The sequence below is a fragment of the Agromyces neolithicus genome (assembly GCF_039529735.1).
Classification (GTDB): domain Bacteria; phylum Actinomycetota; class Actinomycetes; order Actinomycetales; family Microbacteriaceae; genus Agromyces; species Agromyces neolithicus.
Window position 1 is genome coordinate 56,894 of record NZ_BAAANJ010000005.1, and the last position, 218,029, is coordinate 274,922.

General features: G+C 69.1%; 192 protein-coding genes, 6 tRNA genes and 2 pseudogenes (1 of these 200 only partly in view). 125 read left to right on the top strand and 75 right to left on the bottom strand.

The features are described from left to right. The 5 genes from ABD164_RS07825 to ABD164_RS07845 all read right to left on the bottom strand — a co-directional run. Nucleotides 1-273, bottom strand: the start of a protein-coding gene (locus ABD164_RS07825) for an alpha-hydroxy acid oxidase (RefSeq protein ID WP_344295182.1). It extends 1,104 nt beyond the left edge of the window; only the first 273 of its 1,377 coding nucleotides appear in the window; its start codon is at nucleotides 271-273; its stop codon lies off the left edge, out of view. Nucleotides 274-289: 16 nt separating this feature from the next. After that, a complete protein-coding gene (locus tag ABD164_RS07830) occupies nucleotides 290-1,021 on the bottom strand; it encodes a FadR/GntR family transcriptional regulator (protein ID WP_344295183.1) in 732 nt (243 codons plus the stop codon). A 193-nt stretch (nucleotides 1,022-1,214) separates the two neighbouring features. Beyond that, nucleotides 1,215-2,255, bottom strand: coding sequence for an NYN domain-containing protein (locus tag ABD164_RS07835; protein ID WP_344295185.1), 1,041 nt, complete (start codon nucleotides 2,253-2,255; stop codon nucleotides 1,215-1,217). Between the two features lie 189 nt (nucleotides 2,256-2,444). Further along, entirely contained in the window at nucleotides 2,445-3,428 is a 984-nt protein-coding gene (locus ABD164_RS07840) for a serine hydrolase domain-containing protein (RefSeq protein ID WP_344295187.1), read from the bottom strand. A 54-nt stretch (nucleotides 3,429-3,482) separates the two neighbouring features. After that, nucleotides 3,483-4,424, bottom strand: a complete 942-nt coding sequence (locus ABD164_RS07845) for a 2-hydroxyacid dehydrogenase (protein ID WP_344295189.1) — start codon at nucleotides 4,422-4,424, stop codon at nucleotides 3,483-3,485. A gap of 208 nt (nucleotides 4,425-4,632) precedes the next feature. Between ABD164_RS07845 and ABD164_RS07850 the strand changes: the two genes are divergently transcribed. Both ABD164_RS07850 and ABD164_RS07855 read left to right on the top strand, forming a co-directional pair. Continuing rightward, nucleotides 4,633-5,868: a glycoside hydrolase family 6 protein gene (locus ABD164_RS07850; RefSeq protein ID WP_344295191.1), complete on the top strand. Its 1,236-nt coding sequence runs from the start codon at nucleotides 4,633-4,635 to the stop codon at nucleotides 5,866-5,868. 187 nt (nucleotides 5,869-6,055) lie between these two features. Next, nucleotides 6,056-6,631: a hypothetical protein gene (locus ABD164_RS07855; protein ID WP_344295192.1), complete on the top strand. Its 576-nt coding sequence runs from the start codon at nucleotides 6,056-6,058 to the stop codon at nucleotides 6,629-6,631. Nucleotides 6,632-6,644: 13 nt separating this feature from the next. On the opposite strand, the pseudogene ABD164_RS07860 reads toward ABD164_RS07855, so the two are convergent. After that, nucleotides 6,645-6,833 (bottom strand): annotated as a pseudogene (locus tag ABD164_RS07860) (rhamnulokinase); the annotation flags it as partial. 205 nt (nucleotides 6,834-7,038) lie between these two features. Between ABD164_RS07860 and ABD164_RS07865 the strand changes: the two are divergent. From ABD164_RS07865 to ABD164_RS07880, 4 genes are all read left to right on the top strand, one after another. Continuing rightward, the gene (locus ABD164_RS07865) at nucleotides 7,039-8,139 is read left to right on the top strand and encodes a glycerate kinase (RefSeq protein ID WP_344295479.1); all 1,101 of its coding nucleotides are present in this window, start codon (nucleotides 7,039-7,041) and stop codon (nucleotides 8,137-8,139) included. Between the two features lie 104 nt (nucleotides 8,140-8,243). Beyond that, complete coding sequence (gene gdhA / locus ABD164_RS07870) at nucleotides 8,244-9,605, top strand: NADP-specific glutamate dehydrogenase (protein ID WP_344295194.1); 1,362 nt, start codon at nucleotides 8,244-8,246, stop codon at nucleotides 9,603-9,605. Nucleotides 9,606-9,641: 36 nt separating this feature from the next. Continuing rightward, complete coding sequence (locus ABD164_RS07875; protein WP_344295196.1) at nucleotides 9,642-10,112, top strand: helix-turn-helix domain-containing protein; 471 nt, start codon at nucleotides 9,642-9,644, stop codon at nucleotides 10,110-10,112. Between the two features lie 56 nt (nucleotides 10,113-10,168). After that, a complete protein-coding gene (locus ABD164_RS07880; RefSeq protein WP_344295198.1) occupies nucleotides 10,169-10,501 on the top strand; it encodes a HepT-like ribonuclease domain-containing protein in 333 nt (110 codons plus the stop codon). 163 nt (nucleotides 10,502-10,664) lie between these two features. On the opposite strand, the gene ABD164_RS07885 is transcribed toward ABD164_RS07880, so the two are convergent. After that, nucleotides 10,665-11,432, bottom strand: a complete 768-nt coding sequence (locus tag ABD164_RS07885; RefSeq protein ID WP_344295480.1) for a FadR/GntR family transcriptional regulator — start codon at nucleotides 11,430-11,432, stop codon at nucleotides 10,665-10,667. 224 nt (nucleotides 11,433-11,656) lie between these two features. Between ABD164_RS07885 and ABD164_RS07890 the strand changes: the two genes are divergently transcribed. From ABD164_RS07890 to ABD164_RS07925, 8 genes are read left to right on the top strand one after another with little or no spacing between them, the layout of a single operon-like run. Next, nucleotides 11,657-12,982: an MFS transporter gene (locus ABD164_RS07890; protein ID WP_344295481.1), complete on the top strand. Its 1,326-nt coding sequence runs from the start codon at nucleotides 11,657-11,659 to the stop codon at nucleotides 12,980-12,982. After that, the gene (locus ABD164_RS07895; RefSeq protein WP_344295200.1) at nucleotides 12,979-14,733 is read left to right on the top strand and encodes a dihydroxyacetone kinase family protein; all 1,755 of its coding nucleotides are present in this window, start codon (nucleotides 12,979-12,981) and stop codon (nucleotides 14,731-14,733) included. The genes ABD164_RS07890 and ABD164_RS07895 overlap by 4 nt, the downstream gene beginning before the upstream one ends. Beyond that, on the top strand, nucleotides 14,730-15,200 hold the full coding sequence (locus ABD164_RS07900) for a ribose-5-phosphate isomerase (RefSeq protein ID WP_344295202.1): 471 nt from the start codon (nucleotides 14,730-14,732) through the stop codon (nucleotides 15,198-15,200). The genes ABD164_RS07895 and ABD164_RS07900 overlap by 4 nt, the downstream gene beginning before the upstream one ends. Further along, nucleotides 15,200-16,000 carry a triose-phosphate isomerase family protein gene (locus ABD164_RS07905; RefSeq protein WP_344295204.1) on the top strand — a complete coding sequence of 267 codons (801 nt, stop codon included), beginning with the start codon at nucleotides 15,200-15,202 and terminating at the stop codon, nucleotides 15,998-16,000. The genes ABD164_RS07900 and ABD164_RS07905 overlap by 1 nt, the downstream gene beginning before the upstream one ends. Then, a complete protein-coding gene (locus ABD164_RS07910) occupies nucleotides 15,997-16,791 on the top strand; it encodes a sugar phosphate isomerase/epimerase family protein (protein ID WP_344295205.1) in 795 nt (264 codons plus the stop codon). The genes ABD164_RS07905 and ABD164_RS07910 overlap by 4 nt, the downstream gene beginning before the upstream one ends. Then, nucleotides 16,788-17,669 carry a phosphogluconate dehydrogenase C-terminal domain-containing protein gene (locus tag ABD164_RS07915; protein ID WP_344295207.1) on the top strand — a complete coding sequence of 294 codons (882 nt, stop codon included), beginning with the start codon at nucleotides 16,788-16,790 and terminating at the stop codon, nucleotides 17,667-17,669. Before ABD164_RS07910 ends, ABD164_RS07915 begins: the two co-directional genes overlap by 4 nt. Before the next feature lie 40 nt (nucleotides 17,670-17,709). Continuing rightward, a complete protein-coding gene (locus ABD164_RS07920) occupies nucleotides 17,710-17,943 on the top strand; it encodes a DUF6364 family protein (RefSeq protein ID WP_344295209.1) in 234 nt (77 codons plus the stop codon). Next, a complete protein-coding gene (locus ABD164_RS07925) occupies nucleotides 17,940-18,359 on the top strand; it encodes a PIN domain-containing protein (protein WP_344295211.1) in 420 nt (139 codons plus the stop codon). The genes ABD164_RS07920 and ABD164_RS07925 overlap by 4 nt, the downstream gene beginning before the upstream one ends. Nucleotides 18,360-18,415: 56 nt before the next feature. On the opposite strand, the gene ABD164_RS07930 is transcribed toward ABD164_RS07925, so the two are convergent. Next, nucleotides 18,416-19,129, bottom strand: coding sequence for a GAF and ANTAR domain-containing protein (locus tag ABD164_RS07930; RefSeq protein WP_344295213.1), 714 nt, complete (start codon nucleotides 19,127-19,129; stop codon nucleotides 18,416-18,418). A 180-nt stretch (nucleotides 19,130-19,309) separates the two neighbouring features. Here ABD164_RS07930 and ABD164_RS07935 point away from each other — a divergent pair, with 180 nt between their 5' ends. Beyond that, complete coding sequence (locus tag ABD164_RS07935) at nucleotides 19,310-20,398, top strand: fatty acid desaturase family protein (protein WP_344295215.1); 1,089 nt, start codon at nucleotides 19,310-19,312, stop codon at nucleotides 20,396-20,398. Here ABD164_RS07935 and ABD164_RS07940 read toward each other — a convergent pair. Both ABD164_RS07940 and ABD164_RS07945 read right to left on the bottom strand, forming a co-directional pair. Beyond that, complete coding sequence (locus tag ABD164_RS07940) at nucleotides 20,328-21,761, bottom strand: MFS transporter (protein WP_344295217.1); 1,434 nt, start codon at nucleotides 21,759-21,761, stop codon at nucleotides 20,328-20,330. The two genes, ABD164_RS07935 and ABD164_RS07940, sit on opposite strands and share 71 nt — an antisense overlap. A gap of 5 nt (nucleotides 21,762-21,766) precedes the next feature. After that, nucleotides 21,767-22,189, bottom strand: coding sequence for a MarR family winged helix-turn-helix transcriptional regulator (locus ABD164_RS07945; protein WP_344295218.1), 423 nt, complete (start codon nucleotides 22,187-22,189; stop codon nucleotides 21,767-21,769). A gap of 195 nt (nucleotides 22,190-22,384) precedes the next feature. Here ABD164_RS07945 and ABD164_RS07950 point away from each other — a divergent pair, with 195 nt between their 5' ends. The 7 genes from ABD164_RS07950 to ABD164_RS07980 all read left to right on the top strand — a co-directional run bounded on the left by ABD164_RS07950 (nucleotide 22,385) and on the right by ABD164_RS07980 (nucleotide 32,788). Continuing rightward, nucleotides 22,385-23,560 carry a glycoside hydrolase family 183 protein gene (locus ABD164_RS07950; RefSeq protein ID WP_344295220.1) on the top strand — a complete coding sequence of 392 codons (1,176 nt, stop codon included), beginning with the start codon at nucleotides 22,385-22,387 and terminating at the stop codon, nucleotides 23,558-23,560. A gap of 185 nt (nucleotides 23,561-23,745) precedes the next feature. Next, entirely contained in the window at nucleotides 23,746-25,086 is a 1,341-nt protein-coding gene (locus tag ABD164_RS07955) for an ABC transporter substrate-binding protein (RefSeq protein ID WP_344295222.1), read from the top strand. A 76-nt stretch (nucleotides 25,087-25,162) separates the two neighbouring features. Beyond that, nucleotides 25,163-26,125 (top strand): carbohydrate ABC transporter permease, encoded by a 963-nt coding sequence (locus ABD164_RS07960; RefSeq protein WP_344295224.1) that lies wholly within the window; start codon nucleotides 25,163-25,165, stop codon nucleotides 26,123-26,125. Nucleotide 26,126: 1 nt separating this feature from the next. After that, nucleotides 26,127-26,993 (top strand): carbohydrate ABC transporter permease, encoded by an 867-nt coding sequence (locus ABD164_RS07965; protein WP_344295225.1) that lies wholly within the window; start codon nucleotides 26,127-26,129, stop codon nucleotides 26,991-26,993. Between the two features lie 59 nt (nucleotides 26,994-27,052). Then, nucleotides 27,053-29,089, top strand: a complete 2,037-nt coding sequence (locus tag ABD164_RS07970) for a DUF4185 domain-containing protein (RefSeq protein ID WP_344295227.1) — start codon at nucleotides 27,053-27,055, stop codon at nucleotides 29,087-29,089. 157 nt (nucleotides 29,090-29,246) lie between these two features. Beyond that, nucleotides 29,247-31,031: an ABC transporter transmembrane domain-containing protein gene (locus ABD164_RS07975; protein ID WP_344295229.1), complete on the top strand. Its 1,785-nt coding sequence runs from the start codon at nucleotides 29,247-29,249 to the stop codon at nucleotides 31,029-31,031. Further along, the gene (locus ABD164_RS07980; RefSeq protein ID WP_344295230.1) at nucleotides 31,028-32,788 is read left to right on the top strand and encodes an ABC transporter ATP-binding protein; all 1,761 of its coding nucleotides are present in this window, start codon (nucleotides 31,028-31,030) and stop codon (nucleotides 32,786-32,788) included. Before ABD164_RS07975 ends, ABD164_RS07980 begins: the two co-directional genes overlap by 4 nt. Nucleotides 32,789-32,816: 28 nt before the next feature. Here ABD164_RS07980 and ABD164_RS07985 read toward each other — a convergent pair whose 3' ends face one another. After that, nucleotides 32,817-33,959, bottom strand: a complete 1,143-nt coding sequence (locus ABD164_RS07985) for a glycoside hydrolase family 172 protein (RefSeq protein WP_344295231.1) — start codon at nucleotides 33,957-33,959, stop codon at nucleotides 32,817-32,819. A gap of 115 nt (nucleotides 33,960-34,074) precedes the next feature. Between ABD164_RS07985 and ABD164_RS07990 the strand changes: the two genes are divergently transcribed. From ABD164_RS07990 to ABD164_RS08005, 4 genes are all read left to right on the top strand, one after another. Further along, complete coding sequence (locus ABD164_RS07990; protein WP_344295233.1) at nucleotides 34,075-35,058, top strand: LacI family DNA-binding transcriptional regulator; 984 nt, start codon at nucleotides 34,075-34,077, stop codon at nucleotides 35,056-35,058. A gap of 113 nt (nucleotides 35,059-35,171) precedes the next feature. Further along, nucleotides 35,172-36,674 (top strand): FGGY-family carbohydrate kinase, encoded by a 1,503-nt coding sequence (locus ABD164_RS07995; RefSeq protein ID WP_344295234.1) that lies wholly within the window; start codon nucleotides 35,172-35,174, stop codon nucleotides 36,672-36,674. Then, entirely contained in the window at nucleotides 36,671-39,298 is a 2,628-nt protein-coding gene (locus tag ABD164_RS08000; protein WP_344295236.1) for a GH116 family glycosyl-hydrolase, read from the top strand. The genes ABD164_RS07995 and ABD164_RS08000 overlap by 4 nt, the downstream gene beginning before the upstream one ends. Then, a complete protein-coding gene (locus tag ABD164_RS08005; protein WP_344295238.1) occupies nucleotides 39,295-40,929 on the top strand; it encodes a fucose isomerase in 1,635 nt (544 codons plus the stop codon). The genes ABD164_RS08000 and ABD164_RS08005 overlap by 4 nt, the downstream gene beginning before the upstream one ends. A 58-nt stretch (nucleotides 40,930-40,987) precedes the next feature. On the opposite strand, the gene ABD164_RS08010 is transcribed toward ABD164_RS08005, so the two are convergent. Then, nucleotides 40,988-44,785, bottom strand: coding sequence for an NPCBM/NEW2 domain-containing protein (locus ABD164_RS08010; protein WP_344295239.1), 3,798 nt, complete (start codon nucleotides 44,783-44,785; stop codon nucleotides 40,988-40,990). Between the two features lie 184 nt (nucleotides 44,786-44,969). On the opposite strand from ABD164_RS08010, the gene ABD164_RS08015 reads away from it, so the two are divergent. Continuing rightward, nucleotides 44,970-45,818 (top strand): alpha/beta fold hydrolase, encoded by an 849-nt coding sequence (locus ABD164_RS08015; protein ID WP_344295241.1) that lies wholly within the window; start codon nucleotides 44,970-44,972, stop codon nucleotides 45,816-45,818. A gap of 193 nt (nucleotides 45,819-46,011) precedes the next feature. Here the strand turns inward: ABD164_RS08015 and ABD164_RS08020 are convergent, their stop codons facing one another. After that, a complete protein-coding gene (locus tag ABD164_RS08020; protein WP_344295242.1) occupies nucleotides 46,012-46,656 on the bottom strand; it encodes a histidine phosphatase family protein in 645 nt (214 codons plus the stop codon). Nucleotides 46,657-46,774: 118 nt separating this feature from the next. Between ABD164_RS08020 and ABD164_RS08025 the strand changes: the two genes are divergently transcribed. From ABD164_RS08025 to ABD164_RS08050, 6 genes are all read left to right on the top strand, one after another. Further along, nucleotides 46,775-47,434, top strand: coding sequence for a TetR/AcrR family transcriptional regulator (locus ABD164_RS08025; RefSeq protein ID WP_344295244.1), 660 nt, complete (start codon nucleotides 46,775-46,777; stop codon nucleotides 47,432-47,434). Beyond that, on the top strand, nucleotides 47,431-48,042 hold the full coding sequence (locus ABD164_RS08030) for a hypothetical protein (protein WP_344295246.1): 612 nt from the start codon (nucleotides 47,431-47,433) through the stop codon (nucleotides 48,040-48,042). The genes ABD164_RS08025 and ABD164_RS08030 overlap by 4 nt, the downstream gene beginning before the upstream one ends. 10 nt (nucleotides 48,043-48,052) lie before the next feature. Beyond that, nucleotides 48,053-49,102, top strand: a complete 1,050-nt coding sequence (gene lplAB / locus ABD164_RS08035; RefSeq protein ID WP_344295247.1) for a lipoate-protein ligase LplAB — start codon at nucleotides 48,053-48,055, stop codon at nucleotides 49,100-49,102. A gap of 58 nt (nucleotides 49,103-49,160) precedes the next feature. After that, nucleotides 49,161-49,481: a hypothetical protein gene (locus ABD164_RS08040; protein ID WP_344295249.1), complete on the top strand. Its 321-nt coding sequence runs from the start codon at nucleotides 49,161-49,163 to the stop codon at nucleotides 49,479-49,481. A gap of 116 nt (nucleotides 49,482-49,597) precedes the next feature. Then, complete coding sequence (locus ABD164_RS08045) at nucleotides 49,598-50,488, top strand: DNA-methyltransferase (protein WP_344295250.1); 891 nt, start codon at nucleotides 49,598-49,600, stop codon at nucleotides 50,486-50,488. A gap of 90 nt (nucleotides 50,489-50,578) precedes the next feature. Further along, nucleotides 50,579-51,514: an LLM class F420-dependent oxidoreductase gene (locus ABD164_RS08050; RefSeq protein WP_344295251.1), complete on the top strand. Its 936-nt coding sequence runs from the start codon at nucleotides 50,579-50,581 to the stop codon at nucleotides 51,512-51,514. 215 nt (nucleotides 51,515-51,729) lie between these two features. Here the strand turns inward: ABD164_RS08050 and ABD164_RS08055 are convergent, their stop codons facing one another. The 5 genes from ABD164_RS08055 to ABD164_RS08075 all read right to left on the bottom strand — a co-directional run bounded on the left by ABD164_RS08055 (nucleotide 51,730) and on the right by ABD164_RS08075 (nucleotide 57,694). Continuing rightward, nucleotides 51,730-52,749 carry a LacI family DNA-binding transcriptional regulator gene (locus tag ABD164_RS08055; protein ID WP_344295252.1) on the bottom strand — a complete coding sequence of 340 codons (1,020 nt, stop codon included), beginning with the start codon at nucleotides 52,747-52,749 and terminating at the stop codon, nucleotides 51,730-51,732. 40 nt (nucleotides 52,750-52,789) lie between these two features. Continuing rightward, the gene (locus tag ABD164_RS08060; RefSeq protein WP_344295253.1) at nucleotides 52,790-54,271 is read right to left on the bottom strand and encodes a glycoside hydrolase family 1 protein; all 1,482 of its coding nucleotides are present in this window, start codon (nucleotides 54,269-54,271) and stop codon (nucleotides 52,790-52,792) included. Then, nucleotides 54,268-55,227, bottom strand: coding sequence for a carbohydrate ABC transporter permease (locus tag ABD164_RS08065; protein WP_344295255.1), 960 nt, complete (start codon nucleotides 55,225-55,227; stop codon nucleotides 54,268-54,270). Before ABD164_RS08065 ends, ABD164_RS08060 begins: the two co-directional genes overlap by 4 nt. Next, nucleotides 55,224-56,255 (bottom strand): carbohydrate ABC transporter permease, encoded by a 1,032-nt coding sequence (locus ABD164_RS08070; protein ID WP_344295257.1) that lies wholly within the window; start codon nucleotides 56,253-56,255, stop codon nucleotides 55,224-55,226. The genes ABD164_RS08065 and ABD164_RS08070 overlap by 4 nt, the downstream gene beginning before the upstream one ends. Nucleotides 56,256-56,377: 122 nt before the next feature. Continuing rightward, complete coding sequence (locus ABD164_RS08075; RefSeq protein WP_344295259.1) at nucleotides 56,378-57,694, bottom strand: ABC transporter substrate-binding protein; 1,317 nt, start codon at nucleotides 57,692-57,694, stop codon at nucleotides 56,378-56,380. 218 nt (nucleotides 57,695-57,912) lie between these two features. Between ABD164_RS08075 and ABD164_RS08080 the strand changes: the two genes are divergently transcribed. From ABD164_RS08080 to ABD164_RS08095, 4 genes are all read left to right on the top strand, one after another. Continuing rightward, complete coding sequence (locus ABD164_RS08080) at nucleotides 57,913-58,647, top strand: amidase domain-containing protein (RefSeq protein ID WP_344295261.1); 735 nt, start codon at nucleotides 57,913-57,915, stop codon at nucleotides 58,645-58,647. Further along, entirely contained in the window at nucleotides 58,644-59,435 is a 792-nt protein-coding gene (locus ABD164_RS08085; RefSeq protein WP_344295263.1) for a M15 family metallopeptidase, read from the top strand. The genes ABD164_RS08080 and ABD164_RS08085 overlap by 4 nt, the downstream gene beginning before the upstream one ends. Before the next feature lie 4 nt (nucleotides 59,436-59,439). Then, nucleotides 59,440-60,789 (top strand): MFS transporter, encoded by a 1,350-nt coding sequence (locus tag ABD164_RS08090; protein WP_344295265.1) that lies wholly within the window; start codon nucleotides 59,440-59,442, stop codon nucleotides 60,787-60,789. A gap of 100 nt (nucleotides 60,790-60,889) precedes the next feature. After that, the gene (locus tag ABD164_RS08095; protein ID WP_344295267.1) at nucleotides 60,890-61,285 is read left to right on the top strand and encodes a hypothetical protein; all 396 of its coding nucleotides are present in this window, start codon (nucleotides 60,890-60,892) and stop codon (nucleotides 61,283-61,285) included. 79 nt (nucleotides 61,286-61,364) lie between these two features. Here the strand turns inward: ABD164_RS08095 and ABD164_RS08100 are convergent, their stop codons facing one another. Next, nucleotides 61,365-62,438 carry a DUF1648 domain-containing protein gene (locus ABD164_RS08100; protein WP_344295269.1) on the bottom strand — a complete coding sequence of 358 codons (1,074 nt, stop codon included), beginning with the start codon at nucleotides 62,436-62,438 and terminating at the stop codon, nucleotides 61,365-61,367. After that, nucleotides 62,435-62,785 carry a GntR family transcriptional regulator gene (locus ABD164_RS08105; protein ID WP_344295271.1) on the bottom strand — a complete coding sequence of 117 codons (351 nt, stop codon included), beginning with the start codon at nucleotides 62,783-62,785 and terminating at the stop codon, nucleotides 62,435-62,437. The genes ABD164_RS08100 and ABD164_RS08105 overlap by 4 nt, the downstream gene beginning before the upstream one ends. A 302-nt stretch (nucleotides 62,786-63,087) precedes the next feature. On the opposite strand from ABD164_RS08105, the gene ABD164_RS08110 reads away from it, so the two are divergent. Next, entirely contained in the window at nucleotides 63,088-64,173 is a 1,086-nt protein-coding gene (locus ABD164_RS08110) for an amidase domain-containing protein (RefSeq protein ID WP_344295273.1), read from the top strand. Between the two features lie 97 nt (nucleotides 64,174-64,270). Here ABD164_RS08110 and pgm read toward each other — a convergent pair whose 3' ends face one another. After that, entirely contained in the window at nucleotides 64,271-65,908 is a 1,638-nt protein-coding gene (gene pgm, locus ABD164_RS08115; protein WP_344295275.1) for a phosphoglucomutase (alpha-D-glucose-1,6-bisphosphate-dependent), read from the bottom strand. Nucleotides 65,909-66,102: 194 nt separating this feature from the next. Continuing rightward, on the bottom strand, nucleotides 66,103-67,404 hold the full coding sequence (locus ABD164_RS08120) for a DUF445 domain-containing protein (RefSeq protein ID WP_344295277.1): 1,302 nt from the start codon (nucleotides 67,402-67,404) through the stop codon (nucleotides 66,103-66,105). 50 nt (nucleotides 67,405-67,454) lie between these two features. On the opposite strand from ABD164_RS08120, the gene pheA reads away from it, so the two are divergent. Both pheA and ABD164_RS08130 read left to right on the top strand, forming a co-directional pair. Further along, entirely contained in the window at nucleotides 67,455-68,414 is a 960-nt protein-coding gene (gene pheA / locus ABD164_RS08125; RefSeq protein ID WP_344295278.1) for a prephenate dehydratase, read from the top strand. A 38-nt stretch (nucleotides 68,415-68,452) separates the two neighbouring features. Then, nucleotides 68,453-69,394, top strand: coding sequence for a hypothetical protein (locus ABD164_RS08130; protein WP_344295279.1), 942 nt, complete (start codon nucleotides 68,453-68,455; stop codon nucleotides 69,392-69,394). 152 nt (nucleotides 69,395-69,546) lie between these two features. Here the strand turns inward: ABD164_RS08130 and ABD164_RS08135 are convergent, their stop codons facing one another. Continuing rightward, nucleotides 69,547-70,557: a diacylglycerol/lipid kinase family protein gene (locus ABD164_RS08135; protein ID WP_344295281.1), complete on the bottom strand. Its 1,011-nt coding sequence runs from the start codon at nucleotides 70,555-70,557 to the stop codon at nucleotides 69,547-69,549. Nucleotides 70,558-70,628: 71 nt separating this feature from the next. Here ABD164_RS08135 and serS point away from each other — a divergent pair, with 71 nt between their 5' ends. The 6 genes from serS to ABD164_RS08165 all read left to right on the top strand — a co-directional run bounded on the left by serS (nucleotide 70,629) and on the right by ABD164_RS08165 (nucleotide 75,891). Further along, nucleotides 70,629-71,897 (top strand): serine--tRNA ligase, encoded by a 1,269-nt coding sequence (serS, locus tag ABD164_RS08140; RefSeq protein ID WP_344295282.1) that lies wholly within the window; start codon nucleotides 70,629-70,631, stop codon nucleotides 71,895-71,897. Between the two features lie 53 nt (nucleotides 71,898-71,950). Further along, entirely contained in the window at nucleotides 71,951-72,793 is an 843-nt protein-coding gene (locus ABD164_RS08145; RefSeq protein WP_344295284.1) for an HAD family hydrolase, read from the top strand. Nucleotides 72,794-72,859: 66 nt separating this feature from the next. Next, nucleotides 72,860-74,164, top strand: coding sequence for an LCP family protein (locus ABD164_RS08150; protein ID WP_344295286.1), 1,305 nt, complete (start codon nucleotides 72,860-72,862; stop codon nucleotides 74,162-74,164). Between the two features lie 123 nt (nucleotides 74,165-74,287). Further along, nucleotides 74,288-74,372: transfer RNA gene (locus ABD164_RS08155), tRNA-Ser, on the top strand. 52 nt (nucleotides 74,373-74,424) lie between these two features. Then, nucleotides 74,425-75,696, top strand: coding sequence for an LCP family protein (locus ABD164_RS08160; protein WP_344295288.1), 1,272 nt, complete (start codon nucleotides 74,425-74,427; stop codon nucleotides 75,694-75,696). Between the two features lie 106 nt (nucleotides 75,697-75,802). Next, nucleotides 75,803-75,891 (top strand) — tRNA-Ser (locus ABD164_RS08165). A 25-nt stretch (nucleotides 75,892-75,916) separates the two neighbouring features. Here ABD164_RS08165 and ku read toward each other — a convergent pair. Next, nucleotides 75,917-76,834 (bottom strand): non-homologous end joining protein Ku, encoded by a 918-nt coding sequence (gene ku / locus ABD164_RS08170; protein ID WP_344295290.1) that lies wholly within the window; start codon nucleotides 76,832-76,834, stop codon nucleotides 75,917-75,919. A 157-nt stretch (nucleotides 76,835-76,991) separates the two neighbouring features. Here ku and ABD164_RS08175 point away from each other — a divergent pair, with 157 nt between their 5' ends. From ABD164_RS08175 to ABD164_RS08200, 6 genes are all read left to right on the top strand, one after another. Continuing rightward, a complete protein-coding gene (locus tag ABD164_RS08175) occupies nucleotides 76,992-79,616 on the top strand; it encodes an ATP-dependent DNA ligase (RefSeq protein ID WP_344295292.1) in 2,625 nt (874 codons plus the stop codon). Further along, nucleotides 79,613-79,828: a hypothetical protein gene (locus tag ABD164_RS08180; RefSeq protein ID WP_344295294.1), complete on the top strand. Its 216-nt coding sequence runs from the start codon at nucleotides 79,613-79,615 to the stop codon at nucleotides 79,826-79,828. Before ABD164_RS08175 ends, ABD164_RS08180 begins: the two co-directional genes overlap by 4 nt. Nucleotides 79,829-80,125: 297 nt before the next feature. Then, on the top strand, nucleotides 80,126-80,524 hold the full coding sequence (locus tag ABD164_RS08185) for an MmcQ/YjbR family DNA-binding protein (RefSeq protein WP_344295296.1): 399 nt from the start codon (nucleotides 80,126-80,128) through the stop codon (nucleotides 80,522-80,524). A 110-nt stretch (nucleotides 80,525-80,634) separates the two neighbouring features. Then, nucleotides 80,635-80,707 (top strand) — tRNA-Arg (locus ABD164_RS08190). A gap of 415 nt (nucleotides 80,708-81,122) precedes the next feature. Continuing rightward, a complete protein-coding gene (locus ABD164_RS08195) occupies nucleotides 81,123-82,496 on the top strand; it encodes a hypothetical protein (RefSeq protein ID WP_344295297.1) in 1,374 nt (457 codons plus the stop codon). Further along, nucleotides 82,384-82,629: a GNAT family N-acetyltransferase gene (locus tag ABD164_RS08200; protein WP_344295299.1), complete on the top strand. Its 246-nt coding sequence runs from the start codon at nucleotides 82,384-82,386 to the stop codon at nucleotides 82,627-82,629. Before ABD164_RS08195 ends, ABD164_RS08200 begins: the two co-directional genes overlap by 113 nt. Nucleotides 82,630-83,320: 691 nt before the next feature. Here the strand turns inward: ABD164_RS08200 and ABD164_RS08205 are convergent. Together ABD164_RS08205 and ABD164_RS08210 are read right to left on the bottom strand one after the other, a co-directional pair. Beyond that, a complete protein-coding gene (locus tag ABD164_RS08205) occupies nucleotides 83,321-84,547 on the bottom strand; it encodes a hypothetical protein (RefSeq protein ID WP_344295301.1) in 1,227 nt (408 codons plus the stop codon). A 73-nt stretch (nucleotides 84,548-84,620) separates the two neighbouring features. Next, nucleotides 84,621-85,091: a MarR family winged helix-turn-helix transcriptional regulator gene (locus ABD164_RS08210; protein WP_344295303.1), complete on the bottom strand. Its 471-nt coding sequence runs from the start codon at nucleotides 85,089-85,091 to the stop codon at nucleotides 84,621-84,623. Between the two features lie 375 nt (nucleotides 85,092-85,466). Between ABD164_RS08210 and ABD164_RS08215 the strand changes: the two genes are divergently transcribed. Together ABD164_RS08215 and ABD164_RS08220 are read left to right on the top strand one after the other, a co-directional pair. Further along, a complete protein-coding gene (locus tag ABD164_RS08215; RefSeq protein ID WP_344295305.1) occupies nucleotides 85,467-85,847 on the top strand; it encodes an ArsR/SmtB family transcription factor in 381 nt (126 codons plus the stop codon). 4 nt (nucleotides 85,848-85,851) lie between these two features. Further along, nucleotides 85,852-87,510, top strand: a complete 1,659-nt coding sequence (locus ABD164_RS08220; RefSeq protein WP_344295306.1) for a SulP family inorganic anion transporter — start codon at nucleotides 85,852-85,854, stop codon at nucleotides 87,508-87,510. Here ABD164_RS08220 and ABD164_RS08225 read toward each other — a convergent pair. After that, complete coding sequence (locus tag ABD164_RS08225; RefSeq protein ID WP_344295308.1) at nucleotides 87,504-88,340, bottom strand: winged helix-turn-helix domain-containing protein; 837 nt, start codon at nucleotides 88,338-88,340, stop codon at nucleotides 87,504-87,506. The two genes, ABD164_RS08220 and ABD164_RS08225, sit on opposite strands and share 7 nt — an antisense overlap. A 553-nt stretch (nucleotides 88,341-88,893) precedes the next feature. Then, on the bottom strand, nucleotides 88,894-89,526 hold the full coding sequence (gene upp, locus ABD164_RS08230; protein ID WP_344295310.1) for a uracil phosphoribosyltransferase: 633 nt from the start codon (nucleotides 89,524-89,526) through the stop codon (nucleotides 88,894-88,896). Nucleotides 89,527-89,597: 71 nt separating this feature from the next. Between upp and tadA the strand changes: the two genes are divergently transcribed. Beyond that, nucleotides 89,598-90,044, top strand: a complete 447-nt coding sequence (tadA, locus tag ABD164_RS08235; RefSeq protein ID WP_425545927.1) for a tRNA adenosine(34) deaminase TadA — start codon at nucleotides 89,598-89,600, stop codon at nucleotides 90,042-90,044. Here tadA and ABD164_RS08240 read toward each other — a convergent pair. Next, nucleotides 89,948-91,261 (bottom strand): MFS transporter, encoded by a 1,314-nt coding sequence (locus tag ABD164_RS08240; RefSeq protein ID WP_344295311.1) that lies wholly within the window; start codon nucleotides 91,259-91,261, stop codon nucleotides 89,948-89,950. The genes tadA and ABD164_RS08240 overlap by 97 nt on opposite strands. Before the next feature lie 133 nt (nucleotides 91,262-91,394). Here ABD164_RS08240 and ABD164_RS08245 point away from each other — a divergent pair, with 133 nt between their 5' ends. Next, nucleotides 91,395-92,273, top strand: coding sequence for a winged helix-turn-helix transcriptional regulator (locus ABD164_RS08245; protein ID WP_344295313.1), 879 nt, complete (start codon nucleotides 91,395-91,397; stop codon nucleotides 92,271-92,273). A 54-nt stretch (nucleotides 92,274-92,327) separates the two neighbouring features. Here the strand turns inward: ABD164_RS08245 and ABD164_RS08250 are convergent, their stop codons facing one another. Further along, nucleotides 92,328-93,095 carry a glutamine amidotransferase-related protein gene (locus ABD164_RS08250; RefSeq protein ID WP_344295314.1) on the bottom strand — a complete coding sequence of 256 codons (768 nt, stop codon included), beginning with the start codon at nucleotides 93,093-93,095 and terminating at the stop codon, nucleotides 92,328-92,330. Then, a complete protein-coding gene (locus tag ABD164_RS08255; RefSeq protein ID WP_344295315.1) occupies nucleotides 93,092-94,054 on the bottom strand; it encodes a cation diffusion facilitator family transporter in 963 nt (320 codons plus the stop codon). The genes ABD164_RS08250 and ABD164_RS08255 overlap by 4 nt, the downstream gene beginning before the upstream one ends. Nucleotides 94,055-94,077: 23 nt before the next feature. On the opposite strand from ABD164_RS08255, the gene proC reads away from it, so the two are divergent. From proC to ABD164_RS08270, 3 genes are all read left to right on the top strand, one after another. Further along, on the top strand, nucleotides 94,078-94,929 hold the full coding sequence (gene proC, locus ABD164_RS08260) for a pyrroline-5-carboxylate reductase (RefSeq protein WP_344295317.1): 852 nt from the start codon (nucleotides 94,078-94,080) through the stop codon (nucleotides 94,927-94,929). Between the two features lie 179 nt (nucleotides 94,930-95,108). Beyond that, nucleotides 95,109-95,498 carry a YciI family protein gene (locus ABD164_RS08265; protein WP_344295318.1) on the top strand — a complete coding sequence of 130 codons (390 nt, stop codon included), beginning with the start codon at nucleotides 95,109-95,111 and terminating at the stop codon, nucleotides 95,496-95,498. After that, nucleotides 95,495-96,793, top strand: a complete 1,299-nt coding sequence (locus ABD164_RS08270; RefSeq protein ID WP_344295320.1) for a DUF6596 domain-containing protein — start codon at nucleotides 95,495-95,497, stop codon at nucleotides 96,791-96,793. Before ABD164_RS08265 ends, ABD164_RS08270 begins: the two co-directional genes overlap by 4 nt. A gap of 51 nt (nucleotides 96,794-96,844) precedes the next feature. Here ABD164_RS08270 and ABD164_RS08275 read toward each other — a convergent pair whose 3' ends face one another. Then, complete coding sequence (locus ABD164_RS08275; RefSeq protein ID WP_344295321.1) at nucleotides 96,845-97,090, bottom strand: hypothetical protein; 246 nt, start codon at nucleotides 97,088-97,090, stop codon at nucleotides 96,845-96,847. A 168-nt stretch (nucleotides 97,091-97,258) separates the two neighbouring features. On the opposite strand from ABD164_RS08275, the gene ABD164_RS08280 reads away from it, so the two are divergent. Beyond that, the gene (locus tag ABD164_RS08280) at nucleotides 97,259-97,381 is read left to right on the top strand and encodes a hypothetical protein (protein WP_344295322.1); all 123 of its coding nucleotides are present in this window, start codon (nucleotides 97,259-97,261) and stop codon (nucleotides 97,379-97,381) included. A gap of 69 nt (nucleotides 97,382-97,450) precedes the next feature. Here ABD164_RS08280 and rlmC read toward each other — a convergent pair whose 3' ends face one another. The 7 genes from rlmC to ABD164_RS08315 form a co-directional block, all read right to left on the bottom strand. Continuing rightward, on the bottom strand, nucleotides 97,451-98,590 hold the full coding sequence (gene rlmC, locus ABD164_RS08285) for a 23S rRNA (uracil(747)-C(5))-methyltransferase RlmC (protein ID WP_344295324.1): 1,140 nt from the start codon (nucleotides 98,588-98,590) through the stop codon (nucleotides 97,451-97,453). A 115-nt stretch (nucleotides 98,591-98,705) separates the two neighbouring features. Beyond that, the gene (locus ABD164_RS08290) at nucleotides 98,706-99,392 is read right to left on the bottom strand and encodes a response regulator (protein ID WP_344295325.1); all 687 of its coding nucleotides are present in this window, start codon (nucleotides 99,390-99,392) and stop codon (nucleotides 98,706-98,708) included. Next, entirely contained in the window at nucleotides 99,389-101,926 is a 2,538-nt protein-coding gene (locus ABD164_RS08295; RefSeq protein WP_344295327.1) for a DUF4118 domain-containing protein, read from the bottom strand. The genes ABD164_RS08290 and ABD164_RS08295 overlap by 4 nt, the downstream gene beginning before the upstream one ends. A 10-nt stretch (nucleotides 101,927-101,936) precedes the next feature. Further along, nucleotides 101,937-102,545, bottom strand: a complete 609-nt coding sequence (gene kdpC, locus ABD164_RS08300; RefSeq protein ID WP_344295328.1) for a potassium-transporting ATPase subunit KdpC — start codon at nucleotides 102,543-102,545, stop codon at nucleotides 101,937-101,939. Nucleotides 102,546-102,605: 60 nt separating this feature from the next. Beyond that, nucleotides 102,606-104,921: a potassium-transporting ATPase subunit KdpB gene (gene kdpB, locus ABD164_RS08305; protein WP_344295330.1), complete on the bottom strand. Its 2,316-nt coding sequence runs from the start codon at nucleotides 104,919-104,921 to the stop codon at nucleotides 102,606-102,608. A 2-nt stretch (nucleotides 104,922-104,923) separates the two neighbouring features. Then, the gene (gene kdpA / locus ABD164_RS08310; protein ID WP_425545928.1) at nucleotides 104,924-106,576 is read right to left on the bottom strand and encodes a potassium-transporting ATPase subunit KdpA; all 1,653 of its coding nucleotides are present in this window, start codon (nucleotides 106,574-106,576) and stop codon (nucleotides 104,924-104,926) included. A gap of 26 nt (nucleotides 106,577-106,602) precedes the next feature. Continuing rightward, complete coding sequence (locus ABD164_RS08315; protein WP_344295333.1) at nucleotides 106,603-106,692, bottom strand: potassium-transporting ATPase subunit F; 90 nt, start codon at nucleotides 106,690-106,692, stop codon at nucleotides 106,603-106,605. A 324-nt stretch (nucleotides 106,693-107,016) separates the two neighbouring features. On the opposite strand from ABD164_RS08315, the gene ABD164_RS08320 reads away from it, so the two are divergent. Continuing rightward, nucleotides 107,017-107,412: a hypothetical protein gene (locus ABD164_RS08320; protein WP_344295335.1), complete on the top strand. Its 396-nt coding sequence runs from the start codon at nucleotides 107,017-107,019 to the stop codon at nucleotides 107,410-107,412. 62 nt (nucleotides 107,413-107,474) lie between these two features. Here the strand turns inward: ABD164_RS08320 and ABD164_RS08325 are convergent, their stop codons facing one another. The 4 genes from ABD164_RS08325 to ABD164_RS08340 form a co-directional block, all read right to left on the bottom strand. Further along, entirely contained in the window at nucleotides 107,475-107,942 is a 468-nt protein-coding gene (locus ABD164_RS08325; protein WP_344295336.1) for a GbsR/MarR family transcriptional regulator, read from the bottom strand. A 12-nt stretch (nucleotides 107,943-107,954) separates the two neighbouring features. Next, a complete protein-coding gene (locus tag ABD164_RS08330) occupies nucleotides 107,955-109,580 on the bottom strand; it encodes an ABC transporter permease (protein WP_344295338.1) in 1,626 nt (541 codons plus the stop codon). Then, nucleotides 109,577-110,506 (bottom strand): ABC transporter ATP-binding protein, encoded by a 930-nt coding sequence (locus ABD164_RS08335; RefSeq protein WP_344295339.1) that lies wholly within the window; start codon nucleotides 110,504-110,506, stop codon nucleotides 109,577-109,579. The genes ABD164_RS08330 and ABD164_RS08335 overlap by 4 nt, the downstream gene beginning before the upstream one ends. A 118-nt stretch (nucleotides 110,507-110,624) precedes the next feature. After that, nucleotides 110,625-111,482, bottom strand: coding sequence for an AraC family transcriptional regulator (locus ABD164_RS08340; protein ID WP_344295341.1), 858 nt, complete (start codon nucleotides 111,480-111,482; stop codon nucleotides 110,625-110,627). Between the two features lie 67 nt (nucleotides 111,483-111,549). Here ABD164_RS08340 and ABD164_RS08345 point away from each other — a divergent pair, with 67 nt between their 5' ends. Beyond that, nucleotides 111,550-111,963, top strand: coding sequence for a DUF1761 domain-containing protein (locus ABD164_RS08345; RefSeq protein ID WP_344295342.1), 414 nt, complete (start codon nucleotides 111,550-111,552; stop codon nucleotides 111,961-111,963). Nucleotides 111,964-111,972: 9 nt separating this feature from the next. On the opposite strand, the gene ABD164_RS08350 is transcribed toward ABD164_RS08345, so the two are convergent. Both ABD164_RS08350 and ABD164_RS08355 read right to left on the bottom strand, forming a co-directional pair. Beyond that, on the bottom strand, nucleotides 111,973-112,641 hold the full coding sequence (locus ABD164_RS08350) for a potassium channel family protein (protein ID WP_344295344.1): 669 nt from the start codon (nucleotides 112,639-112,641) through the stop codon (nucleotides 111,973-111,975). Beyond that, nucleotides 112,634-114,079 carry a TrkH family potassium uptake protein gene (locus ABD164_RS08355; protein WP_344295345.1) on the bottom strand — a complete coding sequence of 482 codons (1,446 nt, stop codon included), beginning with the start codon at nucleotides 114,077-114,079 and terminating at the stop codon, nucleotides 112,634-112,636. Before ABD164_RS08355 ends, ABD164_RS08350 begins: the two co-directional genes overlap by 8 nt. A gap of 73 nt (nucleotides 114,080-114,152) precedes the next feature. On the opposite strand from ABD164_RS08355, the gene ABD164_RS08360 reads away from it, so the two are divergent. Next, nucleotides 114,153-114,593, top strand: a complete 441-nt coding sequence (locus ABD164_RS08360; RefSeq protein ID WP_344295347.1) for an ArsR/SmtB family transcription factor — start codon at nucleotides 114,153-114,155, stop codon at nucleotides 114,591-114,593. A gap of 136 nt (nucleotides 114,594-114,729) precedes the next feature. Here the strand turns inward: ABD164_RS08360 and ABD164_RS08365 are convergent, their stop codons facing one another. Both ABD164_RS08365 and ABD164_RS08370 read right to left on the bottom strand, forming a co-directional pair. Then, nucleotides 114,730-115,212 carry an anthrone oxygenase family protein gene (locus ABD164_RS08365; RefSeq protein WP_344295349.1) on the bottom strand — a complete coding sequence of 161 codons (483 nt, stop codon included), beginning with the start codon at nucleotides 115,210-115,212 and terminating at the stop codon, nucleotides 114,730-114,732. Nucleotides 115,213-115,326: 114 nt separating this feature from the next. Then, complete coding sequence (locus ABD164_RS08370; protein ID WP_344295350.1) at nucleotides 115,327-115,836, bottom strand: GNAT family N-acetyltransferase; 510 nt, start codon at nucleotides 115,834-115,836, stop codon at nucleotides 115,327-115,329. A gap of 150 nt (nucleotides 115,837-115,986) precedes the next feature. Here ABD164_RS08370 and ABD164_RS08375 point away from each other — a divergent pair, with 150 nt between their 5' ends. Both ABD164_RS08375 and ABD164_RS08380 read left to right on the top strand, forming a co-directional pair. Further along, complete coding sequence (locus ABD164_RS08375) at nucleotides 115,987-116,085, top strand: 30S ribosomal protein bS22 (protein WP_003792170.1); 99 nt, start codon at nucleotides 115,987-115,989, stop codon at nucleotides 116,083-116,085. Nucleotides 116,086-116,194: 109 nt separating this feature from the next. After that, nucleotides 116,195-116,461 carry a glutaredoxin family protein gene (locus tag ABD164_RS08380; RefSeq protein WP_344295352.1) on the top strand — a complete coding sequence of 89 codons (267 nt, stop codon included), beginning with the start codon at nucleotides 116,195-116,197 and terminating at the stop codon, nucleotides 116,459-116,461. A gap of 16 nt (nucleotides 116,462-116,477) precedes the next feature. Here ABD164_RS08380 and ABD164_RS08385 read toward each other — a convergent pair whose 3' ends face one another. Further along, nucleotides 116,478-117,401, bottom strand: coding sequence for a formylglycine-generating enzyme family protein (locus tag ABD164_RS08385; protein ID WP_344295484.1), 924 nt, complete (start codon nucleotides 117,399-117,401; stop codon nucleotides 116,478-116,480). Between the two features lie 269 nt (nucleotides 117,402-117,670). Here ABD164_RS08385 and ABD164_RS08390 point away from each other — a divergent pair, with 269 nt between their 5' ends. Continuing rightward, nucleotides 117,671-118,591 carry a hypothetical protein gene (locus ABD164_RS08390; RefSeq protein ID WP_344295353.1) on the top strand — a complete coding sequence of 307 codons (921 nt, stop codon included), beginning with the start codon at nucleotides 117,671-117,673 and terminating at the stop codon, nucleotides 118,589-118,591. Between the two features lie 210 nt (nucleotides 118,592-118,801). On the opposite strand, the gene aspS is transcribed toward ABD164_RS08390, so the two are convergent. Then, nucleotides 118,802-120,145, bottom strand: a complete 1,344-nt coding sequence (aspS, locus tag ABD164_RS08395; protein ID WP_344295354.1) for an aspartate--tRNA(Asn) ligase — start codon at nucleotides 120,143-120,145, stop codon at nucleotides 118,802-118,804. 78 nt (nucleotides 120,146-120,223) lie between these two features. Here aspS and ABD164_RS08400 point away from each other — a divergent pair, with 78 nt between their 5' ends. The 11 genes from ABD164_RS08400 (at nucleotide 120,224) to pulA (ending at nucleotide 137,371) form a co-directional block, all read left to right on the top strand. Further along, nucleotides 120,224-120,889 (top strand): histidine phosphatase family protein, encoded by a 666-nt coding sequence (locus ABD164_RS08400; protein ID WP_344295356.1) that lies wholly within the window; start codon nucleotides 120,224-120,226, stop codon nucleotides 120,887-120,889. Then, nucleotides 120,889-121,545 (top strand): TlpA family protein disulfide reductase, encoded by a 657-nt coding sequence (locus ABD164_RS08405; RefSeq protein ID WP_344295357.1) that lies wholly within the window; start codon nucleotides 120,889-120,891, stop codon nucleotides 121,543-121,545. The genes ABD164_RS08400 and ABD164_RS08405 overlap by 1 nt, the downstream gene beginning before the upstream one ends. Before the next feature lie 37 nt (nucleotides 121,546-121,582). After that, nucleotides 121,583-122,335, top strand: coding sequence for a cytochrome c biogenesis CcdA family protein (locus ABD164_RS08410; protein ID WP_344295359.1), 753 nt, complete (start codon nucleotides 121,583-121,585; stop codon nucleotides 122,333-122,335). Further along, complete coding sequence (gene resB, locus ABD164_RS08415; RefSeq protein WP_425545926.1) at nucleotides 122,319-124,157, top strand: cytochrome c biogenesis protein ResB; 1,839 nt, start codon at nucleotides 122,319-122,321, stop codon at nucleotides 124,155-124,157. The genes ABD164_RS08410 and resB overlap by 17 nt, the downstream gene beginning before the upstream one ends. Nucleotides 124,158-124,386: 229 nt before the next feature. After that, a complete protein-coding gene (gene ccsB, locus ABD164_RS08420; protein ID WP_344295360.1) occupies nucleotides 124,387-125,400 on the top strand; it encodes a c-type cytochrome biogenesis protein CcsB in 1,014 nt (337 codons plus the stop codon). Between the two features lie 224 nt (nucleotides 125,401-125,624). Further along, a complete protein-coding gene (locus ABD164_RS08425; protein ID WP_344295362.1) occupies nucleotides 125,625-127,130 on the top strand; it encodes an ATP-binding protein in 1,506 nt (501 codons plus the stop codon). Beyond that, on the top strand, nucleotides 127,112-128,197 hold the full coding sequence (locus ABD164_RS08430; RefSeq protein ID WP_344295363.1) for a helix-turn-helix transcriptional regulator: 1,086 nt from the start codon (nucleotides 127,112-127,114) through the stop codon (nucleotides 128,195-128,197). Before ABD164_RS08425 ends, ABD164_RS08430 begins: the two co-directional genes overlap by 19 nt. 314 nt (nucleotides 128,198-128,511) lie before the next feature. Beyond that, nucleotides 128,512-128,742, top strand: a complete 231-nt coding sequence (locus ABD164_RS08435; protein ID WP_344295365.1) for a hypothetical protein — start codon at nucleotides 128,512-128,514, stop codon at nucleotides 128,740-128,742. Between the two features lie 83 nt (nucleotides 128,743-128,825). Continuing rightward, nucleotides 128,826-129,881: a multicopper oxidase domain-containing protein gene (locus tag ABD164_RS08440; RefSeq protein ID WP_344295366.1), complete on the top strand. Its 1,056-nt coding sequence runs from the start codon at nucleotides 128,826-128,828 to the stop codon at nucleotides 129,879-129,881. Beyond that, nucleotides 129,878-131,098 (top strand): ZIP family metal transporter, encoded by a 1,221-nt coding sequence (locus ABD164_RS08445; RefSeq protein WP_344295367.1) that lies wholly within the window; start codon nucleotides 129,878-129,880, stop codon nucleotides 131,096-131,098. Before ABD164_RS08440 ends, ABD164_RS08445 begins: the two co-directional genes overlap by 4 nt. A gap of 201 nt (nucleotides 131,099-131,299) precedes the next feature. After that, entirely contained in the window at nucleotides 131,300-137,371 is a 6,072-nt protein-coding gene (gene pulA, locus ABD164_RS08450) for a pullulanase-type alpha-1,6-glucosidase (RefSeq protein WP_344295370.1), read from the top strand. Between the two features lie 145 nt (nucleotides 137,372-137,516). Here pulA and ABD164_RS08455 read toward each other — a convergent pair whose 3' ends face one another. The 3 genes from ABD164_RS08455 to ABD164_RS08465 all read right to left on the bottom strand — a co-directional run bounded on the left by ABD164_RS08455 (nucleotide 137,517) and on the right by ABD164_RS08465 (nucleotide 139,756). Continuing rightward, a complete protein-coding gene (locus tag ABD164_RS08455) occupies nucleotides 137,517-137,936 on the bottom strand; it encodes a hypothetical protein (protein WP_344295372.1) in 420 nt (139 codons plus the stop codon). Between the two features lie 148 nt (nucleotides 137,937-138,084). Continuing rightward, nucleotides 138,085-139,119 (bottom strand): o-succinylbenzoate synthase, encoded by a 1,035-nt coding sequence (locus ABD164_RS08460; RefSeq protein ID WP_344295373.1) that lies wholly within the window; start codon nucleotides 139,117-139,119, stop codon nucleotides 138,085-138,087. A 46-nt stretch (nucleotides 139,120-139,165) separates the two neighbouring features. Further along, complete coding sequence (locus ABD164_RS08465) at nucleotides 139,166-139,756, bottom strand: carboxymuconolactone decarboxylase family protein (protein WP_344295375.1); 591 nt, start codon at nucleotides 139,754-139,756, stop codon at nucleotides 139,166-139,168. Between the two features lie 109 nt (nucleotides 139,757-139,865). On the opposite strand from ABD164_RS08465, the gene ABD164_RS08470 reads away from it, so the two are divergent. The 3 genes from ABD164_RS08470 to ABD164_RS08480 all read left to right on the top strand — a co-directional run bounded on the left by ABD164_RS08470 (nucleotide 139,866) and on the right by ABD164_RS08480 (nucleotide 143,427). Continuing rightward, the gene (locus ABD164_RS08470; protein ID WP_344295377.1) at nucleotides 139,866-140,849 is read left to right on the top strand and encodes a 1,4-dihydroxy-2-naphthoyl-CoA synthase; all 984 of its coding nucleotides are present in this window, start codon (nucleotides 139,866-139,868) and stop codon (nucleotides 140,847-140,849) included. A gap of 82 nt (nucleotides 140,850-140,931) precedes the next feature. Further along, the gene (locus ABD164_RS08475) at nucleotides 140,932-142,362 is read left to right on the top strand and encodes an AMP-binding protein (protein ID WP_344295378.1); all 1,431 of its coding nucleotides are present in this window, start codon (nucleotides 140,932-140,934) and stop codon (nucleotides 142,360-142,362) included. A gap of 63 nt (nucleotides 142,363-142,425) precedes the next feature. Continuing rightward, the gene (locus tag ABD164_RS08480; protein ID WP_344295380.1) at nucleotides 142,426-143,427 is read left to right on the top strand and encodes a 1,4-dihydroxy-2-naphthoate polyprenyltransferase; all 1,002 of its coding nucleotides are present in this window, start codon (nucleotides 142,426-142,428) and stop codon (nucleotides 143,425-143,427) included. 28 nt (nucleotides 143,428-143,455) lie between these two features. On the opposite strand, the gene ABD164_RS08485 is transcribed toward ABD164_RS08480, so the two are convergent. Beyond that, entirely contained in the window at nucleotides 143,456-143,740 is a 285-nt protein-coding gene (locus ABD164_RS08485) for a DUF4229 domain-containing protein (protein ID WP_344295382.1), read from the bottom strand. A gap of 72 nt (nucleotides 143,741-143,812) precedes the next feature. On the opposite strand from ABD164_RS08485, the gene ABD164_RS08490 reads away from it, so the two are divergent. The 3 genes from ABD164_RS08490 (at nucleotide 143,813) to ABD164_RS08500 (ending at nucleotide 147,160) form a co-directional block, all read left to right on the top strand. Continuing rightward, on the top strand, nucleotides 143,813-144,250 hold the full coding sequence (locus tag ABD164_RS08490) for a PLDc N-terminal domain-containing protein (protein WP_344295384.1): 438 nt from the start codon (nucleotides 143,813-143,815) through the stop codon (nucleotides 144,248-144,250). Beyond that, nucleotides 144,243-146,207, top strand: a complete 1,965-nt coding sequence (gene menD / locus ABD164_RS08495; RefSeq protein WP_344295386.1) for a 2-succinyl-5-enolpyruvyl-6-hydroxy-3-cyclohexene-1-carboxylic-acid synthase — start codon at nucleotides 144,243-144,245, stop codon at nucleotides 146,205-146,207. Before ABD164_RS08490 ends, menD begins: the two co-directional genes overlap by 8 nt. 95 nt (nucleotides 146,208-146,302) lie before the next feature. Then, nucleotides 146,303-147,160, top strand: a complete 858-nt coding sequence (locus tag ABD164_RS08500) for a polyphosphate kinase 2 family protein (RefSeq protein WP_344295388.1) — start codon at nucleotides 146,303-146,305, stop codon at nucleotides 147,158-147,160. A 258-nt stretch (nucleotides 147,161-147,418) separates the two neighbouring features. Here ABD164_RS08500 and ABD164_RS08505 read toward each other — a convergent pair whose 3' ends face one another. Both ABD164_RS08505 and ABD164_RS08510 read right to left on the bottom strand, forming a co-directional pair. Further along, a complete protein-coding gene (locus ABD164_RS08505) occupies nucleotides 147,419-148,693 on the bottom strand; it encodes an isochorismate synthase (protein WP_344295390.1) in 1,275 nt (424 codons plus the stop codon). A 388-nt stretch (nucleotides 148,694-149,081) separates the two neighbouring features. After that, the gene (locus ABD164_RS08510) at nucleotides 149,082-149,366 is read right to left on the bottom strand and encodes a DUF427 domain-containing protein (protein WP_344295392.1); all 285 of its coding nucleotides are present in this window, start codon (nucleotides 149,364-149,366) and stop codon (nucleotides 149,082-149,084) included. A gap of 99 nt (nucleotides 149,367-149,465) precedes the next feature. Between ABD164_RS08510 and ABD164_RS08515 the strand changes: the two genes are divergently transcribed. The 17 genes and pseudogenes from ABD164_RS08515 (at nucleotide 149,466) to ABD164_RS08595 (ending at nucleotide 166,758) form a co-directional block, all read left to right on the top strand. After that, on the top strand, nucleotides 149,466-150,182 hold the full coding sequence (locus ABD164_RS08515; protein WP_344295393.1) for a class I SAM-dependent methyltransferase: 717 nt from the start codon (nucleotides 149,466-149,468) through the stop codon (nucleotides 150,180-150,182). Nucleotides 150,183-150,915: 733 nt separating this feature from the next. Beyond that, nucleotides 150,916-152,043: a polyprenyl synthetase family protein gene (locus ABD164_RS08520; RefSeq protein ID WP_344295394.1), complete on the top strand. Its 1,128-nt coding sequence runs from the start codon at nucleotides 150,916-150,918 to the stop codon at nucleotides 152,041-152,043. A 40-nt stretch (nucleotides 152,044-152,083) separates the two neighbouring features. After that, the gene (locus ABD164_RS08525; protein ID WP_344295395.1) at nucleotides 152,084-153,472 is read left to right on the top strand and encodes an FAD-dependent oxidoreductase; all 1,389 of its coding nucleotides are present in this window, start codon (nucleotides 152,084-152,086) and stop codon (nucleotides 153,470-153,472) included. 189 nt (nucleotides 153,473-153,661) lie between these two features. Then, nucleotides 153,662-154,474, top strand: coding sequence for a DUF5677 domain-containing protein (locus ABD164_RS08530; protein ID WP_344295397.1), 813 nt, complete (start codon nucleotides 153,662-153,664; stop codon nucleotides 154,472-154,474). A 54-nt stretch (nucleotides 154,475-154,528) separates the two neighbouring features. Beyond that, the gene (locus ABD164_RS08535; protein WP_344295398.1) at nucleotides 154,529-155,179 is read left to right on the top strand and encodes a prepilin peptidase; all 651 of its coding nucleotides are present in this window, start codon (nucleotides 154,529-154,531) and stop codon (nucleotides 155,177-155,179) included. Between the two features lie 322 nt (nucleotides 155,180-155,501). After that, the gene (locus ABD164_RS08540) at nucleotides 155,502-155,699 is read left to right on the top strand and encodes a Flp family type IVb pilin (RefSeq protein WP_344295399.1); all 198 of its coding nucleotides are present in this window, start codon (nucleotides 155,502-155,504) and stop codon (nucleotides 155,697-155,699) included. 84 nt (nucleotides 155,700-155,783) lie between these two features. Next, nucleotides 155,784-156,197, top strand: a complete 414-nt coding sequence (locus tag ABD164_RS08545; RefSeq protein WP_344295400.1) for a TadE/TadG family type IV pilus assembly protein — start codon at nucleotides 155,784-155,786, stop codon at nucleotides 156,195-156,197. Then, nucleotides 156,197-157,189 carry a pilus assembly protein TadG-related protein gene (locus tag ABD164_RS08550; RefSeq protein ID WP_344295401.1) on the top strand — a complete coding sequence of 331 codons (993 nt, stop codon included), beginning with the start codon at nucleotides 156,197-156,199 and terminating at the stop codon, nucleotides 157,187-157,189. Before ABD164_RS08545 ends, ABD164_RS08550 begins: the two co-directional genes overlap by 1 nt. A gap of 39 nt (nucleotides 157,190-157,228) precedes the next feature. Further along, the gene (locus tag ABD164_RS08555; RefSeq protein ID WP_344295402.1) at nucleotides 157,229-158,005 is read left to right on the top strand and encodes a CpaB family protein; all 777 of its coding nucleotides are present in this window, start codon (nucleotides 157,229-157,231) and stop codon (nucleotides 158,003-158,005) included. Next, nucleotides 158,005-159,330 carry a CpaE/TadZ family protein gene (locus ABD164_RS08560; protein WP_344295404.1) on the top strand — a complete coding sequence of 442 codons (1,326 nt, stop codon included), beginning with the start codon at nucleotides 158,005-158,007 and terminating at the stop codon, nucleotides 159,328-159,330. Before ABD164_RS08555 ends, ABD164_RS08560 begins: the two co-directional genes overlap by 1 nt. Continuing rightward, nucleotides 159,327-160,919 (top strand): TadA family conjugal transfer-associated ATPase, encoded by a 1,593-nt coding sequence (locus tag ABD164_RS08565; RefSeq protein WP_344295406.1) that lies wholly within the window; start codon nucleotides 159,327-159,329, stop codon nucleotides 160,917-160,919. The genes ABD164_RS08560 and ABD164_RS08565 overlap by 4 nt, the downstream gene beginning before the upstream one ends. Then, complete coding sequence (locus ABD164_RS08570; protein ID WP_344295407.1) at nucleotides 160,916-161,872, top strand: type II secretion system F family protein; 957 nt, start codon at nucleotides 160,916-160,918, stop codon at nucleotides 161,870-161,872. The genes ABD164_RS08565 and ABD164_RS08570 overlap by 4 nt, the downstream gene beginning before the upstream one ends. Before the next feature lies 1 nt (nucleotide 161,873). Beyond that, nucleotides 161,874-162,746, top strand: coding sequence for a type II secretion system F family protein (locus ABD164_RS08575; protein WP_344295409.1), 873 nt, complete (start codon nucleotides 161,874-161,876; stop codon nucleotides 162,744-162,746). A gap of 229 nt (nucleotides 162,747-162,975) precedes the next feature. Next, nucleotides 162,976-163,332, top strand: a pseudogene (locus tag ABD164_RS08580) (alpha/beta hydrolase); the annotation flags it as partial. 542 nt (nucleotides 163,333-163,874) lie between these two features. Next, entirely contained in the window at nucleotides 163,875-164,120 is a 246-nt protein-coding gene (locus ABD164_RS08585; protein WP_344295410.1) for a hypothetical protein, read from the top strand. A gap of 87 nt (nucleotides 164,121-164,207) precedes the next feature. Next, nucleotides 164,208-165,239 (top strand): alpha/beta hydrolase, encoded by a 1,032-nt coding sequence (locus ABD164_RS08590; protein ID WP_344295412.1) that lies wholly within the window; start codon nucleotides 164,208-164,210, stop codon nucleotides 165,237-165,239. A gap of 295 nt (nucleotides 165,240-165,534) precedes the next feature. Next, nucleotides 165,535-166,758: a hypothetical protein gene (locus ABD164_RS08595; RefSeq protein WP_344295413.1), complete on the top strand. Its 1,224-nt coding sequence runs from the start codon at nucleotides 165,535-165,537 to the stop codon at nucleotides 166,756-166,758. A gap of 99 nt (nucleotides 166,759-166,857) precedes the next feature. Here ABD164_RS08595 and ABD164_RS08600 read toward each other — a convergent pair whose 3' ends face one another. From ABD164_RS08600 to ABD164_RS08635, 8 genes are all read right to left on the bottom strand, one after another. After that, the gene (locus ABD164_RS08600) at nucleotides 166,858-167,271 is read right to left on the bottom strand and encodes a hypothetical protein (protein WP_344295415.1); all 414 of its coding nucleotides are present in this window, start codon (nucleotides 167,269-167,271) and stop codon (nucleotides 166,858-166,860) included. Continuing rightward, nucleotides 167,268-167,819: a nucleotidyltransferase domain-containing protein gene (locus ABD164_RS08605; protein ID WP_344295417.1), complete on the bottom strand. Its 552-nt coding sequence runs from the start codon at nucleotides 167,817-167,819 to the stop codon at nucleotides 167,268-167,270. The genes ABD164_RS08600 and ABD164_RS08605 overlap by 4 nt, the downstream gene beginning before the upstream one ends. A gap of 154 nt (nucleotides 167,820-167,973) precedes the next feature. Continuing rightward, entirely contained in the window at nucleotides 167,974-168,462 is a 489-nt protein-coding gene (locus tag ABD164_RS08610) for a YajQ family cyclic di-GMP-binding protein (RefSeq protein ID WP_232499649.1), read from the bottom strand. Nucleotides 168,463-168,638: 176 nt separating this feature from the next. Next, on the bottom strand, nucleotides 168,639-170,324 hold the full coding sequence (locus ABD164_RS08615) for a glycoside hydrolase family 13 protein (RefSeq protein WP_344295419.1): 1,686 nt from the start codon (nucleotides 170,322-170,324) through the stop codon (nucleotides 168,639-168,641). Nucleotides 170,325-170,369: 45 nt separating this feature from the next. Then, entirely contained in the window at nucleotides 170,370-171,281 is a 912-nt protein-coding gene (locus tag ABD164_RS08620; RefSeq protein ID WP_344295421.1) for a carbohydrate ABC transporter permease, read from the bottom strand. Next, a complete protein-coding gene (locus ABD164_RS08625; protein WP_344295422.1) occupies nucleotides 171,281-172,219 on the bottom strand; it encodes a carbohydrate ABC transporter permease in 939 nt (312 codons plus the stop codon). The genes ABD164_RS08620 and ABD164_RS08625 overlap by 1 nt, the downstream gene beginning before the upstream one ends. 1 nt (nucleotide 172,220) lies before the next feature. Beyond that, entirely contained in the window at nucleotides 172,221-173,540 is a 1,320-nt protein-coding gene (locus tag ABD164_RS08630) for an ABC transporter substrate-binding protein (RefSeq protein ID WP_344295424.1), read from the bottom strand. Nucleotides 173,541-173,578: 38 nt separating this feature from the next. Then, nucleotides 173,579-175,741 (bottom strand): alpha-galactosidase, encoded by a 2,163-nt coding sequence (locus ABD164_RS08635; protein WP_344295425.1) that lies wholly within the window; start codon nucleotides 175,739-175,741, stop codon nucleotides 173,579-173,581. 124 nt (nucleotides 175,742-175,865) lie between these two features. Here ABD164_RS08635 and ABD164_RS08640 point away from each other — a divergent pair, with 124 nt between their 5' ends. Further along, entirely contained in the window at nucleotides 175,866-177,020 is a 1,155-nt protein-coding gene (locus ABD164_RS08640; protein ID WP_344295427.1) for an ROK family protein, read from the top strand. A 119-nt stretch (nucleotides 177,021-177,139) separates the two neighbouring features. On the opposite strand, the gene ABD164_RS08645 is transcribed toward ABD164_RS08640, so the two are convergent. Further along, entirely contained in the window at nucleotides 177,140-178,159 is a 1,020-nt protein-coding gene (locus ABD164_RS08645) for a LacI family DNA-binding transcriptional regulator (protein ID WP_344295429.1), read from the bottom strand. A 219-nt stretch (nucleotides 178,160-178,378) separates the two neighbouring features. On the opposite strand from ABD164_RS08645, the gene ABD164_RS08650 reads away from it, so the two are divergent. The 3 genes from ABD164_RS08650 to ABD164_RS08660 all read left to right on the top strand — a co-directional run bounded on the left by ABD164_RS08650 (nucleotide 178,379) and on the right by ABD164_RS08660 (nucleotide 179,830). After that, nucleotides 178,379-178,543, top strand: coding sequence for a hypothetical protein (locus tag ABD164_RS08650; RefSeq protein ID WP_344295430.1), 165 nt, complete (start codon nucleotides 178,379-178,381; stop codon nucleotides 178,541-178,543). A gap of 22 nt (nucleotides 178,544-178,565) precedes the next feature. Continuing rightward, nucleotides 178,566-179,303, top strand: a complete 738-nt coding sequence (locus tag ABD164_RS08655) for a PH domain-containing protein (protein ID WP_344295432.1) — start codon at nucleotides 178,566-178,568, stop codon at nucleotides 179,301-179,303. A 445-nt stretch (nucleotides 179,304-179,748) separates the two neighbouring features. Further along, nucleotides 179,749-179,830 (top strand) — tRNA-Tyr (locus ABD164_RS08660). A 124-nt stretch (nucleotides 179,831-179,954) separates the two neighbouring features. Here ABD164_RS08660 and ABD164_RS08665 read toward each other — a convergent pair. Beyond that, a complete protein-coding gene (locus ABD164_RS08665) occupies nucleotides 179,955-180,371 on the bottom strand; it encodes a hypothetical protein (protein WP_344295433.1) in 417 nt (138 codons plus the stop codon). Nucleotides 180,372-180,393: 22 nt separating this feature from the next. On the opposite strand from ABD164_RS08665, the gene ABD164_RS08670 reads away from it, so the two are divergent. Together ABD164_RS08670 and ABD164_RS08675 are read left to right on the top strand one after the other, a co-directional pair. Further along, on the top strand, nucleotides 180,394-180,969 hold the full coding sequence (locus ABD164_RS08670; protein ID WP_344295434.1) for a MarR family winged helix-turn-helix transcriptional regulator: 576 nt from the start codon (nucleotides 180,394-180,396) through the stop codon (nucleotides 180,967-180,969). Nucleotides 180,970-181,031: 62 nt separating this feature from the next. Continuing rightward, nucleotides 181,032-181,862, top strand: coding sequence for an inositol monophosphatase family protein (locus tag ABD164_RS08675; RefSeq protein WP_344295435.1), 831 nt, complete (start codon nucleotides 181,032-181,034; stop codon nucleotides 181,860-181,862). Between the two features lie 654 nt (nucleotides 181,863-182,516). On the opposite strand, the gene ABD164_RS08680 is transcribed toward ABD164_RS08675, so the two are convergent. Continuing rightward, nucleotides 182,517-182,750 (bottom strand): hypothetical protein, encoded by a 234-nt coding sequence (locus ABD164_RS08680; RefSeq protein ID WP_344295436.1) that lies wholly within the window; start codon nucleotides 182,748-182,750, stop codon nucleotides 182,517-182,519. A gap of 59 nt (nucleotides 182,751-182,809) precedes the next feature. Between ABD164_RS08680 and ABD164_RS08685 the strand changes: the two genes are divergently transcribed. Then, entirely contained in the window at nucleotides 182,810-184,303 is a 1,494-nt protein-coding gene (locus ABD164_RS08685) for a peptidoglycan DD-metalloendopeptidase family protein (protein ID WP_344295438.1), read from the top strand. A gap of 30 nt (nucleotides 184,304-184,333) precedes the next feature. Here ABD164_RS08685 and ABD164_RS08690 read toward each other — a convergent pair whose 3' ends face one another. After that, nucleotides 184,334-184,753 carry a hypothetical protein gene (locus tag ABD164_RS08690; RefSeq protein WP_344295439.1) on the bottom strand — a complete coding sequence of 140 codons (420 nt, stop codon included), beginning with the start codon at nucleotides 184,751-184,753 and terminating at the stop codon, nucleotides 184,334-184,336. A 526-nt stretch (nucleotides 184,754-185,279) separates the two neighbouring features. Here ABD164_RS08690 and ABD164_RS08695 point away from each other — a divergent pair. Beyond that, a complete protein-coding gene (locus tag ABD164_RS08695; protein WP_344295440.1) occupies nucleotides 185,280-186,293 on the top strand; it encodes an endonuclease domain-containing protein in 1,014 nt (337 codons plus the stop codon). 319 nt (nucleotides 186,294-186,612) lie between these two features. Here ABD164_RS08695 and ABD164_RS08700 read toward each other — a convergent pair whose 3' ends face one another. Next, nucleotides 186,613-188,376, bottom strand: coding sequence for a glycoside hydrolase family 13 protein (locus ABD164_RS08700; protein ID WP_344295441.1), 1,764 nt, complete (start codon nucleotides 188,374-188,376; stop codon nucleotides 186,613-186,615). Between the two features lie 271 nt (nucleotides 188,377-188,647). Between ABD164_RS08700 and ABD164_RS08705 the strand changes: the two genes are divergently transcribed. The 6 genes from ABD164_RS08705 (at nucleotide 188,648) to ABD164_RS08730 (ending at nucleotide 194,898) form a co-directional block, all read left to right on the top strand. Beyond that, nucleotides 188,648-189,877 (top strand): sugar ABC transporter substrate-binding protein, encoded by a 1,230-nt coding sequence (locus ABD164_RS08705; protein WP_344295443.1) that lies wholly within the window; start codon nucleotides 188,648-188,650, stop codon nucleotides 189,875-189,877. 81 nt (nucleotides 189,878-189,958) lie between these two features. Further along, nucleotides 189,959-191,605: an ABC transporter permease subunit gene (locus ABD164_RS08710; RefSeq protein WP_344295444.1), complete on the top strand. Its 1,647-nt coding sequence runs from the start codon at nucleotides 189,959-189,961 to the stop codon at nucleotides 191,603-191,605. Then, nucleotides 191,605-192,654 carry a sugar ABC transporter permease gene (locus tag ABD164_RS08715; RefSeq protein WP_344295445.1) on the top strand — a complete coding sequence of 350 codons (1,050 nt, stop codon included), beginning with the start codon at nucleotides 191,605-191,607 and terminating at the stop codon, nucleotides 192,652-192,654. The genes ABD164_RS08710 and ABD164_RS08715 overlap by 1 nt, the downstream gene beginning before the upstream one ends. Before the next feature lie 99 nt (nucleotides 192,655-192,753). Further along, nucleotides 192,754-194,634, top strand: a complete 1,881-nt coding sequence (locus ABD164_RS08720; protein ID WP_344295446.1) for an alpha-amylase family glycosyl hydrolase — start codon at nucleotides 192,754-192,756, stop codon at nucleotides 194,632-194,634. An 81-nt stretch (nucleotides 194,635-194,715) separates the two neighbouring features. After that, a tRNA-Thr gene (locus tag ABD164_RS08725) sits at nucleotides 194,716-194,787 on the top strand. A 37-nt stretch (nucleotides 194,788-194,824) separates the two neighbouring features. Continuing rightward, nucleotides 194,825-194,898, top strand: a tRNA-Met gene (locus ABD164_RS08730). Between the two features lie 89 nt (nucleotides 194,899-194,987). Here ABD164_RS08730 and ABD164_RS08735 read toward each other — a convergent pair. Beyond that, nucleotides 194,988-196,313 carry an MFS transporter gene (locus ABD164_RS08735; RefSeq protein WP_344295447.1) on the bottom strand — a complete coding sequence of 442 codons (1,326 nt, stop codon included), beginning with the start codon at nucleotides 196,311-196,313 and terminating at the stop codon, nucleotides 194,988-194,990. Beyond that, nucleotides 196,310-199,237 (bottom strand): alpha-mannosidase, encoded by a 2,928-nt coding sequence (locus tag ABD164_RS08740; protein WP_344295448.1) that lies wholly within the window; start codon nucleotides 199,235-199,237, stop codon nucleotides 196,310-196,312. Before ABD164_RS08740 ends, ABD164_RS08735 begins: the two co-directional genes overlap by 4 nt. A 229-nt stretch (nucleotides 199,238-199,466) precedes the next feature. On the opposite strand from ABD164_RS08740, the gene ABD164_RS08745 reads away from it, so the two are divergent. Beyond that, on the top strand, nucleotides 199,467-200,003 hold the full coding sequence (locus tag ABD164_RS08745; RefSeq protein WP_344295450.1) for a COG4315 family predicted lipoprotein: 537 nt from the start codon (nucleotides 199,467-199,469) through the stop codon (nucleotides 200,001-200,003). 41 nt (nucleotides 200,004-200,044) lie between these two features. Beyond that, nucleotides 200,045-201,361, top strand: a complete 1,317-nt coding sequence (locus ABD164_RS08750; RefSeq protein ID WP_344295451.1) for a Dyp-type peroxidase — start codon at nucleotides 200,045-200,047, stop codon at nucleotides 201,359-201,361. Between the two features lie 2 nt (nucleotides 201,362-201,363). Here the strand turns inward: ABD164_RS08750 and ABD164_RS08755 are convergent, their stop codons facing one another. From ABD164_RS08755 to ABD164_RS08765, 3 genes are read right to left on the bottom strand one after another with little or no spacing between them, the layout of a single operon-like run. Then, a complete protein-coding gene (locus ABD164_RS08755) occupies nucleotides 201,364-202,629 on the bottom strand; it encodes a metal-dependent hydrolase family protein (RefSeq protein WP_344295453.1) in 1,266 nt (421 codons plus the stop codon). Continuing rightward, the gene (locus ABD164_RS08760; protein WP_344295454.1) at nucleotides 202,626-204,098 is read right to left on the bottom strand and encodes an aldehyde dehydrogenase family protein; all 1,473 of its coding nucleotides are present in this window, start codon (nucleotides 204,096-204,098) and stop codon (nucleotides 202,626-202,628) included. The genes ABD164_RS08755 and ABD164_RS08760 overlap by 4 nt, the downstream gene beginning before the upstream one ends. Further along, nucleotides 204,095-206,080 carry a S9 family peptidase gene (locus tag ABD164_RS08765; RefSeq protein ID WP_344295456.1) on the bottom strand — a complete coding sequence of 662 codons (1,986 nt, stop codon included), beginning with the start codon at nucleotides 206,078-206,080 and terminating at the stop codon, nucleotides 204,095-204,097. The genes ABD164_RS08760 and ABD164_RS08765 overlap by 4 nt, the downstream gene beginning before the upstream one ends. Before the next feature lie 61 nt (nucleotides 206,081-206,141). Between ABD164_RS08765 and ABD164_RS08770 the strand changes: the two genes are divergently transcribed. The 7 genes from ABD164_RS08770 to ABD164_RS08800 all read left to right on the top strand — a co-directional run bounded on the left by ABD164_RS08770 (nucleotide 206,142) and on the right by ABD164_RS08800 (nucleotide 213,073). After that, nucleotides 206,142-206,936 carry a hypothetical protein gene (locus ABD164_RS08770; protein ID WP_344295457.1) on the top strand — a complete coding sequence of 265 codons (795 nt, stop codon included), beginning with the start codon at nucleotides 206,142-206,144 and terminating at the stop codon, nucleotides 206,934-206,936. Nucleotides 206,937-207,092: 156 nt separating this feature from the next. Next, nucleotides 207,093-208,607: an ABC transporter substrate-binding protein gene (locus tag ABD164_RS08775; RefSeq protein ID WP_344295458.1), complete on the top strand. Its 1,515-nt coding sequence runs from the start codon at nucleotides 207,093-207,095 to the stop codon at nucleotides 208,605-208,607. Nucleotides 208,608-208,643: 36 nt separating this feature from the next. Continuing rightward, nucleotides 208,644-209,582, top strand: coding sequence for an ABC transporter permease (locus tag ABD164_RS08780; protein ID WP_344295460.1), 939 nt, complete (start codon nucleotides 208,644-208,646; stop codon nucleotides 209,580-209,582). Then, on the top strand, nucleotides 209,579-210,481 hold the full coding sequence (locus ABD164_RS08785; RefSeq protein ID WP_344295461.1) for an ABC transporter permease: 903 nt from the start codon (nucleotides 209,579-209,581) through the stop codon (nucleotides 210,479-210,481). The genes ABD164_RS08780 and ABD164_RS08785 overlap by 4 nt, the downstream gene beginning before the upstream one ends. Further along, the gene (locus tag ABD164_RS08790) at nucleotides 210,478-211,455 is read left to right on the top strand and encodes an ABC transporter ATP-binding protein (protein ID WP_344295463.1); all 978 of its coding nucleotides are present in this window, start codon (nucleotides 210,478-210,480) and stop codon (nucleotides 211,453-211,455) included. Before ABD164_RS08785 ends, ABD164_RS08790 begins: the two co-directional genes overlap by 4 nt. Beyond that, entirely contained in the window at nucleotides 211,452-212,312 is an 861-nt protein-coding gene (locus ABD164_RS08795; RefSeq protein WP_344295464.1) for an ATP-binding cassette domain-containing protein, read from the top strand. Before ABD164_RS08790 ends, ABD164_RS08795 begins: the two co-directional genes overlap by 4 nt. Next, on the top strand, nucleotides 212,309-213,073 hold the full coding sequence (locus ABD164_RS08800; protein WP_344295466.1) for an MBL fold metallo-hydrolase: 765 nt from the start codon (nucleotides 212,309-212,311) through the stop codon (nucleotides 213,071-213,073). Before ABD164_RS08795 ends, ABD164_RS08800 begins: the two co-directional genes overlap by 4 nt. On the opposite strand, the gene ABD164_RS08805 is transcribed toward ABD164_RS08800, so the two are convergent. After that, nucleotides 212,969-213,751, bottom strand: coding sequence for a DUF2306 domain-containing protein (locus ABD164_RS08805; RefSeq protein ID WP_344295467.1), 783 nt, complete (start codon nucleotides 213,749-213,751; stop codon nucleotides 212,969-212,971). The genes ABD164_RS08800 and ABD164_RS08805 overlap by 105 nt on opposite strands. A 148-nt stretch (nucleotides 213,752-213,899) precedes the next feature. On the opposite strand from ABD164_RS08805, the gene ABD164_RS08810 reads away from it, so the two are divergent. Further along, nucleotides 213,900-214,565, top strand: coding sequence for a TetR/AcrR family transcriptional regulator (locus ABD164_RS08810; protein WP_344295469.1), 666 nt, complete (start codon nucleotides 213,900-213,902; stop codon nucleotides 214,563-214,565). Nucleotides 214,566-214,717: 152 nt separating this feature from the next. Further along, on the top strand, nucleotides 214,718-216,211 hold the full coding sequence (locus ABD164_RS08815) for a purine-cytosine permease family protein (protein ID WP_344295470.1): 1,494 nt from the start codon (nucleotides 214,718-214,720) through the stop codon (nucleotides 216,209-216,211). 100 nt (nucleotides 216,212-216,311) lie between these two features. Here the strand turns inward: ABD164_RS08815 and ABD164_RS08820 are convergent, their stop codons facing one another. Then, nucleotides 216,312-217,844 carry a GMC family oxidoreductase gene (locus ABD164_RS08820; RefSeq protein ID WP_344295472.1) on the bottom strand — a complete coding sequence of 511 codons (1,533 nt, stop codon included), beginning with the start codon at nucleotides 217,842-217,844 and terminating at the stop codon, nucleotides 216,312-216,314. Nucleotides 217,845-218,029 lie beyond the last annotated feature (185 nt).

Consider the following 218,029-nt stretch of genomic DNA (forward strand, 5'->3'; position numbering starts at 1 on the left):
GGTCGTGTCGACGACGGGCACGTTGCGCAGGATCGACGGGTGGAACTCGATGTCGTGGAACGCCTCACGCGCCCGCGTGAGCGACAGCTCGCCCTCGGCCGCACCGTCGGTGTAGTCGAACGGCGCCTTCGGCGTGCGACGCTTGGCGATGGCCCGCAGATCGGCGATCGTGAGCGCCTTCTCGAGGCGTCGATCGGTCGCGTTGAGGGTTGGCGTCTTGAACCTCATGAGCTGCGCGAGGTCGCGGGGGTTCGGGAACTGGCGCTTCACCATGGTGCGTTGCTCTCTTTCATGCGCGTGTTTGGGCTGGGTCGATGAAGGTCTCGGCGTAATAGCCCGAGATGTGGTCGTGCACGCGGGTTCGCGCGGTTGCGACATCCGCTCGGCGAATCGCGTCGACGATGCCGCGATGCTCGCGACGCAGGCGAGCGGATGTCTCGTGCCAGTCGTCGAGGCGATCGAGGCCCGCACGTGCGTAGCCCTCGATGCCGCTGCGAAGGCCGGCCATCGTCGCGGCGATGACCTGGTTTCCGGATGCCTCGGCGAGGGCCAGGTGGAAGGCGGCGTCGAGGGCGAGGAACTCTGCCGGGGTGAGGTCGGGGGAGTCCATCGCGTCGAGCAGTGCGGTGGCGGGGGTGAGGTCGGGCTGCGGCGTCGCGTCGGCGAGGTCGGCGGCGACTGACGTCTCGAGGATGAGGCGAGTACGCACGATGTCGGCGACAGGGAAGCCGCTCGCCGCGACCTGCAGTCGCATGAGGGCGCTCATGCCGCCGCTGGGAGTCGCGATGATGATCGCACCGGCACTCGGGCCCGACCCGGCTTGCGTGCGGATGAGGCCGAGCACTTCGAGCACTCGCAGCGCCTCGCGCACACTCGAGCGGCCGACGCCGAGTTCGGTTGACAGCGCGCGCTCGCCGGGCAGCCGGTCGCCGGGGTGCAGCGCGCCGGTCAGGAGTTGCGTCTCGACGTGGTCGAGCACGGTTCTCCAGGCGCGCGGGGCGTCGGATGTCTCGGCTGCCATGCCGCTGCCGCCTCTCGCTGCCCATGTGTGGTCTGACCACACTAGCAGATGTGGTCAGACCACATGGCGGCAGGCGCCGCACGCGCACCCGCTTCCGCAACTCAGGAAAAGTGGACGCATGTCGGCTGGCAAAAGGGGATGGCGCCCATTCTCCTGAGCGGCGACCGCCTCGCGGACCGCCTCGCCGTGCGCGTCAGTCCTTGCTCGGGCGGATGCGCATGCGGTTCATGCCCGACTCGTCGAGCTCGACGACGCCGCCACGCGACTTCACGAACTCGGTGAACGAGCCGAACCCCAGACGGCGCTCTTGGAACGACGGGTCCATGCGCTGCATCTGGTTCTTCACCGCTCCGCTCGGTTGCCACTCCTCGTCGTTCTTGGCGCGAAGCAGCTCGAGCGCCTTGAGCAGCAGCCGGCTCGGGTTGCGGGTGCCCGTGGCGGGCGCGACATCCGTGCCGTCCGAGAAGTTCACGAGGGGCGGGGCCGAGCGCTTCGCCGCTTTGCCGGGTTCGGTGTCCGGCTCGGTCGACTCGGCGGTGCTCTCGGCCGCAGCCTCGGCTGCGACATCCGCAGCCTTCGACTTCGCGCCGCGTGCGCCCCGGCGACCCTTCGCCGCCTCGGGTGCCGGTGCCGGGGCGGACTCGCTCGCGGCCTCGTCGTCCTCGACCCTGGCATCGGTCGAGAGCAGTGCGTCGTAGTCGGCGTACTCGTCGCAGGCCGCGGTGAGTGCCCGGCTCGTTCCGCCTGCGACGCCGATGCCGACGACGTAGCGGCCGAGGCGCCGGGCCTTCTGCGCGAGCGCGACGTAGTCGGAGTCGCCGGCCACGATCACGAGGTGCGAGAGGTCGTCGATGCGGAACATGTCTTCGACCGCGTCGACGGACAGTCGGATGTCGGCCCCGTTCTTGGTCGCCGAAAGGGGGAAGAGCTGCACGAGGTCGACGGCGCGGTCGATGAGCTGACCGCGGTAGCTCGCATTGACCGGGGTCGACCAGTCGGCGTAGGCCCGCGCGATCGCGATGGTGCCGAACGTCGCGGCGAAGTCGAGCACTGCGTCGATGTCGACCGTGGCCTCCGCAAGTCGCTCGGCGGTCTTCGTGCCTGCGGCCGGCACCTTGCTGCGCGACAGGTCCTTGCGGTACGAACTGTCGCCGTGCAACTGGTCGTAGCGCGAGATGACGATGTTGTCGAAGTCGAAGTACAGGGCGACGCGGGGTTCTGCCGAACTGGCCATGCCTCGACCCTATGCCCACGCGGGCGGCCGGCCGCCCTGGGCAGTCGTGAGAACAGGAACTTCCGTGCGCCGCGCCGCGCTCGCTTCCTGTTTCGGGGGACGGCACGGCGTGTCTTCCTGTTTTCGGGACGAGGGGACCGCGGGAGACGGCGGGCCGCGGGGGACCGCGGGCTGAAGGTGAGGCGCCGCTCAGGCCGCTGCGGCGACGGCGTTGTGCAACTGGTCGGCGTCCACGCCGAGGCGGCGGAACCCGCCGCCGATATTCGTGAACAGCACGAAGCAGACGCCCAGCGACGGCGTCACCCAGAACTCGGTGCCCGCCCAGCCGCCGTGCCCGAACGTGTCGGTCGCGAGCAGCCCGGGTGCTCGATTGCGCACGTTCCACGTGAAGGCCCAGTCCTGGCCGCGATCGAGCGTGTACGGCTCGAGTCTGGGCAGTCCGGAGGTGAGCGGGCGAAGCATCGCGTCGCGGGTGACGGATGCCACGAGCCGGCCGTCGTTCGCGAGCAGCGCCCTCCCCACAGCGAGCAGGTCTGTCGCCGTCGCGAGCAGGCCGGCGCCCGGGTGCTCGAGTGCGGCGAATCGCGCGTAGTCGACCCCCTGCGCGGCCGCGTCGACCGGCCTGTGCGGGCTCGCGGATGCGTCGAACGTGAAGCCCGGGGCATCCGCTCGCTCGCCCACCTCGGCGACGGCACGCTGCCAACGTGCGCCGCTCGCCTGCTCGATGAGCGCCGCGATGCCCTCGAAGGCGATCGTCGAGTAGCGCGAGACCGTGCCGGCGGCGAAGTCGCGCCCGGGAGCGAGCAACAACTCGCGGAGACCGGCAGCATCCATCGGCGGCTCGACGATGCCCGACGTGTGACTCACGAGGTGGCGCAGCCGCACCACATCGTCGCGGCCGGTGCCGAAGTCGGGTATCGCCGTGTTCAGCGGGGTCTCAGGCGTCAGGCGACCCTGCTCGATGAGGCGCAGTGCTGCGAGCCCGACGATCGGTTTCGTAATCGAGAACAGCGGGTAGTGGTCGTCGACGGTCACGGGCGCGCCGGCAGATCCGCCGAACGCGTCGAGCGCGATGACGCCGTCGGCGTTCGCGATGCCGAGCACGGCGGTGGGCAGGAGTCCGTCGCCGACATTGCGGCGGACCCAGTCGAAGGCGTGGTCGAAGTGCGTCATTGGGCGAGTTCTCGTCTCTGCTGGTTGAGCCTGTCGAAACCTGTCGAGCCCGGGTCAGGTGCGGAGCACCACGTTTCGGGGTTCCTCGCCGCGCGACATCCGCTCGATCTGGTCGCGGAGCAGGCGCGCCATCCGCGGCATCATCGCCGTCGACGCGCCGCCGACGTGCGGTGAGATGAGCACGTTGGGCAGGGCGAAGAGCGGATGCCCCGTGGGCAACGGTTCGGGGTCGGTGACGTCGGTCGCGTACCGGAGCCGGCCGCGCGCCGCATGGTCGAGCACCGCCGTCGTGTCGGCCACCTTGCCGCGCGCGATGTTCACGACGAGCGCGCCGTCGGGCAGCGCCGAGAGGAAGCGGTCGTCGACGAGGCCCGTCGTCGCGGCGGTGAGCGGTACGCCGACGATGACGATCTCGGCGGTGGGCAGCAGGTCGTCGAGCTCGTCGATGCCGTGGATTCGGCCGGTTTCGTCATCGCGCGCTCGCGTGGCGACGCGCACCAGGTCGACCTCGAACGGGGCGAGCCGGGCCTCGATCGCGCGGCCGACGCCGCCGTAGCCGAGCAGCAGCACGCGACGGTCGGCGAGGCTCGCGTGGCGGGCGGGCGCCCAGCGGCCTTCGCCCGCCGCTCGCACGAAGTCGGGGATGCCGCGCTGTGCGGCGAGCAGCAGCGCCAGCGCGAGCTCGGCGGTCGAGGTCTCGTGCACGCTCGCGGCGTTCGCGTAGACGTGCCCGGCCGGCAGTGTGGCGGGCACGTCGTCGTAGCCGATCGACTGCGACTGCACGAGCCGCACCGTCACCCCGGCGAGCACGCCGAGGCGGTCGGTCGCGCCCATGTAGGGCGGAACGACGATGTCGAGGCGCTGCCCGGGCTCGGTCGGGGGCGGGCCGTCGAGCTTCCATTCGACGAGGTCGACGTTGTCGGGCAGCGGCCCGGTCGCGAGCAGCGCATCGCGCAGGGCGGCGCCGGGAAGGGTGACGATGAGCGGGTCGGTCATTCCTCGATCCTCGCAGAGCGGATGCCTCGGGCGACGGCCCAGGCATGCAGTCAGGTGTGTCAGCGGATGACGCGAGGGGGGCGTCAGGCGTATCTCAATGCTTGACACGCTCGCCCGCCGAGGCGCATCCTTGTTGCCGACGGTCCTGTGAGAGCGCTCTCACGCATTCGCAGCTGGACCGGAATCGACGACGATTCAGGAGGAATCGATGCAGCTTCCATCCCTTGCCGGGCGCCTTGCGCTCGGCACCGCCACCGTCGCAGCACTGGTCGGCCTCGTTGCCGCGCCGGCCGCCGCACAGGACTCCGTGCTCCACCCCGACGCCGACCTCTGGGTCAACCCCTCGAGCACGACGCTCGAGGCCGCTGCCGCGCTCGAAGGCGACGCCAGTGCCGACGCCTTGCTGCTCGGCTCGTTCCCGAGTGCCACCTGGATCAACGGCGGCACCCCCGACGAAGCCAAGCGCGACGTGAAGCGCGTCGTCTCGCCGGCGCATGCCACCGACGAGGTGCCGGTGCTCGTCGCGTACAACCTGCCGTTCCGCGACTGCGCCCAGTACTCGGCGGGTGGTGCCACGACTGCCGCCGAGTACACCGCGTGGATCGACGGATTCGCCAAGGGCATCGGCAACAAGGAGGCAGTGGTCATCCTCGAGCCCGACGGTCTCGGCATCATCCCGTGGTACACGACGATCAACGGCCAGCTCGAGTGGTGCCAGCCCGCCGAGGCCGATGCGGCGACCGCGGCATCCGAGCGGTTCGCCATGCTGAACCACGCGGTCGACGCCCTCGCCGCGTTGCCGAACACCGCGGTCTACCTCGACGGCACGCACTCCGCGTGGCTCGGCGTGGGCGACATCACCGATCGCCTCATCAAGGCTGGCGTCGAGCGAGCCGACGGGTTCTTCCTCAACGTCTCGAACTACGAGACGACCGAGCGACAGCAGAAGTTCGGCACCTGGATCTCGGACTGCATCAACCTCAGCCAGAACTCCTGGTGGGAACCCGGCTGGTGCGCGAGCCAGTACTACCCCGCGAGCCCGGGTGACTTCTCGACCTGGACGCTGACGGATGCCGCGTACGACCAGGCCTACGCCGACACAGGTCTCGTGCGCGACGCGTCGACGCAGGCGCACTTCGTGGTCGACACCAGCCGCAACGGCGTCGGCCCGTGGACGCCCACCGAGGTCTACCCCGATCCGCAGGTGTGGTGCAACCCGCTCGATCGGGGGCTCGGCCTGCGTCCCACCACCGACACCGGCGACGAGTTCATCGATGCCTACCTCTGGGTGAAGGTGCCCGGAGAGTCGGATGGCGAGTGCTTCCGCGGAACGGGCGGTCCCGAGGACCCGGCTCGCGACATGGCCGACCCGCCCGCCGGCCAGTGGTTCGTCGAGATGGCCGGCGAACTGATCGACAACGCCGTCCCGGCGGTCGCGCCGTAGCACGAATGGCGAGCGGCCGGGCGGGGATCACCGCCCGGCCGCTGCACGTGCTGGGCGCCGGCGCGCTACGGAAGCTGCTCGACCTGTGCGCGGATGATGCGCTCGGCCACGTCGGGGTGGGCGCCCGTGAACCGATGGCCGCGCCGATACCCGTCTGAGCGGCATCCGCCCTGCTAACTTTGCGCGCATGGCAATCGAAGACGGCGCCGAAGCAGGTGCCGGCGAGCAGCCCGAACCGTCGCGGCGCGGTCGCGAGAGCCGCCGTGAGTGGCGTGCACACCAGACACCGGCCGTGCTGGCGCAGGCGCTCAAGGAGCGCGTCTACGCGACGTTCACCGGACTTGCGATCGTGCTCGTGCTGCGCGCGCACGCTCCGACACCCCAAGACGCGACGTACTCGCTGTTCATCGGCGTGCTCGGCATCACGGTTGCCGGATTCGCGGCCGAGGTCATCGCCCACCTCGCGGCACACGCCTCATTCCCCGACCGGGAGGAGATCGGTCGCATGCTCCGCATCGCGGGCGGAGCACTCGCCTCGGTCGGGGTGCCGGTCGTGCTGCTCCTGTGCTCGTGGCCCGGTTGGATCAGCGTCGAGACCGCGCTCGCCGCGTCGACTTGGGTGTACCTCGCGACACTCGGCCTCATCGCATGGGCGGCGGTGCGTCGCACCGCGCTGAGCTGGGGGCAGCGGTTGCTGGCACTGGCCGCGCTCGTGCTCCTGGGCGGCATCGTGATCGCGCTGCAGCTGCTCGCGCACTCGTGAGCTCGTCAGTTCGTCAGTTCGCGCGTGGTTCGTAGCGAACCGGCATGAACGCGGCGGCGACGAGCGAGCGCAGCGACTCGAGATCGCGGCCCGCGAACCCCTGCGCGCGCGCCTGCACGAGCACGTTGCCGATCGCGGTCGCCTCGACCGGGCCGGCGAGCACCGTCAGCCCGGCGCGGTCGGCGGTGCGCTGGCACAGCAACTCGGGGCATCCGGCCCTCAGGGTGCGCACGAGCGGTGCAGGAGTCGCGCGTTACCTCGGGACGATCCGTGACGAGGCAGGTATGCAGACCGTGGTCGACCACGTGCTGGGCGCGGCAGGCATCTCCCCGGTCATCGCAGGCCTACCCGTGCATGCCGAGGCCGCCTGTCGCGGCGACGTCGTGACCGCGGATACCATGCGGAGCATGCCGCGCATCGTCATCGCACCCGACTCGTTCAAGGGCACGGTGTCGGCCGCCGACGCCGCGGCCGCGATCGCGCGGGGCTGGGCGCGAGTCGCCCCCGACGACGAACTCGTGCTGCGGCCGATGGCCGACGGAGGCGAGGGAACTCTCGACGCATTCGCTGCGGCCGTCGACGGCGCGGCGCGGATCCCCATCACAGTGCTGGGCCCAGACGATAGGCCGGTCGACACTTCGTGGCTCCGGCTTCCCGGCACAGGTGGCGAGGGCGACACCGCGGTCGTCGAGCTCGCGATGACGAGCGGCATCACGCTGCTCGACACGCTGCGCCCGCTCGACGCGCACACCCTCGGGTTCGGTCAGGCGATCGCCGCGGCCCTCGATGCCGGCGTCGAGGGCCTGCTGCTCGCGATCGGCGGCAGCTCGTCGACTGACGGGGGCGTCGGAGCACTCACCGCGCTCGGTGCGCGATTCCTCGATGCGGCATCGCGCCCGATCCCGCTCGGCAATCGAGGCCTCGGCGTACTCTCGCAAGCCGACCTCAGCGGCCTCAGGATGGTGCCCGCCGGCGGCGCGCAGATCCTCTCGGACGTCACCAGTCCGCTGCTCGGCGAGTCGGGTGCGGCTGCGGTGTTCGGCCCGCAGAAGGGCGCATCGCCAGACCTGATCGACGTGCTCGAGTCGAACCTCGCCCGGCTCGCGAGACTGGTCCCCGTGCACGAATCGGTCCCCGGCTCCGGTGCCGCCGGTGGTACGGGATTCGGGCTGCTCGCATGGGGCGCGACGATGACCGGCGGCGCGAGCGCGGTCGCCGACGCCATCGGCCTCGACGACACGCTCGCCGGCGCCGACCTCGTGGTGACGGGCGAGGGCCGGTTCGACGGCCAGTCCGCCGCCGGGAAGGCGCCCACCGAGGTCGCCCGCCGAGCCGCAGCAGCCGGGGCGCCGGTCGCCCTCGTCGCGGGTGCGATCACCGCCGAGACCGACCGCTTCGCGGCATCCGTCTCGCTCACCGACCTCGCCGGCGACGGTGCCGCAGCCATGGCCGAGCCGGTGCGGTGGCTCGAGCGCGCGGGTGCCGAGCTCGCCCGTTCGGCAGGCTGACCGAACGTCACATGAGAGGTCCGCTCGGGAAGGCTGGGTAGGGTGGAAGCGCCGCGCGCGAACATGCACCACGTGGCGAACCCGTTCGACAGAAAGGTCCGCGCGTGAGTTCACATCGCTCTGCCATCGAAGACGTCTATGCCCAGGTGCTGGCGCGCAACCCCGGTGAGGCCGAATTCCACCAGGCCGTGCACGAGGTCTTCGACTCGCTCGACCGCGTGCTCGAGAAGCACCCCGCGTATGTGCAGGCGTCGATCCTCGAGCGCATCTGCGAGCCCGAGCGGCAGATCATCTTCAGGGTGCCGTGGGTCGACGACGCAGGGCGTGTGCAGATCAACCGCGGCTTCAGGGTGCAGTACAACTCGGCGCTCGGCCCGTACAAGGGCGGCCTGCGGTTCCACCCCACCGTCACGCTCGGCACCGTCAAGTTCCTCGGCTTCGAGCAGATCTTCAAGAACGCCCTCACCGGCATGCCCATCGGCGGCGGCAAGGGCGGCAGCGACTTCGACCCGAAGGGCCGGTCCGACGCCGAGGTCATGCGGTTCTGCCAGTCGTTCATGACCGAGCTCTCGCGTCACGTCGGCGAGTACCGCGACGTGCCGGCTGGCGACATCGGGGTCGGCGGCCGCGAGATCGGTTACCTCTTCGGGCAGTACAAGCGCATGACGAACCAGTACGAGTCGGGCGTGCTCACCGGCAAGGGCCTCACGTGGGGCGGGTCGCTCGTGCGCACCGAGGCCACCGGCTACGGCGCCGTGTTCTTCACCGAGCACATGCTCGCGACGAAGGGGCGTTCGTTCGACGGCGCCCGCGTGCTCGTGTCGGGCTCGGGCAACGTCGCGACCTACGCGATCGAGAAGGTGCACGCCCTCGGCGGCCTCGTCGTCGGCGCCTCCGACTCGGCCGGCGCCGTCCACGACCCCGACGGCATCGACCTCGACCTGCTCCGCGACATCAAGGAACGCCGCCGCGAGCGCATCAGTGTATACGCCGACGAGCGCGGTCGACGGGCGAAGTTCCTGCCCGGGGCATCCGTCTGGGACATCGACGGCGACGAGCCGATCCACGTCGCCCTGCCGTGCGCCACGCAGAACGAGATCAGCGAGGCGCACGCCGCCAAGCTCGTCGCCGGCGGGCTCATCGCGCTCGCCGAGGGCGCAAACATGCCCACGACGCCCGGTGCGATCCGCGTGCTGAAGGACGCCGGTGTGCTGTTCGGGCCCGGCAAGGCCGCGAACGCGGGCGGCGTCGCCACGTCGGCGCTCGAGATGCAGCAGAACGCCTCGCGCGACTCGTGGAGCTTCGAGCACACCGAAGAGCGGCTCTCCGAGATCATGGCCGGCATCCACGAGCGCACCGCCACGACCGCCGACGAATACGGCGCCCCCGGCGACTACGTGGTCGGCGCGAACATCGCGGGGTTCATCCGTGTCGCCGACGCGATGCTCGCGCTCGGGGTGATCTAGAGCTCAGCGCCGATAGCACCTCGCTATCATAGTGGTATGGCCCGATTCGATCCCGCGCGCGCGGCTGAACTGATCAAGGCCGCGCGAGCCGACGCCGGCCTGACGCAGCGAGCACTCGCCGAGCGCGTCGGCCTGGCCCAGCCGAGCCTCGCGCAGATGGAGACGGGTCGTCGCACGCCCTCTGCCGAGCTCCTCGAGCGCGTACTGGAGGCGGCCGACTACCGCCCGTCGCTCCCGTTGGCCGCCCACGCGAAGGAGATCGTCGCGTTCGCCGCGAGCCGCCACCTTGCCGATGTGCGCGTGTTCGGATCGACCGTGCGGGGTGAGGACCATTTCGACAGCGATGTCGATCTCCTCGTCCGGGTCGAACCCGGCGGCGACTTCTTCGACATCGCGGCGCTGATCGCTGAAGCCGAGCGGCTGATCGGATTCCCTGTCGACGTCGTTTCGGAGACAACGAGATCGCCGATCGCGGATCGCATCCGGGCCGAGGCGGTCCCGCTGTGACCGACGGAGAACGTGCTGGCTTCACGCCGGCTCCGCGTCGGCCGATGCAGGCACGCATGCAACACGACGACCGCAACGTCCGGGACGAACTCGAGCGGGTGCTGCGCCGGCTCGATGCAGTCGCCGCATCGGCACGGAACGAGTTCGTCGACGGCTCGTCGAGCTACGATGCAGCGAGTATGGCGGTGATTCGCATGGCCGCGCTGCTCGAAGACTCCGCGACGTCCAAGCTGGCCGACCGCCTCACCGAAGACGAGGTGCGCGGCATCCGCACGATGCGGAACATCGCCGCACACGGCGGTTACGTCGGCATGGATGACGACGTGCTCTGGCGGGCGGTGACGGTGCAACTGCCCCAGCTCGTTCGTGGGTTGCTCGCGGACGAGTGACGGGAGCGCTGACGCGCGACGATGCGCACGCGGCATGAGGTATCGACGTCGCCGCGCTCGACTCGCACGACCGCTGACCGATGCATCCGCGTGTCTATGGCGGAAGCCGGGCGTACCGCTCCTCAAGTGCGGAACGCCTGTACGACGCCGAAGCTCGGACGGCTCAGGCCGCTCCCGGAGCCGCGTCCCCGGTGCCGTCCGCGCCTGCCGATGCGAGGCGCGCCGACGCAGTGGTCATGTGCGCCGCCATCGCGGAGGCGGCTGCATCGCCGTCGCGTGCGGCGAGGGCCCGGTACACGGCCTCGTGCTCCTCGAGTGCGGCGCGTGCGTGACCCTCCTCCTCAACGGCACGTTCGACCCAGACACGCAGGAGCGATCGCACCACCTGCAGCAGGTCGAGTAGTAGACGGTTCTCCGCTGCGCTCGCAAGGTCATGGTGGAATGCCAAGTCGGACTTGACGAATGACTTGAGGTCATCGATCGAGACGCGCATGACGTCGAGGTGCCTGCGCAGGTTCGTGAGCTGAGCGTCGGTGAGCCGTTCGGCGGCGAGTCGTGCCACATAGATCTCGAGGCCCGAGCGGAGCTCGAGCAGCTCGGCGGTGTTCCGCTCGCCGAGGAGCACGCCCCAGCTGAGGCTCTGGGGGAGGAGCTCGCTGACGGTGCCGCGCAGGTAGGTGCCCGAGCCCGGGCGCACGTCGACGATGCCCAGGATCTCAAGCGCAGCGAGGGCCTCGCGCACCGCGGATCGGCCGACCTCGAGGCTGGCGGCGAGCTGCCGCTCGGGCGGGAGGCGCGTGCCCGGCGGGATGGACCCGCTCGTGAACAGGTCGAGTAGGCGTGTCGCAACAACCGACACGGCGGACCCCGTCGGGAGCGAGCCGAGTGCGGCGGCGATCTCTGCAGAGCTGTCGTCACGGAACACGGGCATGCCATCAAGATACCAACCGGTTCTGCGGGTCATCTGTCTCGCCGAGCTTGCAATTGGTCAACCGGTTGGGCAATATAGCCTTCGATACAGCTTTCGGGGATCTCTCCCCGCCCTCCGACGAAGGAACAGGAGTCGACGTGGACACCGCCACTCAGCCGAAGAAGACAGTGGAGCAATCCGCGATCCGGAAGGTCGCCGTGCGACTCGTTCCGTTCGTGGCCCTGATGTTCTTCATCAACTACCTCGACCGCACGGCCATCGGCTTCGCGGCGCCGAACGGCATGAACGACGACCTCGCCCTGTCGGCCGCCCAGTTCGGGTTCGCCTCGGGCGTGTTCTTCATCGGCTACATCCTGCTCGAGGTGCCGTCGAACCTCGCGCTGCACAAATTCGGCGCCCGCAAGTGGCTCGCCCGCATCATGGTCAGCTGGGGCATCGTCGCCGCTCTCTTCACCTGGGTGCAGAACTTCGAACAGCTCGCGGTGCTGCGGTTCATCCTCGGCGTCGCCGAGGCCGGCTTCTTCCCCGGCGCGATCCTCTTCCTCAGCCTCTGGGTGCCCGCGGTTCACCGCGGCAAGATCCTCGCCCTGTTCTACCTGGCGCAGCCGCTCACGACGGTCATCGGCGCCCCGCTCGCCGGCCTCCTCATCCAGCAGGACGGCGTCTTCTTCGGCCTCGAGGGCTGGCGGTTCATGTTCCTCGGCGTCGCGATCCCCGCCATCGTCGTCGGCATCATCGCGTGGTTCTACCTGAAGGACCGCCCTGCCGATGCCAAGTGGCTCACGCAGGCCGAGCAGGTCTGGCTCACCGACGCGCTCGACCGCGAGAAGGCGGCGACCGAGAAGAAGCAGCAGCACGTCTCGGTCAAGCACGCGTTCAAGAGCGGTCGGGTCTGGGCGCTGTCGTTCATCTACTTCGGGTTCATCTACGGCCTCTACGCGCTCGCGTTCTTCCTGCCGACGATCATCGAGGGCTTCCAGTCGCAGGCGGGCGTCGAGTTCGACGTCTTCCAGAAGGGCTTGATCACGGCGATCCCCTACATCCCGGCCGCCATCGCGCTCTGGCTGTGGTCGCGCGACGCGGGCCGCCGCGGCCTCCGCACCTGGCACATCGCGGGACCCGCGATCGCGGGCGCCGTGAGCATTCCTCTCGCTCTGTTCGCCGGATCGCCTGTGCTCACCATCGCGGTCATCTCGATCACGGCGATGGCGATCTTCGCCGCGCTGCCGAACTTCTGGACGCTGCCGACCCAGTTCCTCACCGGCGTGGCCGCGGCCGCAGGCGTCGCCCTCATCAACACCATCGGCAATCTCGCCGGGTTCAGCGCTCCCTTCATCACGGGTGCGGTGCACGACTGGACGGGCGGCTACGAGTTGCCGATGGTCATCGTCGGCCTCTTCATGCTGATCTCCGCGGTGCTTATGATCGCCCTCGCCCGCAGCGGCCGCGTGAAGGTGGCGCACGGTCACGAGACCGCCGAGGAGCTCGTCGAGGAGCAGCTCGCTCCAGAGATCGACGCCCCGGCCGACGCCGGGCAGGCCGCACGATGACCAGGCTCTACAACGCGCCCGAGGACTTCGCCGACGAGATGGTGCGCGGGTTCGTGGCCGCCAACGGCCGCTACGTCCGTGCGGTGCCCGGCGGCGTGGCACGCGCGACGGCGTCGCCGGCAGGCGAGGTCGCGGTCGTCATCGGCGGCGGCTCCGGCCACTACCCGGCATTCGGCGGACTGGTCGGCCCCGGCCTCGCGCACGGCGCTGCGATGGGCAACCTCTTCGCCTCGCCCTCCACCCAGCAGGTGCGCTCGGTCGCGACCGCGGCGCAGCAGGGCGGCGGCGTGCTCTTCACGTACGGCAACTATGCCGGCGACGTCCTCAACTTCGACGCCGCGCAGGAGCAGCTCCGGGCGGCCGGCATCCCGTGCGAAACGGTGGCGGTGACCGACGACGTGTCGAGCGCCGCGCTCGCCGAGAAGCACAAGCGCCGCGGCATCGCGGGCGACCTCACGGTCTTCAAGGCCGCAGGTGCTGCCGCCGCCGAAGGCTACGACCTCGAGGAGGTCGTCCGAGTCGCGCGGCTCGCGAACGAGCGCACGCGCTCGTTCGGCGTCGCCTTCACGGGCTGCACGCTTCCGGGCGCCGAGGAGCCCCTGTTCTCGGTCCCCGCGGGCCGTATGGCGGTCGGCCTCGGCATCCACGGCGAGTCGGGAATCGGCGAGACGGATGTCCCGACCGCGGCCGGCCTCGCAGAGCTCATGGTCGGCCGGCTGCTCGAAGACCTGCCCGACGGCGTCGCGACCGTCGCCGGAGCCCGCGTCGTCCCGATCCTCAACGGCCTCGGCGCCGTGAAGTACGAAGAGCTGTTCGTCGTGTTCGGCCGCGTCGCCGAGCTGCTGGCGCAGGTGGGCGTCGAGGTCGTCGACCCGCAGGTGGGCGAGTTCTGCACGAGCTTCGACATGGCGGGCGCCTCGCTCACCCTCTTCTGGCTTGACGAGGAGCTCGAGCGGCTCTGGTCGGCCCCGGCCGACACCCCGGCCTTCCGGCGCGGTTCCGTCGCCCCGGTCGCGTATGCGGACACCGCGGAGGTCCTCGCCGACGAAGTGCAGGTCGTGCCCGCTGCGAGCGACGAGTCACGCGTCGCCGCCGAGCGACTCGGCGAGGTCCTGGCGCTCGTTCGGCAGACGGTCGACGAGCACGTACACGAGCTCGGGGGCCTGGACTCCATCGCCGGCGACGGCGACCACGGCATCGGCATGCAGCGCGGGTCCCATGCCGCTGGTGACGCGGCCTGCGTCGCGATCGCCGCCGGCGCCGGCGCCGGCACCATGCTCGAACGTGCCGGCGACGCGTGGTCAGACCGCGCCGGCGGTACGTCGGGCGCGCTGTGGGGAGTGGCGCTGCGGTCGCTCGGGGCGGCAATCGGCGACGAGCAGGCGCCCCACGCGGCATCCGTCGCCGCCGGCGTCGCAGCCGCCGGCGAGGGCATCCGCGCCTACGGCAAGGCAAAGGTCGGCGACAAGACCATGGTCGACGCGCTCGTGCCGTTCAGCGCGACGCTCACCCGCGAGGTCAACGGCGGGGCATCCCTCGCCGAGGCCTGGGCCGTCGCCGCCGACGCCGCCGTCGCGGCCGCCGCCGCTACCGCCGACCTCCTGCCGCGCATGGGTCGCGCCCGACCGCACGCGGAGAAGAGCCTCGGCACGCCCGACCCGGGGGCGCACTCGTTCGCCCTCATCGTGCGTGCCGTCGCCGACGTGCTCACCGAGCGCGCCGGCCTCGTTACGAAGGGAACCACCGCATGAGCACCGCACTGCGCATCGTTGTCGGAAGCGACGACGCCGGCTTCGGCTACAAAGAGATCCTGAAGCGCGACCTCGAGCAGAACGGCGACGTGGCCTCGGTGGTCGACGTCAGCGTGGACGCCGATGGTCACACCCCGTACCCGAGGGTTGCCATCGCCGCCGCCGAGCTCGTGGCGGCGGGCGAGGCCGACCGCGCCCTGCTCGTCTGCGGCACAGGCCTCGGCGTGGCGATCGCCGCGAACAAGGTGCCCGGCATCCGCGCCGTCACCGCCCACGACAGCTTCTCGGTCGAGCGGGCCGTGCTCTCGAACGACGCCCAGGTGCTGACCATGGGTCAGCGCGTCGTCGGCATCGAGCTCGCCCGCCGCCTCGTGCGCGAGTGGCTCGGCTACCGCTTCGACCCCACCTCGGCATCGGCCGAGAAGGTTGCCATCATCGGCGAATACGAGACGACCGGGTCCTGCTGATGACCGCCCGCGTGTCGATCGGGGTGAGCCTGAAGATGTACTTCGGGCACTCCGACGCGCGCCGGTGGTTCGACCGAGTCGCCGAGCTCGTGGCGGGGCATCCCGCCGTCGCCGACGGCCGCGTCGAGTTCTTCGTGATCCCCACCTACTTGCAGGTGCTGCCGGCCGTCGAGGCGTTCGCGGGCACTCGCACCCTCGTGGGCGCGCAGGATGTCGCAGCCTGGGACCGCGGCGCCTACACCGGCGAGGTCGGCGCGCCCGAGCTCGCCGAGGTCGGCGTGCGCGTCGCCGAGGTCGGCCACGCCGAGCGGCGGCGACTGTTCGGTGAGACCGATACGGATGTCGCGGCGAAGGTCGAGACGTCGCTGCGCAGCGGCATCACCCCCGTCGTGTGCATCGGCGAGGCCGACCGCGTGGATGCGGCCGCGGCCGCCGACGCCACCGCTGTGCAGCTGTGCGCCGCCCTCGTCGGCGCACCCGCGGGACGGGTCATCGTGGCCTACGAGCCGGTGTGGGCGATCGGCGGCCCCGAGCCCGCGCCTGTCGCGCACATCGCGACGGTCGCTGAGCGGCTGCGCGCCGAGCTCGACACGCTCGAGGACCGCGACGGCAGCACCGTCATCTACGGCGGCTCCGCCGGACCCGGCCTGCTCGCACGGCTCGGCCACTCAGTCGACGGGCTCTTCCTCGGCCGCTTCGCGCACGACCCCGACGCCCTCGCCGGGGTGCTCGACGAGGCGTCGGCGCTGGCCGACGCGAGGTCGGATGCGCACTCGGCGAATACGGCGGTGGCCTCATGATCGGCCTTGGCAGCTACGCCTTCTTCTGGCAGCAGTCCGATCGGGTACCTGAGCCGCTCGGCCTCGTCGACGTGTTCGAGCGCACCCGCGCGCTCGGTGTCGGCCTATTCCAGATCTGCGACTACGAGCCGCTGCTCGCGATGTCGCATGCCGAACTCGCCGAAGCCGCGGCCGAGGCGCGCCGCCTCGGCCTGACGATCGAGCTCGGCACGAAGGGCGTGCAACCCGAGCATCTCGCCGCGTTCCTGCGCCTCGCCGAGCTCTTCGACGCGAAGCTGGTGCGCAGCATGGTCTTCGCGCCCGACTTCCGGCCCACGCTCGACGAGGCCGCGGGGTACCTCCGTACCGCCATCGGCGACTACGAGGCCACCGGCGTCACGCTCGCGCTCGAGACGTACGAGCAGCTGCCATCGGCCGATTTGGTCGGGCTCGTCGACCGCATCGGCAGCGAGAGCCTGGGCATCTGCCTCGACCCCGCGAACACTGTCGCCGGCCTCGAGCTGCCGGCCGATGTCATCGAGCGGTGCGCCCCGCTCACCCGAAACATCCATGTCAAGGACTTCGCCTTCGCCCGCCAGCCGGGCTGGGTGGGCTTCACCTACAGCGGAGCGCCGCTGGGGGAGGGCCTGCACGACTACCCGCGCCTGCGCGCGGCGATCGACCCCGATGCCCGCGGCATCAACGAGATCGTTGAGCACTGGCTGCCCTGGCAGGGCGATCCCGACACGACCGTGGCGACCGAGATCGCCTGGACCGACACCGCACTGCAATACCTGAGGAGCAACTCATGACCACCACGACCGACACCATCACGTCGACCGACACCTACCGCATTGCCATCATCGGCGCCGGCGGCAAGATGGGGATGCGCGTCAGCGACAACCTCGTGAAGACCGACCACCTCGTTGCGTACAGCGAGAACTCGCCCGCCGGGCAGGAGCGCGTCGCCGCCGCCGGCCGAGAGCTCACCGACACCCCCGACGCTGTGCGCGACGCCGACATCGTCGTGCTCGCCGTACCCGACCTCGCACTCGCCCCGGTGACCGCCGACATCGTGCCGCAGCTCAAGCCCGGCGCGATCGTCCTCACCCTCGACCCGGCTGCGGCGTACGCGGGACTGCTCACCACGCGCGACGACGTCATCCAGGCCGTCGCCCACCCGTGCCACCCTTCGGTCTTCCTCCAGCGCACCACCCCTGAGGAGTACGCCGACACGTTCGGCGGCATCGCCGCCCCGCAGGACGCGATCGCCGCGATCGAGTCCGACGACCCCGCCAAGGCCGCGATCGTCGAGGCCACGGTCCGCGCGATCTACGCTCCCGTCATCGACGTGCACTGGGTCACCGTCAAACAGCTCGCGCAGCTCGAGCCGACCCTCGTCGAGACCATCGCCTGCATGGTCGGCGCACTCCTCAAGGAGGCCCTCGACGAGGCCGTGAACACCATGGGCGTTCCCGAGGCGGCAGCCCGGTCCATCCTGCTCGGCCACACGCAGGTCGCCCTCGCCAACGGCCTGCGCGGCGACAACCCGTTCAGCGACGCCTGCCTCATCGCGATGGACTACGGCAAGGAGTCGATCATCAAGGACGACTGGAAGAAGGTCTTCCAGGACGACGAGCTCGACAAGAACCTCGCCCGCATGCTGCACCTCGACAAGATCGAGCGCTGAGTCGCAGCATGCCATGTGTACCAGTGTTACACTGGTGCACATGGCGAACCGCAATGTCACCCTTTCGCTGCCCGAAGAGGTATTCCGGCGCGCCAAGGTCTTCGCTGCCGAGCACGACACCTCGGTGTCGGCGCTCGTCGCAGATCTGCTGATGAGCCGCGTCGACGTCGAGTACGACGGCGTATGGGCCGCCGAGGAGCGGCTCATGCGCGAGGGGGTCGGGCTACGTGTCGGTGACGCCGCGCTGACGCGCGACGAGGCGCATGCGCGATGAGGTACGAGTTCGTCGATACGAACGTCCTGCTCTACGCCTACGACGTTTCCGCCGGTGAACGGCACGGCCGTGCGCGCGAGCTCGTCAGTCGGCTCGGTCGTGAGCGCACTGGAGTTCTCAGCGTCCAGGTCCTCCAGGAGTTCACCGTCAACGCCACCCGCAAGATCGCCCAACCGATCTCACCCGAGAGCGCCCGCGACCGCGTGCGCGCACTTTCCATGTGGCACGTCCACGCGCCGACCGCCGCCGACGTCATCGCGGCGAGTGAGATCGCCGAGCAGTCGCAACTCTCGTTCTGGGACGCGATGATCGTGCGCAGCGCGACACAGACGAACTGCTCGGTGCTCTGGACTGAGGATCTCAACCACAGTCAGCGCGTCTCGGGCGTCGAGGTGCGGAACCCCTTCTCAGGCTGAACTCCTCGTCGGCGAAGCGCCGCTGCGCGCTCGGCGTGATCTGACGCGTACCCGGTTCACGGCTCGATGACGCGCTGTGTGATGCCGCGCGCGAGTTCCACGAGCCGGGTGCCGCTGTCGCGCGCTCGTTTGCGGATGAGGCCGAACGCCTCGTCGACGTCGATGCCGCGGGTCTGCGCCACGATCCCCTTCGCCTGCTCGATGAGCACCCGGCTGTCGAGTGCGTGCTGCAATTGCGCGCGCACGACGTCGCCCTCTCGCACGACACGCTCGTGCAGGATGCTGATGGTGGCAACGTCGGCGAGCGCGCGCGCGACGACCGCGTCGTCGTCATTCAGGTGACCACGTGAGGTTCCGAACAGGTTGAGCGAACCGATCGTCGCATCCCGCAGTCGCATGGGGATCGCGTGCACCGATTCGTATCCGGCGTCGGATGTCGCTTCGGCGAGTGTCGGCCACCGGTCGCCGATCTCGGTGCGGTCCGCGGCCGAGACGACCGCACCGAACGTGTAGGCGTCGATGCACGGTCCCGCACCGATCGACAGCTGCACGGCGCTCATGCGCTCGCAGCGCGCACTCGTTGCCGCCGCCACAGCGAGAGCACCGCGCTGATCGGCGAGGATGATGCCGGCATCGGCCGCGTCGAGCAGGTCTCTGCAGCGCTCGACGAGGGTGTGCAGGAGGTCGATCACGTCGTAGCCCTCGACGAGCGTGTCGGCGAGTGTCACGAACGTCTCTACGAGTCGACGCTCCCGGGTCGGGTCGTTCATGCGCTCATTGTAAAAACTGAGTCGCCGATACCACCAGCTTGATGCGCGGTGAACCGCGCGCGAAGTCTTGTCGGGGGCGTTCGAGCGAGCGTACCCTTGACATCAGGTAGCCCTGGACCTCGGTCACCTGAATCTGTTTCCATCGCGTCGTCGCACGCGACTCAGACGAAGGAACCGAGGATGTCCGCCATCGTCCGCACCCACGCCGCCTCAGCGTCATCCGTCGGCGATCGGGGCAACAGCGAGTTCACCGAGCTCGCCCGGCTCATTCAGGCGTCGGGACTCATGCGACGCCGCTACGGGTACTACTGGACCAAGCTCATCGCCGTGCCGGTTGCGTACGCCGCTGCAATCGCGGTCTTCATCTGGATCGGCGACAGCTGGTGGCAGCTGATCGTCGCCGTGGGATTCGCGGTGCTGTTCACGCAGACCGCATTCCTGGGGCATGACGCCGCGCACCGCCAGATCTTCAGGTCGGGCGTCTGGAACGACTGGACCTGCCTCGTCGTGGGCAACCTCTTCGTGGGCATGAGTTACGGGTGGTGGCAGCACAAGCACACGCGCCACCACGCCAATCCCAACAAGATCGGCGCCGATCCCGACATCGAGCTGCCAGTCATCTCGTTCACGCCCGAGCAGGCGTCGCGCCGTCGCAACGCGCTGACCGGGTGGCTCGTCGCCCACCAGGGGGTCTTCTTCTTCCCGGTGCTGTTGCTCGAGGGGCTCTCGCTGCACGCGTCGAGCGTGCACCGGGTCTTCGCCCGGGAGCCTGTGAAGCGGCGGTGGGTCGAGATCGCGTTCCTCATGACCCGGGTGGTCGGATACCTCGCCCTCGTGTTCCTCGTGCTGTCGCCGGGTGTGGCGGCTGCCTTCCTCGGCGTCCAGCTCGGACTCTTCGGGCTCTACATGGGCGCCTCGTTCGCGCCGAACCACAAGGGCATGCCCCTCGTGCCGCCGACGCTGAAGCTCGACTTCTTGAGGCGCCAGGCGATGATGAGCCGCAACATCCGCGGCAACCGCTGGATCGACACCGCCATGGGCGGACTCAACTACCAGGTCGAGCACCACCTCTTCCCGTCGATGCCGCGCCCGCACCTGCGCCGTGCCGCGCCGATCATCTCGGGCTACCTGCGCGAGCACGACGTGCCCTACGTGCAGGCGGGACTGTTCGAGTCGTACGGCATCGTGCTGCGCTACATCAACCGAGTGGGGCTCGGCGAACGTGATCCGTTCGAGTGCCCGCTCGTGGCGGCGCGCCAGACGATCTGATGGGCCGCGCGCCACGTGCGACGTCGGCCTCGTGCGGACTGGCCGACGAAGCGGCCCGCACGACGGGAAGCGACTGCGTCTCGATCGCGGAGAGGGCCGCGGTCGGGGCATCCGTGAATCGAACGACGGGTCGCCAGGCAGATTGCGGATGCCTCGCCACCCGCATTCCCCGTGAGAACACCAGCCAACCCAGGCCGATGAGGGCCGCCACCCCCGCGGCGACCGCCGCGACGCCGAGCGCCCAGCGCGGGCCCAAGCCGTCGGCGACCGCGCCGACGATCGGTGCGCCGATCGGAGTGCCACCGACGAGGATCGCCATGTAGAGCGCCATCACGCGGCCGCGTAGTGCGGGGTCGGTCGTCGTCTGCACGTAGCCGTTCGCGGTCGTCAAGATCGTGACGGCGCCGAGGCCGATGAGGATGGTCGAGGCGGCGAACGTCCAGAAGGTGGGCATGAGTGCCGCGATCAGCGTGGCGAGGCCGAAGAACGCGGTCGCGATGATGATGACGCGGATGCGGGCGCGTTCACGGCGGGCCGCGAGCAGCGCACCCGTGAGCGAGCCGATTGCGAGGATCGATGAGAGCAGGCCGTATTCGCCGGCGCCGCGCCCGAACTCGACCGCCATCGTCGACGAGAAGATCGGAAAGTTCATGCCGAACGCGCCGATGAGGAACACGATGACGAACACGATCATGAGGTCTGGACGCGTCAGCACGTACCTGAAGCCCGCGATGAACTGACCCACTGGCCGCTCTGATCCGGTCGCTCGAGCCACCGGCTTCAGTCGCCCACCGCGCAGCATGGCGAGTGCGCCGAGCACCGCGAGGAACGAGATCGCGTTGATGACGAACACCCAGCCCGAGCCGAACAACACGATGAGCACGCCCGCGACGGCGGGGCCGATGAGGCGGGCGGAGTTGAATGACGCCGAGTTGAGCGCGACGGCGTTCGACATATTCGAGCTCGAGACGAGGTCGGAGACGAAGGTCTGGCGGGCGGGCATGTCGACGGCGTTGACGATGCCGAGCGCGAGGGCGAACGCATAGAGGTGCCAGAGCTCGGCGTGGCCGAGGATGAGCAGCAGGCCGAGGCCGAGGCCGAGCAGCATGAGTGCCGACTGCGTGAAGAACAGGATCTTGCGCCGCTCGAAGCGGTCCGCGAGTAGGCCCGTGATGGGCACGAGCAGCAGCTGCGGGGCGAACTGCAGCGCCATCGTGATGCCGACTGCGAAGGCGTCGTTGTCGGTGAGTTCGGTGAGGACGACCCAGTTCTGGGCCGTGGCCTGCATCCAAGCGCCCACGTTCGAGACGAGGGCGCCGATGAACCAGATGCGGTAGTTGCGGTGGGCGAGGGAGCGGAACATGGCACTCACTGGGTGGCGAGCCCTCCCATCAGTTCTGCGGCGCGCACGAGCACGGCGCGGTCGTCTTTCGAGAGCTCGCGCAGGCGGGTGGTGAGCCACGCGTCTCGCTGCGAGATGGTGGCCTTGACGAGGGCGAGGCCCGCGTCATTCAGGGCGATGTTGGTCTTTCGGCGGTCGACCTCGTCGGCGGTGCGCTCGATGTAGCCGGTCTCTTCGAGGCAGTTGACCGTGCGGTTCATCGACGGCGCCGACACCTTCTCGCGCTCGGCGAGCTGGGTGAGGGTCTGCGTGCCGCCGCGGTAGAGGGCGCCGAGCACGGCGAACTGGGCATCGCTGAGTGCCGTGTCGGCCTTCTGTGCGCGCATGCGGCGGGCCAGTCGGAACGTCGCCAAGCGCAGCTCTGTGCTCTGCTCTGCGATGGTTGCCATAGCTAATTAGCGTAGCTCATTAGCTTTGCTAAGTAAAATGCTGTCGACGCCGCTCCTCGTCCGCGTCGGAAACACTGCGGTGATCGCCGCCTGACCGAGTCGGCTCGGGAGGCGGTCTTTTGTCTGCGAATCTGTGAAATCGATTTCGAAATCGGCCGCTTCAACGTATCGTGACCGGGACGATCGAGGAGGATCATGCGCCATGCCCGAGCCACACCAACTCTGCGAATCGCCGCGGCCGCAGCATCCGCTGCATTCGCGCTCTGCGCCTGTGCGGCGGCCGACGCCGGAGACGACGCGATGAGCCCGGCCGCCGTCGACCCCGACCCCGACGAGCCCTTCGTGCTCGAGGGTGTTCGCGACCTGACCGAGATCGCGAAGCTCACCGGGCCCGACGCGATCAACGACACCGAGGCCGCCGCGGTCGCCGGCACCGACCTCGGATCGATGGTGAACCTGGGCGACAAGACGTTCTTCCTGTTCGGCGACACCTTCGGCCAGCGCGACCCCGACTCGTACGGCGGCCAGGGCGGCAACTGGCGCTCGAACGTGTCGGCCTGGACGACAGACGACGATCCGAGCGACGGCATCACGTTCGACGGCTGGACGTCGTCCGACGACCTCGGCTGGGCCACAGCCCTCGTCGAGGGCGAGCACGACGCGAACGACGGCACCGGCGAGGTGACGAAGATCCCGACGTACGGGTTCGCCGTCGGCGACGCCCTTTACCTCTCGTACATGTCGGTGAGGTATTGGGGCGAACCGGGTGCATGGGACTCGAACTTCGCGGGCCTCGCGAAGTCGACCGACGAGGGACGTGTGTGGACAGCGCTCGACGCGCCCCGCTGGCCGGGCGACTCGAACTTCATCCAGGTCGCGACTGCGCACGTCGTTGATGGCGGCACCGAGCACATCTACTTCTGGTCGATTCCCGCGGGTCGATTCGGCGGCGTGCAGCTGATGCGGGTGCCCGCGACGGTCGAAGCGGTCGAGGATGCCTCGGCGTACGAGTACTTCGCGAGCACGACGGCAGATGGGACGCCGGAGTGGTCTGCCGACATGGCGGCGGCGGTCACCGTCGTCGACGGCACGATCGGCGGACTCTCGGTCATGTGGTCGGACTACCTCGATCGTTGGATCATGACCTACTCCGACGGCGGGAACGCCTACATCCGTGAGGGGATCACCCCGTGGGGGCCGTGGGGCGAGCCGATCGAGATGGTCTCGGCCGACGACTACCCGGGGCTGTATTCGCCGTACCTGAACCCGCGCTACGTCTCCGACGGCGGGCAGCGCATCTACTTCACGTTGTCGCTGTGGGGGCCGTACAACGTGTTCTGGTTCTCGGTGGAACTCGTGCGTGGGCGCTGACGTCCGACTCGAAGGCGCCTGCAATCGATTTCTCTTGCGCATGAAATCGATTTCGCGTACGCTGACGCCGAGGCGAGATCAGCGGCGATCCGCAATGTGCGATGCACCCTGATCGAGCCCGACCGGGCTTCCTGACCGGCCACAGCAACGACTCACCGATGAGTCGAGTTCCTGAGGAGGGACGAATGCAGAAGAGAATCACGAGGCTCGCCAGCGTCGGTATCGCGGCCGTTGCGGTTGGGGCCTTGCTCGCCGCGTGCGCGCCGTCGAGCGGCGACGATGCAAGCGGCACGACCACCATCGAATTCTGGCATCGCACCTTCACGCCGGTCGAGAACGAGTGGTACGCCGATATCGTGAAGCAGTTCAACGCCGCTCAAGACGAGGTGAAGGTGGTCGACACCGAGGTGCCCGCCGACGCGTGGGACCAGAAGATGAAGGCCGCGCAGGCCGCAGGCAAGGCGCCCGACATCTACACCCACCCGGGCAGCATTCAAGACGCCGTGAATGCGGGCCAGCTCTACGAGCTCAACAAGGTGGTCGACGAGGACAAGCTCGGCGAGATCATCGACGCGGCCAAGCCCGTGTCCGAGATCGGCGGCAAGTACTACGCGTACCCGCTGCTGCTCGAGCCCCAGTCGGTGTTGTTCTGGAACACCGACATGCTGACCGCGGCCGGCGTCGACGCCGAGCAGGGTCCGGCGACGTGGGACGACCTGCTCGCCGCGTGCGAGAAGATCCAGCCGACGCTGCAGAGCGGCCAGTACTGCATCTCGCCGGCGCAGGACGCGATCACCTTCGCCTGGTCGTCGGTCGGCCAGCAGTACAACTTCGCCGGTCACACGGCACTCACCGACGACTGGACCGCACCTGACGTCGAGAACGCCGAGTACGAGGCCTTCATCGCGAACTACAAGGAGCTGTGGGACAAGGGGTACATGCCCAAGCAGCCCCTCGCCGCCTACGTCGAAGGCAAGGACTTCGGCGAGCAGAAGGCCGCATTCAAGGTCTCGGGCTCGTGGATGATGTCGGAGATCGGCTCCGACTACCCCGACCTGCTGGCCAAGACCGGCATCGGCGCGTTCCCTTCGGCCTCCGGATCCGATGACCGCACCGCCACGACCCTCGGCAACTTCAAGTGGGTCATCGACGCGAAGACGAAGAACGCCGAAGCGGCGGGCGCGTTCCTCGAGTGGGCCCTCGCCGGCGACCCCGAGAACCTCGTTCCGTTCTTCGTCGACACGCAGTTCACCAAGGTCCCAGTGCGTGACTCGGTCCAGGAGGCCGTGGCTGGAACGCAGGGGGCAGCGGATGCCCCGTGGTCGAGCATCATCGTCGACGACATCGCTCCCACTGCGATCCCCGAGCCGACCTACCCGTGGGACGTCTCGCTCGCGGTCGGCACGGCGGTCGAGGCCGGCATGAAGGGCGCCGCATCGATCGACGACGCGCTGAAGACCGCGTCGGCTGCGATTCAGACGGTGATCGAGAAGAACGATCTGCCGAGCAAGGCGCCGAGCAACTGATCGACACTCGGACGATCGGAGGTCGGGCGACCGACCTCCGATCGGCCGAGTCCGCACCGAACTGACAGGACGGATCATGGTCACCGAACTGGTGCGCGGCGGAGTCGGCGTCGCCGACACCCGGCATGCGAACGACCGACGGGAGCAACGCCGGCGACGCGCTCGCTATAGATACCGAGACGGCAAGCTCGCCTACTGGCTGATCCTGCCGGCGATGGTGCTGCTCGGCATCTTCGTCGTCTGGCCGGCGATCTACGCCTTCTACCTGTCGTTCCAGGACTGGAGCTTCTACAAGGATCCCGTGTTCGTCGGCATGAAGAACTACACGGACGTCCTGCGCGACCCGCTCTTCATCGAGTCCATCGGTCGCGGGTTCATCTTCGTGCTGCTCACGGTGCCGCCGATGCTCGTGCTCGCGTTCATGTTCTCCTCGCTGGTCGTGAGCGTCTCACGGCGCTTCGCGGGGCTGTTGAAGGTCAGCATCTACGTGCCGACCATCATCTCGACCGTGATCACATCGATCATCTTCGTGCTCATCTACGACTACTCGGGCGGCCTGCTCAACTGGTTCCTCGGCCTGTTCGGCATCGACCCCACCGCGTGGATCGGCGACCCCGCCTGGGCGCTCGTCGCGATCGCGGTGCCGGCGATCTGGCTGGGCATGGGGCTCACGTCGCTCATCATGGTCGCGGCCATGGTCGACATCCCGCCCGAATACTACGAGGCGGCTTCGATGGAGGGCGCCAACTGGTGGCAGAAGACGTTCTACATCACGCTGCCGCAGATGAAGAACGTGCTCCTCTACCTCGTGGTGACGGGGTTCGTCGCGGCGATCCAGCAATTCGAGTTGCCGCTCATCATGACCAACGGCGGTCCACTCAATTCGACGACCCTGCCGAACCTGTTCATCTTCATCCACTTCCGCAACGACATCAACGTCGGGTTCTCGATCGCGGCCGCCATGCTCCTCTTCGTGGTGCTGGGCAGCGTGTCGGCGCTCGTGTTCCGGTTCGTCAACTCCGAAAGGCTCGTGGACTGACGTGACTGCAACGCAAGAACTCGCCCCGGCTCGACGACCCGTGCGCGATTCGCGCTGGTGGTTCTTCGCCGTGGGCAAGGGCCTCCTGGGTGCGCTGTACATCGTCCTGGCGCTCTTCCCCCTCGCCTGGATGCTCATCGCGGGCTTCAAGACCAAGACCGAGGTGTTGAAGACACCGTTCCAGTTCTTCCCCGAGGTGTGGAAGTGGGAGAACTACGTCCAGATCCTCGGCGACCCCACATTCGTGTGGACGATGACATGGACCTTCCTCGGCGCCGTGCTGTTCACGGTGCTCAGCCTGACCGTGAACTCGCTCGCGGCATATGCGTTCGCGCGGCTGGACTTCCGGTTCAAGCGCACGCTGTGGGTGATCCTCATCACGACGCTGTTCATCCCGGGCATGACGATCCTGCTCACGAGCTTCATCGTGGTGACGAACCTTCAGATGCTCGACACCCTCTCGGTGCTGGTGATCCCCGGCGCCGCGAGCGCGGCGATGGTCTTCTTCATCAGGCAGTTCTACCTGAGCATCCCGTCGAGTCTCGAAGAGGCCGCGATGCTCGACGGCTGCAACCGGTTCACGATCTTCGTGCGGCTCTTCCTCCCCCTCTCGAAACCGCCGTTCGTCGTGATGGGGATCACCGCGTTCCTGGCGTACTGGAACTCCTACGTCTGGCCGATCATGACCATCACGAGCCCCGAGCAGTTCGTGGTTCAGCAATACCTGGCCACGTTCCGTTCCGAACGATCGACCGAACTCGGCCTGCTGATGGCAGGTTCGGTGCTCGCGGCCGCGCCCGTGATCATCCTGTTCCTGATCTTCCAGCGCCAGATCATCGGCAACATCAAATTGGCCGGAATGAAGTGACATCGCCCCATGGGGCGACCTGACCCGAACCGCGCAATTTCCACCGACAGGGAGAAGCAATGCTGCAGCCCGTAAGAAGGAACACCGCCCTCATCGTCGCGCTCGGCGCGCTCGTCGTCGGCGCCCTCGCGCCCACCGGCGCGGTCGCGGCACCGCTCGTGTCCGCCGCGGGCGCGCCGGCCGAACCCTCGCCCGACCACTCGCCGGGGGTGGTCGTCAGCAAGATGACCGGACCGAAGTCGCTCGCTGCCACCGACACGCGCTGGGCGGTGACGGGCACCGACCTCGGCATCATGTGGGACAACGGCTCGGGCGAGGTGCTCACCGCGTTCGGCGACACCTTCGGTGACTGGAGCGGGCCGGGCGGTGGCGGAGGCGACTGGCGATCGAACGTGCTGCTGCGCAGCAGCGACACCGAGCTCTCCGACGGCATGACGTTCGATTCGGCGGTCGAGGACGCGCCGGGCCACGCGGCCGAGATCATCCCGTCGCTGAAGGTGAACGGCGAGGAGATCACCACGATCCCGACCGCCGGCATCGCCGTCGGCGGGCGGCAGTTCCTCGCCTTCATGTCGGTGCGCCAGTGGGGTGCTCCCGGTGCGTGGGACACCAACTTCAGCCGCATCGCGTACTCCGACGACAACGGCGAGACCTGGAACTCGACCGACGGGCCGCAGTGGACGAACACCGCCGACGGGCAGCACCCGTTCCAGATGGTCGCGTTCGAGCGCCACGACGGCTACGTCTACATGTTCGGCACGCCGAACGGCCGGTTCGGGGCGGCGCACGTCGCACGTGTGCCCGAGGCATCCGTTCTCGACAAGTCGGCGTACTCGTACTGGGACGGCTCGAGCTGGGTGCTCGGTGACGACACCGCCGCCGCACCGATCGTGCCGCCGAACACGGCGGAGCTCTCGGTGCAGTACAGCGAGCACACCGGCGGCTGGCTGATGACCTACCTCAACGAAGACCTCGACCTCGTGCTGCGCACCGCGCCCGCGCCCGAGGGGCCGTGGGCCGAGGCGCAGCGTCTCGCGAGCTTCGCCGACTACCCGGGCCTGTACGGCGGCTACCTGCACCCGTGGTCGGATGGCGGCGAGCTCTACCTCACGCTTTCGCAATGGGAGCCGTACAACGTCTACCTGATGCGCGTCGAGATCGACGAGACCGGCACCGTCGTGAACCCGAACCTCATCGAGAACCCCGGATTTGAGCGCGCCGTCGACGGCACCATGCCGGCGCCGTGGGCGTGCACGGGCAACTGCGGCGTCGACATCAACCACGCCTGGGCGCACGGAGGCACCAAGCAGGGCTGGATGCGGCACAACGCCGGATGGATCGATGTGCACCAGGATGTCGCGGTCGAGCCGAACACCACGTACACCTTCACCGGGTTCGTCGTGACGGGTGGTGCACCCGCTCCCGGTTCGATCGGCGTGCGCGAACTCGGCGCGGGCGGGTCGACGCTCGCCGAGGCGTCCTTCGAATCGGTGGGTGCGTACACGCGGTACTCGGTGACCTTCCACAGCGGCGACCGCACGGCCGTGCAGGCCTTCGTCGGCTCGAACCTGAACGGCGACCGCTGGGTGCAGATCGACGATCTCTCGCTCGTGAAGGCGAAGGAGCAGCTGCCGGCGCTCACGGTCACGGCCTCCTCCGACCCAGTGGCGGGCTCCGAGGTGGTGCGCGACGACGTCGTGACGTTCGAGGTGCAGGCGTCGACCGACAGCGCGAGCCCCGAGGCGGTCACCCTCGCGGTCGATCTCGCCGGCCTCGTCGACGATACCGCACTGGATCCCGCGTCGGTGCGCTCCTCGATCGGCGAGCCCGTGCTCGACGGCTCGACGTTGCGCTGGTCGGGGCAGATCGCCCCCGGCGAGACGCTGACGATCGGCTTCGCCGCCACCGTGCGCCGCGACGCGTACCGCGAAGACTCACAACTCGTCGTCACGACGACCGCCGAAGCCGACCGTGCGATCCTCACCTCGTGCGACGGCTGCGACCTCAGCCTCTTCGCGGTGCACTACGACCCGCGGCCACCACGCCCCGAGTTCCCCGACAAGCCCGGCAAGCCGGATCGCCCCGGCAAGCCCTGAGGGCCCTGACGCCGGGCTGGATCGGCGGCGGAAGCCGCTCGAGATCCGCCCTTGCGAAATCGATATCAGACCCCTAACGTGAAAGGCTCGTCTCGGGTGGACGATGCCGTGCGCGAAGGGTCGAGCACGAGGAGTCCGATCCGAGACGAGGTCAGCGATGCGCGCCATTCCCGAGCCGTTCGTCGCGCCGCCGCGCGGGGTGACGCCGTGGGGGTTCCTGCGGTGGCTGGTCGGCAAGCAGTGGACGACGGTCGTGCAGGGCACCGTCTGCGACATCATCTGGCTGCTGGGTCTCGCGCTGACGCCGTGGGCCATCGGCCGGGCGGTCGATGAGGGGCTGGTCGCCGGCGACTACGCGGCCTTCCTCATGTGGCTTGGCGTCGTGGTGCCGCTGCAACTGCAGCACTCGTTGATCCAGGGCCTGCGGGATCGCGCAGGATCGGTGAACTTCGAGCGATCCTGGTCGCGAGTCGATCAGCTCATCGCACGAGCGTCGTCACGTGTGACCGTCGCCGCCGAGCGCGAGCTGCACCCCGGCGCGGTCGTCACCATGGCCTCCTCGGATGTCTGGGCGTTGAGCTTCGTCGCGATCAATGTCGGCTCGCTGGTGTCGGCGCTCATCTCGTTCGCGACCGTCGCCGTGATCCTCCTGCGTGACTCCCTGCTGCTCGGCGGGCTCGTCATCGTGGGCGTGCCGGCGTTCTCGGCCCTCCTGTTCCTGCTCGTGCGATCGCTGCGTGCCCGCCAGATCGAGGCGCGCGACGCCACGTCGGAGATGAACACCGTCGCCACCGACAGTGCGCGAGGGCTGCGGGTGCTTCGCGGTATCGGCGGCGAGGACTGGTTCCTCGCCCGGTTCCGTGAGCGCTCGGCCGCTGCCCGCGATGCCGGCAAGAGGGTCGCGAGGCCGATGTCGATCGCCGAGGCGCTCAAGGTGCTGATCGCCGGCACGCTCGTCGTCGGGCTTACCTGGATCGGCGCCGTGCTCGTTACGCGGGGCGAACTGAGCGTCGGCGAGCTGGTGTCGTTCTACGGCTATGCCGGCTTCATGGTGCTTCCCGTGACTCTGCTCAACCAGTCCGTCACGGTCGCGGTGCGGGCCCTCATCGCGGCACGGCAGATCGCCGGGTTGCTCGAGGTGGCTCCGCTGTGGCCCCGTGAGGCCGCCGCCGAGGCGGGCCGTGTAGCGGCGGCGGAGGCGGCCGTGCAGACAGCGGCTCAGGACGACGCGGACGAGGATCCGACCCTCCACTGGGACCTGCTCGATGAACGCAGCGGCCTGCGCGTACGCGAGGGCGAGCTGCTCGGCGTCGCCGTGCGCGACGCAGGTCAGGCACGCGCGCTCGTCGACCGGATCGGGCGCATGGCGCCCGACGACCCCGATGCCGTGGTGCGCCTGCACGGGCAGAGCATCGCAGAGCTCCCGATCGGCGAGATCCGCGAGCGGATCGTAGTCTCGGACCCGGTTCCGTTCCTGTTCAGCGGCACCCTGCGGGAGCTGCTCGATCCGCGAGGCCGTCGTGACGACGAGACCATCCTGCGCGCGGTCGCCGCGGTGGACGCGACCGACATCGTCGACGCGGTCGACGGCGGGCTCGACGTGATCGTGGGCGAGCGCGGCGTCGAGTTCTCCGGTGGACAGCGGCAGCGACTGGGTGCCGCGCGGAGCCTGCTCAGCGAGCCGCAGCTGCTCGTGCTGCACGAGCCGACGTCTTCGGTCGACGCGTCGACCGAAGAGCGCATGGCTGCGGGGATGCGGGCCTATCGGCGGGGACGAGCGACGGTGATGGTCAGTACGAGTCCGCTCGTGCTGGGCGTGAGCGACCGGGTGGCGTTGATCGATGACGCCGGCGAGGTGGTCGCCGAGGGAGCCCATGAGGAGCTGCTGCAGCTCGAGGCCGACTACCGGGGCGTCGTACTGCGGGCGGAAGGGGTGTCATGACCGCGATCATCCTTCCCGACGCCGGACGCGAGCGGGTTCGCGCCGAGCTCCGGGGGATCTGGCGCACGCATCGTGCCCGATTCGTCGTCGTCATCGCGCTGTTCGGAGCATCCGCGCTCGCCGGACTCGCTCCGCCGCGCCTGGTCGGCGTGCTCATCGACCGGCTCACGGCGGGGGCCGGGCCCGCCGAGGCATCCCTGTACGGTGCGGCGATGTTGGCGTGCGTGCTGGTGCAGGCCGTGCTCGTGATGTTCGCGATCCGTTCGGCCCTGATGCTCGGCGAAGAGGTCTTCACCCACCTGCGCGATCAGTTCATGTCCGACGTGCTGCGGGTGCCGATGGGGCTCGTCGAGTCGGCGGGCACCGGAGAACTCGTCACCCGCACGACGCAGGACATCAGCTCCGTCTCCGAGACCGTGCGCCGGGCGCTCCCGGAGTCGCTCATCGCGGCGGTCACGGTGATCCTCACGCTCGCCGCGGCTGCGCTGACGTCGCCCCTCATCGCGTCGGCCTACCTGCTGGCCGTGCCGCTGCTCATCGTGGTCATGCGGTGGTACATGGAGCGGGCGGTCGGTGTGTACGAGCGGATGGGTGCCAGCTACGGGCCGCTCTTCGCGTCGCTCACCGAGACTGCGAACGGCGCCCGCACCGTGGAGGCGCTGAGCCTTGCCGACGTTCGCAACCGGTCGATCGACGACGTGCTCGCGCGCCACTGGGTCACCGCCGTCGGGCGCATCCAGCTGCGCATGGTGGTGCTGCCGTGGTCGAACCTCGCCTTCGCGATCCCGGTGTTCGCATCGCTCGCCTGGGGCGGATGGCTGTCGATCCAGGGGCAGGTCTCCATCGGCACGGTGGTCACCGTCACGCTCTACGCCGCGGCACTCGTCGCCCCGCTCGAGGCGCTGATCGAGTGGACCGATGAACTGCAGAAGGGGCTCGTCTCGTTCGCCCGCATCCTCGGAGTCGGCGAGGTGCGAGAGCCGACGGGCGGTGATGCGGTGCCGTCGTCGACCGAGGTCGAACTGCGCGACGTGCGATTCGCCTACCGCACGGGTCACGAGGTGCTGCACGGCGTCTCGCTGCGCATCGTCCCCGGCGAGCGGCTCGCCATCGTCGGGGCATCCGGTGCCGGCAAGTCGACGCTCGCCCGACTGCTCGCCGGAATCGACGATCCCACCGAGGGTCGCGCGATGATCGGCGGTGTCGACGTGCGGGAGGTCCCGCTCGAGCGCCGTCGCCGCGAAGTGCTGCTCGTGACGCAGGAGAGCCACATCTTCGCCGCCAGCGTGCTCGACAACGTGCGCCTCGCCCATACGGACGCGGGCGACGACGAGGTGCTGCGGGCCCTGCAGGCCACCGGGGCGGCGGACTGGGTGGATCGACTGCCCGACGGGCGGGACACGGCGGTCGGCGCGGGCGGGCACCCGTTGACCGGTGCCCAGGAGCAGCAGCTCGCCCTCGCGAGAGTGGTGCTGGCGGACCCGCACACCCTGATCCTCGATGAGGCGACCTCGGCCATCGACCCGACTGCCGCCCGCGATCTCGAGGCCGCGCTCGCCGCGGTGATGGAGGGCCGGACCGTGATCGCCATCGCGCACCGGCTGGCCACGGCATACGACGCGGACCGCATCGCGGTGATCGACGCGGGCGAGCTCGCCGAACTCGGAACGCACGAGGAGCTGCTCGCTCGCGGTGGCAGCTACGCCGATCTCTGGCGGGCGTGGAGCGCCGACGGCGGGAGCCCGCAGGGCGACTGAGGTCGCTGCGAGCTCCCCGCTCCAGTGGTCAGTCTTGCGGCGCGCGCGGCGGCATGGCCCCGATGTCGGGCACCGGAGCCGTGCCCAAGTGCACCTCCATGTCGTCGGCGGTCGGCGACTTGGGGCGGCGCGCAGTGGGCCGATCGAGGTAGAAGAGCGCGGTCGAGGCGATGTCGTCGCGCAGCGGCAGGTAGCGCCATCCGCTTCGCCAACCGAGGGCCTGGATGTCGACCTTCGGAATCCCCGTGGCGAAGAAGATCGGGTCGAGCAGGTGCCATCGGTACATGCCGAAGCGCTGCTGGCTGATGTAGAGGCCGTCGGGGCGGATCACCTGGGGCATGCCGAGGTACGGCGTCGAGAAATCGGTGTAGCCCTGCCCGGGGATGTCGAAGTTCCAGGCGCCGCCGAAGTAGTCCTCCGTGCCGGTGCCGCAGATCGTCGGGTACTCGGTGTCGTCATCGAGGTAGAACTTGATCTCTCCCTCGCCCCACCAGCCGTTCGAGTTCACACCCCACGCGAGGTAGGTGCCGACGTACTGCCCCTGGCCCTCGATTCCCTCGAGGATCGTGTGTGGCACCTGCTCGTCGAGCGGGTTCGACCGGCGCCATTGCGCGTGGAAGTAGCCGTCGTTCGAGTAGTCGCCGCCGATCTCGTACGTCACCTGGTAGTACACCCGCACGTCGACGACCGAGGTGTTCTCGACCGTGAGTCGCGCGCCGGTCTTGAACGGCATCGGCCAGTACGAGTTGAACCCGCCGTGCGGGTTGGCGGCGATCGCCTGCGAGTTCACCTGCGCGAACACGCCCCAGCCGTTGCAGAAGAAGTCGCCGTACGGCACCTCGACGGCCGGCTCCTCGGCGCCGTCCCAGTACGCCCGCAGCACGAGCGTGCGCCAGTTGTCGGTGTGGGTGGTGATCCAGATGTGGGTGATCTTGCCGGCGCCCTCGATGGTCGCGAGGTCGAACGTCTCGCCCGCTTTGATGTCGACGCTTGGCGAGATCTTCCAGCCGGGGCCGAGATCGCGGGCGCAGGATGCCCCGGTGCCCTCGGTCGCCCGGCCGCCGCCGCCCTTCGACCCGTCGAAGTTCTCTGGCGAGATCGACCGGGTCTGCAGCGGCCTCATCGCGGCGATCGATGAGAGGTCGGGACTCGGCGGGTGCAGGGAGTTCACGGTGCCACTTCCTCGTGTTGGCGCGGCGCGTCGATGCGCTCGCTTGGAATCGATTTCAACACTGTAAGGTTGCCTCACCGGCATGTCAACGCGGGCCGGCGCAGGGGCAGGGCGCATGGCGACGATCTACGAGGTGGCGAAGCTCGCCGGCGTCTCGCCGGCGACGGTTTCACGGGTGTTCAACGGAGTGGCAGTCTCCGACGAGAAGGTGCTCGCCGTCCGCGAGGCCGCGCGCCAGCTGAAGTTCACGCCGAACCGTACGGCGCGAACCCTGCGCAAGCAGGAGTCCGAGGTCATCGCCCTCGTGATCCCCGACATCGAGAACCCATACTTCACCGAACTCGCTCGGGGGGTCGAAGACGTCGCGCAGAGCGCCGGCTTCTCCGTCGTGCTCGCCAACACCGACGCCCAGCTCGAGAAAGAGGCCACCTACCTCCAGATCGCGATCTCCGAGCACATGGCCGGCGTGATCCTCGCCGCGGCCTCGGACCACACGAACCTCGACGACATCCAGGCCGCCGGGCGTCCGGTCGTCGCGGTCGACCGCGGCACCGGTTACGACATCGACGGCGTCGTCATGGCGAACCGCACGGCCGGCCAGGCGGCGACCGAGCATCTCGTGCGGGCCGGGTATCGGCGCATCGCGTGCATCACCGGCCCCGAGCGCATCGAGACCGCGTACGAGCGCGCCCAAGGCTGGCGCGCGGTGGTGACACGCGAGTTCCCGGGCGCCGACCCCGACGAACTGCTGCGGTATTCGACCTTCCGGGTCGACGGCGGCCGCGACGTGATGGAGGAGCTGCTCGCCCTGCCCGAACCCCCCGATGCGGTCGTCGCGGGCAACAACCTGCTCGGCGTCGGCGCGATCCAGGTGCTCACCGAGCACGGTCTCACCCCGCCGAAGCTCGGCGTCGCGGTCGTCGGCTCCCTGCCCTTCACCACCCTGTCGCCGAGTGCCGTCACCGTCGTGCGGCTGCCCGCGCGGCACATGGGCGTGACTGCGGCCAAGATGCTGCTCGAGCGCATCGCGGGTGACGACCAGCCGGCCCGCACGGTTGTGCTGCGGGGCGAACTGCAGCCCGCGCGACCCGCCGACTGACCCGCGGCAGGCGGTGCTTCCGAGCGGCCTGTGACGCCCGACGGTTGATCATGAAATCGATTTCGCCTAGAGTGACCGACAGGTTTGAGCGACGGTGATCGAGGAGGAACGCCATGTCGATGCGATGCACCCTCGGGGTCGACATCGGCACATCCAGCAGCAAGGGTGTGCTCGTCGCCGCCGACGGCACGCTGCTCGCTTCCGCGACCCAGCAGCACGACGTCGACCGCCCCCGCACCGGCTGGGTCGAGATGGACGGGCGCATCTGGTGGAGCGAGTTCGTCTCGCTCGCGCGCGAACTGCTCGAGACGGTGCCGCATGCCACGGTCGAGGGTGTCGGCGTGAGCGGCATGGGCCCGTGCGTGCTGCTCTGCGACGGCGATGACGAACCCGTGCGTCCGGCAATCCTCTACGGGGTCGACACCCGTGCGAGTGCGCAGATCGGGCGCATGAACGACGAGCTGGGGCTCGACGAGATCGCCCGCGTCGGCGGATCGCAGCTCACCTCGCAGGCCGGCGGACCCAAGATCGCCTGGGTCGCCGATGAGGAGCCCGAGGCGTGGGCGCGCGCCCGCCGCCTCTACATGCCGGCCTCGTGGCTCGCCCGCAAGCTCACCGGCGCCTATGTGCTCGACCACCAGTCGGCGAGCCAGGTGACGCCCCTCTACGACGTCGAGGGCGAGGCCTGGCACGATCCGTGGTGGGTGCAGTATGCGGCGCCCGTCGAGGCGCCGCCGCTCGCGTGGGCGGGCGACGTCGCCGGGCTCGTGACCGGCGAGGCCGCAGCCCTGACCGGCCTCGCCGCGGGCACCCCGGTCATCGTCGGCACGATCGACGCCTGGACCGAAGCCGTGAGCGTCGGCGCGCACGAGGTGGGCGACCTCATGCTCATGTACGGCACCACGATGTTCCTCGTCGCGACCGGCGACGAGACGCTGCGCACGCCATCGATGTGGACGACGGTCGGCGCGTTCCCCGGCACTCGCAACCTCGCCGGCGGCCTCTCGACATCGGGCGCGCTCACCGCCTGGCTCGCGCAGCTCACCGCGGCCGACTACCCGCAGTTGCTCGCCGAGGCTGCCGAGTCGGGCCCCGGCGCGCGCGGGCTCGTCACCCTGCCGTACTTCGCGGGCGAGCGCACACCGATCCAAGATCCCGATGCCCGCGGCGTCATCGCCGGGCTCACACTCGAGCACGGGCGCGGCGACCTCTATCGCTCGGCGCTCGAGGCCACCGCACTCGGCGTGCGCCACAACGTCGAGACGATGCGCGCCGCCGGCGCCGACCTGCGCCGCATCGTCGCCGTCGGCGGTGGCACCCAGGGCGAACTCTGGATGCAGATCGTGTCGGATGCCACGGGGCTCGTGCAGGAGGTGCCAGAGATCACGATCGGGGCGAGCTTCGGTGCGGCGTTCCTCGCCGCAGGTGCGATCGCCCGCCGCGAGGGCGCCCCTGTGCCCGACATCACCGAGTGGAACCCGGCCGCCCGCACGATCACGCCCGACCCGGCCGTCGTCGGCGTGTACGACACCCTCTTCGAGCGGTACCTGCGCCTGTACGAGGGGAGCAAGGGCGTCGTGCACGAGCTCGCGGCCGAGCAGCGGAGCGGTGCATGACCCCGCCGCGCCCCGGCGCGACGGCACGGCGGGCACGAGGCATCCCGCATACCGCCGAACGCGCCGCCTTCCCGCTCGGCGGCATCGGCACCGGCAACGTGTCGATCGGGGCGCGTGGCGAGCTGCGCGACTGGGAGCTCGAGAACCTGCCCGACAAGGGCCGGCGCAACCCGCACTCCTTCTTCGCGATCCACGCCGCCCCCAAGGGCGGCGAGCAGGTCACGCGCGTGCTCGAGGCCCGGCTCACCGGCAGGCACGACTGGGATGCCGGCTACGCCTTCGACCAGCTCGCCGGGTTGCCGCGCCTCGACGGTGCGACCATGCACGGTGAGTATCCGATCGTCCATGTCGACTTCGACGATGCCGCGCTCCCGGTAGAGGTCTCGCTGCGCGCGTTCACGCCACTGGTGCCGCTCGATGCCGACGCCTCGGGCATCCCTGCCGCCGTGCTGCGCTATCGGGTGCGCAACCCCGGCCCTGTGCCGGTCGCCGTCTCCATCGTCGGCAGTGTGTCCCACACCGCAGGACGCGGCGACGGTCCGTTCGGCATGCGCGCGGCCCAGACCGTGCGATGGCGAGACGAGGGCGGCGTGAGGGGCCTCGATTTCGGCATCGAACTGCCCGATGACGATTTCGGCTACGGAACCCTCAGCCTCACGACGACCGATGCCTCGACCACCGCCAAGCCGCAGTGGGTGACGAGCTACTGGCCCGACGGCGCGCGGCTGTTCTGGAACGACCTCCGCGATGACGGGCTGCTCGCGCCCGAGCCCAGGCTCACCCTCGAGGATCGACCGCGTGGCCTGTTCGCCGAACTCGACGCCGACGGGACGCCGCGCTCGAGTAGTGGTTCCGACGGCATCGACGGTGCACCGATGAGCGAGGCGGCGCTGTTCGAGAAGCTGCCGAGGCTTCGCACCGGGTCGCTCGGCATCGTGCACACGCTCGAGCCCGGCGAAGAGCGCGACTTCGAGTTCGTGCTCGCCTGGAGCTTCCCCAACCGCATGCGCGGCTGGCGGGGACACATCGTCTTCGCCGACCCGAACGCCGAGCAGGTCGTGCGCAACCACTACGCGACGCTCTGGCCCGACGCCTGGGCGGCCGCCACGCACCTGCACACCCACCTGCCCGAACTCGAATCGAGCACGACGGCATTCGTCGACGCGCTCTACGGCGGCACCCTCGACCCGGTCATCGCCGAGGCAGTGGGCGCGAACATCGCCGCGGTGCGGTCGACGACGTGCTTCGTGGTCGAGTCGCCGACGCCCGAGCTCGGCGACGGCTCCGTGTTCGCGGCCTGGGAGGGCTCGTTCGACCACGGCGGTTCGTGCGAGGGCACGTGCACGCACGTGTGGTCGTACGCCCAGACGGCGGCGTGGCTGTTCCCGTCGCTCGAGCGCAGTGCCCGCCGCGTCGAGTACCTGCTCGAGACCGATGCCTCTGGTGCGCAGAAGTTCCGCGGCAACCGCGTGTTCGGTGGGCCGAGCTGGTTCATGGGGCCGGCGGTCGACGGACAGCTCGGCACCCTGCTGCGGCTGCACCGGGAGTGGCGCTTCTCGGGCGACGACGCGTTCCTCTCCGAGCTCTGGCCCGCCGCAGCGCGTGCGCTCGAGTATGCGATCCGCGAGTGGGATCGCGACGGCGACGGCCTGCTCGACGGTGAGCTGCACAACACCTACGACATCGAGTTCCACGGCATCGACCCGCTCGCAAACGGCATGTTCATCGCCGCGCTGCGGGCGGGGGCGCGCATGGCCGGCCACCTCGGCGAGGGTGAGCGCGCCGCCGATTGGGCGGCTCGCGCCGATCGAGCGGCCGAACGCATGGACGCCGTGCTCTGGAACGGCGAATACTACGGCCAGGTCATCGACGACCTCGACGCGCACCGGTACCAGTACGGCGAGGGCGTGCTCTCGGATCAGCTGCTCGGGCAGTTCCACGCCTTCCTCGGTGGGCTCGGGTACGTGTTACCCAAGAAGCATGTCGACTCGGCGCTCGGCGCCGTCTTCGCCCACAATCACCGCACCGACCTCACGACGCACGAGAGCACGCAGCGCGTCTACGCCCTGAACGACGAGGGCGGGCTGCTGCTCGCGTCATGGCCGCGCGGCGGCCGCCCGGCCGTCCCCTTCGTGTACTCCGACGAGGTGTGGACCGGCATCGAGCACCAGGTCGCGACCTCACTCGCGTACGCGGGCCGCATCGACGAGGCGCTGACGATCGAGCGCACATTGCGCGCCCGCTACGACGGCACCCACCGCAACCCGTGGAATGAAATCGAGTGCGGCAACCACTATGCTCGCTCGCTCGCCTCGTGGGGCCTGCTGCTCGCGATGAGCGGGGCGCAATGGGATGCCACGAGTCGTACCCTCTCGTTCGACCCCGCCGTCACCGACAACACCGGCGCGTTCGGTTCGCTCGTCACGACCGGCACCGGCTGGGGGCGGGTCGAGGTCGACAACGACACGCTCACTCTGCGCGCTGACGGCGGCTTCTTTGACCTCGATGAACTCGGACTGTGCGGAGAACCGGTCGCCCGGGGCATCCGTCTCGCACCCGGCGAGTCGATCACCGTCACCCATTCCCAGAACCGACGTGCAACATCCAGCCAGGAGGCATCATGACCCACTACACGCTCCCGAAGCCGGCGGTCCGACCGGCGGCAGAGGCGAACACCGCCTACCTGATCGCGTCGGGCGACCTGCGCGAGTCGGCGAACACGGCCGGCTGGCCGACGCAGGCAGCGATGGAGGCCGACGTCACCGCCGCGCTCGGCGAGCTCGGCTGGAGCGTGGTGCGCGCCAACGGCATCGACCCCGCGACGGGGCACGGCTTCATCTCGAGTCAGCGCATGGGGCTCGAGGTCTTCAAGTCGATCCCGGTCGCCGCGCCGCTTATCGTCGCCGAAGCGGTTTGGCAGTACTCACACCACGTACTCGCGGGGCTGCGCACGCATCGCGGTCCGATCCTCACCGTCGCGAACTTCGCGGGCGATTGGCCGGGTCTCGTCGGGCTCCTCGGGCTCAACGCCGGTCTCACGAAGATGGGCAAGGAGTACTCGACGATCTGGTCGGTCGACTTCACCGACGACTGGTTCAGAAGCGGGCTGCGCGAATGGGTCGAGACCGGCCGCATCGAACACGACGACTCGCACGTGCGCGCGCTGCCCGAGCTGCCCGACACCCCCGAGGTGGAGCTCGGTCGGGCGCTCGCCGACGAACTGCTCGCCGACAAGGCGATCATCGGCGTCTTCGATGAGGGCTGCATGGGCATGTACAACGCGATCTTCGACGACGAACTGCTGAACCGGCTCGGCATCTACAAAGAGCGGCTCTCGCAGTCGGCCCTCTACGCCGAGATGCTGACGGTGGGCGACGACGAGGCCGACGCGGTCGGCGCCTGGCTCGCCGGGCACGGCATGACCTTCAAGCTCGGCACCGACGAGGCGACCGAGCTCACCGAGGCGCAGCTGCGCTGGCAGTACAAGATGTACATCGCGGCCCTGCGCATCTCTGACGACTTCGGCCTCGATGCGGTCGGCATCCAGTACCAGCAGGGGCTGAAGGACCTCGTGCCGGCGTCCGACCTGGCCGAGGGCCTGCTCAACTCGACCGAGCGCCCGCCGGTGACCTCGCGCGACGGCTCGCGCGTGCTGCACGAGGGCCGCGCATTCCCGCACTTCAATGAGGCAGACGAGGGGGTCGCGGTCGACGCGCTCGTCACCGACCGCATCTGGCGGGCGATGGGTCTCATACCCGACAACACCTTGCACGACGTGCGCTGGGGTGAGGAGTTCGGCGGCGAGTTCGTCTGGGTGTACGAGATCTCGGGCTCGGTGCCGGGCTCGCACCTCGGCGGGTGGCAGCACGCCGAGGGCTGGCGGCAGGACCCGGTGTTCTTCCCCGCCGGCGGTTCGACCGTCAATGGCGTCTCGATGCCCGGCGAGGTCGTGCTCTCGCGCGTGTTCATCGCCGACGGCGTTCTGCAGGCCGACCTGCTTCGCGGCACCGTCGTTGAACTGCCCGCCGAGGAGACGCAGCGGCGCAAGGACGCGACGAACCCCGAGTGGCCGATCGCGCACGTCGTGCTGCACGACGTGACTCGCGATCAGTTCATGGCGCGTCACAAGGCGAACCACGCCCAGCTCGTCTACGCGCCTGATGCCGAGACGGCCGACAAGGCGCTCGTCGCCAAGGCCGCGATGCTCGACCGGCTCGGGGTGAAGGTGAACCTGGTGGGCGCTGTCGAGGTCTGACACCGCCGCAGCACGGGCCCGCGCGAAGCGATCGCGCGGGCCCGTGCCGCGGAAGGGCTCAGTCGCAGCTGAACTTCGGGTCGCCCCACACCCCGTGGGCGCCGTTGATGCTGCCGGGCGCCTCGACCACGAGGTCGACGTACTGCACGCCCGTGAGGTCGACATTCACCTGCTCGGGCGCGAACCCGGGCGTGAACGTGCGCGACTGGTAGCGGTTCACGCCGTCGACGTCGACCTTGAAGATCACGTTGCCCGCGAAGCCTGCCTCGAGGCCGACGTCGGCGGTGAACGCCTCGCAGGCCCCGCCCACGTAATAGGTGATCTTCGACAGGGCGTGCACGCCGAGCCCCTTCTCATACGTGGGGTTCTCGCCCGTCGCCGGATCGGTGTAGTTGATCGCGAGGGGCAGGTCGGGCGAGCCCGCGGCGTCCTTGTTCGCGACGTCCTTGCCGATCACTCCCCAGCCGTTCGTGGCGCTCAGCCACGGCAGGTCCGACGCGAACACGGTGCCGGTCGGCGTCGCGGGCAGCGGCTGATCGACGACCTGCCAGTCGAAGATCTTGAGTCGGCTCTCGTTCGGCAGCACGACGTACTCGAGCTCCTTCGCGGGGTTCAGTCGCACGAGGTTCGAATACACCTGGTACCCGTAGGTCGGGTACTCGTACACGGCGGGGTTCGTCGCACTGTTGCGCCCGAGTGACCTGACCGCGACGCTCGCGCCCCCGACGCCCGATGCCTGCGGCAGCCGGTTCGGGAAGAACACGTTCTGCTTCGAGGTGGTGCCGTCGGTGTAGTGCAGTTCGAGCGCGGGGTTCACGCCGCCGCCCGACGCCGCCGAGGCGAGCAGCGCGAGGTGCGTGCCCTGCCCCGAAAGGGCGATGGTCTGCCCTTCGGGCGCGACCGAGTTCGGCGTGCCGACCGGCTCGGGCCAGCGGTACTCGATCGCCCCGTCGCCGGTGCCGACGGCAACCGCCCCACCCGGGGTGACTCCCGCTCGTGCGAGCGCCTCCGCCGAGAAGGTGGCGCCGCCACCATCGAAGTTGCCCGCCGTCGCCGTCGCGAGGTCGGTGATCGAGACGGCGTTGAAGGCGCCGGCGAGCGATCCGTAGGCGACGTAGAGCTGGTTGGCCCCAGACACCGTGTTCGGGTCGCCCTGCGAGGTGTACGCCGCCTCGACACTGACGGTCTGCAGGTCGGCGGCAGCGGCATCCGTCACTTCGAACACGAACTCGGCGCTCGCCGAGCCGCCCGCCTTCACGGTACCCACCTGGTCGCCGTTCGACGAGACGAGCGTCCAGCCCTCGGGCGCGACGGGCGTCAGCACGACGCCGTCCTTCGCCTTCGTGCCCGTGTTGCGGAAGGTCGCCGAGACCGTGGTCTGCGCTCCCTGGAACACCCGGTCACCGAGGTCGACGGCGACGGATGCCGCGGTGGCATCCTGATCGCGGCCGCCCACGCTGCTCGTGCCGGCGAGCACGACCTCGGCGCGCTCGCCCGAGGCGACCGGCTCGACCTTGACGGTGACGACGCCGCCGGCATCGTCGGCGTCATAGAACCAGCCGGATGCCGCAGCCTCGAGTTCGTCGAGCGAGCCGGCCTTCTTCAACCGAACGTCGTCGATGGCGACGTTCGCGGGGGCCGACCCCGTGTGCGCCTCGATGACGTACGGGCGGGCGGCGGCCTTGCCGTCGTAGTCGCCGTCGCGCTCGCCGATCTCGACCGTCACGGTGCCCTTCTTGCCGGCATCGGGGGCGGTGACGGCGAACTGCTGGGTGCTCGACTCGCCGTCGGCGAACGCGCGGGTGACCTTGTCGTCCTCGTAGAGCTCGAACTCGCCCTCGCCCTGCGGATAGAGCGACAGGGTGATGGGGGAGTCCTCGGGAACGAGCGAGGCGTTGCGAGCGACGATGCCCTGCGGCACCACCGCGCCGGCGCGCACGAAGATCGGCAGCCGCTCGAGCGGTGCCGGGTGCCCGTTGATCACCTGGCCGCCGTCGTGCACCGCACCCGTCCAGTAGTCGACCCACTGGTCGCCCTCGGGCAGGTAGATGCCGTTGCGCACGGTCGTCTTCGTGAAGACGGGCGCGACGAGGTAGTCGCTGCCGAGCAGGAACTCGTTGTTCGCCTCGACGCTGTACGCACCCGGGTCATTCGGGTACTCGAGCGCGACCGACCGCATCATGGGCAGGCCGCTGCGGTGCGACTCGGCCGCGAGTGAGTAGATGTACGGCATCAGCTGCTGCCGCAGCTGCAGGTACGACCGGTTGATCGCGGTGGCCTGCTCGCCGTAGAGCCACGGGCGCTTGTCGGTCGACGCCCACCCGCTCATCGAATAGAGCGCGGGTGCGAAGGCCTTCCACTGCAGGTCGCGCACGTAGCTCTCGGCCGAGCCGCCGAAGATGCCGTCGACGTCACCGGTCGTGAACGGCAGACCCGAATTGCCGGCGCCGGTGAGCGCCGAGACCTGCCAGCGCACCGCGTCGAGGTTGCCCGAGTGGTCGCCTGTCCACTGCATGCCGCAGCGTTGCGCACCCGCCCAGCCCTCGACCATGAGCGACGTGCCACGCGCGTCGGAGTACTGCTCGATGCCGTCGTGGGCGGCCTCGCAGCCGGTGAGCGCGAGCCGGTAGCCCGTGCCCACCCACGCGACGTCGAGCTTGCGCAGACGCACGCCGGCTTCGCCGACCTCGTACTCCTGCTCGGTCAGTGAGCGCTGGGTCCAGAGGCCGGTCTTGAGCCCGGTCTCGGCTTCGATCGCCTCGACTGTCTCAGGCAGCTCCTGGTACTCGCAGCCGTAGCCGTCGTTCACGAGCATCCAGCCGCCGGGCATGTCGTGCTCGACGAAGTCCTTCGCGATCTCGAGTGCCTGTGGGGTGCGCAGCTTCGCCGGATCCTTCGAACCCGAGTACGTCGGGCTCGAGCGGTTGTAGCAGTCGGCGTCGCCGTATTCGAGCGCGTACACCGGCGGCATCATCGGCCGGCCGGTCAGCTTCGTGTACGAGTCGAGCGCGTCGGTGTAGTCGCCGACGAAGTAGTAGGCGTCGAATCGCTGCTCGGCATGCGTGGTGGTGTGTGCGGCGAAGTCGTAGCTTCCCGCGGCGAACGTGTTGCGCAGTACGCCGTAGCCGTTCGACGACATGTAGTAGGGCACCGCGTTGGGGTAGCCGTCGTCGTCCCAGTCGAAGTTGCGGGCGATGTTGATGGTCGCGCCCGTGTGGATCGAGCGACCGTTCTGCATGCCGCCGCCGAGGAACTGCTCGCCCTCGACCGCGTCGAGATGCTGCGTCGCCGAGCGGGAACCGAAGCTGAGGGGCTCGGACTCCGACCAGATCACCGAGCCGTCGGCGCGGGTGAGGCTCGTCGCGCCCGTTGCGCGGTCGACCTCGAGCGCGACCTTCGGCGTCGAGATCGTGATGGTGTCGCCTTCGGCGAGATCGATGGATGCCCCGTCGAAGTCCTCGGAGCCGACGACGATGTTCGCCGTGCGGGCGGGATCGCCCTGCGGGGTGTTCGCCGGGTCGGTGAACTCGCCCGTCGGAGTCGCCTCCAGGCGCAGGGTGCGCTCGTCGAGGAACGTGGCGCGGAAGGCGCCGTGCTCGGCGTCGAGGGTGACGGTCGCGCCGTCCTGCGTGACGTCGGTGATGGCGCCGAGCGTGTCGCCGTCTTCGACGGCGACCTCGGGGCTGACCTTCTTCGGGGTGATCGGGGTGGTGGGCGACGGGGTCGCCTCGGCGGCCGCCGCCGGTGCCGCGAGTGCCGGGGCGACACCTGCGCCGACGACCGCCAGCAGGGCGGCGAGGCCGACGGCACCGACTCGCGCGGCACTGCGCGAGCGGTGTGTTCGGTGGTGGATCATCGGGTCTCTCTTTCGGTTTGGAATGATCGAACATGATTGAGACGCTGAAAAACGTTCATATAGAATCACTCTTGCTTCACCACGGTCAAGCGTTTGCGCGGATTTCAGTGACGAATCCACGTGGGCCCGGCGGGTCGTTCGCCGAGTGCCCCCGTGGTCTTCGGCGTGCTGCCAGAATGACCGCATGCCGACCTTCACCGACGACTACGGGGTCCGAATCCACTACCAGTCGTGGAGGGTGCCCGACGCGACCGCCGTGGTGCAGCTCGCCCACGGCATCGGCGAGCACATCGGCCGTTACGGCAGGCTCATCGAGGCCCTGAACGCGGCCGGGTACTCCGTGTGGGCCGACGATCATCGCGGTCACGGGCAGACCGGCTTCGAGCAGCACGGCGGCGACCTCACGCGCATGGGGCGACCGGGTCCGGGCGGCATGCGGGCGGCGATCGCGGCGCTCGGGCGGTTCACCGAGGTCATCCGCGATGGCGAGGGCAGCGGCATCCCGCTCGTGATTCTCGGGCACTCGTGGGGGTCGTTCATGACGCAGCACCTCGTCAACCGGCATCCCGAGAACTACGACGCGATGGTGCTCACGGGCACCGCGTGGCTGCAGCTCGGGCACACGAACATCGGCGACCTCAACAAGCGTTTCGCGAGGCCCGGCGGCACCGCCATGGAGTGGCTCAGTCGCGATCCGGCGGTCGCCGAGGCATTCGAGGCCGACCCCTACACGACCGACCGCAAGCTTCAGCAGCTGTTCGGCTGGCCGCAGTCGTTCTCGCTCATGACGCGACCGTCGAAGCGCATCCCCGACGAGCTGCCGGTGCTCATCATGGTGGGATCAGACGATCCGGTCGCGGGTGAACCCAGTGCGACGCGGCTGCTGCACGACTACGAGCGTCGCAGCGGACTCGTCGACATCGAGCTCATCGTCTACGACGGCGCCCGGCACGAGGTCTTCAACGAGACGAACCAAGACGAGGTGCGCGGCGACCTGATCCGCTGGCTCGACGAACGCTTCGCCGTGGACTGACACGCCACGGCGGGCTGCGCCTCGCCGATCATCGACGCGCTCGAGATCGAGTGGGCAGAGATCGCGCTTCACAGTCGTCTGAGGGGCGATCTCTGCCCACTCGATCTGAAGCGCGATCTCTGCCCACTCGATCTGACGTCGGTGCTGCGACGAAGGAGCCTATCGAGACCCGCTGTCTCGATACGCAGAGAGCTCAGACGGCGGCGCGCGACGCCGGCACGTCGAAGCCCAGCAACCGGATGCGGGGATGGTGCGCGGCACGTGACTCGGTCGCCCACGGGTACACGATCGTGGTCAGGTTGCAGTTGCCGAGCACCGGCAGCAGGTCGCGGTAGCCGTCGGGGTCCATGCCCGCCAGTTCGCAGAACATCAGCCTGATGAGCGTCGCGTGCGCGACGATCAGCACTCGGCCCTCGGGGAACTCGGCGACGAGCTCGTCGAGCACGGGCAGCGCGCGGGCGATGCCGGCTCGGCCCGACTCGCCGCCCGGCAGGGGGTTCGAGGCCGGCGCCTCGCCGAATGCCGCCCATTCGGCGGGCCAGCGCGCGGCGATCTCATCGGGCGTGAGGCCCTCGGCGTCGCCGAAGTCGATCTCGACCAGTCGGTCGTCGATTCTCAGGGCGAGGCCGGTCGTCTCGACCGCGGGTGCCGCCGACCGTCGTGCACGGCTGAGCGGCGATGCGACGATCGCGTCGAGCTCGGCGTCGACCGCCCACGCACCGAGTGCGGCGGCCTGGCCGAGACCGTGGCGCGTGAGCGCGACATCGGAATTGCCCGCGTACCGGTGTTCGGCGTGCCAGATCGTCTCGCCGTGGCGTGCCAGGAAGAACGTCGTCATGCCGCCAGCGTACGCAGGCAGCCGCAGGTTGAGGAGGGAGCGGAGCGACCGTCTCGAAACCTTCGACGGTTCGCGTCGGATGCGCTATGTTTTGAACATGTTCGAAAATGATGAGCGGATGCCTCGCACCAAGGCAGAACGCACTCGCGCGCGCATTCGCGACACGGCGATCGCGTCGTTCCGCGAGCGTGGCTTCGACGACACGACGGTGCGGCTCATCGCTCAGGAGGCGGGCGTCTCGCTGGGCAACGCCTACTACTACTTCCCGACGAAGAACCACCTCGTGCAGGAGCTCTACGTCGAGGTGCAGCGCGACCACCGGGCGGCGGCCGAGCCGCTGCTCGCCGAGCACACCGACCTCGTCGAGCGGCTGGGAGTGGTCTACCGCACCGGGCTCGCCACGCTCGAGCCGTTCCACCGCTTCGCGCCAGGGTTCCTGAGCGCGGCTGTCTCGCCCCGGTCGCCGATCAACCCGCTCGGCGCCGACTCGACCGAGGCGCGCGAGCTCGCCGTCGGCATCTTCGACGAGGCGGTCGCGGGGGCACGGCATTCGCTGCCCGACGACCTCGCCCGTTCGCTGCCCGAGGTGTTCTGGCTCGGCTACCTGTTGCTCGCGATGTTCTGGGTCTACGACTCGTCGCCCGGCCAGGAGCGCACGCTGCGGCTGCTCGACCGCGGGCTCAAGCTGCTCGCGCTCGCGCTGCCGCTCGTGAAGCTGCCACTGCTGCGCAAGCCGCTGCGCGAGCTCGTCGAACTCATCGGGGAGGTGCGCGCGTGACCGTCCCGGCGCCCGGCCTGGCCGGCCGCTACGGCAGGCGCGTGCGCACGCCAGAGCTGCCGATGGCGTTCACGTGGGGCGAGTTCGCGCGAGGGGCGGGGTTCGCGTGGCTGGTGTTCCAACTGGTGTTCCCGCTCAGCTATCCGGTAATGAGTCTCGGGTCGTTCCTCCTGTATCCGCCGAGCAGCGGTTCGACAGATGTTCTGGTTTTCGCGTTGTTGGGTTCGGTGATGATGTTCGTCTTCGCGCTGCCGTGGTCGATCGGCGCGCTCGTCATGGTCGGCGGGCCGACGGCGTGGTTGCTCGGGCTGGCGCTTCGTCGCGTGCGGCCGATCTGGGTTCATCTCATCGCCTTCGCGGTGCTCGGCGCCGTCGTCGGCGGCGCAACCGCCTGGACCGCGGGCGCAGTCATGACCGGGAGTGCGTCGAGCTTCGGGTACACGCTCCCCGGCGCGCTCGTCACCGGGGCGAGCGTCGCCTACGGCTGGCGGCGAACGGCCAGGCGCGCACTCGCAGACGACGCGCTCTTCATCGAGCAGGCGGCGTCGAGTCCTCCGTCCGATGGTCTCGACACACTTCGCTACTCGCCCGACGGCGGCGATCCGTAGGCTGTACCCCATGCACGGTGAGTACAAGGTTCCCGGCGGAAAGCTCGTGATCGTCGACTTCGACGTGGTCGACGGCGTCATCCGCAACCCGCGCGTCGCGGGTGACTTCTTCCTCGAGCCCGACGAGGCGCTGGGCGACATCAACGCCGCGCTCGATGGCCTGGCTGCGGCATCCGATGCGAAGCAGATCGCCGCGGCGATCACGGCGGGCCTTCGCGCCGAAGCGGTGATGCTGGGATTCTCGGCCGAGGCGGTCGCCGTCGCCGTGCGACGGGCGATGACCGATGCCACGAGCTGGGCCGACTACGAATGGGAGATCGTGCACGACTCCGCCGTGCCCCCGCGCCTGCACCTCGCGCTCGACGAAGTGCTCGCCACCCGGGTGGGCGACGGGCGGCGCAAGCCCACACTGCGCTTCTGGGAGTGGAACGAGTCCGCCGTCGTCATCGGCAGCTTCCAGTCGGTGAAGAACGAGGTCGACCCCGAGGGGGCCGAGAAGTACGGCTTCGACGTCGTGCGACGCATCTCGGGCGGCGGCGCGATGATGATGGAGAAGGACAACGTCGTCACCTACTCGCTGTACGTGCCCGCCGAACTCGTGCAGGGCATGAGCTTCGCCGACTCCTACGCCTACCTCGACGACTGGGTGCTGCAGGGCCTTCGCGCCATCGGCATCGAGGCGACCTACCAGCCGCTCAACGACATCGCGAGCCCCGCCGGCAAGATCGGCGGCGCCGCGCAGAAGCGGCTCGGTGCGGGCTCAGTGCTGCACCACGTGACGATGGCATACGACCTCGACAACGAGAAGATGCTCGAGGTGCTGCGCATCGGGCGCGAGAAGATCAGCGACAAGGGCATCGCGAGCGCAGCGAAGCGCGTCGACCCGCTGCGCTCGCAGACCGGCATGGAGCGCGCCGAGATCATCGACGCGCTGAAGCAGACGTTCATGGGGCTCTATGGCGCGACCCCCGGTTCGGTGACGGCCGACGAGATGGCCGAGGCCGAGGCGCTCGCCGAGTCGAAGTTCTCGACGAGCGAGTGGCTCTACCGCGTACCCTGAGCGTCCTTCGACTCGGCGAGCATGTGATACGCCCAGCGATCCTCTGTACAATCGCCGGGTGGACTGGTGGATGTGGCTCCTGATCGCCGCCGCAGTGCTCGCCTTCGGGTGGGTCGCGGTGCGGCGAGGCTGGATCGACCTCTCCGACAAGACCAAGCGCGGTGGCGGCGGTGGCGGCGTCATGATGATCGGCGACGAGGTCTTCGCGCCCCGCAAGCACGAGGCGCAGGTCGAACTCGACCGGCAGAGCCGGCTTCCGACGCCGGCGCCGGTGCCGGGCGACGGTGACAAGGGCATCGCCTTCGCCGATGAAGAAGAGCCGGCGGATGTCCCGGCCCGCGCCGACCGTTTCAAGGGCTCGATCCGGCTCGACGTCTGACCATCCGACGGTCGAGTGACGACGAAGGAGCGTATCGAGACCAGTATCCGTCGAGGGGATCGATACGGCGCTGGCAGCGCGCCTACTCGACCGGCGGCGTGCGGCAGAATGGGGCGATGCCGACCGACGAGCCGAACCGCATCATCCATGCGGACAACCTCGCGGTACTGCCCACCCTGCCCGACGGCCGCTTCACGCTCGTCTACCTCGATCCGCCCTTCAACACGGGCCGGGCGCAGGCCCGGCAGTCGATGAGGCACGTGCGGGTTGACGACGCGGCGTCGGGCGCCGTGCCCGATACGGATGACCCGGGGCCCGGGTCATCCGTGATCACGGGCTTCGCCGGCAAGCGGTACCAACGCATCCGCGGCGACCTGCTGCGCTACGACGACCGCTTCGACGACTACTGGGCGTTCCTCGAACCGCGGCTCGCCGAGGCGTGGCGGCTGCTCGCAGATGACGGCACCCTCTACCTGCACCTCGACTATCGCGAGGCCCACTACGCGAAGGTGCTGCTCGATGCGTTGTTCGGCCGCGAGTGCTTTCTCAACGAGCTCATCTGGGCCTACGACTACGGCGCGAAGACGAAGCGCAAGTGGCCGACGAAGCACGACACGATCCTCGTGTACGTGAAGAACCCGGCGACGTACTGGTTCGACTCGACCACCGTCGACCGCGAGCCGTACATGGCGCCGGGGCTCGTGACGCCCGAGAAGGCCGAGCTCGGCAAGCTGCCCACCGACGTGTGGTGGCACACGATCGTGTCGCCCACCGGGCGCGAGAAGACGGGGTACCCGACGCAGAAGCCCGAGGGCATTCTGCGGCGCATCGTGCAGGCCTCGACGCGCGAGGGCGATTGGGTGCTCGACTTCTTCGCCGGCTCGGGTACAACCGGCGCGGTCGCCGCGACGCTCGGCCGCCGCTTCGTGCTCGTCGATGAGAATCTCGAGGCGATTGCGGTGATGCGGGGAAGGTTCACGGACGTCGCGGGCGTTGTCTTCGAGTGACGTGCGCCGGTCGAGTGACGTGCGCCGGTCGAGTAGCGAGCGCAGCGAGCGTATCGAGACCCCGAAAGCCCCGCCCGAAGGAGCCCCCGCATGAGATTCCGTATCTTCACCGAGCCGCAGCAGGGCGCGAGTTTCGAGCAGCAGCTCGCGATGGCGCAGGCCGCCGAGCGGCTCGGGTTCGACGGCTGGTTCCGCAGCGACCACTTCCTGGCGATGGGCGACATGGGCGGCGACGGTCGGGGGCTTCCCGGCCCGACCGATGCGTGGGTGACGCTCGGCGCGATCGCGCGTGAGACGTCGACCATCCGGCTGGGCACGCTCGTGACGAGCGTCACGTTCCGGCACCCGGGGCTGCTCGCGATCCAGGTCGCGCAGGTCGACGCGATGAGCGGCGGCCGCATCGAGTTCGGACTCGGCACCGGATGGTTCGCCGCCGAGCACGCGGCGTACGGCATCCCCTTCCCCGAGAAGCGGTTCGGCATGCTCGAGGAGCAGTTCGAGATCGTCACCGGGTTGTGGGCGACGCCGGCCGGCGAGCGCTACTCGTTCGCCGGCTCGCACTACACGCTCGTCGATTCGCCGGCGCTGCCCAAGCCCGTGCAGCAGCCGGTACCGGTGATCGTCGGCGGCGCCGGGCCATCGCGCACGCCGCAGCTCGCCGCCCGGTACGCGCACGAGTACAACGTGCCGTTCCGTTCGAACGAGGTGATCGCGGGCGGCTTCGGTCGGGTGCGGGCGGCCGCCGAGTCAGTCGGTCGCGACCCCGACTCGCTCGTCTATTCAGCCGCCCTCACGACGACCGCGGGCGCGACCGAGGCCGAGTACCGGCGACGTGCCGAGCGCATCGGGCGAGACGCCGACGACCTGCGCCGCACCGGCATCGGCGGTACCGCGCAAGAGGTCATCGACCGCATCGCCGGCCTCGCCGCAATCGGCGTCGAGGCGATCTACCTGCAGGTGCTCGACTTCGACGACCCCGATCTGCTCGAGTTCCTCGCGAGCGAGGTCGTGCCGCACGTCGGGTAGGCGGGCATGACGGATGCCGCGACACGAGGTCGCGGCATCCGTCAGCGATGTATCGTCACGAGGCTGTGAAGTCGGCAGCTGAGACCCCATGGGAGCAAGCTTCGGCGCTGGGAGCCACGTTCGTGGGTTGCTCTCAGCGCACAGCTGTGCTCCCACGCGACTGAGGGTGAGACGCGGCGGGCGACGGGGTGGCGCTGCGGTGGCCGCCCGGAGCCCTACGCCGACTCGCGCACCACCAGGCTCGTCGGCAGGATCGTCGACGGCTGCACGGTCTCGCCGTCGATGAGCCGCACGAGCACGCGGGCCATCTCGGCGCCCATCTCGAGCGACGGCTGGTGCACGGTCGTGAGCGGGGGAACCGCCGTCGCGGCGTAGCGGTCGTCGTCGAAGCCGACCACCGCCACATCACCGGGAATGCTGCGGCCCGACTCGGCGATCGCCGAGTACGCGCCCATCGCCATCTGGTCGTTCGCGGCGAACACCGCATCGATGGCCGGATCGCGCTCGAGCAGGCGTCGCATGGCGATCGCGCCCGACGCGGGGCTGAAGTCGCCGTACTCGATCGCGTCGGCCGGCAGCCCCGCGCCGACGAGCGTTTCGACGAAGCCGCGCAGGCGGTCGACGCCTGGAGGCATGTCCTGCGGGCCGGCGATCGTCGCGATGCGGGTGCGCCCCCCGTCGATGAGGTGCTGCGCCGCGAGCGATGCGCCGTGCGCATTGTCGACGTCGACCGTGTGGTTGACGCTCTCGACCGAATCGAGGGGGCGCCCACCGAACACCACGGGCAACGCCCTGCTGACATTGGCGTACGAGTGGTCGCCGGTGTGGTGCGAGACGACGAGCGCGCCGTCGACGTTACCGCCGAGCAGGTAGCGGCGGGTCTTGTCGAACGCCGCCTCGCTCTCGATGAGCATCGACATCGTGTACTCGGTGTCGGCGAGCGCGAGACCCACTCCCTGCACGAGGGTGGCGAAGAACGGGTCGTTGAACACGCGCGCGGTCGACTCGGGCACGACGAGGGCGATCGCCTGCGTGCGCCGGCTCGCGAGCGAGCGCGCGGCGCTGTTCGGCACGTAGTTGAGCGCCTCGATGGCCTCGCGAACGGCGGTCGTGATCTCGGGGCTGACCTTGGGTGATCCGTTGACCACGCGCGACACCGTCGCCCGCGAGACCCCGGCCTTGGCGGCGACCATCTCGAGCGTCGGTGCGGCATCGGAGTGCGTCTTCGCCGTCATCGTGCACCCCCGTTCAGCCGGCGACACGGTCGTCGTCGACTCACCCCACGATAGTCGCCGCGGCGACCCGCGTCTTCGCCTCGGCGACCTGCGTCTTCGCCCGGGCGATCAGTTCTGCGTAGGCGAGCGCACTGTCCTTCGGCGTGCGCACGAGCGTCGCATAGTCGACGTGCACGATGCCGAACCGCTTCTCGTACCCCCACGCCCATTCGAAGTTGTCGAGCAGCGACCAGACGAAGTAGCCGCGCACGTCGGCGCCGTCGTCGATGGCCCGCCCGATCGCGTCGACGTGGTCGACGATGTACTTCGTGCGCTCGGGGTCGTGCACGGCGCCGTCGTCGGTGACCGTGTCGCCGTCGTAGGCGGCGCCGTTCTCGGTCACGTACAGCGGAGGCAGGTTCGGGTACTCGCGGCCGAGGCGCACGAGCAGGGTGCGCAGCCCCTCGGGATGCACCTCCCAGTCCATCGCGGTGCGCGGCAGCCCGCGCGACGGCATCGTGACGTACTCGCTGCCTGCGAACGGCGAGCGGCCGGGCTTCGGCGTCGGCTTCAGGGAAGGACGCGTTCCCGCGGGCAGGGGATGTCCCGACACGTTGTCGTCGTGGTAGTGGTTCACGCCGAGGAAGTCGATGGGCTGCGCGATCTGCTCGAGATCGCCCTCCTGGATGCGCGCGGCGAGCCCGTAGTCGCGAACGTCGTCGAGCAGGTCGGCGGGGTACACGCCGAGCAGCAGCGGTTCGAGGAACATGCGGTTCCACAGCGCGTCGATGCGGCGGGCCGCTTCGAGGTCGGCAGGGTCCGACGGATCGTTCGGCACCGCGTTGGTGAGATTCAGCGTGATTCCGAGCCGGATGTCCCGCCCCGAAGCATCCGCGAGCCCGCGCAATCGCTGCACGGCAAGACCATGTGCGAGGTGCTGGTGGTGCACCGCTGCGAGGCCGGCGTCGGGGTCGGTGAGTCCGGGCGCGTGCTCGCCGCCGATGTAGCCGATGAGGGACGAGCAGAGCGGCTCGTTGAACGTCGTCCAGTGGCTGACCCGGTCGCCGAGCGCGCCGTGGACGGCTTCGGCGTAGTCGGCGAACCGGTACGCGGTGTCGCGGTTGGTCCATCCGCCGCGCTCCTGAAGTGCCTGCGGCAGGTCCCAGTGGTAGAGCGTGAGCCACGGCAGGATGCCGGCTCCGAGCAGTTCGTCGACGAGCCGCGAGTAGAAGTCGAGGCCCTCCTGGTTCACCGAGCGCCCACCGGGCACGACGCGCGCCCAGCTCGTCGAGAAGCGATACGAGTCGAGCCCGAGCCGCTTCATGAGCGCGACGTCATCGGGCATGCGATGGTAGTGGTCGACCGCGCGCTCGGGGGTGTCGCCGCCTGCGACGGCGCCGGGGAGGCGGGCGAACGCGTCCCAGATCGAGTCCTCCTTTCCGCCCTCGTGGGCGGCGCCCTCGATCTGCGCGGCGGCGGTCGCCGACCCCCAGATGAAGCCGGCGGGCCAGTGTCGTTCGGGCGCGGCGTGGTTCGTATTCAACCCTTCACTGCTCCTTGCATGATTCCTGAGATGAGCTGCTTGCCCGCCACCACGAAGAGGATGAGCAGCGGGATGGTCGCCATGACCGCGCCCGTGAGCACGATCGAGTAGTCGATGTAGAAGCCCGACTGCAGCTGGCTGAGGGCCGTCTGCAGCGTCGGGTTCGACGGGCTCAAGACGATCAGCGGCCACAGGTAGTCGGTCCAGGCCGTCATGAACGTGAACAGGCCGAGGATCGCCATCGCGGGGCGCGCGGCCGGCAGACCGACGGTGAGGAAGGTGCGGAACTGGTTCGCACCGTCCACCCGCGCCGCCTCGATCAGCTCGTCGGGAATGACGTCGACCAGGTACTGGCGCATGAAGAACACGCCGAATGCGGTCACGAGCATCGGCACGATCACGGCGCCGATGGTGCCCGTCCAGCCGAGCTCCTTCATCACCATGAAGAGGGGGATGATGCCGAGCTGCGTCGGGATCGCCATCGTCGCGACGACGAAGACCATGAGTCCGTCGCGTCCGCGGAAGCGGAGTTTGGCGAACGCGTACCCCGCGAGTGTCGAGAACGTCACGACCGAGATCGTGATGATCGACGAGATCAGGACGGAATTCCAGAGCGCGAGCCAGAACGGGATCGCGTCGAGCACCTTCTGCGCGTTGGTGAGGAAGTTGCCGCCCGGGATGAGCGGAAGCGTCTCGCCGCGCGTCGCGTTCGTGCCCGAGCCGACGACGAACGACCACCACAGCGGGTACGCGCTGCCGATGAGGAACGCGGTGAGCAGCCCGTAGGTCAGGAACCCGGGGCGGCTGCCGAGGCCGGCGGTGCCGGCCGAGCGCGATCTGCGACGGCGCGGCGCGCTGGGCCGGCCAGTGCCGACGACGTCGGGGTGCGCGGCCGTCTCAGGGCCGACGACATCGACCTCGACCGCCGGAACGGGCTGCGGAATGGCGGTGCTCATCGGTTCTCTCCTCGGGCCAGCGCGCGACGGGTGCGGCGGTTCGGGCGGCCGTCGCCCGTGGCGATGCGCCGCGAGATCAGGAAGTTCACGAGACCGAAGCCCACGATCAGCAGGAACAGCAGCCAAGCGACTGCGGCCGCTTCGCCGAAGTCGCGGCGGAAGAAGGCGAGCTCCCACATGAAGAGCACGGTCGTCTGGAACTGGCGGTCACTGCCACCGATGCCGCCCGCGCTCGACACGTCGAACAGTCGCGGCTCGGCGAAGATCTGCAGGCCACCGATCGTGGCCGTGATGATGACGAAGATGAGGGTCGGCCGGATCGACGGGATCGTGATCGAGAAAAAGCGGCGGATGCTTCCGGCTCCGTCGATCGCGGCGGATTCGTAGAGGTCTCGCGGGACGGCCTGCATGGCCGCGAGCAGGATGAGTACGTTGTAGCCGGTCCAGCGGAAGTTCACCATCGTCGCGATCGCGACGTGGCTGAGGAACGTGTCGTGCTTCCATGCCTGGTCGGGGATGCCGATGAGGTTGAGCAGGTTGTTCGCGAGGCCGTCGGCCTCGTTGAAGATGCTCGAGAAGATGAGCGCCACGGCGACGGGCGTCACCACGAACGGCAGCAGCACGCTCATGCGCCAGAAGGTCTTCGCGCGCAGCCCCTGGTCGAGCAGGTAGGCGATGATGATCGCGACGGTGAGCTGCGGGATCGTCGACAGCAGGAAGATGCTGATCGTGTTGCCGATCGAGTTCCAGAACATGCGGTCGCCGAGGATCGCGGTGAAGTTGTCGAGGCCGACGAACGGCCCCTGGCCCGTGAGCAGGTCCCATTCGTGCACGGAGACGACGAAGGTGTAGCCGAGGGGGAAGAGCCCGACGAGTGCGAACAGCACGAAGAAGGGTGAGATGTAGAGGTAGGGCGAGGCCTTCACATCGAAGCGCGAAAGGCGCTGCCGCATGGTGAGCGGCTCGGAGGTCGTGCGCCGGCCTGGTGCCTCCGTGCCCGCGTCTGGGGCCTGGAGTGTCGTGGTCATGGTGAGTCCTCTCGGAACCGCCGGTCGAGTAGGAGCGGAGCGACGTATCGAGACCCGAGATCGAGTCACCGGGTCTCGATACCCTCGCACGCTCGCTACTCGACCGGCGAAGACAGCTCGGCTCAGCCGACCAGTTCGTTCAGCAGGGCGAGCGCTTCGTCCCACGCCTGCTGGGTGTCGACCTCACCGCGGTCGAGCTTCTGCAGCGGCGGGCCGAACACGTTCTCCTGAATGACCGAGTCGTCGGGACCCTTGAACTGGGCGACGACGCCCTGCGAACGGGCGGCGAGGATCTCGCCGACCGGTGCGCCGTTGAAGAACTCGTTCGGCGTGGGGTTCGCTGCGAGCTCATCCTGGGCTTCGACGGTGCTCGGGAAGGTGCCGGCCGCCTCGAACTGCGCGACCTGCTGCTCGGGCTGGGTCAGCCAGTCGGCGAGAGCCGCGGCGGCCTCCTTGTGCTCGCTCGTCTCGGCGACCGAGAGGAACGCGCCGCCCCAGTTTGCGGCGCCACCCGGGAAGACGTCGGCGAAGTCCCAGCCGGTGGTCGCGTCGCCGCCGCCGGCCTCGGTGTTGCCCTGCACGACGCCGAGCATCCAGCCGGGGCACACGAAGGTCGCGAATGTGCCGTCGACGAACGACTTGCCGCCGTTCCAGTCCCACGCCGCCTGCGCGGCCGACTGGCCGTCGGCGACTGCGGTGCCGAGCAACTCGAAACGCTCCTTGAGGTCGGCGTTGCCCTCGACGTTCAGCTCGCCCTCAGCGGTGTAGTAGCCCTCGGGGAGCTGGTTGACCATCGAGTTCCAGACGAAGCCCGAGTGGTCGTACCACGCCTTGCCCGTGGCGTCGTGGTACTGCTTGCCGACGGTGAAGAAGTCCTCCCACGTCGCGTCGTCGCCGCCGAGGAGTTCGGCAACGCCCTCGCGGTCGCTCGGGAGGCCTGCCGCTGCGAGCGCGGGGCCGTTGAAGCACACGCCCTGCGGGCCGATGTCGGTGCCGTAGCCGATGACCCGACCGTCGGAGTCGGTTGCCTGCTCGTACTTCCAGTCGACCCAGTCGCCTTTTCGGTCCTCGATGCCGTAGTCCTTGAGGTCGACGAACTGGTCGCTGACCTCCATGATGGCGCCGAGCCAGCCCTCTTCGATGGCGACGATGTCGCTGAGGCCCGAGCCTGCGGCGATCTTCGTGAATGCGTCGGTGCGCGCGTTGCCACCGGTGTCGATGTTCGTCGCCTCGATCGTGACGTTCGGGTTCTCGTCCATGTACTGCTCGTACAGGTCGTCGTAGCCGAAGGTGCCGAACGTGGTGATGGTCAGCGTGACGGGTTCGTCGCTGGCCGTGTCGTCTTCGCCGCCGCCTGTCGAGCAGGCGGCGGCGAGGAGGGCGATCGATGCCGCCCCGGCGACGGCCGCGGCGATCCGTGTGTGGCGTGAGAGCTTCACGGTCACTCCTTTGTGTGCGTGGACGGAATGTGTTCACCGCCTGAGAGCGCTCTCTTGCAATCTGTGAGAGCGCTCTCACAGGTGTCGTGGGAGACACTATGCATTGCAACCGCGTTCTGTCAAGAGAGCGCTCTCACGATTTCTCGGAAGGGCGTTCACGACACTGTTCGGATGTCCCTCCCAGCCGGCGCCGAGGCATCCGCTCTACACTGCCGAGCGTGTCAGACGCTCCACCGCACCAGCCCGCTGAGCTGGTGCGCCGACGCCGCATGACGATCGCGCTTTCGATCGGCGTGGCGCTCGTCGTGATCGCGGTGATCGGCGTCGGCGTGGTCACGTCGCTCGGCGGCCGAGGCGCCGGCACGGGCGGCGCCGAACCTGCGACGGCGACTGAGACCGCCGACGTCGTCGAGCGGCCGACACCGACTGCGACGACGCAACCGCCCACACCCGTCGCCGTCGAGCCGGCGCTCGCGCCGCACGTGCAGGCCCAGGTCGACTACGCCCTCGCGTACTGGAAGGACTACAACCCCCAATACGGCGTGCTCGGTATCACCGACTGTGTGAACTTCGCCAGCCAGACCCTCATCGCGCGAGGCTGGGAGCAGGACGACGAGTGGTACAACGACCCCGCCGACGTCTACAAGGCCAGCGCGAGCTGGCGCAGTTCGACGTCGTTCCGTGATTGGCTCGCGACGCGGCCCGACCTCGCCACCCCGCTCGACGACACCCAGCGCGACCAGGTCGAGGTCGGCGACATCGCGCAGTTCGACTGGGACGACTCGGGCGACCGCGATCACACGGGCATCGTGACCAAGGTCGAGCGAACCGCGGCCGGGACTAAGATCTATTTCGCCGGCCATACACTCGACTCCGACTACCGCGACGTCGACACGGCCATCACGGTCGATCACCCGGGCGGCACCGCCTACTACTGGAGCCTCGAGCAGTGAGTCAGCCAAGCCCCGCCGTGCAACGCCGTCGCATGACGGTGGCGGTCGCGCTCATCCTCGTGCTGCTCGCCGTCGCAGTGGTCGTGGTCGGCGCCGTCTCGGCCGGGGCGAACGGGGGAGCGGCCGGAGCATCCGCCTCGCCGACCCCCACCGAGACGCCGCGCCCGGCGCCCGCGGAGGCCGCGCCGCCGGCGACCGTCGACACATTCGACAAGGCCGCGCACTCGCTCGACGATCCGATGAGCATCTGGGTCGTCGTCAACAAGCTGCGCCCCATGAACCCGCTCGACTTCGAGCCCGAAGACCTCGTGTTCGTGCCCGTCGAGTACACCTTCGAGCCGTATATGCGTCAAGAGGCATCCGACGCTGTCGTCGCCATGTTCGACGCCGCCGAGAGTGAGGCCGACCTGTTCCTCGCCTCGAACAGCGCCTTCCGCTCGTTCGGCGCGCAAGAGAACATCTACGACGGCGACGACCTCTCGACCGCGCGCCCCGGCTTCAGCGAGCACCAGACCGGGCTCACGATGGACATTGGAGCGTCGTCGGGCGAGTGCTCGATCGAGCAGTGCTTCGGCGACATGCCCGAAGGCATCTGGCTGCGCGACAACGCCTACCGCTTCGGCTTCATCCTGCGGTATCCCGCCGACAAGACCGCGGTCACCGGCTACGAATGGGAGCCGTGGCACTTCCGCTACGTCGGCATTCCGCTCGCGACCGAGATGCACGACAGGGGCATCACCACCCTCGAAGAGTTCTTCGGGCTCCCGCCGGCGCCGTCGTATGAGTGAGCGGATGCCCCACCGCGGGCTTTCGCTGACGATTCTCATCGTCAATCAGCTGCTGGCCGGCATCGGAGTTGCCTCGGGCATCGCGGTCGCCGCCTTGCTCGTCGACGAGCTGACGGGTGTCGTCGCGCTGGCGGGTCTTGCGCAGTCGGCGAGTGTGCTCGGTGCCGCGCTCGCGGCGATCCCGCTGGCCCGCCTCGCGGTGCGTGCCGGTCGTCACGTCTCACTCGCGACGGGCTACGCGTGCGCGTGCGCAGGTGCCGCGCTCATCATCGCCGCGGCCGCGAGCGGGTGGGTCGTGCTCGTGTTCGTCGGGCTCGCGGCCTTCGGAGCCGGCGCCGCAGCCGGCCTGCAAGCGCGGTTCGCCGCGACCGAGGTGGCGGCGCCCGGGTTCGAAGCCCGGTACATGTCGCTCGTGCTGTGGGCGACGACGCTCGGATCGGTCGCCGGGCCGCTGCTCTCGGAGACCGGCGCCCAGCTCGGTGCGTCGCTCGGCCTGCCGCCGCTCGTCGGCCCGTTCCTACTCTCGGGCACGGTCTTCGCTCTCTCGTCGGTGCTCGTCGCCGCTCTGCTGCGACTGCCGAAGGCGGGGGTGCTCGCGTCCGACGCCGCCCCCGCCGCCGAGGCTGACCCTGCCGACCCGGAACCCGCCGGTCGAGAAGCGCCCGACGACGGCGCTCTTCCCGCCGGTCGAGTAGCGCCCGACGAAGGAGGACGCGTATCGAGACCGGCCCCCGTCGGCGCCTGGTCTGCCCTGCGCATCGCCGTTCGTGAACCCCGCGCCCTGTTCGCGGTGCTCGCCATCGTCTGCTCGCACACGGTCATGATCGGCGTCATGGTGATGACGCCGGTGCACATGACCGCGCACGGGCTCTCGCTGACGCTCGTCGGCGTCGTGCTCAGCGTCCACATCCTCGGCATGTACGGCGCGAGCCCCATCGTCGGCTGGCTCGCCGACCGCATCGGCTCGGCACGGGTGATCTCGCTCGGCATCGGGATTCTGCTCAGCGCGACGCTGATCGGAATCCTCATGCCCGCCGACGATGTGCTGCTGATCCCGCTCGCGCTCGGACTGCTCGGACTCGGCTGGTCGTGCGGCCTGATCGGCGGCTCCACGCTGCTCAACCACTCGGTCGACGCGGACATCCGCGTGCCCCTGCAGGGCGCGACCGACGCGACGATGAATCTCGCGGCTGCGGCATCCGCTGCCCTGTCGGGAGTCGTGCTCGGCATCGGCGGGTTCGCGGGTGTCAACCTCGTGGCGGTGCTCGTGCTCGTGCCCCTCGTGATCGCGGGGCTGCGAGCCCGGCGCGCCGGCCGGGCGGCGCGATCGGCTGCGCTCGCGCCTCACGCATGAGAGCGTTCTCACTTCCTTCCCAGTGAGCGAGAGGCTTCCTCACAAACTGGCATGATGAAGTGGGCGTGTCCCCCTAAATGCCGACACCAGAGAACCGCACGTGCTCAAGCTCATGACCTCCAAGGCGAAGTCGCCGTCGAACGCCGACCTCGCGCCCCTTCCCGAACGCCGTCGATCGACCTTCCGCGAGCCGGACGCCGCAGTCGATCTCGGGCTCTTCGGGCTCGCGGCCGACGATGCGAGGGTCTCCCACGAGCCGGCGCCTGTCGATGTCTCTGAGGCAGCCGAGACTCCTGAGGCGACTGAGACTCCCGAGGCGACTGAGACTCCCGAGGCGACTGAGACTCCCGAGGCGACTGAGACTCCGGCTCCGACCGCACCCGATCTGCCCCGGGCCGCGCCGCCGCATCACCGGGCGCGTCACCGCGCCGACCGCGCCGGCAACCGCCGGGCATCGGGCAGCAGCTCGTTCCGGATGGCGTTGCCCGCACACTGATCTCAGCCGCTGACGCCCGCCAGGGCGTCAGCCCGCAGAGGTGTGCCGTCCAGCCTGCTTCGCAAGTCGCTCCGCCGAGTCACCCCAAGATGCCGTGGTCGCCGCCGCCCGGCGGCACTCTGGGGTGACTCGCGGCGGGATACTCAGCAGGCGTGCGCTCGGCCAACGCCTCGAGCAGGGCGGCCGCGGTCGCGGCATCGTCGACGGTCACGACGAAGACGCGGCCGCTGCGTCGCGCCACCTGCAGTGCTTCACCCGCGTGCAGCACCACTCCGAAGCGCCCGTCGAGCCCGATGCGAATTCCCCAGCCGCCGAACTCTGCCGTCGGCTGCACTGTGGTGACGCCCGCCTGGGCGATCTCGCCGAGCGGAATGCGGAACCGGGGCACCCCGATCGACGACCGCACTGTGAGCCCGGCACGGTCGACCCGCACGCGGAACGCGAAGGTGGCGCACGCGAGCACGAGCACCATGAGCGTGGCGCCGAGCATGATCCACCAGGAATCGGAGCCGGTCGCGCTCAGCACGATCGTGCCGAGCGCAAGTGCGATGATGCCGGCCGTGACGGCGAGCATCGCCACGCCCGACATCGTCGTCGTCCGCGCCCAGACCACACGCTCACCAGGTGCGAGCGAAACGGCGCCGACCGCCTGCGCGGCAGGCCCCGATGCGCCGCTCGTCACGACGTTCGGTTGGGCGAACCAGCCTGCGACGCCGGCGAGCAGCCCGGCGCCGGCGCCCACGGCGAGCGGCACGAGAACGTTCGGGGCGTCGTGTGGGTCGGCCAACCCGCGTTGCATGCCGAACGACCACGTCAGGGTGACGGCGAGTAGCACACTGGTGCCGAGCATCACCGCGCCGAGCAGCCGCGAGGTCGCCCCCCACGCGCCGTCGCGCGATGGCACGAGCACCATCACCGCGAGGAGCGCGGTGAGCCCGGCGCCGAGCGCCGCGGCGATCAGCGGCACTGCCCACGCCGGCGCGAACCCGTCGGGCCCGTCGCCCGACCAGTGGGTCGCGACGGTCGCGGGCACCTCGGGCAGCCACACGAGCATGAGCACGACGGCGATCAGGGTGATCACGATGGGTAGCACGACGCCGACGACGACATAGCGGCGTCGGGCGGTATGCACGTCGGGGGTGGCGGCGGTCATCGGAACGTCTCCTTCACGAGGGCGGCGAGGGTATCGGGTGAGAGGCCGAGCGCGCGGGCGCGCTCGACGAGGGCGACGACGTCATCGTGCAGCTGCGCGAGCGGCGCAACGGCATCGGTGACGACGGCGCCGCGGCCGCGCCGCATGTCGACGAGGCCTTCGTCGCGCAGGTCCTGGTAGGCGCGAAGCACGGTGTGCAGGTTGACCTCGAGCGAGCTCGCGACCTCACGAGCCGACGGCAGTCGGTCGCCGGGCCGGAGTCGACCGCTCGCCGCATCGGCGCGAACCGACGCCGCCACCTGCGCGAAGATCGGCACGTCGCTCGCGGGATCGACTCGGATCAGCATGGCCCCTCTTTCACAACTGTTATAGCAATACTAGAACAGTTGCAGAACGAGGCACAATGTGGTGACGACTCCGCCGAGTCACCCGAAAACGCCGTGGTCACCGCCGCCCTGCGGCATTTCGGGGAGACTCGCAGCAGGAATCCCGCGATCCACCCCCGATGGCCTGGGCGTCGGCATGTGAGAGCGCGTTCACATGTCGCTCCCAGACGTTGGGAGGCTTCCTCACAATCTGGGGTGTTGGGGTGGAAGCTTCCCCGATCTCGACCCGAAACCTCCCTGTGCCACGAAACCACGCTGCCCCCATGCCCGAAACAGGGTCGACACCGGTACGCACCCGTGCCCGTCACCGCGCCGAACGACCTTCCCACGCCATCGGCGCCCGCCGAGTGGTCGCACTGACCTGCTCGACGGCGATCCTCGGGGTCTCCGCGTTCGGTGCGGTCGCCGCTGCGGCCGATGACGCCGGCTCCCCGGTGGCCGCCCGGCCCGGCATCGACCCGGCTGCCGCCGCATACGCCGACGAGATCGTCTCGGTCATCGACGCGGTCGACGACGCACCCATCGTGACGAGCGGACTCTCGACGGCAGCGGTGCCCTTCACCGGCGGCACGCAGGTCACCGTGAACGGCGAAGGGCTCGACGAGGTCGACTCGGTCACCGTCGCCGGGGTGCCGGCCACGATCGTCACCGCCGAGGACGATGCCGTGACCTTCGCCGTTCCGGCGGTCTCAGCGGATTCGATCGGCACCGCCCAGGTGCGGCTCGCCGCCGCAGGCGCCCCGGTCGCCATCGCATCGGCCGACGCGGCCGTCGTGGCCGGGGCATCCGTGCCGCAGACGACGACGACCGACCTGAACGGAATCGTCGAGGCCTCGACCCGCGCGATTCCGCACGCGCTCACCCTGACCTACACGAGCAACCCGGCCATCGACGCACAGGTCGGCTACGTGCTGACCCACTGGAACAGTTACAACTCCAGCGAGTACACCGTCTTGAGCGGTGTCGACTGTGCGAACTTCGCCAGCCAGTCGCTCATCGAACGCGGTTGGAAGATGGACGGCGGCTGGTACTACGACCGCGCCACCGGCGCCATGTCGCCGAGCTGGTCGAGCTCGACCGCCATGCGCGATTGGCTCATGTCGCGCCCCGACCTGGCGACGCCCCTCGACGACTCGCAGCGCGGGCTCGTGAAGGTCGGCGACATCGCACAGTTCGACTGGAACTCGTCGGGCGACCGCGACCATACCGCGATCGTCACGCGCGTCGAGCACACCGACTCGGGCACCCGCGTCTGGGTCGGGAGCCACACCAAGGACGTCGACTACTGGAACGTCGACGAGGCCATCGCCAACGGCGGCGGGTACGTCACGTACTTCTCGCTGCGCTAGGAGTGGCCTCCGTCGGTCGAGTAGCGCGAAGCGCGTAGCGAGACCACGTGAAGGGTCTCGATATGCTCCTTCGTCGCTACTCGACCGGCGTGGGTCGCTACTCGCCCGCCGACGCCAGCGCCGCGTCGACGATCTGCTTCGCCGCCGCTTGCACGGCCTTGAGGTGCTCGGGCCCTTCGAACGACTCCGCATAGATCTTGTACACGTCTTCGGTGCCGCTCGGCCGGGCGGCGAACCACGCGTTCTCGGTCGTCACCTTGACGCCGCCGATCGCCGCGTCGTTGCCCGGCGCGTGCGAGAGCTTCGCGGTGATGGGCTCGCCGGCGAGTTCGGTGGCAGAGATCGCGTCGCCGTCGAGTCGGCCGAGGTCCGCCTTCTGAGCAGCGGATGCCGCGGCATCCGTTCGTTCGTATGCGGGGTCTCCGAACCGCTCGACCAGCGATCCATAGAGTTCGGAGGGCGACTTGCCCGTGACCGCACGGATCTCGGACGCGAGCAGGCAGAGCAGGATGCCGTCTTTGTCGGTCGTCCACACCGAGCCGTCGAACCGCAGGAACGACGCGCCCGCGCTCTCTTCGCCGCCGAACCCGACCGATCCGTCGATGAGTCCGGGCACGAACCACTTGAACCCGACGGGAACCTCCCAGAGCCGCCGGCCGAGCGATGCGGCGACCCGGTCGATCATCGACGACGACACGAGGGTCTTGCCGACGGCGGCGTCGGGCCGCCACTCAGGCCGGTGCGCGAAGAGGTACTCGATCGCCACGGCGAGGTAGTGGTTCGGGTTCATGAGCCCGTCGTCGGGGGTGACGATGCCGTGCCGGTCGGCGTCGGCGTCGTTGCCCGTGAGGATGTCGTAGTCGCCGCGATGCTCGAGCACCGAGGCCATCGCCGACGCGCTCGACGGGTCCATGCGGATCTTGCCGTCCCAGTCGAGCGTCATGAACGACCAGGTCGGGTCGACGCGCGCGTTCACGACGGTGAGGTCGAGGTCGTAGTGGTCGCGGATCGCGGCCCAGTAGTGCACGGATGCCCCGCCGAGGGGGTCGGCGCCGATGCGGATGCCGCTGCGCTTGATGGCGTCGAAGTCGATGATGTTCGCGAGGTCTTCGACGTAGTTGCCGCGGAAGTCGTAGGTCTCGACGCCGCTCGGCTCGGCCTGGTTCACCGCGCCGCCGCCGCCGGCGATGAGCTCGTTGGCTCGGTTCGCGATCCACGTCGTCGCCTCGGAGTCGGCGGGGCCGCCATGCGGCGGGTTGTACTTGAAGCCGCCGTCTTGCGGCGGGTTGTGCGACGGCGTGATGACGATGCCGTCGGCCTCTCCTTCGCCGCGGGTCTCGGGGTCGTTGTTCCACTTCAGGATCGCGTGGCTCAAGGCCGGTGTGGGCACGTAGTCGTCGAACTCGTCGACGAAGACGCGCACCCGGTTGCCGACGAGCACGTCGAGCGCGGTGGTCTGCGCGGGGGCGCTCAGCGCGTGGGTGTCGGCGCCGATGAAGAGCGGCCCGGTGATGCCGCGCGCCGTGCGGTAGTCGACGATCGCCTGGGTCGTCGCGAGGATGTGGTGCTCGTTGAAGCTCGTGTTCAACGACGATCCGCGGTGCCCCGCGGTGCCGAAGACGACGCGCTGCTCGGGTATCGAGGCGTCGGGCTGCTTCTCGTAATAGGCCCGCACGAGCCCTTCGACGTCGACGAGATCGGATTCGGCAGCCGGTCTTCCTGCGCGCTCATGCATGCCCCCAGTCTTGCACTCGCCCCCGCGGGCGTGGAGGCCCAATCCATGTGCGCAATTCAGGTGCGCAGGTGTGTCGACGCGGCGTGTCGACCTCGCGCGAGCGCGACACGCCTGCGCGAACCTGAATTGCGCACGTGGACGTGGACGTGGACGTGGACGTGCACGTGGACGTGGCCCGGCGAGAACCCCGCGGCTCAGACCAGGGCGTGGATCGTCGTCGCGACCGTGTAGATCGCGAGCCCCGCGAGCGCGCCGACGACCGTGCCGTTGATGCGGATGAACTGCAGGTCGCGCCCCACCTGCAACTCGATCTTCTCGGTCGTCTCGCGCGGGTCCCAGCGCTCGACGGTCTCGGTGATGACGCCCGCGATCTCGTGCCGGTAGCTGCGCACGATGTAGGCGGCGGCGTCGATGACCCACGCGTCGACCTTCGCCGCGAGCGCGTCGTCGGCGGTGAGCCGCACGCCGACCTCGATCACGGCCGACCGCAGTCCGGCGCGCAGCTCACTTGCCGGGTCGGCAAGGGCCTCGTCGAGGCTCAGTTTCACGCTCGCCCACGCCTCGGCCGCGAACTCGCGCACCCGCGGGCTGTCGAGCAGTCCGGCCTTCAGCCGTTCGACGCGGGCGATCATGGCAGGGTCGTGCTGCAGGTCGGCGGCGAGCTCTGCGAGGTAACGATCGATGGCGAGGCGAAGCGGATGCCCCGGCTCGGCCCGAACCGCACGCACGAACGCCAGCACCTCGCGGTGCGCCCGGTCGTCGACGAGACGGTCGACGAACCCGGGGACCCACTTGGGCAGCCTGCCCGAGACCATGCTGCCGAACGCCTCGGGATGTGCCGCGAGCCACTGCTCGGCCTTGTCGAGCACGACGTCGATCGCCGCGCGCTGCTGGTCGGCGGCGACCAGGCGGCCGCCGATGCGCCCGATCGCCGGCGCCCACTCGGGTTCGAAGAGGTGCTTGCGTGCGAGCCGCTCGATGACGTCCTCGACGTCGTCGTCACCGAGGAGGGTCAGGATGCCCCGTGCCGCGACCCCGCCCTCGGCCGTCAGGCGCTCGGCGTTGTCGGGCTCCGCGAGCCATCCTCCGAGTCGGCGCGCGATGCCGATCGAGGCCAGCTTGCCGACGACGACCTCTTCGCTCAGGAACTCGTCTTCGACGAAGGCGCCGAGCGTCGCGCCGATCTCGTCCTTGCGGTTCGGGATGATCGCCGTGTGCGGGATCGGGATGCCCAGCGGATGCCGGAACAGCGCCGTCACCGCGAACCAGTCGGCGATCGCCCCGACCATCGCTCCTTCGGCGGCGGCCCGCACGTATCCGAGCCACGCGATGTCGTCCTGCAGCGCGAACGACACCGCGAACACGATGGCCGCGGCGACGAGCAGGCTCGCCGCGACCCGCTTCATGCGCCGCAACGCCGCGCGCCGCTCCTCATCGGTGGGGACTGTGCGCCGCTCGACGCGAGCTTCGGCCCGCCCCTCCTCGGTCGTCGTCATGTGTCGACGCTAGCGGCTGGGGATTCCGGCGGGTCGGTAGGCTGGCGTGCATGACCGAAGCCGCGCCTGCGACGCCCGAGCAGACGTACTCCTACCTGGGACCGGCCGGCACCTTCACCGAGGCGGCGCTCAAGCAGGTGCCCGAAGCCGCGGGCAAGCACTGGCGCTCGGTGAACAACGTCGGCGAGGCCCTGGCCGATGTCACGACCGGGCGTTCGACCGCAGCGATGATCGCCATCGAGAACTCGATCGAGGGCGGCGTGAGCGCCACCCAAGACGCGCTCGCGACCGTGCCGGGCCTGCGCATCGTCGGCGAGTACCTCGTGCCGGTGAACTTCGTGCTCGTCGCCCGTCCGGGCACCACGCTCGCCGAGGTGCGGCTCATCAACGCGCACCCCGTCGCCTACGCCCAATCGCGCGGCTGGCTCGAGCGGCACCTGCCCGACCACGGGTACATCCCCGCCGCGAGCAACGTGCAGGCCGCGGCATCCCTCTTCGACGGCAGCCAGGCCGACGCAGCCGTCGCCCCGCCCGGCATCACCGACCACCTCGACGTCGACGTGCTCGCCCGCGACATCGGCGACAATCCCAACGCGGTCACCCGGTTCGTGCTGGTCAGCCGCTCGCGCGCGCTGCCCGAGCCCACCGGCGCCGACAAGACCAGCCTCATCGTCGAGCTGCCCGACGACGAGCCCGGCTCGCTGCTCGCCATGCTCGAGCAGTTCTCGACCCGGGGCGTCAACCTCTCGTTGCTCGAGTCGCGGCCCATCGGCGACGCGCTCGGACGCTACCGCTTCGTCGTCGACCTCGACGGGCACGTCTCAGACGAGCGGGTCGCAGACGCGCTGCTCGGCCTGCGGCGCACGAGCCCGAAGGTCATCTTCCTCGGCTCGTACCCCCGCGCCGACCAGCGCGAGATCGAGTACCACTCGAAGTTCGATGACGAGATCTTCATCGAGGCGCGCGACTGGCTGCGCGGACTCGTGAGCGGCGAACCCGACGTCGACTGAGGCTGGTCATTCCCGGCGCACGAGTCGAGAATGGGGGAATGACCGACAGCAAGGCCCGCATCGATCCGCGGTACGACCCGCGATTCCAGCGCGGGTACGTCGGCGGTGAAGCGGATGCTCCGCCCCGCGCCGATGCGCCGCCGCCCGCCGATGCGCCGCCGCCCGCGTCGCCCGTGGTCGCGCCGGTGCCGATCACGCGTGCGCCGCGCGAGCAGGCGGGGTCTCGCCCGGCCGAATTCGCGCCCCGTCTGTTGCACGATCGGGAGTCGCGTGACGTGAGCCGGCCCGGCGCGAAGGCTGGGGCGCCCGCCCCGGTCGCCGCCCGCGGGCCGGCCGCTCACGAGCCCGCCGTCGCGTCGACCGCCGTCGCGTCGACCGCCGAGCCCATCACCGCAGCGCTCACCGACGTCGAGCCCGATGACCCCGAGTCCGCCCGGTACGCGCGCGCCTGGCTCATCGCCGGCTGGGTGTTCTCGGGTGCGATCCTCGCGGGCGGGCTCTGGTGGTCGTGGTCCGCGGCCATCGACCCCCGGTACTACAACGGGTTCGGCGGGAGCGCCGACACCGACGTGGTCTTCTTCCTGCAGTGGACCGTCCCGCCGGCCATGGTGATGATCGGCGCGCTCGGTGCGGTGGTGGTGACCACGTTCGCGGGGCTGCACCAGCTCGCGGCATCCGTCGATCGCGACCCGGATCAGGCTGCATCGGCATTCCCGCGGGTCCCGGCCGCGTACGCGCTCGTCGCCATGGCCGTCGCGGGACTCATCGTGGTCGTCTGGCTCGGCGGGCTCGTCGCGGCCGGACAAGAGGTCATGTGGACCGGAACGGGTCCGCCCGCCGATCAGCTGACGACGGTCGCGCTCTCGCGAGTCGGCGAGGTGAGCCTCGGGCCGATCGCCTCGGCGGCGTTCGCGTCGGTCATCGGCCTCATGCTGCTCGGCGTGCAATCGGCCCGCGGTACACGCCACATCTCTGGCTGAGGTCCGCCACGAGACTCGTCGCCCTCATCGAGTGGGCAGAGATCGCTCTCTGCTGGCGCGGGAAGGTTGTTCTCTGCCCACTCGATCGCTGAAGCGGCGCGAGCGGGGCTGAAGAGGCACCGAGCGGCACGCGAGCAGCTCCACCGTCGGCGTCAGCGCGCGACCCGCACGATGAGCGACGCGGGCGACACCGTGAAGGTCGCCGCCGCCACCCGGCCGAACTCGTCGCCGTCGATCTCGAACTCCTCGGGCGCGCCGTCGATGCCGATCTCGACCGAACGGCCGCGCAGGTAGACGATGTGCTGGCGCTTGTTGCCACCGGTGAGGTCGATGAACTGCCGGCCGAGCGCGGACTTGCGCAGCACGCGGTTCTCCCAGGCCACCTTGCGCCAGATCAGCAGCCAGCCGAAGGCATTGCGCGGCTGCAGCACCACGACATCGAGTCTGCCGTCATCGATCTCGGCGTCGGGAATGAGGTCGAGGTTGCCGGGGAGGTACCCGAGGTTCGCGACGAGGATGCTCGAGACCCGCGAGCGGTGGTGGCGGCCGCCGTCGATGCGGTGCACCGCCCGGTAGGGCTTCGAAGCGGGGATGGCGCGGATCCCGGCGTCGACGTACGCGAGCCAGCCGACGCGCTTCTTCAGCTCGGGGTTCGTGTTCGCGATCATCGTCGCGTCGATGCCGATGCCGGCCAGCACGAGCGACACGTGCGACTCGTCGGAGCCGTCGGGCCGCGAGATGTCGGCGACGATCACGTCGACGGCGTGGTCGATACCCGAGAACGCGAGCACGACCGCGTCGTCGAGGTCGTTCACCGGGATGCCGAGATTGCGCGCGAACAGGTTGCCCGTGCCGAGCGGCACGATGCCCATCGGCACGCCGGTGTCGCGCAACCCCGCGGCGACCGCCCGCACGGTGCCGTCGCCGCCGGCGACCAGCACGAAGTCGACGCCGGCCTCGACGGCCTCGCGTGCCATGCCTTTGCCTGGGTCGTCTTCGGTGGTCTCGATCCACATCGTCGGGGCGAACTCCTGCCGCTGCTCGGCGCGGGCGACGGCGTCGCGCAGTGCGTTCACGCCCTGCTTCGAGGGGTTGAACACCACCGCCGCGCGCGGGTGCGACCCCGCGGCATCGGATGTCTGTTTCCCCTGATCAGTCGCCACGAAACCAACGGTATGCCATCGAGGGGTGCAGGGCGACGAGCGGTCGGATGCCCCGGGCTAGACTTGCTCGGGTGATCGACCCCGTGCTGCTCCGCGAGAACCCCGACCTCATCACGCGTTCGCAAGAGCTCCGGGGCGAGTCCGTGGCGTTCGTCGACGAGGCCGTCGCGGCCGACGCCGCACGCCGCACCGCCATCACGGTGTTCGAGGCGCTTCGCGCCGAGCAGAACGCGTTCGGCAAGCAGGTCGCGCAGGCGCCCAAAGAGGCCAAGGCCGCGCTCGTCGCCGAGGCGCAAGACCTCGCCGGCCGGGTGAAGGCGGCCAGCCAGGCGGTGAGCGACGCCGAGGCCGAGTTCACGCTCGCGGTGCAGAAGCTCGGCAACATCGTGCTCGACGGCGTGCCCGCCGGCGGCGAAGACGACTACATCGTGCTGCGCGAGGTGGGCGAGCTGCCCGCGTTCGACTTCGAGCCCCGCGACCACCTCGAGATCGGCGAGCTGCTCGACGCCATCGACATGCAGCGCGGCGCCAAGGTGTCGGGAGCCCGCTTCTCGTACCTCAAGGGCGTCGGCGCCCGGCTCGAGCTCGCCATCATGAACATGGGCCTCGACCGCGCGATCGCCGCCGGCTTCACCCCGCTGATCACGCCCACGCTCGTGCGCCCCGAGATCATGCAGGGCACCGGATTCCTCGGCGCCCACTCCGAAGACATCTACTACCTGCCCGACGACGAGCTCTACCTCACCGGCACGAGCGAGGTCGCGCTCGCCGGCTACCACGCCGACGAGATCCTCGACGTGTCGAGCGGTCCCATCCGCTACGCGGGCTGGTCGACGTGCTACCGCCGCGAGGCGGGCAGCCACGGAAAAGACACGCGCGGCATCATCCGCGTGCACCAGTTCAACAAGCTCGAGATGTTCAGTTACATCGACCCGGCCGACGCCGAGGCCGAGCACGAGCGCCTGCTCGCGTGGCAAGAGGGCATGCTGCGAGACCTCGGCCTCGCCTACCGCGTCATCGACACCGCAGCCGGCGACCTCGGTTCGAGCGCCGCCCGCAAGTACGACGTCGAGGCGTGGGTGCCCACACAGGGCGCCTATCGCGAGCTCACGTCGACCTCGAACTGCACGACGTTCCAGGCGCGCCGGCTCGACATCCGCCACCGCACCGCGAGCGGAAAGACGGCACCGGTCGCGACCCTCAACGGCACCCTCGCGACGACCCGCTGGATCGTCGCGATCCTCGAGACCCACCAGCAGGCCGACGGGTCGGTCGTCGTGCCCGAGGCCCTGCGCGGCTACCTCGGCGGTCTCGAGCGGCTCGAGCCGGTGGCGCGTTGAGCGTCGCCGACCGCCGGTCGAGCAGCGAGCGCCAGCGAGCGTATCGAGACCCGGTGGCAGATCTCGATACGCCTCCTTCGTCGGCTACTCGATCGACGGATGCCCCGTGGCTCGTCGCCCTCGACGTCGACGGCACGATCATGCACGAAGACGAGACCATCGACGAGCAGGTCGCCGTCGCGGTCGCCGCAGCCGTCGCGCGCGGGCACCTCGTCACGCTGGCGACCGGTCGCTCGTGGGCGACGACCGCCCCGGTGCTCGAGCACCTCGGCCTCGAGCCCGAGTACGTCGTCTGCGCGAACGGCGCCATCACGATGCGCCGCGACCCGACGGCGCCCGGCGGGTACGTGCGCGAGCACGTCGAGACGTTCGACCCGACCGCGGTGCTCGAGCGCATCCGCGGGTTCCTGCCCGCGGGAAAGTTCATGGTCGAGTTGCCCGACGGGTTCCGGCTCTACACCCGGGGCATGGTCGAGTGGAACCTCGACAATGCCCGCGAGGTCGAGTTCGCCGAGCTGCTCGACCATCGTGCGACCCGCGTCGTGGTGACGAGCCTCGAGCACGGGCTCGACGAGTTCTTCGGCATCGTCGACCAGATGGGGCTGCACCACGTCAGCTATGCCATCGGCTGGACGGCGTGGCTCGACATCGCCCCCGACGGTGTCAACAAGGCCACCGCGCTCGAGCGCGTGCGCGGCTGGCTCGACCTCCCGGCCGACCGGGTGATCGCCGTCGGCGACGGTCGCAACGACCTCGAGATGTTCTCGTGGGCGGGCGCCGCAGGGCGTTCGGTCGCCATGGGCCAGGCTCCCGACGAGGTGCGCGCGGCCGCCGACGAGGTCACCGGCTCGATCGACGACGCCGGTCTCGCCGCGGTGCTCGACTCGCTGCCCTGATTCCCATTTCGAACCGGATCTCCGGCCCGACACGCCGGTAGAATCAAGGTCGTCGAAGGGGGCGACGTGAAGGGTGACGCGCGCGCCACCGGGGTGGGGGCAGAGGCGGCCGAACCGCCGCGCCATGGTCACCTGCGCCGCCGGTCGGGCGTTGCGACCTACTTCAAGCTCGCGGCATCCGTCATCGCGGTGTTCGCCGTGAGCGCCGCCGCCGTCGTCGCCTACGCGGCCGTCGATCTCGTGCGCACCGTGCAGCAGAAGCCGACCGTGACGCTCGCGAACGAGCAGATCCTCGAGGGCGTGCCCGACATCGGCGCGATCGACGGCGGGCTCAGCTTCCTGCTCGTCGGCAGTGACAAGCGCCCCGCCGACGGTTCGTTCGGCGACCCCGACATCGATTCGGCGGTGCTGAACGACGTCACGATGCTCGTGCACCTCGCGCAAGACCATTCCCACGTCGAGGTCGTCAGCTTTCCCCGCGACATGCTCGTGTCGGTGCCCGAGTGCCCCGACCCGGCCGATTCCGCGAACACCCTGCCGGCGTTGTTCGAGACGCCGCTCAACGGCGTGCTGCAGTGGGGCGGGCTCGCCTGCGTCGCCCTGACGATCGAACAGCTCACGGGCGTGACGATCCCCGTCGGCGGAGTCGTCGAGTTCGAGGGTGTCGCCGCGCTCGCCGAGGCCGTCGGCGGCGTCGAGGTGTGCCTCGCCGACCCCGTCGACGACGACCGATCGGGCCTGCACCTCGCCGCGGGCAGGCACCTCATCACGGGGTACACGGCACTCTCGTTCCTGCGAACCCGGCACGGCGTCGGCGACGGCAGCGACCTCGGGCGCATCGCGAGCCAGCAGACCTTCCTCGCCTCGCTCGCCCGCACGATGCAGTCGAGCGGCACGCTGGGCGATCCGGTGAAGCTGTACTCGATCGCGAAGGTCATCCTCTCGAACATGCAGCTCTCGAACGCCTTGCAGAACCCGGTCACGCTCGTCGCGGTCGCGCGGGCCCTGCAGGCGGTCGACCTCAGCCGCATCACGTTCGTGCAGTACCCGACCGTGTACGACTACGCCCTCAGGTACGTCTCCCCGTCGGAGTCCGCAGAGCTCGTGAACCTCGCGTTGCAGCAGGACCTGCCGCTGGCCGTCAACCCCGATGCGACGACGAACGCCTCATTCGGAACGATTCCCGATCCCACGGCGCCGACGCCTGCCCCGCCGCCGGCCGTGCCGCCCGCGACCGAGCCCGGCCGCGGGGCATCCGTCACCCCGACACCCGCACCGACTCCCTCGGTGCCGCCGGCAACGGTGCTGCCCGACGACGTCACGGGGCTCAGCGCCGACGAGGTGCGCTGCGCCACCGCCAACCCGGGCTGATCCGTGGCCGACCGGCGCTTCAGGGCTCTCTCAGGCGTGGCTGGAAGGCTTGAGCAGATGCGCGTCGGCTAGAATCGGTGCCTGCCTGCACGATGACGCCCTCGGGCGAAGTCGCGCGGGCATGGAGGGCTGTCCGAGCGGCCGATGGAGCTGGTCTTGAAAACCAGTGGGCAGCAATGCCTCGTGGGTTCGAATCCCACGCCCTCCGCGCGAAACGACCACAAGATCAGGCGACACGAAAGGGCAACGTGAGAGAAGCGGTGGCAGCGACCTCGCGTCGCACGGCGAAGTCGCCGTCGATCGCGCGTCACGGACGCCTCGGGCGGCACTCCCTGTGGAAGACCGCGGCGAAGGTCGTCGCTTCTGCAGCCGCCGTGGCGCTCGTCTCGGGTTCGGCCGTCGCCGCCTACGCCGCCTTCGATCTCGCCGCCACCGCGAAGCCGACGGTGTCGCTCGGCAACGAGCACGCGCTCGAGGGTGTGCCCGACGTCGGCGCCTTCCCGGGCGGCGTGAACCTGCTCATCATCGGCTCCGACAGCCGACAGGGCCAGGGCGACGGCTTCGGCGACCCCGACGAAGAGACCGCAGTGCTCAACGACGTCAACCTGCTGCTGCACATCTCAGAAGACCACTCGCACGTCGAGGTCGTGAGCTTCCCGCGGGACATGCTCGTCGACGTGCCCGAAGGCTGCACCGACCCCGACACGGGCGAAGAGCTCTGGGATCAGTACGACGTCAAGATCAACTCGGTGCTCGACTACGGCGGCATGCCGTGCGTCGTCAAGACCGTCGAATCGCTCACCGGCACGACGATCCCGTTCGCGGGCATCGTGCAGTTCATGGGTGCCGCGGCGATCTCCGAGGCCGTCGGCGGCGTCGAGGTGTGCGTCGCCGAACCCATCGAAGACGAGCACACCGACCTCTATCTCGCGGCCGGCACGCACGAGCTCAGGGGGTTGCAGGCGCTCCAGTTCCTGCGCACCCGCTACGGCGTCGGCGACGGCAGCGACCTCGGGCGCATCTCGAACCAGCAGGTGTTCATGTCGGCGCTCGCGCGCGAACTGCAGTCGGCCGGCACCTACACCGACCCGGTGAAGCTGTACTCGATCGCGAAGGCCGCGCTCGAGAACATGCAGTTGTCGTCCACGCTCGGCGACCCGACGACGCTGGTGTCGATCGCGATGGCGGCGAAAGACATCGACATGTCGGCGATCGCCTTCGTGCAGTATCCGACCGCATATGAAGAGGGCTTCGGCGCGGTCGTGCCGACCGAGTCGGCCGAGGCGGTCAACCTCGCCCTGCAGCAAGATCTGCCGATGACGCTCGACCCCACGGCGCTCGACAACACCGACTTCGCCTCGGCCTCCGACCCGAACGCGGTGCCCGCCGAGCCGACCCCCAGCGATGAGCCGGTCGAAGAAGTTCCGACTGATGCCCCCGCCCCGACCGTCGAGGCACTGCCGAGCGACGTCACCGGCCAGACCGCGGCCGAGACGCGATGCTCGGCCGGTCGCACCCTCGAAGACCAGTAGCCGCGACTCCGCCCGAATCTCGGCGAATCATCTCGAATCGTCTCGAATCGTCACTTCGGGTGCCCACGGGTTATGATTGCTCGCGTGTTCGCGCAAGCGTTCACGAGGAGACGTCGCATAGTCCGGCCGAGTGCACCACCCTGCTAAGGTGGAGTCCCCGTAAGGGGACCAGGGGTTCAAATCCCCTCGTCTCCGCTCCGAGATCCGTCGAAGCCGACCGTTACGACGCCGCCTTCTTCTTCGCTGAGGGCTTCTTCGCGGCGGGCTTCTTCTCGCCACTACCGGCGCCCTTCTCGCCCGTGGCTACCGCCTTCGACGAACCCGAACTCGCCCCGGAGCCCTTGCCGCCGCCCTCGCGCTTCGACGCGATCGACTGGCGCAGCGCCTCCATGAGGTCGATGACCTCGCCGCCTTTCGCCTCTTCGGGCTGCTCGCCGAAGGTCGCGGCCGTGTCGATGGCATCGCCCTGCTCGAGCTTGGCCGCGATGAGGGTGCGCAATTCTTGCTGGTACTCGTCGACGTACTGGTCGGGCTCGAAGTCGTTGACGAGGCTGTCGACGAGCTGCTTCGACAGGTCGAGCTCTTTCGGCGAGATCTTCACGGCCTCGTCGAGCGAGGGGAACTCGGCGGCGCGCACCTCGTCACTCCACAGCAGGGTCTGCACCACCAGCACGTCGCCGCGCACCCTCAGCGCCGCGAGCCGGCTCTTCTGCCGCAGTGACATGCGCACGATCGCGGTGCGGTCGGTCGATTCGAGGGTCTCGCGCAGCAGCACGTACGCCTTCGACGACGCCGAATCGGGTTCGAGAAAGTAGCTGCGGTCGAGCATGATGGGGTCGATCTGCGCGCTCGGCACGAACTCGACGACCTCGATCTCGCGGCTGCGCTCGGCGGGCAGCGACTTGAGGTCGGCATCGGTGATGACGACCGTGCGCTCGCCGTCGTCGTAGGCCTTGTCGATGTCTTGGTACGGCACGACCTCGCCGTCGATCTCGCAGACGCGTTGGTACCTGATGCGCCCCCCGTCGGCCGCGTGCACCTGGTGCAGTGACACGTCGTGGTCTTCGGTGGCGCTGTACAACTTGACGGGCACATTGACCAGGCCGAATGTGACCGCCCCTTTCCAGACGGCTCGCATGACTACCAGTAGACACCCCGGGCATATGCCACCGAAAGCCCCGCGCGAACATCGCAGCTCAGGAGAATTGCGCCGAAGCGCCGCCAAAGCGCGTGCCAGCGCAATTCTCCTGAGCTGCGCCCGGTGCGGCATGCACGTTGTGCGACAAGATGGGGGCATGGCCGAGGGCTCGCGTCAGCTCGTCGAGGTCGACGGTCGCAGGCTGCGGCTGACGAACCTCGACAAGGTCATGTATCCCGAGACGGGGACGACCAAGGGCGAGGTGATCTCGTACTACGCCGAGATCGCGCCCGTCATGGTGCCGCTCGTGGCCGGCCGTCCGGTGACCCGCAAGCGCTGGGTGCACGGCGTCGGCACGACGGATGACCCGGCACAGCCGTTCTTCGAGAAGAACCTCGCCGAGCACGCGCCCGAGTGGGTGCGCCGCGGCGTCATCGAGCATTCCGACGGGCCGAAGACGTATCCGATCGCGGGCGACCGGGCGACCCTCGTGTGGCTCGCACAGCAGGCGGCGCTCGAGCTGCACGTGCCGCAGTGGCGGTTCGACGCGCAGGGCGGCGCCGCGAATCCCGACCGCATGGTGTTCGACCTCGACCCGGGTGAGGGCATGGGGCTCGCCGAGTGCGCCGAGGTGGCGCGTCTCGTGCGCGACCTCATCGCCGGCATGGGCCTCGAGGCGATGCCGGTCACGAGCGGCAGCAAGGGCATCCACCTCTATGCGGCCCTCGACGGGTCGCAGACGTCGCAGCAGGTATCGGAGGTCGCGCACGAACTCGCGCGCGCGCTCGAGGCCGACCACCCCGAACTCATCGTGTCGAGCATGCGCAAGAGCCTGCGCACGAGCCGCGTGCTCATCGACTGGAGCCAGAACAACGGCAAGAAGACCACGATCGCGCCCTACTCGCTGCGCGGCCGGGCACGCCCCACCGTGGCGTCCCCGCGCACGTGGCAAGAGCTCGACGATCCGGGATTGCGCCACCTCGAGGCATCCGAAGTGCTCACGCGGGTCGCCGAAGGAGGCGACCCGATGGTTGCGATGGCGGATGCCTCGGGCCCGGGCCCGCTCGCGACCTACCTGTCGATGCGGCGGCCGGGGCGGACGCCAGAGCCGATGCCCGACCCCGGCGGTCGAGTAGCGACGAAGGAGCGTATCGAGACCACGGCACCGGGTCTCGATACGCGTGCTCCTTCGTCGCTCGCCACTCGACCGACGGAGCCGCGGTTCGTCATCCAGGAGCACCACGCCCGGCGCCTCCACTTCGACCTTCGGCTCGAACGTGACGGGGTGCTCAAGAGCTGGGCGGTGCCCAAGGGCGTGCCCGAGACCTCGGGCGTCAACCACCTGGCGGTGCAGACCGAAGACCACCCGATGGAGTATGCGACCTTCGAGGGAACCATCCCGGCAGGGGAATACGGCGCCGGCTCGATGACGATCTGGGACACCGGCACGTACGCCACCGAGAAGTGGCGCGACGACGAGGTCATCGTCGACCTCGAAGGTCAGCCCGGCGGGCCGCTCGCCGGCATCGTGAGGGTCGCCCTCATCCGTACCGACGGCTCGGGCGAGAAGAGCAGCTGGCTGCTGCACCGCATGAAGGACCAGCGTCCGGGTCACTGGGGGCGCTCCGCCGGTCGAGCGGTGGATCGAGTAGGCGCCCCAGCGCCGTATCGAGATCTCGCGTCCGACGGAGGGGGACGCGTATCGAGACCCGCTGACGCCGAGGGCCTCGATACGGTCGCTGCGCTCCCTACTCGACCGGCGAAGGCCAAGGTCGGCGCCATCCGCGAGCGGCCGATGCTCGCGACACCCGGCACCATCGGCCTGCTCGCGCGCGGCGACTGGGCGCTCGAGTGGAAGTGGGACGGCATTCGCGTGCTCGCCCGCGTCGAGGGCGGCGGCGTGCGCCTCATGAGCCGCAACGGCATCGACATCACCGAGCGCTACCCCGAGCTCGCTCGCCTGCCCGAGGTCATCGCCGGTGACGCCCTCGTCGACGGCGAGATCGTCGCGCTCGACGCCGACGGGCGGCCCGACTTCGGCCGGCTGCAGGAGCGCATGGGGCTCACGAAGCCCCGCGAGATCGCCGCGGTCGCGACATCGGTGCCGGTTCGCCTGCTGCTGTTCGATGTGCTCGAGATCGACGGCGCCTCGGTGATGGCCGAACCCTATCGCGCACGCCGTGCGCGTCTCACCGACCTGGTGAGCCGCGTGCCCGGGGTGCCGGTCGAGGTGCCGCCGGCTGCCGAGGGCACGCCCGCCGAGGCGTACGACGAGAGCCGGCTGCTGGGACTCGAGGGCATCGTGGCGAAGCGCCCGGGCTCGGCCTACCGCCCGGGTGCGCGCTCCGACGAGTGGGTCAAGCTCAAGCTCACCCGCACGCAGGAGGTCGTCATCGGCGGCTACCGGCGCGGGGTCGGCACGCGCGAGGGTCGCATCCGGTCGCTGCTCGTCGGCATCCCCGCCGAGGGCGGGCCCGAGCACGGGCTCGATTACGTCGGCCGGGTCGGCTCGGGTTTGCGAGAGCAGGATCTCGACCGACTGCTGGCACGGTTCACCGAGACCATACGAGCGGATGCCCCGTTCCGCGACGTTCCCGCGGCCGACGCGGCCGACGCGGTCTGGGTGCGTCCCGAACTCGTGGGCGAGATCGAGTTCAGCGGATGGACGGCCACGGGCGTCGCCCGTCATCCGCGGTGGCGGGGCATGCGCAGCGATAAGCGACCCGAAGAGGTGCGGCGCGAAGATGAGGCGTACCCTGAAATCGGGGAGGGGTCATCATGAACCAGTTGCTGGAACACGAGATCGAACGCTGGTGGCCGAGGTTGTCGATCGATGCCAAGCATCGGCTGCTCGCACACCTCGAAGATCCCGAGACACTGATCGACGCCGAAACTGCGGTCGAGATCGAGGAGCTCGTCGGCGCACCGGTCGCCGATCGGCTGACACCTGCCGAGCGTACGTTCATTCGCACGCAGATCGAGGCGGTCGACTGACCCGACGGCGACCCGCGTCGCTCACGTACGCACCGCGTGCGTCTTGGCCGCGCACCCTGCGCGGGGGGTTGGGCAGATGACCGTTAGCCCCGCGACGGTCCAGGGCCCGGTCACTGCCCAGACCCCGCGACCGCGGCCAGCCCCGCCACTGCGCAGAGCGCGGCCTCGGTCGCCTCGCCCGGCTGATCACCGCAGCGTGACGCGACGGCGCTCGCCCCGGATCCGATCCGGTGCGGGCGCCTTCCCGTGCGCGCAGCGGCGGCACGCAGGTCGGCGGATCCGCGTAGGCTGACGGCCGTGGCGCATCCGAGGGTCGTCGATCCCGAGCACCCGCTCATCGAGCGTGTGCGGGCGATCAGCCTCGCCCTGCCCGAGGCCGTCGAGGTCGAGGCGTGGGGAAGGCCGACCTTTCGTGCGGCGAAGCCGATCTTCGTGCACGTCTCGGCGACCATCGAGCGCCCGTTCTCGATCGTGCTGAAGACCGATCCCGAGGAGCACCGCGCGCTCGTCGAGGACGGCCGGTTCTACGGGGTGCCCTACTACAGCCGCGACCGATGGATCGGTGCCGACCTCGACCAGCCCGACACCGACTGGCAACTGCTCGCCGAGCTGATCGAGACGTCGTACCGGCAGGTGGCCAACCGCAGGCAGCTCGCCGCGCTCGACGCGTTGCGGCCCGATCATGCCGACGACTGAGGCATCCGTTTCGACGGCGAGTAGACGACCGCTCGATTCGCATGATCGAAGCCGGTACGTTAGAGTTGCGTGGTTGCCTGATCGCGAACGAAGCGCGGGCGACACGCCACGCGCCCGTAGCTCAACGGATAGAGCATCTGACTACGGATCAGAAGGTTGGGGGTTCGAATCCCTCCGGGCGCACACTGGTTGAGACAGTATGAAGGCGGCCCGCGAAAGCGGGCCGCTTTCGTCAATTCGGGGTGTTCGTCGTCAACCGAGAGGCGCGTTCGAGTCTCTGGGCGAGCCACCAACCCGTCCCCTCAGTGCCCTCCCAGTCGGCTCTCGGCCTGCTGGGAATCGCCTGAGCAAACCTCGATCTCCTCGCATCGATGGATGACACACGCCAGAAGTGCCGGTTAGGCTCACTTTTCAATCTGACTTCCCGTCATCGAGAGTTCGGATGTGAGGGGTGCGCGCCGTGGCGATGTCGGCTACGCAGCACCGGGGGCAACTGCAACAGCAATCGATCGTTCCCGGCACCGCCGGCCGTGTGACGCACGTTCGGCCGAGAGTTGCGCCCGCAACCGACACGCGGCTCGATCGACTCGGCTCGCTCGTGCGCCGAACCTACGCGGTGCTCATCGCGTGTGCCGTGTCGGTCGTGCTCTACCGCGCCCTCACACCGCGGTTCGCGAACTCGGCCGCTGCCCCGGGCTTCGACCCGCTTTGGGTCGCGCCCGCCCTCGCCGGCGGGGCGGCCGTCGGCGCGGCGCTCGTGGTCGCGTCGGCATCGCGAACCGGATTGTCGGCGATCGAACGACTGGGCCTTCCCTCGCCCGGCACGATGAGCCGCTCGGTCGCCAACGGCCTCACGTGGGCTGCGCTCGCGATGCTCGCGGTGCATTTCACGGCCGACGCGTTCCGACCCGTTCCAGGCGGACACCTCGCCGTGGGTCTCGCACTTGCGCTCGCGATGGGCGTGTGCACATGGCAGCTGCACCGCCGTGCCATCGAGCACGAGGCGTACCGCACGTTCAACCTCGTGGCCATGTTGCTCGCCGCGGGCAGTCTCGCGAGCATGAGCATCACCCCGACCGGCGAGTGGTGGGTGCACAACTTCAGCACGCTGGGAACGTCGGGCGACTTCGCTGCGATGTGTTTCAACGTGGCCGTCGCGACCTCGGGCGGCGGCATCGCGGGCCTCTCGGCACTCCTCACCCGGGGCATCGCATTCGGCGGATTCGGTATCAGGCGCGGCGCACGCACCGTCATCCGATCGCTCATCGGAGTCGTCGGGTTCGGCCTCATGGGCGTCGGCTGGGTGCCGATCTCGTACGCGCCCGACGTGCACAACGCGTTCGCCCTCGGTGCGGCCGCCGGGTTCGCGCTGCTCTGCATCGGTGCGCCGTGGTACGCCGAGCGCATGCCCAGACCCTTCGTCTGGTTCTCGATGACCACGCTGCTGCTCGAGGTGGGAGCCATGGTCGCCTACGACGGGCTGCATCTCTTCAACCTCACGGTCTTCGAGGTCGTCGCGTTCACGCTCGTCTTCGCGTGGCTGATCGTCTTCGTCGCCGTCACGTCGGCGCACCGGCACGAGTATGGCGAGACGGATGACGCGGCTCCCCGCCGGGGCATCCGTCTCGCTCAGGCGCGCCGTTCGCGGTCGGCGCACTCCCGAGCGGAATCTTCTGCGACGCACGGCGTTGTGCTTGTACGAGGGCCGACGTGTACCGGCTCTCGCACCCCGACCAGGAGGAACGATGGCGAACGACCTCGATGCACAGCCCCTCGACGGCACCGCAGCGACCACGCCCGAGAGCACTGCAGGCGATGCGGTCGAGATCGAGCGACACGACGAGCGACTCCGCTACGACATGACCGTCGACGGCGAGCGCGCGGCCGTGTCGCAATACCGGCTCGAGCCGGGAGCGATCGTGTTCACGCATACGATCGTGCGGCCCGAGTTCGAAGGCAAAGGGCTCGGTAGCCGCCTCGCGAGGTTCGTACTCGACGACGCCGTCGCGCGCGGTGAACGCATCGTTCCCGAGTGCCCGTTCATCGCCGCGTACCTGCGCCGGCACCCCGAATACGAGGCATCCGTCGACTGGCCCGCCGCCTGACGCCTCTGGTGATTTTGACCCCTGATCGGGGCGATGCGGTCGGTCGATTGTGCGAATAGCATTCGATCAAGCCCGAGTCGTCACCCGACCCGACCGACCCAACCTGCCTTGCCGGGTCGCGCGATCGGCAGTCCCGCCGGCCGCTCGGGTTCAGCTTGCCGGGCTCAGTTCGGGTCGCTCGGCGAGATGAGGCCTCCACGAGGCCGCGGTGGGGTGGGAGGTAGGGTTCCCACCCCACCGTCATGCTCTGCGCCGGGCGTGCGCCCATCGGCGACCGCTTGCCCGTACGTGAAGGGGCGCAGGGCGGGCGGGGGGCCGCTCCGCCCTGCGCCGGCCGCGCAGAACAGCGCGGCTGGTCGTGCGCGTCGGGTTGCACTGCACGACCGCAGGGGATGGGATCCGACACTGGGGGCGCGGTGCCGGACCCCATCCGGTCAACGTCGCATCGGGAACCTACGCATGTCGGGAACCGCCCGGCCACCGTCGATGGCGCGTGCCACCGATGCGAGGCCGGCCCGCCTGGCGCACGTCGAAGCGAGCCTCGACGTGTCGGGCGCTGACGCGTCGTCACGTCTCGCGCGTAATGCCGATCGCGGCATGATCCGGTCCTCCTGACTGAAACTGGGGTGTTCGCTCCCGTGCAGGGAGCGACGACCGCTTCCGCCTGCCGGGCAGGCGGAGCGGGCCCCGTTCAGTCAGGGGTGGTGTCGGTGGCGTAGACCGGCGACGAAGGGAGTTCGTCGTCGGCCGAGTGCAGCACCATTGCGGCGAGGGCGCCGAGTTCCAGCGAAGCGATCGTCGCGTCGGAGGTTCCGGATGTCCCGGCCCCGCCTGAGGCGGCGCCGCTGGAGCCCGCCCCTCCGGAGCCGGCCCCGCCGGAGCCGGCGCCGCTCCCAGCCGCCGGCGCTGGATTGACGCTGCCGCCGAGCGGCGTTCCGCTTGCCGGCTCGATCGTGCCCGCGGCCATGTTCGGGGCGTCTGCGTGCTCGCCCCCGATCGAACCGAAGGCCCACGCATCGCCTTCGGCGAAGAGGTGGCTGCCGCTGGGCGGCCCGCTCACACCCGACCCGAGCGGTGAACCGACCGTCGCAACGCCCGGTGCGACCGGCCCTGCGGATGCGCCGGTCGGGTGCGATTGCGGAAGGTTCGGGCCCTCGTGGTGGTGGACGGGTTCGTCGGAGGTTCCGAACTCCGGATATTCGGCGGCCGGCGTCGGGGTGGGCTGCTCGGGCTTGCCGGCGAGGCCGGGAGGTATGTCGTTCTTGGGCGCGTCGACCGGTTCAGGAGTGGGCCCCGGTGCCGTGGGTGCCTGGGCGGCGTCGGTCGGGTGGTTCGTCTCGGGCCTTTCGGGCTTTTCGGGCTTGGCGATGGGCGTTGCCGCCGGGGGTGCCGGCATGTCTGCGAGCCCAGGGGGAGCGTCGTTCCTGTTCGCCGGTGCGGGTGCCGAAGTGGGCACCGGTGGGGTGGCGGCCGGCTTGCCCGTTTCGGCGGGCTTGGCGGCTGGCTTGCCCGGTTCGGTGGGCTTGGCGGCAGGTGGGGTGATGGCCTGCTCGGGACTCGCGGTAAGCCCCGGGGGTGTGTTGGCCGGGGCCGGCTCTGGGGCTGGGGCCGACACATTCGGCGCCGGCTCGGCAGCCGGGGCGTCTTCGGCAACCGGTGTCTCGACGTCGGATGCGGCCGGTGGAGGCGGCTCTTCTGCAGGTGCCGCCTCGGGAGGATCGTCGGCGCCCGCCGTGGACTCGGCAATCGATGATTCGGGCGCGAGCACGCCCGCGGGATCGGCCGGCTCGACCTCTTCGGCCGAGGCGCCGACAGTGCTCGAGAAGAGACTGAACGCGAGCCAGATCGTGGCCATGACGACGCCGAGCAGGGCGTACCGAAGCCACGGCACCCGCCGCGAGGCATCCCCTGACGTCATCGATCTCACCCCCGTGCCCTCTGACGCTACTCCGCGACCTCCTGCGCGGTCTAGCAGCATCTGTCGAGTCGGCCTACTCGAGGTGCACGTGGTGCCCGGGCGGCGCCTCTTCGACACCGGCGCGCAGGCGGTTGCAGAGGTCCACGAGCTGCTCGAGTTCGTCGGCGTCGAGCGAGTCGCCGAACTGACGATTGATGGCCCCCATGTGCTCGAGCGCAACCCGACGGAACAGGTCGAACCCGGCTTCGGTGATGCCGACGATCGTGCCCCGGCCGTCGTCGGGGTCGGGCACCTTGACGACCAGGCCGCGGGTGGTGAGCCTGTCGACGAGTCGGCTGACGCTCGGCTGCGTGATGAGCACGTTGCGGTTGAGGTTTTTGAGTCGCAGCCGGCGACTCGGCGCTCGCGAGATGTTGAAGAGCACGTCGTACTCGTTGAGCGAGATGACCTCGCTCGGGAACTCCGCGGCCAACGCCCGCATGATGGTCACCTGGGCACGGAAGAGCGACTCCCATGCGGCGACCGTGATCGCGCGTTCGGCCATCTCGGCTCCCTTCGACATTTCGGCTCAACCAACAATAGAGAACCGCGGGAGAAAACGGTTGAGGGCCGGTCGTAGAGGCTGACGACCGGCCCTCTCCCTTGCACCAAGAGTGTCCTGCAATCACATTCCGCACCGACCGCCACAGCAAACAGTCGGTGCACTCACGAATATATAACGGATGTGTAACGGCGTCTAGTTATCGTTCTGTTATTTTTTCTGGGACAGCGAGGTCGCAGCCTCGAGTCACCCCGAATTGCCGCACGCGACGACGCGCAGGCGACGATTCGGGGTGACTCGAGCGTCGTGGTGGAGTGGTGCCGGGATATGACGCATGATGGATTCATCAATCCATCAAGTGAACGGATGTCCCGTGCCATGCGATCCGACTCCCAGCGGCCGCTCTACGAGGTCAAGGCCAACCTCTTCAAGGGGCTCGCCCATCCGTTACGGGTGCGCGTGCTCGAGGTGCTCTCGGCCTCGGCCGAGGCATCCGTCTCACAACTGCTCGACGCGACCGGTCTCGAGGCCTCGCATCTCTCGCAGCACCTCGCCGTGCTGAAGCGCAACCTGCTCGTCGTCGGCGAGCGGCGCGGAAACCAGGTGTACTACCGGCTCGCGTACCCGCAGGTGGCCGACCTGTTGCGGGTCGCTCGGGCGTTGCTCGGTGAGATCCTCGAGACCACCGAGCGGCAACTCCTCGAGCGCGCGGGTCTGCCCGAGATCCCGCCCGCGGCCCTCGCCCGGCATCGGGCGTGACGCCGTGAACGCCACGCTCGCACGCGGCCTGAAATCGGCCGCGGTGCTGCTGCCGAACGCCGCCGACTACCGCGATCTGCGACGTACGTGGCGCGGCGATGTGCTCGCCGGCATCACGGTCGGCATCGTGGCGCTGCCGCTCGCACTCGCGTTCGGCGTCTCGTCGGGCGCGGGTGCCGAAGCCGGTCTCGTCACCGCCATCATCGCCGGTGTCGTCGCGGCCGTGTTCGGCGGCTCGAACGTGCAGGTCTCGGGACCGACCGGAGCCATGGTGGTCGTGCTCGCGCCGATCGTCGTCGCACACGGCGCCGGCGTGCTCGCGCTGCTCTGCGTGCTCGCGGGTGTCATCGTCGTGATCGCCGGGCTGCTGCGGCTCGGCCGCACGGTGACGTACATCCCGTGGCCGGTCATCGAGGGGTTCACCCTCGGTATCGCGATCATCATCTTCCTGCAGCAGGTGCCCGCCGCACTGGGTACGGTGCCCGGCGAGAGCACGAACGCCGCGGTAGCGGCGATGCAGTCGTTCGCGACGGCGCAGTGGCCGGCGATGGCTTGGTCGCTCGCCATCGTGGCGGTCGTCGCGGCCATCATGCTCGTGGCGCCGCGCATCCATCCGAAGCTGCCGGGGTCGATCATCGCGATCATCGTCGTGAGTGTGATCGTCGCGCTCGCGAACCTTCCCGTCGCCGTGATCGGCGAGCTTCCACCAGGCCTGCCCGCGCCGACGATGCCCTCCGCCGACTGGGCGACGGTGGTCTCCCTGTTCGGACCCGCACTGACCGTCGCGGCGCTCGCCGCGATCGAGTCGCTGCTCTCGGCGCGAGTGGCCGCATCGATGGCCGACACCGGCCCCTTTGACGCAGACCGCGAGCTCGTGGGCCAGGGTCTCGCATCGATCGCGGCCGGGTTCTTCGGCGGCATCCCGGCGACCGGCGCGATCGCCCGCACCGCGGTGAATGTGCGTTCGGGCGGCCGCACCCGCCTGGCGTCGGTGGTGCATGCCGTGCTGCTGCTGGCGATCGTGCTCGTCGGCAGCACCGTCGTAGCCGAGATCCCGCTCGCCGCGCTCGCCGGGGTGCTCATGGTCACGTCGACCCGCATGATCTCGCTCGCGACCGTGCGCACGGTGCTCGGATCGACCCGCTCCGACGCGACCGTCTTCGTCACCACGGCGATCATCACGGTGAGCTTCGACCTCATCTACGCGGTGCTCATCGGCATCGCGGTCGCCGCGTTCTTCGCGCTGCGGGCGCTGTCGCGATCGAGCGGTGTGCACCGCGAAGAGCTACCGGGGCCGGCGGAGCCCGGTGACGAGCGCATCGCACTGTTCCGGCTCGAGGGGGCACTGTTCTTCGGCGCGGCCGAGCGCATGCTCGAACGGGTCGGCGACATTCGCGGCATCGAGGTGGTGATCATTCGGATGTCGCAACTGCAGTTGCTCGACGCCACCGGTGCACAGGTGATCACCGAATTGATCCACGCGCTCGAACGGCGAGGGGTGACGGTGCTCGTGAAGGGCATCCAGACCCGCCACCTGGGCGTCGCGACCCGCGTCGGCGTCATCGCGTCACTGCGCCACCAGAACCACCTGTTCGACGAGCTCGATGCGGCGGTCGCGCACGCGCGCAGCCACGTGGCCCGCGCCGCGGCCGAACCTCAGTAGAGGTCGGGGGACGGCGTCGAGGCCTGGCGGATCGAGACATCCGCATGCCGGTCGAACCGGTAGCCGATGCCGCGAACGGTGCGCACGATGTCCTGATAGTGGGCGAGCTTCGAGCGCAACCGGCGCACGTGCACGTCGATCGTTCGCTCGCTCGGTGCCTCGTCGTCGGCGTTCCACAGGTTCGCGATGAGCTCGTGGCGGTCGATCGTGCGACCCTCGCGCAGCACGAGGTACTGCAGCAGTTCGAACTCCTTGTAGGTGAGACCGGCGGCCTCGCCGTCGAGCAGCACGCGCTTGCGCGAGATGTCGATGATGACCCCGTTGGGGTGGCGATCAGCGTCGTCGCGGGTGCCCTGGCCCTCACGCTGCTTCGCGAGGGCGGCCGGGTCCTGCAGGGCGAGGCGCACGACGTCGACGTCGCGACCGCCGGCGCCCTCGGGGGCGAGGGCCACGGCGGCGTACGTACCTGACGACGGGGCGATCTCGGCGGTCAGCGCACGCAGCGCCTCGACGATGCGGTGCAGCGTGGTGCCGTCGGCTGCGGCCTTGGCCTCGTCGATGCCGACGTAGAGCACGAATCCGCGAGCCTCGGTGCCCTCGGGCACTGCGCGAACGCGGGGGGCGGCGGAACGGGCGGGTACGGATGCCGCGACCGCGGTTGCGGGGTCGGCCGAGGTCGTTGCGGGGCCGGTCGTCACCACCGAGCGAAGGGGTGCGCCGGGAGCGGGTGTCGAAGGGATCGACGGAGCGGTGCGGGCCTGCACGGTGCGGGCGGGAGCGGTGCGGGCGGCGGGAGCAGTGGTGCGAGCGGGAGCGAGTACGAGAGACATTGACGGAATCCTTGTGCTGAGGGTGCTGCAAGCGACCCCGAAGCGGCGGGGTCGGAACGAATGGCCGTTCGGCCGGGCGAACCCCCGAGATGCGGCGGGTTCAGTGGAGTCGGCGTCGATCGGGGTGCTGATCGACTGGGGACTCGGCGGTCGTTTCGCTGTTAGCGGCACATTCGACAACACATGGGTGCACGCGCCGGCATCATCATGCCGGTCGTCCTGGAAGCCTCGGGGGCCGTCAGGGTGCGTGCGGTGTCAGTCATGAGTGTGAGTCAAACTCAGAGTCGCACGCATGTCAATTCGTGACGGCGGGATGACGGCGTGTGACAGCGCAGCGAGTGCGGGCCGTGTAGGGACATCCAAAGGTATCTCGGTTGGAAACTGGTTCAGAGAAAGAATCTGCGAGACATTCTGAGTTTCAGAAATTTTCCGCTTGCGTGGCGCGCAATGGCGTGTCGAACTCCGAAGATCCTTCGAGACGGATGCCGCGACTGCGGCTTATACCCCGTCGAGCCGCATGTTTCGTTCGGGCGGGTCGGCCGGCCGGCGCGTGCTACACCGTGCCGTAGAGGCGGTCGCCCGCGTCGCCGAGCCCGGGCACGATGAACCCGTGCTCGTCGAGGCGTTCGTCGACCGCACCGAGCACGACGGTGACCTCGCGCCCGTGCAGGGCCTTCTCGACGGCCGCGAGACCCTCGGGGGCGGCGAGGATGCAGATCGCGGTGACATCCGTCGCCCCTCGCTTCAGCAGGAACTCGATCGCAGCCGTGAGCGAACCACCTGTCGCGAGCATCGGGTCGAGCACGAAGCACTGCCGATCGCTCAGGTCGTCGGGCAGGCGCTCGGCGTAGGTCGTGGGTTCGAGGGTCTCTTCGTCGCGGGCCATGCCGAGAAAGCCCACCTCGGCACTCGGCAACAGCTTGACCATGCCCTCGAGCATGCCGAGGCCGGCGCGCAGGATCGGCACGATGAGGGGCTTCGGGTCGGCGATGCGCACGCCCTTCGTGGGCGAGACCGGGGTGACGATGTCGACGGGCTCGACGCGCACCCCGCGGGTGCCCTCGTATGCCAGCAGGGTCATGAGCTCTTCGACGAGCGCACGGAAGATCGGCGACGGAGTGTTCACGTCGCGCAGCACCGTCAGTTTGTGGGTGATGAGCGGGTGATCGGCAACGTGGACTCGCATAGGCTCGAGTCTAGTTTGCGGGGGTCTCGCGAAGGGAGTGGCGCGTGGAGCTTGCGATGCACCGCGACTGGATGCGGCTCGCGCTCGCCGAGGCCGCCGAGGCGCCGGCCACGCGCGACGTGCCGGTCGGTGCGATCGTGGTCGACGGGGCGGGCCGGGTCGTCGCCGCGCGGCGCAACGAGCGCGAGCTCACGGGCGACCCCACCGCGCACGCCGAGGTGCTCGCGCTGCGCACCGCCGCCGAGGTCACCGGCGACTGGCGCCTCACCGACTGCACGCTCGTCGTCACCCTCGAGCCATGCGTGATGTGCGCAGGCGCCATCGTCTCGGCGCGCATTCCCACGGTCGTGTTCGGCGCCTGGGACGAGAAGGCCGGCGCCGCGGGCTCGCTCTACGACGTGCTGCGCGATCGTCGACTCAATCACCGGGTCGAGGTGTTCGGGGGTGTCGAGGCCGAGGCATCCGCTCGCCTGCTGCTCGCGTTCTTCGATGACCCGCTGCGCAGGCCCTCGTCGTAATCCTCGAGGTCGCGCAGCCGGCGCACGGGGCTGAGTCCCACGATGAGCGGGCCCAGCAGCAGGATGAACGCGGACCCGAGCAGCACGGACGCGCTGCCGACCTGCGCGGCGAGCACGCCGGCGACGATGGAGCCGAGCGGGATCATGCTCCACGAGACGAACCGCACAGTGGCCATCACGCGAGAGAGCAGCTCGGGCGGGCTGGCCACCTGGCGGTAGGTGCGCGTCACGACACTTCCGGGCACCACCGACGCCCCGAACACGAGGGTGCCGATCGCGAAGCACAGCCACCCGAGGGCCCCGGAGCCGAGGGGGATCAGCAGGGCCCCGGCGAACCCGACGAGCCCGTCGACGAGCAGTACCCGCGCTGACCCGAACCGTCGCACGAGCCACGGCGTGGTGGCAGCCGCGAGCAGCGCTCCCACACCGTCGGCGGCGAGGAGCACCCCCACCATGGCTGGGGGTGCATCGAGGTCGCGCACCAGGTAGAACGCGAACAGGCCGGCCTGCACGCCGCACACGAGGTTGACGACGCACGCCCACCAGGTGGCCGGCGCCATCACGGGGTGACGCACCACGAACCGCCACCCCTCGGCGATCATCGCGCCCATCCCCGGCCGGGCGCCGCCGTCGGCCGGCGCGGGCTCGCGCCACTCGGGCAGCCTCCGCAGCAGCAGTGCGGACGCCAGGTAGGAGGCGACGTCGACCAGCAGCGCGGGCACCGCGCCGACCGCCTGCACCAGCAGGCCCGCGGCCGACGGGCCACCGAGCTGTGTGGCGGCCTGGGTTCCGGAGACGAGGCTGTTGCGGCTCGTCAGCTCATGCTGCGGAACCACTGTGGGCAGGAACGTCGTGTTCGCGGTGAAGAAGAACACCTCGGCCACGTTGATCGCGAGTGCCGCGAGCACGAGGTGGATCAGCGAGAGGTCGCCCAGCCACCAGGCCAGCGGCACGGTGAGGATCGCGGCGGCCCGAACGAGGTCGGCCACCACCTGGGTGGCGCGGAGCGGCAGCCGGTGCACGATCGCGCCCGCCGGCAGGCCGAGCACCACCCAGGCGAGGTACGACGACGCAGCGAGCACGCCCGTCTCCACCGGCCCGGCGTCGAGCACGGTCACCGCCGTGAGTGGCAGCGCGACGGCGGTGACGGCGGTACCGATGCCGCTGGTCGTGCTCGCGGCCCAGTAGGTCCAGAACGGCCGTGCGCTCGTGGTCACGGGCGACCTCCTCGGTGCTGGGACGGGGCCCGGGAATAGGCCGGGTCCTGTCATGGTTCGTAAGTTCCAAATTGGAACTTACACCAAAGGTGCCGTCTGGACACAGCCCGAGCCCGGCGAGAGGATGGAAGCCATGCGCCGCGAGGACCTCACCGACAGCTCCTGCGGCATCGCGCAGTCCCTCGGCATCGTCGGCGATTGGCAGAGCCTGCTGATCGTGCGGGAGGCCGCCGCCGGCGTCACCCGGTTCGAGGGCTTCGCCCGCGAACTCGGGCTCTCGCGCCGCGCGCTCACCGAGCGGCTCGGGTCGCTCGTCGAGCACGGCGTGCTCGAGAGGGTGCCGTACTCGGCGCGGCCGCCGCGCCACGACTACCGGCTCACCGCCAGCGGCGAGGGGCTGCTGCCGGTGCTGCTGGCGCTGCAGGAATGGGGCACGCGGTTCGTCATGGGCGACGGCACGCTGAGCGGCGCTCTCGGCGAGGGCGACCTCGCACGGGCTCGCTCGCTCGAGGGCACGCGGGTGCCCGACGTCGCGCTCACGGCGTACGACGGATCCACGGTGCGCCTTGTCGACCCCGACCGCTGGACGGCGTTGTTCTTCTTCCCCGGCGCGTACGCGCCCGGAACCCACGGGTACCCGCCGCGCTGGAGCGAGGTGCCGGGCACCGCGGGCTGCACACTCGAATGCGTCAGCTACGGGCGCCGGCATGCCGAGCTCGCGGCAGCCGGCGCACGGGTGGTCGGCGTGAGCACGCAGCACCCCGAGCAGCTCGCTGCGTTCGTCGCGCACGCCGACCTGCCCTACCTGCTCGCCTCCGACCAAGACGGCCTCGCGGCCTCCGCGCTGCGTCTGCCCGTGTTCCGCGCGGGCGGCGCCGACCGGCTCAAGCGCGTCACCCTGCTGGTCGACGACGAGGGCGTCGTTCGGCACGTGCAGGCGCCGGTGACCGACCCGGCGCAGTCGGTCGACGACGTGCTCGCACTCGTGCGCGAGCTGGGTGCCAGGTCCTGAGGGCGACGTTCCTCCGGCAGCGCCGGCAGCGTCGGCGCGCCTACTCGACCGGCGCTATGCGGCGGATTCCGAACGACGCGCGAGGCCCTCGAGATACTCGCCGAGCAGGCGAGCGGATGCCGCTTGCATCGGCGGCCCGTATTCGGCGCGCTGCGCGCGCAGCTGCTCGGCGGTGAGCCCGTACTCGGGCAGTTCGTCGCCCCAAGCGGCGAGCCAGTCTTCATGGATGGCGTCGTCGACCTCGGGATGGAACTGCACGGCGAGCAGCCAGTCACCGCGCGCGAACGCCTGGTTCTCGTACTGCGCAGACCCGGCGAGCCGCTCGACGCCGGCGGGCAGGTCGAACGTGTCGCCGTGCCACTGCACGGTGGGCACGCCCGCGAAGTGTCGCACGGGCGAGTCGGCGCCGGCCTCGGTGGGCTCGACCGTGAGCCAGCCGACCTCTTTGCGCTCGCCCTTGTAGGCGCGCGCGCCAAGGGTCTTCGCGAGCAGCTGGGCGCCCAGGCACACGCCGAAGATCGGCGCCTCGGCGTCGATGCGCGTGCGCAGCAGTTCGATCTCGTCGGCGAGGTACGGGTAGAGGTCGGTCTCGTAGGCGCCCTCTTCGCCCCCCAGTACGACGACCAGGTCGGGTGCGAGCGCGTCGAGCCCCGAGACATCCGTCGAAGGCGCGTCGACCGTGACGATCTCGTAGCCGTGCGCCTCGAGCGTCGGCGCGAGGTTGCCGAGGCCGATCGTCGAGTCGTGGCGAAGCACCAGTGCGGTGCGGGGTCTCGATACGCGCTCGGCTTCGCCGGGCGCTACTCGACCGGCGGTCGTCACTCGAGGCCCTTGATGACGATCGCGTCGGTGGGCGGCGCGGGCTGGTTCGGTTCGACGTACACGTCGGGCTCGATGTAGATGACCCGCGCCGAGGGCACGGCCGTGCGGATGCGCTGCTCGATGACGTTCGTCGCGGCGGCGATCTCGAGCACCTTCTGGTCGGCGGTGAAGCCGAGCTTCGCGGCGACGAGCAGTTCGTCGGGGCCGAGGTAGAGGGTCTTCATGTGGATGATGCGCTCGGCCTCGGGGCCGTTGACGATCGCCTGCTCGATCTTCTTCACGTCGTCGTCGTTGGCGCCCTCGCCCACGAGCAGCGACTTGGTCTCGATGCCGAGCACGATGGCGACGAGCACCAGCAGCGTGCCGATCATGAGCGTGCCGATCGCATCGAACAACGGGTTGCCGGTGATGACCGTGAGGCCGACGGCGACGAACGCGAACACGAGGCCCACGAGCGCGGCGATGTCTTCGAGCAGCACGACGGGCAGCTCGGGCGCCTTCGCCCGGCGCACGAACTGCACCCAGCTCTGCGTGCCGCGCACATGGTTCGACTCGACGACCGCGGTGCGCAGCGAGAACGACTCGAGCACGATCGCGATCGACAGCACGAGCAGCGGCAGCCACGCGTTCTCGAGCTCGTGCGGGTGCTGCAGCTTGTCGACGCCCTCGTAGATCGAGAAGATGCCGCCGACCGAGAACAGGATGATCGAGACGACGAACGCATACACGTACCGCTCGCGGCCGTAACCGAACGGATGCTCCTTGTCGGCCTTCTTCTTCGCCTGCCGGCCGCCCAGGATGAGCAGCAGCTGGTTGCCCGCGTCGGCGACCGAGTGCACCGCCTCGGCGAGCATCGACGCCGACCCCGAGAAGAACCATGCGATGAACTTCGTCAGGGCGATCCCCGTGTTGGCGAGGAATGCCGCGATGATGGCTTTGGTGCCGCCCGATGCGCTCATAGCAGCAATCCTAGGATGGTCGCATGACTGCCGCAGACCCCGTGAAGCTGCCCGCGATCGCCTTTCTCGGCGCGGGTTCGATGGCCCGCGCGATCATCGCCGGGTTGCTGCAGCCGGGTGTCGTGGTCGACGGCGGCATCCGCACGACGAACCGCACCGCCGAGAAGGCGGCCGAGCTGGCCGGGCTCGAGGGTGTCACCGCGTATGCGACCGAGACCGATGTCGCAGCCAACCACGCGGCGGTCGCCGGTGCCAAGGTCGTGGTCGTGGCGGTGAAGCCCGCCATGGTGCCCGACCTGCTTCGCGAGATCGCAGAGTCGCTCGAGCCGGGCACGGTCGTCGTGTCGGTCGCAGCGGGCGTGACCGTCGCCACGTTCGAGTCGCTGCTGCCAGAGTCGGTCGCGGTGATCCGCTCGATGCCGAACACGCCCGCCGTCGTCGGTCGCGCCGTCACCGGCGTCTCGGCCGGCACTCGCTCGAGCGACACCGATCTCGCGCTCGCCGTGTCGCTCTTCGAGACCGTCGGCGAGGTGCTCGTCGTGCCCGAGTCGCAGCTCGACGCGCTCTCGACGATCTCGGGCTCGGGGCCCGCGTACGTCTTCTACCTGATCGAGCAGCTCACCGCGACGGCCGTCGACAAGGGCTTCACGCCAGAGCAGGCCGCAGTCATGGTGCAGGGCACGTTCCGCGGTGCGAGCGAGCTGCTCGCCTCGAGCGGCGAAGACCCTGCCGAGCTGCGCCGTCGGGTCACGAGCCCCAAAGGCACGACCGAACGCGCGATCGCCGTGCTCGAGGCATCCGACCTCAAGCAGACGTTCGACAGCGCCACCGACGCCGCGCTCGCCCGGGCCCGCGAACTCGCCGCCGGCGGCTGAGCTTCGGCGGCCTGAGCCACGGCGCCTGAGTTCCGGCGGCCTGATCCCGACGTCGATCCCGTTCCCGAGGGCATTCTGAGAAAGATGCGGGCGGGTGTCGATTTCGAGCCCCCGAGTTCGTCACCATGGTGTGACGAACGTCGTCACAGGCCCGTGAGGGCATCGACGAAGGAGACGCCATGAGCGACACGTACATGTACATCATCCACGAGCCCGACTGGGACTCGGACGCGTACCTGGGCGGGGGCGGCGGCGTTCCGGGCGGTGAGCCCGAGAGCAACTTCCCCGAGCACAAGGCTTTCCAGGAGGCCGTCGTCAAGCTCGGCGCCCGCATCGTCGGCGCCGCCGCCCTGCAGAATGCGCGGCACGGCGGGCAGGTCACCCCGGGCACCGGCGACCGGGCGCTCGCCGACGCGGTGTACTCCGACGGGCCGTACCCCGACACCACCGAGGTCGTCTCGGGCTACTACCTCGTCGAGACGGCCGACGAGCAGCAAGCGCGCCAGATCGCGGCGCTCGTGCCAACGGGCGGGCACATCGAGTGGCGCAAGGTGTTCCCCATCTCGTGAGCGAGTCGGTCGCCGGCCTCGGCGAGGACTTCGTCGACGCCTGGCCGCGGATCGTGCGCGCCCTCGCCGCCTACACCGGCAGCGTCGACGACGCACAGGAGTACGCGGCCGAGGCCGTCGCGAGGGCCGTCGCGCAGGCCGGCGACGGGCCGCCGGTCGGCTCGCTCGCCGCGTGGTGCATCGCCGTCGGCAAGCGCGCCTTCATCGACGACCGGCGCCGGGCCGCGACCGAACAGCGGCACGCGCAGCGGGTCGCCGTCGAGCTGGCGACCGCGATCGATGAGGATGCCTCGACCGAGGCATCCTCGATCGACGAACCGCTTTCGAGCGGCGCGCTCGACGACCGCCTCGCCCTGCTGTTCGTCGCGTGCGATCCCGCGCTCACCGAGCACGCGCGGCTCGTGCTCGCGCTGCGGCTCGTGTGCGGGCTCGACGTGACGCGAATCGCCGCCCACCTCGGCGTGCAGCCGTCGGCGGCAGCCGCGCGGCTCACGCGCGCGAAGCACGCGCTCGCCGAGGCCCGAGGGCGGTTCCACGTGCCTGAGGCACCCGAGCGGAGGGTGCGGTTGCCGGTCGTGCTGGCGAGCATCGCGGGAATGTTCACGGTCGCGCACCGCGACGTGCTCGACCCGCAGACCCCGTTCGACGACCTCGGCCGGCAGGCGTTGTCCATCGCCGATGCGCTCGTGGCCGAGTACCCCGACGAGGCCGAGGTGCGTGGGCTGCGCGCGGTGATCCGTCTCGGGCTCGCCCGCCGGCCCGGGCGTCTCGACGCGGACGGCGCGGCCGTGCCGCTCGACGAGGTCGATCGCGGCAGGTGGGACCGTCGCCTCATCGAGGCCGGTCTCGATGATGCGGCGGCCGCGGCCGACAGCGGCGACGGACGGTTCGTGCTCGAAGCCGCGATCGCGGGGCTGCACAGCTCTGCACCGAGCTTCGCCGCGACCGACTGGGATCGCGTCGTCGGCTTCTACCGCGCGCTCGAGCGGGTCTGGGGTGCGCCGTCGGTGACGGTCGCCAGGTTGTCGGCTGAGCTGCATCGCGCGCTGCTCGCGCCGCTGTCGGGTGAGCGCACGGCGCGCCTGCGGCAGATCGAGCATGAGCTGGAGGCGCTCGCCGATGGGGCGGCACCGTACGCGGCGATCGACGCACGGCTCGCGCTCGCCGACCTCGACTGGCGCACCGGGCGTCGGGGTGAGGCGTCGGCGCGATACGCCGAACTCGCCGAACTCGTGCCGGCTGAGCCGGTGCGACGGTTCTGCCATGCGCGGGCGGCCGCCGCCGCCGGCGCCTGACTCGGGGTCACGATGCGGCGCCGGCGCGCCCACCTGACCGACGTCACCGCCTCAGCGCGCGGGCGTCAACCGCGTGGCGCGTCGGCGGCGGGTGGCGAGCCAGACGACGAATGCCGCGATGCCGGCGACGGCGACGGCGATCGCACCGATCATGATGCCGGTCGCGGTGGCCGACACGTGGTCGGCCGCGAGCCCCGCGCTCGATGCGAGCGCACTCTCGAACCCGAAGGCGAACCCGATCACGAACACCCAGGTCGCGACGATGACCGTCCCTGGGATGACTCCGATCTTTCGCATGTCACTCCTTCCACATGACCTTCCAGCCTAGCCCAGTTCGAACGAAATTTCCTGTTCAGGTGGATTTTTCAGAGAAGTCGAGGTTCGCTCGGAGCGGACATGACTTCCGTGACGGAGTGGGCTATGGTCTTCGGAAGCCCGCCAGCTGAAGAAGGGAAGCGAGCTCACATGTCAGGCAAGTCACCCCGTGGAAACGACTCGAAGAAGCAGCCTCAGCTCTCGTTGAAAGAGAAGCGAGCGCAGAAGCGCGAGAAGGCAGAAGAGGGTCTGTTCAAGCCCCGCAAGCGCTGACGCTCGGGGTTCGCTGAGCGCCGCCGATCTCGGAGCCTCCGGGTTCGCTGAGCCTGCCGAAGGGCCGGCTCAGCGAACCCGCTCGAGTAGCACCATGACCTCGAAGTGCGTGGTCTGCGGGAACATGTCGAAGACGCGCGCCCGCACCGGCCGCAGCGAGGGCATCGCCGCGAGATCCTTCGCGAGCGAGGCGACGTTGCAGCTCGAATAGAGCACGTGCGAGGCATCGGATGCCTCGAGCCACGCACTGAGCTCACCGCCGATGCCGCGCCGCGGCGGGTTCACGATCACGAGATCGGGGGCCGCGTCGGCCGCAATGGCGAAGGCCGTGGCATCGCCGGTGGCGAAGCGCAGACGCGAGAGCGCGGCATCCGATCGACTGAGCTCGGCGCTCGCGACCGCCTCGACGCTCGTCTCGATGCCGGTGACGGCGGGGCCGTCGGCGCCGCCCGCGTCGGCGATGTGCAGCGCGAACCCTCCGACTCCGGAGTAGAGGTCCCAGGCGGAGTCGGGTGCGAGCCCCCGGATCCAGTCGCGCGCCTCGGCATACAGCGCCGCGGCGATCTCGGTGTTCGTCTGGAAGAAGCTCTGCGGGCGCAGGTGCATCGTCACGTCGTTGAGGCGCATCGGCAGGGTGTCGGCGTCGGTGAGCACGATCTCGTGCTCGCCCTCGAGCGCCGCCTTGTGCTCGGGAAGCACGTTGACGGTGACGACGCGCGTCTGCGGCAACTCGGCGAGCAGCGTCGGCAGATGCTTGCGGATGCGCCCGACCGGCTCTGTCGAACGCACTACGAAGCGCACCATGAGCTCGCCGTCGGGCGACTCCGTGACGATCAGGTGCTTCAACTCGCCCGTGCGGCGGGTGACGTCGTACGGCGTGATGCGCGCGAGCGTGATGAACCGGGCGAGCGGCGGGAACGCGGCTCGGTGGCCGGGCGAGCAGATGCCGCACGCCTGCAGGTCGATGCCGTGGCCGTCGGCGTCGAGAATGCCGATCGTCGGCTCGTCGACCGTGCCGGCGACGACCATCTTCGCCTTGTTGCGGTAGTTCGACTCGGTGCTCGCCACCGGCGGCAGCCACTCGGGCACGTCGAACGGGGCGAGCAGGTCTTCGGCGTGCCGCTGCTTGTCGGCCAGCTGGCGCGCATACGGTTGCCCCATGAGCGCACACGACGTGCAGCGCCGGGCGTCGAAGTACGCGCAGTCCACGGGTTCAATCCTCGCACCCGGTGGTGTCTCTCGTGATGTCGCGCGAATGGCCGTGATGCCCTACGGATGACGACGGTTTGCGCGACATCACGAGGCTTCGGGACGCGCGGAGCGGCTAGGGCTCGAAGCGGTAGCCCATGCCCGGCTCGGTGAGAAAGTAGCGCGGCTCGGCCGGCACCGGCTCGAGCTTGCGGCGCAGCTGCGCGACGTAGAGGCGCAGGTAGCCGGCGTCGTTCGCGTGGAACGGACCCCACACCTCGCTCAGCAGCATCTGGCGCGTGAGCAGCTTGCCCGGGTTCTTCAGGAACAGCTCGAGCAGACGCCACTCGGTAGGTGTCAGGCGAACGGATGTCGCGTGGCCCGAGTCATCCGTCGACCTGATGGTCTTCGCGGCGAGGTCGACGGTGAGCGAGCCGATCGCATGGGACGCGGCATCCGCTTCGCCGGTCGCCGACCTGGCCCGGGCACGGATGCGGGCGAGCAGTTCGTCCATCGCGAACGGCTTCGTCACGTAGTCGTCGGCGCCGGCGTCGAGGGCGTCGACCTTCTCGGCCGAATCGGTGCGCCCCGACAGCACGAGGATCGGCACCTTCGACCACGCTCGCACGGCCCGGATCACATCGACCCCCTCGACCTTCGGCATGCCGAGGTCGAGCAGGATCAGGTCGGGATGCGCGCTCGCCGCGAGGTCGATCGCCTCGGCGCCGTCGCGTGCGGCGACCACGTCGTAGCCGCGCGCCCCGAGCGTGATGCGCAGGGCGCGCTGCAGCTGTTCGTCGTCGTCGGCGAGGAGGATCTTCATCGCAGCCCATCCTTGCCGGTCGAGGGATCGGTGGCGGTCGCGGCCGGCAGGGTGACCACCATCGTCAGACCGCCGCCGGGGGTGTCGTCGACGTCGAGGGTGCCGCCCATTCCCTCGACGAACCCCTTCGACAGGGCGAGGCCGAGACCGAGGCCGGTCTCGTTGTCGGTGTCGCCGAGGCGCTGGAACGGCGTGAAGACCTCGCCGCGCCGCTCGGCCGGGATGCCGGGGCCGCGGTCGACGATGCGCAGCTCGACGCGGTCGCGGAACCCGCTCGCGGCGAGGCGCACGCGCGAGCCGACCGGGCTGTGCCGCACGGCGTTCGCGAGCAGGTTGACCACCACGCGCTGCAGCAGCACCGCGTCGGCGAGCACCGGCGCGAGATCGTCTGAGAGGTCGAGCTCCACGGCCGCGGGCCCGAGCCCGAGCTCGTCGAGCGCGGGCAGGACGACGTCGGCGAGGTCGGTGGGCGCGAGCTGCACGCCCAGGGCACCGGCCTGCACCCGGCTCACATCGAGCAGGTTCGTCACGAGTTCAGCGAGCGAATCGAGGCTCTCGGCAGCGGTGTCGAGCAGCTCAGCCCGCTCGGCGGCGGGCAGTTGCACCTCGGCCGAGCGCAGGGCGCTGATCGCTGCCGACGCCGACGTGAGCGGGCGGCGCAGGTCGTGGCCGACCGCTGCGAGCAGCGCCGAGCGCACCCGGTCGGTCTCGGCCAGCTCGTCTGCGGCCTCGGCCGCCCGTGTGAGCGCACCATGCTCGATGGCCTGCTCGAGCTGCGCTGCGATCACCTGCAGCAGGCGCCGCTCGGACGCCGCGAGGTCTCGGCCGTGCAGTTCGAGCACGCCGTTCGTGCCGATCGGAACGCTCGTCACGTTCGCCGCTGCGTCGTCGCGGCTCGGTTCGCCGTCTTGGGCGGGCTCGCCGTCGGCGACGCGCGGCCGGCCGTCGATGAGCAGGCGCACGCCGGTGAGCCCGAACGCCTCGCGGCTGCGTGTGACCATCGCCTGCAGTGCGTCTTCGCCGCGCAGCACGCTGCCGGCGAGTGTCGCCAGCAGCTGCGACTCGGCAGCCGCCCGTCGCGCCTCACGCGACCGGCGGGCCGCCTGGTCGACGACGTAGCTCACGAGCAGTGCGTTCACGACGTAGAACCCCAGCGCAAGCAACTGCCGGGGGTCGGCGATCGTGGGCGTGTACAGCGGCGGCACGAAGAGGTAGTTGAGCGTGAGCCCCGACAGCACCGCCGCGAACAGGCCCGGCCAGATGCCGCCGATGAGCGCCACCACGATGACGAGCAACTGGTAGGCGAGCACATCGCTCGTGATCGACGAGTCGGTGCGGAACGTCACGAGCAGCCAGCTGAGCAGCGGCCCGACGACAAGCGCGACGACGAAGCCGACGACCAATCGCCTGCGGCTGAGCGAGCCGCCGAGCTTGGGCAGCGCGAATGCCGAACCGGCGGCCGCGTGCGTCACGATGTGCACGTCGATGTCGCCCGACTCGCGGATCACGGTCGCGCCGATGCCGGGTCTCGAGAACGCCGCCGCGAGTCGCGAGCGTCGGCTCACTCCGATGACGAGTTGCGTGGCATCGGCTGCCCGCGCGAAATCGACGAGCGCTCGCGGCACGTCTTCGCCGACGACCTGGTGGAAGGTGCCGCCGAGCTGCTCGACGAGCGTTCGTTGGCGATCGAGTGTGCCCGGATGCCGTGCACGCATGCCGTCGGGATTCGTGACGTGCACCGCGATCAGCTCACCGCCCGAGGCGCGCGAGGCGATGCGCGCGCCGCGCCGCAGCAGCGTCTCGCCCTCGGGGCCGCCGGTGAGGGCGACGACCACGCGCTCGCGGGCCTCCCACGTGCGGTCGATGCCGTGCTCGGCGCGGTAGTTCTTGAGCGCCTGCTCGACCTCGTCGGCGAGCCAGAGCAGCGCGATCTCCCGGAGGGCGGTGAGGTTGCCGAGGCGGAAGTAGTTCGAGAGCGCGGCGTCGATGCGCTCGGCCGGGTAGACGAGCCCGCTCGAGAGCCGGTCGCGCAACGCCTGCGGTGCGAGGTCGACGACCTCGATCTGGTCGGCGGCGCGCAGCACGGCATCGGGGATGGTCTCGCGCTGCGGCACCCCGGTGATCTGCTGCACGACATCGCCGAGCGACTCGATGTGCTGGGTGTTCACCGTCGAGATCACGTCGATGCCGGCGTCGAGCAGGTCGTCGACGTCTTGCCAGCGCTTCGCATGGCGGGCTCCGGGCGCGTTCGTGTGGGCGAGCTCGTCGACGAGGGCGATCGCAGGCTTTCGGGCGAGCACCGCGTCGAGGTCCAGCTCTTCGAGGCCGAGGCCGCGGTGTTCGAACGCGTGGCGCGGAACGACCTCGAGGCCGTTCACCATGGCAGCGGTGGCCGCTCGGCCGTGCGTCTCGACGAACGCCACGACCACGTCGTGTCCTTCGTCGGCGAGGCGCCTGCCCTCTTCGAGCATCGTGTACGTCTTGCCCACGCCGGGGGCGGCGCCGAGCAGCACCCGAAGCCGACCCCGTCTCATCTCTCCGCCCCTAGCCCAGCTCAGCCAGGGCGAGGTTCAGTTGCAGCACGTTGACCGTCGGCTCGCCCAGGTACCCGAGGTCCCGTGCCTGAATCCTAGACTCCACGAGTTCGCGCAACTCGGATTCGGGAAGCCCGCGCTCGCCGGCCACCCGCGCCACCTGCAGCAGGGCGTACTCGGGGCTGATGTGCGGGTCGAGACCCGACGCCGATGCGGTGACCGCGTCGGCCGGGACATCCGCTTCGTCGACGCGGTTGAACTCGGCGACCTGCGCCGTGCGCTCCTCGATCGCGGCGATGAGGTCGGCGTTCTCGGGGCCCCAGTTGCTTCCGCTCGAGGCGTCGCCGTCGTAGCCGTCGCCGGCCGCGGACGGCCGGGGCTGGAACCACTCGGGCAGCGGGTTGCCGTCGGCATCGGCGAACGACTGACCGATGAGCGCGGATCCCACGACCTCGCCGGAGGCATCCGTCATGGTGGAGCCGTTCGCCTGCGCCGGCAGGATGACCTGGCCGATGCCGGTGACGACGATCGTGTAGCCGACGCCGAGTACGAGGGTGAAGACGAGCATCGCGCGGATCGCCACCCAGTGGGTGCGTACCGCAGTGCGTGTGGAACTCATGGGGATGTCCTTTCGATGGGATTCGCCGGTCGAGTAGGCCCGCCAGGGCCGTATCGAGACCTAGAACCCGGGGATGAGGCTGACGACGAGGTCGATCAGCTTGATGCCGATGAACGGGGCGATGATGCCGCCGAGGCCGTAGACGAGCAGGTTGCGGCTGAGGATCGCGGATGCCCCGCCCGGCCGGTATCTCACGCCGCGAAGCGCGAGCGGGATGAGCGCCACGATCACCAGAGCGTTGAAGATGATCGCCGAGAGGATCGCCGAGGCGGGGGAGTGCAGCTGCATGATGTTCAGCACGGCGAGCCCCGGGAAGATCCCCGCGAACATCGCCGGGATGATCGCGAAGTACTTCGCGACGTCGTTGGCGATCGAGAACGTCGTGAGCGCGCCGCGCGTGATGAGCAGCTGCTTGCCGATGCGCACGATCTCGATGAGCTTCGTCGGGTCGCTGTCGAGGTCGACCATGTTGCCGGCCTCCTTCGCGGCCGACGTGCCGGTGTTCATCGCGACGCCGACATCGGCCTGCGCGAGCGCCGGGGCGTCGTTCGTGCCGTCACCGGTCATGGCGACGAGGTCACCCCCCTCCTGCGCCCTTCTGATCAGCGCCATCTTGTCTTCGGGGGTGGCCTCGGCGAGGTAGTCGTCGACACCCGCCTCGGCCGCGATGGCCTTCGCGGTGAGCGGGTTGTCGCCCGTGATCATGACCGTGCGGATGCCCATGGCCCGCAGCTCGGCGAAGCGCTCGGTGAGGCCGTCCTTCACGACGTCCTTCAGGTGCACGACGCCGAGGATGCGGGCGCGCCCGTCGGGGTCCTTCGTCGCGACGACGAGCGGGGTCCCGCCACTGTTCGAGATCGCCTCGACGCGCTGCTCGAGTTCGCGCGCCAGTTCGACCTCTTGTGAGATCGAGTGGGCAGAGGTCGACCTTCCCGAGCCGTCGAGGAGCGAACTCTGCCCACTCGATTGGGAGATCCAGGTGCGGATGGCCGACGCGGCGCCCTTGCGGATGCTCAAGCCGTCGGGCAGGTCGAGACCCGACATGCGGGTCTGCGCCGTGAACGGCACCACCTCGCCGGCCACCCCGTTCCCTGGGCCAGCGGTGCTCTGAGCCTCTCGAAGGGTCGAAGGGTCGAAGCGGATGCCTCGTTCCGCCGCCAGATCGACGATCGACGTGCCCTCGGGCGTCGGGTCGGCGAGCGACGACAGGGCCGCCGCTCGCACGAGCTCGGCCGCATCGACGCCCGGCATCGGCACGAACTCGCTCGCTCGGCGGTTGCCGTACGTGATGGTGCCGGTCTTGTCGAGGAGCAGTGTCGTGACGTCGCCCGCAGCCTCGACGGCGCGGCCCGACATCGCGAGCACGTTGCGCTGCACGAGCCGGTCCATGCCGGCGATGCCGATGGCCGAGAGCAGCGCGCCGATCGTCGTCGGGATGAGGCACACGAGCAGGGCGATGAGCACCGGGATCGAGACGGGCGACGCCGCGTACGAGGCGATCGGGTTCAGCGTCAGCGTGACCACCACGAAGATGATCGAGAGGCTCGCGAGCAGGATGTTGAGCGCGATCTCGTTCGGCGTCTTCTGGCGCGACGCGCCCTCGACGAGCGCGATCATGCGGTCGACGAAGGTCTCGCCGGGCTTCGAGGTGATGCGCACCACGATGCGGTCGGAGAGCACCCGGGTGCCGCCCGTGACCGCCGAGCGGTCGCCGCCCGACTCGCGGACGACGGGGGCGGACTCGCCGGTGATCGCCGACTCGTCGACCGAGGCGATGCCCCAGACGATGTCGCCGTCGCCCGGGATGAGCTCGCCGGCGGTCACGACGACGATGTCGCCGAGCTTCAGCTCGGCAGAGGAGACCTCGGCGAGCGGGGTGCGCTCGGTGGGTGCGGCCGCTGGATCGAGTAGGCGCGCCAGCGCCGTATCGAGATCATCCGACACCTCGTCGTAGGCCGTGACGACGTGCGCGACGGTCGACGTGCGCGTCTGGCGCAGCGTGTCGGCCTGCGCCTTTCCGCGGCCCTCGGCCACCGACTCGGCGAGGTTCGCGAAGAGCACGGTGAGCCAGAGCCAGACGGCGATGGCCCAGGTGAACGAGAGCGGCACCTCGGTGCCGCCCGACGAGCCGGGGCCACCGAGGAACGGCTCGGCGATCGCGAGCACCGTGGTGAGCGCGGCGCCGACCTCGACGAGGAACATGACGGGGTTGCGCCACATCTGGCGCGGATCGAGCTTGCGGAACGCGCCGGGCAATGCCTGGAGGAGCTGGGCGGGCCCGAACGCCCCCTGCCGGCGCTTCGACGGCGACGAGAGCGGATGCCGCGGGGTCGGTGCCGCGGCATCCGGTGCGGGTGTCTTCGTGATGGTGGACATGATCAGTTCAGCCCTTCCGCCAGGGGACCCAGCGTGAGAACGGGGAAGTACGTGAGCGCGGTCACGATGACCGTGACGCCCACGAGGAGGCCGACGAACTGCGGCCGGTGGGTGGGCAGGGTTCCGGCGGTCGCCGGCACCTTCTCCTGCGCCGCGAGGCTGCCGGCGAGGGCGAGCACGAACACGATCGGCACGAACCGGCCGAGCAGCATCGCGACGCCGAGCGCCGTGTTGAACCACGGGGTGTTGGCGGTGAGGCCCGCGAACGCCGAACCGTTGTTGTTCGACGCGCTCGTGAATGCGTAGAGCACCTCGCTCATGCCGTGGATGCCGGGGTTCCAGATCGAGGTCGCCTCGACGTCCTCCCGAACGCCGGGGATCGCGAACGACAGCGCGGTACCCACGAGCACGAGCGTCGGCGTGACGAGGATGTAGAGGCTCGCGAGCTTGATCTCTCGCGGCCCGACCTTCTTGCCGAGGTACTCGGGCGTGCGGCCCACGAGCAGGCCCGCGATGAACACGGCGATGACCGCGAGCACGAGCATGCCGTAGAGGCCAGAGCCGACACCGCCGGGCGCGACCTCGCCGAGCATCATGTTGAGCATCGGCATCATGCCGCCGAGCGCGGTGTACGAGTCGTGCATCGAGTTGACCGCGCCCGTCGAGGTGAGCGTCGACGTCGAGCCGAACAGGGTCGAGGCGAAGATGCCGAAGCGCTGCTCCTTGCCTTCGAGCGCACCGCCGGCGAGCTCGGGTGCCGTGCCGTTGCCAGCCACTTCGAGCGCACTGAGCGCGGTGAGCGAGACGAGGTAGAGCGTCGCCATGACGGCGAGGGTCGCGTAGCCCTGTTTGTTCGAGCCGACCATCTTGCCGAACGTGCGCGGCAGCGCGAAGGGGATCGCGAGCATGAGCACGTTCTGGAAGAGGCTCGTCCACGCGGTCGGGTTCTCGAACGGGTGCGCGGAGTTGACGTTGAAGAAGCCGCCGCCGTTCGTGCCGAGCAGCTTGATGACCTCTTGCGAGGCGACCGGGCCGCCGGGGAGGCTTTGCGTGTTGCCGGCCAGGGTGGTCACCTCGGTGAAGCCGTTGAAGTTCTGCACGACGCCGCCGATCATCAGCACGATCGCGCCGATCACCGAGAGCGGCAGCAGAAGCCGGAACGAGCCGCGGAACAGGTCGACCCAGAAGTTGCCGATCGTGCCCGAGCCGCGGCGGGCGAAGCCGCGCACGAGGGCGATCGCCACGGCGATGCCGACGGCGGCCGACACGAAGTTCTGCACCGCGAGTCCGGCGAGCTGCACCGTGTAGCCCAACGTGAGCTCGGGGGAGTACGACTGCCAGTTCGTGTTCGCGACGAACGAGGCCGCGGTGTTGAACGACAGCCCCTCGGGCACGGCCGGCAGGCCGAGCGAGTACGGCAGCACGGCCTGCGCCCGTTGCAGCGAATAGACGAACAGCAGCCCGATGACCGAGAACGCGAGTACGCCGCGCAGGTAGGCGGGCCACGACTGCTCGGTGCGCGGGTCGACGCCGATGAGGCGGTAGAGGCCGCGTTCGACCCTCCAGTCGCGGTCGCTCGTGTAGAGGCGCGCCATGTAGTCGCCGAACGGGCGGTAGATGAGGGCGAGGATGAGGGCGAGGGTGGCCGCCTGCATGACGGCGAGGAGAACTGCGCCGGTCATCAGAACCGCTCGGGTTTGACGAGGGCGACCACCAGGTACACCACGGCGGCGACGCACATCGCGGCAGCGAGGAGTTCGAAGAAGATCACAGCTTCTCGACCCCCCTGGCGATGAGGCCGACGACCACGAACACGGCGATGATGCCGAGGATGTAGACGACGTCGAGCACGAAGACTCCAGGTTCGGGATGCCGCGGGCCGCGGACGCGACGGGCGGGCAGGTTGTGACAAGCTCAGGTTTCGACGAGCTCAACCGGCAGCGACGATGCAACACCCGCCCGCCCGCTGTGGCGCCGATCCTCACGGCTCCCTAACGGGATCGCACCGTGATCCTCATGCGACGCTGACGTCGTTCTCACGGCGTGCCCAACCGTGCGGCGTCGATCGACGGGCTCGCCGCGCTACCGTTGCCCCATGGGCGCAGCGGAGATCATCTCGGTCGTCTCCGAGGTGATCGGATGGATCGCTCTCGGGGTCGGTCTCGTGTGCCTGCTGCTCGCCCTGCTCATCCGCATCGCCGACGGGCGTTGGGTGCGCACCGACGCCGTGGTCGTCGACTACGACGAGCACAGTGTCATCCGCTGGTTCGCCGAAGGAGCGTTCCACTCGCGCATCCTCGGATCCGACGAGCGCGAGCACGTCACGAGCCCCGACGAGGAGCCCGCGTACTACAAGCAGCGCGACCCCGACCGGCTGCGGCTGCACGAGCCGCCCGCGGGGCGTCGCGTCATCCGCAACGTCGGCCTCGTGATGATCGGCATCGCCGCGCTCGCCGCTCTCATCGGCCTCGCCATGCTGCTCTTCGAGTGAGCGGCGGCGGGCGGCCGCGGTCGCCCCGCCCGCGATCAGCGCTCGCGCAGATCGCCCCGCGATCAGCGCTCGCGCAGCTGCTCCCACTCGCGCATGAGCTCGGGCATGCGGGCGTCGATGAAACGGTAGAACCGGGCCATCTCGCGTGCCCGCATCGAGCCGGCCGCCTGCTCGTCGCCGATGGCGTCGGCGGCCCGATCGCCGAGGTCGGCGATCACGCCGTAGACGGGGCTCTTCGACATGAGCGCCGTGTACCACGCGTCGTCGAGGAACTCCCACCGGTCGCGACGGCTGCCCGCCTGCGGCACGCGATGAAGGATGCCGATCTGCTCGAGGTAGCGCACCGCGCCCGAGATCGCCGCGGCACTCACGCCCAACTGGCCGCCGAGCTCAGAGGCGGTGAGACCGCCGGCCTCGGCGACGAGCAGCGCCATGAGCACGCGCGCCGGCATTCTCGGGAACCCGGCGGCGGTCAGGACCGCGGCCGACTGTTCGATCGTGGCCTTCAGGGACTGCTCGTCGCGCGCCATCCGTTCAGCCTCTCATCCGCCGCCGCTGGTGAGCTCTCGCCGCCGCATCGCGACCACGGCCGCCGCGGCGGCGCCGAGGCCGATGGCGAGCAGCCAGAGACCGCCCGACCAGTCGGTGTCGTCGCCGGAGGGAACCGGCGAGTGTGCGAACGGCGACAGTTCGGTGAGCCATTCGGGCAGCTGCAGGATCGGCCCGAACGTGCCGAGGATCGCGGCGACCCCGACGATCGTCCAGCCGAGCGGGATCGTGGCGCGTGGCAGGAAGGCGAACACCAGCAGGGTGACGCCGAGGAACACGAGGCACGCGGGCAGCTGCGCCGCCGCGGCTTCGAGCACGTTCGGGATGAGCGTCTCGGGGTCGGACGCGCGGCTGGCGCCCAGCACGCCGGCGATGCCCGCCGCTGCGAGCACCACCACGATCACGATCACGCCGACGACCCAGTACTCCAGCAGCCAGCGCACGCGTGGCACGCGCGTGGCGAGCACCATCTCGGCGGTGCCGTGCACCTCCTCCTGGCGCGCGCGGATGCCGACCTGCACCGCGCAGCAGGCGGCGAGGATGCCCACCACGCCGTAGAACGTGGCCACGAACGCCTGCTCGATCGAGGCATCGTCGCCCATCGCCCGCCGCAGGATCTCGATCACCTGAGGATTGCTGCCCGCGACGTCGCCGACGATCGACGAGAGCGACGTGGCGAGCAGTCCGGTCGCGATGCCGCCCGCGGTCCACGAGAGCAGGATCGAGAGGTTGAGTCGCCACGCGAGCCCGAACGAGCTCGACAACACGGGCCCGGCGGTGGCGCGTCCGGCGCGGCCCGGCAGCAGGCTGGCGCCCTGGTCGCGCACCGACTGCAGTGCGAACACGACGCCGATCATCACGACGGCGAACCCGAGCGGCACGAGCAGGGGTCGCAGGTCGTTCTCGACGAAGGCACCCGTCAACTGCCCGTAGCCGATCGGGGACAGCCAGGTCGGCCATGCGGGGGTCACGTGCAGCAGGTCTTCCGACGGCGTGCCGGCGGCGTCGCCGAGACCGCGCAGCAGGTAGGCCGCCAGTACGAAGGCGACGGATGCCCCGTTCGCGCCTCGTGACGTGCGGAAGAGTTGCGCGGCGAAGAGGCCGAATGCGAGGAACGCGATTCCCGATGCCGCGATCGCGGCGCCCGCGACGAGCGAACCGCTGGAATCCAGCCCGTTGCCGATGAGTGCCAGCGCGATCAGCAGCCCGAGACCGATGTTCGCGAGCACGCCGTGCACGACGGTGGCGATCGTCGGCAGGATGCGCCCGGCCGGCGTCGACGCCACGTACTCGGCGCGACCCTGTTCCTCCTCCATGCGAGTGTGACGGACGGCGAGGAACGTGCTCATCAGGCCGCCCATGAGCGCCAGCCAGGCGAAGAGCAGGAAGAAGGCGAACGCCCCCTCGTCGATTCCGTTCGGCGTGCCGCGGAAGACCAGGATCGTTCGGGTGGCGATGGCGATGCCGAGGATCTCCTCGCGATCTTCGGCATCGCCGTACGTGTCGAACACCGCCGACACCGAGGCGTAGGCGAGCAGCGCCGTGCCCACCAGCCAGAGCGCGAGCTGCAGCCGGTCGCGCCGGGCGCGCTGGCGCAGCAACACGGCCAGTCGGGTCATGACCGCGCCGCCTGTCCGAGCGTGACGAGTTCGTCGCCGTAGTGGCGCAGGAAGAGCTCTTCGAGCGACGGCGGCGAGACGGTGAGCCCCTTCACGTCGAGGCGGGCGAGTTCGGGCAGCACGCTCGCCACCCGATCGCTGTCGACCGTGAAACTCACGCGTCCGTGGTCGATGAGCAGGTCGTGCGAGCCCTCGATCTCTTCGAACGGCATCGGCACACTTTCTGCCGCGAAGGCGATCTCGGTGCGAGTCAGGTGCCGCAGCTCGGCCATCGTGCCGCTCTCGACGGTGCGGCCTGCGCGGATGATGGTGACCCGGTCGCAGAGTTCCTCGACCTCGGAAAGGATGTGGCTCGACAGCAGCACGGTCGCGCCCTCGGCGGTCACGCGGGCGATCTCGCGATTGAAGACCTGTTCCATGAGCGGGTCGAGGCCGCTCGTCGGCTCGTCGAGCAGGTAGAGGTCGGCGGGCGTCGCGAACGCGGCGATGAGCGCGACCTTCTGCCGATTGCCCTTCGAGTAGGCCCGGCCCTTCTTGCGGGGATCGAACTGGAAGACGTCGATGAGCCGCTGCTTGCGGCTCTCGTAGTCCGCCTTGTCGGTGACCCCGCCGCGCAGGCGGCTCAGCAGGTCGATCGCCTCGCCCCCCGTGAGGTTCGGCCACACGCTCACATCGCCGGGCACGTACCCGATGCGGCGGTGCAGCCCGGCCGCGTCGGTCCACGGATTGCTGCCGAACAGCGTCGCTTCGCCGCCCGAAGCCCGTGCGAGGCCGAGCAGGATGCGGATGGTCGTGGACTTGCCCGCGCCGTTCGGCCCGAGGAATCCGTGGATCTCGCCGGCGTCGACCGTGAGGTCGAGTCCGTCGAGGGCGATGGTGCGCCCGAACCGCTTCTGGAGGCCTCGGGTGCTGATCACGGTGTTCATGCGAGGGATGCTACGCCGAATTCACAAGTTTGTGAATCTTCCTAACGGATCCCTAACGGGCGACCTGACGCCCGACCAACCGTCCGCCCAACCGCTCGACCACCCGCGCGGGTATCCGTCAGCTCGCGAGCTCGCGGAGCGATCGGACATAGGCGCCGGGAGAGACGCCCGCGACGTCGCGGAAGTCGTGCTGGAGGTGCGCCTGGTCGACGTAGCCGAGCTCGGCGGCGAGCGTCGCGAGGTCGACTCCTGTGGGGTCGGCCAGGCGACGCGCGACCTCCTGCAGTCGAACGAGGCGCGTCACGCGCTTCGGTCCGAGCCCGATGCTGTCATGCAGAACGCGCTGCACGACGCGCTCGCTCACACCGAACGCGCTGGCGAGCGTGTCGCCGGTCCGTGTGCGAAGCCGTTCCAGCAGCTCGTCGAGGACGGCGTTCGCCAGCCTTCCGTCGGCTCCGATCGGATGGCGCTCCAGCGCGTGCGCGATCACCCGATCGGCCGTGGCGGCGCGGGCATCGACGCCGTCATCCGCGGCGATCTCCGAGAGCTCGTCGTACATGCGGTGATCGGTCGCCGCCGTCACGGCGAACGTGCCGTCCACCAGTTCGGCCGCGCGGAGGTCGGCGAGCACGGCGAGACCCGCCGGCCGCAGGCGTACCGCGAAGACCGCTCCGCGACCGCGGATCACACGTCGCCACGCACCGCGCTGCGCGCCGGTGACGACGAGCGGCGCGGGCACCGCGCCCTCCTCGATCGAGAGGGTGACGGCGGGCTGCGTCACGATCCGCTGGTCGATCTCCTCGCCCGGGGCGAGCATCCATCGCACATGCCAGTACCGGTCGACCACGTCGGCGACGCGCGGGTCGGGATCGATCCAGCGTGCTCCGTAGCGTTCGAGATTGGCGGGATGCAGCATCCCCGTGCGTTCCTCGGAACCGATCGGCCGCCCGGGTGCGGGATCATCGTCGGCGCTCACGACCCCAGTCTGTCGCCCGGTCGGATTTCTACAAGACCCCGAGCGCGGCGGCGGTGAGGATGGGGCCATGATCGAAGCCCTCAGCCGACTCGACTGGCTCGCCATCGGCGCGGCGACCCTCGCGTCGTTCGTGCTCGGCGCGCTCTGGTTCACGCCGCTCTTCGGCCGCCAGTGGGATCGCTCGCTCGGAATCAGCCGAGAGCGCGGCAGCCGCTACCCGGCGATCTATTACGTCGTGCCGTTCGTGAGCAGCGCGCTCGTGAGCGTGGCGACGGGGATCCTGATCGTCGCCACCGGCGTTGAGGGGTGGGGCGAGTCCGCCGCGCTCGGCCTCGTCGTGGGCGTCGGCTACTCGGCTGCGATCACGTTCACGAACGCGGTCAACCCGGTCATGCCGCATCCGCTCGCGTTCGCCGCGATCACCGGCTCGTACCACGTCGTCAGCGCCGTCGCGGCCGCGGTGATCATCGGCGCGTTCTGATCGCGCCGGCTACTCGAGCGCCGCGAACTTCTCGATGTCGCCCTCGGTTCCGGTGACGATGATCAGGTCGTGGTTCGAGACCACGGTGTGCTCGGTCGCATAGGTGAACGGCTTGCCGGGGCTCTTCACGCCGACGACCGTGACCCGGTGCTTCGAGCGCACGCCCGACTCGGTCAGGCTCTTTCCGCGGATGGGCTTGGGCGGGTACATCTTCACGAGTGCGAAGTCGTCGTCGAACTCGATGAAGTCGAGCATGCGGCCGCTCACGAGATGCGCGGTGCGTTCACCGGCCTCGCGTTCGGGGTAGATGACGTGGTTCGCGCCGATGCGCTGCAGGATCTTGCCATGCGAGGCCGAGATCGCCTTCGCCCAGATCTGCGGGATCTTGAGGTCGACGAGGTTCGCGGTGATCAGCACCGACGCCTCGATCGACGACCCCGTCGCGCACACCGCGATCGAGAAGTCCTGTGCGCCGATCTGGCGCAGGGCGTCGATCGAGCGGGAGTCGGCGACGACCGCATGGGTCACCCGCTCGGACCACTTCTGCACGAGGGCCTCGTCGATGTCGACCGCGAGCACCTCACGGCCGAGCCGGTCGAGTTGTCCGGCGGTGGCAGCGCCGAATCGGCCGAGGCCGATCACGAGCACCGGTGCGTCGTGTCTGATCTTGTCAACCAACGATGGGCCTCTCTTCCGGTCGTTTGAACAGCTGGCGCCGCTGGCTCGCGGCGAGCGCAGCGGCGAGGGTCACGGTGCCGACCCGGCCCATGAACATCGTCGCCGCCATGACGTACTTGCCCTCTGGAGGGAGGGACTCGGTGAGCCCCGTGGAGAGGCCGCACGTCGCGAATCCCGAGATCACGTCGAACAGCACGAAGTCGAGCGGAGCTTTCGTCATCTGGGTCAGGATGATCGTCGAGACCGCGACGATCGTGGCACCCCACAGCACGACGCTCACCGCCAGTCGCAGCATGTCGCGCGGGATTCGCCGGCCGAACGCCTCCATCGAGGGCGCGCCCCGTGCCTCTGCGAATGCGGCGAGGAAGAGCACCGCCAGCGTCGTAACCTTGATGCCTCCCGCGGTGGACGCCGAGCCGCCGCCGACGAACATGAGCATGTCAGAGACCAGCAGGCTCGACGGGTACAGGTCGGCCATGTCGATGGTCGAGAAGCCGCCCGACCGGGTCATCACCGACATGAAGAATCCCTCGAAGACGGTATGGCCGAGCCCGAACGCGCCGTAGGTCTTGGGGTTGTCGTTCTCGAGCACGAGGAATGCGAGCGCACCGAGCACGAAGAGGATGCCGGTGGTCGCGAGCGTCAGCTTGACATGCACGCTCCAGCGGCGAGGAGTCCGCCACATTCGCGCGAGCGCGAAGATGACGGGGAACCCGAGGCTGCCGAGGAACACGTCGACCATCATCAGGGACTGGAACCAGTAGTCGTCGAAGAACTCGACGGGTCCGGCCGCGTTGGGCGCGAAGCCCGTGTTCGTGAAGGCGCTCACCGAGTAGTAGGCGGAGTACCAGATGCTCGTGCCGACGTCGTACCCGGCGGCGAGCACGCTCGGGATCATGCCGAGCATGATCACGGCCTCGATCGTCAGCGTGCTCACCGCGACGGTGACGAGCAGTCCGCCCACCTCGCCGAGCCGGATCGCCTGACGCTCGGCCACCGGGCCCACGTGGATGCGCGACGGGTTCGTGTCGCTCGCGGCCATGAGTTTCGCGCGCAGACCCAGCCGTCGTGAGATCACGAGGCCGAGGATCGATGCGAGTGTCAGCACGCCCATGCCGCCGACGTTCATGCCGATGAAGATGACCGCGTTTCCGAACGGCGACCAGTACGTCGCCATGTCGACAGTGGTCAGGCCGGTGACGCAGATCGTCGACACCGCCGTGAACAGGGCATCGGCCAACGGGGTGCTGCTGCGTTCTCCCGCCCGGGCGATCGGCAGCGACAACAGCAGGGTGGTGACGAGGATCAGTGAGGCGAAGATGAGGATCGCGAACCGCGACGGCGAACTCTTGACGAGCGTGTCGAGCGCGTCGCGCGTGCGACCCAGCCACGACCGCCGGTCGACACGACCCAGGCGCCTCATCGGCTCTGCGCGCATCGATCCCCCTTGCCTGCCGCGACCCAACGCGTGAGTCATGGTACTCCCCGCGAGGAATGACTACCCTTGGGGCATGGCTGACATCTTCGATGTGGTGGCGGACCCGACTCGTCGGGACATCCTCGCAGTGCTCCTCGAGCGAGAGGGTGCAGTACCGCAGTCGGGTGGCGAGATCAGTGTCTCCGAGATCGTCTCGGCGCTCGGCGCGAGTCAGCCCACGGTGTCGAAGCACCTCAAGGTGCTGCGCGAGTCGGGCCTCGTCGCCGTTCGCGAAGAGGGTCAGCACCGCTACTACAAGCTCGACCGCACGCCGCTCGAGACGCTCGAAGACTGGCTCATTCCGTTCACGTCATCCGATGCCGCTGCCGACGCCGCGACGCTCGCGGGCGTTGCCGCGGGCGATGAGGTTGCGCTCAACGAAGACCAGCGGGCATTCGCCTCGGCGATCGGCAAGGTCTTCGCCGAGACGGCGCACCAGGTCACCGCGGCCGTCGCCCCGAAGAAGCGCCGTTAGGCGGCCGAGCCGATCCGGTCGCAAGATCGCGGCGGGTGAGGCGATCTCGCTGTGTGCGTCGTTCTCCGACGACGGTCGAGTCGGTGCGCCCGGTGTGGGGTCGGCGGCATGGTTGTCGTCGACGTGGGGGCTCGGGTCAGACCAAGACCAGCGCGACCGCGAACCCCACGCACGATGCCGCGCACGTGATGGTGCGCACGTGATTCCACGCCTGCCAGCCCGGGCGGAACTCGTGCCAGGCGGACTCCAGCGCGGCGGCCTCATTCGCCGCCGCCGCGAGTCGGTTGTTGCGCGGCACGTTCGCGCCGGCCGTCACTCCGATCACGCCGCCGAGGTAGACGACGGCCGCCGCCGACGCCCACCACATCGCACCCTCGAGGGCACCCGTGAACGCGAAGCCCAGCACCGCGAGCACCACGAGCCCCGTGCCGAACAGGGCGAGCATGAGCGGGGCACGCACGGCCGTGACATTGATGCCGCGCATGGCACGAGCCGCATCGGCGGCGGGCAGCCGGTCGAGGCCCTGCGTCACGAAGCCCGAGAATGCGTAGAACACGCCGGCCATGACGCCGGTGCCGAGGACGGCCACGATGAGCAGCGGGGTGATGAGTGCGAGCATGCGCCAAGTCTGGCGTGGATTGCGTCGGTCGAGTAGCGAGCGCAGCGAGCGTATCGAGACCCGCTGCGTCCGTGGTCTCGATACGGCGCTGGCGCGCCGACTCGACCGGCGTCGTCAGCGCAGCGGCTTGATCATCTCGAGTTCGAGGCCGCCCGGCTCGAGTTCGTACTCGCGGCTGCGGCCGGTGAGGGTGAACCCGAGCTTCTCGTAGAACCGGATCGCCCGCGGGTTCTGCTCGTGCACCTCGAGGCGCAGGGTGTCGCCGAAGTCGCGCGCCCAATCCTCGACGGCCGTGAGCAGCAGCCGCGACACTCCCGCGGCATCTCCGCGGTGGTCGGGTGCGACGTACACGCCGACGAGCAGTGGGCCGGTCGCGGCATCCGGAATGTACCCGCCCATTGTGCCCACCCAGCGGTCGCCGTTGATCGCGACGACCGATGTCTGCCCGTGCGTTGTACCGCGTGCGGCGCGTGCGCGCCAGCCGGCCTCGTCGACGTCGAGCGCGTTCGCGAGGGTCTCGGCGTAGGCGAGCGGGGTGTCGCGCAGCATCTCGAGTCGCAGGGCGCGCACCGCCTGCCAGTCGTCGGGTTCGGTGGTGCGGATGACGACATCGTGGTGGCGCATCCCTCGACGCTAACGCATCGCGCACGGGGCATCCGACGAGGGTTGGAGGCGCCGCACGGGGCGCGCCCGCGAATCCGCTAGACTATCCCGAGGCATTCTTGTCTTCGGCTGCGGCACGCGCGGCCGACTCGATCTTTCTGTGAGGTTTTGATGGGTTCCGTCATCAAGAAGCGTCGCAAGCGCATGGCGAAGAAGAAGCACCGCAAGCTGCTTCGCAAGACGCGCCACCAGCGTCGCAACAAGAAGTAGTCGCACTCGCGACGACTGGCTGAGCGCCGGGCCTTCGGGTCTGGCGCTTTTTGCTGCCCCCACCCCCTGCTCGCGGGCTCGTGCGGCGGCGACGACGTACGATCGAGGCATGGCCCGCGACATCCGCCTCACCCTCATCGGAAAGCCCGGTTGCCACCTCTGCGACGACGCGCGCGAGGTCGTACAGGGCGTCATCGCCGAGATCGAGACGACGGATGCCTCGCGCCGCATGCTGCTCGAAGAGCTGAGCATCCTCGACGACGAGGCGTTGCGCGATCGCTACGCCGAGGAGATCCCGGTGCTGCTCATCGACGGCGAGGTGCACAACTACTGGCGCATCGACCCGGTGAGGCTGAAGGCCGCGCTGAGTGCGTGAGGGCGAGCGGGCAGTGCTACACGTCGCGTGCGCAGCGGAAGCCGATGTGCGTCGTCGCCGTGTCGTCGGCTTGGGGTGATCGCGCCGCCGGCCGATAGCGCAGGCAGTAGTCGGGAGAGCAGAGGTGCGAGCCGCCCTTGAGCACCCGGCGCGGGATGCGCGAGCCCGGCTCGGCTGACGCGGCGGCGAGCAGGTTCGGGCGGGCCTCGGCCTCGACGGCGACGGTGCCCGGCGGCACATGGCGCGCGGCGTAGTAGTCGGTCGTCCACTCCCACACGTTGCCGGTGACGTCGAAGAGCCCGTAGCCGTTCGCCGGGAACGTCATCACCGGGGACGTGCCGACCCATCCCGCGGCGCCGGTGTTGCGGTAGGGGAACGATCCCTGCCACCGGTTCACCATGAGCTCGCCGCCGGGGAACTCGTCGTCACCCCACGCGAACCGCGCACCCTCGAGGCCGCCGCGGGCGGCGAACTCGAACTCGGCTTCGGTGGGCAGCCGTTTGCCGGCCCACGAGGCGTACGCCGAGGCATCCGCGAAGCTGATCTGCACGACCGGGTGGGTGAGCCGGTCGTCGACGGCGCCGTCTTGAGCCTGTCGAAGGGATGACCCGGGCCCGAACGGGTGCCGCCAGCTCGCGCCCGCGCCCCACCGCCACCACTGGCGCCAATCGCGCAGGTCGACGGGGCCCGGGGTCGGGGTGAACACGAGCCCGCCGGGGACCAGTTCGGCCGGATCTGCGCCCGGGAAATCGGCCGGATCGAGCGGGCGCTCGGCGACGGTGACGTAGCCCGTTGCCTCGACGAAGGCCGCGAACTGCTCGTTGGTGACGGGGTGCAGGTCGATCTCGAACGTGTCGACGGAGCGCTCGTGCACCGGCGTCTCGTCGGCGTAGAACTCGTCTGAGCCCATGCGGAAGGTTCCGCCCTCGATGCGGACCATCGTCGTCGTGCCAATGTCGCTCGCCACGTACCGAGCCTACGGCCCGCGCCGCCCGTCCGTCCGTCCGTCCGTACGACGACGCCTCCCCGCGATGTCGCGCAAATGGTCGCCATTCCCCGGAATGCCGACGGTTTGCGCGACACCACGGTTGGTTGGGGACGACGGTGGCGGGGTTGGCGACTTGTCCACAGGGTGCGGGGCTCGTCGATGCGTCCACAGATCATCTGCCGGGCGCGGAGCGGGGGCGCCGGGCAGTCGAACCTGATCGGATGAGACCGCACCAGCCGCTGCCCGCCGAGTTCGCGCAACGGGCGTTCACGACATCCGAGGCCATCGCCGAGGGCGTCGGCATCGGGCGATTGCGCGGCAAGGACCTCACCCGACCCTTCCACGGAGTCCGCACGACCGCGGCCGCGCTCGGATTCGAGGCGCGGTGTCGAGCCAAGCTGCTCACCATGCGGCCCGGCCAGGTGTTCAGCCATGCCACCGCGTGTCGACTCTTCGGCATCGTCGTTCCAGCGAGTCACGAGACGGATGACGTGGATGTCGCGGCGTTCGCACCGAGACCGATCCCCCGCGGTCGGGGAGTGCGGGGACATCGTCTTGCGGCGAGAGGCACCTGGGTCGGAATCCGGCGCGGGCTTCCGATCGTCTCGCCCGAGGATGCCTGGTGCCAGCTCGCGGCGACGGCAACGGTCCGTGAACTCGTCGTCGCAGGCGACTCGTTGCTGCGCAGGAAGAGACCGCTGTCCACCCCCGAGAGGTTGCGCGCGGCGGTCGCACGTCATACAGGGCGCCGAGGGCACCGTGCGCTCGTCGCCGCGCTCGAGGCGGTGCGCGCCGGCACCGACTCGCCGGAGGAGACGCTGCTGCGACTCGACCTCATCGAATTCGGACTGCCCGAGCCGATCGTCAACCTCGAGATCTTCGACGAGTTCGGCAGGCTTTGCGCGATCGGCGACACGGCGTACCCCGAGTACCTGGTGCTCGCCGAGTACGACGGCGAGCACCACCGCACCGAAGACCGTCAGTACGCTCGTGACGTCGATCGGCTCGATGACCTGGCGAGGCTCGGATGGCGCAACATCCGCTTCACCAAACGACACCGCGGTCGCGCGCGCGTGGAGCAGCTCGAGCGCGTGCGCCAGGCCCTGATCGCGCGTGGCTGGTCGCCGCCGCCCGCGCCATGATGTCGCGCGAATCGTCGGGATGGGTGGGCGCAGCGAGCGATTCCCGCGACATCGTGCACCCGGTGCGGGGTGACGGCAGCGTCATGTCGCGCGGATCGTCGGTATGGGCCGGGGGTGGCAGCGATTTGCGCGACTTCACGGATGCCGCGTGGTGCGACGCGCGGCGTACGGGAGGGTGCGCGGCCGCGCGGGCTGGGCAGTCGCCCGGGGCTACGGCAGCAGGCGCGTCGGGCCTCGGAAGAGGTACGTGGTCTCGCGGATCGAGTGCTCGTTCAGCATGAGCATCATCACGCGGGCCAGACCCATGCCGAACCCACCGTGCGGGGGCACGCCGTAGCGGAAGAAGTCGAGGTAGAACTCGAGCTCCTCAGGGTCGAGCCCCTTCTCGCGTGCCTGCGCGACGAGCACGTCGATGCGGTGCTCGCGCTGCGCGCCCGTCGAGATCTCGACGCCGTTGTAGATGAGGTCGTACGAGTTCGTGAGCGTCGCGTCTTCGGGGTGGCGCATGTGGTAGAACGGCCGCAGGCTGATGTCCCAGTCGGTCAGGAACACGAAGTCATGGCCGAAGGCTTCGCGCACGTGGGCCGAGATCTGGCGCTCGCCCTCGGGGTCGATGTCGGCGTCGTCGCGGGGGATGACATAGCCTCGGTCGGCCACGATCTGCTTCGCCTCGCGAAGCGGGATGCGCGGGAACGGCAGCGTCGGCACCTCGAGCTCGATGTCGAACAGCTCGGCGATCTCGGCGCCGTGCTTCGCCTTCACGGCGGTGAGTCCGGCGACGAGCAGCTCTTCGTGCATCTTCATGACGTCTTCGTGCGACTCGACCCAGCTCATCTCGGCGTCGATCGAGGTGAACTCGGTCGCGTGCCGCGACGTGAACGACGGGTCGGCGCGGAACGCGGGCCCGACCTCGAACACCTTGCCGAAACCGGCGGGCTGCGCCATCTGCTTGAAGAACTGGGGGCTTTGGGCCAGGTATGCGGTGCCCTCGAAGTAGCCGACCTCGAAGAGCTCGGCGCGCGACTCACTCGCCGACGCCATGAGCTTCGGCGTCTGGATCTCGACGAAGTCGTGCTCGACCCAATAGGTGCGCAGCGCGTGCAGGAACGTGGTCTGGATGCGGAAGATCAGGTTCTGCTTCGGGTGGCGCAGGTCGAGGAACCGCCAGTCCATGCGCTTGTCGAGGCTCGAGTCGGCGGCGATCGGCGTCTCGGGGTTCGCCTCGGCGACCACCTCGAGCGCGCCGATCTTCACCTCGATGCCGCCGAGCTTCACGCGCTCGTCGTGCTTCAGGTCGCCGGTCACGCTGATGAACGAGCCATGTGTAAGCGCCGAGATCGCCTCGGTCATCGCCAAGCGAGCGGATGCCCCGGCGTCGGCGTTCTCGTCGAGCTCGCGGGTCGCGGGGTTCACGAGCTGCACGGCACCCGACTCGTCACGGAGGATGACGAACTGCACCTTCTTCTGATCGCGCACCGTCTCGACCCATCCGCTCACGGTGACGGGGCCGTCGGGCAGCGCGGCGAGGTTCTTGACGAGGGTGCGGTTCTTCACGATCGACCATCCTACTCGTGGGGGTTCCGGCGCCGATCTCGGCGGATTCAAAGGGAACGGCTCTCTAGACTGGAACCCGTGCCGGCCGAGCAGATCCATCTCGTGCGCCATGGCGAGGTGTTCAACCCCCAAGGCGTGCTCTACGGGCGACTGCCGGGCTACGGGCTCAGCGACCTCGGGCGCCTGATGGCGAAGGCCGCCGCCGACGACCTCGTGGCGCGCGATCGCCCGGTCGCCGCGCTGATCTCGTCGCCGCTGCAGCGCACGCAGCAGTCGGCCGAGCCGGTCGGCGCGGCGTTCGGGCTCGAGCCGACCCTCGACGACCGGGTGATCGAACCCGTGAACCACTTCGAGGGCAAGCGCATGCGCGGCCCGGGTGGCGCGCTTCGCGACATCCGCAATTGGGGTCTGCTCGTGAACCCGTGGGAACCCAGCTGGGGTGAGCCGTTCCGGTCGATCGCCGATCGCATGATGCTCGCGATCGAAGATGCATGGTCGTCGGTCGACGGCGGTGACGTTGTCATCGTCAGCCACCAGCTGCCGATCTGGATGGTGCACCGGCACCTCGCGGGCAGGTCGCTGTCGCACGATCCGCGACGCCGGCGATGCTCGCTGTCGAGCATCACGACGCTCGAGCTGCAGACGGTCGCGGGTTCGGCGGGCGGGCGGCGGTTCGTCGAGGTCGGCTATTCGAATCCGGCGGCGGGACTCGCCGCGCAGGCGACAGATGTGGGAGCGGTGTGATGAGGGTTCGTCGGTCGAGTAGGCCCCCCAGGGCCGTATCGAGACCTCGCGGCGGGTCTCGAAACGCTCGCTACGCTCGCTACTCGACCGGCGTCCTGGCGGCGGCGCTGCTGCTCACCGGGTGCACGAGCGATCCGCTCGCCGAGCAGTTCCGCGAGGGCAGCGGCAAGAACTACATCGCGGGCGACGGCACGATCTCGGTGTACGCGGCCGACGATCGCGGTGAGCCGATCGAGTTCGCGGGCGAGACCGTCGACGGCGACTCCTATGATTCGGCGGATGTCGCGGGGCAGGTGCACGTCGTCAACTTCTGGTACGCGGGGTGTGCTCCGTGCCGCGTCGAGGCGCCGATCCTCGAAGAGGTGCACGACGGGGTCGACACCGACCAGGTGAGTTTCGTCGGCGTCAACGTGCGCGACCAGGCCGGCACCGCGGCGTCGTTCGAAGACGACTACGGCGTGACCTATCCGTCGATCCTCGACGTCAACGAGGGCTCGGTGCAGCTCGCCTTCGCCGGTCCGGTTCCGCCGGCCGCGGTGCCGACCACGATCGTGCTCGACCAGGAGGGCCGGGTCGCCGCGCGCGTGCTCGGCCAACTCGAAGAGGCATCGATCCTCGACTCGATCATCTCCGACCTGCTCGACGAGCAGGCGTAGCGGCGCGGGCGACGAGCGAGGGCGAGCAGCAGAACACATGGGCGTCGGCGAGATCGTGCTGAACGGGCAACTGCTCGCGGCGATGCCGATCGCGCTCGCCGCGGGTGTCGTCTCGTTCCTGTCGCCGTGCGTGCTGCCCCTCGTGCCGGGCTACCTCGGCTTCATCGGCGGATTCACCGAAGCCTCGGCCGACGCCGTCGAAGAGCGCCGCAACCGACGTCGCCTGCTGCTCGGGGTGCTGCTGTTCATCGCGGGGTTCACGCTCGTGTTCGTGACGTTCAACCTCGTCGCCGGCGTCGCCGGGGCGTGGCTGCTGCAGTACTCCGACGTGATCGTGCGGGTCGCGGGGGCCCTGCTCATCGTCATGGGGCTCGTGTTCATCGGGCAGTTCAGCTTCATGCAGCGCACGATCAAACCCACCTGGCGCCCGGCAACCGGCATCGCGGGGGCACCGCTGCTCGGCATCGTGTTCGGTGTCGGCTGGACCCCGTGCATCGGCCCGACCCTCGCTGTGGTGCTCGCCCTCAGTGCCGACTCGGCGTCGGCCGGACGCGGCGTGCTGCTCGGACTGCTGTACTGCATCGGCCTCGGCATCCCGTTCCTGCTCGTGGCCGCCGGCTTCGGCTGGGTGACCGGGTCGTTGGCGTTCATGCGCCGGCACATCCGCGCGATCAACATCGCCGGCGGCGGCCTGCTCGTCGCGATCGGCCTGCTCATGGTCTCGGGAATCTGGAGCATCTGGATGTATCAACTGCAGGCGGTGATCACCGGTTTTGTCCCCGCGATCTGACCCCGGCGAGCTCTCACGCCCCGCCGACCACATCGACTCGGCCGAGCCCTCGGTCGACGACCGGTCGGCCGTCAACCAGCCCAAGCTCGGCTTCACCGGCTGGGTGCGGTTCCTGTGGCGCCAGCTCACGAGCATGCGCACGGCGCTGCTGCTGTTGCTGCTGCTCGCGATCGCAGCCGTGCCGGGCTCGCTCGTGCCGCAGCGGTCGAGCGACCCCAACGGCGTCACCCAGTACTTCGCCGACAACCCGCGGCTCGCACCGATCCTCGACGGGCTGCAGATGTTCGACGTCTACACGTCGGCGTGGTTCTCGGCGGTCTACCTGCTGTTGTTCGTGTCGCTCATCGGGTGCATCATCCCGCGCACGAAGCACCACTTCGAGGCGCTGCGGGCGCGGCCGCCGCGCACTCCCGCACGGCTCTCGCGTCTCGCGGGATACACCGAGCGGCCGCTCGTCGGTCGAGTAGCGGCGGAGCCGCGTATCGAGACCTCGCCGGCGGATCTCGATACACGTGCTCCTTCGTCGCCCGCTGATCTCGATACGCGTGCTCCTTCGTCGCCCGCTACTCGATCGGCGGGAGAGGATGCTCCTTCGTCGCTCGCTACTCGATCGGCGGTGGAGGCGGCGGAAGAGGCCATCGACGCGGCGGCCGTGCAGCTGCGCCAGGCGGGCTACCGGGTCGAACGGTACGAGCTGCGCGGCGAGGCATCCGTCTCTGCAGAACGCGGCTACCTGCGTGAGACCGGCAACCTCGTCTTCCATACCGCGCTGCTCGGCGTGCTGGTGGCGGTGGGGTTCGGCGGCGGATTCGGGTTCTCGGGCCAGCGCGTGATCGTCGAAGGCCAGACGTTCGTCAACACGCTCGCCGCCTACGACTCGTTCAATCCCGGACGCTTCTTCAACGACACCTCGCTGCAGCCCTACCGCCTGTCGCTCGAGAGCCTCGACGCGGTCTACGAGACCCAGAACGCCGACGCGCTCGGGCAGCCGATCGACTTCACCGCGCACGTGACGGTCGAGGGCCAGGGCGACGACCCGCAGGACGCGAACGTCAAGGTCAACGAGCCGCTCTACACGCACGGCACCGACGTCTACCTGCTCGGCAACGGCTATGCACCGACGATCACGGTCACGAACGCCGACGGCGACGTGGTGTTCACCGACTCGGTGCCGTTCCTGCCGCAGGACGCGAACCTCACCTCGATCGGCGTCGTGAAGGTGCCCGACGGAATGCCCGAGCAGCTCGGCATGGTCGGCTTCTTCTACCCCACGCAGTCGCAGCTCACTTCTGGCGCGTACACGTCGAGCTACCCCGACCTGATTCTTCCGGTGCTGACCCTCAACGTGTACGAGGGCGACCTCGGCATCGACGGCGGCACGCCCACCTCCGTGTACACCCTCGACCCGTCGGGCATGCAGCAGCTGACCGGCGGCGACACCGGAGTCGACTCGATCGAACTCAAGCCCGGTGAGAGCGCCGAGCTGCCGAACGGGCTCGGCACCGTCACCTTCGAGCACGCCGACCCAGATGCCGGCGAGGGCGACTACGCGCAGAGCGTGCCGCGCTTCGCGAGCTTCGACGTGCACCACGACCCCACGCAGATCTGGGTGCTCGTGTTCGCGGCGCTCATCCTGGGCGGGCTGCTCGTGTCGCTGTTCGTGCCCCGCCGGCGCATGTGGGTGAAGGCCGCCAGGCGCCCCGACGGCAGCGTCGTGCTCGAGTACGCCGGACTCGCCCGCGGCGAGGACCCCGGCCTCGAAGAGGCGGTGGCGGCATTCGCCGACAAGCACGCGGGGCCGAAACCATCGCCGGTCGAGTAGGCCCGCCAGGGACCATCGCCGGTCGAGTAGGCCCGCCAGGGGCCGTCGCCGGTCGAGTAGGCCCGCTAGGGGCCGTCGCCGGTCGAGTAGGCCCGCCAGGGGTCGTCGCCGGTCGAGTAGGCCCGCCAGGGCCGTATCGAGACCAGAGACCCCGCAACGGGTCTCGATATACTCCTCGCCGCTACTCGACCGGCGGAATTCCACTTCGACGTAAGGTAGAACGGTGCAGATGACGCTCGACGAGATCTCGATCCTCAGCGTGTACTCGGCGATGGTCGTGTACGCGATCGCCTTCATCGCGTTCGCGATCGACCTCGCGAGGCGCGGCGCGGCGGTGACGGCGGCTGCGGATGTCCCGGCTCGCGCCGAGGCGAAGGTCGCGGTCGGCGCTGCCGCCGGCAGCAAACCCTCGGGGCGCGGCCGTGCCGCTGCGGTGAAGGTCGACGGTGAGGCATCCGATGGTGCCGTCGCCTACGGGCGTTCGCCGGCATTGCGCGTCGGCGTCGCGATGACGGTGCTGGCGTGGGCACTGCACCTCACCGCGACTGTGCTGCGCGGCTTCGCGGCCGGGCGCGTGCCGTGGGCCAACATGTACGAGTTCGCCCTCACGGGCACGCTCATCATCACGACGGTGTTCCTCGTGGTGCTGCTCGTCTCGAAGCACGACCTGCGGTTCCTCGGCACGTTCGTCACGGGGCTCGTGCTCGTGCTGCTCGGCGTCGCGACCATCAACTTCTACGTGAGCCCCATTCCGCTGCCGCCGGCGCTGCAGTCGGTGTGGCTCGTCATCCACGTGTTCGTGGCGTCGGCGTCGGTCGGTTTCTTCGCGCTCGGGTTCGCGCTTTCGGTCGTGCAGCTGCTGCAGTCGCGGCGCGAGGCTGTGGTGGCTTCGGCGAAGGCGGCCAAGCTGACGTTCCTCGCGACGCTGCCGAGTGCCGCGACGCTCGAGAACCTCGCCTACCGCGTGAACATCATCGGCTTCATCATGTGGACCTTCACGCTCATGGCCGGAGCGATCTGGGCAGAGAAGGCGTGGGGCCGCTACTGGGGCTGGGACACCAAAGAGGTGTGGACGTTCATCATCTGGGTGGTCTACGCCGGGTACATCCACGCGCGTGCGACGCGTGGCTGGCGCGGCTCGCGCTCAGCCTGGCTCGCGATCATCGGCTTCTCGACGGTGTTGTTCAACTTCACGGTCGTCAACCTGTTCTTCAAGGGACTGCACGCGTACTCGGGACTCTGATCCTCTCGGTGGTCGAGTAGGTCGCGCAGCGACCCCGGCGGTCGAGTAGGCCCGCCAGGGCCGTATCGAGACCTCGCAACGGGTCTCGATACGTTGGTCTCGAGACGGCGCTGGCGCGCCTCCTCGACCCACTGCCTTCGTCGCTACTCGACCACCGGGTGTGCCGGCCTCGCCTCAGGGCGCGCTCGGTTGCAGCCCCGGTCCCTCGCGGGCATGCTCGCTGTATGAGCAGGGAGCTGCTCGAACGCGAACCCGAGCTTGAGGAGCTCCGCGCCGCCGCGCGGCAGGCATCGGCGGGGCACGGGCGCGTCGTGCTGCTCCACGGCGAGGCGGGCATCGGCAAGACCAGCCTCGCGAGTGCGCTGCAGTCAGAGCCCCCCGATGGCACGCGGGTGCTCATCGGGTCGTGCGACGCGATGTCGACGCCGCGAACGCTCGGGCCGCTGCGCGACCTCGCCCCCTCGTTCGGACCTCGCCTGGGCGAAGCGCTTCGTGCCGGCGACCGCGAAGAGGTCTTCGACGCGCTCCGCGAGGAGCTCGCGGCGAGTGTCACCGTGCTCATCGTGGAGGACGTGCACTGGGCAGATGAAGCGACGCTCGACGTCCTCCGCTTCCTCGCGCGGCGCATCGTCGACCTGCCCGCGGTGCTCGTGCTCACGTACCGCGACGAACTCGACCGTGATCATCCGCTGGGCCGCCTGCTCGGAGACCTCGGCCACGGCGACCATGTCGACCGCATCGCGCTGCGGCTGCTGTCGGCCGACGCGGTCGGCGCGCTGACCGCCGGAAGTGGGCTTGACACCGATCGGGTCTACGCGATGACCGCGGGCAATCCGTACTTCGTGAACGAACTCGTCGCATCGGCCGACGAAGTACACGTGCCGCCCACCGTGGTCGACGCGGTGACCGGGCGGCTCCGGCGGCTCGATGCGGCGACGCAGGATCACATCGAACAGCTCGCCGTCGTGCCGTCGGCGGTCGACCGCGACCTGCTCGCCCGGCTGGTGCCCGGGTCGGAGGGCGCGCTCCGCCCTGCTGAGGAGAGCGGCCTGCTCGCCGTCAGCCCAGAGGGTGTGCGGTTCCGGCACGAGCTGACCCGGCGCGCGGTCGTCGACGCGCTGCCCGCGTCGCGTCGCATCCAGCTCGAACGCCGCGTGCTCGCTGAACTGCTCGCGACGGGCGTCGCCGACCCTGCGCGGCTCGTGCACCATGCGATCGCGGCGGGCGACGCCGACGCCGTGGTGGAGTGGGCACCGCGCGCCGCCCGGGATGCCGCCGCATCGGGCGCGCACCGGCAGGCGGCCGCACACTTCCGGGTGGCGCGCAAACACACAGGCCGCTACGAGCCGGCCGAACGTGCCGATCTCCTCGAGGAGTCCGCGATCGAGTCGCACACCATCGGTGCGGCAGACGACGCGGTGGCCGCGCAGTCGGAGTCCATCGTGTTGCGCCGACAGCTCGGGGACCCCCTCCGGCTCGGGGCGAGCCTGCGATGGCTCTCCCGATTCCAGTGGTTCGACGGTCGTCGTGCCGACGCCGAGGCCGCGGCGCACGAGGCATCCGCCGTGCTCGCCGAAGCGGGCGACCGGGGCCTGCATGCGATGGCCCTCAGCAACGAGGCCCAGCTGGCACTGCTCGCGCACGACACGGAGCGCGCGATCGAGCTCGCCGGACGTGCGATCGCGCTCGCACGCGAGACCGGGGATCGCGAGTGCTCTCGCACGCGCTGAACAACCACGGGACCGCGCTCATGTTCCGGGCCGACGATGCGGGCATCGCCGAACTGATCGAGGCCGCCGACGTCGCGCTCGCAGTCGATGACATGGAGGATGCGGCGCGCGCGTATGTCAACCTCGTCTGGGCCCTGCTCGACCAGTACCGGCTCGACCTCGCCGAGCGCCATCTGGGCCGCGCGTTGGAGCTCACGGAGCGGGCGGAGTTCATCGCCTTCGTCATCTACCAGCGCATGGAGCAGGCCCGGCTCGAACTGGCGCGGGCGCACTGGGACGACGCACTCGCACTGGTCGAGGAGTTGCCCGAGCCGCCGCATTCCCGCTGTGTCGCCCTGACCGTTGCCGGAACCGTGCGACTGCGCCGTGGCGACGACGGTGCCGACGCCGATCTCGGCGAGGCGGGTCGCCTCGCCGACGCGCTCGATGAGTTGCAGCGACGCGGACCCGTCGCCGCAGCCCGGGCGGAGGCGGCCCTGCTGCGCGGCGACCTCGCGGCGGCCCGGGCGATCGCGCGTCCGGAGTTCGACGAGGCCGACCGTCGCGTCGCTCGAGCGCTTCGCGCCGAGCTGGCGTACCTCCTGGTGCGTGCCGGCGACGAGGTCGCGATCGCGGCGGACGACGAGCACCCGTTCGCGGTGCAGGCTCGCGGCGACTGGCGGCGCGCCGCCGATCTCTGGCGAGCGGCCGGATGTCCCTACCACGAGGCGGCGGCGCTCGCCGAGAGCCCAGACGAGGCCGACCTGCTCGATGCGCTCGCGATCCTTGATCGCATCGGCGCCGTTCCACTCGCCCGGCGGGTCAGGGCGGATCTCCGCGACCGCGGCGTACGCAGCATTCCCCGCGGACCCTCGAGCCCGACCCGGCGGAATCCCGAGGGCCTGACCGACCGCCAGGTCGGGGTGCTGCGGCTGCTCGCCGAGGAGCTGACGAACGCCGAGATCGCCGACCGGCTCGTGGTCTCTGTGCGCACGATCGACAGCCACGTCGCCGCGATCCTCACGAAGCTGGGGGTGTCGACGCGCCGGGATGCCGTGCGCGTCGCTCACGAGCTCGGACTGCTCTGACCGCGGGTCGAGTTTCGCGAAGCGCGTATCGAGGCGCGCGGGCGTGGTCTCGATACGCTTCGCTACTCGACCGACGGCGTGATCTCGGTAGTCCCGACGCGTGGTCTCGATACGCTTCGCTACTCGACCGACGGCGTGATCTCGGTAGTCCCGACGCGTGGTCTCGATACGCTTCGCTACTCGACCGACGGCGTGATCTCGGTAGTCCCGACGCGTGATCTCGGTTGCCGTTGCCGATGAGCCGTCATGCCGCCTCGCCGTAGAACGGAGGTGTGCTCGATGAACGGGCGCGAATGAATGGATCGAGAGGCATCATGAACAGCGCACTCATCGGAGCCGGGCACGTCCCAGTCCGCCCGGTCGGTCACCCCACGCTCATCGAGCGTGTCTCCCGCCGCGCCGGACTCGCACTCGTCGCGTGGAGCCGCCGTGCCGAGCAGCGACACAGCCGCGAGCACCTGGCCGAGCAGCACGAGCGGCGACTGGTGGCCGAGCAGCTGCGCGAGGAGCGATTCCGGGCCGTGGCGCTCGCTCGGCTGCTGTGACATCCGATCGCCGCCATTGTATATTTAGGTATCCCTAAATATACTGGGGAGGGTCGAAGGAGATCGCTCGAACGGAGGTCTTCATGGTCGAACTCCCCAGTCGACGCAACGTGCTGCTGGGCGCTGCGGCCGCCCTTCCCGCGGCCGTGCTCGGAACGGCCGCAGCAACGTCCACACATGACGCCGGAGAGCACCCGAGCGGCGGCGACCACGGGTCATCCGGTTCGACGAAGACGACCCCGACGAACCATGTCGGGCACGCGGGCTTTCCCACCGGCTCGGTACCGCCCGAGCGTGCCGGGATCGACCCGACGGCGATCCTGCGCGACTTCGACGCCGGCACCGTTACCACACTGCCGAGCGGGCAGGTCCTGCGCGAGTGGAAGATCACCGCGATCGACCGTGACATCGAGATCGCGCCCGGCGTGATCTTCCCGGCCTGGACCTACAACGGGCGTATTCCCGGGCCGACGCTGTGGTGTCGCGAGGGCGACGCGCTGAGGATCGAGTTCACGAACGCGGGCCAGCACCCGCACACGATCCACTTCCACGGAATCCACACTGCCGAGATGGACGGGACACCCGGCATCGGCGGCGGGTCGATCCTGCCGGGCACCTCGTTCACCTACGAGTTCGATGCCGTCCCGTTCGGCACGCATCTCTACCACTGCCACCAGTCGCCACTGGCCCCCCACATCGCGAAGGGCCTCTACGGCGGGTTCATCATCGAGCCGAAGCGCGGGCGCGAGCCGGCCGACGACGAGATGGTGATGATCATGAACGGGTACAACACCGATGGCGGCGACGACAACGAGTTCTACTCGGTCAACGGCCTGCCGTTCCACTTCATGGATCACCCCGTGCAGGTGAAGCGCAACGCGCTCGTGCGCATCCACCTGATCAACGCGCTCGAGTACGACCCCGTCAACTCGTTCCACGTGCACGCCAACTTCTTCCACTACTACCCGACCGGCACCATGCTCACGCCGAGCGAGTACACCGACACCGTCTCGCAGATGCAGGGCCAGCGCGGCATCCTCGACATCCGCTTCCCGTACCCGGGCAAGTACATGTTCCACGCGCACAAGGTCGAGTTCGCCGAGCTCGGCTGGATGGGCTTCTTCGAGGTGACCGAGTGACGACCTCCCCGCGAACGACATCGCAACAGCACGACGGCGAATCGGGTTCACGCAGTGTTCCGCGTTGGCTGCTCGGTGTCGGCCCGCTGGCGCTCATCGCCCTCCTCATCGGACTCTTCACCCTCCTCAACGCCCCCGGCATCACCGGCGGCGAGGGACGCGTGCCCGAAGAGGCGGTGGCGATCGAGAACATCCGATTCGAGCCCGGCCGCATCATCCTCGCCGTTCGCAACGAGGGCGTCGACCCCGTGACGGTCGCGCAGGTCAACGTGTCGGACTTCTTCGCCCAGTTCACGCAGACCACCGAGCAGATGGCGCCGCTCCAACCGAATACGATCACGGTCGGCTACGACTGGGTGCCGGGCGACCCGTACGAGATCACCCTGATCACCTCGGCCGGGGGCAAGGTCACCGCCGAGGTCGATGCCGCGCCGAGCCCCGAGAAGGGCGCGCAGTTCTTCGGGCTGATGGTGCTCCTCGGGATCTATGTCGGGGTGATCCCCATCGGCCTCGGCATGCTGTGGCTGCCGTTCGTGCGTCGCGCATCCCGCGCCTGGGTGCGGGGGCTGCTCGCCTTCACGGTGGGCCTGCTCGTCTACCTGACGGTGGATGCCACGCTCGAGGGACTCGAACTCGCCGCAGGCAGCGCGGCCTTCGGGGGGAGCCTCGTCGTGTTGTTGGGGGCGGTCATCGCGTATCTGGTCCTCGAGGGGGTCGAGGGGCTCGCCGTGCGGCGACGACGCGATCGGGGCGACGAAGTGGCGCTGCCACCGCAGATGTTCGCGCTCCTGATCGCGACCGGAATCGGCCTGCACAACCTCGGCGAAGGCCTGGCCATCGGCTCGGCGTATGCGATCGGATCCCTCGCGCTCGGGGCATCCCTGGTCATCGGCTTCGCGATCCACAACACCACCGAAGGACTCGCGATCGTCACCCCGCTCGCACGGACGCGGCCGCGACTCGGCCGGCTCGCGATCCTCGGCCTCATCGCCGGTGCTCCGGCGATCCTCGGCGCACTCGTCGGGGCATCCGCCAATCAGCCCACCCTCGCATCCCTCCTGCTCGGCGTCGGCGCGGGCGCCGTCGCACAAGTCGCGGTGAAGCTCCTCCCGCTGCTGCGCAGCGACACCGGCCGGGTCCTGACGCCGGTCACCGTGGCGGGCATCATCGGGGGCGTCCTCTTCATGTTCGTCACGGGCCTGCTCATCGTCGCCTGACGATGTCAGCGGCACGCGCGGCGCGCGTGAGCGGCGTGACCAAGGAGTGAGAGCGTTTGCATGGATCGATGCGCCTGAACGAGCGAGAGCCGCCGTGACGGGTCATCCGATCTGTAAGCGCTTGCATTAACCGCCTCGGCGCTGCTACCTTCGCCAACAGTGTCGGAGGCGCGGAGTCGCGCCGGGAATCGGGAGTCGAAGATGACAGGTCGCACGCGCGCGAAAAGTTGGTTCGCACTGGTGGTCTCGGGGGCGCTCGCCGCGTCGGCCCTGATCGTGATGCCGGGCCTCGCGGCCGCGGCCGAAGAGCCGCGCACGTTCGCGCTCGTGGGCTCGCTGCAGAGCGAGCTCGGATGCTCCGCCGACTGGCAGCCCGAATGCGCCGAGACCGAGCTCATCGCGACCGGCACGCCTGGGGTCTATGCCGCCGAGTTCACGATCCCGGCGGGTACCTGGGAGTACAAGGTCGCCGTCAACGACACCTGGGACGAGGCGTACGGCCTGAACGGCGGCGGCGACAACATCCCGCTGACCGTCGCGGGCGACAGCCCGGTGCGCGTCGTGTTCGATGACAACCTGAAGCGGGTCGGCCTCGAGGCAACCGCGGCGGCGCTGCGCGGCGCCTACGACGAGGCATCCGACGCTTCGCTCGTCGCCGACCCGGTGCGCCAGCCCGGCAGCGACGAGGTGTTCTACTTCGTCATGACCGACCGCTTCGCCAACGGCGACACTGCCAACGACGAAGGCGGGCTCACGGGCGACCGCCTCACGACGGGCTTCGACCCGACCGACAAGGGCTTCTACAACGGCGGCGACCTCGCGGGACTGCGCCAGCAGCTCGACTACATCGACGGACTCGGCACGACCGCGATCTGGCTGACCCCGAGCTTCAAGAACCGCCCGGTGCAGGGCGAGGGCGCGAACGCGAGCGCCGGCTACCACGGGTACTGGATCACCGACTTCACCCAGATCGACCCGCACCTCGGCACCAACGCCGAGCTCGAGGCACTCATCGCCGAGGCGCACGCCAAGGGCATCAAGGTCTACTTCGACATCATCACGAACCACACGGCCGACGTCATCGACTACGAAGAGCAGGCCTACGACTACATCGACCAGGCCACGTCGCCGTACCTCGACGCCGATGGGGCGGCCTTCGACCCGGCCGACTTCGCCGACGCCGACACGGGCGCCGACTTCCCCGCGCTCGACGCGGCGACGAGCTTTCCGTACACGCCGGTGCTGACCGGTGACGACGCGACGGCCAAGGTGCCGGCCTGGCTCAATGACCCGACGCTCTACCACAACCGCGGCGACTCGACGTGGGAGGGCGAGTCGGTCACGTTCGGCGACTTCGTCGGCCTCGACGACCTCATGACCGAGCACCCGACCGTGGTGAACGGCTTCGTCGACGTCTACCAGCAGTGGATCGACCTCGGCATCGACGGCTTCCGCATCGACACCGCCAAGCACGTGAACTTCGAGTTCTGGGAGCAGTGGTCCACGCAGGTGCTCGACTACGCGCACGCCGCCGGCAAGCCCGACTTCTTCATGTTCGGCGAGGTCTACGACGCCGACCCCGTGAAGCTCAGCCCCTACGTGCGCAACACCGACATGAACTCGGTGCTCGACTTCACATTCCAGTCGCAGGCGGTCAGCTTCGCCGCCGGCAATTCGGCGAAGAACCTGCAGTCGCTCTTCGCTGGCGACGACTACTACACGACCCCCGACTCGTCGGCGACGGCCCTGCCCACGTTCCTCGGAAACCACGACATGGGTCGCGTGGGCTACTTCCTGAGTTCGACGGATGCCCCGTTGCAGCGCGATGAGCTCGCACACGAGCTGCTCTTCCTCACGCGCGGCCAGCCCGTGGTCTACTACGGCGACGAGCAGGGCTTCGCCGGCTCGGGCGGCGACAAAGACGCCCGCCAGACGCTCTTCGCGAGCGACGTCGCCGACTACCAGAACCAGCAGCTGGTCACGGGCGAGACCGCGGGCAGCGTCGACCGCTTCGGCACCGACGCCCCGCTCTACGCCCACATCTCGGACCTCGCTGCGCTGCGGGCGGCTCACCCCGCGCTCGCCACGGGTGCGCAGATCGAGCGCTACGTCGACAACGGCGCGGGCGTCTACGCGTTCTCGCGGGTCGACCGGGCCGAGCAGGTCGAGGTGCTCGTCGCGACGAACAACTCCGATGCCGAGAAGGCCGTCGACGTGTCGACCCTCACGAAGGGCGGCGTGTTCGAGGTGCTGTACCGCTCGGCCGGAGCCGACGGTCCGGGCGTCACGGCCGACGCCGACGGCGTGGCATCCGTCACCGTGCCGGCGCTCGGCACCGTGGTGCTGAAGGCCGACCGCACGGTGAGTGCCCCCGACGCGGCATCCGCCATCTCGGTCTCGGTACCCGCCACCGGAGCCGGCGTCACCGGGGTGACGCCGGTCGCGGCCGACGTCGACGACGCGACCTGGCAGGAGACGAGCTTCGCCTGGCGCGTCGCGGGCGCGACGGGCGACGACGCGTGGCACGCGCTCGGCACCGCGGAAGACACGAGCCCCCGCGTCTTCCACGACACGGCCGGTCTCGCGAACGGCACGCTGCTCGAGTACCGCGCGGTGTCGACCGACGCGGCTGGCAACCGCTCGGCGGCGAGCACGTACGCGAGCGTCGGCAACGCCGTGAACCTCGTCGAAGCGGAGGAGCCCGAGCAGCCGATCGACCTCGTGACCGTGCCCGGCTCGCACAACTCCGAGATGGGCTGCGCGGGCGACTGGGCTCCCGGCTGCGAGGTCGCGAAGCTCACGCTGCGCGCCGACGGCATCTACGCCGGCACGTTCGACGTGCCCGCGGGCGACCACGAGTACAAGGTCGCGGTCAACGGCAGCTGGGATGTCAACTACGGCGCGAACGGCGAGCCCAACGGCCCGAACGTCACGTACAGCCACCCAGGCGGACCCATCACGTTCTATTGGAACCCGACGACGAAGGTGATCTCGTCGACCGCCGAGGGTCCCACGGTGACGCTGCCCGGCAGCTTCCAGCAAGAGGTCGGATGCCCCGGCGACTGGCAGCCCGAATGCCTCGCATCGCTCATGCAGGACGGCGACAAGGACGGCGTCTACACGTACGCGACCGACGATATTCCCGACGGCGCATATGAGGTGAAGGTCGCGCACGGCGGCTCGTGGGACGAGAACTACGGCGTCGGCGGCGCACCCGGCGGTGCGAACTACACGTTCACCGCGACGGCCGGCAAGCTCATCGAGCTCCGCTACACAATCGCGACGCACGTGCTCGAGATCGTCGTGACCGACCCGCCGCTCGCCGGTTCGGGCCAGTCGCGGGCGCATTGGGTGAGCGAAGACACGCTGGCCTGGCCGGCCGAGCTGCTCGGCGGCGCTGAGGCGACGGATGTCTCGTGGTCGCTCGAGCACTCGCCCGACGGGTCGCTCGCGGTGAGCGAGGGTGCCGTGATCGGCGGCGGCGACGCCGTCGAGCTCGCCTACGACCCGGCGGGGCTCAGCGATGCGCAGCTCGCGAAGTTCCCGCAGCTCGACGGCGTCATCGCGTTGCACCCGGTCGGTGTCGACCGCGCGGCAGTGGCGCAGTTGCTCACCGAGCAGGTCGCGGTCGCGCAGCGGGCGAGCGACGACACACTCACCGCCTTCACCGGCGTGCAGGTGCCGGGCGTGCTCGACGACCTCTACGCCGACGCCGTGGCATCCGTGCCGCTCGGCGTCACGTGGGACGGCGACGCCGCGAAGCTCACGCTGTGGGCGCCGACCGCCCAGTCGGTGTCGCTCGAGCGCTGGACCGCCGGCGCGGCCGGTGACCCCGAGCTGATCGAGGCCGCGTTCGACGCCGCCGACGGCACCTGGAGCGTCGACGGCCTCGCCGCGGGTGACGAGTACCGCTGGTCGCTCGACGTGTACGCGCCGACAACCGGCGCGATCGAGACGAACTCGGTGACCGACCCGTACTCGGTGGCCCTCACCACGAACTCGGCACGCTCGGTGGTCGTCGACCTCGACGCTCCGGCGCTGCGGCCCGCCGAATGGGAGGACACGCCGGCGCCCGTCGTCGAGCGCGCGGTCGACCGCGCGATCTACGAGCTGCACGTCCGCGACTTCTCAATCACCGATGAGACGGTTCCCGAGGCCGAGCGCGGCACCTACCGCGCGTTCACCCGCGACTCGGCGGGCACCGCCCAGCTCGAGCAGCTCGCCGAGGCGGGCATCAACACGGTGCACCTGCTGCCGACGTTCGACATCGCCACGATCGAGGAGAACCGGGCCGCGCAGGCGACGCCCGCGTGCGACCTCGCGTCGTTCGGCCCGGCCTCCGCCGAGCAGCAGGCCTGCATCAACGGGATCCGCGACCTCGACGGCTTCAACTGGGGCTACGACCCGTTCCACTTCCAGGCGCCCGAGGGCTCGTACGCGGTCGACCCGAACGGCGCCGCCCGCGTGGGCGAGTTCCGCGAGATGGTCGGTGCCCTGCACGCGACCGGCCTGCAGGTGGTGCTCGACGAGGTCTACAACCACACCGCGGCTTCGGGTCAGGGTGGGAAGTCGGTGCTCGACAAGATCGTGCCCGGCTACTACCAGCGCTTGAACGCGGTGGGCAACGTCGAGACCTCGACGTGCTGCCAGAACATCGCCACCGAGCACGAGGTCGCCCAGAAGCTCATGGTCGACTCGGTCGTGCTGTGGGCGAAGGAGTACAAGGTCGACGGGTTCCGCTTCGACCTCATGGGCCACCACTCGAAGGCGAACATGCTCGCCGTGCGGGCCGCGCTCGACGAGCTCACGCTCGAGAACGACGGCGTCGACGGGTCATCCGTCTACCTGTACGGCGAAGGCTGGAACTTCGGCGAGGTCGCGAACAACGCACTGTTCGAGCAGGCCACCCAGGGCCAGCTCGGGGGCACCGGCATCGGCACGTTCAGCGACCGGCTGCGCGACGCCGTGCACGGCGGCAGCCCCGTCGCGGCCGACACGAAGTTCGACCAGGGCTTCGGCACGGGCCTCGGCACCGACCCGAACGCCTACGCCGACGGCACGCCCGAGGAGCAGCTCGCCGACCTCGCGCACCAGACCGATCTCGTGAAACTCGGCCTCGCGGGCAACCTGCGCGCGTACGAGATGACGGATGCCTCGGGCGAGATCGTTCGCGGCGACGAGCTCGATTACCGGGGCTCGCCGGCCGGCTACGCCGAGCAGCCCGACGAGATCATCACGTACGTCGACGCGCACGACAACGAGACGCTCTACGATCACGGCGTGCTGAAGTTGCCGGTCGACACGACGATGGCCGACCGCATCCGCATGAACACGCTGTCGCTCGCGACCACCGCGTTCGCGCAGACACCCTCGTTCTGGCATGCGGGCACCGAGCTGCTGCGATCGAAGTCGCTCGACCGCAACAGCTACAACTCGGGCGACTGGTTCAACCGCATCGACTGGACCGGCCAGGAGTCGACCTTCGGCTCTGGCCTGCCGCCCGAGGCCGACAACGGCGACTTCTGGGACGAGATGGCCCCGCTGCTCGCCGACCCCGCCCTGAAGCCGGGTGCTGCGGATATCGCCGCGGCCGAGGCATCCGCTCTCGACCTGCTGCGCGTGCGCGAGTCGGTGGGGCTGCTGCGGCTCGGCTCAGCGGAGCTGATCGACCAGAAGGTGACGTTCCCGAACAGCGGCGCCGACGCGACGCCCGGGCTCATCACGATGCTCATCGACGACCTGGTGGGCGACGACGTCGACCCCGAGCTCGAGGGAGCCCTCGTCGTGTTCAACGCCTCGCCCGATGTGATCACCGAGCAGGTCGACGGACTCGCGGGACGCGGGTTCGAGCTGGCCGATGCGTTGACGAACGGTTCCGACGAGGTCGTGAAGACGACGGCATGGGATGCCGCATCGGGCACGCTCACCGTGCCGGCGCGCACCGCGGCGGTGCTGGTCGACGAGCAGCCGCCGCCGGCGGTCGCGACCGTCACCGTGGCCGCGCCGAACAAGCTGGTGGCGAAGGCCGGCTCTGGCGTGCACGTCGTCGGCTCGGTCGTCGCGCTCGACGGCAGCGCACCGGTCGGCACGATCACCGTGCTCGAGGGCGACACCGTGCTGGCGACGGCCGAGGTCATTGCCGACGCGGCGGGTGTGTTCAAGGTCAAGCTGCCGAAGCTGCCGGCCGGTGTGCACCTCATTCGCACGACGTTCGACGGCGGCGACGGGTTCGCCGACTCGGCCTCGATGCCGGTGCCGCTGCTGCTCTGGTAGGCCGCAGCGACCGTCGATCGAGCGGTGGGTCGAGTATGCGCGCCAGCGCCGTATCGAGACCTAGCCGACGGAGGAGGCGTATCGAGATCCCGTGCTGCGGGGTCTCGATACGCGCTTCGCGCTACTCGACCACCGGGGCCGGCTGCTAGAACGGCATCGGGACGCCGCAGGCCTCGAAGCTGCCGACGATGCTCGCGCCGTGTGCGGCGAAGATCTCGTCGATGCCCTTTCCATCGGCGGCCTTCGCCTCGTTGTTCGGGTTGTTCGCGCCGATCGTGCCGCCCGAGCCGTTCGCGCCCTTCACCTTGATCGTGAACGACGTGGGCGATCCCGTCTCTGCGTAGGCGTCGAGCACGCACGACGCGTCCTCCTCGGACAGGCCGAGGGTGAGCTCGGCGATGTGCACCGTGAGCCAGCCCTCGGCGTGGTCGGCGCCGGCGTTGCCGTTCTCGGAACGGTTCGCGTTGTAGCACTCGTGCGCGTAGGCGGCCGCGCCGGTGCCGAGCACCGCGGCCGCGGCGAGCGCGGCGCCCGCTCCGATGTTGATCATGGTTCGCTTGAACATGTGGTTCCTCCGGATAGGTGATGTGCGCGCCCAGTCGAGGCGCGCACGGACTCCACGGTCGCGGCGTCGCCGCCGCGAGGCATCCGTGCTCTCCCTGAGCGCCGGGGCGCAACCGCCCATTCCGATCCCCAGAGTTGGGGGTTGACTTCTACTGCTCGGCAGGTGTTGCGAGCAAGGCATGCGTGCGGCCGAGCCGTTCGATCCACCAGTCGGTGCGCTCGGCGTCGGCGGCGTAGCGGTCGAGCAGCTCGGGGTCGGGGAGCACCCGGCGCACCTCCACGGCACCGTCGACGGGAGCGAGCGGCGCGTGCGAGACATCCGCCGCCAGCAGCGACGCGGTGCCGAGCCCGCAGTCGAAATCGAGCGAGGGAACCGACGCGGCGAGGTGCGCGCCCATTCCGAGGCCGACGCTCGTGTCGAGCGCGCTCGACACCACAACCGGCAGCCCGGTGTGCTCGATGAGTGCGAGCACTCGGCGGATGCCGCCGAGTGGCTGCGCCTTCACCACGAGGATGTCGGCGGCGTCGGCCGCAGCGACCGCCAGCGGGTCATCGGCTCGTCTGACGCTCTCATCGGCGGCGATGGGGATGCCCATGTACTTGGTGCGGATGCTGATCTCGAGCAGGTCGGCGATGCTCGCGCACGGCTGCTCGACGTACTCGAGGTCGAACGGGGCGAGCGCGTGCATGGCGTGCTCGGCCTCGTCGACGTTCCAGCCGCCGTTGGCGTCGACGCGGATTCGGCCCTCGGGGCCGAGCGCTTCGCGCACGGCGCGCACGCGCGCCACGTCTTGCGCGATCGTCTGGTCGGGGGCTGCGACCTTGACTTTCGCAGTACGGCATCCGGGGAATCGGGCGAGCACGGCCGCAACGCTGTCGGGATCGACGGCCGGGATCGTCGCGTTCACGGGAATGCGGTCGCGCAGCATGGGCGGCGTCGGGTGCCAGCCGAAATCGATCGCGGCGGCGAGCCAGGCGGATGCCTCGTCGTCGGGGTACTCCGCGAACGGCGAGAACTCCGTCCACCCCTCGGGGCCCTCGAGCAGCATCGCCTCGCGCAGGTCGATGCCGCGGAACCGGGTGACGAGCGGCAGCGCGACGACGCGGGCGGAGCCGAGCAGTTCGTCGAGGGGCGGCAGAGGAGCGGCGGGCGGCAGGGGTGCGGCGGCGCTGGCGTCGGACATGCACCCATCGTGGCACTGCGCAGGCCGCGGCGCGCTGTCTCCTGCCTCAGGTGCCGGCGACCGGGCGTCCGACGATCATCGAGGCGAGCAGTTCGGGGGCGAACTCGGCGGCGGTCTCGGCATCGAGTTGCGCTCCGGTGGCGTCGAGCACCGCGGTGAAGAAGCATCGAGCGGCCACGGCGAACACGACGTCGGCGATGTCCTTGTCGGTGAGTCCGAGGCTGCGCAGTCGCTCGACGTCGGCGCTCTGGATCGCAGCGGCATCAGTGGCGACGGCGGTCGCGAACTCATAGAGGGCGCGGTCGACCTCACCGAGATTCGCGCCGTCTGGCCGTTCTGCGATCGACCGCATCGTGGCGTCGTCGCCGCACACGTCACGCAGGAATTTCGAGTGCGCCGCCGTGCACGCAGTCGAACGCCGCGCACGCGCCGCGGCGATCGTGACGATCTCGTATCGGCGGCGATGCATGCCGCCCCGGATCGCCAGATTGAGCGTCTGCCAGGCTGCGGCCACATCGGGTCGATGCGAGAAGCTCGCGGCGTAGTTCGGAAGGAACCCCCAGATGCCCCGTTGGGTCTCGTAGTACTCGGCGACCTCGCCGTCGGCGTCGGCCGCAGGCACCCCAGTGATGAACATGCTCTGAGTATCCACCCTCGGGAGATCGCGACGGAAGGTACGCGTCGGGGCGGTTCACCCCACCGGGCCCACGGATGAGTCGGCTCATCGCCCGCAATAGGCTGGACGCATGGCAGCCGAGGTGTCCGAACTGTTCGATGCGAGCGAGTGGGCCGACGCGGCGCCCGCCGTCACCGGCGCAGGTGGTTTCAGCGACATCACGTACCACCACTCGCTCGACGGGCGCATCGCCCGCATCGCGTTCGACCGGCCAGAGGTGCGCAACGCGTTCCGCCCGCACACGGTCGACGAGCTGTACCGCGCGCTCGAAGACGCGCGCACCAATCCCCGCATCGGGGTCGTGCTGCTCACCGGCAACGGGCCGAGCGCGAAAGACGGCGGCTGGGCGTTCTGCTCGGGTGGCGACCAGCGCATCCGCGGCCGCGACGGCTACAAGTACGAGGAGCCCGCCGGTCGAGTAGCGAGCGCCAGCGAGCGTATCGAGACCACCGGCGAGGATCTCGATACGCCTCCTTCGTCGGCTAATCGATCGGCAGGTCTCGGGCGCCTGCACATCCTCGAGGTGCAGCGGCTCATTCGCTTCATGCCGAAGGTCGTGATCGCGGTCGTGCCGGGCTGGGCGGCCGGCGGTGGGCACTCACTGCACGTCGTGTGCGACCTCACGATCGCGAGCCGCGAGCACGCACGATTCAAACAGACCGACGCCGACGTGGGCTCATTCGACGCCGGCTACGGGTCGGCCTACTTCGCCCGCCAGATCGGGCAGAAGTTCGCCCGCGAGGTGTTCTTCCTGGCCGAAGAGTACTCGGCCGAGCGCGCCTACGAGATGGGTGCCGTCAACCGCGTGGTCGCGCACGCCGACCTCGAGCGCGAGGCGATCGCGATGGCCCGCACGATTCTCACGAAGTCGCCCACCGCGATCCGCATGCTGAAGTTCGCCTTCAACGCGGTCGACGACGGCATGGTCGGGCAGCAGGTCTTCGCCGGTGAGGCCACGCGCCTGGCCTACGGCACCGACGAGGCCGTCGAGGGCCGCGACGCCTTCCTCGAGAAGCGCGACCCCGACTGGGGCCCCTACCCATGGCACTTCTAGCGCCGGCGTCGGCGCCGCCACTGATCGTCCCTGGCCCGGTCGGCCCGGTCGGCCCGGGCGACCCAGCACCCGTGGCCCGGCGATGAAGCCGCTGCTGCGAGTCCCGGCATCGGATGTCCCTGCCCTCACCCGCGCGCTCGAGACCGCGCTCGAGGGCGGGCCGGCCGTCTGGCCCGTCCCCGCCCCCGCCTCTACCCCTGCCCCAGCCTCTGCCCGTGCCCCCGCGAACGGTGATGTCGCGCAAATCGCCCCGATCCCGCGAGTGAAGGCACGATTTGCGCGACATGACGGGGGAGCAGTCGGGAGCGGGCGCGGGGCCGGGATTGCCGCTCACGTCGACGACCGCATCGCGCTCGTGGTCGAGACGAGCGGCTCGACCGACGCCCCGAAGCGGGTCGCGCTCTCGGCCGACGCCCTGGTGGCGAGCGCCGACGCCACCCACGACGCGCTCGGCGGCGCCGGCCAGTGGCTGCTGGCGCTGCCCGGCCACTACATCGCGGGCGCGCAGGTGCTCGTGCGCGGCCTCCTCGCGGGCACCCCGACCGTCACGGTGCCGGGCGACCGGTTCGATGCGACGGCGTTCGCCGCGACATCCGCGCACCTGATGCCGCACGTGCCGCACTACACGTCGCTCGTGCCCACGCAGCTCGCCCGCCTGCTCGACGCCGCCGAGCGTGACCCGTTCATCGCGGCCGCGCTCTCCTCGTTCGATGCCGTGCTCGTCGGCGGGCAGGCGCTTGCGCCGGCGATCGCCGAGCGTGCTGCCGCTGCGGGAGTTCGTGTCGTGCGCACGTACGGGTCGAGCGAGACGGCGGGCGGATGCATCTACGACGGCACTCCCATCGGTGACACGCGTGTGCGCTTCGATGACCAGCGCATCGAGCTCACCTCCTCGAGCCTGGCCGATGGCTACCTTGGCGATCCCGAGCGCACGGCCGAGGCCTTCCGCACCGACCGCGACGGCACTCGCTGGTACGTCACCGGCGACCTCGGCGAGCTCACGGCCGACGGGCGCCTGCGGGTGCGCGGCCGCGCCGACGACGTGATCATCTCGGGCGGGGTCAAGGTTGTGCTCGGCGAGGTCGAGCGCGCGGTGCGCCGCGTGCCGGGCTTCGAGCACGCGGTCGCGGTGCGCGCCGCGGACGCCGAGTGGGGCGAGCGCCTCGTCGTCGTGGCCGCCCGAACGGATGTCGCCGACCCATCAGGGTCTCACCCCGCCGACGCCGACGCCGACTCCGACACTGACTCCGACTCCGACTCCGACGCCGACACCGACTCCGACACTGACTCCGACTCCGACACTGATGCTGTGGTGGCATCAGTGTCGGAGTCGCCAGGGCGTGACGAACGAGCCGCGGCATCGGGCGACCTCGAGACCCTCGTCGCGGCGACCGACGCCGCGGGGCTCCCGCCCGCCGCCCGGCCGGTACGGCTCATGGTCGTCGACAGGATGCCACTGCTCGCATCAGGCAAGCCCGACCGCCGGGCGATCGCGGCACTGCTCTCGAGTTAGACGCGGTTTCGAGACGGCGCCGGCGCGCCTCCCCAACCCACGGGCGCGAATTAGCATGGTGTCGTGGCCCGCCCGAAACCCCAGCGCAGCAATCCTGACGACATCAAGGCCCGTGCAGCGACGCACGGCAGATCAGGCAACCCGGCGCGGGCTGCCGCGGGCCGCCCGTCAGAGAAGGTGGTGAAGCCCGCGACCACGGCCGACTGGGTGGCGGGCGCGCGCCTGCGCACGCTTCCGCTCGCGATCGCTCCCGTGGCGCTGGGCACGGGGGCGGGGGTCGTGGCCATTGCCGAGGGCCCGTGGCATCCGGCCCGCGCAGCGCTCGCGCTCATGGTGGCGCTCGCGCTGCAGATCGGCGTGAACTACGCCAACGACTACTCCGACGGTGTGCGCGGCACCGACGAGCACCGGGTCGGTCCGGTCCGCCTCACGGGTTCGGGCGTCGCCAAACCGCGGCACGTGCTCGCGGTCGCGCTCAGCTTCTTCGCGCTCGCCGCGCTCGCCGGGCTCGCGCTGGTCGTCGTCACCGCGCAGTGGTGGCTGCTCGCGGTCGGCGCCGTCGCGATCGTCGCCGCCTGGTTCTACACCGGAGGCAAGCGCCCCTACGGCTACTACGGCCTCGGCGAACTGTTCGTGTTCGTCTTCTTCGGCCTCGTCGCGACCGCCGGGTCGGCGTACGTGCAGGCGCTCACGGTGAATACCGAGGCCTGGCTCGGCGGCGTCGGCGCAGGCCTGCTCGCGTGCGCGGTGCTCATGGCCAACAACCTGCGCGACGTCGCGCAAGACAAGATCGCCGGCAAGCGCACGCTGGCAGTGCTCGTCGGGCCGCTCGCGGGGCGCATCCTGTTCGTCGTGTTCACGCTCGCGCCGTTCGGCATCGCCGTGTTCTTCGCGCCCTTCTACCCGCCGGCGTGGCTCGTGCTGCTGGCGTTGCTGGCCGCACTGCCGGCGTGCCTCATCGTGCTCACCGCCAAGACTCCGCGAGAGCTCATCATCGCGCTGCAGCTCGTGAGCCTCACCGCGCTCGTCTACGGCGTGGGGCTGGGGCTCGCGTTCGCGCTGTGATCAGGTCGGCAGTCGCCGACGGATGCCGCTACTCGGCCGTGCGCTCGTTCGAGGCGCTCTCGACGGCCGCGTCTTCGGCCTCGTCGTCGTCGCGCACGACCGGTGTCTCGCGGTGGCGTGCGGCGTAGAGGTCACTCGACATCGACTCGCGCGGACGGCGCAGGAAGATGAGTGATGCGCTGAGCCCGAACAGCGCGGCGACCGCGGCGGAGATCCACGGATTGACACCGAAGGCGAGCAGCACGGCGAGCGGAACCGCGAACAGCAGGATGCGCAACGCGGTGTACCAGATCCAGACGGGCACGGATTTCACCTTGACATCTTAGGCGGGCTGGCTGAGCACGGCTCCCAGCCAGTACGCCGCTGACGCGCCTAGACTGTCGGCATGGCCCGGCTGCTCTTCGGACTCGGCGTCGCCGCCGTGATCTTCACGATCTACGCCGTCGCCGACTGCGCGTTCTTCGATCGCATGCGCATCCGCGGGCTCGCCCGCGGCTGGTGGATCGTCGTGATCATCTTCGTGCCGATCATCGGCCCCGTGCTGTGGTTCCTCATCGGCCGGGGGCGTCGAGTCGGCTCGGCGTCGGGCGGGCGAGGGCACCCTACGGCTCCCGACGACGACACCGATTTCCTGCGGCGGCTCGGTCAAGACGCCGAGCAAGACGAACGCATCCGCCGTCTCGAGCAAGAACTCGCCGAGCTCGACCGCGAACCCGACACACCGCCCGCCGACGACCAGCACCCGGCCGGGCCCGGCGCGAAGCGCCCCGAGAACCCTGAGACGCCGGGTGAAGCGGGCCCGTCCGGTCGCCCGAATGCCTGATCCGGGCGTGCCCGAGAGCCCGCCCGCGTCGCCCGCTTCGACCGCGCCCGGCGCGGCTCCCCACCCGGCTCCGGGCCCTGCGACCGCGTTCGCCGTCGCGCTGCTCGAGGGGTTCGTGCGTTCCGGCGTGCGTGACATCGTGGTCGCCCCGGGTTCGCGTTCGCAGGCGCTCGCGCTTGCGGCGGCCGAGTTCGAGCGCGCCGGGATGCTGCGCCTGCACGTGCGCATCGACGAGCGGGGTGCCGCATTCCTCGCGGTGGGCCTCGCGATCGAGTCGCGGCATCCGTCGATCGTCGTGACGACGTCGGGCACGGCCGTCGCCAACCTGCACCCCGCCGTGCTCGAGGCGCATCACGCGGGCGTGCCGCTCGTCGTGCTCACGGCCGATCGCCCGGCCGAGCTACGGGGCATCCGGTCGAACCAGACGACCATGCAGCCCGGAATCTTCGCCGGCGCGGTGCGGCTCGAACGCGATGTCGCGGCGCCTGAGGGTGCGGCAGGCGAACCGGATGCCGCTGCCCGCCTCGCCCGCGATGCCGTGGCCGCGGCGCTCGGGTTCGACGGCGGGGGCGCGTTCATCGCGCATCCCGGGCCCGGCCCGGTGCACGTCAACCTGCAGCTGCGCGAGCCGCTGTCGTCGCCGTTCTCGTTCGCCGGCCCTTCCGCCGGCCGAGTGGCGCCCGACGAAGGAGGTCGCGCTCCCGTCGGTCGAGTAGCGCCCGACGAAGGAGGTCGCGCTCCCGTCGGTCGAGTAGCGCCCGACGAAGGAGGACGCGTATCGAGACCTGCCCCCGGTGAGGGTCTCGATACGCTCGCTGCGCTCGCTACTCGACCGACGAGGGAGGCGCAACCCGCAGCCTCGCACGGCGCCCTCATCGAGCCCGGCCCGCGCACCGTCGTGATCGCCGGCGCGGGCGCCGGCCCCGAGGCCGAGGAGTTCGCCCGCACCGGCGGCTGGCCGCTCTTCGCCGAGGTCACGAGCGGCGCCCGCTTCGGGCCGAACCTCGTCGTCGCCTACCGCGACCTGCTGCGTGAGCCGGGCTTCGGCGACCAGGTGCAGCGTGCCGTGGTGTTCGGGCATCCGACGCTGTCGCGTGAGGTTCCGGCGCTGGTGCAGCGCGACGACGTCGAGACCATCGCCGTGGCGCCATCGGGCATCGAGTGGTTCAACCCCGGCCGCCGAGTGCGCCGGTTCGAACGGGCGGTGCATGCGGCGGAGCATCCGCAGACCGACGACGAACGCGCCTGGGTCCGACGGTGGGTGCACGCGAGTCGCACGCTCGTGGCGGCGGGACTCCCCGAGCCGCAGCCGCTCGCCAGCGGCATCGACGAGACCGGGCACGTCGCCGACTTCGCGGCGCAGCGCGAGTACATGAAGGCGCAGCTCGCCGCGGTGCGCGCGCCGGTCACGCGGCGCATGCTCGTCGACGCGGTGTGGGCGGCGACGTGGCCGCACGACCGGCTGGTGTTCGGGGCGTCGCGGCTCATCCGGTCGGCCGATCGCGCGGTGGCCGGGCGGCGCATCACGGTGCACGCCAATCGCGGACTCGCCGGCATCGACGGCACCGTCGCGACCGCGCTCGGCATCGCGATCGCGAGCCAGGCAGATGCCGCGACCCAGGCCGGGGGAGTGACCCGCGCCCTCATCGGCGACCTCACCCTGCTGCACGACGTGGGCTCGCTGCTGATCGGGGCCGGCGAGGCCCGCCCGCGCCTGCAGCTCATCGTCGGCAACGACGGAGGCGGCACGATCTTCGACGTGCTCGAGGTCGCCGGCTCGGCCCCCGCCGATGCCTTCGACCGCGTGCAGTTCACTCCGCAACAGGTCGACCTCGCCGCGCTCGCCGCCGCCTATGGGTGGGCCTATTCGCGCGCTACGACCCGCGGCGAGCTCGACGAGGCGCTCGCAACCCGCATCGCCGGCCCGTCGATCCTCGAGGTGCCGCTGCCGCGCTGACCACCTCCCACCGCGCGGCGCACCTCGACGTGCACGCCCGCGCACGGCAGGATGGAGACCTGCGCGGCGCGGCGCCGCACCGAGGGGAGCGTGTCATGGGCCGGGAGTCGTACTGGGCGTCGGATCCGAGCGAGCTGTTGCGCGCGGGCGAGGGCTTCACGCTCGCCGATGTCGACCCGCACTCGCATCCGGGCTTCGACGGCGACAAGGCCGACGGCGAGAAGGCGCTCGCCGAGGGCGCTGCGATCCTCGCCGAGCAGCAGGAGCTGCTGTTCGCCAACAGCCGCGGGGGCGACGACGAACGGCGCGTGCTGCTCGTGCTGCAGGCCATGGACACCGCGGGCAAGGGCGGCATCGTCAAGCACGTCATGGGCGCTGTCGACCCGCAGGGCGTGCAGCTCGCCGCGTTCAAGAAGCCGACCGACGAAGAGCTCGCGCACGACTTCCTCTGGCGCATCCGCAAGCAGGCGCCCAGCGCCGGCATGATCGGCGTGTTCGACCGGTCGCATTACGAAGACGTGCTCATCGGGCGCGTGCGCGAGCTCGCCTCGCCCGAAGAGATCGAGCGTCGCTACGGCGCCATCAACGACTTCGAGCGCGAGCTCACGGCGGCCGGCACCACTGTCATCAAGGTCATGCTGCACATCTCGCTCGATGAGCAGAAGCAGCGCCTGGCCGAACGTCTCGAGCGTCCCGACAAGCACTGGAAGTTCAATCCCGGAGACATCGACGAGCGCCTGCTCTTTCCGAAGTACCAAGAGGCATACCAGGTCGCCTTCGATCGAACATCGACGACGGATGCCCCGTGGTACGTCATCCCCGCGAACCGCAAGTGGTACTCGCGGCTCGCGGTGCAGCACCTGCTCATCGACGCGCTCGAGGCGATGAACCTCGAATGGCCGAAGGCCGACTACGACGTCGAGGAGCAGAAGGCCCGCCTCGCCGCGAGCTGAGCACATACTCGTCGGTCGAGTAGCGACGGCTGACCAGCCCTCGTCGGTCGAGTAGCGACGGCTGACCGGCCCTCGTCGGTCGAGTAGCGACGGCTGACCGGCCCTCGTCGGTCGAGTAGCGACGGCTGACCAGCCCTCGTCGGTCGAGTAGCGACGGCTGACCAGCCCTCGTCGGTCGAGTAGCGACGAAGGAGCGTATCGAGACCACGTCACCAGGTCTCGATACGGCGCTGGCGCGCCTACTCGACCGACGACTCCCTACCCGCCGAAGGCCTCGACGATCGGCCGGAACTTCATGAGCGTCTCTGCGAGCTCATCGGCGGGCTCCGAGTCGTGCACTATGCCGCAACCGGCATATGCTGCGACCGCTCCCGACGGCTCGACCTGCGCGCAGCGCAGCGCGATCGCCCATTCGCCGTCGCCGCCGCCGTCGATCCAGCCGACGGGACCGGCGTAGCGGCCGCGATCGAAGCCCTCGAGCTCGGCGAGCACGGCCAGCGCGACCGGTCGCGGCGTGCCCGCGACCGCGGCCGTGGGGTGCACGGCGCTCACGAGGTCGAGCGAGCTCGACCCGTCGCCGAGGGTGCCCTTGAGGTCGGTGGCGAGGTGCCACAGGTTCGGCAGCTGCAGCGTGAACGGCTCGGGACTCGCGTCGAGCCGTGCCGTGTGCGGCTCGAGTCGCTGCACGGCGCTCGCGACGGCGAGCGCGTGTTCGGCCAGGTCTTTGTGCGAGGCCGACAGCGCGACCGCTCGCTCGCGATCGGATGCCTCGCCCGCGCCTCGTGACGCCGTGCCCGCCAGCACGCGCGCCGACACCGTGCCGTGATCGACGCGCACGAGGGTCTCGGGGCTTGCGCCGATGAGTCCGTCGACGGCGAACACCCAGGTGTCGGGGTAGTCCTCGGCGAGCCGGTTGATGACGGCGCGCAGGCCGTCTTCTTCGTGCAGCTCGCCCACGAGCTGCCGCGCCAGCACGACCTTCTCGAGTTCGCCGGCGTCGATGCGGCGCACGGCCTCGGCGACGTTCGCCTCGTAGTCGGGTGGCGGCACCGCCCCCGGCTCGAAGGTCACGCGCGGCACGCGCCGCTTGGGCGTCGGCTCGGGAATCTCGAGGGGAGGGAACGCGTCGCCCGGGACATCCGATTCGCCCGCCGACCCGGCCACCGATTCGGCCAGCGCGATGCGCGTCACCCAGTCGCGCCCCTCGCGGCGCCCGAGCACGAGCGACGGAACGACGAGCACGCTCGTCGCCGCGGAGTCGTCGGCGAACGCGATGGCGCCGAAGGCGACGAGGCCGGTGCCGGGCAGCCCGACGCGGTCGTCGACGCTCGCCATGGCGGCGAGCGAGCGCCAGGCGGCGGCGGCGTCTTCGATGCGGGTCGGCCCGCTCGTCTCGATGCGCAGCACCTCGCCGAGGCCGACGATGCCCTCGCCGCGCCGCATCCAGAGCAGGGGGTGCCGGGGGTCGGCCCGCGGGATCAGCGGCGCGAGCTCGTCGACCGGCTCGGTGCGCACGACGAGCTTCTGGTTCACCGCACCAGCCTACGACTGCGTCGGCCCGGTGTTCGTCGGTCGAGTAGTGCCCGACGAAGTCGGACGCGATCGAGACCAGCGCTACTCGGGGTTTCGATACGGCGCTGCGCGCCGACTCGACCGGACAGCTCGTCGGTCGAGTAGCGCCCGACGCAGGAGGACGCGTATCGAGACCAGCGTGACTCGGGGTCTCGATACGGCGCTGCGCGCCTACTCGACCGGCGCTGCGCGCCTACTCGACCGGCGCTGCGCGCCTACTCGACCGGACAGCTCGTCGGTCGAGTAGCGCCCGACGCAGGAGGACGCGTATCGAGACCAGCGTGACTCGGGGTCTCGATACGGCGCTGCGCGCCTACTCGACCGGCGCTGCGCGCCTACTCGACCGGCGTTACGCCGCGACGACGTCGACCCCGTGCCAGAAGGCGACGTGGTCGCGGATCTCGGCTGCGGCCTCAGACGGTGTCGCGTAGTACCAGGCCGCGTTCGGGTTGCGCTTGCCGTCGACCTCGACGTGGAAGTAGTTCGCCGTGCCCTTCCAGTGGCACACGCTGCGGTTGTCGCTCGGAGCGAAGTACTGCGGGTCGATCGACTCGCGCGGAAAGTAGTGGTTGCCCTCGACGACGACGGTTTCGTCGGATTGCGCGATCACGGTGCCGTTCCAGATTGCCTTCATGTCAGCATCAACATGACCGAGCGCGAATACATTCCTTTGCATAGAAAAGCGAAGAAACCTCACAGAACGAGCGGATGTCCCGCGCCGTAGACTCGACCCATGACACGCGCTGACCTCGGTAAGGATCCGCACGAGGTCTCGGCGATGTTCGACCGGGTGGCGGCCAGGTACGACCGCACCAACAATGTGCTCTCGGTGGGCAACGCCCCGTTGTGGCGGGTCGTGACGACCAAAGCCGTCGACCCGAAGCCGGGGCAGCGCATCCTCGACGTCGCGGCCGGAACGGGCACCTCGAGTGCGAGCCTGGCGCGGTCCGGGGCATCCGTCGTCGCAGCCGACTTCTCGCCGGGCATGATCGACGTCGGCCGCCGGCGGCAGGCGCACGTGCCCAACCTCGTGTTCGTCGAGGCCGACGCCACGAAGCTGCCGTTCGACGACGCGAGCTTCGACGCAGTGACGATCTCGTTCGGGCTGCGCAACGTGAACGAGCCGAAGCGGGCGCTCGCCGAGTTCTTCCGCGTGACCAAGCCCGGAGGGCGGCTCGTGATCTGCGAGTTCTCGACGCCGCCGGTGCCGTTCGTGCGGTTCGGCTACAACGCCTACCAGCGCTACGTGATGCCGCCGCTCGTGCGCCTGTCGAGCTCGAACGACACGGCATACGACTACCTCAACGAGTCGATCAACGCGTGGCCCGACCAGCGCACGCTGGCGGGGTGGATCCGCGAGGCGGGGTACGTCGATGCGGCCTGGCGCAACCTCACCATGGGCGTCGTCGCGTTGCACCGTGGCACGAAGCCGCACCCGCCGGTCGAGTAGGCGCGCCAGCGCCCCACCCGCCGGTCGAGTATGCGCGCCCGCGCCGTATCGAGACCACGCGACCGGGTCTCGATACGCGTCCTCCTTCGTCGGGCGCTACTCGACCGGCGCCGCACCCGTCGGTCGAGTAGGCGCGCCAGCGCCGTATCGAGACCACGCGACCGGGTCTCGATACGCGTCCTCGTTCGTCGGGCGCTACTCGACCAGCGCCGCACCCGTCGGTCGAGTAGGCGCGCCAGCGCCGTATCGAGACCACGCGACCGGGTCTCGATACGCGTCCTCCTTCGTCGGGCGCTACTCGACCAGCGCCGCACCCGTCGGTCGAGTAGGCGCGCCAGCGCCGTATCGAGACCACGCGACCGGGTCTCGATACGCGTCCTCCTTCGTCGGGCGCTACTCGACCGGCGCTCGCCGGTCGAGTAGGCGCGCCAGCGCCGTATCGAGACCACGCGACCGGGTCTCGATACGCGTCCTCGTTCGTCGGGCGCTACTCGACCAGCGCCGCACCCGTCGGTCGAGTAGGCGCGCCAGCGCCGTATCGAGACCACGCGACCGGGTCTCGATACGCGTCCTCCTTCGTCGGGCGCTACTCGACCGGCGCTAGCCGCCGGTCGAGTAGGCGCGCCAGCGCCGTATCGAGACCACGCGACCGGGTCTCGATACGCGTCCTCCTTCGTCGGGCGCTACTCGACCGGCGCTACTCGGCTGACGACTCCCCGGTAGGCTTGTCCCCGTGAATCCGACCCACCCGGTCGCCCGTCGCGGCTCGGCCCTCGCAGCCAACCTGGGCCTGAGCGAGCGAGTCTTCGCCTCGGCGGCCGACAAGGCGATGGCGAAGGCGATCGACGACGGCATCGAGCGCGTCGAGGCCGGCCTGATCGACGAGGTGCGGTTCGCCGACTCCATCGCCGACGTGTCGACGCGGTACCTGCTCGAGGCCGGGGGCAAGCGCGTGCGGCCCATGCTCACGCTGCTCACGGCGCAGTTGGGCGCGGGCATCACCGACGACGTCATCACGGCGGCCGAGGCCATCGAGATCACGCACTTGGGCAGCCTGTACCACGACGACGTCATGGACGAGTCCGACCGCCGTCGCGGCGTGCCGTCGGCGCATTCGGTGTGGGGCAACTCGGTCGCGATCCTCACGGGCGACCTGCTGTTCGCCCGCGCGAGCCAGCTCATGGCGAAGCTCGGCGAGCGGGCCATCCGCATGCAGGCCGACACGTTCGAGCGGCTCGTGCTGGGCCAACTGCACGAGACCGTCGGCCCCGGCGAGGGCGACGACAAGATCGCGCACTACATCAAGGTGCTCGCCGACAAGACCGGTTCGCTCATCGCGGCGGCGGCGCAATCAGGCCTGGTGTTCTCGGGCGCCGACCCGGCGTACGAGAAGCCGATCATCGAGTTCGGCGAGAAGGTGGGCGTGGCGTTCCAGCTCATCGACGACGTCATCGACCTTTCGCCGCAGCCTGAGGCGACCGGCAAGGTTCCGGGCACCGACCTGCGCGCCGGGGTGGTCACGTTACCGCTGCTGCGGCTCGCAGAGCTGGCGAAGACCGATGCCGCGTCGGCCGACCTGCTGCGTCGCATCGAGCGCGACGTGGTCACGGTCACGGCGGTCGCGGCCGACCTCGGCGACCCGCTCGACACGAACACCATGGCGTCGCGCATCGTGCCGTCGAAGGCCACGGTCGATGCGATCGTCGCCGAGCTGCGCGAGCACGAAGCCACGCGCGCTACGCTCGCTGAGGCCCACCGTTGGGCGCGCGAGGCCGTCGACGCGCTCGCACCGCTGCCCGAGGGCGGCGTGAAGAAGGCGCTCACGCGCTTCGCCGAGACCGTCGTCGAACGGCAGAGCTGACCCGGCGCTCAGCCGAACAACCAATAGGGAGACACCCCACGTGACGAGGAACAAGCTTCGACTGGCGATCGTCGGAGCCGGCCCGGCCGGCATCTACGCCGCCGACATCCTGCTGAAGGCCGAGCGCAACTTCGACGTGTCGATCGACCTGTTCGACCACCTGCCGGCGCCCTACGGGCTCGTGCGCTACGGCGTGGCGCCCGACCACCCGCGCATCAAGGGCATCATCACCGCGCTTCGCGAGGTGCTCGACCGTGGCGACATCCGCATCTTCGGAAACGTGCGCTACGGCGAAGACATCACCCTCGACGACCTCAAGAAGCACTACAACGCCGTCATCTTCTCGACCGGCGCGGTGCGCGACGCGTCGTTGAACATCCCGGGCATCGACCTCGAGGGCTCATACGGCGCGGCCGAGTTCGTGAGCTGGTACGACGGGCACCCCGACTTTCCGCGCACGTGGCCGCTCGAGGCCAAGCAGGTCGCGGTCATCGGCAACGGCAACGTCGCCCTCGATGTGAGCCGCATTCTCGCCAAGCACGTCGAAGACCTGATGCCCACCGAGATCCCCGCCAACGTGGCATCCGGTCTCGCCGATTCGCCGGTCACCGACGTGCACGTCTTCGGCCGCCGCGGACCGACGTCGGTGAAGTTCACCCCCCTCGAGCTGCGTGAGCTCGGCGAGCTGCGCGACGTCGACATGATCATCTACGACGAGGACTTCGACTACGATGACGCCGCCCGCGCCGCGGTCTCGGGCAACAAGCAGGTCTTCGTGATCGACAAGGTGCTGAACCAGTGGCGCCAGCGTGAGGTCGGTCAGGCGTCGCGGCGGCTGCACCTGCACTTCTTCGCGAAGCCGCTCGAGATCGTGGGCGACGGCAACGGGCGTGTCGGCGGCATCCGGTGGGAGCGCACCGCGCCCGACGGCGAGGGTGGCGTGGTCGGCACCGGCGAGATCCGCGAGCTGCCCATCCAGGCGGTGTATCGCGCCGTCGGCTACTTCGGCACGCCGCTGCCCGGCATCCCGTTCGATCGCGAATACGGGGTGATCCCGAACCACGAGGGCCAGGTGCTGATCCACGACGCCGAGACCGGCGAGTCGCGCCAGATGTACGGCGTCTACGCGACCGGGTGGATCAAGCGCGGCCCCGTCGGCCTCATCGGCCACACCAAGAGCGACGCCATGGAGACCATCAAGCACGTCATCAACGATCTCGGCAACTGGTGGCGGCCCGAGTCGCCCTCTGAGGAGTCGGTGGTCGAGATGCTCGAGTCGCGCGGAATCCGCTACACCGACCTCGACGGCTGGCACCGCCTCGACGAGCACGAGCAGGCGCTCGGGTCGGCCGAGGGTCGCGTGCGCGTGAAGGTCGTGCCCCGCGACGAGATGGTCGACATCTCGGTCGGGGACATCTCCGCGGGTTGAGGAGGCGCGCCACGTTCGTCGGTCGAGTAGGCGCGCCAGCGCCGTATCGAGACCTCGTGGGTTGAGGAGGCGCGCCAGCGCCGTCTCGAAACCCGGTGGGTCGAGTAGGTCGCGAAGCCTCGGTGGGTTGAGGAGGCGGCCAGCGCCGTCTCGAAACCCCGGGTGGACTGACTCCCCTAGGATCGCGTCGTGACTCAAGACGTGGACGGCGACTATCCAGCACCTGGCGAATCGATCGCCGTGCTCAACCGACTTCTCAGAATGTGGCACGCTCACGACGGTGGGGCGAGCATTCCGCTCCTCGATGGAACCAGCCTGCCGGCGCTCGCGATCCACGTCCAAGTGGAGCACGTCGCCGAACTGACCGAGTCGATCATCGAACTCATTCGCCACAACGTCTATCTGTCGACTGCGCCGCTCTTCAGGTTGAGCATGGAGTGCGCGGTGAACGCAGTCTGGTGGGCTTCGGACCCAGCAAGAGTACGAGCGTCGGTGCATGAAGCCGCTCGCCAAAGTGATCTTTTCGTGAGGTCTGTGCGGCGTGTGCAACCGGGCGCATTCAGTGACAGCGCGGGGATGACGGAATCGATCAAGGAGTTCGCGCGCTTCGCGAGCCTGGACGCGAGGGTCTTCGAACGTCGCTGCAGGGCGATCCAGGGTGGAGCATGGATCTACCCGCGTTACCGCCTCCTCTCAGAGAGTTCCCATGGCGGAATCGCGCTACTGAGTGAGTACTCGGTGCATGGAACGCGTACGGCGACGAATCCCGACGGTCTCGCTCTCGTCCAGCGTCCGCACTATCGCCACCTTGAACTCGCCCTTGAAACCCAGGTCATCTTGTTCGCCCTCGCGCTTGCAGCCTGGGAATCAGTACTGCCCGATCATCCGGATGAGACCGAACTCTTCGAACTTGCCAATGACCTCGGTTTCGGCGACTTGCTTCAGACGGCGATCGGGCGACCGTCACCAGGTGTCACCGGCACTCCACAAGACGCAGGCTGAACACCTGTTTGCGCATGGAGACAGGTGACCCGTATCACCCGCTACCCTCTCTTCATGCCCTTGATCGTATATACGCTGCTCGCTGCCGCCGTCGGTTTCGCCCTCGGCTGGTGGCCGCTGGCAGCGTGGGCGTCACATGCGATGAACGACGAGCGGATGTCCCAACGAGCCATCCGCATCTCATCGGCCATTATCACCGCGGCGACATTCGGGCTGATCACGTGGCGATTCGATGTTTCGTGGCTCATGCCGGTGCTGCTGGTGTTCGCGGCTGCCGCGACTGTGCTCACCGTCGTCGACCTTGCCGAGAAACGCCTGCCGAACGCGGTGATCTTCCCGACCCTGGCCGTCGTCGGGATCTTGCTCGTGCCACCCACTTGGGCTCTCGGAACCTGGATCCAGCTCGTCTGGGCCGTCGTCGGCGCTGCCGCGATGTTCGCGGGCTACTTCATCCTCGCGCTCATCTCGCCGGCGTCGATGGGCATGGGCGACGTGAAGCTCGCGCTCGTGATCGGCCTGCTGCTCGGGTGGTTCGGGCTGAGCGCCTGGCTCATCGGGCTCTTGGCGGCGTTCGTCGTGGGGGGAGTGATCGCGCTCGTCGCGCTCACGCTGCGGCGGGTGACGTTGCGGGGCTCGATCCCGTTTGGCCCCTCGATGCTCGCCGGGGCCCTCATCGCCGTGCTCCTCGTCGGCGCTGCGGGTTGAGGAGGCCCCTTGGTGGGTTGAGGAGGCCCGCCAGGGCCGTCTCAAAACCCCTGCCGGTTGAGGAGGCCCGCCAGGGCCGTCTCGAAACCCGTGCCGGTTGAGAAGGCCCGCCAGGCCGTCTCGAAACCTTCCGGACCGAGTCCCCAAAAGGGGGGACAAATCGCACCAACTTCCGCGACTTTCCGCCACTCTGTCGGCGGAGCCTACTCCGCCCCCGAAAGGGGGCATCGCTTTCCATGCGAATACACAGTTACTGTCAATCACGTTGTCGGCCCTGCCGGCCGCTTTTTTTGCATCAACCCGAACCGTAAAGGATCCTGCAATGCTGAAGGCATACACGGCCGCGAAGGCCCGTCTCAACTCCCTCCGCACCGAAGAAGAGGGCGCGACCGCGGTCGAGTACGGCCTCATCGTCGCGCTCATCGCTGCGGTCATCGTCGGCATCGTGGCGACCCTCGGCGGCCAGATCAACACCGCGTTCACGGAGGTCAGCACCGCCATCACCGGCGGCGGCGCCTGATTCGACTTCCGACGGAGTGGCGGACCGCGAATGCGGTTCGCCACTCCGTCGCATTCCTGCGCAGCATGTTCGAGAGGGAACCCCATGGCGAAGCGACGATCACGTGAGCGTGGCGCCGCAGCCGTCGAGTTTGCGCTGATACTCCCGATCCTGCTCGCCGTCGTGTTCGGAATCGTCGAGTTCGGCTGGACCTTCGGTCAGCAGGTCTCGCTCGGCAATGCGGCTCGTGAAGCTGCGCGGACGATGGCGATCCATTGGGCGGAGTCCGGTGCCGATGCGGAGGCGATCAGCGAAGGGCTCGCGGCGGCACCACTCACTCCCGACGCGACGATCACGTTCTCGTCGATGGAGTGTGCACCGACCAATCCCGACGACGTCCCGCTCTCGGTGACGGCGGTGGCATCGCTTGAAGCTCCCGGGCTCACCGGCTGGTTCAACTGGCTCATCGCGCCAGGACGGGTTCTCACGGCAGAAAGCAAGATGATATGCGGCGGTTGATGCAGCAGCTTCGCAATGACCGTGGCGCGAGCGCCGTGCTCACGGTGATCCTGCTTGTTCCGATCTTCGGCATGGCTGCGATCGGCGTCGATGTCGGCATGCTCTACTACGAGCGCGCCCAGTTGCAGAACGCCGCAGACTCCGCGGCACTCGCCGTCGCGACGAAGTGCTCGGTAAGTCGCTGCCCTTCGAGCGGGAACACAGCGATCGCCTCGAGTTTCGCCAACGGCAATGCAAAGGACGCATCCGTCGCGATCGATGCTCAGGAGATCGACCCGGCAGCGCGTACGGTGCGGATCGATGTCAGCACGCTCAACGTTGACGGCACGACGGCGCCGTATCACCCGTTCGCGGCGGTTATCGGAGTGAGTGACAACGACCCGGTGACCGCGACCGCTACGGCGCAGTGGGCTGCTGGTGACATCACCCTCCCGCTTGCAATAACGACCTGCGAGTTCGACATCACCGCGGCAGGTGACGGGCTCCTTCACTGGATCACCTACGACACAAACAAGGAATGCAAAGGCAACCCAGCGGAGCCCGCTGCAGTGGGTAGCTTTGGTTGGCTTGAGCTGATGGAGGATGCCGACGGGAATCCGGTCGGCTGCGTCGCTGATATCGCTTCCGACGGCTCCGCTGAGAGCGACCCCGGCAATCCCGGCATCCCGAACATTCCCGTCTGCCACGCCGCCTTCACCGAATCCCTGTCAGGGAGAACGATTTACATCCCGCTTGCCGACTACAAGATCGGCGACCAGCCAGGGGGCAAGGCAGTTTGGCACATCAAAGAGTTCGCCAAGGCCACCTTGCACTCCTGGGCGTTCAGCGGCGGGTCGAATCTCCCGCAGGTCTTCGACAGGACGCGGCGCGACATCGACAACCTGAATTGCACCGGCAGCTGTCGTGGCGTCCTCGTCGAGTTCCAGGAGTACGTGCCCGTCGGATCCGTGCCCGGTACCGATGTCTCGACCACCGTCAGCTTGATCAATTAGCGCCCCGACCCTCGCCCCGGCCCGAAAGACCCGCACACAATGAAGACCCGAATCATCGGCGCGATCATCGCGCTCATCCTCGCCGTCGTCGGCGCGTTCTTCCTCGTCACCTATGTGAGAGGCGCTGACGCGCGTGCACAGGAAGGCGCCGAACTTGCCGATGTCTATGTCGTTGCCGAGGAAATCCCCAGCGGCACGACGGGTGAGTCCGTCGGTGATTTCGTCGAGCTCGATACCGCACCGAAGCGGAACATTCCGGAAGGCGCGGTGACCGATCTCTCCGAGCTCGATGGTCTGGTGGCCGACGGCAAGGTGTTCGTCGGAGAGCAACTGTTGCAGGCGCAGTTCATCGACCCCGCTGTGAAGGCATCTCGCGGAGACGTCGACGTCCCGGCCGGGATGCAGGAGGTCAGCTTCGCCCTCCCCGTGCAGCGGATGGTCGGCGGTGCGATCCGCGCAGGAAGCAAGATCGGCCTCGTCGTCACGAAGTACGAGGTGGGCGTCGACATCAAGGATGCGACCCCGACGTTCGTGCCCGAGTCGCAGTTCTCGTTCAATGGAGTGCTGGTGACCAATGCGCAAATCGGCGAGAACGTGAGCGACGGCGACTCCTCAGACAAGGATGAGACGAGCGGTGACACGATCCTGCTGACCGTGGCGCTCGCCACCCACGATGCCGAACGGCTGGTCTGGGCGATGGAAGGCTACGAGCAACAGGGCGACTACATCCAGTACGTCGGTGTCTGGGCCACCCTCCAGAACGATGCAACCGATGTCTCCGGTTCCTCCCCCGTCAACGAGAGCACCTTCAGATAGTGCCCCCGTTCGTCCTGGTCAGCCGTTCCGCCGAGTATGAGACCCGCATCCGGGCTCTCCTCGGCGAACGGCTCGCCGTAGTTCCGGGAGAGTTCCTCACGTTCGGTCCGGAGGCCGTCATGAGCCGAGTGCCTGAGCAGCCGAGGATTGCTTTGCTCGGGCCCGTGCTCAACTTCGAGGAGACGAAGGGCCTCGTTGACGCGTTGACCGCGAAACACCCCGACCTTGGGCTGATTGTCGTGCGAGAGCAGCGCTCAGATCTTGAAGACTGGGTCGATGAACTCGCGCTGCATGCAGTCTTGAGCCCTGAGGCAACCGATGACACTACGATGGCCCTTCTCGATCGGCTCGCGGACTGGTTGATCATGAACGATCGGGCTGGAGCCCACGACTTCGATGCTCCGCTCGCTCCCGAGATTAACCAAATGCCGCTCGTCGACCTGGCGGATCCCGATGAATCGACGGGAGACGTCGAGGTCGAGGTCGACCTCGACGTCGATGTACAACCAGAGCCCGAGCCCGCTGTGCCGGGATGGGAATTCCCACCGCTCGACTCAGGACAGGCCGCCGAGGCCATTGCCGTGGTCGCGCCGAAGGGCGGCCAGGGAAAGACGACACTCGCCATCAACGTCGCCGCCGGCCTGGCAAAGGTCGCTCCCAACTCGGTCGTGCTCATTGATAGCGACTTGCAATTCGGCGACATCACCGCCGCCCTCGACCTTGCGCCAGAGGGCACGATCGTCGAAGCAACGTCGGATGCGGCGATCGACGAACTCATTCTCAAGACCACGTTGACCCACCACAAAGGGGACTTCTTCGTGGTGGCGAGCGCGCGATCCCCGGAACTCGGGGATTCAGTCTCGCCTGAATCCCTCGCTCGACTGATCGAGCAGCTGCGCGGCATCTTCCGATTCGTCGTGATCGATACGACCCCGGGTCTCGGTGAGCACAGTCTCGTCGCGCTCGAACACGTCACGGATGCGATCTTCGTCTCGAACCTCGGCGTACCCGCGCTCCGCGGGCTCCGAACCGAACTCGAAATGCTGCGTACCCTCGGGCTGCTGCCCGCCAACCGTCGCATCGTGGTGAATCAGACCGAGAAGAACGTCGGCCTCACTGTCAAGGACGCGGAGCGCATCCTCGGCACCCCCGTCGATATCGAAGTGCCGCGCTCGACCGCCGTGCTGCTCGCCAGTAACAAGGGTGTGCCGCTCATCGACGACGACCCACGCGACCCGGCTTCGCGTGCCCTCCGCGCTCTGGTAGCGCAGATCGCGCCCGAAGCCGCAGATGCCCGAGCACAGAAAAGGCGGCGATCCGCATGAGCCTGTATGAACGTCTCAACGCCCGCCGGAACGGGCCGAATGCGTCGGCGCCCGCTCCCGGCTCCCCGACCGCTCCGCCCCCGCTGGTTTCGATCGAGGAACAGCTCGGGCTCGACCGACCGTCGTCCACGCCCGAACAACCTGCATGGCAGCCGCCATCCGGAGGCGCGGCACCCGCGAGTTCCGCGTCGACGGCGCAGCCGACGAGCGACGCGTCCATCATCGACGCATCAGCGGGAACCGACTCGCCGCCGACCGTGGCCGCGCCGAGTGCTCGAACGCCCATCGTCGACCCTCTGGCTGCTGTCAAGGAGAAGGCGGCGCAGGAACTCTTCGGTCGTATCGGCTCACGACTGAACGACTCATCGCTGACTGAGGCGCAACTTCACGAACTTGCCCGCAAGGAGCTCGCCGAGATCGTCGCTGGCGAGCAGATCGCCCTCACCACGGCCGAGCGCAATCGACTTATCGACGACATCGGCGCCGACGTGCTCGGGTACGGCCCGCTCGAGCCGCTGCTCGCCGACCCCAGCGTGAGCGAGATCATGGTCAACCGATTCGATCGGCTCTATGTCGAACGCAACGGTCGACTGCACGAGACCCCGTATCGCTTCACCGGGGAGCCGCAGTTGCGGCGCGTCATCGAGCGCATCGTCGCACGGGTCGGGCGCCGCATCGACGAGTCGTCGCCGCTCGTCGACGCGCGACTCGAAGACGGTTCGCGCGTGAACGCCATCATTCCGCCGCTCGCGGTCGACGGAGCCTCGCTCACCATCCGAAAGTTCGCCGGCACTCCGTACACGGCAGAAGATCTCATCAATTTCGGCAGCATGACGCGCGAGGTTACGGCAATCCTCGACGCGGCTGTGCGTGCGAAGATGAATGTCCTGGTCTCGGGCGGTACCGGCACCGGCAAGACCACTTTGCTCAATGTGCTCTCAGCGTTCATCCCGGGCGACGAGCGCATCATCACCATCGAAGATGCGGTTGAACTGCAACTGCAGCAGGAGCACGTGGTGCGACTGGAGTCGCGCCCGGCCAACATCGAGGGACGCGGTGAGATCACGATCCGCGACCTGGTACGCAACTCACTGCGCATGCGCCCCGACCGCATCGTCGTCGGTGAGGTGCGCGGCGCCGAGTCACTCGACATGCTGCAGGCCATGAACACCGGCCACGAAGGCTCGATCTCGACGCTGCACGCCAACTCGCCGCGCGACGCAATCAGTCGCATGGAGACGCTCGTGTTGATGTCGGGAGTAGAGCTGCCGCTGCGCGCGATCCGCGAGCAGATCGCCTCCGCGATCGACGTGATCGTGCAGATCGGCCGTCACAAAGACGGCGGTCGTCGCATCACCCACATCACCGAGGTGCACGGAATGGAGGGCGAGATCATCACCCTGCAGGACGCATTCACGTTCGACTACTCGGCCGGCTACGACCACGAGGGGCGGCTGCTCGGACGCCTGCGCCCGACCGGCGTCCGCCCGCGCTTCGCCGAGCGAATCGCAGACGCTGGCATCACCCTGCCGATGTCGCTGTTCCAAGAGCAGATTTTCGACGATCCATACCTAGGCGAGATCCGATGAACCCCGTACTGCTCGTCGGCGGCATCGCTCTCGCGCTGGTGGCGCTGCTCACGTTGATCTTCTTCACGATCGCTCCGCCGGCGCCGCGCGTCGCCCGTCAAAGACGACTCGCGCCCGGGGAGGAACACGTCTCTGGGCTCACGCGCCTCACCCAGCGCACAACCGAGGCACTTGACTCCGCCGCCGCGAATCGAAGGCGCCGATTGTTCGGAGCGGAAGAGCTTGAGCTTGCCGGCATCAAGACAGAGCCGTCGGGCTTCACCATTTTCGTGTTCGCGGCTTCCGCAGTGCTCGCATTGCTCGGCGCGCTCGTCGGCCTCACGAGTGGCACCTCGATCTGGCTTGCGCTGCTCTTCGCGGTGCTCGGCCCGGTGATCGTGAAATTGGTCGTCGTCGCGCGAACGTCGGCTCGGCGCGCGAAGTTCGGTGACCAGATCGACGACCTCGTACAGATGATCGCAGGCGGACTGCGGGCCGGTCATGGCCTCAATCGCAGCTTCTCCGCGGTTGCGGCCGAGGCTGAGGCGCCAGCGTCGGAGGAACTGGCGCGTGTCGTCAACGAAACTCGACTCGGTCGGCCGATGGCCGACGCGTTGCACGCGATCGCAGAGCGAATGCGAAGTACCGACTTCGAGTGGGTGGCGCAGGCGATCGCAATCAATCAGGAGACCGGTGGCAACCTCGCAGAAGTGCTCGATCAAGTCGGCAAGACGATCCGCGAGCGCAGCCAGATCCGCCGCCACGTGCGAGCCCTGAGCGCCGAGGGCCGACTGTCGGCGATCATTCTCGTTGCGCTCCCGATCGGTGTGTTTTTGTTCCTTCTCGTGGTGAATCCGAGCTACGTCTCGTTCTTCTTCACGAACCTGATCGGCATCATTGCATTGATCGTGGCGTTCATCCTGCTTGTCGTCGGCACGATCTGGGTGTCGTTCTCGGTGAAGGTGAAGTTCTGAGATGTCGAGCGTCATAGTGATCATTGCCGTCGTCACCGCAGTGTGCTTCGGCCTCTTCGTCTTCCTGCTCTTCCCCAAAGCTGCGAAGCGAGATGAAGCCGATGAAGGTGCTGTCGTTGTTTCGCAGGTCGGACCGGTGCAACAAGGGTCGATCGGTGCTCGACTGGTCGCCGTGGCACCGACGGGGTACATCGGCTGGCTCGAGAAGCAGATCGTCTACGCCGGTCGCCCGAATGGCTGGACTCCGAATACATTGGCGGTCTGGAAGATCGTGCTGCCGATCGTCGCGTTGGTGCTGGGCCTGCTCGTGCTCACACGCACCGGCCCGCAACCGCTCCTGCTCTTCCTCGCATTCTTCACGACGGTGCTCGCCTTCTTCCTGCCCGACGTGCTCATCAACTCGCGCGCGCATGACCGCCAGGAGGCCATCAATCTTGCACTGCCCGACACGCTCGACCAGATGACGATCGCCGTCGAGGCGGGTCTCGGCTTCGACGCGGCGATGGCGAAGGCCGCTCGCGGCGGAAACGGGCCGCTGGCTGAGGAGCTCGTGCGCGTACTGCAGGACATGGCAATCGGTCGCACCCGTCGTGACGCGTTCCATGAACTCGAGCAGCGTACGAGGTCTGAAGACCTGCGTCGCTTCGCCCGAGCCGTCGTGCAGGCTGACGCCTACGGCATCGCCCTGGGCGATGTGTTGCGCATTCAGGCCAGCGAGATGCGCCTCAAGCGACGGCAGCGTGCAGAAGAGCAGGCGCAGAAGGTGACGGTGAAGATCCTCTTCCCGCTCATCTTCTGTCTGCTGCCTGTGTTGTTCATCGTGGTGATGACACCGGCCGTTGTCGGCATCATTCAGGCGTTCAGCCAGACCTGAACAGGGCAGCATGCTCGGCTTCCTGATGCTCGCAGCGCTCGGGTAGTGGATGGGCTCGAGATGGTGGCGGGCGCTGCTCGTGTCGTCCGCCGGGATCGTCGGGCTCATCCAACTCCAGTCCCAGGACAACGGGCCGATCCTTGCCCTGGGCGGGACGCCTCGATCGGGAACCTCCGCTCGATAGGCTGACCTGACAACCCGGGGAGGTGCCGCGGCGGTGAGTGAGGGGCTGCACGTCGACGACCAGTGGCGCCCCGACGTGCTCGGCGAGGGGTTCGAGCAGTTGACGCTGCCGCTCGGCGACGACGATGAGGGTGAGGTCGTCGCGACCCTGGTTCGTCACCGGCCCCGCCGCAGGCGGTGGTTCTGGCAGGCGCGGGGAGCGGCATCCGATATCGATGTGCTTTACGTGCACGGATGGAGCGACTACTTCTTCAACCGCGCGCTCGCCGAGTTCTTCACGAACGCGGGCGCCCGCTTCTTCGCCCTCGACCTGCGCAAGTACGGCCGCAGCCTGCGCCCCGGGCAGACCCCCGGCTACGTCACCGACCTCGCCACCTACGACGCCGATATCGACCCCGTTCTGGGGGAGTTCGCCTTCGGCGAATCGATTTGTTTGCGACGCATCGGCGTGCCATGATGAATCACATAACTCCCCACCGTCCTCCGGGACTGGTGGGGCTTTTTCTTACCCTGAAGCGACGATGCCCGACCTCAATGCTGCCGTCATCATCGATTACCAGAACGTACATTTGACGGGTGCCGGGCTGTTCGAGCCGTATCAGCCCGCTCACGAGCATCTGGTGCATCCGCTCCACTTCGCGAACCAGACGATCACCCGGCGCAACGTGAAGCAGCGTGCCGGGATGCCTGCGGCAGTTCTTGGCAAGGTGCTTGTCTACCGAGGCTTGCCCTCTGCCGAAGTCGACCCGAAGGCGTACGCGCGGAACCTTGCCCAGAAGGCCCATTGGCAGCAGGATCCTCGCGTCACCGTTACGCTCCGGCCCCTCAAATATCGATATCAGCGCACTCACGACGGCCGGAAGGCAACCGACGCACAAGGCAACCTCTTCCTTGCCGGCAAGCCTCAGGAGAAGGGCGTCGACGTGCTGTGCGCGCCTCGCGCTGGTGCGCGAGGCGCGCGACCCCGCAGTAGATCTGGTCATCCTTGCGTCGCAGGATACCGACCTGGAGCCGGCGCTCGACGAGGCGATTGCTCTCAAGTCGGCAAAGGTCGAAACCGTTTCATGGTTCCACAATGGGCAGTATCGCCAAAGCCGCGAGATTCGGCCGGCCGCTCCCACCCGCATATGGAACACGCGGCTGAACGCCCAGGCATTCTCAGCGTGCCGCGACCCCGAGAACTACAGTTGAGGTACCGGGTAGGCGCGAGTTCAGACGCCCCAACCGGGAACCGCCGCTCGATAGGCTGACCCCGAACCCCGGGGAGGTGCCGCGGCTGTGACTGAGGGGCAGCACGTCGACAACGAGCAGTGGCGCCCCGACGTGCTCGGTGAAGGGTTCGAGCAGCTGACGCTGCCGCTCGGCGACGACGATGAGGGCGAGGTCGTCGCGACCCTGGTTCGTCACCGGCCCCGCCGCAGGCGGTGGTTCTGGCAGGCGCGGGGAGCGGCATCCGATATCGATGTGCTCTACGTGCACGGATGGAGCGACTACTTCTTCAACCGCCCGCTCGCCGAGTTCTTCACGAACGCCGGCGCCCGCTTCTTCGCCCTCGACCTGCGCAAGTACGGCCGCAGCCTGCGCCCCGGGCAGACTCCCGGCTACGTCACCGACCTCGCCACCTACGACGCCGATATCGAGGCGGCGCTCGCGCGCATGGGTCACGCAGTGACGGATGACCCGGGCTCGCGCCCCCGACCCCTCATGCTGCTGGGGCACTCGACCGGAGGGCTGACGCTCAGCCTATGGGCCGCCCGCAATCACGGACGCGTCGCGGGGCTCGTGCTGAACAGCCCGTGGCTCGAGTTCCAGGGCAGTCGGGTCGCGCGTGAGGCGCTCGCGCCGGTGATCAGCTGGGGTGCCCGCGTGAATCCGATGGGGCCGCTGCCCAACGTCGACCTCGGGTTCTATACGCGCTCGGTGTCGCGCGAACTCGACGGTGAGTGGGAGTACTCGCACGAGTGGCGGCCCGACCGGGGGTTCGCGGTGCATCCGGCGTGGCTCACGGGCATTCTCGCCGGCCACGCGACGGTCGCGGCGGGCATCGACGTCGGGGCTCCGGTGCTGACGCTGCTCTCGGCGCGGTCGACGCTGCTGCCGCGATGGGACGATGCCATGCTCTCGAGCGACATCGTGCTCGTGGTCGACGATATTGCGCAGCGGGCGCTGAAGCTCGGCCCGACGGTCACCGTGGCACGCATCGACGGGGCGCTGCACGACGTGTTCCTCTCGCGCGAGCCTGCCCGCGCCGCTGCGTACGAGGCCGTGGCGCACTGGCTGCGCGGCTACGCCCCGGCCGGCGGGCTCTGACCTGCCCGGCACGCCCGCCTGGGCGGGCGCCGTCCGCGCTCGCGTGAGAGCAACCTTGGCCGCTCAGAGCAACCGCCGGAGCTTGCTCCGAGCGGGCAAGGTTGCTCCCACGGGGCGCGACGCGCGAAGCGAAGGCGACGCGCGAAGCGACGAACGGGCGGGCACCCGGGTGCGGGGGCGGGACGGGCGCAGTGGCGGCGGGCACTCGTCCTGCACAGGGGTGAGAAACTGCCGACGTTCCACATGTCGCGCGGATGGGACATCCGATCATTCACTCGGCGTCAGGCTCGAACGCGTGACCGACCTGCCAATCCTCGAGAACGGGCTCATTCTCACCGCCGATGTGCGGGCAGCCGGGCTCGAGAACGTGCTCAGCGCGGCAGCCGGCCGGGGTGAGTTCGAGCGGATTCGGCGCGGGGTGTGGGCGCAGACAGTGCCTGGGTCATGGCGTACAGAGCCTGAACGCGGCGAGCTGAAATATCGTCGGGCGGTGCTCGCGGCTTCGCTGACTCTGAAGCGGCCGGTGTTCACGAGCTTCGCGGGGCTCGCGCTGCGGCGGCTGCCGATCTTCGGAAGGTGGCCGAGTGACATCTACGTGCTCTCGCGGGATGCGCAGGGGCGCAAGCGTGCTGGGCTGATCTCGGTCTCCGGGTCGTATGTTCCCGACGTTGAGACGGTCGACGGCATCGCGACCACGTCGATCGAGTTCACACTCATCCAGGTCTGCAGGCACGGCACGCTTGCCGCCGCCCTCACCGCAGTCGATGCAGCACTGCACCGGCCTCGGTTCGGCGACACGCAGCCGAAGACGACCATCGAACGGCTGCGTGCAGAGCACGAACGGCTCCTGCCCTATCGAGGTAGCCGTCGAACCGATGCCGTGCTCGCTCGTGCAACGGCACTCGCCGACACTCCGCTCGAGACGGTGAGCCGCCTCGTCATCGAAGAGCTCGGGTTCGAGGCGCCCGAACTGCAGCACGAGTTGTGGCTGCCCGAACTCGGCAAGCGCGCGTTCCTCGACTTCTGGTGGCCGTCGGTCGGTGCCGCAGCCGAGGCCGACGGCAAGGGCAAGTATCGCGGCGGTGTGCCCGAGGCCGGCGGTGGCGCGGCTCAACCGATGTCGCGCGCCGAGTCGGGCGGCAGTCGGGCCGTGGTCATGGCCACGGGAGGCACAACCGTCGCCGGGGCAGCCGAGATCGGCCCCAAGACGCGCGCGGCACGGGCCGCCACCGAGGCGATGAGGGCCGCGGCCGTCGCAGCCAAGGCTGCGGCAGATGCGGTGATCTCCGAGAAGGAGCGCGAGAACGCGATTCGGCGGCAGGTGCGCGCCTTCGACCGGTGGGGCTGGGGCGAAACAATGCAGAAGACGCCGGTCGAGCGCAGGCTCACCGCGATGAAGGTGCCGCGCCCGAAGCGGCGGAGGTTGCTCGTAGGCAGTCCAGACGCCCCGGCTGCGCTGCCATCCGCGCGCCGCAGGTCACACGGGAGCAAGGTTCGCCGGCCGGAGCAAGGTTCGTAAGTTGCTCTGAGCGCACAGCCTTGCTCCCACGGGGCTGAGGCGGGCGCGGGCGGACGGCTACGCGCCGCCCGCGCGCTGGCCCGCTGTCGCGCGACTCAGTCAGGTGCGGAGCTTCTCGTGCATCACCGCGAGCAACCGTTCGGCTCGCCTGATGGTGTCTCGAGCGCTGGCCTGCGTGACCCGCTGGGATCCGTAATCGAACTGGTCCTTCTCGTTGATGAGTCGATCCAGGTCGTTCGCCGGCCCGTTGTCGGGTTGGGTGGCCCTGCGCAGCACGTCGACGGCGGTCCTGTGATCTTGGCTACGTGAGTGGTACCCGAGCACATGCCCGCAGAGGGCATCAGCTGCGGCGATGCCGGCATGCACGGCATTCGCGCCCGCGGTTTTCCAGTCGGCCATCTCCTCAGACTCGACGAACATGTGCGCCGCGTTGATGAGGCTCCGGGCGTCGTCGGCGCGCACCTTGATGCCGGCCTTGTCGATCGATCGCGTACGGCCGTCGGCCGGGGTCATCGGCGGACCAGTTCGTTCAGGTCAGTGCCCACAAGGGTGCGGGCGTCGCGGACCCAGCTCTCGATGATCGGGTCCTGTGCACCGACCAACCGCTGGATATCTTCGGGCGTGGTGTCGTAGACCGACGTCGCGTTCCCGGTCGATTTCGTCACGACGTGTGTGAACTCGGCTATCAGGTCGTCGCGTTCCCGCTCGGAGAGTTGGGGTGGGAACACGAACACGAAGTCGATATCCGACTCGGGGCCCGCTTCGTCTCGGGCATACGATCCGAACACCGCGATGGTCATTCCCGGTCGTGCGATCTCACGCGCAGCGTCGACCATTGTCTGTTCGATGATCTGGCGCACCCTCAGCGCCTGCTCGATGACCGGCCACAGCACGTGCCCCACGTTTGCCGAGTAGTAGGTGGCGTGAGGTTCCGCCCGAACATTCACGAGCCCCGTGGCGCCGAGGCGGAGGAGCGCCTTTCGTATGCCAGCGGCTGTGCCTGTGGATGCGAGGTTCGCCACCTGCCGGCCGGTGAACTCGGTGGCACTGCGCGCGAGCACTCGCAGGCTCGCCGCCTCAACGGGCGACATCAGCGACGCCAGGGGTTCGCGAAGATCCATTGGAAACTCCAGTACATGGTCGTAAACCAGTGTACACGGTCGTAAACCAAAGTCACCGCGAAGATGCGACCATCGCACTGATCGCGCCGCGCGCCTAGCGGAAGTTCACGAACTGCAGGGCGACGTCGAGGTCTTTGCCCTTGAGCAGCGCCATGGTCGACTGCAGGTCGTCGCGGCTCTTCGACGAGACGCGCAGCTCGTCGCCCTGAATCTGCGACTTGACCGACTTCGGCGCCTCGTCGCGGATGATCTTCGAGATCTTCTTCGCGTTGTCGCTGTCGATGCCGTTCTTGAGCCCGATCTCGATGCGGAACTCCTTGCCCGACGCGTATGGCTCACCCTCGTCGAGCGAGCGCAGCGTGATGCCGCGCTTGATGAACTTCGACTCGACGACCTCGAGCACCGCCTTCACACGCTCTTCGGTCTGCGCCTTGAGCAGCACCTTCTCGCCGCTCCACTCGATCGACGCGCCCACGTTCTTGAAGTCGTAGCGCTGGGCGACCTCTTTCTGCGCCTGGTTGACCGCGTTGTCGGCCTCCATCTTGTCGACCTTGCTCACGATGTCGAACGTTGCATCTGCCATGCGCGCCAGTTTACCGAGCGGATGTCGCGCGGTGGGCGCGGGGCACACCCCGGCTTGCCCACCCGCCCGGCGCGCACCGTGACGACCTTTCGGCGGTCCACGTGCATTCGCCAGGGGCCGTGGACCGGCGAAAGGTCGTCACGTGGGCAACGCGTGCCCGCGACATCCGCTCGCTCTCAACGCGCCTGGCGGCGCAACCAGGCCGTCGCCGCCGCGGGAAGCGCGCCGCCGATGAGCGGGGCACTCGTGACGAGTACCTCGCCGTCGGGCAGCTCGACCGGAGCATCGCCGAAGTTGGTGACCGAATGCCAGCCGCCCGGACGCTCGAACCACAGCACCTTGTCGCTGCCGCTCGGGTGCGCGTGCCAGGTGAGCTCCTCGGCGTCCTGCAGGTCGCGGCGCAGCCAGAGCGCGCGTCGGTAGAGGTTGAGCGTCGAGGAGGCGTCGGCGTCCTCGGTTTCGACCGAGAACGAACCCCACCCGGCGGGCTGCGGCAGGTGCGCGCCGGCGGCGCCGAAGCCGAACGACGAGCCCGTCGCCGTCCAGGGCAGGGGCACGCGGCATCCGTCGCGGCCGACGTCGACGCCGGGACTGCGGAAGAACGTCGGGTCCTGGCGATCGGCATCGGGGATGTCGGCGACCTCGGGCAGGCCGAGCTCCTCGCCCTGATAGAGGTACGCGCTCCCGGGCAGCGCGAGCATGAGCAGGGTGGCGGCGCGGGCCCGTCGCAGGCCGCGCTCCGCGTCGAGCTGCGACGCGGGCCCCCCGTGCAGCAGCCACCTCTTGCTGATGGCGTTCTCCCGGTTGGGGTCGTCGGGCAGGCCGTACCTGGTGGGGTGCCGCACCACATCGTGGTTCGAGAACACCCACGTGTTCGACGAACCGGTGGTCGACACGGACTGGATGTTGTGGTCGATGATCGCCCGGAACTCGCCAGCGTCGAAGTTCGCAAGAAGCAGGTCGAAGTTGAAGGCCTGGCCGAGGCTGGTCGGCGCGGCGTAGCGATGCCGACGGCTGGGCTCCACCCACGCCTCGGCCACCGCGATGCGGGGCGGGTCGTACTCGTCGAACACTGCCCGCCACTCGGCGTAGATCTCGTCGAGCTCTTCGCGGTCCCACAGCGGGTGGGAGCCGTCGGTCACGAGCTTCATCTCCTCGAGCTCGGCGTGCGAGCGCAGCGGATAGGTCAGGTCCTTCGCGAGCGCGTGCGCCACGTCGACGCGGAACCCGTCGACGCCCCGGTCGGCCCAGAAGCGCAGCGTGGTGAGGAAGTCGTCGCGCACCTCGCGGTTCGCCCAGTTGAAGTCGGGCTGTTCGGGTGCGAACAGGTGCAGGTAGAACTGACCGTCGTCGACCGGCTCCCAGGCCGAGCCGCCGAACATCGCCTGCCAGTCACTCGGCGGCTCCGTGCCGTCGGGCACCTCGCCGTCGCGGAAGATGTAGCGATCACGGGCCGCAGAACCACGCGGCGACGCGAGCGCCTCCTGAAACCACACATGCCGGTTCGACGAGTGATTGGGCACGATGTCGACGATGAGGCGGATGCCGCTGGCGTGCAGCGCCGCGATCATCACGTCGAAATCGGCGAGCGTGCCGAGCTTCGGGTCGACGTCGCGGTAGTCGTCGACGTCGTAGCCTCCGTCGGCGAGGGCCGACGGATAGAAGGGCGAGAGCCAGACGGCGTCGACCCCGAGCTCGGCGAGGTAAGGGATGCGGCTCGTGATGCCGACGAGATCGCCGATGCCGTCGCCGTTCGCGTCGGCGAAGCTGCGCGGGTAGATCTGGTAGACGGTCGCCTGGCGCCACCAGTGCGGGTCGTTCGCGAGCACGACGGATGTCTCATCGGTCAGTGTGTTCGTCATCGGTGTGTTCCTTCCTGAGGGGTTACCGCGCGCCGGCTTCGGCGGTTACTTGATTGAGCCCCGCGTCACGCCCGAGATGACCCAGCGCTGCGAGAAGATGTACACGATCAGCAGCGGCGCCATCGCCATGAGGTACGACGCGAACGCCACGGTGTAGTCGGTGTTGAACTGGCCCTGGAACACGTACTGCGCGAGCGGCAGGGTGCGTGCGGCGGGGTCGGTCAACACCACGAGCGGCATGATGAAGTCGTTCCAGGCCCACACGCAGGTGAGGATGCCGACCGTCGCGTTCATGGGCATCAGCAATGGGAAGATCACCGACCGGAACACGCGCCACGTCGAAGCACCGTCGACGCGTGCCGCCTCCTCGAGCTCGATCGGAATCGAGCGGATGTATGCGGTGTAGATGAAGACGTTCAGCGACAGCCCGTAGATCGTGTAGAGCACGATCATGCCCGCCTGGTTGTCGAGTCCGAGGATCGCGGTCTGCTTCACGAGCGGCAGCATGATGATCGGGAACGGGATGAACAGCGCGGCCAGCAGGTAGAAGAACACGCCCTTGAAGAACGGGCGATGGATGTTGCGGGCCAGGGCGTAGGCGACGATCGAGCTGGTCAGGAGCGTGAACACCACCGAGCCCACCGTGATGAGGGCGGTGTTCATGAGCGCCTGCGGAAAGTTCGTGCGCTCCCACGCCTCTGGGAAGTTCTCCCAGCGCACCGGGTTCGGCCACTCGAAGCCCGTGCCGCTGGCGAGCTGCTCGGGCGTCTTCAGTGAGACGACGACCGCGAGGTACAGCGGGATCAGGATGGTCAGCGAGCAGACGGCGATGAGCGCGGTCGCCCACCAGTTGGTGCGACGGGTGTCGTCGTCCTCCGAGCCCCGGCGACGACGTCGGGGCGGGGCAGTGGGCAGCACCTCTTCGGTCTGCGCGGCGGTGGTGAGTGCGGTGGTCATCAGAAATCGGCCTCTCTGCGCTGAAGGACCCGGAATTGGAAGAGCGACACGACCGTGATCACGATGAAGAAGATCACCGCGTTGGCCGTCTGGTAGGCGAACTCGCCGCCCGAGAACCCGCCGCGGAAGATCAGCAGGGTGACCGACTCGGTCGAGGTGCCCGGTCCGCCGTTCGTGAGGGCTACGATCTGGTCGAAGACCTGCAGGTAGCCCTTGAGGCTCAGCACCACGTTGATGGTGAAGAACGCGCCGATCAGCGGGAAGGTGATCGAGGTGAACTGCCGCCACGGCTTCGCACCGTCGAGCGACGCCGCCTCGTAGAGCTCGGCCGGGATCGTCTGCAGGCCCGACAGGTAGATGATGATCGCGAACGCGCAGGCCTGCCAGACCGCGAGCGCCACGATCGCCGTCCACGCCCAGTCGGGGCTCGTGAGGATGTTGTCGGCGAAGAGCGGGATGCCCGAGAGGATCTTCGGCAGCGAGTTCGAGAAGAAGAACTGGAACACGTAGCCGATGACCAGGATCGCGAGCACGTAGGGCACGAAGTAGACACCGCGCCAGAAGTTGCGCGCCTTGATCTTGGCGTTCAGGCCGAGCGCGATCGCGAGCGAGATCACGTTCGTGAGGATCGTCGCGACGATCGCGAAGAGGAACGAGAACCCGTACGCTGCGAGCACTCGGTCGTCGCGGAAGAGGTTCATGTAGTTCGCGAGCCCGACGAAATTCCACTCGCCATAGCCGGCGTAGTTCGTGAAGCTGAAGAAGATGCCCACGAGCACGGGAACGGTGTGGAACAGCGCGAAGGCGATGACGGCGGGCCACACCATCCAGTAGAAGGCGGGCAGGGCCCGTCGGCTCTCGAGCTTGATGCGCTTGGCGCGAGCCGGCTTCTCGCCGGGGGTGGCCGAGCTGCGCACCGCTTGGGTCAGCGTGGTCATGTCATTCTCCCGTCACTGGGATCGTGCGAGCGGCGACCTTGCTCCACTCGCGGTCGAGGGTGGCGAGCGCGGCCTCCGCGTCGCCGGTGAAGAGGAACTCCTGGTCGATGGCCGGGAGGGGGATGCTCGGCGGGATCTGGTGGTCGATGAACCCCGTGATCCTTCCGTCGTCGAAATACGGCTTCACCGACTGGATGGCCGGATCGTCGCTCAGCTCGGCGCCCTCGACTGAGGGCACCATGTTCTGCGAGGCCGCGAACGCCTCGATCACGTCCTGCTCGAACAGGTAGTCGATGAAGCGCAGGGCCTGCTCGCGGTGCGGGGTGTTCTCGCCCATGGTCACGACCACGTCGACACCCGACACGAGCAGTCGGTCGTCGGGGTCGTCGGTCGCCGGGTACGGGAAGATGGCCGCGTCGATGTCGGGGTTGATCGCCTTCACCGGGTTGATCGCCCAGATGCCCTGCATGAGCATGGCGACCTCGCCGTTGGCGAACGCGGCGTTGCCGTCGTCGTAGGTCTTGCCGCGGTAACCCTCTTGCGTGTAACTGAAGAGTTCGTACTGCTGCGCCATCGCCTCGGCGAAGTCCTTCTGGAACGACACGGCCGAGTCGGCGCCCACGTTCTCGCCCTCCTCGCGCAGCTGGTCGAAGAAGTCACCCTGCGCGGGATATGCCCCGAGCGCGTTGAACGAGGGAAGTCCGGTCCAGGAATCAGCGAGAGTGCCGTAGAAGGGCACGACGCCGGCGTCCTCCAGCGCGTCGCACACGGCGATGAACTCGTCCCAGGTCTCGGGCACCTCGAGGCCCTGCTCCTCGAAGATCTGCTGGTTGTAGATGACCCCGTTCGCGTTGTTCACGTAGCCGAGGCCGTTGACCTCGCCCTCGGCGTTGCCGAGATCCGCGAGGATCTGTTGCACCGCCGGGTTGATCGTCTCGAGCACCGGCTCGTCGGAGAAGTCGTAGAACACTCCCGCCTGTGCCAGCCGGCCGAAGTTGCCGTTCGCGTTCAAGGTGATGACGTCTGGCGCCCTGTCCTTCACGAGCAGCGTGCGGATGATCGTGTCGGCGTCGGCGACCTGGTTCTGCACGACCTTGATGTCGGGATTCTCGGCCTCGAAGTCGTCGATGATCTGCGTGAAGTCCTCGAGCGCCTCGCCCTTGAACTGGAAGAAGTCGAGGGTCACGACATCATCGCCGCCGCCGGCGGAACAGCCGGCGAGCAACAAGGCGCTCACGGCGACGGATGCCGCGGCGGCCGCCGTGCGCCGCTTCGCGAACCGCCGCCGGTGCGGGGTCGGGCGGATGGTCTCGTCCGTCATGATGCGCCTCCTTGCGCTGGGGTGCAGTAGTGCAGTGGTCAGTCCGCGGAGCTGTCGGAGCTTGCGGGATCGGTGGCGACGAGCTCGAGTAGCACGAGCTGTGCGGGGAACAGCACGGGGGCCTGCAGGCCGGCCGTGCCGAGCTGGCGGCCGGTCAGCGTGATCGGCTGCTCGGCCCAGGGGAGCGGGGACTGGCCGGGTCCGTCGGCCACGCTCCCCGCGACGATCCGCACGGTGTAGCTGCGGTCGGCGTCGAGACCCGGCAGCGTGAAGCGGCCGGGCGGGTAGGTCACGCTGGTCGAGACCTGCGTGAACGTGAAGAGAGCGGATGCCCCGTCAGCGGCGACGACGCCACGAACGTCAGTCGTGACATCCGGGGTGTCGCCGTGCACCAGCACACCGGAATGGATGAGTGCGCGATGGCCCCTGTAGAGCTCGACCCAGCGCGCGACTGCGGCGAGCCCATCGGCGTCGAGTGCGGTGAGATCCCACTCGATGCCGAGATGGCCGAGCATCGCGACGCCCGCGCTGAGGTCGAGCGAGACCTGCCGCCCTGTGGAGTGCACGGTGGGGCTGGTGAGGTGGGCGCCCATGAGCTCGGGCGGCACGACGAGGCTCGTGTAGCGCTGGATCTGCAGCCGCTCGATGGGGTCGAGGGTGTCGCTCGTCCAGATGCGGTCGGTGTGCTCGAGGATGCCGAGGTCGACGCGGGCGCCGCCCGACGCGCACGACTCGATCTCGAGCCCCGGATGCCGCTGCTTCAGTGCAGAGAGCAGACGATAGAGCGCCTCGACGTTGTCGTGCACCCGGGCGCGGCCCGAGTCGGCGGCGCCCGCCTCGAGCAGGTCGCGGTTGTGGTCCCACTTGAGGTAGGCGATGTCGTGCTCGGCGAGCAGGGCGTCGAGTCGTTCGAGCAGGTAGCGCCAGGCGCCATCGTTGGCGAGGTCGAGCACGTACTGCTGGCGCGCGGGCACCGGCAGCTCGTCGCGCCCGCGCAGGATCCAGTCGGGGTGGTCGCGGGCGAGGTCGCTGTCGAGGTTCACCATCTCGGGCTCGACCCAGAGGCCGAACTCCATGCCCAGTCCGCGCACCTTGTCGATGAGCGGGCCGAGGCCATTCGGCCACACACGCTCGTCGACGAACCAGTCGCCGAGGCCGGTCGTGTCGTCGCGGCGGCCCTGGAACCAGCCGTCGTCGAGTACGAATCGCTCGACCCCGACGGCCGCGGCACGCTCGGCGAGGGCGGCGAGGGTCTCGAAGTCGTGGTCGAAGTAGACCGCTTCCCACGTGTTGAGTGTCACGGGGCGAGGGCGGGCCGGATGCTGCGGGCGGGCACGCAGCTCGTCGTGGAAGCGTTTTGCCAGCCGGCTCAGCCCGTCGCCCCACGAGCCGATCGCCCACGGTGTCGTGTAGGACTCGCCCTCGCCGAGCACGATCTCCCCGGGGACCAGCAGTTCGCCGGCGGTGAGGAATGACTCGGCGGTGGGCGTGCGCTCGGCGGCGAGCCGATGGTTGCCGCTCCAAGCGACGTGCACCGCATACGTGAGGCCGCGCTCGAAGCCGAAGCCCGTGCGGCCGGCGGCGAGCACGAGGCTGGCATCGGCGCCGGGGCGGCCACGACGACTCTCGCGCACGTGCGTGCCGATGGTGAACGCGTGCCGCTGGGGCGAACGCTCGCGCAGGTGCCGTCCAGTCGTGTCGAGCAGCTCGCCGAGGTCGCCGGGAACGGGGAACACGGGGGCGAGCGCCACCAGCGAGTACGGGTCGTCGGCCGTGTTCTCGAGGGTGATGCGCTGGCGCAGAAGGCCCGATGCGGTGACCTGCAGTGTGATCGTTGCCGCGAGGCCGGCTGCGGCATCCGATGCGGTGACGACGGCGGCAGTGGATGCTTCGTCGACGTCGATCGCGTCGGTCATGAGCTTGGTCGAGAAGTGGCGGCCGTTGCGGTGGCCGGCGAGGCCGGGGGTGCCGAGCCAGCCCGAGGACTCCTGCGGGATGAGCGTGAGCCGCGCCGGCTGGTCGAGCCCGCCCGAGACGCGCTGCGGCAGCGCCGCCGTGCCGAGCGCCGAGAGCTCCGCCTCGTCGAGGTCGCCCTGGTCTTCGCCCCAGAACACGATGACGGGCAGGGGAGCGTGGCGGGCGTCGAGAACGACGCTCGTGCCTCCATTGCGGAGGTGACGGAGCTCGGTGCGGCGTTGCATGAATTATTTCTACGACAGAAATAATTCGGTTGTCAACCCCGTGAATCCGGATGTCCCGTGTGTGTGTGGTGGCCTGCTCTCGTTTCTTTCGTGTCAGAATGAAACAAACGCGGGAGGTTCAGCGATGGCGGAGAGCCAAGCGGAGGTCAGTGGCTCGGCGCGCGAACTCGCGCGAGAGGTGCTCATCCATGGACCCATCTCGCGGGCCGAACTCGGTCGCCGGCTCGGGCTCTCGCCGGCGAGCCTCACCAGGCTCAGCAAGCCCTTCCTCGATCGCGGCTGGTTCATCGAGGCGTCCGAGACGCTGCAAGGCGCAACCGGTCGCCCCGCCAAGCCGCTCGACGTGCAGGTCGACTCGCGTCGCTTCGTCGGCGTGAAGGTCACGGGCGAGTCTGCGTTCGGCGTGATCACCGATCTGCGTGCGGGCGCACTCGGCCAGGGGGAGCGCAGCCTCGACGGGCACGAGGTCGACGCCGTGGTCGACTCGGTGGTCGACCTCGTGGCACGGCTCCGCGACGGCGATGGCGATGCCGTGGAGGTGTCCGGACTGGGCGTCAGCATCGGCGGCAACGTCGCCGACCAGCGTGTCGTCACGCGTGCGCCGTTCCTCGGCTGGCGCGATGTCGCGCTCGCCGATCGGCTCGAGCGCGAACTCGGCATCCCGGTCACCGTCGAGAACGACGTCACCGCCCTCACCACTGCCGAGCAGTGGTTCGGCGCCGTGCGCGGCCGACCCGCGTTCGCCGTCGTCACGATCGGCGCCGGCGTCGGCTACGGCCTCGTCATGCACGACCGGGTCGTCACGACCGCCGATTCGGGCCTCGGCCTGGGTGGGCACCTGCCGCTCGATCCGAACGGCCCGCTCTGCATCGACGGGCACCGAGGATGCTCCACCGCGATGCTGTCCATCCCGAGCATCAGCCTGCAGCTCGGCATCGCGCTCGGCCGCGAGGTCGACTACGACGAGGTACTGCGACTGGCCGAGGAGGGAAATCCGCTCGCCGTCTCGGTCACCGCAGCCGCAGGGCGCGCGCTCGGCCGCATGATGGCGACGATCGCCAACATCGCCATGGTCGACACGATCGTGCTTTCGGGCGAAGGCGTCGGGCTGTGGAACCTCATCGGCGACCTCGCACGCGCTGCGCTCGCCGAAGACCGTGACCCCGATGCGACGCCGGTCGAGATCCACGTCGACGACGCGGGGTTCGTGTCGTGGGCGCGCGGTGCCGCGGCGGTGGCGATCCAGGCCGCACTCGGGCGGTTGCGGCTGCCCGCCTGACGCCCCGTGACGACCTTTCGCCGGTTCACGTGCATACCCGAGGTGCCGTGGACCGGCAAAGGGTCGTCACGGTGCAGCGGGGCGACCGCGCTGGGAGCGCGCGGGGAGCGCGTGACCCGCTAGGCCAGCGGGATCGCCGACGACGAGCGCACGCGCAGCTCGTACGGCAGGGGCACCGCGGCGGGCGCGGGGGCGTCGGGCGTGCTCGGCTCGAGCCGCTCCATGAGCACGTCGACCGCCATCTCGCCCTGCAGGCGTGGGAACTGCGCAACCGTCGTGAGTCCGAAGAAGTCGCTGAGGTCGTGGTCGTCGATGCCGACGATCGACACGTCGCGCGGCACGACGAGCCCGAGGTCGCGTGCGGCGAGGATCGACCCGATCGCCATCTCATCGGATGCCGCGAACACGGCCGTGGGGCGATCGTGCGGTGCGCCCAGCAACTGCTTCGCCGCGTGGTACCCGCCGCGGATCGTGAAGTCGGCGGGCGCGAACAGCCGGGGATCGACCTCGATGCCCGCGTCGCGCAGCGCATCTTCGTAGCCGGTGCGCCGGTTGGTGGGCAGGTGGAAGTCGAGGTCGAACTCGAGGTCGCCGCCGATGTGCGCGATGCGGGTGTGGCCGAGGCCGATGAGGTGCTCGGTCGCGAGCCGCGCGACGGCGGCGTCGTCGATGGTGAGGGTGGGCACGCCGGGGATCGGGCCGCCGACGCCCACGAGCGGCTTGCCGAGATCGTGCAGCCGTGCGACCTCGTGCTCGGTGAGCTCGAGCGACACGGCGATCACGGCGTCGACGCGCTGTCGCAGCAGGAAGTGCTCGAACACGCTCGACCGTTCGTCGCCGTCGCCCGACAGGTTGTAGAGGGTCAGGTCGTAGCCGCGCCGAAGCAGCGCGCGCTGCGCGCCCTCGAGCACCGACGAGAAGAACCACCGGTTGAGAAAGGGGATGACGACGCCGATGTTGCGCGTTCGCCCCGATGCCAGCGAGGAGGCGTTCGACGACACCACGTAGCCGAGCCGGGCCGCCGCCTCTTCGACCTTCGCCTTCGACGCGGGCGACACATGGCCGCGGCCGCTGAGCGCGCGCGACACCGTCGCGGTCGACACCCCCGCGAGCTTCGCCACCTCTTCGATGCCGGCCATGACCCCTCATTCCCGGCACCGCCGAGTGATTCCCGGCATCGCCGAGTCAGGGGCATCCTATCGATTCTGCTCGCTAACCCGCCCAGCGAGCGGATGTCCCATTCCCCGCTTTTCGGGGTGGCGCGTTGCCGTGGCCCCTGAGGTGGGGTAGACATGGCGAGATTTGATTTTCCATGGGGGCGTCGGCCGACGTGCGGCTATCAGAAGGGAGCAACACGCGTGAAGTGGGTCAAACGCATCGTCATCGCGCTGGTCGTGGTGTTCGCGTTCTTCTACATGGTCACCCGTCCCGAAGATGCTGCCAACGCCGTGCAAGGCGCCGTCGGTGCCGTGTGGGGCGGAGTGCAGTCGGTCGGCCAGTTCTTCACCTCGCTGGCGACGTAGCCGGGCTCGGCAGGCTCGCACCATGAAACGTGGCGGCTTCTTCGACCCGCGCGTCGAGCAGTACCTGATCGCCGACGAGGGCGAGGTCGTCGTCGACGAGGTCGCCAAGCACTGGGCCGCGATCGTGGGGCCGGTGCTCGAGCTCATCGCCGCCGTGCCCGTGCTGCTGCTCGTCGGGCTCATGCCGTCGCAGCTCTACTGGCTGCCGATCGCCGGTGCCATCTTTCTCGTGATCAACGGCGGGTGGCGCATACTGCAGGCCCAGATGGACCGGTTCGTCATCACGAACATGCGCGTGTTCCGAGTGCACGGCATCCTCGCGCGGCACATCGCCACGATGCCCATCACCCGAATCCTCGACATCTCGGTGAAGCGGTCGGTTCCGGGCCGCGTCTTCGGTTACGGACACTTCATCTTCGAGTCGGCCGCCCAAGACCAGGGACTGCGCGAGATCAAGTTCGTCGGCCACCCCAACGAGCGCGGCCTCACCATTCAGCGGGTCATCCAGCGCTCGGGCCTTCGCGGTGGCATGCGCGGTGACGCACGCGACTATGCGCACCAGGGGCCTGGCGGCGGCCAGCGCCACTCGGGCGAGGTGCGCGCCGACCGCGGCGCCGATCGCAGCGGCCGCGGCGGTGACACGGCCCCCATCACGACGATCCAGGCCGAAGACACGCACATCGACACCGCTGCCTGGGGCGTGAGCCCCGACAACCCCGCCTGGGATCCGAAGTCGGGCGACACCCAGCCGCTCGGCTGAGGCTGCGTCGCGCCGCCCCGCCCCCGGCGCTCCCGCCCCCGGCGGTCCGCCCCCGGCGCTCCCGCTCGGCGCCCGCCCCCGGCGCTCCTGCCCGGGGCGCCCGCTCGGCGCTCGGCGCCCGCCCCCGGCGCTCCCGCCCGGGGCGCCCGCTCGGAGCCCGCACTGGCCGGCCAGCGACCGGGCGGTTCCGCGGCCCGGCGCGATCCTGTGCGCCGAGTCTCGCGCTGGAGCAAGGTTGTCGCGTCGGAGCAACCTTCGTCGCTTGCTCCGGCCGAACAACGTTGCTCCCACGCGAAATGAGGCCGGGGAAAAGCACGCGCGGGCGCGGTGAACAGGGCGTGCACGGGGGCGGGACATCCGCTTGTCGCGTCGATTTCTCGACACGCCACCCGGCGGGTATCCTTGACAGGCCCCCGGTTGTGTGCAGAACTCGGTCGGGTGCGATGGCGAGTTACCCAAGCGGCCAAAGGGATCTGACTGTAAATCAGCTGTCTACGACTTCGGGGGTTCGAATCCCTCACTCGCCACACGAGAATGCCCCGGTCAGCCGGGGCATTCGTGCGTTAATGGGCGCCGCTTCCGGTGCGGCGGCCGCTGCCGCGGCTGGCGCGGCGGCCGCAGCCGCGGCTGGGGTCTAGGGAGTCACGCGAGCTACGCCGCCGGGCAGTGCAGCTGGGTGCGCTCACCGCTGCGATCGATGCGGTGCTCGGCCATGAGGTTGCCGCAGATCGGGCAGCGCGGATCGGCGGGCGGCACGTACGGCGCCTCGGGTCGACCGATGCCGACCTGGGCCGGCCCGGTGAAGAAGTAGACGAGGTTGTTGAAGCGGTTGTAGAACCCGGTCTTGCCGCGGAACGGGTTGAGGCTCGACGGCTCGCCCGGCGTATCGGTCGCGCCGGGGGCATCGGTCGCGCCGGGGGCATCGGTCGCGCCGGGGGCATCGGTCGCGCCGGGGGCATCGGTCGCGCCCGCGACATCGGTCGCGCCCGCGACATCGGTCGCGCCCGGCGCATCGGTCGCGCCCGCGACATCGGTCGCGCCCGCGACAGCTTCTGTCTTTCGTGCCATAATCGTTAGTATACTAACGATCGTGACGAACCGCATCTCGGGCCAGCAGGTCGACGACCGCCAGATCGACGCAGGCGCAGCCGCAGCAGCCAAGACAGACGCAGACGCTGCCAAAGCAACCGCAGACGCCGCACCCGACCTCACGGCCGACCCCCTGGCGCTCGAGCGGCAACTCTGCTTCGCGCTCGCGGTCGCGTCGCGGCTCGTGATCAGCGCCTACAAGCCGATTCTCGAGCCGATGGGGCTCACGCATCCGCAGTACCTGGTGATGCTCGCGCTGTGGGAACAGCAGCCGCGTGCGCTGAGCGAGGTCGCGCGGCTCGTGCGGCTCGAACCGGCGACCCTCTCGCCGCTCGTGAAGCGCCTCGAGGCGGCCGGATACGTGACGCGCGAGCGATCGCCCCACGACGAACGCCAGCTGGCCCTCACGCTCACTCCGGCGGGCCGGCGTCTGCGAGCGCAGGCCGAGCACGTCCCCGAGCGGGTCGTCGCGGCGCTCGGTGTCGACATCGACGAGCTCGTGCACCTGCACGGCGAGCTCTCGACCCTGATCGGGCGCATCAGCCCTGCCGAGGGTGCGGCGCCCAGCGCGGCCTGAGTTCACGCTCCGTGCGTGGGCGCCGGCCGGTGCGATGTGCGGGCAGGGCGTAGCGTGAGGGGATGACCCAGCACGAGGCATCCGTCGACCCTGCAGCCCTGCTCGACCTCGCGACAAGCATCGCCGTCGAGGCGGGGGAGTTCGCACTCGCGGCGCGACGCGCCGGCGGCAGCGGCGTCGAGGTCGCGGCGACCAAGTCGACGCCCACCGACATCGTCACCGCGACCGACCGCGACACCGAGGCGCTCATCCGCGAGCGCATTCTCGCGGCGCGGCCCGACGACGGCATCGTCGGCGAAGAGCACGACTCGCGCGCGGGCACGAGCGGCATCAGCTGGGTGGTCGACCCGATCGACGGCACCGTGAACTTTCTCTACGGCGTGCCGGCGTGGACGGTGAGCGTCGCCGTCGTCGCGGGCGCGCCCGACCCCGGCAGCTGGCAGGGACTCGCGGGCGTGGTCGTGAACCCCACGACGGGCGAGGTGTTCACCGCGAGCGCGGGCGGCGGGGCGTGGCTCGGCGACCAGCGGCTGCAGGTCAACACGGGCGTGCCGCTCGGGCGGGCGCTCGTCGGCACGGGGTTCGGGTACTCGGCCGACGTGCGGCGTGAACAGGCGCAGGTGCTGCTGGGCATGCTGCCGCAGGTGCGCGACATCCGCCGCATCGGGTCGGCTGCGCTCGACCTGGGACTGCTCGCCGCCGGGCGCCTCGACGCGTTCTACGAGCGCGGCCTCAACCCGTGGGACCATGCGGCCGGCGGCATCATCGCGCGCGAGGCCGGGGCGAAGGTCGGCGGGCGCGGCGGCGGGCGCGAGAGCTCCGAGCTGTTCATCGCGGCCGCGCCCGGCCTGTATGACGAGCTCGCCGCCGCGCTGGAGGCTGCCGGAGCCTGAGTTCGACGGCGTGTCGACGGGGTCCGCGCGGCCCGCCGCTCGAACCGGCGCTCGGCGTGTCGTTGATGAAATCGCCGGTCAGCAATGGCAACTGCAATGGAACCTCGTTTTCGCATGGAAATCCCGTGCGAGACCGGTTACGCTTTACCAATCCGTTATCTCGGCGTAGGCCGTGATGAGCACCTCCCGAAGTACCCATCCCGTCCCCTGCCGAAAGCCCCCAATACGTGCTCGAGTCCCCCCTCGTGCCCGACGGTCACTCGCCCGGCACTCAGGCTGATCTGCGGCCTGAGCGACCCCTGACCCGTCGTGAGCTGCGTGCCCGTGAGGCCGCCGACGCGTCACACGCGTCCGCGACGCCCGGCGCGCTTGCGGGGCAGCCGGCGGCGGTCGAGCATGCGGCGACGCCGATTCCGGATGCCCCTGCCCCCGCCTTCACCGCACCCCCTCGCGATTCGCAGCCGAGCTTCGACGATCTCTTCGGCATCGCACCGGCGGCTCCCCAGCCCGAGATGCGCCGCCCGCGGCGCGCGGCCGAATCGCCGGCAGACGCGCAGCCCGCCGGAATTCAACCGGCCCAATGGCGGCCCACCGAGCAGCCGGCCCAATGGCGGCCCACCGAGCAGCCGCAGCCAGAGCGGCCGACACCGGTCTTCACGCCTCAGGCTCCCGTAGCCCCCAGAACACCCACGGCACTTCCCGCAACACCAGCAGCACCCGCCGCTCTTCCCGCAACACCTGCAGTACCCGCCGCTCTTCCCGCAACACCCGCAGCACCCACGGCACTTCCCGCAACACCAGCAGCACCCGCGGCACTTCCCGCAACACCTGCAGCACCTGCCGCTCTTCCCGCAACACCTGCAGTACCTGCCGCACTTCCCGCAACACCAGCCGCTCCCAAGGCCGAGTCGACCGCCACACGGCGTGACCGCGACTCGGCCTTCACCGTGTCACGTGTCGACGATCCGGCCGTCCCCACCGACGGCGCGAGGGCCGGGTTCGACGCGCTGTTCGCCGACCTCACCGTCGACGACGACGACGACGACATCGACACCGGGCGCGGTCGTGGTGGTCGTACGGCGCGCGCCGAGCGGGCACCGAAGAAGACGAAGAAGACGGCCAAGGCGAAAGCGAAGCCGAAGGCATCGGCGAGGTCGCGGCTCGGATCTGCGACGGCTGCTGCCGCGGGCGCGGCCCGGGCCGCCTCAGCCGGTGCGACCCCCGCCAACGCCGCAGCCGCGGCCCCCGCCGCTGTGACCCCCGCCGTCGCCGCGAGCGCGGCCGCCGCCACTGTGACCCCCGCCGTCGCCGCAGCCGCGGCCACCGCCACCGCGAGCATCGCCCCCGCCGTTCCCACGGCGCCGGCTTCGGCCGCCTCCACCGACTTCGCGGCAGCGATCGCCGCGGCGGCCATCGAGCCCACACCGTCGAGCCACACCGAGATCGTCGACGATCTCGACCTGTTCGCTTCATCGTTCAGCAGCGATCCCGCGGCTCCGTTGTCTCACGCCACAGATGCGAGTTCGTCGAGCCGTTCCTCGCGGCGTCAGCAGGCCACGCCCGCGACGAGCCCCCGTCGCGCGGCATCGGGCACCTCCCGCCGAGCGGCCGAGTCGGTGCCGGCGGGCCGCGGTGCGGCATCCGCTCGCTCGTCGATCGCTCGCCCGTCGATCGCGCGAGCATCGACCCGACCGTCATCGACGCGTCCCTCGCTGCCTCGCCCGGCGCAGCGGCCTCGCCGGTCGCGCACCCTCGCGAGCATGATCGCGATGAGCTTCGCGGCGCTGCTCGCGGTCGCGACATCGGTGCCGTCGCTCTCGCTGCTGACGCCAGCCGACGTGCAGGCCATGGCGCTCGAACAGGCGAACGTGTACGGCGAAGACGGGCAGCGCGTCGTGATCTCGGGCGGAGTGCTTGCGCAGAGCGTGCAGTCCGAGGGGTATGAGTCGCAGACCGTGCAGGAGTACGCCGAGGCGGCGGGAATCCGCGCCGAGGGCGACTTCGTCAACAACCCGGCCGGAACCATCCAGTGGCCCTTCGCCGTCGGCGTGCACATCGGCGACCGCTTCGGCTACCGCGACTGCGCCGGGTGTTCAAGCGACCACGGCGGCCAGGACTTCAACCCCGGTCTGGGCGCAGAGATCCAGGCGATCGCCGACGGAACCGTCGTCAACTCGACCGATGAGGGCGGCTCGCTCGGCGTCGTCGTCATGATCGATCACGTCATCGACGGCGAACTCGTCACGAGCGTGTACGCGCATATGGAGTACGGCTCGCGGCGCTTCGTCGAGGGTGACACGGTAGAGGTCGGCGACGTGCTCGGCACCACGGGCTCGACCGGCATGTCGACGGGGCCGCACCTGCACTTCGAGATCCGTCTCGGCGGGGTCGACGGCACCAAGGTCGACCCGCTCGAGTGGCTGTACGCCAACACGAACTGAGCCGCGGGGCGCACCCCGCTCGTCTGGCGCTCAGTCGCCGGTGCCGTCGGTGGCGCCGGTGCCGGCGGTGCCGCCCTCGGGGCGAAGCAGCTCGAGCACATCGGGGTTCGGTGTGGCGGGACATCCCGACCATTCGAGGTGGAACCGCTGCGCGAACCGCAGCCCACCCGACGCGTCGCGCGCGGCGAGCGTGACCGACTCGGGTTGATCGGTGGCGAGCTCGGCCGCCCAGACATCCTCGCCCGAGGACTTCGTCAACTCGCGCGCGCCGTCGACGCAGCCCGACCAGCACTGAACCGTGACTACGTCTGGCGTCACCGAACGCACCATGACCGTGGCGGATGCCTCGTCGCTGCAGTCAGATGCCGTGCAGCCGCTCATGGCGAAGACGGCAACCACCGCGGCACCCGCAACCAGTGCGGATGCCCGCGCCGAACGCTCTCGATGCATGCGACCACGGTAGTGCAGGCGCTGCGGCGTCTTCAGGCGAAGGCGCGCAAATATCCGTCGGCCGTCTTGCCGTCGTGCAGCGCGCTTTGCGCAATGCAGGACGAGGGCGCGGGTGCCCGTGGCTGGGGTGCTCTCGCGGCTGTGGTCCTGCGTTGCGGGAGGGTCGCCTGCGGAGGGCCGGGCTCGCGCCGGGGGCGTGTGCAGCGCGCTTTGCGCAATGCAGGACGAGAGCGCGGGTGCCCGTGGCTGGGGTGCTGTCGCGGCTGTGGTCCTGCGTTGCGGGAGGGGTCGCCTGCGGAGGGCCGGGCTGGCGCCGGGGGCGTGTGCAGCGCGCGCTTTGCGCAATGCAGGACGAGAGCGCGGGTGCCCGTGGCTGGGGTGCTGTCGCGGCTGTGGTCCTGCGTTGCGGGAGGGGTCGCCTGCGGAGGGCCGGTTGCCTCGTCGCCGATGGCCGGCCCCCACCCGAGTTATCCACATGTGCGTCACGCGCCCGCAGGGTGCACCGGATCGCGGCCAGAATCGAGACGTGAGCTGGACCCCGTCGCACGTCGCCCGCCATATCCGCGAAAACGGGGGCGCCCGGTCGGTGCGTCAGCTCAGAGCTGCAGACATCGATCGGGCTGCGGTGGTGGCGGCCTTCTCTGATCACGCCATCATGCGGGTGCGGCGGGGCTGGTACGCAGTGCGCGACGCTCCCGACGATGTCGTGCGGGCCGTACGAGTCGGCGGGGCCCTCACCGGGGCATCCGTCGCTCGCCTTCACGGCCTCTGGTTGCACACCGACCGACTGCTGCACGTCCGCGTGCCGCGCACGGCCTCGCGCTTGCGACCGCCGACCGCGGCGCTCGCCGCCGCTGCCGCCGCTGCCGCCACGTCGCCGCGGCTCGACCCGTCCGGGCACGGAGTGTGCGTGCACTACCGCTCCGCCCCGCCGCTCGACAGCGCCCGCGACTCGCTGCCGATCGCGCTTGCCGAGATGCTCAGCTGTGCCACGGCCGAGCACGCGATCACGACGATCGACTCGGCGCTCGCGTCGGGCCAACTCACTGACGGCGGGCTCGAGCAGGTGCGCGAGTTCGCGTTGCCGTCGCGGCGGACGTTGGTCGATCGGGCGTCGGCGCAATCCGAGTCGGGCATCGAGTCACGCGTGCGGCTGTTCCTGCGGACGCACCGCATCACGCACCGCGCGCAGGTCGAGATCGAAGGCGTCGGACGGGTCGATCTGGTCGTCGGCAATCGGCTCGTGATCGAGATCGACGGGTCGAAATTCCACACCGGCACCGAGTTCGAGCGCGACCGGCGCCGCGATTTCGAGCTCGCGATGCGTGGATTCCTCGTGCTGCGGCTCAGCTATCGCATGATCATGGACGAATGGGATGCCTCGGCGGCGGGCATTCTCGCGCTCGTAGCGCGCGGCGAGCATCGGTGGGGGTATCGCGCCCGGTCGACGTCGGCCACCTCGGTGCCGATGCCGAAGTACGTGCACGAAGACCCGCTCGACGTTCCACTCGACGTGCTGCTCCGTCGCAATGCAGGATGAGTGGTCGGGGAGCGCGCTTGGGCGGGGTAGTGCGGCTCTGGTCCTGTGTTGCGTCGTAGGTGTGTGGAGGGGCGAGGAAGTCGAGGCCGCGCGCCGCCCCGCGCCGCTCGGGGGTTGTCGACACAACGCAGGATGTGGGGTCGGCTGCCGCCGGTGGGCGGGGTAGTGCGGCTCTGGTCCTGCGTTGTGTGAACGGCGAGCGCGTGAAGGGCGCGCCGCGCGCAGAGATGAGCCTCGCGCCGCGCGCAGAGATGAGCCTCGCGCCGCGCGCTGAGATGAGCCTCGCGCCGCTCAGAGATGAGCGTGGGTGGAGCGCGTGCTAGGCGCGCAGCCAGGCGGTGGTGTCGGGTGCGAGGGTGCGGTCGGCGAGCGGCTCGCTCGTGAGTAGCACGTCGCCAGCGGGCAGCTCGACCGGCGAGGAGCCCGTGTTCGCCACCACGACGACGTCGCCGTTGCGGAACGCCACGACCTCGGCCGGGAATCCCGCCACCCACTCGAGCGACCCCGAGGCGAGCCCGCGCTCACGACGCAGCGCCAACGCGTCGCGGTAGAACGAGAGCGTCGAGCCGGCGACGCCGCGCTGCTGGTCGCGCGCGAGCTGGGCCCACTGTGCGGGCTGCGGCAACCACGAGGCATCCGATGGACCGAAGCCGTACGACGGAGCAGAACCCTCCCAGGGCAGCGGCACGCGACATCCGTCTCGCCCGTAACGCTCGCCGGCGGTGCGGAACCAGGTCGGATCCTGCCGCGCGTCGTCGGGCAGGTCGATGACCTCGGGAAGCCCGAGCTCTTCACCCTGGTAGAGGTAGGCCGATCCGGGCAGCGCGAGCATGAGCGCCGTGGCCCCGCGGGCGCGGCGCAGGCCGGGCGCGTACTGCGGCAGCCCGGCCGAGCGGGGGCCGAGGCCGTGGCCCTGGGGGTTGGGCTCGGTCACCGAGAGCCGAGTGGCGTGGCGCACGACGTCGTGGTTCGAGAGCACCCAGGTCGAGGGCGCACCGACGGCGCTGAACGCCTCGAGCGACGCGTCGATGACGGTGCGCAGGGCCTCGGCCTGCCACGGGGTCTCGAGGTAGGCGAAGTTGAAGGCCTGGTGCATCTCGTCGGGGCGCACCCACTTGGCGACGCGGGGCAGCGGGTCGACCCACGCCTCGGCGGCGAGAATGCGCTCGCCGGGGTACTCGTCGAGCAGCGCGCGCCAGTCGCGGTAGATCTCGTGCACTCCGTCTTGCGCCCAATAGGGTGCGCTGTCGCCGTTCTCGTCGCTGATCTGCGGCTCGAGGGCGACGCCGGTCGCGTCGGCGCCCACAGTCTCATGGCCGACCGCCATGCCGGCGGCCGCCACGCCGACTGCCACGTCGACCGCAACTCCGACCGCCACGCCGCCGGCCCCGCCCATGCTGCCGCCCTCGGCGGGCGGCGTGTAGTCGGGCAGTCCGTCGGCCTTGATCATGCCGTGCGCGACGTCGACGCGGAACCCGTCGACCCCGCGGTCGAGCCAGAAGCGCAGGATGCGACGGAACTCGTCACGCACCTCGTCGTTGGTCCAGTCGAAGTCGGGCTGCGTGCTGTCGAAGAGGTGCAGGTACCACTGCCCGGGCGTGCCGTCGGCCTCGGTGACGCGGGTCCACGCGGGGCCGCCGAAGACCGACTCCCAGTTGTTGGGGGGCAGCTCGCCATCGGTGCCGCCGCCGTCGCGGAACAGGTAGCGCGCGCGCTCGGCGCTGCCCGGCGCGGCCGCGAGGGCTGCCTGGAACCACACGTGCTGGTCGCTCGAGTGGTTCGGCACGAGGTCGACGATGACGCGGATGTCGCGGGCGTGGGCCTCGGCGACCATGGCGTCGAAATCGGCCAGGGTGCCGAAGCGCGGGTCGACGTCGCAGTAGTCGGCGACGTCGTAGCCACCGTCGCGCTGGGGCGAGGTGTAGAACGGCGAGAGCCAGATGGCGTCTATGCCGAGGTCGTGCAGGTCGCCCAGCCGCGACGTGATGCCGGCGAGGTCGCCCATGCCGTCGCCGTTCGCGTCGGCGAACGAGCGGGGGTAGATCTGGTAGATCGCGGCAGTGCGCCACCATTCGGAAGTCATGCGGAAACTGTACGACATCTGAACAGATGATGGAAACGCTTGCACTTGCCACGCGCGACCTGATGGTCACGAACCGGTATCGATCGGGGCATCCCGGTTTGGTAATGCGGCGTCGTCAAGGTATACCTGTAATCGCTTGCATATCGCGAGTACTCCACACGAAAGAGCGGCCTTTCGGTCACGGTGCAGTGGTTCCGCCCGGCGGAACGGGGATGACAGCTCCTCCACCAGGCGAAGGTGCCGGACTCACGCACACGAAGGGCACACACCAATGAGGGTGAACAAGAAGAGCCTGCTCGCGATCGGGGCAGCGGCGGTCGTCGCGACGCTCGGCCTCGCGGGCTGCTCCACGGGATCCGGCGAGAACGACCCGGCCGAGGCCGCGGGCGGCACGCTCACGGTCTGGGTCGACGCCGAGCGCGTCGACGCACTGCAGGCCGCTGCCGACGCCTACTCCGAAGAGAAGGGTGTCGAGGTCGAACTCGTCGGCAAGGACAACGCCGACATCAAGGACGACTTCATCCAGCAGGTGCCGACCGGCAAGGGCCCCGACATCACCATGGGCGCGCACGACTGGCTCGGCGAACTCTCGACGAACGGTGTCGTCGCACCGATCGAGCTCGGTGACTCGGCTGCCGACTACCTGCCCGTCGCGGTCGACGCGTCGACCTACGAGGGCACCACCTACATGCTTCCGTACGCGGTCGAGAACATCGCCGTGCTGCGCAACGCCGACCTCGTTCCCGAGGCCGCCACGAGCTTCGACGACATGATCGCCAAGGGCCAGGCCGCCGGCCTCGCCCACCCGTTCGTGGTCGAGCAGGGCGCCGAGGGCAACCCCTACCACCTCTACCCCTTCCAGACCGCGTTCGGTGCGCCCGTCTTCGGCACGAACGACGAGGGCTACGACCCCACCGACCTGCAGATCGGCAACGCGGGCGGCGAGGAGTTCGCCACGTGGCTCGGCGCGCAGGGCAAGAACGGCACCGGCAACTTCAACACCGACATCGACGGTGACATCGCCAAGCAGGCGTTCCTCGACGGCACCGCCGCCTTCTGGCTGACCGGCCCGTGGAACGTCGGCGCTGCGATCGACGGCGGCATCAACGTCGCCATCGACACCGTTCCGAGCCCGACGGCCGACGCCGCCCAGCCCTTCGCGGGCGTCAAGGGCTTCTTCGTCTCGTCGGAGTCGAAGAACAAGGTCGCCGCGAACGACTTTCTCGTGAACTACATCGGCACCGAAGACGTGCAGATGGAGCTCTTCGAGGCCGGCAACATCCTGCCCGCGCTCTCGGCCGCGGCCGAGGCCGCCTCGAGCGACCCGATCATCGAGGGCTTCGCGGCCGTCGGTGCCGAGGCCGTGCCGATGCCGGCGATCCCGGCCATGGGCTCGGTGTGGCAGTACTGGGGCATCGCCCAGGCCGAGATCATCAACGGCGCCGACCCCGTCGCCACGTGGCAGAAGCTGACCGCCGACGTGTCGGCAGCCATCGGCTGACCACGCCCGACTGCTCCGGGTCGGATGCCAGGCGGCATCCGACCCGGGGCACTCCGCATCTGAGGGGAAGAGCGAGCACGCATGAGCACCAAGATCGACGACGAGGTCGTACCCGGCAGGTCCGATACGTCGGGCACTTCGGCCACGGCACCGAAGCCCACGAAACGACAGCGACAGGCCGCAGGCATCGCCGACGCGGCATCCGGGGGCATCAAGGTGTTCCTCTTCAAGCTCGTCGCCCTCGGCCTCGTCGATGCGATCGCGCTCTACGCGCTCTTCATTCTCGTGACCGCCGACCAGTGGCTGATCGCGGCGGTCGTGGCGGTCGTCACGATCGCGGTGAACTGGATCTACTTCTCGCGCCGCAGGCTGCCCGCGAAGTACCTCACGCCAGGGGTCATCTTCCTCGTGCTGTTCCAGGTGTTCGTGCTCGTCTACACGGGCTACATCGCCTTCACCAACTACGGCACCGGCCACAACGGCTCGCAGCAGCAGGCCGTGTCGTCGCTGATGGCGTCGTCGCTGCAGCGCGTCGAAGACTCCCCGACCTACCCTGTGACCGTCGTCGACCAGTTCGGCACGCTCGGGCTGCTGGTCACCGACCCCGACGGCGATGCCCTCATCGGCACCAATGAATCGCCGCTCGCCGAGGTCGACGCCGAATTCGACGGCGGCAAGGCCGTGGCCGTCGACGGCTGGACCACCCTCAGCTTCGCCGACGTGATCGCCCGCACCGACGAGATCACCGAGCTCGCGGTGCCGTTCTCGGACGACCCGAACGACGGCGCCATGCGCACGCCCGACGGGTCGAACGCCTACCAGTACGTCTCGACCCTCGAGTACGACGAGGCCGCCGGCACGATGACCGACCTCACCACGGGCGCCGTCTATTCCGACATCGGCACCGGCGCCTTCACCTCGCCCGACGGCGAAGAGCTGCTTCCTGGCTGGCAGATCACGGTCGGGTTCGACAACTTCGTGCGTGCCGTCACCGACCCGCGGCTGCTGCAGCCCCTCGTCTACGTCACGCTCTGGACGTTCGCGTTCGCGTTCATCTCGGTGGCGTCGACCTTCTTTCTCGGGCTCTTCCTCGCGATCGTGTTCAACGACATGCGCATGCGCGGGCGCAAGTTCTACCGGGTGCTGATGATCCTGCCGTACGCGATCCCGTCGTTCCTGTCGGCCCTGATCTGGGCGGGCATGATGAACGAGAGCTTCGGATTCATCAACCAGGTGATCTTCGGCGGGGCATCCATTCCCTGGCTGACAGATCCATGGATGGCGAAGTTCTCGGTGCTGCTCGTGAACCTGTGGCTCGGATTCCCGTACATGTTCCTCGTGTGCATGGGTGCGCTGCAGTCGATCCCCGACGACATCCAAGAGGCGGCGAAGGTCGACGGTGCGAAACCCTGGGCGATCTTCCGGCTGATCAAGCTGCCGCTGCTGCTCGTGACCGTGGCGCCGCTGCTGATCGCGTCGTTCGCCTTCAACTTCAACAACTTCAACGTCATCTACATGTTGACCGACGGCGGGCCACGAGATTCGAATGCGCCGATCCCGGTCGGATTCACCGACCTGCTCATCACCATGGTCTACAAGGTGGCCTTCACCGGGCAGTCGCGTGACTACGGGCTCGCGAGCGCCTACTCGATCATCATCTTCATCATCGTCGCCGTGATCTCGATCATCGCGTTCCGTCGCACCAAGAGCCTCGAGGAGCTGAACTGATGGCCGAGCAGGGTAAGGGCAACGGCAACGGCAGGGGCAAGGGCAACGGCAACGGCAGGGGCAAGGGCAAGGGCACGAAGGAGCGGGGCTCCTGGGTCGAGAATCTCGCCGCCGAAGGTGGTATCGCGGGTGCCGCGCTCGACGCCGAGGCCGAGCGTGCGGCGCACCCGCGCGGCGTGCCGCTGAAGCGACCGTTCAACTTCGGCCGGTGGTTCCGAGCGACCGGCTGGCGCCACATCGTGGGTCTCGTGATGGTGGTGTTCGCGCTCTTCCCGATCGTGTTCGTCATCTCGTCGTCGCTGAACCCCAACGGCACGCTCACGGGATCGAACGCGCTGTTCTCGGCGATCGGCTTCGAGAGCTACGTGCGAATCCTCACCGATCCGCAGGTTCCCTACCCGCAGTGGTTCGCGAACACGATCCTCGTCGCCTCGGTCACCGCCATCGGCACCGTGTTCCTCGGGGCGCTCGCGGCGTATTCCTTCTCGCGCATGCGCTTCACCGGCCGCCGGTTCGGGCTCATCTCGATCGTGGTCGTGCAGATGTTCCCGCAGATGCTCGCCGTGGTGGCGATCTTCCTGCTGATGAGCTCGATCTCGGACTGGTTCCCGGCGATCGGCCTCAACACCCACATCGGCCTGATCATGGTGTACCTCGGCGGCGCGCTCGGCGTGAACACGTTCCTCATGTACGGCTTCTTCAACACGATCCCCGCGTCGATCGACGAGGCCGCGAAGATCGACGGGGCCGGCCACGCCCGCATCTTCTTCACGATCATCCTGCGGCTCGTGGCCCCGATCCTCGCGGTCGTCGCGCTGCTGTCGTTCATCTTCTCGGTGAACGAGTTCGCCGTCGCTTCGGTGATGCTCATCGACACCGAGAAGCAGACGCTCGCGGTGGGCCTCACGAAGCTCGTGTCGAACCCGCGCTACGCCGACTGGAGCGCGTTCTCGGCCGGTGCCGTGATGGCTGCGCTGCCCGTCGTCGTGCTCTTCCTCTGGCTGCAGAAATACATCGTCGGCGGGCTCACCGCAGGCGCCGTCAAGTAGGTCTTCGGGTCGCGATGTCGCATGAATCGTCGGCTTCTCCCGGTGATGACGACCGTTTGCGCGACATCGCGGGCGGGATCGACATGGAAGGGTGAGGGCATGCTGACGCCGCACCACGACGGATCGCCCCTGCACGTCTCCACTCAGACGCCTGCGCTCGGCGACGTCGTGCGGGTGCGGCTGCGGGTGCCCGACTCGTTCGGGCCACTGCGGTGGGTCGGCACGCGGTCGAACCCCAACCGCGAGCCGCGGTTCGACGAAGCGGTGCTCGTCGCTGAGGCTCACGGCTGGCAGTGGTGGGAGGCCGCCGTCGAGGTCGAGAATCCCGTGCACGGCTACCGCTGGCTGCTCGTCGGCCAAGACGGCCGCCAGCACTGGCTGAACCAGGTCGGGCTGTCGAATGTCGAGGTGCGCGATCACGACGACTTCCGCCTCGTCACTCACGCGCCGGCGCCCGAGTGGGCCGCGTCGAGCGTGCTGTACCAGGTGTTCCCCGACCGGTTCGCGAAGTCGCGTTCGGCGCCCTCCGACGTGCTCAGGGAGCGGGGAGAGCTACCCGATTGGGCGATCCCCGCCGAGTGGACTGACCCCGTCGACCCCGTGCCGCCGGCCCGCTCGGCGCAGCTCTACGGGGGAGACCTCGACGGGGTGCGCGAGCACCTCGACCATCTCGAGGCCCTCGGCGTCAACCTGCTCTACCTCACCCCGTTCTTCCCTGCACGGTCGAACCACCGCTACGACGCGTCGACGTTCGACCACGTCGACCCGCTGCTCGGCGGCGACGACGCGCTGGTCAGGCTCGTCGAGGCGGCTCACGCACGGGGCATCCGTGTCATCGGAGACCTCACGTCGAATCACTCGGGCGACGCGCACGAGTGGTTCCGCGCGGCGCAGGCCGACCCCGCCGCGCCCGAGCGCGAGTTCTACTACCTGCACGACGACGGCACCTACGAGTCGTGGCTGGGCGTGCCCAGCCTGCCGAAGTTCGATTGGAAGTCGCCCGAGCTGCGCCGCCGGTTCATCGAGGGCGCCGACTCGGTGGTGGCCCGGTTCCTCGCACCGCCGTTCAACCTCGACGGGTGGCGCATCGACGTCGCGAACATGACCGGGCGCCTCGGCGACGAAGACCTCAACGAGCAGGTGCGCCGCACGATCCGCGCGACGATGCTCGACGTGAACCCCGACACGCTGCTGCTGGGCGAGTCGACGAACGACGCGGCGAGCGACTTTCAGGGCGACGCGTGGCACGGCGCAATGACGTACACGCCGCTCACGCGTCCGCTATGGAGTTGGCTGCAGCAGCCGGGCAGCCCGGCCGGTGGTGGCATCGGATTCGCGCTCTCGCAGGTGCCGACGTTCACGGGCCGCGAGTTCGTCGCGGCGCACGTGCGATTCGCGGCGGGCTTTCCGTGGCGCACGCGGGTCGCGACGATGAACGCGCTCGACACGCACGACACCCCGCGGTTTGCGACCTCTGCCGTGCCCGGCACAGTGCCCGTCGCGTTCGGGCTCGCGGTGACGCTGCCGGGCATCCCGGTCGTGTGGGCGGGCGACGAGTTCGGGCTCACCGGCGTCGACGGCGAGGCGTCGCGCACGCCGATCCCGTGGGGGAGTGAGGCGTCGGCCGAGGTTGCGCCCGTGCTTGCGACGTACCGCGCGCTCGTGGGGCTTCGCCGTTCGCACCCGGTGCTCGCGACCGGAGGAATCCGCTGGCTCGTTGTCGGCGACGACGCGGTCGCGTTCGTGCGGGAATCGGCCGACGAGACGTTGCTGGTGTTCGCGGCGCGCGCGGCGGCGACGCTGTCGTTCGAGTCGGCTGCGCTGTCGGTCGGGTCGGCTCTGCCGGCGCGATCGGATGTCGCGGCCGCGGTGTTCGGCAATGCCGGGCTCGAGGCATCCGATGGTCTTGTAACCCTTTCGGCAACCGGGCCGACCTTTGCGGTTTGGCGTCTGCCGGGGGTCGCGGCGCCCGCGTGGTGACCGGCGTGTCCGCTGGTGTGCGCTGGTTCGAACCACGCCTTGCGAGGTGATATCCTCGTACGGTTGCCGATTGCGGCGCACGCCCCGATAGCTCAGTGGTAGAGCACTTCCATGGTAAGGAAGGGGTCGTCAGTTCAATCCTGACTCGGGGCTCTGGTTCGGTCTGAGCGTATGCTCGAAGAACCTTCCCGGCGGGGTAGCTCAGGTGGTTAGAGCACACGGCTCATAATCGTGGTGTCGCGGGTTCGAGTCCCGCCCTCGCTACAAATAGCAATCATGGACAGGCATCTGGTCAACGCTGATGGCGCGACTCGAAGACCACAGCAGGCGTAGTTGCTGACGCCAGTCGCGACTCAGCGACCGAGCCGGTAGAACACGAACGGGATCGCCGACACCAGGCAGCTGACGGCGGGTACGAGCGTGAGCGACACGAAGACGGTCCACTGCATCTCGGGGGTCACGGTCACACCGGCCTCGTAACCGGCGAGCACGATGAAGATACCGAAGACGAGCACCGCCAGGGCGGCCATGATCTTGGACACGAACGTGAGGCTCGAGAACGAGATGCCGTCATTGCGTATCGCGGTGCGACGCTCGATGTCGTCCACGGCGTCAGCGATCATCGTCGCCTGCACGACGAGGAAGGCGCCGAGGGTCATCCCGGTGAGGAAGATGAACACCAGCAGCACAGCGATGTTCTCGAACCCGGCCAAGAACATCGCCACATACAGGACTGCGCCGATCACCGAACTGCCGATCGCCAGTGTCTTCGCCGACATACGCCTGAGCAGCAGTGGCGTGAGGAACGACGCGAGCACCATGCCGGTGATGATCGCCGCGCCGATGAGGATGAATGCGCCCTCGTTGTCGTAGGCGATGACGACGAACACCGCGCCGCCGGCCTGCACGATGTAGCGGCCGAAGCCGAGCACCGACCCGATGAGCACCATGAGCAGGGGCGTGTTTCGCAGCAGCGTGCCGTACAGCTGCCGGAACGTGAGGCGATCCTGCACCCCTGGGGTGTGCCGCTCGCGGGTGTTGGTGAACGCGAGCAGGAACAGCCCCATGCCCAGAACCGAGACGACGCCCACCGCCATCGACCACCCGGTGCCGGTGGTCTCGTCGCCCGAGCTGAGCAGGAGCGCGAGCCACGGCATCCCGAGCGTCGCCAGTCCGAGCGCGATCCCTCCGTACGCGCGCACGTTGGAGATCACCCGCATGCGGTAGTCGGGTTCGGAGAACGCCGAGCCGATGAGCCCCCAGAACGGGACGTCGCACACGGTGTACGCGACGCCCCACAAGACGTAGCAGACGGCGAAGAAGACGAGCTTGCCCGGCTCAGCAACATCCGGCACGGTGAACAGCAGCGTCGACAGCACCGCGACCGGCAGGGCGGAGAAGAGGATGTACGGCCGCAGCTTGCCCCACCGCGTGCGGGTCATGTCGACCAGGCTGCCCATCACCGGGTCATCGATCGCGTCGAAGATCCTCGCGGCCGTGATCACGACGGCGACTACCGCCATGCCCTGGGTGCTGATGCGGGCATACTGCAGCAGGTAGAGGAGGATGAACGTCGTGACCGTCGTGAGGACGAGGTTCTGGCCGAATCCGGCAACGATGATCGAAATCCGCTGCGTGCGGCGGCTGGGGATCCGCGCTTCGGCGGTGCCGACGCTCACGTGCGTTCCAGCAGGATCGTCTTGATCTCGAACGGGCGGAAGCTCAGCTGCGCGAGATCCGCCGAACCGAGGGGTCGCTCGATGAGGTCGGTTTCGACAGCGCGGGCATGCGGGATGCCGGTGCGCAGCGCCATCTGGGTGGGCAGCCCGAGGCTCTCGTACAACCGCACGACCACCCCCGAGCCGTCCTCGGCGGGCTTGACGGTCTCGACCACGACCCCCGGGTCCTCGACCGACACGGCACTGTCAAAGACCACGTCGTCGGCGATCAGCAGCGGATTGTTCAGGCGATAGGCCTCGCGCACGACGGCGGCCAGATCGTCTGGCGCGAACGGCATGAACGCGTACGTGAACTCGTGGGTGCCCCGGTCGGCGGTCTTGTCGGGGAACGTCGGCGACCGCAGCAGGTTGAGGCTGACGACCCCGTTCTTCGCCCGATGCCCGTACTTGGAATCATTGAGAAGCGCGAAGCCACCGGCATCCGCCACCGTCGCGATCCACTTGTGGGCGCATATCTCGAACTGCGCCTTCTCCACGGCGTCGCGCTCAGTCGTGGGGCGTGCGATATGCCCGAACTGGATCTCGCACAGCGCCTGGCCGCCGTAGTGACGCGGGCGGAACTCGGCGCGAAGCATGCGGTGTCTCTCATGCCAGTCGGCGTGCGTCTCGAACCGAATGACGGGACTGCCCGCCTCGAGCACGATGCGTTGATGCACGGTGACCTTCGCCGCGCGGTACTCGTGGTGGCGGATCACGAACGGCCCGTCGATCGACGTGCGATGGGAGGTGACCCCGAGCACCTTTGGCTTGGTGTCGACGTAGCCGGGGTCGATGTCCCACGCGTCCCACGGGAACTGGTAGGGGTCTCTGTACACCGCGAGGCGGTTGAAGCCTCCGGCCACGTGCTCGGTGCCGGCGGCGTCGACGCACGAAACGAGCTCGCCACTAGTGTCGAAGCGCACCGTGAGCAGGCCGTTCGAGATCGCATCGGCGGTGTGCGAGAGGTCGGGGAACGTGCCGACCGGCTGCAGGGGGCCGGCCGCGTATGGGCCGACGTCGGCCGACCACCACCGTCCGTCGGCGCACACGTGGTCGTGCCGGCGGAATGAGGTGAGGTTGATCGCCGACGGGCCCGCGTCGCCGCGGGGCAGTTCGTCCATCAGTCGCGCACCGATACGGTCGAGCTCCTGTTCGACCTCGGCGTACGACTCGCGCGCTTCGCGGTTGACGCGCTCGATCGACGAGCCGGGAAGGATGTCGTGGAACTGGTTCAGCAGCACGCGGCGCCACAGCGGGCCGAGCTCGGCGTTCACCTCAGCGCCCGCCAGGGCGGCGAGCGCCTCGACCTCGTGCAGCTTGCGTTCGGCGATGCGGTTTTGCCGCTTGGTGTGCCCGATCGTGGTGTACGTACCCTGATGGGTTTCCAGGTAGAGCTCGCCGGAGTGCCGTTGGGGAATGTCGCGCTGCTCGAGAGCGCGGAAGAAGGCCGATGCCGTGGACTTCTCGACCTTCGGAAGCCCACGCAGCGACCCCTCACGCCGGAGCAGCTCGAGATGCACCTCACCGGGTCCGCCTCCGCCGTCGCCTGCGCCGTACACCAGCAGTGCCGTCCCCAGATCGCGCTCGGGGTACTGGTCGATGCCCTTGAGCAAGCCGTCGGCCGCGGCGCGGCTGTTGTAGTCGCCCTCCGGCGGCATGTGGACGAGCACCGAAGACCCGTCGATGCCCTCCCAGTAGAACGTGCGGTACGGGAACACGCTGACGCTGTTCCACGACAGCTTGATGGTCTGGAACCAGTCCATGCCGCAGCCGCGAAGGATCTGAGGGAGGTTGCCGCTGTAGCCGAAGGTGTCGGGCAGCCAGCACAGCCGCAGGTCCTCGTCGTCGAGTGCGAACACGTCCTTCAGGAATCGTCTGCCGACCAGAGCCTGGCGGATCAACGATTCTCCGTTGGGCAGATTCGTGTCGGGTTCGACCCAGAACGAGCCCAGCAATTCGATGCGGCCCTTCGCCACGGCATCCTTCACCCGCTCGAACAGCTCGGGATGCCGCTCCTTCGTCCACTGCAGCTGCTGCGGCTGGCTCGTTCCGTAGATGAAGTCGTCGTGGCGGTCGATCGAGTCCAGCGCCTTGACGAACGTGCGTGCCGCCTTGCGTTTGGTCTCGCGGATGGGCCATACCCACGCCGTGTCGAGATGGCCGTGACCGATGGCGCTGTACGTGAACGCGCTCGTGGAGGGCAGCGAGAGCTCTTCCGCGAGCCGCGCGCGGGCGGCTCGGGTGTCACCGGCGGCGAAACGCGAGTACGCCCCGCCGAGCGCGGCATGCAGGTCGGCCGCGAGCCGGGACTCATCGGTCGACTCGGCCAGGACGAACAGCGTGAGGTAGTCGTAGTAGAGCCCGAACGCGTCGTCGTCGCGCTCGGCCAGGTAGGCACCGAAGTACAGGCCGCGTCCGACGCCGAGGAACAGGAAGCCGTTGAACGCGACGTCGGCGTAGAGGTCCACCCGGCCCGTCGACAAGTCGGCGTGAGAGACGGGCCGGAACTTTCCGCCGCTGTGAGGTAGATCGCCTTGGATCCACACCGTGCTGATCGAGTCGAGCATCGCTCCGTCGGAGGAGTAGACGAGTCCCTCGCCGCGGATGCCGAGCATGACGACGGGATCTGCAGTCTCCGCCGGCACGTCGCCCGCGATGTGCAGCCACGCGCATTCGAGCGGCCGGCCGAAGCGGGCGCCGGCGCGGATCGGAGCGAATGCGCCAAGGTCGAGATCGGCGAAGCGGATCGGCTCGGGCGAGTGGACGACCGCGGCGCGCAGGTCGACGATTCTGCGATAGACACTGCGGCGAATCGCGCGGAGCCGTCGGCCGTGGAGGGGGTGCTTGTCGGCCAGCCCCGGCAACGTCGCCAGCACCTCGAGCATCCGACCTCCCGCCGACGCGCGGCGTCTTTGCCGCCCCGACCAGCCTATGTACCAATGATGCACGCGGTGTGTGGAGGTTGGTCCGCCGGTCGGAACCGGCCAATGCCACCGGCCCCGCTTTGAGCTCGCCCGCGTGTGAGACGAATTCGCCTCCGGTACGCCTCACCCGCCCAAGTGTCAGACCCTCGCTTTCGTGACATTGAATCGCATTAGTGATACCCTCTAACGCATGGACGAGATCTCGAAGTCGAACACCACATCCACTCAGACAGGCCGATCCGGCAATCGCCGTCGAAAGTACCTCTTCGCCGGCGGTGCGGCCGTGACCGCACTCGTGCTCGGCATCGGAGGGGCCTTCCTCTTCACGAACCGTGACACCCCCGTCGTCGATTCCGGTGCGGCACGTGTCGACGTCGATGCATTCGAGGGCGCCGGCGAGATCCTGGTCGACGGCCAGGGTCGCGCGCTGTACATCTTCGAGCCCGATGAGGCGGCCGAGGTCACCTGCACGGGCGGTTGCGCCGACAAATGGCCGCCGCTTGCGACGGTCGGCGATGCGGAGCCCGAGGTCGGGGAAGGCGTGGAGGCCTCGATGATCTCCACGGTCACGGCCCAAGACGGTGCGCGCGTGCTCACATTCGACGGCTGGCCGTTGTACCGGTACACCTCCGATCAGGCCGGCGAGGTCAGCGGATCGGGGAAGGACCAGAACGGCGGCGTGTGGTGGGCGCTCACGCCGACCGGAGAACGCGTCGAAACCGACTGAAACCCCCTGAAACCAGCTGGCACGTCGCGAAGGAGAGACCGATGAACCGCACACGCAGCAACGAACCAGACTCCCTCGAGAACGACATGGACTTCGTGACCGAGCCCGAGAAGTCACCCGGCACGGTCAGCCGCCGTGGCCTGATCGGCCTGGTCACCACGACCGTCGCGTCGGCCGCTGTGGGAATCGGTGGATTCGCGATCGGCGGCCAGTTGGCGGGCGCAGCGACGGCGGATCCGTCGAACGCGGGCTCGTCCGGCGCCGCGCCCGGCGCCGACATCGACCTCACCGCCGACATCGTCGAGTTCGACGGCCTGCATCAGGCCGGCATCGCGACCCCCGCGCAGACGAACGTCTTGCTCACGAGCTACGACGTCGCCCAGAGCGCCAGTCGCGCAGACCTCGCCGCTGTCATGAAGGCCTGGACGCAGGCTGCTCGCGCCATGACGGCCGGCGACGCGGTCGAGGCCGGTCCTGACATCAGCACCGGCAGCCGGCCTGCCAACCTCACCATCACGGTCGGTGTCGGCGCTGGCCTCGTGCAGCGACTCGGAGCGCAACGCCCACGTGCACTGGTCGACCTGCCGGCGTTCACGGGCGACCAGCTCGACCCCGCCCGCAGCGGCGGTGACATCGTCGTACAGATGTGCTCGGATGACCCGCTCATCCTCGCGAACGCCGACCGCGTGATCACCCGACGGGCCGAGAACACGCTGACGGTCCGCTGGCAGGAGCAGGGCTTCGGCAGCACCGGTGCCCGCAGCGACGGACGCACCGGTCGAAACCTCATGGGCCAGCTCGATGGCACCAACAACGTCACCACCAGTCAGCTCGCGACATCCGGCCCCATCTGGGTCGATGAACGCGACCCGGGGTGGATGGCCGGGGGGACGTATCTCGTGGTCCGCCGCATCCGCATGTTGTTGGGCGATTGGGAGCGCCAGAACACTGCTCACCAAGAACGGGTCATCGGCAGGACGAAGGACACCGGCGCGCCCCTCGGAGGCACCATGGAGTCCGACTACGTCGATCTCGAGGCCCGCAACGCCGACGGAAGCCTCACCATCCCCGCCGACAGCCACGTTCGCCTCGCCAAGCCCTCGTCATCGAGCGAGAACATGATGCGACGCGGCTACTCGTATCGCGGTGCGGTCCTTTCCGACGGCACGGTCGACCAGGGGCTGCTGTTCATCTCGTTCCAGAAGGACCCGACGACCAGCTTCATTCCCGTGCAGCAACGGCTGGCGGCGCACGACGCCTTGAGCGAATTCACGGTGACGACCGGCAGCGCACTGTTCGCGATCCTTCCAGGCACACCCACCGCTTCAGACTGGCTCGGATCGGCGCTCTTCGCCTGACGTCACGCGACTCGCGCTCCGCCCTTCCAGACGTTTGCCACTCGGTCGGTGATGCCGCCGAGCTGGCCCGTGTCGGTCAGGTCGAGGTCCAGCAGCACCAGATCGGCGAGGTATCCGGGGGCAAGAGATCCGATCCGGTCGCCCTCTTGAAGCAAGACCGCAGCTTCGGATGTCCCGGCCGCGAGCACTCTCTCGAGCGACATGCCTCCCTCGGCCATGACGGCGAGTTCGTCGAGGCTGGTGCCCTGCGGGCCGACGCCGGCGTCCGAGCCCATCGCGATCCGGACTCCCACCTCGGCGGCGCGGGCGAACGACGCCAGATGCAGGTCGGCCATGCGCTTCGCCTTGTCGAGCATCGCGGGAGCGACCTGCACGCCCTGCTCGGCGCCGAGCAAGACCTGACGCGGGGCGGTGAGCGTCGGCACGAGGAAGGCGCCGGTGTCGAGCATCAACTGCAGGCCCTCATCGTCGATGAGCATGCCGTGCTCGATCGAGCGAACCCCCGCGGCGAGGGCGTTCCGGATTCCCGTCGCACCGATCGCATGGGACATGACGTAGCTGCCGTGGGCCTCGGCCTCGTCGACGATCGTGCGGATCTCGGTGACGCTGTACTGGGAGTGCTCGGGGTGGTCGTTCGGCGAGAGTACACCCCCTGTCGAGCAGATCTTGATCTGGTCCGCGCCGGCGCGGAACAGCCTCCGCGTGGTCTTCAGCACTTCATCGACGCCGTCGGCCACGCCGTTCGGGCGGCCAGGGGTCTCCATGAACTGTTCTGCTTCGATGCCGGACTGCAGCCAGAGGTCGCCGTGTCCTCCCGTCGTCGAGACGATCGAGATCGAGATCTTCATTCGAGGTCCAGCGATGATGCCGCGGTCGATCGCCGCGCGCATCCCGGCATCGGCGAACCCGGCGTCGCGCGTGGTCGTGACCCCCGATCGGAGCACCGCGGCCGCGTACCCGACCGATTCGTAGTACGGCAATGAGAACGGCTTGTCGAAGATGTCGAAGAGGCTCGTGCTCGACACCATCAGGTGAACGTGAGCGTCGATGAAGCCGGGCGTCACCGTTCTGCCCGCGCACTCGACGGTGACGACCTCGTTCCGGGGATCGTGCACTTCGATCGCCGCGGGCGACGGTGTGACGGACTCGATCGTTCCTGCCCGCAGTACGAGGTCATGCTGACCATCGAGGAATCGGCGCCCATCGAACACCCGGGCCCTGCGCAGCACGGTGGTGACAGTGTCTTGGGAAACAGCGAATTCGCTCATGTGGTCGTGATCCAGATCGTCTTCAATTCGGTGTATTGATCGAAGGCTTCGAGCCCGTTGTCGTGCCCGCCGAAGCCGGATCGTTTCCAGCCGCCGAACGGCGTGGTCACGTCGCCTTCGCTGTAGCCGTTGACGGCGACGGTGCCTGCTCGGATGGCGCGGGCCATGCGGATGGCCTGATCGAGGTCTCGTGAGTGCACTGTGGCGGCGAGACCGTAGGGCGTGTCATTCGCGATGCGGATCGCCTCCTCTTCAGAGTCGTATCCGATGATGACGACGACGGGGCCGAACAACTCGTCGCGGGCGACCGCCATCTCGCTGGTCACCTCATCGATGATGGTCGGTTCGAGGAACGCACCGTCACCCGCCCGTAACCGCCGGCCGCCGGTCACGACCCTCGCTCCGGCCTCGGTGGCGCTGGCGATCGCGCTGACGACTTTCGAGAGTGCCGCCTCGTGGATCATGGGGCCGAGTGTCGTCGCGCGATCGAGTGGGTCGCCGACCACGAGCGCCTTCGCCGCGCGTGTGACGGCGTCGATCAACGGCGCCTTGATGCGATTGTCGACGAGGATGCGAGAGCCGGCCGTGCAGTTCTGGCCCGCGTTCCAGAACGCGGCGGCTGCGAGATCTTCTGCTATCGCATCGAGTTCGTCGCGGACGCTGTGGGTGACGATCTGCGGGCTCTTCCCGCCCAGTTCGAGCACGACCTTCTTGAGATTGCTGTCCGCGGAATAGCGGAGGAACTCGCGACCAATCGCCGTCGAGCCGGTGAATGAGATGACGTCGACATCGGAGTGGAGTCCGAGCGCCCGCCCGGCAACGCCGCCGAGGCCGGGGACCACGTTAAGCACTCCGGCCGGGATCCCGGCCTCGAGCGACAGCTCGGCCAGTCGCAAAGCACTCAGGCTGGCCAGCTCGGCCGGCTTCACGACGACCGAGTTGCCCGCTGCCAAGGCCGGGGCGACCTTCATCGCGAGCGTCGCGAGCGGGAAGTTCCAGGGGACGACGGTGCCGACCACGCCGGCGGGTTCGCGCACGATGAGCGCCAGATGGTCATGGCCGGATGGCGCGACGCGTCCGTACACCTTGTCGACCGCCTGGGCGAACCAGCGGAACGTCGCCACGACGTCGGGAAGATCGCCGTCCTCGCAGTCCACGATGGGCTTGCCCGCCTCGATAGCGTCGAGGTACGCCAGATCCTCGGCGTTCGACTCGATCAGGTCGGCCAACGCGAGCAGTCGTTCCTTGCGGTCCTGGGGGGTCGAACGACTCCAGATGCCCGAGTCGAAGGCGCGGCGGGCGGCCGACACGGCACGATCGATGTCGCGTTCCGATCCAGAGGCGACCGCAGCGATGACTTCACCCGTCGAGGGCGCGACCGTCTCGAATGTCGCACCGCCTTCGGCGTCGACGAACACGCCGTCGATGAAGAGCTGCGTCGGTGACGACCACGACCCGGCCGCGGTCATCGTCGAGCCTCCGCTGCGTCTTCGCCCCGGAGCCGGCGCGTCTCGGCGAGCAGATGGCGGGTCATCCATTCGACCAGGGCGTCGTTCTGCGCCCGACGAACGACCGGGCTCTCGTTCACCGCACCCGCGTGCGATGCGCCGGGAAGGATCAGGAGTTCCGCCGTGCAGCCGGTGCTGCGCAGTCGCGAGTAGAACTGGAACGACTGCTCGGGAGGGCAACGGTGGTCTTCGTCGGAGACGATGAGCAAGGTCGGCGTGGTCACCTGTTCGGCGTTCGTGACCGGCGAGCTCGCGACGTACTGATCGAATGCCGTCGAGATCGGTCCGCCCGTGAGCTGGGGGGCGAAGGTGAGCCCGATGTCACTCGTCCCGTAGATGCTGACGAGGTTGGTCACCGGGTTCTCGGCCACAGCGGCGCGGAAGCGGTCGGTCTGGCCGATCAGCCACGTCGTCATGTAACCCCCGTACGACAGCCCCGAGACCCCGAGCCGGTCAGGGTCCGCCAGTCCACGGTCCACGGCCTCGTCGACGGCCGCCAGGAGGTCGGCTGCGTCAATACCGCCCCAGTCCCCACGGATGGAGGCGAGGAACTCGTCTCCATACCCGCGTGAACCGCGCGGGTTCGCCATGAGCACCCCGAATCCCGCCTCGCAGAGCAACTGTGCGTCGAGGAAGAGTGCCTCGCCGAACGCCGATTCGGGGCCGCCATGAATGAGCAGCACGGTCGGCAGCGGACTGGCAGCGTCAATGGGAGACACGAACACCGCCTGCACCTCGGGCCCACCCGGCGACCTCGCCGTCAGGCGCTCGACCCGCAGAGACGTCAGTCGCGCGGCGTTGTCGTCGGCCGTATAGGTGATGCGGGTGTCGGCGCCGCTCACCATGTCGCGCACCCAGAAGTCGGGCGCCTTCAGCAGATCGCCGCGGGCGTAGAGCAGGCGATCACCGCGCACCGCGATCGGATACACCGAACCGGGGCCGCCGACCTCGAGGCTAGTAGAGGTTCCACCGCCGAGTGCGATGCGATGGATCTCGAGCCGATCCCCGACCTGCACGCGCACCAGCGCATCACCACGGTGCACGAGGATCAGCGACTTCTGATCGGTGAACGGGATCGGGAGGTCGGCGATGACATCGCCGTTGATATCGAGGTCGCCCGAGCGGATCGTGACCGCACCGTCGTCGCCGATCGTGAAGAGCCGGCCCCTGAGGTCGTCGCCCAACAGGCTCGGGCCGGCCGTGGTCGCCACGATCCGCCCGCGCCCGCCTGCACCCTCACCGGCGACCGCGATCGAGAAGACCTCATCGAGCCGCGCGATCTCGCGCCCGCTGCCGCTCAGATCGACGGTGCGCACCCGCCCGTGGTGCTGCCAGTCGTCGGCGCCGGATTCGGCGATATATGACAGGCTCGCAGAGTCGGGGTGCCACTCGGGCGTGCCGAGCAGGCTGTCGTCATGAGTGAGCCGGGTGATCTCGTGCGTCGCCACGTCGAGCACGTGGATGTCGTTGATCGCGTCCTCGACCAACCCGACCCCGTCGAGCCAGCCGAGTGCTCGGGTCACCCGGTAGGGCACCGATCGGTCGACCGACTCGGGACCGACCGTGAACGCGATCTTGCGACCGTCGGGGCTCCAGCGTGGCCGGCCGGCCACGCCTTGGGGCATCGAGGTCAGCATGGCGAGGTTGCGGGTCTCGAGGTCGATGACCGCCACATGCGCGGTCTCGGCGTCGCCGTGCAGGAACGCGACCGATCGCCCGTCGGGCGAGAATTCGGGATCGGTCGAGCGGCCGGTCGACACGAGCACCTCGGAACCGGTGGGATCGACCTGCGTGAGGAGCAGGTCGATCACTTCCTCGTCACCCTCGAGGCGGCTGCGGCACCAGACCACCTGCCCGCCGTCGGGCGAGAGATCTGCGCTGTGCACGAAGCGCAGCGACGCGATGGCGGCGGACGCGGCCCCGGGCGACGTTGCTGATATCACTTCGAATCCAATCTATTCGTAAGTACGTTACGAAGTTCTGAGCTGACGCTACACTCAACGCATGGCCGAGTCCAGCACAACCAGTACGCCGCCTCTGGCGGAACAGCCCCCGACGTCGAGCGGGGGCACGAAGCCCCGGCGTCGACACCGCCCTCGCGAAGAGACGCGCGCCCTGCTGCTCGATGCGGCGACCCGCGTCGCGGTGCGACGGGTCTCCGAGGCGGCCGACGAAACCCACAACGCCCTCGCGGACGTGCGCATCAGGGACGTGCTCGTCGAGGTGAACGATGGGGAGTCCGCGTCGACCGGGAGGCCGATGACGACGGGCGCCTTCTACCAGATCTGGTCGGATCAGGCCGAGTTCCAGCGGGAACTGCTCGCGCACGTCATGGAGCGCATCGCGACGCCCGGTTCGGCTGAGATCGAGGCGCTCGCCTTCCAGCTGGTTTCCGACGGGGCGCCGGCTGATGAGATCCTGCGTCGCATCAGCGACCTCGACTTCCGGCTGAGCCGCGAGACGTCCGAGATGTTCCTCGCCCTCGGGCTCGGGGCGCTGGCGCCGGCACAGATGGTGAAGGACGCGCAACGCGAAGCCAACCGTCGCTATGTCGCGTCGCTGTCCGAACTCCTGCACAACGTGCTGCGCTACGCCGGCCGGCGCCTGCGTGAGGGTCGCACGGTCGAAGACCTGATCTGGGCGACAGAGGCGCTCGAGGTCGGCTACCTGCTGCGATCGCGGACCGACCCCGAGGTGCCCGAGCGCACTGACCTCCGGGCCTGGAGTTCGCGCGCCACCGCGTACGTCGGAATCGTCCATGCCTTCACCGAGGAGATCCCCGACCGCGTCCGGCGATGAAGCTCGAAGCCCGGCGCTACCGCGGGCCAGTGCAACACCATCGCTACCTACAATGCCAGAAAAGGCGTATAGTTCGATTTCAGTAAGAAAATTACGAAGCCGAGAACCCACCCGATTCTCGTCACACCCGTCCGATGCGATCACAAAGGCTCATCAATGAAGTTGAGAATCCCCGTCGCTGCCGCTTCCATGCTCATGTCCGCCGCGCTGCTGACCGCCTGTGTCGGTCAATCGACCGCGTCGCAAGACGAGGGCACGATCACGATCGCCCTGAACGGTCCGATCGACACATGGAACCCGCAGGAGGCCCTGACGACCCAGAGTTTCGCCGTGTACCCGCAGGTCTTCGCCTCGCTGCTCTCGACCTCGCCCGATGGGTCCGCGATCGAACCGGGCCTCGCCGAGTCGTACGAGTTCGACGACACGGCGAAGACCATCACCTTCCATCTCGACCCCGCTGCGACGTTCAGCAACGGCGACCCGGTCACCTCGGCCGACGTCGCATACTCCGAGGGGCTGTGGGCCGCCGGAGAGTTGTACGGCTCGTACTTCTCGTCGATCGCCTCGGTCGACGCCCCCGACGAGCAGACCGTCGTGTTCACCCTGACCGCCCCCGACCATGCACTGCTCGGCATCCTGGCGACCGCGAACGCCGCGGTCGTGCCCGAAGACCTCGGCGGAGTGGATGCGGCGACGTTCTGGAAGAAGCCGGTGTCAGCGGGCGCCTACCGGATCGCGAGTGAGGATGTGGGTCAGTCGATCACCCTCGAGCGCAATGAGCACTTCGCGGGAGACGGCAGTGACCTGCCGCAGATCGTGGAGTACGTCATGGTCGCCGACGCCGCACAGCAGCTGCTGCAATTCCAGAGCGGCAAGGTCGACGTCGTGAACGACGTGCAACTCGACTCGGCCGGCCAGTACGACCCGAGCCGGCTGCAGTCGACGACCTCGGCGGGCGTCGTCGTGCTGATGCTGAACACACAGGTCGCGCCGCTCGACGACCCGCAACTGCGTCGTGCGATCAACCTCGCGATCGACCACGAGGCCCTGCTCGCCGGTGGTTTCGCAGACCTCGCCGTCGCCGCCACGAGCGTGCTGCCCCAGGTGGTGCCCGGCGTCGCCGCCTGCGAGGAATGCGACTGGCCGACGACGGATGTCGCAGCCGCGACGGAACTCGTCGAAGCCTCGGGCTATGACGGCCAGACCATCACCATGACGGTGCCGAGCGAGGTCGGGCCCGAGAAGCTCGCCGCCCAGGCGCTGGTGCCGATGCTCGCCGAGGCGGGTATCGACGTCGAGCTCGCCGCCGTGCCGGAGTCGGCATTCATCGAGAAATTGGAGAACGGCGACTACTCGGTGGCCCCGATCGTCTACAACGCGCTGGCACCCAGTGCGGTGGATCCCCTCGGGTTCCTCGCCGCGACCGGCATCCTGTTCACGGGAAGCGACCCCACCGCCGCGAACGACGCCATCGCCGCGCTCACCGCTGCAACCGACGAGCAGGCGACGCAGGCCGCGACGGCCGGCTTCGAGGCATGGGCCTTCGAGCACACGCCGCTCGTGCCCCTGGGCGTGCCCGACGTCATCTACGCCGTGTCCGAGCGGGTGGAGGGCTTCGTGCCGAACCCGTACAAGGCGTGGTACGTCGAGGACGTCACCCTCACGCGCTGACGCGATGCATGTCACTGTGGACATGAAGAGGAACCAATGATCTACATCCGATCCATCGCGAATCGCGTCGGACAGCTCATCGTCGTGCTGCTCGCGGTGACCCTTGCCGTGTTCGTCCTCACTCAGGTCGCCCCGGGCGATGCCGCGCGACTGCGGCTGGGCCCGCGCGCGTCCGAGGAATCCGTCGAAGCACTCCGGCAGGAACTCGGTCTCGATCGAAGCCTGCCCGAGCAGTACCTCGAATATCTCGGGCGCCTCCTTCGCGGAGATCTCGGCACTTCGGTGAACGGCCGACCGGTGACCGAGATCATCGCCCAGGGCATCGGCCCCACGTTCTGGCTGCTCGCGGGCACCCTCGTGGTCTCGGTCGTGAGCGCGATCGGCATCGCCTGGGTCGCCGCGATGAAGCGCGACGGCGGCTTCGACCACGGCCTGCGGCTGGTGTTGCTGCTGAGCCTGTTCCTGCCCACCTTCTGGGTCGGGTTCCTGTTGTTGCGATTCATCGCGATACCCACGGGCTGGTTTCCCGTCGGTGGGCTCGGCGATTCGCCGGGGGAGTTGTTCGCCTCGCTCGTGCTGCCCTCGATCGCGGGAGCCATCGCGCTCACGCCCATCCTCGCGCGGAGCCTGCGCTCGAGCCTGATCGACGTGCTCGACTCCGAGTACGTCGCCGTCGCCCGCTCGCTCGGCATCCGTGGCCGCACGCTGTTCGTCGACCACGTCATCCGCAACGCCGCCGGTCCGGTCGTGACGCTGCTCGCACTGAACACGGCGTACCTGTTCTTCGGGGTCGTCATCCTCGAGTGGACCTTCGACATCGGTGGGCTCGGCAGTGCGCTGATCACCGCGAGTACCACGCAGGACGTCTACGTCGTGCAGGGCATCACCCTGCTCTTCGCGGTGGGTGTCGTCGTCGCGAACCTGGCGGGCGAACTGCTTTCCGACGCCCTCGACCCACGAGGAGCGCAATCATGATCGACGTCAGCACCGCCTCGCCGGCGCCGGCGACCGCCGCCGCGACTGACGGCGTACCCCGCAGCGGGCTCAAGCGCGGCACCGGCAAGCTCATCGTCGGTTCGACGATCGTGACCGTCTTCGTGCTCGCCGCGCTCTTCGCGCCGTGGATCACGCTGGGCGACCCGCAGGCCCAAGACCTCGCAAATCGGCTCGCCGCGCCGTCGGCGCAGCACTGGCTCGGCACCGACAGCCTCGGGCGCGATGTGTGGACCCGCCTCGTCTTCGCGGCACAGGTCGACCTGCGTGTCGGCATTCTCGGCGCGGTCATCCCGGCCATCCTCGGAACCCTCATCGGAATCGCCGCCGGCTTCGGCAATCGCGTGGTGGACTCGTCGATCATGCGGTTCTCCGACGTGATCGTCGCCTTCCCCCTGTTCATCTTCTTCCTCGCGCTCGTTGGGCTCGTCGGCCCGGGGGAGGGCTTCTGGTTCCTGGGCCCGGGCGAGTTGCCGATCATCATCGGTTTCGCCCTGATCTCCTGGGTCGTCTACGCGCGTCTCATGCGAACCGAGGTCCGGCGAGTGCGATCGTTGGACTACGTGCGAGCCGCCGAGACGGGTGGGCTGCCCCGCAGGAGGGTGATCGTCGGGCACGTGCTGCCGAACGCGATGAACCAGACCTTCGTCTACGTGTTCGTCGACATCGGGTTGGCGATCGTCGCCGTCTCGACGCTCGCCTTCCTCGGAGTGGGCATCCCGTTGGACACTCCAGAGTGGGGCGCGATGATCAGCTCCGCACGAGGGTACATCAACACCAACTGGTGGTTGATCGTGGCGCCAGGCGCCGCAATCGCCACCCTTGCGGTCGGCCTCGCACTCATCGGCGACGGCCTCGACGATCGGCTCAAACAGTCATGACCACTCAACCACTGCTCGAGGTCTCGCACCTGACCGTCGCCACCGCCGACGGCGCCGTTCCGCTCGTCGACGACGTCTCGTTCAGCGTCGCGCCCGGCGAGTGCCTCGGCCTGGTCGGCGAGTCCGGGTCGGGCAAGAGCCTGACGCTTCGGTCCATCCTCGACCTCTTCCCGACGGCCGTGCAACGCACGGGTGGTCGCATCCGCATGGCCGATGACTCGGGTGTCCTGACCGATCGCGATCCGCGCGGATTGCGAGGCAACGGCGTCTCGATGGTCTTCCAGGAGCCGATGAGTTCGCTGAACCCGAGCATGCGAATCGGCGACCTCGTCGCTGCGGGTGCACGGGCGCGCGGGCTCTCAAAGCGAGACGCAGCGCGGCTGGCGCTCGGCCTGCTGACCGAGGTCGGCATCCCCGAGCCCGAGCAGCGCCTCAGAGCGTGGCCGCACCAGCTCTCAGGCGGGCAGCGGCAGCGGGTCATGATCGCGATGGCGCTCTCGGTCGAGCCGCGACTGCTGCTGTGCGATGAACCGACGACCGCGCTCGACGCCACGATCCAAGACCAGATCCTCGGGCTGCTCGAGCGCCTACGACGAGAACGCGGACTCGCGGTCGTCTTCGTCAGCCACGACCTGGGGGTGATCGCGAGGATCGCCGATCGAACGGCCGTCATGTACGCGGGGACGATCGTCGAGGAGGCCGCGACCGATACGGTGATCGCGCATCCGCGGCATCCGTACACGCGCGCCCTGGTGGAATCGATGCCGGCGACCGACCGACGACTCGACCGGTTGCCGACCATCCCCGGCGCCCCGCCGGCCGCAGGCATGTGGCCAGAGGGTTGCCGCTTCGCTCCGCGCTGCAGGTTCGCCGTCGAGGCGTGCACCGTCTCACGACCGCCCCTCGTCGGCGTGGCCGACGACCATGCGAGCGCCTGCCTGAGAGATCGAGAGCTAGTGGAGATCGCGTCATGACCACCGAGATCGCGCTCGATGACATCGTCGTCGAGTATCCCGTGCCCGGTGCGAAGGGTGGCCGGCGCGAGTTGCGTCGCGCACTCGACGGGATCACCCTTCACATCGAACAGGGGGAGTCGTTCGGTCTTGTCGGCGAGTCGGGTTGCGGCAAGTCGACGACCGCCAACGTGATCATCGGTCTCGCGACGCCGTCGAGCGGCAGCGTCGCCATCGATGGCGAGATCGTGTCGACCCCGCGGCGACCGGCGCTGCAGCAGCACGTGCAGATGGTCTTCCAGGACCCGGCCTCGTCGCTGAACCCCAGGCTTCGCGTGCGCTCCGTGCTCCGCGAGCTGATCGAGCACCACCACGTCGCATCGGGAACTGAGCTCAAGGGCAGGCTCAACGAGCTCATGGACATGGTCGGACTACCTCGTCGGGTGCTCGACGCGCTTCCCCGCGACCTGTCGGGCGGCCAGCGTCAACGCGTCGCGATCGCACGCGCGCTCGCCGTGGAGCCGCGGGTGCTCATCGCCGACGAAGCGGTGTCGGCCCTCGATGTCTCGGCGCAGGCCAAGGTCATCAACCTGCTCGCCGATCTGAAGGATGACCTCGGTCTCACCCTGATCTTCATCTCGCACGATCTCTCGGTCGTCAGGGCCCTCTGCGATCGGGCGGCGGTGATGCACGCAGGGCGTGTGATCGAGGTGGCGCAGACCGAGGTGCTCTTCTCGTCTCCGCAGCAGGAGTACACGCGACGGCTGCTGCGGGCGATTCCCGCGTTCGGCTCCAGTCACGGTGTGCCTGCCGCCCCGACACCGCACGGTCAGCAGCTGCCGCGGGTCTCGGCCGACCGGGAACGGATCTCCCTGTGACGCACACCTTGCCGATCGCATCGACCTGGTATCGCAGCGAGCGCATCACCGACACCATCACCCGCATCGACGAGCCGCACGTCCACGAGTTCCTGCGTGCCAACGTCTGGCACGTCCGAGGACGAGACCGCGACCTGGTCGTCGACGCCGGACTCGGCGTCGCCTCGATGCGCGAGCACCTACCCGAGCTCTTCGCCAACGACCCGGTACTCGTGGTCACCCACGCCCACCTCGATCACGCGGGCGGCGCGCACGAGTTCGATGATTTTCGGATGCACCGGGCCGAGCTCTCGGGCGCACCGATCGCGGCGTCACTGCGCGGGCCAGAGCTCGCCGAACTGCTCGGTCTCGACGAGCCCGATATGCCCGCCCTGCTGCTCGATGCCGTGCCCTCGCCCGAGTTCGACCTCGACGACTATTCGCTGCCTGCCGTTCCGATCACCCACCCCCTCAGCGACGACGAACGCATCGACCTCGGCGACTCGACGTTCCGCGTGTTGCACCTACCCGGACACACACCCGGCAGCGTCGGCCTGTTCGATATTGAGACCGGCACCCTCTTCAGCGGTGACGTGCTCTACGACGACGTGCTCCTCGACGAGCTGCACGGATCGAGCATCGCCGACTACGTGCGCAGCATGATGCGGCTTCGCGGCCTACCTGTTCGGGTCGTGTATCCCGGCCACGGTGAGGTCTTCGACGGCCGAAGGATGATCGAGCTGATCGACGCGTACGTGGACGGACGCGCCCCGAGGGCCTGACGGCTGAGGCCGGCGGCGGCGCAGCGCGGGAGTCACGATGCGAGTGACGATGAAGTATTCGGCCGCGACGGCGTTGACGAAGATGGAAGCCCAGACGCTGGCGCTGTAGATCTCGGTGAACTCGACCCCGAGGGTGGGGCGGAGCATGAGGCCGATGACGAGGAAGATCCGGAGTGTCACGGCCGAGAAGGTCAGGGCGTAGTTGCGGATCATCCAGACGCGGTGCAGTCGCACCTCGCCACGCCGGATGTGGCGGAACCCCTGCGCGAGCGAGTAGAGCCACGCGAGGTTGAGCAGGTAGAACGCGATCTGCGCCGAGAAGCCGTCGACCGAGATCGTCGCTGCGACGAGCCCCGCCATGGCGCCGAGGGCGATACAGATCATGTAGATGCGACCGGTGACGCGGTGTGCGCGTGGAAAGCGCGTGCGAAGCGGGGTGATGAATTGGAACGGCCCGAGAATCAGGGCCAGGCCCGCCGGAGCGGCATGTGCGGTGAGCACGAGGTAGTGCAGCATGGGATCGGGACCGAGCGGTACTGCGCTGTCGTCGGGGTTGCCCGTGAGGTAGCGCGGTACGGCGTAGGCGGCGATGCCGATCGCGAGCACGATGAGGACGATCGAGGGGATGCGCGCCTTCCAGGTGCGAGCGCGGCCCGGTGGGTGGGTGGGAGCGGTCATGACGGTCGTCTTCCTTCCAGGACGGTCGGCGTGGCATTTGAGTTATATAATCTAACTAGAGTGAATACTAGTTATGATGAGCTCGATGTCAAACGTTCGATGGAATCGGTAGTCTGAACTCCCGGAACGCCGACGAAGGGGAGTGCCGATGCCCGACGACGCGCCACGCCGTAACCCGATGCGCGAGCGCTTCCGCGACCAGGTGCGCGACGAGGTGAAAGACGCCGCACTGGCGCAACTCGCCGACGGCGGGCCGCAGGCCATCTCGCTCAATGCGATCGCCAAGTCGCTCGCTGTCACCGGGCCTGCCCTCTATCGCTACTTTGCAGGCCGCGACGAACTGTTGAGCACGCTCATCGTCGACGCGTACGTCGATCTGCGTGATGCGCTCGCCCATGATGCCGACGCCGCCCCCACCGCCGACCGGGTCGAGCGCGTCAGCCGACTCGCGTACGCGTACCGAAACTGGGCACTGGCTCAGCCGCACCGTTACGAACTGCTGTTCAAGCCGCCGCTGCCCGGATACGACGCCCACGCCGCGCCGCTCGCCGAGGCGGCCCGATCGCTCATGGGCATCCTGCTCGGCGCCCTCGCCGAGCGTGCCGCGCCGGCTGACGAGGCGAAGTACACGAACGACGAGGTGCTCGAGGCGCGCAGCGGCGGCACCCAGGATTTCCAGAACGGCGTGCGCACCTGGTCGCGGTTGCACGGCTTCGTGAGCCTCGAGCTCGGCGGAGCCTTCGCGGCGATGGGGCTCGATGCCGACGCGCTCTTCGACGCCGAGGTGCACGCCCTCGCACCCGCCGTCAGCTGACGTCGCAGAACACGGTGTCGCGGCCTTCGTTGTTCGCTGCCGTTGATCGAAGGCGTTGACGACGTTGTCCGGTGGGAGTATCGTGCATTTGTCATTGAGTTCATAGATTTCTTATGAATATTCCGACGCATGAATTGAACGAGGGGTCAACGATGACCGCAGCACAAGCGTCCGGCAAGTCGAACGTGATCGAGGCTTTCGGCGTCGACACCATCCCCGATTCGGAACGCATCGGGCGCCCCCGAGATGTCGTCGGGGTCCTGGTCGGCTCCAACATGTCATTCGGCACGATTCTGTTCGGCTGGCTACCGGTAGCGTTCGGGCTCGACTTCTGGGCTAGTGTCACCGCGATGGCCGTGGGCACGTTCATCGGAATCCTGCTGGTGGCACCCCTGTCCGTGATCTCGATGCACACTCGCACCAATCTGTCGACGAGCAGTGGCGCCACCTTCGGCGTTCGCGGGCGCCTCATCGGCTCCGGCATCGGGTTGCTGCTCGCACTCGGTTATACCGCCCTCATCGTCTGGACGGGCGGTGGCCTCGTCGTCGGACTCCTCGACCGGTTCATGGGAGTTCCCGACACGGGCTGGACGTACGCCATCGTGTACGCCGCGATGGCGGCGATGACGATCGTCATCGCGATCGTGGGCTATCGCTTCGTCGTCAAGCTCAACCGGTGGGTCGTGATCGGCACGCTGGCGCTGATGGCGCTCGGCGTCATCGCGTACGCGGGTACCTTCACCACGGAGGCGATCGTCTCCGAGTACGCGGCCGGTGGATTCTGGCAGACCTGGGCGCTCGCCGTCGTCGCGGTCGGCGTCAGTGGTCCCGTCGCCTATATGACCGTGCTCGGTGATTTCACGCGCTACATTTCGCCTCGTCTGGTCTCCCCGAACAAAGTGCTCCGCGCGACCGGGCTCGGCTTGTTCTTCGGGCTGTTCATACCGCAACTCTTCGGGACGTTCACCGCATTGGCCGCTCGGGCATCCGAGGACTATGTGACCTCCCTGGTGAACACTGCACCGATCTGGTTCCTGATTCCGCTTGCGTTCAGCGGACTGTTCGGCACGCTGGGCAACTCGAGCATGCTCGTCTACGACATGGGTCTCGATCTCGACGCCATCGTGCCGCGTCTTCGTCGTACGACGGCGACAGCAGCCGTGGCCGCTGTTGCGGTCGTGCTCGTGTTCATGGGGCACTTCGTCTGGAATGCCGAGGACGCGATCACCGCGTTCGTGCTCATGCTCACCGTTCTCGGTACCCCATGGGCGGTGATCACGTTGATCGGTCATGCGGATCGCAAAGGACGTTACGACGTCGACGCCCTGCAGGTGTACAACCGCCGTGCGCGTGGTGGAATCTATTGGTACCGCGGCGGATGGAGCATGCAGGCGGCCTTCGCATGGATCATCGGAGCGGGTGTCGGCCTGCTCGGGGTCGACACCGTCCTGTACCGGGGGCCGCTGCTCGACCTCACCGGCGGAGTCGACGGCAGCTTCCTGATCGCCGGCGCGCTCAGCGGTGCGGCTTATCTCGCGATGACACGGCGCTCATCGCCGGGGGGCGGCCTGAACGCCGGGTCATCCAGCTCGGCCGATGACGCACCCGTTCGCGTGGAACCGTTTCACCCTCACCGGCAGCAATAGGTTGACCGCCGCTCCGCGTCCGTCGGCCCTACTCTGCCCGATGCGGAGCAGCCGCGCCGCAACGCTGGGCCGGAAGCGGTCCCGAATCAAGCCGGCCACGTCACCGATGCCCGTCCAGCAAGAACCGTGCGATGCGCTCTGCGACGACGACGACCGGCAGCGCCGGCGTCGCGCGGGGGATGTCGGGGAAGATGGATGCATCGGCGATCGTGAGACCCTCGACGCCGATGACGCTTCCGTCATGCCGAACCACACTCATCGGGTCAGTCTCGGCGCCCATGCGGCACGATCCGGCCGGATGCCAGTAGTGCGTGTGGTGCCGCCGAATCCATTCATCGACCTCGGAATCCCTGTACTGCGCCAGATCATGCAAGGCGTGGCCGAGAAACCTGCTCATTGTGCCCTCGACGATGTTCGTCGTGATCCAGTTGAGCCCGAACCGCAAGGAGCCGAGATCGGCAGCCCCGGGGTCGCTCAAGAAGCCGGGATCGACGACGGCGGCTGCATCCGGGTCGGCGCTTCGCAAGCGAACCGTGCCACGAGAACGAGGACGCAGTTGACTCACCGGGAACACCGCACGCCAGCCGTGTTCGAGGTCGGCGTCTGGCTCGATCCACGGATACACGTGCAAGTCGAACGGGCCGTCGGCGTGCGGCGAGCGCAGTTTGACGACGGTCTGCTCTTCGGGCAGCCACTGCGTCGCAGCGAAATCGGCGAGAGCACTCGCGAGTTCGGCGGATCCAGCGTACTCCAGGTGCACCGCGGGGTGCTCCTGCAGGTTCTCGCCGACACCGGGCAGGTGCACCGCGTTCGGTATTCCGAGGTCCGATAGGTGCCCGGCGGGGCCGATGCCCGATCGAAGGAGGATCTCTGGCGACCCGTACGCTCCCGCGCACAGAACGACGCGGTCGGCACGGGCCACGTGCAACTGGCCGTCGCGGCGATAGCGCGCGCCCACCGCTGCCACCGTGCCTCCTTGGATCAACACGGTCTCGACGTGCGCGCGGTCGATGACGGTGAGTTCGGGTGAGGAGCGCCAGGCGTCGAGAAACGCGAAGGCGGTGTTCATGCGCATCCCGTCGACGACGTTGACCGGCGCGCAGCCGACTCCCTGTGCGCCGTCGAGCTGGTGCAGGTCGTGCTGATAATTCAGGCCCGCGTCGACGCTACTGTCGATAAACGCTCGATGGAACGGCTGGATCTCCTCTTCGCTGTAGAAGCGAAGACGCAGAGCGTCCATCGCATGCTCGAAGTCCTCCGACAGGCTCGCCGCATCCCAGCCCACGGAGCCCTGTGCGGCCCATTCGTCGTAGTCACCGGCCCACCCGGCCGTTTGGGTGCAGCCGTTGTGTGCGGAGCATCCGCCGAGCACACGTGCTCGTTCATATCTCAGCGGCTGTCCGCCGGCGCCGACACCGCAATACCCCCAGTCGTGGCTGTCGAGAGGAAGCGCGGCGGCGTCGAGCAGTTCTCGCGGCCAGCTGCCGTCGATCAGTGACCCGTAGTCGGGGCCGGCCTCGATCAGCGTGACGCGATGTCCAGCTGCGAGGAGGCGGGCAGCGACGACGCATCCGGATGTCCCCCCGCCGAGCACGAGGAAGTCTGTGGTTTCAGAGTCGGGACGGCCCGTCATGGCGCTCCTCTTGACCATCGGCACACATCAAGATCGGTGCCTGGTGGGCGTAGCTCGTAAATGATTTATGATCTATGTGATCGTTGCACGGTATATCCGCCCGTGCAGCATGTCAACGAGCCACGGCCTTCTCAAAGTCCGGCGAGGCGCCGGGCGGTTTCGGGGTCGCGCATGGCTGACCGGGT

What these genes read in the sequence shown, in the direction of transcription:
- ABD164_RS08710 (WP_344295444.1), top strand. Translation starts at nt 189,959, where the DNA reads ATGAGCACCAAGATCGACGACGAGGTCGTACCCGGCAGGTCCGATACG.
- ccsB (WP_344295360.1), top strand. Translation starts at nt 124,387, where the DNA reads ATGACGCTCGACGAGATCTCGATCCTCAGCGTGTACTCGGCGATGGTC.
- ABD164_RS08740 (WP_344295448.1), bottom strand. Translation starts at nt 199,237, where the DNA reads ATGCTCGAGGTGCTGGCGACGTTGCCGGGGCTGGCCGACAAGCACCCC.
- ABD164_RS08440 (WP_344295366.1), top strand. Translation starts at nt 128,826, where the DNA reads ATGGTCGAACTCCCCAGTCGACGCAACGTGCTGCTGGGCGCTGCGGCC.
- ABD164_RS08805 (WP_344295467.1), bottom strand. Translation starts at nt 213,751, where the DNA reads ATGACCGCTCCCACCCACCCACCGGGCCGCGCTCGCACCTGGAAGGCG.
- ABD164_RS07930 (WP_344295213.1), bottom strand. Translation starts at nt 19,129, where the DNA reads ATGAACGACCCGACCCGGGAGCGTCGACTCGTAGAGACGTTCGTGACA.
- ABD164_RS07830 (WP_344295183.1), bottom strand. Translation starts at nt 1,021, where the DNA reads ATGGCAGCCGAGACATCCGACGCCCCGCGCGCCTGGAGAACCGTGCTC.
- ku (WP_344295290.1), bottom strand. Translation starts at nt 76,834, where the DNA reads ATGCGAGCCGTCTGGAAAGGGGCGGTCACATTCGGCCTGGTCAATGTG.
- ABD164_RS08055 (WP_344295252.1), bottom strand. Translation starts at nt 52,749, where the DNA reads ATGACGGCGAAGACGCACTCCGATGCCGCACCGACGCTCGAGATGGTC.
- ABD164_RS08750 (WP_344295451.1), top strand. Translation starts at nt 200,045, where the DNA reads ATGAACCGCACACGCAGCAACGAACCAGACTCCCTCGAGAACGACATG.
- lplAB (WP_344295247.1), top strand. Translation starts at nt 48,053, where the DNA reads ATGCACGGTGAGTACAAGGTTCCCGGCGGAAAGCTCGTGATCGTCGAC.
- pulA (WP_344295370.1), top strand. Translation starts at nt 131,300, where the DNA reads ATGACAGGTCGCACGCGCGCGAAAAGTTGGTTCGCACTGGTGGTCTCG.
- ABD164_RS08790 (WP_344295463.1), top strand. Translation starts at nt 210,478, where the DNA reads ATGACCACTCAACCACTGCTCGAGGTCTCGCACCTGACCGTCGCCACC.
- ABD164_RS07975 (WP_344295229.1), top strand. Translation starts at nt 29,247, where the DNA reads ATGCGCGCCATTCCCGAGCCGTTCGTCGCGCCGCCGCGCGGGGTGACG.
- ABD164_RS08390 (WP_344295353.1), top strand. Translation starts at nt 117,671, where the DNA reads ATGAGACCGCACCAGCCGCTGCCCGCCGAGTTCGCGCAACGGGCGTTC.
- ABD164_RS08665 (WP_344295433.1), bottom strand. Translation starts at nt 180,371, where the DNA reads ATGGCACGAAAGACAGAAGCTGTCGCGGGCGCGACCGATGTCGCGGGC.
- ABD164_RS07865 (WP_344295479.1), top strand. Translation starts at nt 7,039, where the DNA reads ATGCCGCGCATCGTCATCGCACCCGACTCGTTCAAGGGCACGGTGTCG.
- ABD164_RS07850 (WP_344295191.1), top strand. Translation starts at nt 4,633, where the DNA reads ATGCAGCTTCCATCCCTTGCCGGGCGCCTTGCGCTCGGCACCGCCACC.
- ABD164_RS08255 (WP_344295315.1), bottom strand. Translation starts at nt 94,054, where the DNA reads ATGAGCGCATCGGGCGGCACCAAAGCCATCATCGCGGCATTCCTCGCC.
- ABD164_RS07890 (WP_344295481.1), top strand. Translation starts at nt 11,657, where the DNA reads ATGTTCTTCATCAACTACCTCGACCGCACGGCCATCGGCTTCGCGGCG.
- ABD164_RS07845 (WP_344295189.1), bottom strand. Translation starts at nt 4,424, where the DNA reads ATGACCGACCCGCTCATCGTCACCCTTCCCGGCGCCGCCCTGCGCGAT.
- ABD164_RS08620 (WP_344295421.1), bottom strand. Translation starts at nt 171,281, where the DNA reads ATGACCACCGCACTCACCACCGCCGCGCAGACCGAAGAGGTGCTGCCC.
- ABD164_RS08475 (WP_344295378.1), top strand. Translation starts at nt 140,932, where the DNA reads ATGAAGCCGCTGCTGCGAGTCCCGGCATCGGATGTCCCTGCCCTCACC.
- kdpB (WP_344295330.1), bottom strand. Translation starts at nt 104,921, where the DNA reads ATGTCCACCATCACGAAGACACCCGCACCGGATGCCGCGGCACCGACC.
- ABD164_RS08465 (WP_344295375.1), bottom strand. Translation starts at nt 139,756, where the DNA reads ATGTTCATCACTGGGGTGCCTGCGGCCGACGCCGACGGCGAGGTCGCC.
- ABD164_RS08405 (WP_344295357.1), top strand. Translation starts at nt 120,889, where the DNA reads ATGAGGGTTCGTCGGTCGAGTAGGCCCCCCAGGGCCGTATCGAGACCT.
- ABD164_RS08460 (WP_344295373.1), bottom strand. Translation starts at nt 139,119, where the DNA reads ATGTCCGACGCCAGCGCCGCCGCACCCCTGCCGCCCGCCGCTCCTCTG.
- proC (WP_344295317.1), top strand. Translation starts at nt 94,078, where the DNA reads ATGACTGCCGCAGACCCCGTGAAGCTGCCCGCGATCGCCTTTCTCGGC.
- ABD164_RS08345 (WP_344295342.1), top strand. Translation starts at nt 111,550, where the DNA reads ATGATCGAAGCCCTCAGCCGACTCGACTGGCTCGCCATCGGCGCGGCG.
- ABD164_RS08050 (WP_344295251.1), top strand. Translation starts at nt 50,579, where the DNA reads ATGAGATTCCGTATCTTCACCGAGCCGCAGCAGGGCGCGAGTTTCGAG.
- ABD164_RS08320 (WP_344295335.1), top strand. Translation starts at nt 107,017, where the DNA reads ATGGGCGCAGCGGAGATCATCTCGGTCGTCTCCGAGGTGATCGGATGG.
- tadA (WP_425545927.1), top strand. Translation starts at nt 89,598, where the DNA reads ATGCGGCTCGCGCTCGCCGAGGCCGCCGAGGCGCCGGCCACGCGCGAC.
- ABD164_RS08265 (WP_344295318.1), top strand. Translation starts at nt 95,109, where the DNA reads ATGAGCGACACGTACATGTACATCATCCACGAGCCCGACTGGGACTCG.
- ABD164_RS08515 (WP_344295393.1), top strand. Translation starts at nt 149,466, where the DNA reads ATGACACGCGCTGACCTCGGTAAGGATCCGCACGAGGTCTCGGCGATG.
- ABD164_RS07980 (WP_344295230.1), top strand. Translation starts at nt 31,028, where the DNA reads ATGACCGCGATCATCCTTCCCGACGCCGGACGCGAGCGGGTTCGCGCC.
- ABD164_RS08455 (WP_344295372.1), bottom strand. Translation starts at nt 137,936, where the DNA reads ATGTTCAAGCGAACCATGATCAACATCGGAGCGGGCGCCGCGCTCGCC.
- ABD164_RS08360 (WP_344295347.1), top strand. Translation starts at nt 114,153, where the DNA reads ATGGCTGACATCTTCGATGTGGTGGCGGACCCGACTCGTCGGGACATC.
- ABD164_RS08810 (WP_344295469.1), top strand. Translation starts at nt 213,900, where the DNA reads ATGCCCGACGACGCGCCACGCCGTAACCCGATGCGCGAGCGCTTCCGC.
- ABD164_RS08090 (WP_344295265.1), top strand. Translation starts at nt 59,440, where the DNA reads ATGCCCCACCGCGGGCTTTCGCTGACGATTCTCATCGTCAATCAGCTG.
- ABD164_RS07835 (WP_344295185.1), bottom strand. Translation starts at nt 2,255, where the DNA reads ATGGCCAGTTCGGCAGAACCCCGCGTCGCCCTGTACTTCGACTTCGAC.
- ABD164_RS08775 (WP_344295458.1), top strand. Translation starts at nt 207,093, where the DNA reads ATGAAGTTGAGAATCCCCGTCGCTGCCGCTTCCATGCTCATGTCCGCC.
- kdpA (WP_425545928.1), bottom strand. Translation starts at nt 106,576, where the DNA reads ATGCAGGCGGCCACCCTCGCCCTCATCCTCGCCCTCATCTACCGCCCG.
- ABD164_RS08015 (WP_344295241.1), top strand. Translation starts at nt 44,970, where the DNA reads ATGCCGACCTTCACCGACGACTACGGGGTCCGAATCCACTACCAGTCG.
- ABD164_RS08575 (WP_344295409.1), top strand. Translation starts at nt 161,874, where the DNA reads ATGTCGAGCGTCATAGTGATCATTGCCGTCGTCACCGCAGTGTGCTTC.
- ABD164_RS08500 (WP_344295388.1), top strand. Translation starts at nt 146,303, where the DNA reads ATGGGCCGGGAGTCGTACTGGGCGTCGGATCCGAGCGAGCTGTTGCGC.
- ABD164_RS07995 (WP_344295234.1), top strand. Translation starts at nt 35,172, where the DNA reads ATGTCGATGCGATGCACCCTCGGGGTCGACATCGGCACATCCAGCAGC.
- ABD164_RS08425 (WP_344295362.1), top strand. Translation starts at nt 125,625, where the DNA reads ATGAGCAGGGAGCTGCTCGAACGCGAACCCGAGCTTGAGGAGCTCCGC.
- ABD164_RS08510 (WP_344295392.1), bottom strand. Translation starts at nt 149,366, where the DNA reads ATGAAGGCAATCTGGAACGGCACCGTGATCGCGCAATCCGACGAAACC.
- ABD164_RS08490 (WP_344295384.1), top strand. Translation starts at nt 143,813, where the DNA reads ATGGCCCGGCTGCTCTTCGGACTCGGCGTCGCCGCCGTGATCTTCACG.
- ABD164_RS08130 (WP_344295279.1), top strand. Translation starts at nt 68,453, where the DNA reads ATGACCGACAGCAAGGCCCGCATCGATCCGCGGTACGACCCGCGATTC.
- ABD164_RS08295 (WP_344295327.1), bottom strand. Translation starts at nt 101,926, where the DNA reads ATGAGACGGGGTCGGCTTCGGGTGCTGCTCGGCGCCGCCCCCGGCGTG.
- ABD164_RS08625 (WP_344295422.1), bottom strand. Translation starts at nt 172,219, where the DNA reads ATGACCACGCTGACCCAAGCGGTGCGCAGCTCGGCCACCCCCGGCGAG.
- ABD164_RS07955 (WP_344295222.1), top strand. Translation starts at nt 23,746, where the DNA reads ATGCAGAAGAGAATCACGAGGCTCGCCAGCGTCGGTATCGCGGCCGTT.
- ABD164_RS08275 (WP_344295321.1), bottom strand. Translation starts at nt 97,090, where the DNA reads ATGCGAAAGATCGGAGTCATCCCAGGGACGGTCATCGTCGCGACCTGG.
- kdpC (WP_344295328.1), bottom strand. Translation starts at nt 102,545, where the DNA reads ATGAGTTCCACACGCACTGCGGTACGCACCCACTGGGTGGCGATCCGC.
- ABD164_RS08700 (WP_344295441.1), bottom strand. Translation starts at nt 188,376, where the DNA reads ATGACTTCCGAATGGTGGCGCACTGCCGCGATCTACCAGATCTACCCC.
- pheA (WP_344295278.1), top strand. Translation starts at nt 67,455, where the DNA reads ATGACCGAAGCCGCGCCTGCGACGCCCGAGCAGACGTACTCCTACCTG.
- ABD164_RS08550 (WP_344295401.1), top strand. Translation starts at nt 156,197, where the DNA reads ATGCAGCAGCTTCGCAATGACCGTGGCGCGAGCGCCGTGCTCACGGTG.
- upp (WP_344295310.1), bottom strand. Translation starts at nt 89,526, where the DNA reads ATGCGAGTCCACGTTGCCGATCACCCGCTCATCACCCACAAACTGACG.
- ABD164_RS08210 (WP_344295303.1), bottom strand. Translation starts at nt 85,091, where the DNA reads ATGGCCGAACGCGCGATCACGGTCGCCGCATGGGAGTCGCTCTTCCGT.
- ABD164_RS07895 (WP_344295200.1), top strand. Translation starts at nt 12,979, where the DNA reads ATGACCAGGCTCTACAACGCGCCCGAGGACTTCGCCGACGAGATGGTG.
- ABD164_RS07910 (WP_344295205.1), top strand. Translation starts at nt 15,997, where the DNA reads ATGATCGGCCTTGGCAGCTACGCCTTCTTCTGGCAGCAGTCCGATCGG.
- ABD164_RS08325 (WP_344295336.1), bottom strand. Translation starts at nt 107,942, where the DNA reads ATGGCGCGCGACGAGCAGTCCCTGAAGGCCACGATCGAACAGTCGGCC.
- ABD164_RS08570 (WP_344295407.1), top strand. Translation starts at nt 160,916, where the DNA reads ATGAACCCCGTACTGCTCGTCGGCGGCATCGCTCTCGCGCTGGTGGCG.
- ABD164_RS08280 (WP_344295322.1), top strand. Translation starts at nt 97,259, where the DNA reads ATGTCAGGCAAGTCACCCCGTGGAAACGACTCGAAGAAGCAGCCTCAG.
- ABD164_RS08555 (WP_344295402.1), top strand. Translation starts at nt 157,229, where the DNA reads ATGAAGACCCGAATCATCGGCGCGATCATCGCGCTCATCCTCGCCGTC.
- ABD164_RS08820 (WP_344295472.1), bottom strand. Translation starts at nt 217,844, where the DNA reads ATGACGGGCCGTCCCGACTCTGAAACCACAGACTTCCTCGTGCTCGGC.
- ABD164_RS08655 (WP_344295432.1), top strand. Translation starts at nt 178,566, where the DNA reads ATGAAACGTGGCGGCTTCTTCGACCCGCGCGTCGAGCAGTACCTGATC.
- ABD164_RS08215 (WP_344295305.1), top strand. Translation starts at nt 85,467, where the DNA reads ATGCGATCCGACTCCCAGCGGCCGCTCTACGAGGTCAAGGCCAACCTC.
- ABD164_RS08205 (WP_344295301.1), bottom strand. Translation starts at nt 84,547, where the DNA reads ATGACGTCAGGGGATGCCTCGCGGCGGGTGCCGTGGCTTCGGTACGCC.
- ABD164_RS07960 (WP_344295224.1), top strand. Translation starts at nt 25,163, where the DNA reads ATGGTCACCGAACTGGTGCGCGGCGGAGTCGGCGTCGCCGACACCCGG.
- ABD164_RS07970 (WP_344295227.1), top strand. Translation starts at nt 27,053, where the DNA reads ATGCTGCAGCCCGTAAGAAGGAACACCGCCCTCATCGTCGCGCTCGGC.
- ABD164_RS08640 (WP_344295427.1), top strand. Translation starts at nt 175,866, where the DNA reads ATGGCGGAGAGCCAAGCGGAGGTCAGTGGCTCGGCGCGCGAACTCGCG.
- ABD164_RS07885 (WP_344295480.1), bottom strand. Translation starts at nt 11,432, where the DNA reads ATGCCCGTGTTCCGTGACGACAGCTCTGCAGAGATCGCCGCCGCACTC.
- ABD164_RS07900 (WP_344295202.1), top strand. Translation starts at nt 14,730, where the DNA reads ATGAGCACCGCACTGCGCATCGTTGTCGGAAGCGACGACGCCGGCTTC.
- ABD164_RS07940 (WP_344295217.1), bottom strand. Translation starts at nt 21,761, where the DNA reads ATGTTCCGCTCCCTCGCCCACCGCAACTACCGCATCTGGTTCATCGGC.
- ABD164_RS07920 (WP_344295209.1), top strand. Translation starts at nt 17,710, where the DNA reads ATGGCGAACCGCAATGTCACCCTTTCGCTGCCCGAAGAGGTATTCCGG.
- ABD164_RS08375 (WP_003792170.1), top strand. Translation starts at nt 115,987, where the DNA reads ATGGGTTCCGTCATCAAGAAGCGTCGCAAGCGCATGGCGAAGAAGAAG.
- ABD164_RS08780 (WP_344295460.1), top strand. Translation starts at nt 208,644, where the DNA reads ATGATCTACATCCGATCCATCGCGAATCGCGTCGGACAGCTCATCGTC.
- pgm (WP_344295275.1), bottom strand. Translation starts at nt 65,908, where the DNA reads ATGCATGAGCGCGCAGGAAGACCGGCTGCCGAATCCGATCTCGTCGAC.
- ABD164_RS08025 (WP_344295244.1), top strand. Translation starts at nt 46,775, where the DNA reads ATGCCTCGCACCAAGGCAGAACGCACTCGCGCGCGCATTCGCGACACG.
- ABD164_RS08365 (WP_344295349.1), bottom strand. Translation starts at nt 115,212, where the DNA reads ATGCTCGCACTCATCACCCCGCTGCTCATCGTGGCCGTCCTCGGCACC.
- ABD164_RS08335 (WP_344295339.1), bottom strand. Translation starts at nt 110,506, where the DNA reads ATGAACACCGTGATCAGCACCCGAGGCCTCCAGAAGCGGTTCGGGCGC.
- ABD164_RS08815 (WP_344295470.1), top strand. Translation starts at nt 214,718, where the DNA reads ATGACCGCAGCACAAGCGTCCGGCAAGTCGAACGTGATCGAGGCTTTC.
- ABD164_RS08175 (WP_344295292.1), top strand. Translation starts at nt 76,992, where the DNA reads ATGGCCGAGGGCTCGCGTCAGCTCGTCGAGGTCGACGGTCGCAGGCTG.
- ABD164_RS07925 (WP_344295211.1), top strand. Translation starts at nt 17,940, where the DNA reads ATGAGGTACGAGTTCGTCGATACGAACGTCCTGCTCTACGCCTACGAC.
- ABD164_RS08020 (WP_344295242.1), bottom strand. Translation starts at nt 46,656, where the DNA reads ATGACGACGTTCTTCCTGGCACGCCACGGCGAGACGATCTGGCACGCC.
- ABD164_RS07840 (WP_344295187.1), bottom strand. Translation starts at nt 3,428, where the DNA reads ATGACGCACTTCGACCACGCCTTCGACTGGGTCCGCCGCAATGTCGGC.
- ABD164_RS08635 (WP_344295425.1), bottom strand. Translation starts at nt 175,741, where the DNA reads ATGCAACGCCGCACCGAGCTCCGTCACCTCCGCAATGGAGGCACGAGC.
- ABD164_RS08785 (WP_344295461.1), top strand. Translation starts at nt 209,579, where the DNA reads ATGATCGACGTCAGCACCGCCTCGCCGGCGCCGGCGACCGCCGCCGCG.
- ABD164_RS08715 (WP_344295445.1), top strand. Translation starts at nt 191,605, where the DNA reads ATGGCCGAGCAGGGTAAGGGCAACGGCAACGGCAGGGGCAAGGGCAAC.
- menD (WP_344295386.1), top strand. Translation starts at nt 144,243, where the DNA reads ATGCCTGATCCGGGCGTGCCCGAGAGCCCGCCCGCGTCGCCCGCTTCG.
- ABD164_RS07950 (WP_344295220.1), top strand. Translation starts at nt 22,385, where the DNA reads ATGCGCCATGCCCGAGCCACACCAACTCTGCGAATCGCCGCGGCCGCA.
- ABD164_RS08385 (WP_344295484.1), bottom strand. Translation starts at nt 117,401, where the DNA reads ATGGTCCGCATCGAGGGCGGAACCTTCCGCATGGGCTCAGACGAGTTC.
- ABD164_RS08070 (WP_344295257.1), bottom strand. Translation starts at nt 56,255, where the DNA reads ATGACCACGACACTCCAGGCCCCAGACGCGGGCACGGAGGCACCAGGC.
- ABD164_RS07945 (WP_344295218.1), bottom strand. Translation starts at nt 22,189, where the DNA reads ATGGCAACCATCGCAGAGCAGAGCACAGAGCTGCGCTTGGCGACGTTC.
- ABD164_RS08410 (WP_344295359.1), top strand. Translation starts at nt 121,583, where the DNA reads ATGGGCGTCGGCGAGATCGTGCTGAACGGGCAACTGCTCGCGGCGATG.
- ABD164_RS08435 (WP_344295365.1), top strand. Translation starts at nt 128,512, where the DNA reads ATGAACAGCGCACTCATCGGAGCCGGGCACGTCCCAGTCCGCCCGGTC.
- ABD164_RS07935 (WP_344295215.1), top strand. Translation starts at nt 19,310, where the DNA reads ATGTCCGCCATCGTCCGCACCCACGCCGCCTCAGCGTCATCCGTCGGC.
- ABD164_RS08705 (WP_344295443.1), top strand. Translation starts at nt 188,648, where the DNA reads ATGAGGGTGAACAAGAAGAGCCTGCTCGCGATCGGGGCAGCGGCGGTC.
- ABD164_RS08105 (WP_344295271.1), bottom strand. Translation starts at nt 62,785, where the DNA reads ATGCTGATCCGAGTCGATCCCGCGAGCGACGTGCCGATCTTCGCGCAG.
- ABD164_RS08470 (WP_344295377.1), top strand. Translation starts at nt 139,866, where the DNA reads ATGGCAGCCGAGGTGTCCGAACTGTTCGATGCGAGCGAGTGGGCCGAC.
- ABD164_RS08110 (WP_344295273.1), top strand. Translation starts at nt 63,088, where the DNA reads ATGCCCGAAACAGGGTCGACACCGGTACGCACCCGTGCCCGTCACCGC.
- ABD164_RS07905 (WP_344295204.1), top strand. Translation starts at nt 15,200, where the DNA reads ATGACCGCCCGCGTGTCGATCGGGGTGAGCCTGAAGATGTACTTCGGG.
- ABD164_RS08630 (WP_344295424.1), bottom strand. Translation starts at nt 173,540, where the DNA reads ATGACGGACGAGACCATCCGCCCGACCCCGCACCGGCGGCGGTTCGCG.
- ABD164_RS07875 (WP_344295196.1), top strand. Translation starts at nt 9,642, where the DNA reads ATGGCCCGATTCGATCCCGCGCGCGCGGCTGAACTGATCAAGGCCGCG.
- ABD164_RS08355 (WP_344295345.1), bottom strand. Translation starts at nt 114,079, where the DNA reads ATGCGCGCAGAGCCGATGAGGCGCCTGGGTCGTGTCGACCGGCGGTCG.
- ABD164_RS08540 (WP_344295399.1), top strand. Translation starts at nt 155,502, where the DNA reads ATGCTGAAGGCATACACGGCCGCGAAGGCCCGTCTCAACTCCCTCCGC.
- ABD164_RS08760 (WP_344295454.1), bottom strand. Translation starts at nt 204,098, where the DNA reads ATGACCGCGGCCGGGTCGTGGTCGTCACCGACGCAGCTCTTCATCGAC.
- ABD164_RS07855 (WP_344295192.1), top strand. Translation starts at nt 6,056, where the DNA reads ATGGCAATCGAAGACGGCGCCGAAGCAGGTGCCGGCGAGCAGCCCGAA.
- ABD164_RS07880 (WP_344295198.1), top strand. Translation starts at nt 10,169, where the DNA reads ATGCAACACGACGACCGCAACGTCCGGGACGAACTCGAGCGGGTGCTG.
- ABD164_RS08675 (WP_344295435.1), top strand. Translation starts at nt 181,032, where the DNA reads ATGACCCAGCACGAGGCATCCGTCGACCCTGCAGCCCTGCTCGACCTC.
- ABD164_RS08545 (WP_344295400.1), top strand. Translation starts at nt 155,784, where the DNA reads ATGGCGAAGCGACGATCACGTGAGCGTGGCGCCGCAGCCGTCGAGTTT.
- ABD164_RS08745 (WP_344295450.1), top strand. Translation starts at nt 199,467, where the DNA reads ATGGACGAGATCTCGAAGTCGAACACCACATCCACTCAGACAGGCCGA.
- ABD164_RS08225 (WP_344295308.1), bottom strand. Translation starts at nt 88,340, where the DNA reads ATGTCTCTCGTACTCGCTCCCGCTCGCACCACTGCTCCCGCCGCCCGC.
- ABD164_RS08690 (WP_344295439.1), bottom strand. Translation starts at nt 184,753, where the DNA reads ATGCATCGAGAGCGTTCGGCGCGGGCATCCGCACTGGTTGCGGGTGCC.
- ABD164_RS08755 (WP_344295453.1), bottom strand. Translation starts at nt 202,629, where the DNA reads ATGAGCGAATTCGCTGTTTCCCAAGACACTGTCACCACCGTGCTGCGC.
- ABD164_RS08120 (WP_344295277.1), bottom strand. Translation starts at nt 67,404, where the DNA reads ATGACGACGACCGAGGAGGGGCGGGCCGAAGCTCGCGTCGAGCGGCGC.
- ABD164_RS08380 (WP_344295352.1), top strand. Translation starts at nt 116,195, where the DNA reads ATGGCCCGCGACATCCGCCTCACCCTCATCGGAAAGCCCGGTTGCCAC.
- ABD164_RS08610 (WP_232499649.1), bottom strand. Translation starts at nt 168,462, where the DNA reads ATGGCAGATGCAACGTTCGACATCGTGAGCAAGGTCGACAAGATGGAG.
- ABD164_RS08100 (WP_344295269.1), bottom strand. Translation starts at nt 62,438, where the DNA reads ATGACCGCCGCCACCCCCGACGTGCATACCGCCCGACGCCGCTATGTC.
- ABD164_RS08370 (WP_344295350.1), bottom strand. Translation starts at nt 115,836, where the DNA reads ATGCGCCACCACGATGTCGTCATCCGCACCACCGAACCCGACGACTGG.
- ABD164_RS08330 (WP_344295338.1), bottom strand. Translation starts at nt 109,580, where the DNA reads ATGACCCGACTGGCCGTGTTGCTGCGCCAGCGCGCCCGGCGCGACCGG.
- ABD164_RS08565 (WP_344295406.1), top strand. Translation starts at nt 159,327, where the DNA reads ATGAGCCTGTATGAACGTCTCAACGCCCGCCGGAACGGGCCGAATGCG.
- ABD164_RS08065 (WP_344295255.1), bottom strand. Translation starts at nt 55,227, where the DNA reads ATGAGCACCGCCATTCCGCAGCCCGTTCCGGCGGTCGAGGTCGATGTC.
- ABD164_RS08200 (WP_344295299.1), top strand. Translation starts at nt 82,384, where the DNA reads ATGACCGTCGACGGCGAGCGCGCGGCCGTGTCGCAATACCGGCTCGAG.
- ABD164_RS08045 (WP_344295250.1), top strand. Translation starts at nt 49,598, where the DNA reads ATGCCGACCGACGAGCCGAACCGCATCATCCATGCGGACAACCTCGCG.
- ABD164_RS08010 (WP_344295239.1), bottom strand. Translation starts at nt 44,785, where the DNA reads ATGATCCACCACCGAACACACCGCTCGCGCAGTGCCGCGCGAGTCGGT.
- ABD164_RS07915 (WP_344295207.1), top strand. Translation starts at nt 16,788, where the DNA reads ATGACCACCACGACCGACACCATCACGTCGACCGACACCTACCGCATT.
- ABD164_RS08245 (WP_344295313.1), top strand. Translation starts at nt 91,395, where the DNA reads ATGCGCCGCGAGGACCTCACCGACAGCTCCTGCGGCATCGCGCAGTCC.
- ABD164_RS07990 (WP_344295233.1), top strand. Translation starts at nt 34,075, where the DNA reads ATGGCGACGATCTACGAGGTGGCGAAGCTCGCCGGCGTCTCGCCGGCG.
- ABD164_RS08770 (WP_344295457.1), top strand. Translation starts at nt 206,142, where the DNA reads ATGGCCGAGTCCAGCACAACCAGTACGCCGCCTCTGGCGGAACAGCCC.
- ABD164_RS08290 (WP_344295325.1), bottom strand. Translation starts at nt 99,392, where the DNA reads ATGAAGATCCTCCTCGCCGACGACGACGAACAGCTGCAGCGCGCCCTG.
- ABD164_RS08005 (WP_344295238.1), top strand. Translation starts at nt 39,295, where the DNA reads ATGACCCACTACACGCTCCCGAAGCCGGCGGTCCGACCGGCGGCAGAG.
- ABD164_RS08000 (WP_344295236.1), top strand. Translation starts at nt 36,671, where the DNA reads ATGACCCCGCCGCGCCCCGGCGCGACGGCACGGCGGGCACGAGGCATC.
- ABD164_RS08180 (WP_344295294.1), top strand. Translation starts at nt 79,613, where the DNA reads ATGAACCAGTTGCTGGAACACGAGATCGAACGCTGGTGGCCGAGGTTG.
- ABD164_RS08600 (WP_344295415.1), bottom strand. Translation starts at nt 167,271, where the DNA reads ATGACCCCGGCCGACGGCCGTACGCGATCGATCGACAAGGCCGGCATC.
- ABD164_RS08795 (WP_344295464.1), top strand. Translation starts at nt 211,452, where the DNA reads ATGACCACCGAGATCGCGCTCGATGACATCGTCGTCGAGTATCCCGTG.
- ABD164_RS08645 (WP_344295429.1), bottom strand. Translation starts at nt 178,159, where the DNA reads ATGGCCGGCATCGAAGAGGTGGCGAAGCTCGCGGGGGTGTCGACCGCG.
- ABD164_RS08720 (WP_344295446.1), top strand. Translation starts at nt 192,754, where the DNA reads ATGCTGACGCCGCACCACGACGGATCGCCCCTGCACGTCTCCACTCAG.
- ABD164_RS08615 (WP_344295419.1), bottom strand. Translation starts at nt 170,324, where the DNA reads ATGACGAACACACTGACCGATGAGACATCCGTCGTGCTCGCGAACGAC.
- ABD164_RS08535 (WP_344295398.1), top strand. Translation starts at nt 154,529, where the DNA reads ATGCCCTTGATCGTATATACGCTGCTCGCTGCCGCCGTCGGTTTCGCC.